The organism is Paenibacillus sp. FSL H7-0942 (assembly GCF_045040715.1).
GTDB classification, from domain to species: domain Bacteria; phylum Bacillota; class Bacilli; order Paenibacillales; family Paenibacillaceae; genus Paenibacillus; species Paenibacillus amylolyticus.
This window is the reverse complement of sequence record NZ_CP150279.1, coordinates 5,132,753-5,363,438: the sequence shown is the minus strand read 5'-3', so window position 1 is coordinate 5,363,438 and position 230,686 is coordinate 5,132,753. Positions and strand designations below refer to the sequence as shown.

The following is a 230,686-nucleotide window of genomic DNA, read 5'->3' as shown; positions in this document are numbered from 1 at the left end:
TCGGCGGGCATTGCTATCGCCAAGGCGTTTATCTTGGAGCATCCTGACTACTCTGTAGAAAAACGCCAAATTAACGACGTTGACGCAGAGATCGCGAAACTCGACTCAGCTCTGGGTAAATCCCAGGCTGAGCTTGAGGCGATCAAAGAGCGTACTTTACAAGAGCTTGGCGAGAAAAAAGCTGAAATTTTTGCTTCGCATTTGCTCATTCTGAATGACCCTGAACTGATTGATCCGGTTAAAGCTAGAATTGCGGATGACATGATCAATGCAGAATTTGCTTTGAACGAAACAGCATCGCAATTTATCTCCATGTTTGAGAACATGAAGAGTGCTTACCTGCAGGAACGTGCTGCAGATATGCGTGATGTTACCAAACGTGTGCTAAATCACTTGCTTGGTATCGACTTCATGAGTCCAGCTGAGATCAATGAAGAAGTGATCGTGCTTGCGGAGGATCTAACACCTTCCGACACGGCTCAATTGAACCGTCAATTTGTTAAAGGTTTTGCAACCAACATTGGTGGACGTACTTCTCACTCCGCGATTATGGCTCGCTCTCTTGAAATTCCGGCTGTTGTTGGAACCAAGGACATCTTGGCTCAAGCGAAACAAGGCGATATGATTATTGTTGACGGTCTGGATGGCCACGTCCTGGTTAACCCTACTGATGAAGTTATTGCTGAATACCGTGCCAAACAGGAACAGTATGATGCACAACGTGCAGAGTGGAGAAAACTTCGTGATGAACCAACGGTAACGGTGGACAACGTTCATGTTGAACTTGCAGCCAACATCGGTACACCGAATGATGTAACAGGTGTTCTGGAGAACGGCGGCGAGGCTGTAGGCCTGTACCGTACCGAGTTCTTGTACATGGGCAGAGACAAGCTTCCTTCCGAAGACATTCAGTATAATGCTTACAAAGCGGTACTGGAAAAAATGGAAGGCAAACCTGTCGTTGTTCGTACACTGGACATCGGTGGAGACAAAGAGCTTCCATACCTGGATCTGCCAAAAGAAATGAATCCATTCCTCGGCTTCCGCGCAGTTCGTCTGTGTCTGGACCGTCTGGATATCTTCCGTACACAATTGCGTGCATTGCTGCGTGCAAGCGTACATGGAAACCTGCGTGTCATGTTCCCAATGATCGCAACACTCGGTGAATTCCGTGAAGCAAAAGCTGTCTTGCTCGAAGAGAAAGAAAAGCTGGTTGCTGAAGGTATTGCTGTTTCTGACAGCATTCAACTCGGAATCATGGTCGAAATTCCTTCGACTGCAGTTCTGGCGGATCAGTTTGCAAAAGAAGTGGATTTCTTCAGTATCGGAACGAACGATCTGATTCAATACACGATGGCTGCTGACCGTATGAACGAACGAGTGGCGTATCTGTATCAACCTTACAACCCGGCCATTTTGCGTTTGGTTAAAATGGTTATCGATGCAGCGCATCGTGAAGGCAAATGGGTTGGCATGTGTGGTGAGATGGCAGGAGACGAAACAGCAATTCCATTGCTGCTTGGTCTTGGATTGGATGAGTTCAGCATGAGCGCAACCTCCATTCTGCCAGCTCGTAGTCAGATCACCAAGCTGTCCCGTGCGGATATGCAGGAACTGGCTGCTAAAGCTCTGGATATGCAAACGGCTGAACAAGTTGTTGAATTGGTTCAAAGCATTCAAGCGTAATTTTGCCGGGGTTTCCTCCGGATTTGAGGTTTTTCTTTTTCCGATAATGAGCTGCATTGATGCAGCGATTTTTGCCGATATCCGCGATTCATTGTGGATATCGGCTTTTTTTGTTATAAACGTTGAGAAATACTCTAACAGGATGATGGCGAGCTGTAAGATTGACATGACATCAGGAAAAGGGAAGGCAACACAAAAAGCTCTTGCTGATTGGAATATCAGCAAGAGCTTTTTGTGATAACAATGATTTAATTAACTGCAAGCGCAGTTCAGTACAGGTTTGCGAGCGGCGGTGGTTTCATCCAGACGAGTGACCGGTGTTCCGTAAGGTGCGTTGAGTACCAATTCTGGTGTCTCTTCCGCTTCTTTGGCAATCCGTATCATCGTATCAATGAAGCCATCCAGCGTTTCTTTACTTTCGGTTTCTGTCGGCTCGATCATGATGCATTCCTCCACGTTGAGCGGGAAGTACACCGTAGGTGGGTGATATCCAAAATCAAGCAATCGTTTGGCAACATCAAGTGTGCGCACACCGTATTGCTTCAAACCCCGACCAGACATGACAAATTCATGTTTACATACGCCTGGATACGGAATCTCGTAGTAAGGTGCGAGACGGGCCATCATATAATTAGCATTCAGTACCGCGCATTCAGAGACTCGGCGTAACCCTTCCGGTCCATAGGTACGAATGTAGGCATAGGCACGTACCAATATACCGAAGTTACCGTAGTAGGCTTTCACCCGGCCAATGGATTGATCGCCTTCACGATCGAATGCATACATACCATCATCATTCTTGATCACCATTGGTTTAGGCAGGAATGGAATCAGGCGATTCTTCACACCAACTGGTCCGGAACCTGGTCCACCACCGCCATGAGGCGTACTCATCGTTTTGTGCAAGTTCAGATGCACCACGTCAAAGCCCATATCACCCGGACGGGTAATGCCCATAATGGCATTGGAGTTGGCTCCATCGTAGTACAACAAGCCACCAGCCTGATGTACGATGGATGCAATCTCCTGAATGTCTTTCTCGAACAAACCAAGTGTATTCGGGTTGGTCAGCATCAATGCTGCCGTATCGGAACCAACGGCCGCACGGAGCGCGTCCAGATCGACCAGTCCGTCTGCACGGGATGGAATTGTCACAGTCTCAAATCCTGCAACGGTTGCACTTGCCGGGTTGGTACCATGAGAGGAATCAGGCACGATGACTTTGGTACGTTGTTCGCCACGACCTTCGTGGTAGGCACGAATCATCATAAGTCCAGTCCATTCTCCATGAGCACCAGCGGCTGGTTGCAGGGTCACAGCGTCCATACCTGTCAGACCTGCAAGGTCGTTTTGCAACGTATATAACAGTTCAAGTGCACCTTGAATGCTGGATTCATGCTGGTACGGATGGATTTTGGCAAAACCGTTGTAACGGGCAACATCCTCATTAATCTTTGGATTGTATTTCATCGTACAAGAGCCCAGTGGATAGAATCCGTTATCTACGCCGAAGTTGCGGCGGGACAGGGCGGTATAGTGTCGAATAACATCGACCTCAAACACTTCCGGCAGCGCTGCTGCTTCCGAACGGAGCATTTCCCGGGGAATCAACGTATCGGCAGCTTGACGAGGAACGTCACATTCTGGCAAGGAATAAGCGACACGCCCCGGGCTGCTGAGTTCAAAAATCAATGATTGTTCCGAAGCAGGAGATAAGGTCTGTGCACTAAATGTTGTATCCGTCTCAGGTTGAACCGAAGTGGAGACAGAGGTACCTGTTTCCGATTGTCCTTGTACCGATGTTGTCGTCGTCGTTTCCTGAGTCACAGCGATCCCTCCAATACTCGTGCGAATTCGTCAATCTCTTCCTTACTGCGTCGTTCGGTAACAGCAATCAGCATATGTCCGGCAAGCTCTGGATAATCACGTCCAAGTTCGTAACCACCAATGAAGCCCCCATCCAGCAGTTTCAATTGAAGAGCATCCACATCTGTTCCCTCAGGAAGCTGAATAACAAACTCATTAAATGTTGGTGCATTAAAAGTAAGGCTAACTCTAGGAATCGCAGTTAATGTATTGAGGGTGTAATGACTCTTTTGCAAATTCAGATCCGCGACATCGATCATTCCTTGTTTACCCATGATGGACATATATACAGATGCGCTGAGTGCAAGCAAAGCCTGGTTGGAACAGATGTTGGATGTCGCCTTTTCGCGTCGGATGTGCTGTTCACGTGCTTGCAATGTCAGTACAAAACCACGCTTGCCATTGCGATCGGTTGTTTGGCCTACAATTCGGCCAGGAATTCGGCGCATATGAGGCTGGGATACTGCGAAATATCCGCATGTCGGGCCGCCGAGTGAAGCGGCGATGCCAAGGGGTTGCGCATCACCTACAACGATGTCGGCACCCAGCTTGCCTGGGGCTTCCAGCAGACCCAGCGATAGCGGGTTTGCACTTACAACGAGCAGGCCCTTGTGCGCATGCACGAGGTCGGCAGCCTGCTTCACATTTTCCACAGCACCAAAGAAGTTCGGACTCTGGATCATGACAGCAGCGGTATCGTCCGATATGGCGGCTTGCAGGGCATCCCAATCAGTGACGCCATCCTTATAACCAATCTCGACAATCTCCAGACGGAGTCCGTGCGCATACGCCTGCAATACCTGACGGGCTTCCGGATGAACGGTACGGGATACGATGAGCTGTTTGCGACGAGTTGCCGCTGCGGCCAGATTACCTGCTTCCGCAAAAGCTGTTGCGCCGTCATACATACTGGCATTGGCTACAGCCATACCGGTTAATTCACAGATGTAGGATTGAAATTCGAAAATGGCCTGTAGTTCACCTTGGCTGATCTCGGGCTGATAAGGTGTGTAGGCAGTGTAGAACTCGGAACGGGAAATGACATGATTGATGACGGAAGGAACATGATGATCATATATGCCAGCGCCGAGGAAGCTGGCGTGTGTTTCGAAATTGGCGTTGGCGCCAGCTTGTTTGGACATGTGACGTGTCAGCGCATATTCATCAAGTTTGGAGGATACGGGCAGCTCGCCCTGATAACGAATCTCTTTTGGAATGTCCTGAAACAGATCCTCCAGCGTATCCACACCGATGGTTGCGAGCATGGCGCTCTGATCTTGTTCAGTCATGGGAATGTAACGGTGCTTGCTCATGCTTGATCAGCTCCTTGAGTAGGTGTCTTCGACGTACGTGTCCGTTTATGAAAAGGGGTCTTCACGACCTCGGCTCTTAATTTCTTGCCGCGGATCTCAATCTCAAGCGGGGTTCCCAGCGCAGCGTATTTGCTGTCGATGAGGGCAAGCCCCAGATTACGTTTCAATGTAGGTGATTGCGTACCTGTTGTCACTTCACCAATCCGTACGCCTTCGGCGTAAATCGGATAGTGGGGGCGGGGAATACCGCGCTCCAACACTTCGATGCCGACCAGTTTGCGGGCGGGCCCGTCAGTTTTTTGCTGTAACAAGGCTTCGTGTCCGATAAAAGGTCCGGCATTCAGCTTCACAAACATACCTACGCCAGCTTCGAGTGGAGAGATAGTTGCCGACAATTCCTGTCCATACAGAGGGAGCTTTGCTTCAAAGCGCAGTGTATCCCGGGCACCAAGTCCGGTTGGTACGAGTCCGTGACCTTCACCGGCTTGCATTAATCCATTCCAGACCACAGCAGCCTGGTCCGCAGGAACATATAGTTCAAAGCCATCTTCACCGGTATAACCGGTACGGGACAACAGTAATTTTACTCCACATACTTCAGCATCCTGCACAAAACGAAACGGTTCAATCGAGGATAGATCCGTATCTGTAACTTTCCCGATAATGTCTACAGCCAGTGGACCTTGCAAGGCGAGCAGCGCTGTCTGCTCCGAATCATTGGTCATGCTCACGCCAGGGATCAAGTGCTCTTGCAGCCACGCCCAATCCTTGTCGATGTTGGAGGCGTTAACCACAAGCATATAATGCTGATCTTCCAGCTTATACACGAGCAGATCATCCACCACACCGCCATTTGGATAACACATCAGGGTGTACTGGGCTTGACCGGGAACCAGCGTGGTCACATCATTGGTCATCATTTGTTGCAAAAAAACTTCAGCCTGCTCACCCTGTACCGTGAATTCGCCCATATGGGATACATCAAACAGCCCGGCACGCTCACGCACCGCTTCATGTTCTTTCTGGATTCCGCTAAATTGCACCGGAAGCTCCCAGCCTCCAAAATCAATGCACCGTACGCCTTCGTATTGCTGATATAGTGGGAAGAGTGGTGTTCTAAGCAAATCGGACATCAAATCACCTCGTCATGGGCCGTCAGCCGGCCGGATATACAATCGTGGATCAATGAACCAGGGTATTTTTAAATTTTCAGCTAGATATTTTCATCACATAAGTATGGTAAGGGCAGCTATGGCAGCGCCGTTCTACATCCTGTTTTTCGTTTTTTGGGAAAAAGGAAAAGGACAGGCCAAAGAATCGGCATGCCAAGTAGCACGCTGTATTCTAAGGCTCTGTCCCTTGTACCTGAGAGTTACCCCGCTACGTTGTGCAGCAGGTTTCCCCTTGGGTGATCATAACGCCCGCACAGGGCGAATAGATGCTCTCCAGAGTTGCGTCCCGTAAAAGTCCTTTTGCCTGAGAGATTCACCCCCGCTTATCGGTGGTTTACTCCTTCGGCGTTACCTCATGTACATCCCGAATCGGGTGTCACGGGTAATCTCTCCCTTTACATTCATCCGCGGGTATAACATAGTCCAATAAACACATTTACTCCTCTCATTAAAACGTGAATCCACTACCGATGTCAAGAACGATATCATAGATAATGATTTAAAACCGAATATTTAATTTAGTTTTTATGTTATTGTTCGTGTATTTATAAAGAGTGCGCTTACTATTCTAATATTCACCAGTATATGAAAAAAGAGTGTAATCCGGTTACAGGATTTAGAGGTGTTCAGCAAATAAATTGTGAGGTATCTTGACATTTGATTCAAAAATATCATACGCTATGTTCTGGGAAAAAGGTTAAGGTCAAAGAACGCATGTACTCATTAATGAAAAGCGAGGCGGATATCGATGAGCGAATTGAAAAGTGATTTCCTGTACAGTGAAGAGCACGAATGGGTGCAAACCGTAGGGGAGGATACTGTACGTATTGGCATTACCGAGTTCGCGCAGCATCAGCTGGGTGACATTGTGTTTGTGGAATTGCCTGACCTTGAAACCAATGTAAAAGCAGAAGACAGCATTGGAACGATCGAATCGGTCAAAACGGTTTCGGACTTGTTCTCTCCCGTCACAGGTTCAATTACTGCAGTCAATGATTCGTTGCAGGACTCACCTGAACTTGTGAACAGCTCTCCTTACGAGGAAGGCTGGATGATTGAAATCCGTGTTGAGGGAGATCTGACAGTAGCATTGTCTACATTGATGAATGCAGAAGCGTATCGGAAACATACGGAAGAATAGTATCAACGAACTTGTACTTATTAACATATATTCTATAACCAAATGCAATAAGTTTCATATTGTTTCGACCTGTGTGAGCCGGATGCTTGCACAGGTTTTTTGTGCTTTCCAAAAATGGTTTTGAAGGTGGATTTGAGCAGATTGTGGATGTGAGCAGATTGTGGATGTGAATCGTCTGATTGGACCAAGCTATAGGTTGGAAAATGATTCTGGAAATGATAAAAGTCATAGGCAAGAAAAGCCTTGTGTACCAATGGGTTCAGCCATTATGCATCAATTAAAACGATTACATAACCTAATGTTGTCATCATTGTTCATGACGAAAGTACGCTTTCATTTCATTGAACAGGAGAGCATTCTCGCTTAGGATTACAGCAGGGGAGAAATGATACCCCTTTCATAAATCATAATCACTTGATCCAAGGAGGATAATACAATGAGTAATTTGGACCGATCGTCCAATTCCAAAGGTGGGCTACGGGTTGGTGTTCAGCGTTTTGGCCGATTCCTGAGTGGTATGGTCATGCCAAATATGGGAGCGTTCATCGCCTGGGGATTAATTACGGCTCTGTTCATTCCAACAGGCTGGTTCCCAAACGAGACGCTTGCACAGCTAGTTGATCCGATGATCAAATATTTGCTGCCACTGTTAATTGGTTACACCGGAGGTACGATGGTGCATGGTCAGCGTGGTGGTGTCGTGGGTGCCATTATGACCATCGGGGTCATCGTGGGTAGTGATATCCCGATGTTCCTCGGTGCCATGATTGCCGGACCACTGGCAGCATGGATTATCAAAAAGTTCGATAAATCCATTGAAGGTAAAATTAGAGCCGGATTTGAAATGCTGGTTAACAACTTCTCAGCCGGTATTATTGGCGGAATCTTGGGGATTTTTGCGCTACTGGGCATCGGACCTGCTGTAGAAGCGATTAGCAAAGTATTATCTGCCGGGGTACAAGGGTTAATGAATCTTGGTTTGCTGCCGCTGGTCAACCTAATCATCGAACCAGGTAAAGTATTGTTCCTGAACAATGCAATCAACCACGGGATTCTGACACCGATTGCAACAGATCAAGCGAGAGAATTAGGGAAATCCGTATTATACATGCTTGAATCAAACCCGGGTCCGGGACTTGGTATCTTACTTGCTTACTGTTTCTTCGGACGCGGAATGGCCAAATCTTCTGCACCGGGTGCCGTTATCATTCATTTCTTCGGGGGAATTCATGAGATCTACTTCCCTTACATTCTGATGAGACCGATTCTGATTCTTGCCGCAATTGCGGGTGGCGTCGCAGGTACATTAACATTCATGCTCACCGGAGCAGGACTTGTTTCAGCACCATCACCGGGTAGTATTATCGCGTATTTCTTCTTAACACCAAAAGGTGGGTACCTGCCGATGCTCGCAGGGGTGCTTGTAGCAGCCGTCGTTTCTTTCCTGGTTGCAGCAGTGTTGCTGAAAACGGGTAAACAAAAGGACGAAGATCTGGAGTCCGCATCCAGTCGGATGAAAGACATGAAGAGTCAAGGAACCGTGCCAAACGCTGGTATTACGGCTAATCAACGTGAAGCAGACAGAGCCGCAGATATGGCTTCTTCTACAGTCAAAACAGACGTGAAGAAAATTGTCTTCTCCTGTGATGCAGGCATGGGGTCAAGTGCCATGGGTGCTTCCATTCTACGCAAGAAGATGAAGGCAGAGGGAATTGACGTTACGGTGACCAATACGGCTATCAGTGATATCCCGCCGGATGCAGACGTGGTGATCACACAACAAGTATTGACCGATCGTGCCCGCTCCGTTGCACCGAATGCAGAACATATATCCATCGACAACTTCCTAAAAAGCCCGGAATACGATGCGCTCGTTGAACGTCTAAAGTAATTGCACGCATTTGTTTTCCCTGAGCCGGAGGCTGAGATATGAGTATTACCAAAAGACAACGTGAAATCGTGGAGTTCCTGCTAGAGCATCCACATGAAGTAACTGCCGGCGAAATCGCCGTTGAAGTAAAGGTCAGTACCCGAACGGTTCACCGGGAGCTACAAATGATTGAACAATGGCTTGAACCTTTGGGCATGAGGCTGGAAAAAAAATCAGGAACCGGTATCCGAATCGATGCCAGTTCTCATGATCTGGCTGTATTGCGCCAGCAACTAGAGGGTAAAGAATATGTAGAGTTTACGCCAGAAGAGCGTAAGCTCTTCATGCTTTGCATCCTGCTGGATGAACCGGACCCTGTAAAGTTACTCGCCTTGGCTTCGGATCTGAAAGTGACCGTATCCACCGTAACCACTGATCTGGACGATCTGGAGTCACGGATTCGTCAGGCGGGACTAAAGCTGGTTCGCAGACGTGGATATGGCGTCAAGATTAACGGAAGTGAGACGATTCATCGCACAGCCATAGCTGCACTTGCTCTCGAATTTTTGGATGAGTCGGACCTATTCGGAAGACAGCCAGAACAGGGAGGCTCCATCGTAAACCAAAAATTGTTGGATATGATTGGACACGGTGATGTGCTTACGGTCGAAAATGCATTATGGCAACCAGACATCGAATGGCTGGAGAACATCCCGGAACGCCAATACATGAAGTTGCTGATTCAATTATCCGTAGCGGTTGTACGTATTCGTAAAGGCTTTGGCATTGGTCGTATACCTCCCCTGGAGAACAAGGGAGATGAAGTCGCAGAGCAGGATGAGATGAAGGTTCCACCTTATATGGCTTCCCGCTTGTGTGGTGTGTTATCGACCCAGCTGGGGCTTACATTCTCCCAAGATGAGCAAGCTTATTTTCACAGACTATTAGTTGAGACAGAGCAGCGGATTCATTCTTCGCGGCTGTTGCCAATAGACGATTTAATTTTACTGGACAGGGTACATTCACTGATTGATCAGATGCAGGCGAGAACACATTACGCCTTTCATGAGGATCGTTTGCTTCGTGAAGGTCTGCTTGGTCATATGCAACCTGTCATGGAGCGAATTGAAGGGCAACAGATGATTCGTAATCCGCTACTGCAGCAGATTCGCAAGGATTATGATTCCCTCTTCGAAGAGGTCAAACAATCCGTGCATCAAGCTTGGCCAGGCACAGAGGTTCCGGATGAGGAAATTGGTTTCCTGGTCATGCATTTTGGCGCTTCCATCGAGAGGTTACGTGCACTGAAACGTGAGATCAGGGCAATCATCGTGTGTACAAGCGGAATTGGATCATCACGCATGCTTTCCAGCCGACTATCAAAGGAGATCCCTGAGATTCGGATCATGGACAGCGTGTCCTGGTATGAAGCTGCCCGAATACCTACAGATCAATATGATCTGGTGTTATCCACTGTTGATCTGCCGATGGATGAGCATCAGTATTACAAAGTGAGTCCACTGCTTACGGCAGAAGAGAGCGAGCGTCTGCGTCATTTTATCCGAACAACAACATTACAACGACAGCATAATAAACCCCGTGAAGCCGAGGTTCAGACGACAAGTCGTTACTCGGACCCGGATGGAATGGAAGCTATTTTAGTTGAAATCGTCCGAATTATTGGCAAGTTTCAGGTGTATCCGTTGGATAACCAAGATATCGGTTTCTATAAAACCGTATATGCGATGTGCAACGTACTCCATGGATCTGGTGTGCTGAAGGAACCGGAGGAGGTCGCAAAACGGTTGGAGGCACGTGAGGCAGTGGGGAGTCAGAAGATTCCCGGCACAAGACTTGCGCTGTTTCATACACGCAGTGAGGGAATCTACAGGCCGTCTATTAGTTTGTTTCAACTCACTGAGCCGCTTCTTCGTACGGCGGATGATCCGGCAGGAGTTACCCATGTCCTCTTGATGCTTGGTCCCAGAGAATTATCCAAGGAAAGCCTGGAGGTTCTCAGTGAGATCAGCGCCCTGTTATTACAGGAAGAAATGATTACATTGCTGGAAAAGGGAATCAGGGATGAACTCATTCATTACCTGTCCCAGGAACTGGTAGGATTTTATCGCAGTAAAACCGAAATTGGAGGTCAACCATTATGAGTATGTTAACAACAGATAAAGTCATCATGAATGCGACGGCTCAGGACAAATACGAAGCGATTCGCATGGCAGGGCAGATTCTGAAGGATGCGGGACATATTACCGCTGATTACATTGAGAAGATGATTGAACGTGAAGAGATTGTCTCGACCTATGTAGGGAACGGCCTTGCTATTCCGCATGGTACAAAGGAATCCAAAGCTTTCATTTTATCAACAGGTATCTCTGTCATTCAGTATCCACAAGGTGTTGATTTTGGCGAAGAAAAAGCCTATATGGTCATTGGTATCGCGGCTCAAGGCGGGGAACATATGGAGATCTTGACTAGTATCGCGGTGATCTGTGCTGAGGATGAGAATATGGAGGCCCTGCGTCTGGCGAAAACAGCCGAAGAAGTAATCGCTATTCTGGAAAGTGAAATGGAGCTATGAAGGCCCTACACTTTGGCGCAGGTAACATTGGACGCGGGTTTATCGGCTTGATCCTCTCCCGTGCAGGGTATGAGGTTATTTTCTCCGACGTGAATCAGACCTTGGTAACAGCTCTCCAGCAACGGGGGCAGTATACGGTGGAACTGGCCAACGAAAGCAAGGATCAGGAGACCGTTACAGGTGTAAATGCAATCGATGGAACCCAGCTGGAGACGGTTGCCCAAAACGTGGTGGAAGCTGATCTGATTACAACCGCGGTGGGCTTAGGCGTGCTGAAACATATTGCACCAGGTATTGCAAAGGGACTGGAGAAAAGACTGAATTCCGGTCCTGTTCAAAACCCTCTTCACATTATCGCTTGCGAGAACGCCATTGGAGCCAGTACGCAATTGAAAGAGCATGTATATGCTCTGCTTAATGAAAAGGTACGTTCCCTTGCAGATCAGTTTGTCTATTTTCCAGACTCGGCCGTAGACCGGATTGTGCCTATTCAGCATCATGAAGACCCGTTGCATGTACAGGTGGAGCCTTTTTACGAGTGGGTGGTGGATCGTTCCCAGATGGCTCCTGCATTCAAACCGATTGAGGGCATTGTATATGTCGATGATCTGGAGCCGTATATCGAACGGAAGCTGTTCACTGTTAATACAGGACACTGCGTTGCTGCGTACATCGGTAATGTGCACGGGTATGACACGATTCAGAAGGCTATTGCTGATGAAAAGGTGAAATCCATTGTATACGGCGCTTTGCAGGAAACTGGAAAAGTTCTGGTGAAGCGATTTGCATTCAACCCGGAAGAACATGAGCAGTATATTGTCAAAATATTGGGACGATTCGTAAACCCGTATCTTACCGATGAGGTTACTCGTGTTGGTCGTTCCCCGCTGCGCAAGTTGTCTCCGAATGATCGTCTGGTTCGTCCGGCCCTTCAGGCATATGCGGATGGAACTGATACGACTTATCTGGCTATGGGTATGGCAGCAGCCTGCAAGTTCGATGTCTCCGATGATCCGGAAGCAGTTGAACTACAGGACATGATCCGCGAGAAGGGGATTACAGCTGCCCTCCACCATTATACGTCCATGGATGAGCATCATCCGGTGCTTGAACAGGCTGTTGCCCAGTATAACCAAATGTAAGAGCAGTGGTAGCCAGCTAGCAGTATAGATGAGGCATAATGAAGAAGAGCCATACAGTTGTTAACTGTGTGGCTCTTCTTTTGGTTGGCGTTTATCGGCATATTCGTCCAAACAACGTTGACATATGCACGATTTTCGGCGCTGCTCTGCCGGAATGCGGTCAAATACACCTTCGGGAAAAGTAGCCCGGTTACACCAGCATTCCGAATGAGGATGTCCTGCGGCATAGGAACAGCGATTAGCTTCCCCGCATAATGGGCAGACAAGAACATCGATATGGATGTGCTCTTGATCGTCTTGTTCTGCAGACATTCAGTTCTTCCCTCCCTGTGCAATAGCTACGAGCTGAAGTTAAACATACTGGTCCCAGTATAACAGAAATGTGCCGGTGATTATGGATTTCACTCTGTATATATGACTTCCAGTTCACCACATCTGTTTCTCCCATCGGCTACTCTTCAGACGGTAATTCGATCTGTAGGCCTTCCACATGTTTGCGTCCCATCAATTTACGTTTCTTACGATTTTCCTTTGTTTCTAGCACAATGTCCAAATCATAATCTTCACCTGGATAAAGCTCATTGGCAGATATATGCAGGGTCAGGCGTTTCTTATGGATTTTGACTTTGCGTCCTCGCAGCATGACCCCGATATCTCCACGGCTATCCTCGACATCACAGACGATGCCCGACTGATTGAGATAGGCCGCATACACTCGATCCCCTTTGCGAAAAGTTTTGGCAGGAGAATCCGACTCTCTGGTTGTTGTCTTTTTGTGGAGACCGATTGAATCCTTTGACTGCTTCGGCTGATTCAGCTTGGATAACTCTGCTGGGCCGTCTGCTTCTGCAACGGAACGATCAGGCGTCAGGATCGGTGTTTCCAAAGGAGGTGACGTGAACACGAATGTACGATCTCTTGAAATACTTTGATCTGACAGGGATTTGGATCGCTCGATAATTCGCTGTGGCATGCCCAGCTTTAATGCGATGGAATAAGCATAGCTCTCACCAGCTTCTCCGATACGCAATCGATACAGCGGCTGGAGAGATACGGTATCAAATTCCATACGGGCATTTTCGAATCCTGGTGTGGCAGCTGCAAAATGTTTGATTTCACCAAAATGTGTTGTCGCTACAACGGTTGCTCCGCGGCTGTGAAGTTCCTCCAGCATGGCGATAGAAAGTCCAACACCTTCACCGGGATCTGTGCCGGAAGCCATCTCATCAATGAGCACCAGAGTTGAGGTATCAGCCTGTTCCAGTATGCCAATCATATTGCGAATATGTGCAGAGAATGTACTGAGTGCTTGTTCCAAACTCTGCCCATCACCAATATCAACCGCTACCTCGTTATAAACGGCCATCTCGCCACCTTCTTCCACCGGAATAAGCAAACCGGATTGCATCATCAGGGTTAGCAAACCTAGCGTTTTGAGTGCGATCGTTTTACCCCCGGTATTCGGGCCAGTAATAATGAGCGACGAATACGTTCTGCCGATTGCAAAATCAAGTGGAACCATGGAAGAACCCATGAATGGATGACGTGCACGTTGAAGGCTGATGTGGCCTTGTTTATTGACTCGAACGGTACGCCCATCCATGGTGGCCGCATATTTGGCTTTGGCAAACAGGAAGTCCATTACACCTACCGTTTCGGTGTTCAGAGCGATTTCACGGTTATACGATTCGGCCAGAGAGGTTAAATCACCGAGAATTCTCATCTCCTCTCGGGACTCCTCCGCTTGTAGAGCGGCCAATTCCATCTGTAAACTTACTAATTCAACAGGTTCGATATATACGGTTTGCCTGCTCCCGGATTCATCCAGCACACTGCCTTTCACCTGTTTGCGAAACTCTTTCTTAATGGGCAGGACCGTTCTTCCTCCCCGTTGGCTGATGACATGTTCCTGCATAATGGAGCGATGTTTACTCACCAGAGAATCAAGCTTTCGTTTCATGCGCTCCTCATTCACCGTCATTTTTTTACGAATTCGAATCAATTCTTTGCTTGCCTGATCCTGAATGCGTCCACTATGGATGCAGCGCTCGATCTCACTCAGCAAAGGTTCGATTAGAATCATGGATGCTGCATAACGACTGACGGTGGGAGCGGCCCCGGATTTGCCCTCCATGTATTTCATAAGTTGTGCACAGCTCCGCAGGAACTGAGCGAGATGACTGAAGTCACGTTCACTGAATAGATAACCGGTGCCAAGCAGATCCATAATGGTTTCCATTCCGTCGAGTGAAGGGAGGGGGATACTGGCCCCGAAGCGAATCAATGCAGCAGCTTCTGCTGTTTCTTCCAGGCGAATCTCGATCAGGTGAGCATCTACCATCGGTTTTAGTTCTCTCGCATAACGTTTGCCCAGATAAGACAGGGCGCAGTCTGCAACATTTTTTTGAATTTGTGGATAGCCCAAACTGTTTAATGTGTTCTCATTCATGCGTAATCTCTCCTTGAATTTGAATTGGGATTTCAGTTGACGCGCTGAAACATATTCCTGGAAAACGCAAAAAGGGCGGAGAATGAACAAACGTCATTCTCCGCCCTAAACGTATGGGAAAGCAAAGTCCACTACAGGTCTATATTAAAAAATCCGCGCTGAACTCAGCGCGGAAATAGACCCGGACAATTACAATCCCGGAGGCGATTTATGATATCCGCTGTTCTTAACTAAGTACAGGGATCTGGCGCATCATGAAATACACGTATGCCATATGGGCACAAGCGCAATGAAAGGCCAAACTCCTGAATATGAAACTTGGTTAGTTAAGAACATTCACCGACATTAAAAATCTCTCCTTTGATTGAGGAATATGCAACCAATATAAACTGGAAATTGGTTTGAAGTCAACCTTTAGAATAAATGAGTGGACTTGAATAAGAATGGGTTTTAAAATAACAATAGTAAATTAATCCAATGAAAGCGATTTATTTTAATAAACATACGTATAAAGGAGGATGCTCTTCTTGCCGAAGTATTTACTGCGTTTGCTCTGTTTTACCCTGATCCTCGGAGCCCTTCCGGTCATTGTTATTGGTTCGGTCTCGTATACGATTGCATCACGTGACATTGAACAGAAAGTGCGTGAGAGCAATCTTCAGATATTACATCAGACCCAAATGAGGGTAGAACAAGTTCTGCGCAGCCTGCAATTATCCTCCATCCAGTATGTTAATTCGCCCTTGGTACTACAAGCGATGAAGAAACCACTAGACAGCAGCGAGTTTCAGGAGATTCGTGATCTGACCTCCGGTTTTAACAACTTGCAAGCGGTTACGAACATTGACCAAGCCTATCTGGTTAATCTGGATGAAGATTGGGTCGTTTCGATGCGTTCTTTTGGCAAATTGGATGATTTCAGCATTCGAGACCGAATTGGCTCCTACCTAAGTTATACCAACAGCCTGTTCTGGGTCACTCAGAATGCTAGTTCAGCCAAAGAAAGTGTACCTGTGTCAGCAGGTATGGGTGAACTAACAACCGAACAGGCACCTGCTCTTATATCATCGGATAATGTGGTAAGTATGGTATTCAAAATTCCGATGATACCAACCAATGTGAAACCAAAGGGATTTCTTGTGATTGATATCGCCGATACGGAACTGAGTACCTACTTGAGCCGGAATACGAATTCTGGAGATATGTACGTTCTGGATCGGGAGCAGAAGTATTTTCTGAACGATATGCAGCAAGGCGGAAAATATGACGCGCTGAATAAGGAAATTCAGGAAATGGTGCAAACGACGGGCCAGCCAGAGGGTTTCTTCAGTGCGGAGGTGGAAGGTAATCAAGTGGCAGTTAGTTATAGGCAATCTCCGCTCAATGGCTGGTTATACGTGTCCGTTGTATCTCTTGGACAGATCACGGCCCAGTCACAGAAAATTGCATTGGTTACCGGTATCGCTACACTGGTCATGTTATGTGTAACGGGATTGTTCGCCATATACGGCAGTCGGCGGATGTACTCACCGATCTCCAGACTGCTGCAATTTACGAAGGGGTTGGATTCCCCAGTTGCTCCGTCAGGACGTCGTCAGGATGAATTTATCTATATTGAGGAGCAATTGTCAACCTTGTTCAGTTCGGAGAAAACGATGCGTGAGCAGATGAAGGGGCAGCACGTGCACCTCCAGGAGTTTTTTATGACCAAACTGCTGACAGGTAAAATCTCGGAAGAAGATTTCAGATATCAGGGAGAATTGTACGATTTCCCGACAGGGTGGGCGAGTCTTGGTGTACTCATGCTCCAGATCGATACCTTGGAAGGGACCCGATATGAGGAACAGGATCGCGATCTGCTGCTGTTTGCTGTCAACAATATGGTAGGTGAGCTCCTTCCTTCGGCAGTTCGGTTCACCCCGGTCATGCTGGATGATGCTCAGGTCACCGTACTTGCCTCCGAACTGACGGATGAGGTGCAGCTGAAGGAATGGATGCATACCCAGGCAGACTGGATTCGTGAACGTGTCGTAACTTATCTTAATCTGCCCGTAAGTATCGGCATCAGTCGTTCTTACGCTTGTATCGGAGATACGCCAAGAGCGGTTCAGGAGAGCCGCGAGGCTCTGCAAGGTCGGGTCAGTCTGGGCAGCCGTATTATTTTGCATTACGAGGATATTCAGCCCCGTGGTCAGATGGAGGCTGCGTTGTATACCCAGTTACGTATGATAGAGGATCAGCTTGCGTCTGCGCTCAAGCAAGGAGATGAGGAGAAGACGGACGCCTACTTTAAGCAATATTTGGGGCTGCTTGCAGACAAAAAGCTTCATTTCAGTGAATACCCCGTCATTATGGTTCAGTTATTGTCTCGTGTATATCAGCTTGTGCAGGAGCAAGGTGGAGATGTAGCCGAAGTACTGGGTGAAAAAGCATCCATGTCACATTTGCTGAAGTTGTCCACATTGGACGAAATGACCAATTGGTTCCGCAAGCGGCTGTTCCTGCCCGTCATTCGTTTCTGGCGAGAGCAGGAAGAATCCCAATACATGAATATTGCGAGACGTATGATTCGTTTGATCGAGGAACGTTATGATCGTGAATTGTCGCTGGAAGCCTGTGCCGCTGAGCTTAATTTTCACCCTGTCTACCTAAGTCGGGTATTCAAGAAGGAAGCTGGAGTCAATTTTACGGAATATCTCGCAGAGTATCGTATGGAAAAAGCAAAGACATGGCTGCAAACAACAAATCTTAAAATATCGGAGATTGCCGAGAAATTAAACTATACCAACCCAACCGCATTTATCCGTACGTTTCGCAAAATCACAGGAACCACCCCCGGCAAGTACCGGGAGCAGCAGCGATAAAACAAACCTGCTCTGCCCGCCATGGCAGGCAGGCTTTTTTATGTTTGGATGAAGGAAGAAGACCACTTTTCTCTATGAAGTTAAGACAGGAATATAGAGGTTGAAAGCAGTTCATTGCGCCTTTGAACTCTGTGATGTAAATGAGCTAAACCGTTGCTACATAAGGAAAAACAAAAGGCTAAAACGAGACGATAGCCAGTCATTCGTTTATCCTCCACAATGAAGACATGAATTCAGGAAGTGATATTTTGTAATCGTTTCCAATGTGGGGAGGAAGACAATATGAAAGCCGAAACGGCGGCTCGAACACGGCCCGCTACCCGCAGTGACAAAAACCTGCTGTGGAGGGACATTATCAAAAACCGGTGGCTGTATATCATGTTAATACCGGGTGTGCTTTACTTTGTTATTTTCAAATACATACCCATGTATGGCATCACGATGGCTTTTCAGGATTACACGCCTTACAAGGGCATCTTGGGAAGTGACTGGGTAGGGTTCAAACATTTCCAGCGTTTCTTCGGAGAACCGCAGTTCTGGACATTATTTCGAAATACGTTTTTGCTTGCCATTTATAACATCGTGTTCTTTTTCCCACTGCCGATTGTACTAGCACTGATGATGAATGAAGTTCGCCGTGAACGATTCAAACGATTTGTACAAACTCTTGTTTACGTTCCACACTTTGTTTCCTGGGTTGTTGTTGTCGGTGTGTTCTACATGCTGTTCACAACCGAGGGTGGTGCGATTAATGAATTGCTCTATAACCTGACTGGGCAAAAAGTGGCGTTCCTGCTTGAACCCGGTTGGTTCCGAACGATGATTGTCGGACAATCCATCTGGAAAGAAGTTGGTTGGGGCACAATTATCTTCCTGGCGGCGCTCTCCGGTGTTGATACACAGCTCTATGAAGCTGCACGGATTGATGGTGCCAATCGGTGGCGCCAAACCTGGCACATTACGTTGCCGGCCATTCGCAGTACCATCGTCATTTTGCTCATTCTGCGTCTGGGCAATTTCCTGGATACAGGTTTTGAACAGATCTTCCTGATGCTAACTCCGACAAACCGGGATGTGGGCGAGGTATTTGATACCTACGTGTACACGAAGGGTCTTACCCAGGCACAGTACAGTTATAGTGCTGCTGTCGGGTTGTTCAAATCGGTTGTCGGGCTGGCGCTTGTTCTTGGTGCCAATACGCTGGCCAAAAAATTCGGGGAGGAAGGCGTCTACTAACCCTCGGGAGTAGACGTTCTTCACCAGACAGGAGTGAACATTAAAATGCAACAGGATAAAACGTGGGGCAACCGGATCTTTGATTTTCTCAATCACGGCTTGCTGCTGTTGATTGGAATCGTGACGGTCATCCCGTTCATTTATATTTTGGCTGTCTCATTTACCAGTCCGCATGAAGTGGCTAAGGGAGGATTCATTCTTTTTCCAAAAGAGTTCTCTCTGGCTGCGTACCGTTACATTTTCTCTACAGATACCTTGATTCGCAGTCTGGGTGTATCGGTCTATATTACGGTGATCGGTACCTTCATTAACCTGCTGTTTACATCACTTATGGCGTATCCGCTCTCTAGAAGATATTTGCGTGGACGCCAGCCCATTTTGCTGGGTGTATTGTTCACGATGCTCTTCAGTGGCGGAATGATTCCAACATACTTTGTCGTGAAATCTTTGCATCTGACGGATACGTTATGGTCGCTGATGCTGCCTACTGCTATAAGTGCATTTAACTTGATCGTACTGAAAAACTTTTTCCAGGCCATTCCCGACGAACTGGAGGATGCAGCCAAAATTGATGGATGTAACGATGTCAGCGTATTGTTCCGGATTGTACTGCCGTTGTCCATGCCAGCCATGGCGACATTTTCACTCTTTTACGCGGTGGCCCACTGGAACAGTTTCTTCAGCGCTGTTATCTATATCAACGATAGTGAGAAGTGGCCTGTCCAAGTCTGGCTACGTGAGATTGTCATTCTGGCACAGAGCCGAATCGGAGACACAAGTATCGAAGAGACCGAGATCCAGCCGCTTACCATTCGCATGGCCGTTATCGTGTTCTCCACGATCCCGATTATGCTGGTATACCCATTCCTGCAAAAGCACTTTGCAAAAGGAGTGATGCTGGGTTCGGTGAAAGGTTGAGTCGGCACATGGTTCGAAGTCAGTTCAGTATGACTGCATAAAAAAAGGGAGGTTTTCATGTTATGAAAGCAACAAAAAAGAAAGCCGTAGCTGTCTTGAGCACACTGGCACTGGTGACAGGTTTGCTGGCAGGATGCGGATCAGACGAGGGTCAGGCTGCCGAGGGCGGCGTACAAAATGTGTCCATAGCCATTGCACAGGTGGGTGATGTGCCAAGCAAAGGCAATGAAGTTCAGCAAAAGATTGAAGCGTATACCAATACCAAACTGGATATCCAGTGGATTCCGGCTTCGGCCTATAATGACAAAATTAACGTAATGATCGCTTCAAGCGATATGCCAAAAATTGTGAAAGTGCAATATAACCCAACGGTGACCAGCGCGATGCGTAATGACGTGTTCTGGGAAGTGGGGCCTTTGCTGAAAGACTACAAAAATCTGTCGGCACAGAACGAGCGTTTTTTTGACAACATCAAGGTAGAGGGCAAAATCTACGGGGTTCCTGTATTCTCTGATATTGCGCGGGCTACGGTAATCTATCGCAAGGATTGGTTCGAGAAGCTGAATCTCAAGGTGCCAGCCACACCGGATGAATGGTATGAAACGATTAAAACACTGGCAACCTCCGATCCGGATGGAGATGGTCAGGATAATACGTTTGGACTAATGCTTTTCAAAAAATATAATGAGGATCAATACTCCTTCACAACGCGCCTTGGCGTAAGTTTTGGTGCACCTAACAAGTGGAAGGTCGAAGATGATGGCAGCTTCACGCCGGAATTCATGACACCGGAATATATGAAGGTGCTGGATCTGCTGAAACGTTTGTACGATGAGAAACTGCTAAATCAAGATTTTGCCGTATTCGACTCTACGGAAGCGGAGAAAAAGTATGATTCCGGTGTTGTTGGTATCCGTGTTGGTGTTGCGCAGAACGGAAAAAGTCAGCAAGAGCGTCTGTCCAAAAACAATCCGGATGGTGTGGTAGACATCGCTGGTTTGCTTGGCGCGAACGGAGATCGTGTTGCAGGACAGACGGGTAACTCCGGGATTCTGGCATTCCCTAAATCAACGGTGAAATCGGAAGAAGAACTCAAAAACCTGCTCTCCTTCCTGGATAAACTGATGGACCCTGAGATGGCGACCCTGTTGATGCGTGGTATGGAAGACAAACATTACACCAAAGTGGGCGAAGATCAGGTGGAGATGAGTGACTTCGATGCATTCCAGCGTGAAGTGAAGCCTTACCGTGACAACCTTCCTTATGTCGAAGGGTATAACGTACCGAAATTGAAGGATACCGAACTGGGTGAAAAAGGTACTGCACTTGCCAAGGAACTGGCGGAGCACGCTGTGCCAAACCCTGCGCTGACGTTATATTCTCCAACGTATGGTGACCGTGGGGCAGACCTGGATCAGGTGATTGCCGATGCACAAACCAAATACATTATGGGCAAGATCGATCAAAGTGGCTGGGAGAAGGAAATCGAGAATTGGGGCAATGCGGGTGGAAACAAGATTCGTGAGGAATATGCCGAAGATTATAAAAAACAGGCTCAATAAGGAGCCGGAAGCGGAGGCTTGATTATGAAGGAAACAATGCAATTCACATCCGTGCGCATGGCACAGCAGTTCATGGAAAGTTATCGCAACCATGAGCTGTATTCCACTTGGCATTATGAGAACGGCTGCTTACTGAAAGCGCTGGAGGAGCTGTATACGCACACGGGGGAGCAAAAGTATTTTGACTATATCCGTGAGCTGATGGATCATTTTGTTCAGGAAGATGGCTCCATTCGCTCCTATACAATCGAGGAATATAATCTGGATCAGATCAATCAGGGGAAATCACTATTCCTGTTGCATGAGAAAACGGGAGAAGAGAAGTATCGCAAAGCTGCGGAGTTGCTTATGACTCAGCTTAAGGGACAGCCACATACGAGTGAAGGCGGGTTCTGGCACAAAAAGATTTACCCTTTCCAGATGTGGCTGGATGGATTGTACATGGCTACTCCGTATCTGACCCAGTATGGCGCAGTGACGGGTGAAGAGAAGTGGTTTGACAAGGCGGCTCTGCAGCTCTTGCTGGTGGAGCAACGTACACGTGATCCGCGTAGCGGTCTCTTGTACCATGCCTGGGATGAGAGCAAAGAGCAGCGCTGGAGTTCGGGTGAGACGGGATGTTCACCACATGTCTGGAGTCGGGCGATGGGCTGGTATGTGATGGCGGTTGTGGATACCTTGGATTATCTGCCAGTAGATCATCCGCAACGGGGGCAGATTGTGGGTATCTTCGAACGGGTAGCAAACGCACTATTGCATGTACAGGATCAACAGACCGGACTATGGCCACATTTGTTGGATCAACCGGGACGTGAGCGGAACTATCTGGAGGCTTCCGGGACCTCAATGTTTGTCTATGCATTGGCCAAAGGTGTGCGTAAAGGATATCTGAGTGGCAAGTTCAAAGCGGTTGCGGAAAAAGGGTATCAGGGTCTGCTACAGCATCTGCTGCAAACGGACCGTGAAGGCGTACTGTCCTTGACGCAGTGTAACGGCGGAGCCGGTCTTGGAGGAAGCCCGTATCGTGACGGGTCCTATGAGTATTATGTGACCGAGTCCATTCGGATCAATGATCCAAAGTCGGTCGCTCCGTTCATTTTGGCGGGAGTGGAGATTGAACTGGCGTAATGCTGGTTCTTCTTTTTAGAACACTTATGATAGCGCATACATGGTTGGTTTGAGTAAAGTGAGGCAAGATTGCTGAACAATTTGGCTATCAAAAAGGAGAGATGGTTCATGAGTCCAAAAGGTCCAATGTCCCGTTTAGGCGGAATCGTTGTAATTGGTGCAATGTCCGCTGGATTGCTTGCAGGTTGCGGGGGAGAAAAAGCACCTGCTGCAGGGGAAGGTAAACTTCCCATTTCCATCTCTTTAATGCAGGTAGGAGATATACCGGCCAAGGAGAACGGGATTGAAAAGAAGATTGAGGAATATACAAATACGGATGTCAATGTACAGTGGATTCCGCAGTCTGCTTTTGATGATAAGGTGAATGTTATGGTTGCTTCAGGCGAGATGCCGACCATTATGCGTGTGAATTATGTACCGACCACATTTAATGCCGCCAAAACGGGACTGTTCTGGGAACTGGGGCCTTACTTGAAGGATTATAAGAACCTGTCTGTCCAATCCGAAGCTTATTTTAACAATATCAAAATTGAAGGCAAGGTCTACGGTATTCCGAACTTCCGGGATATTGGACGGACTGCGATCGTATATCGCAAGGACTGGTTTGATACGTTGAAGCTGGATATACCAAAAACGCTGGATGACTGGTATGAAGTGATGCGCTCTATTCGTAAGGATGACCCTGACGGGAATGGTAAGGAAGATACGTACGGTGCACTGCTTTTCAAAAAGTATAATGAGGGTGTCTCGTCCCCACTGACGCGGATTGCTGTAAGTATTGGGGGCGTCAACAAATGGGGTGTGGATGATGCCGGGAAACTGACCCCGGAGTTCTTGACCACCGAATATGTGGATACAATGAAGCTCTTCAAGCGACTGTTCAGCGAGGGACTGATTAATAGTGATTTCCCTGCCTTGGACCCTTCTGATGCGGACAAAAAAATGGATTCCGGCTTAGTTGGCATGAAGCTTAACGGTGTGGCTCAGAACGGAAAGTCCTCTCAGCAGCGGCTTACACCTAACGCTCCGGATGGAGAAATTGATGTAGCTCCGTTCCAGGGAACCGACGGTATTCGAATCGCCGGTGAGCCAGGAAACTATGGAATGCTAGTCATCCCGAAGGCATCCGTAACGGATGAGGAGCAATTGAAGCAGGTTCTCACGTTCCTGGATCAGTTGATGGATGAGGAATTGAGCGCTTTGCAGCTCCGTGGATTGCTCGATGTGCACTACACCAAGACTGCTGATGGGAAAACCGAACTTAAGGATTTTGACGCTTATCAGCGTGAAGTGAAGCCATACCGGGATAATCTGTTAAGTATTGAAGGTTATAATGTGCCTGAACTGGTCGATGTTCCGATTGGTATGAAAGGTACAAAGATGGCGCGTGAGAATGAGCAGTATGCCATTGCCAATCCGGCACTCACCTTGTCTTCGGCGATCTATACCGAGCGTGGTCAGGAGTTGGATCAGATGATCTGGGATGCGCAGACCAAGTACATTATGGGTAAAATCGATGATGCAGGTTGGGAGCAGGAAATCGCAAGCTGGAGAAAAGCCGGTGGTGATCAATTGATCACGGAATTGGAAGCATCCTACAAAGAATTAAACGGAAAATAAAGCTGGGGGAAATAAAAAAGGTTGATCAAATGGAATGATATGGTTTATTCTATGAGTGAGTTCATTTTTCAATATCATAAGAAAGACCACACCCTTAAAGCATAAGGCTATGAATCTGCGGATTCATAGCCTTTTTTTGTGTTTTAGGCGAATGAAGTGGGTCTATGGAAGGAGGGGCGCACGCCTTGAAGTGATGGGGATGGACGAAAAATAATACCAATAGCCTAGTACAACATGGTAGAATATTGATTATTATGGCAAATTTAGGTTTTGGTTATGAAGAGAAGTAACTAGGTTGACCAAGCAAAGCATCCCCATACTAAGGTACATAGGAGCGTGAGTAGATTGAAGAAGCAGATCAAAGGACACGAGAAGAAGAAAAAACGGAACGGTTGGATCGTCGGGTTGTTAACGACAGCTGTATTGGCAGGAACACTATTGCCCGTTGGACCCGTACATCTGACGTCAACAGCGAATGCCGCATCGGGAACAAGTGACACTGCCCTTAGCAAGTTCAAGGATATCAAAGGCCACTGGGCTCAAGCAACGATTGCCAAAGCGTATGAAAAAAAACTGATCTCTGGTTACCAAGACGGAACGTTTCGTCCTAATGGCAAAATCACGCGTGGGGAATATGCGACCATACTTGCCCGTGCGACTGGACTGGAGAAGGTAGAGGGACAGAATCCCTTTGCTGATCTCAAGGGACATTGGTCTGAAGCGGCGGTTAGCCAACTTGTCGGACAAGGATTCATTAACACTGATGATTATGCCAAAGGGTTCAATCCGAATGCGGAACTGAAGCGTTACGAGATGATGAAATGGATTGCCAATGGACTGATTAAGTCCGGGAGCAGCTTTCAGGATGCTTTTAACGATACAAAAAATACGCTGCTCCCCACACCGGAAGTGAACCGCGGCACCATTCGTGCTGAGCAGATTCCGTATCTTGCCCTTGTCCGTGGGACAGGCATTGTCGGTGGATTCCAGGATGGCACATTGAAACCTGCAGATTCCACCACTCGTGCAGAAGTATCGGCCATTTTACTGCGTTATATGGATGTGGAGGGCACGGATGCGGGGAAGTACAGTGATCTGAATGAGATGAGAGAGGTCGGCACGACGGGTACGAATTTAACGACTATTAGTAATTATTTTTATACTAAGAACTCAGTCAAAGTAAGTGATATATCGAAAGGAGATATAAAACTTTCTAACAAATCAGGAGTGCTTACACTTCATAGGTTTATTGTGGTGAAGGTTCAGAATGGTAAACCTCAAGGAGTATATAGCAAACTTTTTGTAGAACCCAATATTTCGAGTGGCGATTATTATCTAACATTTGCTGATTTATCTTTTATATCAAATACAGATAAGTCAGATTTGATTACCTACAGTGGTGGTTTAAATAACGGATTACTAAGTTTTAGACGTCTAGATTTAGAATTTGCTGATAAGAACGGATTCAAAACTATTCCTAATAGCCCTAAAGAACTCATCATAAAAGGGAAAAAGGTTAGATTTTGGACAAGGTCAACTCTAGATTTCAAAAATGGATCGTATCATGTTAAAGCTGAAGATGTAGGAGAAATGAAAATACAAAATATGTACCAGTAGTGAGGTGATAGCAAGTCTATGAGAAAACGAATGCGGCTGTCCGTATTCATTTGGTCGAGAACATTGCTTGTATTATTCATTATAAGTTCTTACGTGATTGGGCTATCTATAAATGATTTTGTTTACGCTGCTGCTAACGATCCGTACGGTCCAAAATCTATGAAAAGTCCTATTCTAAAATCTATTCAAGCTGAAAAGACAGTTGGTACACCTGGAGTTTACTGGTATCAAACTGATGATGGGAGATTTAGAGCAGATCACAGTGGTGGTCCAACGTATTCAAACAATGCAGGAAGTTGTACAACCCCTTATCCTGCTTTGAAAGAGGTACCGGATAGTGTTGACTTTTCACGATGGCCTGCGGTTTCTTGGCCTCAATATAACGGAAATACGCTAACATCCTCTAGTTTTAAGGAAGTAAACATCAAAAGTGTGGAATATAAAACTCAATTTGAACAGGCAACATATACAGGTGTGGGAAGGACAGTGATCACACCTCCAAGTACAGTTGTTGCTATTAAGACCTTAACTGGTGGAAATCACGAATGGACTCAGAATGATCCATTTGAAAATGGGGGAAGAACAACGGCAGGATGTCCTAAGCATAATGTTTCTTATTTTACGCCCATGGACATCATTTGGGAAGGTGATTTGGAGGAAGAAAAAGAAATCGATGTAACTCCAAATAAAACCCTTACCCTAAGTCAAACCCAGCAGATGGAAGCCAAGGTTAAGACGAAAGGTTATGGTGCGACAGCTTTTGGTGAGGGCATTGACGTATCCCGCAGGGAAGCAGAGATCAAATGGTTTTCTTCTGACGAGACAATTGCGAGTATAGAGTTGAAAACAGGGATGTTAACGGCCGAAAGTCCGGGCACGGTCACTGTGCGTGCAATCTGGAACAATGGTACATATCTGATCTCGGATACAGCCACCATAACCGTTACGTCTGAGCCAGGACTCGTGGTAAATCTGCCGAACGCTTGTAAAGCCAATACAACACCACTACAGGCGGAAGCAGTTCTAACCAAACCGGATCGCTCTGTTCATAAACTGACAGCTCATCCTAAATTGACGTGGCAAAGCTCGAATCCGGCTGTGGCAACGATTGGCGCTGATGGAAAAATCACGACAAAAGGGATCGTGGGTAGCACTACCATCAAAGCTCATTTTCTTGATTCTGCTCAGCAACTGGATGAACAAGGGACTCAGGTGCTTGAGGTGAAGGACTGCACGGATAATGGAGAGGGTGGTAATGATGGCGATCCGGGGGGTGACCCTGCGAACACTTGCCCTGTGACCATCAGCCCACCGAGGAGAGGCACGGTTATTGAAGCATCGGTTATAGACCCGTCTGTTCGAGGTGTGTTGAAGGCAGACGAGCGTGGATCTGAGAAGTTCGATGTTACCCGTGGTATTCCAACTTCGGAAGATCTCTATGCCAATGTTTTAGCCAAGGAATATCTGTTTCAGCACCGTTGGGTTAACATGACAGGAACGGTGACTTACACCGTTAAGGTGAAAAGGGTTTATCATAAAACCTGGACGATCCCGGGCAGAGCGTCTAGTGGTGAGGGGGATCCAGGAACACCTCCTGAGCCCAAAGAACTTGATGTGCCTGGGGATAAAAATATGCAAGTAACACGGACATATAGCTATTGGCAGATCGATAACCTGGAGGTATACAAGTTAAATGAGGCAAAGGTATCTAACTATGCGCTAGGCGGTTATGGTGACACCGTGACCCTTATGCCCAATGCATATACACCACCGACTTTGCAATCGGCTATGGATACTGCGGTTACCAATCATGTGAAACCTGCGCCATGTCGAGAAATTGATCTTGGCATCAAAGGGGTTCCTGGTGGTTCGGATGAACCGCCTACGCCAGATGAGACATCATTGTTTCAATCCAAAGCTGAAGCGGAGGTTAGAGAGAACACCGTTAATAACGACAAGGTAACCTTTAATGGAGCGACAATTATGGATTCTGCCCCGGTGGAAAAAACAGCTCCAAGACCTGGGACGATCCCCCAGCCTGGCATGATCGGAGACGATGTTCTGTATCAGAACCGTCTGACGATCAAAAACACATTGATGAACAAAGCTAACCAGCCGACCACGGGTGAGATAACGTATGGACTGCTCCCTGGCAATGTTAACGGAGGGCAGGATCAGAAGTTCCCCATTCTGGGCATCAACTCGGTGACGGTACACACTCCAGTTGTGAACTATGCCTGGGTGTCAGATGATCAGCCGCATAACCAGAAGACCACGCCTGATCCGACCAGAGCTGCACTTATTTTAGAACGTCCATTCATTGTGCGGATACCAACCTCAGGTCAACATTTGGATGTAGCGAGTTACCCAGGTTATGGAAACCATGATTATGCGAAATATTTCCGGATCAAACAGGTTCGTTTCCCATTTGATGTCTATAACGGTGCCAGAAGTCAGTTTATTCCGGCCCTGACATGGGTGGATATTCCGGTAAATCAGTTGGACACCCCTTTTTATCTTCCTGTATGGGTAGATGAAGGAAATTACCAGATCGAGTTTCGTAATATCGCCGAAAATGCACCGGCAAACTTCACAGAACAACAGGATGCCAATACGAATCTGAGCCATCATGTCGCAGCAGATACCGTTGCTGTAGAGGTTATCGGAAGGTTGTATGATTTTCACATTACCGATATTTCAGACTACAACTGGGAGGATGTGTTCCGCAAGCGGATGGGCAGCCCGGAACCAACGGGTGTGAGCTATTGGACCGGAGGAAACGGTATTGACGGAGATCCCCGAGGTAACTTGGCTCCCTATGTACTGCCTATTCGTCCCGGCAGTCATCCGGTACAGGGTTTCCGAAATGCTGCAGTGAAGACAGGTTACCATTTCAAGTTTGATCTGAAAACCAAGGGCAATATGTTTGGGAAACAGGATGGTATACGAATCACGCCGACGTTCTCTTTTGTGAGTAAAGATGGCACCACCCGGCAAGAAGTGGATTTATACTACCATCGAGGACAGGATCGACTCATTCGTATCGGATCGGCACAAGATTTAGAAAAACGTTTTGTTGTCCTGAACTCACGGTTGCGGAATGTCCCCGGTACGGAGTTGGGTGATACAGCGCGTTATCAGTATACCTATGAACTGTCGGCGGAGGAACGTAATCAGGGTACAATGGCGGAACATATGGTTCGTTTCGTGGATCAGACCTCTCATCATAAAACGTGGGTAGGTCGTTATGACTGGATGATTCTTCCTTCACAGATCCGCACACTCATTGGCCCAAAAACAGATATTCCCTCCAGTGTTAATGTAGATCGGGCGAATGCAGCGATTCAGCGCTGGTATGGGGAATATAGCTTGCCAGCAGATGTATATGCAGTGCCCAAAGGAACCGATCTCGAGTCACTTGCCAGACAAAATCAATTGGATGAGAAGGCAACGGTATTTCTGAGGGACGGTTACATTGTGGTTAACTTCAATATCGAAACTTTGCGCAGCGGCAATACGAATGCACCACATCTGCAATATATTCATGCACCGTTGATGAATCAATGGCAAATGGAAGGTTTCGATAACAGCCCGGTAGATGGTCAGGGGAGAAGCTGGTCGATGCAAGATGGGGACGTGGTTTTGTACCATGCCGATCAATCCAGCCGTAATGATTTCCAATCCCAGGTACCACATTAGAGAGATATCGTTTTACTTATAAAGAAGGCAGGCGTAATGTGAATCTACATGACGTTTGTCTTCTTTTGTGTAATTCGGATTATGGCTGGGCAGCAGAACGGGTATAAAGGGTAAGGAGCATTCTTTCCATCCATATTCATTAATTTTCTCAACGAGAGGGGAACCACACATATGATTGAAGAGAATAAGCAGGAACTATTGATTTCAGAAGATACATACGAAGGAAGAGATCTGGGTGTCACATTAGAAGCACAAGCCTGTCGCTTCAAAGTCTGGTCACCGTTAGCAGTTCAGATGGAACTACTTCTGTATCCACCTTTGACAGGGGGGACCCCGGAGGAAGAGCCCAATCAACGGAAACAGCAGGCGTTACCTATGCAAAAGAAAGAACAAGGCGTCTGGGTTCTGGAACTGGAGGGCGATTTAAGTAGCTACCGTTACATGTACAAGCCTACTTTCGAAGATGGACATTCAACCCATGCTGTAGATCCTTACGCACGAGCAGTGACCATGAATGGAGAAATGGGTGTAATTGTAAGACTGGAGCAGACACATCCGAAGGGATGGAGTGAGGATATTCGTCCGGAATTGACCAGTCCTGTAGATGCAGTCCTGTACGAACTGCATGTACGTGATTTTTCCATTCACCCATCATCGGGTATAACGAATAAAGGCAAATACATGGCTTTCACCGAGACGGGTCTGCGTGATTCGGAGGGCAACACACTGGGGATCGATCATTTGGTCGAACTCGGGATTACCCATGTGCATCTGCTGCCTGTATTTGATTTTGCGACGGTGGATGAATCCAGGGTGGATGGTGATACGTCTGATGCCTCCAACTATAACTGGGGATATGATCCACTTCATTACAATGTCCCGGAAGGTTCCTATGCATCACGTGCAAATGATCCGGAGACACGAATTCGTGAGTTCAAATCAATGGTGCTTGCCCTTCATAATAAGGGAATAGGTGTCATTATGGATGTGGTATATAATCATACGTTTGATACGGCAGGCAGCTCTTTTGAAAAATTGGTACCCGGGTACTACTATCGACAAAACGCCGATGGGACTTATAGCAATGGTTCAGGTACGGGTAATGAAGTGGCTACTGAACGCACCATGGTTCGTAAGTTTATCATCGACTCTGTCCGTTACTGGGCAGAGGAGTACCATGTGGACGGTTTTCGATTTGATCTGATGGGCCTGATCGACACAACTACGATGAAACAGCTTGCAGCGGAATTGCACACCGAAGTGTCACCTTCCATATTGTTATATGGTGAACCATGGGGCGCACTGGATTCGCCGCTTGGTGATAATATGACTCTAAAAGGAACGCAGCGCGGAACGGGGTTTGCTGTGTTTAACGATAATTTCCGCGGAGTGATCAAGGGAGACAGCGATGGTGTGGGTTCGGGATTTGCGACGGGCGCGGACGGGAAAGAAGATGAATTGTGGACTGGGGTCCGGGGAGCCATTCAGGATTTTACGGATGGTCCATCCGAGACGATTAACTATGTAACAGTGCATGATAATCTCAACCTGTGGGACAAAGTTGCACGTACACAAGGAATCCACGATACCTTGAATTTCCTCACCTATGACGAGGATGGAAGTATTCGTGGATGCCAGAGTGTGGAAGAGGCCGTAGAGAAGGCTAAGCCTTACCTGCAGATCGATCCAGAACACATTCTGGAGAATGAGACCGTTAGGCGTTGTCTGCTTGCCAATGGTATCGTTTTAACCTCCCAGGGTATTCCCCTGATCGCGGCCGGAGATGAGTTGCTTCGCAGCAAATATGGGGACGCCAACAGCCACCAGAGTGGAGACGTAGTCAATGCCATACATTGGGAGCAAAAGCAGCTGTTCAAGCCGGTATTTGATTATTATCGTGGGCTGATCCGTCTTCGGCGAGAACATCCAGCCTTTCGGCTTCGTACACGGGAAGAGATCGAGAAGCATGTTCGTTTAATAGAAAAAGGTAATGGGCTGTTAGCGTATGAACTGAACGGTACAGCAGCCAGCGATTCATGGGAACGTATTGTTGTCATCTATAACGCGGCAAAAGAAAACCGTGACATCGCTGTTCCCACAGGGACATGGAATGTGATTGTAGAAAAAGGACAAGCAGGCGTTGATACGATACGTACCATACAGAACGGACAGGTACATGTGAATGCGATATCCCTAACGGTGATGTATTCGAATTCCTAATGAACGGAATGCTTGCCGAGAATAGAAGGGTACCAACAAACCATTAGTAAACATTAGTAAAATCGCTAACAAGGCCACGTTCTAGATATCCAATCAAATCTAATCAAATAAATTGAGATAAACAAATCCCCCTTTTCGATCAGAAAGGGGGATTTGTTGATGCGTCAGAAACCATTGCCTTGTCGGAGGGCTATACATTGTCATGTCTGGAGCTTTTTTATGCTGTGCACCTGTTGGTGCATTTTAATCTCAACCAAATGACATCCTGCATTATATTCTTGTATATTCCAAACTTTTTTTGTCGGGACAGGTACAAATGCTGTCAATCTATGGCGCTTGTTTTCATATCCTATATTTTGAAAGCGATTGCTAATTGAATACGTAAATTGGACCGATATGATGAGTACAGACAACCCCGGGTTGACAAACAACGTCCCACTCCGTAACATCGGGACAACACGAAATCAATGGATATAAAGGCGGTGGGAACGATGCCGGAATGGACTTCTTTTTGTTACGAAGGCAACGATCTTGGCTTAACATATACTCGTGCAGCAAGTACTTTTAAATTGTGGGCACCTACGGCACAGCAGGTTTATATATTGATTTTTGACGATGAAGGGCATTACAACGATATTGGTAAAGTACAATATCATGAAAATGGGCAGGAACATACTCTGACACGAGATGCGGACGGAATATGGAGTCTGAAGCTCAGCGGCGATTGGGCAGGACATTATTATATGTACCGAATTATCCATGATGATCAGCGGATTGAAGTAGTTGTTGATCCTTATGCCAGAGCGGTAACGGCTAATGGGCAACGAACGGCTATTATAGATCCGGAGACCACCAATCCGGTCGATTGGGACCTGGATGTCAAACCTGCTTTTCTGCGTCCTGTTGATGCCGTGTTATATGAGTTACATGTCCGTGATTTCTCCTCAGACCCACATGCAGACATTCCGTATAAGGGAAAATATCTGGCATTCACGGCATCCGGTCTGACGGATAGAGCAGGCAATAGTATTGGCGTAGACCATCTTGCCGAACTGGGAGTTACTCATGTACATCTTCTGCCTGTGGCGGATTATCAGACGGTGAATGAACTTGCTACGGCAGAAGTGGGTTCAAATGTCAGAGCACCATACAACTGGGGGTATGATCCCCAGCATTATAACGTTCCGGAAGGTTCGTATGCGACAGATCCTCGTGATCCTGCTGTTCGAATTCGGGAGCTCAAATCACTCGTTCAATCGCTGCACAGACAAGGCATTCGCGTTGTACTTGATGTTGTCTATAATCACACGTATAGCGTGGAAGAGGGACCTTTTGAACGGATTGTACCAGGCTATTATTACCGTTATCGGGAGGATGGCACCCTCAGTAATGGTTCTGGTGTAGGAAATGAATTGGCGACAGAACGTCCAATGGTGCGAAAATATATTCTGGATTCTCTCCGATATTGGGCAGAAGAATATCATGTGGACGGATTTCGATTTGACCTCATGGCCCTGATTGATACGGAAACGATGAATGAATTGACACGCGAATTGAAGGAACAGATCGATCCGGCGTTTCTGATCTATGGGGAACCCTGGATGGGTGGAGATTCACCTTTGGACCGTAAAACATTAAAAGGAACCCAGCGAGGTCAGGGGTTTGCTGTATTTAATGATCATTTTCGCAGTGCAATCAAGGGTGATAGTGATGGCAGTGGCAGAGGGTTTGTCACGGGTGCCGGAGGACAGGAATATGAGCTTATTAGGGGATTAGCGGGAGCATTGGATGATTTCACATCTTCACCTGTTGAAGTTGTCAATTATGTAACTGCTCATGACAATCTCAATCTGTGGGATAAAATTGCGACAACAATGAACCTTAGACATGAATTAGGATTTCCCGTATGGAAGGACGGACAGCCCGTGGGTGGAGGGAGTGCTGAGTCCGCGGTAAAAGCAGCAGATCCTTATCGGTATGTGGATGCAGATGATGTTTTGAATCATGAGATGGTTCGTCGCTCGTTACTGTCCTCTGGCATTCTGCTTACTTCTCAGGGAATTCCGTTTCTGCATTCAGGGGATGAGATGCTCAGATCCAAAGCCGGTGATCATAACAGTTATCGGAGCGGGGATGCGGTGAACGCCATCACATGGGCCAACAAATCACGGTTCAGACCAGTGTTTGATTACTATCGTGGTCTTATTCATTTGCGGAGAACACATCCCGCTTTTCGTATGATCGATGCTGAACAGGTACGAAATCACCTTCGTGTTATTCGTGCGGATGGCAATGTAGTTGCCTTTATACTTCAGAATGGTGCGAATCAGGACACCTGGAATCAGATTATGGTCATCTATAACGGAACGGAACATGAGCAGCATGTCGACCTGGGGGAAGGGGACTGGCATGTTGTGGTCAATGATCATCAGGCAGGCACAGACGTGATCGAGACTGTTCGTGGTACTGTTCAGGTAGAACGATGGTCTTTAATGGTACTGTATGACACAGAGCATGCTGGAGGCGCTGAACCATCAACAGTGGAGATTAGTTTTCCTCGCCAGGTATATAGTCCGAAGGAGACCACTCAACTACGAGCGATCGTACGGGACAGTATTGGCAATGTGGTGGAAAAAGCTCCAGTTACCTGGACTTCTTCTGATCCGGATATTATTCAGATCCAGCCTGATGGAACAATCCATGCACTGGAACGAGGGGAAGCTTCGATTACAGTCCACTGTGGGGACATAACGGCAAGCTGTATGTTACAAGTGGATTATCGTCATGCTGAACGAATTGAAATTGTGGGTGAACCTGTCATGTACATGACTCGAATCAGTCGCTTCCGTGCCTTGGTTCTGGATCAATTTGGTCAGCCGCTTCAGGATTCCAATATACGCTGGAGCTCTTCTCATCCAGAACTTGCAGCGGTGAGTGCAGCAGGGATCGTACGTGCGATGACACCTGGAGTAACCCATATTATTGCTGAGGCTGGAGGAATTCGGGCAACGCTTGGCGTAACGATTCATAAACAGATTTCGCGAACCGTCACGCTTCGATACGAACGGGAAGACCAGCATTATGAAGGTTGGGATGTCTGGGTATGGGGCACAGGTATGGAGGACGGAGCCGTACGGCTGGAACAAGTCGGTAATGCCGCCGAAGCCCGCTTCCGCGTTGCTCCGGGTCTGCATCACCTGGGATTGATCATTCGATTGAACGAATGGGAAGCTAAAGATACGTGCGGAGACCGTTACGTGGACATTGTACCTGAAGACGGGGATGTACACATTATTGTCCGTAGCGGATCAGACGAGATGCAGATCATTCGTGAAAGTGAAAAAACAGAGGATCGTAACAGCGCATAGTTTCTTTATTTATAACTTTGAATGTAGTTCGTCAAAACCTTGATAAATCAGCAGTTGGAAGAGATTCCGACTGCTTTTTTTGGTCTGATTATAAGCCGCATAACTTGCCAAAAAAAAATTATTTGTCCTGTTTCGTGTTTGAGATCCTCTATCATTGGGGTAAATATAGATATGGCCCACGATTCGGCCAAAGGAAAAAAGACCATCATGGTCTATGAGATAAGCCTCAGCGCTTTCCAACAAATATAATGTAGTGATCCCTTGAAGGAGGATGTTCAATCATGAAATCCAACGGAAAAATGGCTCAACTTACAGCAACGCCAAGAACGGAAAAGAAAGGTGCAGCACTGCGCCTGTTAAGACAAGGCGGACGAGTTCCCGCAGTCGTTTACGGCCCGGGACTTGAAGGTGCTTCAATACATGTAGATGAAAAAGATATGCTGAAAGTGGCACGCACAGGCCGCTCCGAAATGTTCAATCTGAATGTTGAGGGCGGTAAAACGCTTCCGGTGCTGATCAAGGATCAGCAAGAGCGTAACGGACGTTTGTTGCACGTAGACTTTTTGCAAATTTCCAAGAACAAGCCGATCAGCGTAAGTGTATCGATCGACTTCCAGGGTACAGCGGCCGGCTCGAAAGCTGGCGGTGTATTCCAGACACAGGAGACACAGCTGGAAGTAGAAGGATTGCCTGCGGATCTGCCAACGTCCATTGAAGTGGATGTGAGCGGATTGGACATTGGTGATCGCTTGACTGCTGCGGATATCAAACTCGATAAAGGTTTGACACTCGTAACATCACCTGAATCCATCATTGCTTCCGTCATGCCGCCACAAGCGGCTGAGGAAGAGCCAACGGCCTCTGCTGAGGAAGCTGAGCCGGCAGCTGAAGAAAAAGCTACAGAAGAATAAACCAAGCTACGGGATCTTGCCAGATCTCATGCTTAACCAGAGCCCAGTCCTAGTGACTGGGCTTTTTTTATTTTCCGAGCAAGAGAGTTCAATAGACACATCGTTCGCATGAAAAATGAGAATGTACTACAATACATGTTAAAGGGTAAGAAAGTAGGTTTAATTCAATGTTTGATCCAACGGTGTATGACAATCTGAAAGTCGGGTTTGAGAATTATCTCTATGATATGGATAACCTGGACGAACGTATTCAGATTACGGGGCGTAAAGATCGGCTGGAGATGGCAGTGATGTCCAGAGAGTTCACATTACAATTCTGTCTCAGGGATCGTCCGGAAGTAACAGGCGAGGTTGTGTTAAGTAGTTCCCTAAATGAGCTCGCAGCGGAGATCCTGGAGACGCCTGGCGCTCATCCAGGTTGTCGTTTGGAAATCCGGTTTGGCATGGTTATGAAAGAGCCTGAGAGGCAGTGCCCAGCCATTCGTTCGATATTACAGGAGAGCTGGCCTGAGCAGAGGATATGCCAGACTATCCAGTATATCTTTGATGAACAGCCAATCATTTATAACGTCATGGCTCACGTTTGTTTTGACCGCAGTGTGAATGAAGACCAGATGGGGGACATTGCTGAACTCTGTGAGCATATGGCAAATGTGATGAATCAATTATTACAGTTGAATAATTAGTATTTCCGAGAAAAGCCTTGTCTCTTTGTGGAGATCAGGGCTTTTTTGTATTATTTTCAGAAAATTGTATAGGCTTTCAGGCTTAGGTTTAAGGTCTTTTAGGTTAATGTTTTACGCAAGCGAGTAAGAGAATGTATATTAAAAGGGGGTAAGAGTGCAATTGGACTATACAAAAATGGTGAAATTGCGAAAATAATATTGGGACTAAAGATTTAGTTCTGTACTAAAGGAACTAGTTTTCCTTGCCGATAAAATATCGAAGGGGAGAAACTACATGACAGAGAAATTAATTCGTCTGCTGCGTATACTTCAGGCTATACAAGCAAATCCTGGAATTTCGGCCAAGGAATTGGCGCTGAAATGCGGTACGACTGTACGCACGATTTATCGTGATCTCCGGATTTTGGATAGGGTCGCCCCGATTATGAATGAAGGATACGGCAAAGGTTACCGATTTATTGGTGAGTTTGCGATGTATCCATTAGATTTTACTGAACAGGAAGCAATGGTTTTCTCCTTGCTCCCGTCCGTAGTTGATACCTCCAAGTTACCTGCTGAGTTTGATTCAGCGTTTGACAAGGTTATGTCGGCTCATACCAAATTAAAATCAAGAAACAGTGACATTGTAGAGAATATTGCGGGAATTATTCGGATGGGCACGCCAGCTTATCGTGAGGAAGGAAAAGACCCTAATTTGCTGATTCCCATTATCGAAGCTATTCTAAGCCAGCAAACCATTCGTACTCAATATCATACGCTGACAAGAAATGAGATCACAGTCCGGGATATCGATCCCTATTATCTCATTCCACGTGATCAACGTTTTTATTTGATTGGATACTGTCATTTGCTGCAAAAAGTTCGATTGTTTCGGATCAGCCGTTTTTTGGATGTGACACGAACAAATGCCGGTTTCGACAAGGGTGATTTCAACATAACACAGTACATGAAGAACACATGGTCTATTGACCGTGGCGACGAAAATATCCATTTCAAGGTAAGATTCTCTGAGAAAGTGGCCCCCTACATAAAAGAAGAAGAAATGTTTGTTCGCCCGCGAATGACGAATATGTCGGATGGGGGATTGTTATTTGAAGTGACACTGAATAGCAGCAGAGAATTTTTGAAATGGTTGTATCAATTTGGACCCGAGGCAGAGGTACTTGAACCTCGTGAGTTCCGTAGAGAGATACGCAGGCAACTTGTCGAGTGGTTGGAACATTATGAAACCGATGTATCTTTGTAAAAATTTTAATCATGGAGAAGTACAGGAAAAGGAGCAGGTAATATGAGCACCAAATTATTCGCAGCTATGTATGGGATGGACCACTACGATGGAGTACAGGCTCTACATGTGGGGGATACCGTGTATCTCGTCAAAGATCCAGATAATCGTTTGGATCATCAAGCAATTAAGGTTGTTATTCCCCCGATTGGAGCCGTGGGTTATATCGTTAATGATCCGCTGGTCGTACCTCATGGATGTTGGGCCGGGACGGCATTCTACGATGTGTTTCATCAACTAACGTGTGCCAAAGTACGATTCATGATGAGAGATATGGTGATTATAGAGTTAATTGAGATGAGTCACATTCCTGTTCCGCAGATGGATTCTTTGATTAAGGGATGGCAATTTCGTGAAAAAGCTTGATCATCGTAACAAAAGAAGGCTCATTTACGGATGAGCCTGGTATAGGTCGCTTCCAGATGCATGGCTGTTCTTGCCCAACTGAAATATGCCCTTGCGCTGTCTCGGCCAGCCTTTCCTAACTTCTCGGCAAAAGTGGGATTGCTTGCAAGTTTGTACAGGTAAGAGGTGAAACGTTGAGGGCGCTTATAAGCAGTGACAAGGTATCCATTGATACCTGATTCAATAATCTCGCGAATACCTCCGTTATCCGAAGCAATGACGGGTAATCCTGAAGCCATCGCCTCAACATTAACCAGGCCAAAAGCTTCATGTTCTTGAGACGGACAGACCAGACAATCCACTGCCCGATACAACTGATCGATATGCTCATGGTTTATCTGACCACGGAAGGAAACATGGACTTTTTGTTTTTGGGCAAGTTCGCGAAGTTTACGCATGTAATACGGAGGTCCTTTGCCTGCAACAACCAGTTGAACAGATACCTGTTGCTGAAGGAGGGCAGTCGCACGAATTAATACGTCTACACCTTTTCCAGGGATCAGCCTGCCGACATACAGAATAGAGAATGGTTTAGTTACTCCAAATTGTGTACGCAGATGAATCTGTTCTTCGCTGGATTCAACAGGTCTGAAGCGGCTTAGATCTGCACCCAATGGAACAACACTCATCCGGTGTTTTACCAACGGAAATCTGCGGCCTAACCTTTGTCGTAGGGAATGACTGTTGACGGCAATCCAATCAGCTTTTTTCATTAATGTGAGTTTGGAAGGCCCGGGCTGAGCAAACGTTAATGAGTGAAGATAGAGTACAACGGGAGTGCGTGGAAAGGCTCGTTTGATGGTAGCCATACTTCGTGGCCTGTTATCCACTTGAATTACATCATAGGGTTGTTGGGATAACAAACGTATGACTGCTTTGGTGTACATGACAGGACTCGACGCAGGGACACGTTGAATGGTGATCCCATCGATCTGTTCTGTGGCGGCGAGACCTTGCATTTGACGACTTATAATGGTCACCTGATGGCGATGGGCTAGTTCACGAGCGATGCCCAGGATACAGATTTCCACGGAACCATTACCGGGCAAAGGCAATTTCTCGGGTGCAACCATAGCTATTTTCATGATCCGGCTCCTCCTTGTCCGACATCTGTAACAATCTTCGTCATATATCTTATGAGAAGTTAAAGCATTTGGCTCCTGCGAAATGGTAGGTGAGCCAACCATATAAGCGTGCAGGAATAATCTGCTACATGGCATCAAGCGAGATATTCAGCTTTTGTGATATACTGTACGGGAACAATTGAATTCGTTACATGTATAAAAGCAGGAGGAAAATAATGTTACATTCTACGCTGGGGCGCTTCCGGCTGATGTTGTGGTTGCAGGGCATTTCGTACGTGTTGTTACTGTTTGTTGCTTTTCCGTTGAGAGATGCCGGGGTTATGCCGCAGGCTGTCACATGGTTTGGGAATCTGTACGGTTTTTTGTTTTTAATGTATTTGTTATTTATGGTGACTATGTACACCTCACAGAAATGGCGTCTGCGCCGTCCAATTGCTCTGTTCTTTGTTTCTTTCATTCCACTGGGGAATATGATCTACGATGTTGTCGTATTCCGTAAGCTGTATCGTCAACTAAATAAAGCTTGACTTTATTTAACGTTATGAAATATGATGAGTACAGGTTAAACAACCCGTTCCAACTAAAACTACATATTCCTGTTAAAGGGGAGTAGCTTTTACAGTAAAGTCGTCAATTCGGGATTATATCCCCGGCTTTATTGGCAGCAATTTTGTTGTTAGCGAGACCTTTACCAAGTTTTCATGCTCGGTAAAGGTCTCTTTTTGTGGATATAAAAGGACCTTACCAGTGATGGTAAAGGTCCTTTTTTTTGTACATCATAAGAATATTAAGGAGGAGTCAATTTTGGATGTTTCATTATTATTAGAATATGGGTGGGTGCTTGCTGTCTTAGTGGTCCTTGAAGGATTACTCGCAGCAGATAATGCATTGGTACTCGCAATCATGGTTAAACACTTGCCTGAAGATAAGCGCAAAAAAGCGTTGTTCTACGGTCTGATGGGTGCATTTGTTTTCCGTTTAGGTTCATTGTTCCTGATCTCTTTCCTCGTCGATGTATGGCAGGTGCAAGCGATCGGTGCCCTGTATCTCCTGTACATTTCGATTAACCATATCGTTAAAAAGATACTGGGTAGTCGCAATAAGACAGATGAAGCAGCTGATTCAACGCCTAAGAAACCGAAAAAACAATCCGGTTTCTGGATGACCGTTTTCAAGGTCGAAGTAGCGGATATCGCATTTGCAGTTGATTCCATTCTGGCTGCTGTTGCTTTGGCCGTGGCGTTGCCACCAAGTGGATTGCCTCCAATTGGCGGACTCGACGGTGGACAGTTTATCGTTATCTTCCTCGGTGGATTCATCGGGCTTGTGATCATGCGTTTTGCAGCCTCATACTTTGTGAAATTGCTTCATTCCCGTCCAGGACTTGAAGTTGCGGCATTTGTAATCGTAGGTTGGGTAGGGGTTAAGCTGGCAGTTATTACACTCGCACACCCTTCATTGGGTGTTCTGGATGAGCATTTCCCGGAGAATAAAATTTGGAAATTCGGATTCTATATTGTACTGATCACCATTGCGGTATGTGGTTGGTTCCTGTCTTCCAAAGTTCCTGAAAAAGAAGACGAAAATCCGGTTGAAGAGTTGGAAAAACAAGCAGGACTGTAATAATCATGTTACGCTAACAACATCATTATTATTTGGAAAACAGGAGATTGTCCTAGGACAATCTCCTGTTTTTGTTTACATATGCAATCTACACCATGGACAATTTCCAAGAAAAGGGTTGACACATGAATTCTAGTCCCCTTAATATAAGACTAACATTAACGAAGGGAGGCCGAGAGACATGATGCTTGGTTATGATTTGATTCAAACAGGGCGTAACGTAGACACAATAGCATATCCGGCTCATCGTTTCATTGGCCTCATACGGTCGACATAGGGGATAGGCATATCGTTTAGCAGGTTTTATAATCGATATGCGTTCTTCGCTTATATTATAGCGATGGATGACAGACACACAGCATGTTTATGCTGTTCTGTTCTCCGTTATTGTCATTCAGTAGAAGTCATGGGCGACTAGCCTATGGCTTTTTTTAATATTTATTTTACAGATGAATCAGCAAACCGAATTTGCTGAACGTACAGGAAGGAATAATACACTTTTATGAATACAGAATTTAATTTATTTACTAATCCAAATGAAATCGCAGGTGGCTACCGGCATGAAGTAAAATTGCCTGCAGGCGACCTAACCGTATATGCGGCGCAACAGCTCTTCTCCTCACTCGATTACAAGGTATTCGAGATGGCAAACAATAATCTGCAGATTCCGGGAATCTCTTATATGAGTTACACGCCAGACGTACACGTCGGTGTAGGTACATGCATTGGAACGACAGCCGTGTGGGATGCGCAGAGCGGATACGTTTCTCCCTCCATCGTCGGCAGTGACATCGGCTGTGGCATGCGAGTGCATATGACAAACTTGCACAAGGACGAATTGAAAGACATCAAGCTCCGCCGCAAACTCGTCAAGGCCATTGAGAAAGTATTGCCGATGGAGGCGAACCAGCGAGGTCATTACTCGGATATCAGACTGGAGCATATTGTTCGTAAAGGCCTGCATGGTTTACCCAAAAAGTATATTCCGGACAGCTATACACCGAAAAAATCAACCGCGATGACACATGTGGAAAGCAGCAAGTTCAGTTACGATGAGGATGTGTTAAACCACGTTCCTGATATGACATGGCATCGTTCGCATCGTCAGCTCGGAACACTGGGTGGGGGGAATCATTTTGCCGAGATCCAGGCGATTGAGATCGCAGAAGAGAATCGTGAAATCGCCGAAGCCTGGGGATTGTATGATGGACAGGTCGTGGTCATGATTCATTCCGGCTCTCGTGCATGGGGTGGGTATGTAAGCCAGACGAGTTCGTCAGCGATTGCCAAAGTCATGCAGCGGCTTAACCTGGGTACTTCCGATCCCAGACTGGTATTTGCTCCACTTGAGCATGCGGAAGGTCGTTATTATGTGAACATGATGTATTCTGCATTGAATTACGCTGTTGTCAATCGTCACCTGATTGCGTATGCTATCCGCGAAGCATTCCGGGATGTGTTTGGCTCCAAATGTGAATTTCGTACGTTATACGATCTGATGCACAACTATGCCTGGGAGGAATCTCACGCAGACCAAGGTTCCGTTTTTGTACATCGCAAAGGGGCGACACGTGCGTTGCCGGCAGGTCATCCGGACAATCCAAAGCCCTATCTGGCAACAGGGCATCCGGCGCTTATTCCCGGTTCCATGGGAACTGCTTCATATATCATGGTAGGTCAGCCGCAGGGTGCTGATAATTATTATTCAATATGTCACGGTGCGGGTCGGATCCGTTCACGGACGGCAACAAAACGATTGATTAGCGTGGAAGATTTTGCTACGGCACTGGGTGTGGGTACAGAAGATGAGATCGTGGTAAATCAACGCTCACTTGAATCCATTATTGATGAATCACCTCAGGCTTATAAAAATGTAGATGAAATTATAGACAGTGTTATCGGCGCAGGCCTGGCTCAAGTTGTAGCCAAATGTAAACCGCTTGTAGCGGTAAAGGGAGCGAAATAATGACAATAAACGAAAAACAAACAGATCCAACCCAGGCGATCTATACCTATGACGAACAACATGATACCCGAATTCGAGTGGAGGGGTACGCCATCTATTCAAGGCTGATTCGTGGAATCAGTGAGGCGCTCCTTCAGCGCTATGGAGTTGAGTACAAGCTGTATGCCAGTTCTGACCCGAACAATGAATACTGGGAGTTACTCCGGGAAGATCTGCAAAATGGCAGTGACGAAGTGGAGTTGGTAGCCCGCATATTCGAGGATTTGGAACTTCAGACGTTGCATTACGACGATGATGGAGATGTACCCACTTATGGTGTGCATTACTCCATTCGCAACAACGTATTTGCTTATCCGAAATGGGGCGTAGCACTTGTGCGGGTTCCATTTTTCCGAGAGAACGGGATCTACAGTGAAGACTTTGTCTTTGCCATCGGTGATGAGGAGATGAAGCAATTTCTGGGAAGTGTCCGGGAACGGGAACGTCAGCAAAATATGAAAAAAGTAACGGTCTACACCGATGCCCGCAATGGCAGCGATCGTCATGTGGAATCCATCACTCGCTCCGTGGGAAGAGAGGATGTTGTTCTCTCGGCGCACATCAAGCAGGATATTTTCCGCTCGCTGGATCAGTTCTTCGAAGCGGATCGTTCTTTTTACAGAGATTATGATATCCCGTACAAACGGGGAATTTTATTGTATGGGCATCCGGGGAATGGTAAGACCACGTTGGTGAAATCCATTGCGGGAAGTATCCCGGGCCCGGCTGCGTATTGGCAGATTACGGAGTATACCAACAGTGAATCGGTGCGTGAAGTGTTCGAGGCTGCCAAGCGGTTGGCACCGATGGTACTGATCATTGAGGACATCGATTCGATGCCGGATGAAGTCCGTTCCTTTTTCCTGAATACATTGGATGGAGCTACGTCAAAAGAAGGAATTTTCCTGATTGGGACAACGAATTATCCGGAGAAAATAGATCCTGGCCTCATGAACCGTGCTGGGCGGTTTGATCGAGCTTACGAAATTCCGCTGCCAGATGAAGCGCTGCGCCTGCAATACTTGCGCCAACGAGGCTTTACCGTATTTGCGGGTGAAGAAGGCACAGTAGAAGCAGCTCGTCTGACCGACACGTTTTCTCTTGCACAGCTAGGTGAGTTGTATGTGAGCGCTGCGCTGGAATGGCATCAGAATGGACAGACAGACATTGTGAAAGTCATTCAGTCGATGCGTGGCGAGCTGGACAAGAGCCATAAACATACTTGGCTGGCGCAGCCAGGTAAGGGCCGTGCAGGCTTTTATTGATCAGACCTGACCCATCCATCTTATAATATGACGCAATTTTATAAATAATCCTACCTCAATTGGTGATACTAACCTTGTCTGCTCTAACATACAATGACTTTCGGGAGGTACATAACTCAGCCCTGAGCTGGTGAGATGCCGGAAAGTAACGCGATCTGTTTCCATACCTGACTAAGGCTTGTTTTGCAGAGAAAGATGCATGGGGACAAAAGGTAATATGCAAAAATTTTTATGCCAATTGTTTAAATGCTTCTGTAGCGGTTAATAGTAGACAGACAACAACAAAAACTTTAATTAGAGGTGAATGATATGGGTTGGTTATGGTCATTAATTATCGGTGGTATCATTGGATGGTTGGCAGGTTTGATCGTTGGTCGTGACATTCCAGGTGGTGTTATTGGTAACATCATTGCTGGTTTTATCGGTGGATGGTTAGGTGGAGTAATCTTGGGCGATATGGGTCCTGAGATGGGCGGATTCTACATTGTACCTGCATTGATCGGTGCGATCGTTCTTGTAGCCATCGTAAGCTTGATCTTCCGTTCGATGGGACGTAGTCGCGGGTAACTTAATCAAGATAATTTCTTGAATTAGTTGTCAGCTAAATGTTTTACCAATGAAGAGGTTGATTGAGAGCCATAATCATGGCTTTCAATCAACCTCTTGTTGTTTTAAAATATAAGAAGGTATGCGTAACTTAGTATCAGTATTCTATAGATAATTTAGATAAGAGGGGATGAACGGAATGGAAAAAGCTACATTCGCCGGCGGATGTTTCTGGTGTATGGTTACACCGTTTGAAGAACAACCGGGCATTCATGGCATTATATCGGGTTATGCCGGCGGTCACGTCAAGAATCCAACATATGAGCAAGTCAAAACCGGGGAGACCGGTCATGTCGAAGTGGTTGAAATTACATTTGATCCAGATGTATTCCCTTATGAACGACTGCTGGAGCTGTACTGGCCACAGATTGATCCGACGGATGACGGAGGCCAGTTCCAGGATCGGGGGACACAGTATCGTACGGCGATCTTTGTGCATAATGAACGTCAACGTGAGCTTGCTGAACAGTCCAAACAGGAACTGGCAGCCAGCGGACGATTCAATCAACCCATTGTTACGGAAATTCGGGATGCAGCTGTATTCTATCCGGCTGAAGACTATCATCAGGATTACCACAAGAAAAACGAGAAACATTATAAGGAAGACCGTGCGTTATCCGGACGGGACGAATTTATAGACGAGAATTGGAAATAGGATGATATTCTAATTTGCCAATGTAATAAGCCGGGAGAGCTCCTTATGGAACTCTCCCGGCTTATTATTAAATCGAGTATTTATTTTGCAGAATTGGACTTCAGTACATATTTGGACAATGTCTCATCGTTCAAGGAATAGATGACATCATCGACATAGGTTGAAACACCTTCTAATGAAGGAACCGAGGCACTGGTCGTGTAGATATGTACGTCTTCCAGCGTCTGTGGATCAAGAATGTATCCTGTTTTGGAAAAATCAAGCTGATACTGACCATCCTGTGTCTGGTCGACATGCATCAATGCAGGCTGTGCGTCCTTGAATGTACGCTCAGTCACTTTGCCTTTCATCGTGTACAGTTCCAGCTTCTGCCCTGTAAAGACTGTATAACCGTTGCCAGCCGTCTGAATGTAGGCATCACCAGCAATGGCACGTCCCCAAGCAAGCTTGCCATCGATGCCAAAGCCCATCAGTCGGTTACCGGTGTTCTCAAAATTGGCGCGCATAATGATGGAACCATCGTCGAGAATGGCCAGCGATTCACCGCCTCCATCTCCTAATGTATTTGCATTGGCAGGGAATTGGTAGAAGGACAGACGATTCAACGTACGATCATAGATCTCTACTTTGGGATTCGCAGCTTGCTGCCAGAAGTTTCCTACCTTGGTTTGTTTACTGGCATCCACTACAATTCGACCATGGTCAGCCTTAAGTACGTTACCGTTGATGGTCTTTTCGGTAATCAGCTTGCCCTTTTTGTCATATAACGAGATGGCGGAGCGAACCGAACCATTTGATTGCACGCCCTGACTTGAAGCAACCATCAGCGTATCGTTATCCAATAGGGATATGCTTGCAGGTGAATTCACCGTTTTGATCCAGTTGGTTTTACCGGATGTATTGAATGAGTACAATTTTTTGGTTTTGTCCGAATACTCCATATACACATAAGCTGTACCGTTGCTGGCATACACCGAATCGGAGTAGGTGGTGTAAGGACCACTTTTCTCATGGAATATCGTATTCCACTTCAATTGTCCAGTTGTAACATCGAATGCTTGGAGAGAGTCCAGTTGCCAGTCGAGTGTTGTTTTGCTGCTTGTTTTGGTCACGGGCTGGGAGGCATGTACATATACAAGGTTTTTAGATGGCACGGCATAGATTCCCTTGATCAGGACATCTTTCTCAGTATTAGCCTCAGATAACATCAGGGACGATGACGTCCACGCCGGTTTGGGCATGGATTCGGTTGAAGCAGCGGCGTAACCTGTTGTATTCATGGTGAAGAGGAGCATGCCGCTGAGAATGAGGGCAGCCCATGTTTTGGACTTGTGTTTGGTCAATGTATGCAAGTGATAAACCACCTTTCTTCTTCGGTTCAAAATAGAACCGATTGTTGAATTTTACCATTAAAGTCAAGCTGAATTCAACCGAACGCACTGTAACCTTTTATCATTGATTTGTCGAAATGACCATGTTTGGGGAAGAATAACGGTTACAGGGAATTCATCTTCTTTCGATGAAGGTGGAAGTCTGATATATTTAGTGCGGTGACAAGCCATATCTGCGTAAGACGTTGGATAGAACATAGGAAATGAAACAAGGAGAATAGCTATGAACTGGAGTGAAAATGTGACCCTATGGGTCATTGGATGTATCATTATATTGTTGCTGCTGGCCTGGATTATTCGGAGGGTTATCGGGCGCGGGCAGCGGATCAGAAGTGAAGCGAATCCTCGTAAGATCACAATAAAGGACATCGACAAGATGGAGGATGGTTCGGAATTTGAATTATATCTCTATCATTTATTCGAAGAGCTCGGGTACGATGAGGTGCATAAGACAACAAGCAGCCGGGATTTTGGGGCAGATCTGGTGTTTGTTGATAGACTTGGCAGACGAAGTGTGATACAAGCGAAGCGATATGGTGCGAACCATCCCGTAGGGTTGAGTGCTGTGCAGGAGATATATACATCGATGCGTTATTATGAAGCCGACCGGTCCATTGTATTAACGTCCGCTCGTTACACCGAAGCCTGTCGGACGCTTGCAGCGGTTAATGGAGTGAAGCTGCTGGACCGGGAAGACCTAATGGAATTAATCCTGTTATTCAAAGCCAGAAGAGTGGAAGAAGCATTGGAACTGATCGAAGAAGATGACCACGAACCAATCGAGACGTGGCAGTCCCGACGAAAGCGGCAATCCCGCTAGGTTGCATTGTGTTACTGTGCTAGATTTTTTAAATATAATCGAAAGTAGTAATGTAGTCAGGATTAACGTTTTAAAAACAATTATAACCAATTGCTAGGTAAATACCCGCGACTGGTTATTTTTGATAGGTATTTCGAGCTCCGTTTGTTCATCTGTTGGTTTTAGCATTCCGAATATTTGATTCAACCCCCCGGGTATCGACAATGTTCACCTCAAGGCCGTGACATTTAAAATTGTGGTTAGGATTTTTCCTAACCTCATCTTTTTGAAGTTCATACATAGCTAATTTATAATTTATTTCTTCCATATGTTTCAAACTCTCTTCGATTTTCTTTTGTAATTCAATTTTATGTTTCTTTAACATTTCCTCTCTTTCTGAATAGGTGGAGTTCCCCATCTCATAAGATTCCTTGTAGTCTTTAATTTTAGAAAGCGGCATTCCTGTTTCTTTGAGACAAAGAATAAAAGAAATCCAATCGATTTGTTGTTCGGTATAAACTCTGTTCCCTTTTTCGTCGCGCGAAATATTCGGTAATATCCCTTGCTCTTCATAAAATCGAAGTGTCTTTGCAGTTATATTATAATTCTCCACCACATATTTCATTGAAAAAAACATCTGACCGCCTCCATAGTTACAGTTACTGTAACTGTTATTTTATCACAATAGAAAATTATTAAAAGTAAATCGTCTTAAATTACGTGTCAAATTCCTGCTTTACTTCCCCTTAGGTTAACCTGATATTCTTGAGTAGAACTTGTGGTTGGGATGAATGAGCGTAGGGTTACCTTCATCTGTTCCATAAATAAGCACTTAGAAATCAAAATACAAAGGAGAACGTACAATGAGTAAATTTAATAACTTGTTTGAACCTTTTACATTCAATAAAGGGATTACCTTAAAGAATAGAGTGGTTATGTCTCCGATGACGACATGGTCAAGTAATGATGATTACACGATTTCCGATGAGGAAGTTGCATATTATAAAAAAAGAGTGAATGGTGTAGGTTTAGTTATCACGGGCTGTACTCATGTCCTACCCAATGGGATTGGATTTACACATGAATTCGCCGCATATAATGATTCATTTATCCCTAGTCTAAAAAAATTGGCAGATGCTGCTAAGAGTGGGGGAGCTCCAGCAATTCTTCAATTGTTCCATGCTGGAGATAAAGCGATTGCTGAATTAGTTCCTAATGGTGACGTGGTAAGTCCGAGCGGTGTTGCTCTGACTGAAGCAGTATCCCCTAGAGCACTCACACATGAAGAAATTTTGGAAATTATACATGCGTTCGGTGAAACTACAAGACGTGCAATTGAAGCTGGTTTTGACGGTGTTGAACTCCATGGAGCCCACGGTTTTTTACTTCAAAGCTTTTTATCTCCATTCTTCAACAAACGTCAAGACCAATGGGGGGGATCACTGGAAAAACGTCTGAGTTTTCCAATAGCTGTTATTCGAGAGGTAAAAAAAGCTATTGAGAGATATTCGACAAAACCATTTATTTTAGGTTACCGCATTTCCCCAGAGGAACATCAACAAGATGCCCTTAGAATGAAAGATACTTACGCACTGATTGATAAACTGATTGAAGAAAATGTTGATTATGTTCATGGTTCCTTGGTACAAGCCCTTACGTCAAAACCAAAATATAACCAAGATAACAAAAAAACGTATCTTGAGCTGATTGTTGAACATGCCAACAATCGGATTTTTGTAATTGCAGCGGGTTCCTTGGAAAGCCCAGAGGATGTCTCTGAAAGTATGGAGAGAGGACTCTCTTTAGCGGTAATTGGACGTGTATTAATCTCCGATCCAGCGTGGGTTGAAAAAGTTCAACAAGGAAGGGAGGCGGAAATCCAAGACGTGATTAAATCATCTAACGTTAGAGATCTTGTGTTGCCAGCGAAACTATGGGGTGTCATACAAAATGCAGGTCCATGGTTTAAAGTTGAACAATAAAGAAGATGAAAGATCAAAAAAGGACGCTAATAATAGCGGCCTTTTTTGATTTCAAGAACTTTTGTATTAATTTATATATTACAACAGGTTGTATTCACTCTTCTTGAGGAAAATGGGCAATTTACGTTGCATTTTCCCTTTGCCATAGCTTAAATAATTTTAATTTGGATGACATAGTTTATTTATCCGCTTCAACAAAAAAGCTTCACCTTCACTTGCGTAGCTGCACATGATATATTGAGTGTATATCAACCAAAGGAGTGTGTGATCCATTATGGCACGTACACAAACACAAAAAGCATTACGCAAAGCAGAGCGGGCAGGTCAATGGTGCTCGGAACAGAGCCGAAGAGTTAACGGAGATTATGGTGCGTTATCCCAGCATGTACGGCTCATGCCTACGAAGCAGGAAAAATTGCAAAAGGTCAAACACAAGAAGCAGATCATCCAGGATGGTGGTGCTTCTTTTTATTTTGTCCATAAGGAACGGATTGCTGGATAAGTAAGACATTGAATTCTTTCTTTGGTTGGAAAGTAATCATGTGGACTGTTAAAATCAAGGTATCTTGATAAATTGGACTATAAATCCTTGTATATTTAATGAAGGGAAGAACCTATACATATGACAACAGCGCTGCACATGAATAAAAAAATCGTTCGGCGTTTTTTGCTGCAAACGCAAGCTTTACTTGGACGTTGGCCAGCGGTTTCCTTACCTTCGGGACCCGACCAAGTTTTGAGTTTAATTCGCTCCCTTGGTTGCGTGCAGATCGATCCTGTGGCTGCTGTAACTGGAAACCAGCAATTGGTGCTGGGGGCTCGTGACCCTGGTTATACTGCTGACAGCTTAAATACACTGCTGAGTGATCACAAGGTGTTTGAATATTTTGCAAATGCTGCCTGTGTCATTCCAATGGAAGACTATGCTCTCTTTGAACCTGTGCGTGCCCGATTAAGGGAGCGTCTGGCTCCGTCCTTGCAAGGTCTGGAGAAAACAGTGCAGCATGTGTTACAGCGTTTGAAGGAAGAGGGTCCTTTGCCTTCAAGAGCTTTTCGTGCTGTTGAAAGGGTAAGTGGTTATTGGGACAGTGCGGATGTGCCAAAGACGAAGGATACCACACTTGCTCTGAATCTACTGTTGGACTCCGCTGTGATTCGTGTGGTGGCGAGGCAGGGGAATGAACGTTATTTTCATATTACCGAATCCGAATTGCAACAACAGGGACTTCCGATAAAAGGAGACATCGATGTGTTGGCCCAGAGACAGGCTCTGCTGGATAAATACATTCATGCGTATCGTGTCGTAGATGCCCGTGATCCCCGTCTGGGTTGGTTAAAATCTACAGCGGCTGAACAACGCGCCGATATTGCTGCCCGTGTGTCAGATGGGCGAATGATCCCACTTAAGGTGGAGGACGTGGCCACGCCTTATTATATTCGTGCTGAAGATGAGGATTTGCTGCTGCATATGGAAAGGGAAGAGCCACACTATGATCCGTCTGGCCCGGTCCGTTTCCTGCCGCCGCTGGACAACCTGTTATGGAGAAGAGAACGTATTGTTGATTTATTTGATTTTCATTATAAATGGGAGATTTATACGCCAGAGGTGAAAAGAACCTACGGTTATTATGCCATGCCTATTCTTTACGGTGATCGGTTGATTGGACGTATGGACCCACGACTTGATCGCAAAACGGGAGTACTTACCGTTCGTTTGTTATCAATGGAGGAGACTGCTCCACCTGTGGAGGAATGGATCACGGATTTTCGGGAGGGGCTTCAATTCTTTGCGTCCATGCATGGAGCACGTTCCATTACTATCGAGAAGACGGTACCAAAAGAGTTGAAAAAGCTGCTTAAATCGATTTGATTAGGGGATACATGAAAGAGTGTATGGACACGGGAAAATGGAATTGTTAAGGAGGGGTAGGATCTAAAAAGGACAAAGAAGGAGGAGCCAGAGGGCCCCTCCTTCTTCATTTGATTTTAATATCACATCTCTAGTATTACATCAGAAGTGCTAACGAAAACAAAAAACCTAAGCTCACGTCCACGCCAAAACTTCTTTAGTTCACCAGATGAGGCATTTCAACGTTGGGATCAACATCTGCTTCATAATCCACACCATCGGTTTCAAAACCAAACAGCTGGAAGAATTCGCGACGGTAACCTTCCAGATCGGACAGATCGTAGATGTTCTCTGTGGTCAACTCATTCCAGAGCTTCGCCACTTCTTCCTGAACGTCAGCTCGCATCTCCCAATCGTCAATGCGAATACGGCCTTCGGCATCGGTTGGAACTTCTCCTCCCGCATACAAGCGATCAGCGAACAGACGTTGCAATTGCTCGATACATCCTTCATGCAAGCCTTTTTCTTTCATGACTTTGTACAATGCTGAGATGTACAGCGGCACGACTGGAATCGCAGAACTGGATTGAGTCACCAGCGCCTTGGCTACAGTTAAGTACGCACGTCCACCTTTGGCACTCAAACGATCATTCAGCTTGTGTGCAGTTGCTTCCAGATGATTCTTGGCCTGACCTATGGAACCATCACGATAAATGGCATGGGTAAGTTCAGGACCGATGTAGGAGAAAGCGATCGTTGTTGCATCGTCGGCAAGCACGCCGCCTTGTTGCAGGGCATCCATCCATAGTTCCCAATCATCTCCGCCCATAACAGTTACCGTCTGACGAATTTCCTCTTCGTTTGCCGGTTCAAGGGTAACGGAGCTAATTTCGCCTGTGTGGAAGTTCACCGTTTTGTTCGTGTAGGATTGTCCGATAGGCTTCAGCACAGAGTTAAATACTTCACCCGTGTTCGGATCGGTACGGCGTGCCGAGGCTACGCTGTATACAACCAGATCGACTTGACCGAGTTCACTGCGAATCAGTTCAACGGCTTTGTCTCGTGTTTCGTTTGCAAATGCATCACCTGTAACGCTGTACGATTTCAGGCCTACTTCCTCCGCGGCTTTTTCGAATGCAGCGGAATTGTACCAGCCTGCAGAAGCCGTACGTTTCTCTGTGGAACTGCTTGGACGATAAATGCCGACTGTATTCGCTCCAGCTCCAAAGGCAGAAACAACACGTGACGCCAGACCGTATCCGGTGGAAGCACCGATCACGAGCACATTACGCGGTCCTTTCAGCTCAGGCTGGGATTTCACATAATCAATCTGTTCCTGCACTTGCGCAGCGCAACCTACAGGATGGGAAGTGGTACAAATAAAACCACGTGTTCTTGGTTTAATAATCATTTATTTGCATCCTTTCATATTCAGCTCATGTTTCAGCATTTCGATAAAATGCTCTTACACATACTTTCTTATTGTAAAACAATTACCTTGGAAACGGAAACCGTTTCGTTGATTTCGCCGGAAGGGTGGCGTTATATCTCTAATTTTGCGATGATGTGAATAGAATGTACTCGCTTGTTAGGATAGAAAGGACAGGGATACCATGCTGAAGGAACGCATTGAACTGCTAAGCAAAAGAAAACAGATCTCCCGAAAAGACCTTGTGGAAGGTCTGGTCACGCAGGCCCACTTTGCCAATATCCTGGCGGATCGTTATCCTCTACCTGAGGACTTGGCAGAAGCCATCGCCGGGCGTCTTGGGGTATCTCCTTCCTATATTCTAAAGGCTGCGGCTCAGGACGAGGAAACACTCGAACGGGCAGAGGTTATTTTCGAACAAATGTCTGTTCCAGCGTCGGCGATATCCGAAGATATGGTGCATGCACTGGCAGATCGGGATGACACGCTGACCGTTGAGCTGACAACGGCCTTGATGAAGGCGGTCTATTATCAGCAATTAAACGATGCAACGGCTCATGAGTATATACATACGTTCTACCTCAATTTTTACCTGGAGAAATACGGTCGTCCAGACGATGTTGATCTGCCACACCCGTTAGTCAAGGCACTTTTATTCTATAAAATACAATATTATCGCTCCAAAATGGCTTTTGTGGATGTATTAACTCATGCAACCAGGCTTAGTGAGCTCGCGCTTCCTGGCAGTGAATTCTGGTTGTCTGTGCAAAATATCAAGATGGAAGCCTACATCCAGGTCAAACAGTATGAAGAGGCAAAACAGGTATTTGAGCTTACAATGCGTCATGTATATGATCAGCGGATGTTCCATCGGTTGTCTGGATTATATGTGGCATATAGTGGGTATTGTTTCGCGATGGGGCTGGTACAGGAGGCATTTTCGGCATTAACCATGGCGGAGGCAAACCTCGTGTATGCCGAAAACCAGGGAGATCTGGTGACGGCGATTGCCAACAATCGCATTGTCATGTTAACAATGACAGGTGAACTGGATCAGGCACAGACAGAGATTGAACGATTTGAATCGTTATTGCAGCAGGAAACGGAAGAAACACAGCAGGCCATGCAGCCGCTCGTCAGTGTGTATCGATGCGAAGTGGCTCTGGCACGGAAGAACTGGGGCGTGCTCGCGCAGAGTGTAGATCAACTCTTGAAATGTGCAACAACACAGGACCAGCAGATGAGCGCAACCTTCTACCAGAGCCATCTGGCTCTTGCGCATGGAGATCGCGAAGTTTTCATGGAGCGGGCGCTTGCGTGTCTGCCCTATTTTGAATCCGCGCAGCATGTCATGCGGCTTGAACCGTTATATGAGGGGATGGCCGTAGTATCGGAGGATCAGCGGAAATACAAAGAAGCCGCGATGTATTATCGGAAGCTGGTATATTTGTTACGCAAAAAATAGAGCGGAAATCAGCTTGGATTTACCCATAAGAGTATATTCATGCTGGCAATGGACCACGCTTAAGGTTAAATATTATCTTATGCGGGAGGTCATCGCTTCTTGAAATTTGAACTAGGACGTTGCTTACTGAGTGAACGATTGATGGAATCCGGAAAGTCAGCAGAATGGTTGGCAAAAGACTTACTTTTTAAACCGGAACGAGTTTACGACTTTATTGAAAACAAAAGAGTGATGCCACTCAAAATTGCCATATCGATCGCCGATTCCATCGGTTGTGATGTTCGTACCTTGTATGAATTAATACCGAACGACAATGAAATAAAAGGAGATTAATGGAGTAAGTGGCAGGTTGCATTAAGGCTATCACAGTCCATCTGGAGGTTCGGGAAAGCTTAAAGTTATGTTTTTGGCATGATTTTGTGTATTGCCGATGGATTTGGCACAAAATATGGCTACCAATCGTGAAATGAAGATCGGATCAGTAGATCTTTTTTTGTGAAATTAGCATCATTCCTTACTAAAGAGGCGATCATCCCGTCATTCAATGACCGGATTTTTCGTTTCTTTTGTATGCCGCCAGAAGGGTATTCAAGGACAAGCCGCGGTGTTTATAATTTAATTATAAATACGTGTTCAAAAAGTCTGGTTTTTAGTACCGAGAAGATGGAATGAAGCTAGAAATGGAGTAGCGGAGCGTAGGAGACCTACGTGAGCAACGGACATTTCGGCTGAATTTCATATTCGATGCTGATGATGCCACTAGGCATGATTCGTAATCAAAAGTGGACTTTTTGAACAACTTCTAAAAACAAATAAAACAAATGAGGTGCTTGATATGGGATGGTTCGGTAAAAAGAATAAACAGGAAGATGCAATTGCTAAAGCGGATAAAATGATGAATAAAGGACTCACTGGCATGATGATGAAAGGTTTTGTATCAAAGGAACATCGGGAGGCCATCAACCAAAGTCTGGATTCCGCAAAGCAGGCACAGTTGGCGGCAAGTGGTTCTCTGCCTTTAACAGCAACAGCTACGGTGGTGACAATCACCGATACAGGCAAACTGATCAACTTTGATCCGATTGTTGTGCTTGTATTGGATGTGACAGAAACGAATGGCAACCAGTATCAGCGAACATTAGAGACACTGGTATCCAAAATGCAGATTCCACGAGTAGGCGATCGAGTGGGACTGGGCCAGAATCCAGCGAATCCCTCCGAACTGATCTACATGGGGCTAATGTCCATCTAGAAGGTATTTGGTTATAAGAGAGTCATAATCTATTTATATAATGCTTATAACAACGCTAAATAGATATATTGATAGAGATATTAAGAGAAGGATTAAGAAAGGGTGGATCATATGGTAGGTTTCCTAAGATTCATTGGCGTATTAACGGTATTCGGGGTGGGGTTCTCCCCATTTCTGGCACAGCAGCTGTGGAATGATCCGTTTATGATTATGCAGGCATGGTGGTACACTCCGGCGATCTTTGCCGGGTTTGCACTGATCTTTGTTCCTGCGATTTTGAGCAATATTTTTGGCGTAGGTCGAGTGAAGACAGGTTTACCAGCAGTTGGGGTCATTAAGACTATACAACAGACGGGGACGTATATTAATGAACAGCCTGAGGTTCGATTGGGTCTGACGGTGTCGCGTAAGGGGCGCGAGAAATACGATACCGAGATGAAAGCCGTCATTCCGCTGACCTCCATGGCACAGTTTCAGCCGGGCAGTTTCATTCCGTTAGTAGTCTCCGTAAAGGATGAGCGCAAGGTAGGGCTTGATATGAAGGGGCAATTATCACAGGAAGATATGCAGCAATTGCTGGATGAAAAGATGGTACAGCAAGGGGTATCACCTGAAATGATGGATATTGCAAGAACAGGGGAAAAAGCAATGGCCAAGATCCTTGATGTCACTCCACTTGGAAGTGGTGGCAATAACAAGATCAAGCTTCAGCTCAAACTCAGCATAACGAAAACGAACGGTGAAACCTTCAATGTGACAACGCAAAAAGAAATTTTGTCATCTGCCCTGCCGCAGGTGCAGCAAGGTCATATCATTAATATCATTTATTCAAGACAAGAACCAACAAAATTGGTGTTGGCATTGAATGTACAGGAGCGACAATTAAGTGACTTATTCTCTTCCTGAGGATGTAGACAAAAGGAGGTCCTACAGATCATGTTTATGACGTGTAGGACCTCCTTTTTCATTTTGGTATGTATGAGAGATACAAGCAACGGACGGTTTTCAAACAATACCAAGGCGCATGCGATAAGAAAAAAGTACTTTTCTGGATTCTCCATCAAATACACGATTAGCCAGCGCTCTGAACTCGTCAGCAGCTGTTAATAGATCATCCGCTCCCAGCTTCAACGCCGTTTGCAGGCCGCCTTGGCTCAGGGCGAGATTGACATATCGATCGGCAGTGAATGTCTCGTGGTGATGAAATACGATTTCCCGGACATATCGGAACAGCCCGGACTGCTGAATCTGCTGCAAATGCCCATCCTTGCTCCATTTGTGTGCCTGACTATCTTGGGGAGCCAGACTGGCTGCTCGTTGATCTGCTTCCTTATTCAGCTGCAGATAGGCTTGTTCTAACTGCCAGTCTAACATTGGCGGCCAGTCGCAATCGTAGGCTGCAAATATGCCCCCTGTACGAAGTACACGTGCAAACTCGCGTAGTGTGGGTTGCGGCTCCATCCAGTGAAACGATTGGGAGCAGGTCAGCACATCCACACTGCCATCTGGTAGTCCGAGGTCGTGAGACAAGCCGGACACAAACCGCAGGTTATCCGGCTTCCCGGCAGATTCCCACTTGGATTCAGCTACAGACCTCATGTCATCGCTGGGTTCAAAGCCGATGATACGTTCAGCTTCATTAAGCCAGATCCACGAGGATAAGCCGGTGCCACAGCCAATATCTGCGACCATACGCGGTGTGCTGCCAAGATATGTCGTTAGAATATCCACCACTTCAGTGGGAGCAGCTGGTCGGTTCTGATCGTATAACGTACCAAAACCTTTGAAACGTTCCACATTGTTGCGTCTAATGTCTTGCATGGATAAACCTCCTTCGGGCAGATGGATGACGGAGAGTCAGCTGTGATCAAAAGTTGTATAGGCCTATATTATATCATTCATTGTTGGGAAGTTTGTTCATGACGTTCTGCAAATGTTCAACGGCTTTGATATGACGTCTGAGCAATTCCTGTCCAACATGAACAGGCTCGATTACGGTCAGCTCGGAACCAAACGACAGCAGGAAGGAGTAGAGCCATTCCCCTACATTCAGTTCGAGAGACACACGGAGCCTGCCATCAGGCTCTTTTTTAATGAGGGAGGGTTCGAAAAAATCATACACTCGGTATGCAATATTGCTGGAGAACGAGAGTGTAAGAGGAATCAGGACAGGAGTTGCCTCTGATTCAGGATCGTTTGATCCGGCAGTAACAGAGTGATCGTGTTTTCTCGCCAGAAAAGTCAACTGGGTGATCCGTTTCATCTTAAATGTCTCGAATTCTTTCCGATCAGGGTCATCATGGATATATCCTTTGAAGTACCACGTACTGTTTTTGAAAATAAGCTTCTGTGGCTCCACAGTCGGCATGCTTTTCTCGCCATCCGAATTAACATAATGAAACGTAATCAGTTGATTCGTTAATATAGCCTGCTTCACCTGATTGAACAGTTCTCTCTCCTGCAGAGGGATGCTACCCCATGGTGAGAAATTGAATTCGATCCAATCCAGTTTGTGATCAAAAAGGGCGGTTAACCGTTGCAGCATATGGGCACTGTTAAGATGGGGGATCGCACTGATGCTATATAGTCCCATCAAAATTTCATTCTGGTCTTCTTCCGACAACAGGGACTTGTCCATGACATAGTTGTCCATCAGATGGATACCGCCATGCTTGCCGGTCGTTGTATAGACGGGGATGCCCGCAGCGCTCAGCCGGTCGATATCGCGGTACACCGTACGTACAGAAATCTCGAACATACGGGCGAGTTCTGGTGCAGTGGCTTTCTTTTTCTCCAATAACAAAAGCAACATTCGAAATAGTCGGTTATTTTCCATGCTCTGATTATACCATGACAACAGGTGTCAGGGTATGGGTGGTACACTGGTGTAAAAGTCTTACCAAGACATTTTGACTCAGATTTATAATTTGTTCTTCATTTATTGGGGAGTAGTGAAGGAGACGATATCGATTCTGAAGAAACGAAGTGTTCGCTAAAAGCTTTCTGTAAGAAAGCTACCTCGGAAGAAAACGCTATCATGGGATTTTTCCATTTAGAAATGGGAATAAAAGAAATCCGAGGATAACAGCGATCAGAAGAACGATTCGTGACCGGAACGGCTACTCGCATAATATCAAGCACTTTATACCGAAATGAGTTAATTATTAAGGAGGAACTGGTCATGACAATGAAAGAAGGATTTTACTGGGGTGGCGCTACGGCTGCCAATCAATTCGAGGGTGGATGGAACCAGGGTGGCAAGGGGCCAAGCACGTCTGACATGATGACAGGGGGAACCCACACGATTCCACGCCGGATTACGCCTGTATTGGAAGAGGGCACGTATTATCCGAGCCATGAAGCGGTTGATTTTTACGGACATTACAAAGAAGATATTGCCATGATGGCAGAGATGGGCTTCAAAATGTTCCGCATGTCCATCAACTGGTCCCGGATCTATCCGAACGGTTATGATCTGGAGCCAAACGAAGAGGGATTGCAGTTCTACGATAATGTTTTTGCCGAGTTGAAAAAGTACAATATTGAGCCGCTCGTAACGATCTCCCATTATGAAACGCCATTCGGTCTGACACAGAAGTATAACGGCTGGGCTTCCCGTGAAGTCATCGACTGTTATATCCGTTATTGTACAACCCTCTTCAACCGTTACAAGGATCAGGTCAAATACTGGCTGACGTTCAACGAAATCAACTGTCTGACGATGCCGATGGGTGCATATATGGCTGCAGGTATTCTGTTTGAAGGCAAAGAGACACTGGTCGACGGAGTGGATGATCCACAGACTCGTTTCCAGGCATTACATCATCAATTCATTGCGAGTGCCAAAGCGGTGAAGCTGGGACATGAGATCAACCCTGATTTCCAGATCGGCTGTATGGTCGCTTTCATGACCACTTATCCCAACACATGTAACCCGGACGATATGTTGCTTGCACAGAAGAAAGATCAAATCTCCAATATGATCTGCGGTGATGTACAGGTTCGTGGAGCGTATCCTGGATTCGCCAAACGTTTCTTCGCCGAAGAAGGTATCCAGATCGAGATGCAACCAGGAGACGAGCAGACTTTGCGTGAAGGCTGCGTAGACTTCTATTCCTTCAGTTATTATATGTCTTTGGTTGAAAGTGCGGATGAGTCCCTTGAGAGAGCAGAAGGTAATCTGCTGGGCGGTATCAAAAATCCATATCTCGAAGCTTCCGACTGGGGTTGGCAGATCGATCCAAAAGGACTGCGTTACACGCTGAATCATCTGTATGATCGTTATCAGATTCCACTGATGGTGGTTGAAAACGGTCTGGGTGCTGTCGATGTGGTAGAGGAAGACGGCTCCATTCAAGATGACTATCGCATTGATTATTTGAAAGGTCACATTGAACAGATGAAAGAAGCGGTAGCTGACGGCGTAGATCTGATTGCCTACACCATGTGGGGATGTATCGACCTGGTTAGTGCATCCACTGGAGAGATGAAGAAGCGTTATGGCTTCATTCATGTCAATAAAGACAACGACGGTAACGGAGACTTGAGCAGAACACCGAAGAAGAGTTTCCACTGGTACAAAAAAGTCATTGAATCCAATGGTGAAGAGTTATAAATTGGCTAAAAAAAACCAGACCCGTCTGTTCCCTTAAATGGGACAAGCGGTCCATGTGGTCCTGAACGAGTTCAGGACTACAATATATGAATATAAAAATACCCGGCGATCCTTATCCTTCAGTTAAGGAAAGCCGGGTATTTCTTTGTGTAGTTCAATAGCGGGCCGCCTATGCCAGCCTTCTGCTTTGCAGTTGGGACATGCGCTCCAAGTGCCGCCGATAAAACCATATACATGTGGAGAGCCAGCAACCACTCAAGAAGTATCCGCCTACGATATCACTTGGATAATGCACCCCCAAGTAGATACGACTTATCCCAATGGTAAGTATAAATACGGCGCTGGCAACAATCATCAGCACACGTCCTGTGACGGTGGGTACATGTTTCCAGATTAGAAAGGCCAGTCCACCGTACAGGCTAAATGCTGCCATAGAATGCCCACTGGGGAAGCTATAGCCGCTCACTTCGATAATCCGGTTAATGGTAGGTCTGGCACGCTGGAATACCAGCTTGAGCAATGCATTTAACAGGGTTGAACCTGCAAGCACACAAGCCAGGAAGAGCAGTTCGCGTTTGTGTCGCAGGCAAACGTACAACACAATCATGGCGATGATGGTAATGAAGACCACTGGCATTTCGCTGCCGATCCAGGTGAAAAGGTGCATGAATTGTGTCATACCAGGGGATTCCAACCCCTGAATCCAGCCGATCAGCGTGTCATCAAATCGATGAATTTGGTTGTCGCTGATGGACAAGGCGATGCTTATAAAGGCGATCATGCATAACGCTGCAACGAGCAGCGGGAAGGAGATATTCTTTTTCCAGTTGTGCATCAAATGTTGAGTTCCTCCGTGATGGTTGATTTCGTATGTTGTGTCCTTGTGTATGTCGGACATAACGATATTTGTATTGTGCTATAATTTTACAATAAATATAGCAGCAATAAAAATATGTAACCTTAACAACGCTTATTCAAGCAGAGAATGTAGGAGGGGAGCGGTCGGAATGAAACGACGTTTGGTGATGTGCATGTTGATCTTACTGTTGGTTACGTCTGGGTTAGCTCTATTTCCAGGAGAGAGAGTGTATGCTTGCAGTTGTGTCGAGAGTGATGTTCAGGAGAGATTGAAGACAAACACAACTGTATTTACAGGAGAAGTGGTGGAGAAGGGACGTTCTCAACAGTCGAAGCATGATGGCTTATTAAGAGAGTATACCTTTGATGTAGATACTGCATGGAAGGGGGTTAATGCCAAAAAGATGAAAATCCTCGCGAGTGACGGTGGATCTGAATCCTGTGGCATTCAATTTGAAAAGAATCAATCCTACCTGATCTATGCTTATCAATATGAAGTGGATCATAAGCTTCATACGAATCTGTGCAGTGGCAATGTTCCAATTGAACAGGCTGGAGACGATCTGAAATTGCTGGGTGCGGGAAAGCTTGTAAGTAAAGAAGATTTTGGAGAAACCACCGATGGGAGAAGTGAATATATCCAACTCATATTATATGGTGGAGTCATTTTATTGGCAGCGTTGGCAATCGTGTGGATATGGAAACGAAAGAAAAGAATCTGATTGCAGGTCTGATGAAAATTGAAAGTTGGATTGTATAACAAAAGGTTTGTATGATTGAAAAACAAGTCAATCCCCGTAAGAACGTCGAGGTACATCCGCGTTCCATACGGGGATTTTCAGGAGTGGCGTCAAAATTTCACCCATTTGGAGTCGAGATTATCGATCCGATGCAGCTAGTTCAGCTGCAACATGTATTCATAAGCTGTGACACCAAATACCCGTTTGAAATGACGGTTCAGATGGGTCAGATCAACGAATCCACAATCGGCAACAGCAGTATATACGTCCTTCTGCTTTTCGATGGATTGACGGGCACGCTCCACTTTGCAGTTTAAGAAAAACTGGTAGGGGGATATGCCTGCTTGTGCTTTGAATTCACGGATAAATTGAAACTTGGACATGCCAAATTCGGAGCTCAGGTTGTCCAGCTTGAGCACATCTTCGGTGCTGCAAAACATGATTTCCTTGGCTTTGCGGACCAGGTTGTCCTGAGGCAACCAGAGCTTGGTGTCCATTTCCTTCTGAGCCAGCAGGTGAACGAGATCGAAGACCCGTTCGCTGCACTCGGCTTCGTCCTGTCTGAGTTGAACGGCATCGTTCAGCATCAGGATCTTACGTGCAAGCTCGGGATCATAGACGATGGGACTTCCAAAACGCAATTCCTTTTTGCCTATAATCTCCTCTACCAATTCAGGCTTCAAATACAGCATCACATAGTCAATGCCAGCCTTATCATAGGAGCTTCCATCATGAGACTGTTCACGGTTAAACAACATGACACCATTTTGGTGAGATGCCTGATATTGTCCGTCCAGGTTGTATTGTTGAATGCCACGCAGGGTTACGCCGACCGCATACTCTTCATGGCAATGTTTTTTGTATGCAAAATCAGTAAAGCTGGCGGATAGTGCCAGCACGTCTTGCGACTTTTTATAGTTAAACCGTTCCATGCAGCACACCTCCCAAGCTTTAGATTAATCCGGATACTATAATGGCTGAGTATAACAAAAAAAGTGCCATGAGAATACTCAGTAATTTTTGGTGGCGATTCAGCAACGTTCTGAAAACCGTGCCAAAAACAACCCAACTGGAATAGGCCAGAAAACCAATGAAGGTAATGAGCAGCACGAACAGGAACGAAGAAAATAAACTTTGATAAAAGGGCAATACATAACTTGGAATGACAGTGAAAGTAAACAAGACGACCTTTGGATTCACAAATTGCATGATGAAACCGTTCCAGAATCCGGTAACTTGTTTCAGTGCATCCTCGGTGGTACCCATCTTGTAGATCTGGTACGCCAGATACACCATGTACAGGCCGCCGACAATCTGCATCACCTTCAGAATTCCGGTTAACACTCCCGCAAGAAGCTGATTAAGAAAAGCTGAAGCGGTAAGCAGCAGACCAAATGCCAACGTAGCTCCCCAGACATAACGCATTGTTTTTCGCGCGCCAACTATCTGTGTAGAAGAAAGAATTACGATATTGCTGGGGCCGGGGGTAAATGTTACGACGATGCAGTAGATTAAAAAAGATGCAAGATTCATAAGGATGATGCTCTCCTCTGGTTGTAGTTTAGTCCCATGATCATACGTCCAGAGGGAGAAACCATATAGTACATTATTGCAGCAGGTACACGGTTGGCAACAGGAGCGTGCTTATAAAAACTAAGGGGGAGTTTTCTTTTTGAATGATTGCGTTTACAATTTAGACGATGTACAAGGTGATCAGACGACTTGAGGAAGTGAACGGAATGAAAAAAATGCTACTTGTTTACATTTTGCTAATCTCAGCATTTGCGTTGTATGTATTGAGATTCGAATACACCAGTCAAGTAAACAGTTCTTGGGAGGACCGGGGGCTGCGCGGTGATATCGGAGAGACGTATATCATGATTACATTCCAGTCCGGGCTGGAGTATTGGAAGAGCCCGCTCAAAGGTTTCGAGGATGCCGCGGATGCACTCGGCGTGACCGTAGAATATCGCGGGGCTACCCGGTATGATGCGAAGGAGCAGACCATGGTGATCGAGCAGGCTATCGCTCGTAAACCCGCAGGCATTGCTATATCTGCAATCGATCCTCAATCGTTAGTTCCAGCGATTAACAAGGCAATCGACGCAGATATCCCTGTTGTATTATTTGACGCGGATGCACCCGATAGCCAGGCCTATTCTTTTCTTGGGACAGATAATTACAAGTCGGGTGTAATGGCTGCCGATAAAATGGCTGAACTGCTGGGTCGTGAGGGAGAGGTCGCGGTATTAACCTTGCCTGGGCAACAAAATCATGAAGAGCGAACGAAGGGTTTCCGCGATACGATCAAGGAGAGATACCCTTCCATGCAGATTGTTGAAGTTGCAGACGGACACGGTGATGCGATGGTATCCAGAGACGAAACAATCAGAATGATGAAGGAACATCCCGAGCTGGCGGGAATTTTTGTGACTGAAGCTACCGGAGGGGCAGGAGCGGGGGAAGCCGTTCAAACTGCCGGGGACAGACATCCATTGCAGATTATTTCGTTTGATACAAATAAGACTACATTGGATATGATCAAGAACGGTACGATCTCAGCTACAATTGCACAGGGAACCTGGAATATGGGATATTGGTCACTCCAATATCTGTTCCATCTGCATCACCAGTTAACGGTTCCTGCCCCATCCTCATCCGGTGAAAATGCACCGCTTCCCGTGATGGTGGACACAGGGATCTCTGTGGTGACACGCTCGGATGTGGATGATTACTATGCCAAATAACAAGGAATATTTCAAGAGTCCAATGCCTTGGAGTAGGAGAGCAATTCTCTCCACTTTCAGGAACGGGATTCGGCGTTTACGCTTGCGTAATATGCCCCTTCGGTACCAGCTGATGCTGCTTTTTCTGTTATTCGCCATTGTGCCTTCCGTAGGGCTTGGGTTGCTTGTGAACTGGACGGTGGAGCGGGTTGTTGAACGACAGGTTGAAGGGCATACCATGCAACTGATTGGCAAAGTGAATGAAGCTCTGAACAGCAAAATGGAGAATTTGCAAAACATGACCTATCTGATTGCATTTGACCCGGATATTGATGCTTTTATGAACGACAAAATGCCACTGAATGATGATGCAGGTATCGAACCGATGAACATGGACACCAATGCCGAAACGGAGCAAAATCGGTTATATGGCATCAAACAGACCTTGCAGGGGTTCACAACATTGTATCCTGAAATTGCCGGGATTGTTCTTGTCAATGCAAGTGGTGACTATATTAGCAACGAGATGTATCCCCGAGTGGAACAGAGCCTGATCCAGGAACATTGGTACCAAAAAGCTTCGGCCAATCCGGGCATCTTCATGGTATTGGGTCAGCCGAAAGAGCGTAATCTCACGACACATGTACGCTACAAGGATGATGAGATTGTATCGGTTGCACGTTCCATAACGGATGAAGCGTCAGGACGTGTGCGAGGCGTGATTATGATTGATCTTAAACTAAGGTCCGTCTCTCAGGCTGCCCGTAATGTAACCTTGGGGAAATCCGGTTATGTGATGGTGACGGATGCAGAAGGTCAAAGTGTATACAAGCCGGAGCACCCGCTAATAGAACACATTCCCACAGACTGGTTCCCCTCTGGTGAGAGTGGAACATTTACCGCCGAAACAGAAGGTGGAACGTTATTATTCATGTATCAGTCGTCTACCTTTACGGGTTGGAGAACGGTAGGGGTATTTCCCACAAGAGACTCGATATCCGAAGTACGCCAAATCCAGTTTTACGTGGTTAGCTTTGTATTTGTGGTGTGTTTGTTTGGCCTGAGCGCCTCTTTATGGTTCTCCCGTTCCATTGCTCAGCCCATTTTCCGGCTCATGTCCTATATGCGCAGGGCGGAGACTGGCAATCTCAGACCAGGCCGCTGGAGCGATCGCGCTGATGAGATTGGCATGCTTGGCAACAGTTATAACCGAATGCTGGCACAGATTCGACAACTGATATCACTAAATGAATTGCGGGAGCGGCAGAAGCGCGACGCTGAAATGCGAAGTTTGCAGGAGCATATCAAACCACACTTTTTGTACAATACCTTGGATACGATTCATTGGATGGCACGCAAAGAGGGTGCGGAAGATGTATCCGGCATGGTTGGCGCGTTATCTCGATTATTTCGCATAGGGCTTAGTAAAGGACAGGATTACATTCCACTGCACTCCGAGATTGAGCATATGACCAGCTATATGCAAATTCAGCAGACACGATACCGCGATCGTCTTCAGTATACATTGAATATTCCAGAGGAACTGCGGGACCTTTTTGTGTTAAAGCTGCTGCTTCAGCCCCTGATAGAGAATGCAATCTATCATGGAATCAAGGGCAGGCGTGGGCCGGGACACATTCGGGTGGAAGCCAGATTGGAACATAACAGACTGCTGCTGACCATTCATGATAATGGAGCAGGAATGTCCAACGAACGGCTTGCCGAGATGCAGCAGTTGCTCGAAGCTCCGTTAGCAAGTTTGGAAGCGTCTTCGCCTGGGATGACAGGCAAAAGTTATGGAATGTTGAATGTGCAGGCCCGTCTCCGGCTGTCCTTTGGCGATGAATACGGTATTGTGCTGGAGAGCCAGGAAGGTGAAGGAACGAGTGTGACCATCATTCATCCGTTGATGCGAGAGCTCCCACCAACCAAGCAAATCAATAACGAAGAGAGGCAGGAGAGTGAATGGGAAAATTCATGAAATCGGCCGTGACAACTTCCACTGAAACAGATGAGACATCCGCATTGACTACAGTAATGGAGATTATGCCGGATAGCCATGTGGCGAAGAAATACCGCGTGCTCATCGCTGATGATGAACCGATCATTCGTGAGGGAATTCGGGATGCCATTGACTGGACAACTCTCGGGATGGAGGTTGTTGGTGAAGCGGAAGATGGCGAGGAAGCGCTGGAACGGGCGGCTGATTTGGGTGTGGATATTGTTCTCGTTGATATGAATATGCCATTTCTGAACGGAATCGAACTAATCCGTGCCCTTCAGCAGAAGTGTCCAGGCTGTCGTTACCTGATCATCTCGGGACATGATGAATTTGCATATGCGCAGGAGGCGGTTCGTCTTGGCGTAGAGGATTACATTCTAAAACCTGTGCAAGCAGAACAATTATATGCTGCACTTGAGCGATTGCATCAGCGACTTACTGAAGAGCACCAGAGGACGGCATATGTACAACAGGCAGCTCATCAGATTGAACGTAATATCCCGTTGCTTCGCCAGCGATTTATGCTGGAGTGGCTGGAGGGGCAGGCTGAAGGGAGGAATCTGACGGAGCAGCTTGTGTTTTTGCGGCTGCCCCCCGTCCCACCTGTGCAGATCGGGGTCGTACGCTGGCCTGCCGCTGAAGCTCGTCAGACGATACTGAGAGAGAATGATCGTCAGTTGTTTCTGTTTGCAGTGGAAAATATAATTAGTGAACTGCTGGGGGACGTGCCACATGTCCTGTTTCGGGACGTAAGCGGGTTGATCGGCATGTGTCTGTGGCAGGAAGCCCCTGAAGAAATAGAGTCCCTTCTGGAACAACAGATCAGTTCTTGCCTGAATATTGCCATTCATGCTCATGTGGAGACACATGCAGGGACACTGGAAGAAACGCCGGATACGTACCGTCATTGCCGTGAACGGGTATTCGGGGAAGTACAGTTGTCGCCTCTGGTTCGCCGGGCAAGACAACTTATTCACGAAGAATATGCCGAGCGGGAACTGACCCTGGAATCGCTTGCTTCCCGTCTACAAGTATCTGCCGTATATCTTAGTCGTGTGCTGAAGAAAGAGCTGAATGATTCCTTTGTCACGCTTGTCACGCATGCTCGCATTCGCAAGGCTATACAGTTATTAGATTCAACAACACTGCCGATCCACACCATAGCTGATCGTGTAGGTTATGATACCCAACATTATTTCAGCACTGCATTTAAGAAAACAATGGGCATTTCACCAGTGCAATATCGAAAGAACGGGGGGACAGCCTATCATCCTTCTGCGAATTAAATATCGTATTACAGTTATTCACTTAGACATGTGATAAATGAGATGGATGTGTTCTACTTCGTGTGAAGCGAAGTGGAGCATGTCCTTTTTTTTGACTCTGGAATGGTATCTCGTGGATCAAACTTATACTTTAAGCGTTTCCATCAAAAGTTAAATTTTTATAAAAAAGGTTCAAAACGTGCAAAGACCTTATGGCTTCTCCAATGCTACGATTGGTCTCAGATAGGAACAGCAAGCAACAGGATGCACTACATGTATTGTAAGCGTTATCTTATAACTCATTCAGAACCGTATGACGTGAGGAAAGGGGAACTTCATATGAAAAAAGGAGCAATGCTCATCTGGCTTCTGGTGATGACCTTGATGCTCTCGGCCTGCAATCTGGCAGAGAGTGGCCCAGGCAGCAAAGAAAAGGGATATGTCGGTATATCGATGCCAACCAAATCATCAGAACGATGGGTGGGAGACGGGGAGAACATGGTCCGTCTGTTTCAGGAGCAGGGTTACAAAACCGATCTTCAGTACGCTGAAGATGTGGTCGAGAATCAGATTTCACAGATTGAAAACATGATCACCAAAGGTGTGGATGTGATGGTGATTGCGTCCGTGGATGGCAACACATTAACGGATGTAATCAAGAAAGCGCATGACGAAGGGATACAAGTGATCTCGTATGATCGGCTCATTCGTAATACGCCATATTTAACCTATTATGCCACGTTCGACAATTTTAAGGTGGGTGTGCTTCAAGCCTCCTACATCGAACAAAAGCTTGGGCTCAAGGATGGAAAAGGACCGTATAACATTGAGCTGTTTGGTGGCTCTCCTGATGATAATAACGCCTATTTCTTCTTCGACGGTGCGATGTCTGTCCTGAAGCCGTACATCGATTCCGGCAAACTGGTGGTACGCAGCAAGCAGATGACGATGGCCCAGATTGCGACCTTGCGCTGGGACGGGGCACTGGCCCAGTCACGGATGGATAACCTGCTGAGTGCGTATTACTCGGGTGATAATCTGGATGCAGTATTATCTCCTTATGATGGAATCAGTATTGGTATCATCTCATCCTTGAAAGGGATTGGTTACGGTACTTCGAACAAACCGCTGCCCGTTATTACAGGACAGGATGCCGAACTTGCCTCGATCAAGTCCATTGTGGCCGGGGAACAGACGCAGACGGTGTTCAAGGATACACGGAAGCTAGCGGAGAAGACGGTAGAGATGGCCAATAGTATTTTGCAAGGAAAACAGGCGGAAGTTAATGATAAAACATCATATAACAATGGAATTGAGGTTGTTCCGGCGTATCTCTTGGATCCCATCTCGGTGGACCGTACAAATGTGGAGCAGGATATCGTTGGTACACAGTATTACACGAAGGAAGAAATCGGACTGAAATAATAAATGAAAGGAGCACATCCCATGGCCGGAATCATTCTGGAAATGAAAAACATCACCAAAACCTTTCCTGGCGTCAAAGCGCTGGAAAATGTCAATCTGAAAGTCCGTGAAGGCGAAATTCATTCCATATGTGGTGAAAATGGCGCAGGTAAATCTACGTTGATGAAGGTACTGAGTGGTGTATATCCACATGGCACGTATGAAGGCGACATTTTATTTCAGGGCAAAAATTGTGAGTTCAAGGATATTAAGCAGAGCGAGGATCTGGGAATCGTCATTATCCATCAGGAGTTGGCCCTTATTCCCTACCTTTCAATCGCGGAAAATATATATCTGGGCAACGAGCGTGCGAGCAGAGGAATTGTCAACTGGAAGGAAACTTTTGTAGGTACACGAGAACTGCTCTCGAAGGTGGGACTGAGCGAAAATCCAAACACGCTGGTATCCAGCATCGGGGTAGGCAAGCAGCAACTGGTCGAAATTGCGAAAGCGCTCTCCAAAAAGGTGCGGCTGCTTATTCTGGATGAGCCAACCGCTGCGCTGAACGAGGACGACAGTGAAAATCTGCTGCAGTTGATGCTGGAATTCAAGAAACAGGGCATCGCCTGTATCCTGATCTCACACAAGCTGAATGAGGTATCCAAGGTATCCGATTCCGTGACTATTTTACGGGATGGCAAGACAATTGAGACGTTGGATATGAAGAAGGAAAAAGTGACGGAGGACCGGATTATTAGCGGAATGGTAGGACGTGATCTCACCAGCCGTTATCCGGAGCGTCATGCCACCATTGGTGAAGTTATCCTAGAGGTAAAAGACTGGACGGTATATCACGAACATCATGCCGAGCGGAAAGTACTGGATCAGATCGATATGAATATCAGACGTGGTGAGATTGTAGGCATTGCCGGGCTGATGGGCGCTGGGCGTACCGAGCTTGCCATGAGTATCTTTGGCAAATCCTATGGCCGGAATATTTCGGGGCAACTCATTAAGAATGGTAAACCGATCCACAACAATACCGTCACGGAGGCCATTCAGAACGGCTTTGCTTATGTGACAGAAGACCGCAAGGAATACGGACTCATTCTGATGGATGACATCAAGCGCAATATTTCCTTGACGGGTCTGAGCAAGCTGACGCGAAACGCGGTAGTGAACGAGCGTGAAGAAGTACTGGTAGCGGAAAAGATGAAGAAAAGCATGAACATCAAAGCACCAAGCATTTTGCAGAAGACCGGTAATCTGAGTGGAGGCAACCAGCAAAAAGTGGTGCTCAGCAAATGGATTTTTGCCGGACCAGATATTCTTATCCTGGATGAACCTACCCGCGGTATTGATGTGGGAGCAAAATTCGAAATCTATACGATCATTCATCGGCTTGCTGCTGAAGGCAAGGGTGTACTGGTAATCTCATCCGAGCTTCCGGAGGTTCTTGGCCTGTGTGACCGGATCTATGTGATGAATGCCGGACGAATCACCGGTGAAGTCAGCCGGGAGCAAGCATCGCAGGAAACGTTGATGAGATATATGACCAAGTCTGGAGGCGGCAAGCATGGAAATGATAACAAAACTGTTCAAAAATAATATCCGTCAATACGGCATGATTATTGCCTTGGTAGTGATTATGCTTTTGTTCGAGGTACTGACAGGCGGGCTGTTGCTCAAGCCGATTAATATTACCAATTTGATTTTGCAGAACAGTTACATTTTGGTGCTGGCAATCGGAATGGTGCTGGTCATCATTACCGGGCATATTGACCTGTCTGTTGGTTCCATTGCAGCCTTTGTTGGTGCCGTTGCCGCGATTATGATGGTTGATTGGCAGCTTCCGGCTTGGCTTGCGGTCATCGCTTCCTTGCTGGTTGGCGCTTTGATCGGTGCATGGCAGGGCTTCTGGATCGCCTATGTGCGGATTCCGGCATTTATCGTGACGCTGGCAGGGATGCTGCTATTCCGCGGCTTAACGATGATCGTGCTGGAGGGGCAATCGATCTCTCCTTTCCCAGGTGGATTCCAGAAAATAAGCTCTGGCTTCCTGGCGGACATTCAATTCTCAGGTTTTGGTCTGGTATCTATCATTGTGGGTCTTGTGCTCACCGTCTGGTACATTGTCAATGAACTGCGGGAACGCCGTTCCCAGCGAAAATATGGATTCGAGGTCGTGTCACAGGGACTGTTTTTGCTCAAGTTGATTGTGGTGGCTGTTGTGACAAATCTGTTTACGTTTGTACTCGCAAGTTATGCAGGTATTCCGAATATCCTGGTCCTGCTGTTTGTCCTGATCGTTGTGTACTCCTTCGTTATGAATCGTACTGTCATGGGACGGCATGTGTATGCGCTTGGAGGTAATGAGAAGGCCGCAGGTCTGTCTGGGGTCAAAACAAAAAAGGTAACCTTCTGGGTTTTCGTGAACATGGGTACACTTGCCGCGGTATCCGGGTTGATCTTCGCCGCACGTCTGAATGCAGCTACGCCAAGAGCGGGTACCAACTTCGAGCTGGATGCCATTGCGGCCTGCTTCATCGGTGGTGCTTCCGCTTCAGGGGGCATAGGTACGGTATTTGGTGCCATCATCGGTGGTTTAGTTATGGGTGTGCTGAATAACGGGATGTCCCTGATTGGTCTCGGTATTGACTGGCAACAGGGAATTAAGGGATTGGTACTGCTGCTCGCGGTAGCGTTTGATATCTATAATAAAAATAAAAGATCAGCGTAACACTTGGTAAAATGAAAAAAACAGACCTTGATCTCAAGATCAGGTCTGTTTTGCTGTATGCACAACTTATTTACATTAAGGCAACGAGGAAACGTGTGGCGATGCCAAAATAGATAAACAGGGACAAGATATCATTCAATGTGGTGATTAACGGGCCAGAGGCAACAGCCGGGTCGACTTTGAAACGACTAAGCAGAAGCGGGATGCATGTACCGGTCAGTGTACCAATGACAAGAGTGAGGAACAGAGATACCCCAATAATGGCACCCAGCAGCCAGTCCCCTTGCCAGAAATAAGCGATGACAGTAATCAGCAATCCACATACCAAGCCAATCATTATTCCTACCTTGATCTCCCGACCAATCAGTGCGAGTACGGTGGCTTTGTCGAGTTTGCGTCCGATCAGTCCGCGTACCACAACAGCCAGAGACTGCGTTCCTGTGTTACCGGTCATACCTGCGATCATCGGCATGAAAAATGCCAATGCCACAACCTGATTGAGTGTATCCTCAAAGAAATCCACAATACTTCCCGAGATTAGACCAATCAATAGAAGCAAGATGAGCCAGGGAAGCCTGCGTCTGACGGCCACGAGTGGTTTGGTATCAAAGTCGATATCCTTGCTACCGCCCCCCATCTTGGCCAAATCTTCACTGGCTTCATCCATAATAATATCGATGACATCATCCATCTGAATGATACCGCATAATCTGTGATTTTCATCCACCACCGGAAGTGCAATAAACTCATAACGCTGTAGAAGCTGTGCTGCTTCTTCCTGGTCCATATCTACCGTTGCATGGATCACCCGCCGGGTCATCAGTTCTTCAACCTGGGTCTTATCGTCAGCCAAGGCAAGGGATCGATAACTCACGACACCGACCAGTTTGCCTTCATTATCGGTTACATAGAGATAACTGGAGGCTGAGATATGCATGGTACCTTGTGATTGTCGTAAGGCTTCCTTGGCTGTCTCATGAGCGAGCAGGGTCCGATATTGATCTGTCATGATGCGTCCTGCCGTTTCCGGCGGGTAATTAAGCACGGATCGGATAATGGCAGAGTGATCCAGATTCATATTGGACAGCAATTCTTCTCTGCGTTTGGCGGGCAAATCGTGCATGAACCGAATCAGATCACTTTTGTCCATCTGCTGCATGACTTCAAGTGTTCGTTCCGGCCCAAGTCGTTCAAACAGTTGAATCTGTTCGTGTAGCTTCAAGGTCTCGGCGAGATCCGCCAGAGCATCAGGTTTGAACAGGAGCAGAAACCGATTGGTTTCTGCTTCAGGGAACTTTTTATATACAAGTGAGAGGTCGTAGGGATGCAGTTCTTTCACCAATTTATAGAAATCGGGAAGGTTCCGGGATTGTACATGTTGCACGAGTTGTTCGGTGATCTCCTCCACGGAGAAATCTTTCTTGGTATGAGGTCTGTTCATATCGACACTCCTTTCTGAATGGTCAACTTCATATTTTTAAACGGAATGGGTTGAAAGTCAAACAACGAAGGGAAAAAGGGAGCGCCAAAAATAATATTGTAATCTTGCTCACCTATTCGATATGGGCTTACAAACAGCCGCTTCAAGGATATACTTGTTGTACAGCAACAGACGAGGAGGACATGCGCTAGTGGAAGTAGATATCAGAACACAATTGCTCAGCATGGTTGAGCCGGAGTATCAAAAATTCTCGGCCGCACTTATTCCCAACATCACGAATGTACTTGGTGTAAGGTTGCCAGCCTTACGAAAAATTGCCAAGCAACTTGCCTCCGGGGACTGGCGCACGTATCTGGAAACGGCAGAGGATGAATATTTTGAAGAAGTGATGTTGCAAGCGATGGTCATTGGACATGTACAGGCTGATCTGGACGAGCTGTTAAAGGCTATTGAAACATTTGTACCGAAGATTGACAACTGGTCGGTGTGTGACAGCTTCTGTGCGGGACTGAAATATACGAAGGTCCATTCGGAGCCCATGTGGGCGTTCTTGCAACCGTATCTGAGATCTGATCAGGAATATGAAATCCGGTTTGGTGTGGTAATGCTGTTGAATTTTTATCTGAATGAGCGATATATCGATCAGGTTCTATCCGCATTGGATCAGATTAGGCACGAGGCGTATTATGTGAAAATGGCAGTGGCTTGGGCCATCTCAATGGCTTATGTGAAACAACCTGAGGTGACTATGCGTTATCTGAACCATAATACCCTGGACGATTTTACGTATAATAAGGCACTTCAGAAAATCACGGAATCTTATCGCGTTGATCCAGAGAGCAAGCAAATGATCCGCAGTATGAAACGTAAGGTGAAGAAGCAGATTACCTCCTAGTTCTAGCATTAAGCATTCCACCGGGGAGAGGACGATAAACGAATGAGAAAAAAGTTGATGTACACCACGATGCAGTTGGACGGTCGTCCATGGGTGCTGCTCGCTACGGAACAGGGATTGTGCCGAGTGGTCATGCCAAACGAAACATTGGAAGATTGGAACGGCTGGATACAGAAAGTTGCACCTGGCGTGGAACTGGAAGAGAACGAGGATGCTCTGAAACAAACAGGTATGATGGATTGGTTGCAGTCCTATTTTGCAGGAGAACCCATGGCTTATACAGATGCTATCCCACTGGACTTGATCGGAACGAACTTCCAACAGGAGGTATGGAGAGAGCTAGGGCGTGTGCCTTATGGTGAAATCCGGACCTATGGTGATATAGCTGCTGCGATTGGAAGACCTTCAGCTGTGCGAGCAGTTGGGGCTGCAAATGGGGCCAATCCAATTCCGGTTCTGCTACCATGCCACCGCATTATAGGGGCTAATCGCAAGCTGACCGGGTTTCGTGGAGGTCTGGAGATGAAGCGCAGACTGCTGGATATCGAACAGATTGAAGGCGTGACCGATGGAGGACATGCGCGGTTTCATTTTTAATAGACTCGCGTAATCAAGAAGATTAAGGTGAGTGGACGGGGCAGGCACGTATTGTGCCTGTTTTTTTACATGTATTAAGTAGAGTAATACAAACGTTCCGCATATGGAACACCAACGTTTTACGTATTTTTGCCCTGTGAAACCGTATGGTACCATGGATCATAGATCAATCTGTATCCGGGGGACGTAATGCCGGGTAAGAAAAGAGGGATGACATGATGAAGCAGGCTTATTGGTTAACAAACGTGACTGTGGAGCGGGGTTATGTTCGGGAGGGAGAACAGGTGACGGGGACACGGACAAGCCCCGCTCATCTGCGGATTAAAGATGGAGTGATCGCGGAGATTGTGGAAGGAAACAACCGGCTGTCTAGCGATCTACCACAAGTAGATGGCAAGGGACTTCTGCTGTTGCCTTCGTTCGAGGAGGCACATATTCATCTGGATAAAACCTACTACGATGGGCCGTGGACAGCCGTTAAACGTATCTCCAGTATTTTCGATCGTATTGAAGAAGAAAAGGTTCTGTTGCCCAAGTTGTTACCAGATGCCCAGCGTCAAGCGGAGAGTATTCTGACCTTGATCCAGGGGTACGGTTCCACTCATGTACGTAGTCATTGCAATATTGAACCTGTCAGTGGCTTGAAAAGACTGGAAGCGACGCGGCAGGCTCTGGAATCATTTTCGGGCAAAATCTCTTCGGAGATCGTGGCTTTCCCGCAGCATGGACTGCTTCGCTCCCATTCAGTGGAGCTTATGGGCCAAGCGATGAAGGAAGGTGCAACGCATGTGGGCGGACTTGATCCTCATACGGTGGACGAACAGATCGAGAAATCACTGAACGCTATGGTTGAACTGGCTGTTCAGCACCAGGCGGGCATCGATATTCATCTGCATGATGGCGGGCAGGCTGGCAAACAAACGCTGTTGGAACTCGCAAATCTGACCGAAGCAGCAGGGCTTCAGGGTAAAGTTACGGTAAGTCATGCGTTCTGGTTCGCCCGCGCAGAGCAGCAGGAAGCAGAAGACATGGCGCAGCGAATGGCCTCGCTTGGGATGAGCATTGCTTCCACGGTGCCTATTGGCAGAACGATGATGCCTCTTCCCATGCTCCACCGTATGGGTGTGAACGTGAAGCTGGCCACAGACAGCCTGACGGATCATTGGTCTCCCTTTGGCAATGGGGATATGCTTGAGAAAGCGGGACGATTCGCAGAACTGTACGGGTATAGCGACGAACTGTCCTTGTCTCAATCTTTGGCATGGGTAACAGGCGGGATTACACCGCTGGATTCACAAGGGGAACAAGTCTGGCCGAAGGTAGGCGACACCGCGAGTTTTGTATTGGTGCATGCGAGTTGTTCGGCGGAAGCTGTTGCGCGGCGATCTGCGCGGCAGGCCGTATGGTACAAGGGGCAATTGGTCAGTGGATCAACAGCGGATTGAGGAAAATAGAGCGGGTGCAGCCACGGGAAACCGTGGTTTTTTGGCATGGGAGAAAAAGAGGAAAGAACTGTTCGCATATACCACATTTTGGGTTATGATGGACGTAGTTAATGAAGGGAGTATTACAAATGAAGATTGAGTATGCAACGGAAGCTGACTACGACTACATCATTGAAAGAGATCGGCATATCCATCAGCCACTTGTGAAAACGAAGATTAGTGAGAAAGAAATATTCATCCTGTGGGACGAGGACGAGGGATCAAGAGTTGGATGGATGAGGTACGGGTACTTTTGGGACAACCTTCCCTTCATGAATATGATCTGGATTGATGAACCCTATCGAAACGGCGGATATGGCAAAAAAGTGGTGCATCACTGGGAAAATTTAATGAAGCAACAAGGCTTTGATACGGTGATGACTTCAACACAATCAGACGAACATGCCCAACATTTCTATCGAAAGCTGGGGTATGTTGATGCAGGGGATCTGTTGTTGGATACACAACCTTTGGAGATTATATTGATCAAGAAAATCTAGTAAATAAGCTGCAAGGAGAGAGGATTGTGGATGTGAAGAAAGTAAGCCTAGAACCTATAACCAAAGAAAATGAACTCGAGTGCATCCACCTTAAACCACGGCAAGATCAGCTGGATTTGGTTGCAAGCAATGCGGATTCATTGATTCATGCAACGAAGGAGATTACGTCCAAACCATACGGTATTTTGGCAGAGGATCAGATGGTCGGTTTTATTTTATTTGATAATGAGATCTACAATGACGGGTATTACTGGATTCTGCGCTTCATGATTGATGAGAAGTACCAGGGGAAGGGTTATGGCAAACTTGCCATTCAAGAAGTGGTTCGTATGTTGCAAGAGAGAAAAGACTGCCAGCAAATCAGGGTATCCCATGTTCCACATAACATTGCGGCAAATGCGCTGTATAAAAGTTGCGAATTTCAGGACACGGGTGAATTCGAGGACAACGGTGATATCATTTTAAGTTATCAAGTGAGGTAACAGGGAGGGGAAGCTTGATGATAAGAGAGGCAGAAGCTAGAGATGCAGCGGTTATTGAAAGGCTGTATAAAGAATTATTGCCGAACAACTTAAACACGAAGGTACTGGCAGAACGGATTGAAGAGGTTCGGAATAACCCAAACAGTTTCTTGTTTGTGTATGAAATGGGTAATCAGGTAATTGGCACGGCTCATTTACATATTTGTCTGGATGCTTTGGTGGAAAATAGACCATTCGGCGTAGTTGAGCGGGTTATCATTACGGAACATGTGCAGAGCGAGGGATATGGTACTGAATTGATGAAATATGTAGAGCAAGTGTGTGTGCAGAAAAATTGTGTGAAGGTGTTTCTTACGAGCGGATCATCCAGAAACGAAGCACATCACTTTTATACGAAATTGGGGTACAACGGAGAATCCAGCAAGGCATTTAAAAAGTATTTATAACTTATAACATTCATCAAGGAAAAGGAAGTAGAAGCAAAGAAATGAAAGATAACAAACATCCAGTTCAAGATCTCCGACTCATCGTTACCTTGCTCGTGGCTACTTTATGTTGTCTAGGTGTTGTGATGTATTTACGTGCCCAATCAGATACAAATATGTATCGATTTTTAAGTTGGGATATGTTCCTGGCATGGGTACCATTTATCATCTCATCCTGCATTAGATACATATTCAATAAGAAATTAACCACAACGAGCATGATATGTATGGGGCTGATGTGTGGAGTATGGCTCTTTTTTCTGCCCAATGCGGCCTACCTTTTTACGGAGATTCTGCATTCATTCAGATATTTTGATGCTCAAGGGGAGGTTAGATTTTGGGTTAATATTGATTTTTGGTATGGACTCACCCTGACGTTTGCCGTAGCGATCATCGGATTGCTGCTCTCAACTTGTTCAATCATTCAAATCCATGGCATGTTAAACAAATTAATAAATAAGTACATTAGCATGATGGTTGTCGGTGTTATTTTGCTATTGAGCAGTATAGGGGTTTACATTGGTAGATTTAATCGGTGGAATTCGTGGGATATATTATCCCGACCTGGGAAGATCTTCGTGGATCTTGTGAATGATTTTAATGCAGCGAACAGCATAATGGTTGAGTTTGTTGTCATTGTATTTGCGGTTCAACTTTTTGGATACGTTATTATATCCTTGCTAACCGCAAGGTCGGGCAACTAATTATTCCATTTGAAAGGGTGAAGGAGGCAATATCACACGATGGGTAATCTTAATTTTATTGATAAACTTCCTCACATTAGTGAATGCAAACAGATTCTAAAGGCAGCAGCTATGCTGGATGCCATTTTGATGCCGGAATGGGAGTACAGGTATTACTCGTATAATTCCCAGTGGGACACGAATGAGCAAATGGCATCCATGAGAAATGGGCAAGGAGATCATTATTTTGCAATATTCAGTCCGAATGGGCTGATTATTAAAGGCTTTGATAAAGAGTATACACTTCAGCATAAGGTTGATAGGAGTGAGGTGGTAAAAAGCGTTCCAGAAGCATTTAATACTTTTGTGGTAGAGCCGGCATTTGTAATGGATCAGACGACGTTCTGTATCTGGAGTGTGGCGGATCAGGAAGGGTGGTCTGCAGGCACGGAGCTTGGGGATCATGAATACGAACTGTTAGAGATTTTGGTAGGCGGCGCGAAATATTATCATGCTTGGGCACAGGATTACTACGAGATAGCGTTGGATATCAATCTGGTTGAACAGGTATTTGATATGAAGCCGATCGATGAGGTCTTACTACAGCAATTAAATGATGAACTGACATTAAGTGATATCGAAGGTGAAATTGAAGAAATTGGATACCCGGATAAGGATATGAAGGTATGAAGGCGATAGCCTAGGAAATCACGGAAGAATTATTGGCTGTGATGGATATGTACCAAAGAATCGCGCGGCAATTGATCGACCAACCGATATTGGAAACCGATCAGCCTGATCGGGCGGAAATTCTCGAAGGTGCGTACCATTTGCTGACCAATGCGGATGTAATCCACGGAGAAGAAGAATTAACGGGAAATTGGTATTTTGATGTTCACGGCGAGCACTGTATGTTCAAGAATACAGAAACAGGGCAGACATTAGAGGTTTTCCTTGATAGTCTTCGTATTTCGAGAATCCGTTTAAGGACATGTTGGATTTCTTCGAACGTATGGAGGCACAGCATGTGTTAATTCATGTTCACGGGGTGGCGTATAGAAAAATGATTTGATTGCTTGCCATTTAATTAAAACTGAGGAGGAATTACATATGGGTTTAACTGAGTGGTCTACAGATATTCTTCAATATGATCTGTCGGATGAATATTCGATTCGCAAAGCTGATTTTGCTGAATGGGGATTATATTGCACGGTTTATTATGATATGCGTTATGTCGGATTTTTCAGGGAAGAAGAGTTCAGTTCTTCCAAGATCAGTGCGTACTGGATTTACAAAGGGGAAAGCAAAATAGGTGGCGTGAGAATGGAGCCTAACCAGATGTATCATTTGTTTTTTATCCCGCCATTCCAGCAGTGCTTTGAGGTATTGAAGCTCCTGAAGCATAAATTATTACAGTGGTCGGATCGCACCAAACGTATTCTGACCTTTGAGATTCTTCCAGACCAAGTCGATCTATATGCAAGAGCTGGATTCTGGCCAGTGGAGTTCAGATGTCGCTGGATGCAGCGGCCTACAGATCATTTTGAAATCGAATGGGACAGCAGGGTAACTGTGAAGAGTCCAGAGATTATTGAAAGTGAAACCGGCAATAGAAAATATGTGAATGAAGATGAGATTGCTCAATGTGACCTGGAGAGTTTTGCAGGAAGTCTTGAAGCTACACGAAGAAAACATACCACGCTTGCAGATTTTATACCAAGCGATGACCCTAATTATACCAATGAGATTCTAACTCAAGCTTCCACGCTAGTATACGACAAGGAAACGGGACAGCTTATTGCAAATTGTCGCTTGTGCTTGCAAGATAATCAGGCTGCTGTGTATAGCATAGGTGTTCGGCCGGCATATAGAGGAAGAGGGCTTGCTACACTGATGTTACAGAGAGCATTAAATGAACTTAAGGGTAAGTATCCCGTTCTACGATTGTATGTGATGCAAGGAAATGATGCGGAGTCCGTGTATCTGAATCTGGGCTTTATTCCGGGTGTGCAGGAGATTCAGACGATGTATGTTCCTGAGGAGGAATCACAATGAAGGTTGCCATTTATTTTGAAGGCATTCCATGGGAATCAGTTGGAGAGAGAGGATAGTGAACGTTCGTAGCAATGTGCTGCTACTTTGGAAAGGAGAGATATACATGGGAATGATCATTATGTTGGTGGTGTATCTGTTCCTCGGTATTTATGTTGTGAAAGTTGGAATAGATAACTCCAAGAATAGCCAGCACACCAAAGAAATATTATCAGAGTTAAGGGAAATTAAGGAACTGTTAAAAGAACGAGGGTAAAGATTGATTAGGCTTGTGCTTCAAAAGTAACTGAGGAGCAGCATTTTCGATGCCTCCCTCTCCTGTAGGTCAGGAAAGGGAGGATTCTTGTGCAGCACAGCTAGCCACTTTAACCCAATACACGAATAACAATATCCTGATCATGGTTACCAAAACCGGCACCATAGATTGTTAATCCACCTACGTTGGAGCTTTCCTCGTCAACCGTAAAACGAAGCGTCCAGAACGGCTCGCTAAGCTTAACATCCGCAAGAGTAATATCCGACATCCACTCACCATCCATATAGGTACCGGAACCATCAATACGAATGGTCTTTAATAATCCATACTGATTCACATTGCGATGCCACCATTCTGGTGTGTATTTCCCGCGTGCTGCTCTGCCAAAGTCGGCAGGGCTTGTCCACGTTCCGAGAGAAACGCCATTGAAGGTGAAACGAATATCCGAAGGCCAATGATCTCGCAATCCCGGAGCTTCAGAGGCTAGTTCCATCGAAATTTCAATAGCATCGGTGGTCTGATCCGGTAGTACAAAGTTAGGTGTTTTATATTCAACATAGCCCTTCCCAAACCACAAGATAGCGGCGTGAACACGCTCGGGATCAAGGAAGTAACGCGGATCATCCCATACGCCGATCTCTTTCTCAAGTGTTCCTAGCCCACAGGTAGGGTGGATATCAAAAGCAGTGTAGTGTCCCACGGCTATCGTCTGTTCTCTGGTTCGTGAAGTTTGGCTTGCGGACGGCAGCTCGATCTCAATCTGATTTTGCTTGAGGTAACATAATTTGTGCGTCCCTCCGTTGATCCGAACTCTTCTGCTACCAATTAGACCCGCATCCTCTAGTTTGCGAATATGCATCGTGACAATGGAGGGGCTAAGCTCTAATACTGCCGCAATATCCTTCACATTCATTTCGCGATCTGCAATCATATCCATGATTCTCCATCTGACTTCACTTGCCAGCGCCTCATATAAAGGAAGGAACTGGGGCTCCCCATTTGCTTTGATCATCTGTACAACTCCCTATCCTCAATCTTCTAAAATCACATATATATTAATTTAATAAAATTAACTCCAAGATGCAATTCAGATTCATTGCAAGTTTACACCCAATGGTGTTTAATTTTTGTAGTTGTTAAAAAGTTGAATTCTTATATTTGTGAATTTTATGATAAGAGATGGAGTGGAGTAATGAAATACAATAACCCTGTTGTAAAAGGTTTTTATCCAGACCCTAGTGTGATTAAGGTGCACGATACATACTATATGGTGTGCAGTTCTTTTCAATATTTTCCGGGCGTACCGCTCTTTGAAAGCAAGGATCTGCTGAATTGGAAGCAGATTGGTCACTGCCTGACTCGTAAAAGCCAGATTCAGCTCGAGACGGTGAACAGCTCCGGGGGTGTATTTGCCCCAACCATCAGGCATAATGACGGGCGTTTTTATATGGTCACAACGAATGATACGACGCATCAGAACTTCTATGTCTGGACGGACGATATTTACGGAGAATGGTCTGAGCCTATTTATGTGGATCAAGGTGGGATTGATCCCGATTTGTATTTTGAAGATGGAAAAACCTTATTTATGAGTAATGGGGTGGATGATGAAGGCGTTGGCGGAATTGTCCAGTGTGAGCTTGAGATTGAAACTGGTCGCAAACTTAGCCCAAGTCGTTCGATATGGAACGGAACAGGTGGACGATATCTGGAAAGTCCGCATCTCTATAAAATGAACGGTTATTATTACCTGCTTGCAGCTGAAGGCGGCACCGAATATGGTCATATGGTTACCTATGCTCGGGGGACTTCTTCTTCGGGACCGTTCGAAGCCTACGTGCACAATCCGGTTCTAACGAATCGCAATCTGGGCGGGTATGAGCTCCAGGGTGTGGGGCATGGTGATCTGGTTCAGGATGCTCGGGGGAACTGGTGGCTCTTTCACTTGGGATTCCGACAGATCGGCAGATGGGCTACGTACCATCATCTGGGTCGTGAGGTGTTCTTGACTCCGATTACGTTTGATGAAGACGGATGGTTTACAGCCGGGCATGAAGGCACAACACTGACAAGTTTTGAGACCAATCGTATCCCAGATACGGTGATCCAGCAGGATAAGAAGAATTATACGTTTGAAAATACAGACTGGAACCTCGACTGGTGTTATCTTCGTCATCCAAATACAGAGCATTATCAGCTTGAATCAGATAAGCTTACGCTAACAGGAACCGACGTAACGCTTGACGTTCCGGCATCCCCAACGTTCATCGGGCTACGTCAAAAAGACTTTAATGCAACAATTTCAGTCGATGTTAGTCTGACGAGTGGAGAAGCCGGGATCACGATCTACATGGATGAGAATCATCATTATGAAGTGGCTATTCGTGGGCAGCAGGACGGTTATAAGGTGGTCGAGCGTCTAAATATCGGTGATATCAAATCGAGAGAACATGAAGTGGATCTGGGAAATAAACAGCATGCAACGCTGGTGATCCGCTCAAACCAAGATCGCTACAGTTTCCTGTTTCAAACAGATGGTGAAGAGATTCTGCTAGGCACGGCACAGACGAGATACCTATCCTCGGAGGTGGCAGGAGGTTTTACAGGCGTACTTATTGGGTTATACGCGAGCGGGCAAGATACTTCAGCGGAGTTTACAAATTTCAAGTGTGATTATCATTAAGAAGTTAAGGGAAGGGCCTAAGGGTCCTTCTCTTTTTTTTAATTTGTGTCAAAATATAGATATATTAATAAATGCCAATAGAAGAGAGTGATTTAAACTTGCAAGTACATTATAAAATGCCAGAATCCTTAGTAGACATCGTTCGAATAGATAAGAAATTACGTGAACAACATGTTGGAACCATCGACGATTATATGGGTTTTTATATTAGTTTTAACAATGATGATGATAGATACTATTGTACGCCAGATGATGCCATCATATTTGGAAGAACAGGGGCAGATGGTGACCATTTTGCTTTTTTCACGTTCAACAGATCCATTAGTGATTTGGAAGAAGCGCCTATTATCTTTATTCAACCTACGGCATTTGGGAATCAAGTAACGTTAGTGGCCAGAAACCTTAAGGATTTTATAGCATTATTTATTAATCTTAAAGAAATTTATGTGTTGGAAAGATTTCGGTTTTATAAGAATAAATTAGATTTTACGAATGACTATAACGATAATTATATGGAAGATATAAAGATGCGAGAGAGTGATAATCATTTAATTATTGAACTGCTAAAGGAGAATATAAAAGGAATAACAGAAATTGATGATGTATACGAATACATTATTGAATCCAGAAAACAAATAGAACTCGGAATAAATAATGATGACTTCGGATGATCTCTCTATTGAATCTTTAAAATAGTCTGAATGTAACAAAAGGTCAAAAGAACGTGTTATTTAATTATATAGCTTGATTGGATAACCAAGGAGGAGTTGTATGGAGGATCAATGGAGAATTGCGAAGTATGACCCGGCATGGCGTGATTTGTTTCTCGAAACGAATTCGAAATTAAGAGAAGCTTTAGGAGAAAAGGCTCTGCGGATTGACCATGTTGGGTCCACTTCAATTGTTGGAATAGACGCCAAACCTATCATAGATATACAAATATCTGTTTCTAATTATGAGAATCTGTTGGACTACAAACGTGAGATCGAAACAGTCGGATTTGTATTCAGAGCAGAAAATTCAGATAAGACTAAACGTTACTTTCGTGAAGAACCCGGAAACAGAAGGATACATATACACGTTAGACAGGCAGGCAGTTTCTCCGAACAGATGACCTTGCTGTTCAGAGACTATTTAAGGGAGCACCCAGAAGATTGTTTGAAATATGCGGAAGAAAAGCACAGACTCATGTCATTGTATAAAGATCAGCGTCCCAAATATGTTGAAGGAAAAGGACCAATGGTGTGGAGCATATTACAGAGAGCACATCGTTGGTCTCAAGAAATCGGATGGCAGCCGGCAAAATCTGACGCATGAGCACATCCAATGAATAGAGATAACTGTATTGGAGTGATGAGATGAACATGGGAAGAAAGCTGATGACAACCGTTCTAACCATCATTTGTTTTACTTTGGCGGCAAGTCTCATATCGATGAATGAAACCTACAGTTTTGATTTTTACATTCTTATTTATCCGATATACGCGACTCCCTTGATCCTGTTGATCGGGCTACCTTTATCGATATTGTTAGACTATCTGCTCAGCCGAATACAATTCCCTAATCATGTGTTGTATCTAAGTACGAGGATATTAGGCTATGCCTGTGCTGGAGTTCTAGGTATGTATATTTATTATCTGGTCATGGGCGCAGGAGAAGCAATCTTGGATTTCAAAGAGACGTTAGTTCTGACCTTATTTGGCGTTCTTGCTGCTATTCTATTTGTATTGATTGATATGGGATTGGAAGTTTTGTTAAAAAAGCAAAGAAGAAAGAGTTGAATTAAATTGATTTGTTAGGAGGAAAGCAAAATGACAACGCATTGTGCACTTCTAATCATTGACGTACAGGTAGCGATGTTTGATGAAGCAGATCCCGTATATCAAGGGGAACGATTGCTTCAAAAGATCCAGATGTTAATGGCCAAGGCCCGTGAAGCAGGGCATTCCATCATATATATCCAGCACTGCGAAGGGGCAGGGAGTCCACTGGAACGAGGAACTCCGGGGTGGGCCATTCATCCGTCCATTGCACCTATAGCTGGTGATCTCGTTATTGAAAAGGAGACACCGGATTCGTTTCACAAAACCGATCTGCATCTGAAATTGCAAGATAATGGCGTGAAGGAGTTAGTCCTTACGGGAATGCAGACCGAGGTATGTGTAGACACGACATGCCGCAGAGCGTACAGTCTGGGATACACGGTCAATCTGGTTCAAGATGCGCACAGCACATGGAATTCAAAGACACTTCAAGCGGAGCAGATTATTGAACATCACAATACGGTACTGAGACTGTTTGCCAACGTGGTGGATACGGAGAATGCGCTGTAATGTTAGGAAAACGTAGGCGTTTCTGGTTTTTCATAGGTGCGGCAATCATGTTTCTGTATTTTCTAATCACGAGTAACCCTGATCCAAATAAGCCGATTTCAAGAAATCAAGTGATAAGCACAGAGATGAGCTTAGTCGTGTACACCAGGACAGGCGACGGTGGAGCACACACTAGGATTGACAATGTTACGTTAAGTAAAGAAGACATTAGCCGTATAGTCGGCTGGCTGAATGCAGCCCCGGAAAAAGCCAAAATACCAGTAGATGATGTCACAGGAAGTATTAGTGCGGGAATTGCTTTGAGATTAAAGCATAAAGCTGAAATTAAAATTCAATACAATCGGAAACAGATTATAGTAACCAGAAAAAACAGATTTAATAGAAGTTCGAGATATATAGTTGATCAAAAGGACTTAAGAGACTTTATGGATCAAAAGTTGGAAGGGACATATTTTGGTGAAGATACCGTTAGTGTTGAATAAGGGGGAGATGTATTGACGATTAACAAAAGAATAATGAATCTATCAGCCTGGCTTGCTGTATTAGCCATCCTATGTATTCCTGGAACTTTACATACTGAAGATGGACCGCTCCGAACAGAGTATGGTTTCCCGCTCCGATTTTTTACGGATTATCATTATGCTAATTCTGAGGGAACTATCTGGTTTATATCTGGCATCTATTTAAATGTACTTCTATATTTGTTCAATGTCCTGTTTATTTATGCAGGAATTCATGTAATCTTGTATATAAAAAAGAAAATAACTAAATAAATTGAACTGAATATTTACACGAAACGGAGAGGACAGAAAAAACCTGAAGAAGCGAAGTGTTCGCCTTTATCTCCGGAGTTTCCCATTATAAAATGAATCAAAAAAATTTGGGGATAACAGCGATCGGAAGGTTGTTCTGTCATCGGAGTGGTAAGTGTAAATATTCAATAGTTTAATTTATATAGATATAAAGATGGAGTGATTACGATGAAGCAACTTCCAGTAGAATGGAAGTCAGACCGACTTATTGTCTCGAATGTGGAAGAATCCGATATTCCTGAACTCGAGTCCATATATGAGACCAGTAGGTACTTGCATCAATGGGATGGACAAGAGCATGATCGGAACTATGTGAAAGAATGTTTTGAAGAAGGCCACCTTCCGCCGGGAGGCAGACTGGAGAATTATCGAATTCAATCCATTCGCACAAATGAGGATGACCGCTATATTGGTTTGTTAAGTGTGTACCATGGGTATCCCTCCGAGGATTCAATCTATCTCGAATTTTTATATATCCAGAGCGAGATCCAGAAGCAGGGATATGGACAAGAATTAATTCAGGCACTGACTCTTCACATCTCCGAGCTTGGTTACAAGGAAATTCGAATCAACGTAGCGCTCAAAAATTGGACTGCATTACGCTTCTGGATCAAATCCGGATTCAATCAGATTAGTAGAATTTATGGTGATCTTGAACATTCGGAGGATACCTTTGCCAATACAGAATTGATCAAATCTCTATGAAAAACATCGATAAAGGGGAATATACCAATGGAAACATTCTTTCGTTATAACTGGATGGTGCGTGAGCAATGGTATGTGTGGTGTGAAGATGTACCGCTTGAAGAATTGCTTCGGCCTCGCACGGGCGGAGTAGGCAACATATTACAAACATTATTTCATATCATTGATGTAGAGTGGAGCTGGCTTCAGCTGCTTCAGGGCAAACCGGATGATGCAGAAGATTTTGCAAACTACCAGAAACTTGAGGCAGTAAGGCGACTCGATCGCAAGTTACGTCCTGATGTGGAGGCATTTGTTACAGCATGGGATTCGAGTATGGAAAAAAGAGCTTTTATTGATCATCGCTCAGCTGGCAAGGCCAGTACATATTCATGGGGAGAAGTAATGCGACATGTGATCGCCCATGAGATTCACCATATGGGACAGCTGTCGGTATGGGCCAGAGAATTGGGCAAACAGCCAGTATCCGCCAATGTCATTGGCAAAGGCCTGATTATACCTGACTAACAGGGAGAGAGCGGCATGACATGAATGAACGGAGGAGAAGTGATGATTCATTGCAGGAGAGCTACGATTCAGGATGGCGAAGTGATGAGCCAATTATCTCATCAACTGGGTTATGTCAGCACAACTGAAGAAATCAAGGAGAGACTAACTCGTCTCTCTTCCTTACCAGACCATTATGTATGTGTAGCTGAGATTGATTCGAGGGTCGTAGGCTGGGGCCATGTACAGGGAAGACATTCCATTGAGAGTCCATCTTTTGCCGAGATTGGTGGACTAGTTGTGGATGGGAATCATCAAGGGATGGGGATTGGTAAGACAATCATGAGCGAATGCGAGGAATGGGCTCAGGTTAATGGCTTTGATAAGATTCGGGTACGTTGTAACGGAAAAAGGGAATCTGCACATCGGTTTTATATAGCTATCGGTTATGAAGAGAAGAAATGGCAGAAGGTATTTGATAAACGATTATAATCTAATCTTGTGTATCATGGAAGGAGGAGAACGATGACGATTCAACTTAGCCAGATGAATTGGATAGAACTGGATGAACGTATCCAGCAGGTGATGGAACAGGAGTATCAGATCATTCCCTTGTCACCTGGACTAGAAGCGAGTGTGATGAGAATTGAAATGGGAGATCAGCGGTACGTCTTGAAAGTCTGGGACAAGGATTCTAAACCGGATATCGCCAAACAATATCGACTATTGTCCAAGCTTTATCAAAGTGGAATTCGTGTTTCCAAACCCTACGGTTGGGGATTAGACGAGCAAGAGAATCAAGTGCTGTTAACGAGCTATGATGGAGAGCGGATTACCCAAATAACACAAACCAAACTGACACATTTGGCTGAGCGATTAATGGAGGTCCATCGTTATCCGGTGAATGAAGTGGGTACTGGAGCAGATGAAGAATACATATTCAGGTACGATTTTGTTCAATACTTTTTTCCTCAAATTGAGTTACATGACGATATAAATGATCTTCTGGCAAAATTGATCCAGCAGGTCCAGATCAGACAGGATCGCTTGATTCATGGCGATTATAATCTGGGAAACATTCTTGAGATGGACGACCATTACACCATCATCGATTGGACTAATGGGCAGTATGGTGATCCAAGATACGATATGGCATGGTCTGTGTTTCTGATCACCGTCTATAATGGGGAAAGTTATGGCGAGATGTATCGCGCTCAATTTGCACGTTCTGCAAGTTATACGTACACGCTGGAAGAGGAGCAGGTTTTTGAAGCTGTAGCTTGTCTTCGCTGGATTCTGTTAAAGCGCGTTGGGGATGTCCCCATGGGGCCAGATGTAATGGAAAGGGTTCACAACATGGCTGTCCATAATCCGTATTTGAATGAACATCTGCTGTAATCGTAATACGGGGATACACAATGACGACAGTATACGATTAAGTAATAGAAAGACCACTTTTTTTAAATAAAATAAACAGTCAGTCCTAAACTAGCGATCCTCGCATACCTATGATAGTAGAGGAGCGTGATTGATATGGAGCAGAAAGTGCAAACTTACTTTGAACTGAAACAGCAGCAAAAAGATATTGAGCAGCAGTTGTCTGTACTACGAGATGAGATTGTCGCGTATTGTGCAGAACAAGGGGTCTATGAGACGCAGGTTGGTGGTTACACCGTGAAAACAGTGCTTCAGAACCGGAAGGAATACGATGATCAGAAGCTGTATGCTTCTCTTCCAGACCCGGACATCTGGCGATTGTTGTCCAAGGTAGACAGCCATAAGCTGAAAAGCCTGATCAAGCTGAACATTCTGTCCGAGGAGCAAATTAACCCGGCATGCACAGTGAAACAGGTGACCTTGTTACAGGTGGACAAGCTGTAAGGCTTCATATCCTCTTTGTATATGAGTTGAATTTAATTGAACAGCCCGATCACAAAACACCTTCCGAGAAATGATCTGTTGCGATGAGCAGTGGAACATACGTGGAGGTGTTTTTGTTGTGTAAACAGGGCCCGGGATCATAAATAGTTAAATATGAGGGGGAAGAAGTATAATTTGTTCATTGTAAGCGTATTCAACAAACGATATGATGGATAAAAAATGGCAGGGAGGAATTGTAAATGCCAACTGAAATTCCATCACTACATGCTGCGTACGCTAATACGTTTAAAATAGGTGCTGCTGTACATACCAGAATGTTGCAGTCCGAAGGGGATTTCATTGCCAAACACTTCAATAGTATCACGGCTGAAAATCAGATGAAATTCGAAGAAATTCACCCGGAAGAGGATCGTTATTCATTTGAGGCGGCGGATAAAATTGTTGATTTTGCTGTTGCCCAAGGGATTGGGGTTCGCGGACATACTTTGGTCTGGCATAATCAAACATCGAAATGGGTCTTTGAGGATACCTCAGGTGCTCCCGCTTCCAGAGAGCTGTTATTATCTCGCTTGAAGCAACATATTGATACGGTAGTAGGTCGGTATAAGGGGCAAATATATGCGTGGGATGTCGTCAATGAAGCTGTTGAAGATAAGACTGACCTGTTCATGCGGGACACGAAGTGGTTAGAGCTGGTGGGGGAAGATTATTTGCTGCAAGCGTTCAATATGGCTCATGAAGCTGATCCAAATGCTCTTCTTTTCTATAATGACTACAATGAGACGGATCCGGTCAAACGGGAGAAGATCTACAATCTGGTTCGGTCTTTGCTGGACAAGGGAGCGCCTGTACACGGGATTGGGTTGCAGGGGCATTGGAATATTCATGGTCCTTCAATTGAGGAGATCCGAATGGCTATTGAGCGTTATGCTTCACTGGATGTGCAGTTGCATGTTACGGAGCTGGATATGTCCGTGTTTCGTCATGAGGATCGTCGAACGGACCTCACCGCGCCAACTTCAGAGATGGCTGAGCTACAGGAGCGTCGATATGAAGAAATCTTTAATTTGTTCCGTGAGTATAAATCATCCATTACCTCTGTGACGTTCTGGGGAGTAGCGGACAATTATACCTGGTTAGACCATTTCCCGGTACGCGGACGCAAAAATTGGCCCTTTGTTTTTGATCAGCAGTTGCAGCCTAAGGAATCATTTTGGCGTATCATTAATTCTATGTCCTAAACATCAGGGAAGTGGAGAGAATCGGTCACGATGTGGCCGATTTTTTGCTGTAGTCAATATAGATTATACAGTGCGGTTATCTCGTGCATGATTAGAGGCGTTGATTTGTATGGATGATAAAAAATATGGTATTAAATGGGATTATGTGATAGGGTTGAAGAAATGGTGAACCAAATTCTTTCCTGAAATGAGATGAGAAGATGGATTACATCCGAAATTATTTAATTACTTTTGCCGGAAATTTTATATTTAGTTATTGTATCTTTGAAGAAGGTACTTTTGCCAAACCGCTGATGTTTGCTACATTGATGCTGTTACTGATCATGACAATCGATTACATGAAAAGTAGAAACAAATATACATTGGAATAGGGTATGTCCATGTTTTTAAACGATTCTGGAGCATAGGGTCGTTTTTTTATTGTATATAGAACAGCTTCCATTTACATCATGACCATTGTTCATTACACTTGATGAGTAACACCTCATTAACTCAGTTTTTGTTAACTCAATTCAGATCATCAGGAGGATATCATTATGCATCAATCCGCACATATTCAGGAAGCAAGAGATTACATATTAAACCGAATCCATACCAAACCTGCCGTAGGCATGATTCTGGGTTCTGGACTGGGAGCGCTCGCGGACGAGATTGAAAATGCGACCGTTATTCCGTATACAGATATTCCGTATTTCGCCCAATCGGAGGCTATCGGTCATGCCAATGAATTGGTTATTGGTGAACTGATGGGCAAAACGGTTGTAGCGATGAAAGGCCGCCTTCATTATTATGAAGGTTTTACATTGGATGAAGTGACTTTTCCCGTTCGGATCATGAAGGCGCTGGGTGTCGAGCAATTGCTTATCACCAATGCCTGCGGAGCCATCAACACAAGCTTTGAGCCGGGTCAACTGATGCTCATTACAGATCATATTAACCTGGTAGGCAATAACCCTTTGATGGGGCCTAATAATGCTGAACTGGGTGTGCGCTTCCCAGACGTATCACAGGTATACAATTTCGAACTGCGCAGCATTGCCCTTAAGGTTGCAGAAGAGCAGAATGTTGGCCTGCAGCAAGGTGTCTATGCATGGTGGAGTGGCCCGGCATATGAGACACCAGCGGAGATTCGCATGATTCGTACGATGGGTGCGGATGCAGTGGGTATGTCCACGGTACCTGAAGCCATTGTTGCCATTCATGGCGGTATGAAGGTACTAGGCATTTCCTGTCTGACCAACATGGCCTGTGGTATTCTGGATCAGCCGTTAAGTCATGATGAAGTTATTGAAGTGGCTGCGCAAGTGAAAACAACCTTTATCGGACTTGTAAAAGGCATTTTGAAAGAGATCTAATCGCGAGATAATTTTTTATCTAGGCCACGATGGATAGGATAGAGTTTTCATCCAACCCAATCGAAACCACAAAAAAACGTATGTTTCACGAGTTATTACTCGTGAGACATACGTTTTTTTATTTTGCAGAACTATGAACCATCTGAGAATGATCGGCCATGATTGCTGGTGTGGACTCCCTGATTATGGGTTTGGTCACAATGTGAGAGACCTGATACGGCTGTGTCGGGCTATTTATCCGGGATAACAGCATCTCCGCAGTCTTAATGCCCATCTCATTGCTATAAATATGAACCGTTGTTAATGCTGGCTCAATAATTCGAGATTGGGGTGCATTATCGAATCCGCATATCGCAATATCCTGTGGCACAGCGACATTTCTGTCTTTTAACGCCCTGATCAGATCAACTGCTATAAAGTCATTAGCGCATACGTAAGCGGAAGGTAGGGATGCCAGCTCTGCCACTCGCTGGTTCAACCATCCTGGCTTGGAGAAACACAGGCGATCATTATCTACGATGCAATGGGACAGGTCGACCTGCAACCCCGCCTCCAGCATAGCACGCTGATATCCAACCCATCGTTCATTAAAGCTCTTGCAGTGATTGTAATCTCCGACGAATCCAATACTTGTGTAGCCGCTCTCAATTAATTTTGTGGTTAACTGATAGATGCTATGTTCATTCTCCATGAGTAGCAGATCTGCTTTGAATTCGGGATAACATATGTTGGAAGCGCAATCGATAAAGATGGTGGGAATGCCCAGATCGGTAATCAGCTGTGTATATTCCAGATCAAATAATTCAATGCAAATGATGCCGTCCACTTTGGCTATATCAAAATTGTTGGGAAGTGTAAGTGTATCTTGATCGTCTTCACGCACGATATGAATCGAGAGATTGTATCCCTCTGCACTGATTCTTTTCTCCAGACCGCTGATTAACAACGAACCAAAGTGAGATGTATTAGGCAGGTTTTCAGTTAACAGGGCGATATTGCCCGGAGCCTTGGTTAGAACATGCTCATTGTCCATATAGGCAAACTGTTTATATTTAAGTTCAATTGCTTTTTTAATTACACGATTTCGGGTTTCATCCGGGATGTTTCCGCTATCATTTAATGCTTTGGAAGCCGTATTCCTGGAGATCCCCAAAGCATCAGCGATGTCTTGTATCGTGACTTTTTCCTTTGCCATCTAATGCTTCACCTCTAATCCTCAATAGTCATCCATATTCTTCTCTAAGTCAAATGTATAATAGAACGGGACAAATAGCAATCTCTGTTTTACAAATGCACAATTACATTTACATTTAGATAGTCGAATCCTATTTTCATAATTGTTCCAGAAGTTTTGTTAATTAGTGTAACAATGATAATCTATTACAGTCATGATATAGAAATATCAATGCGGGTATTAACGATTCAGTGCTGTATATATGCAAATTTAATCCTCTTTAGTTACATTAATGCAAAGATAAAATGATCAAATGCACAAATATTTTTTTACAAAACGTATTGACTAAATCCGTTGAAACCTGATAAATTGTAAATTATTAAATAGGCAATTGTAAATCTTGAAAGCCCTTACTGAAAACAATTGTCAACTTCTAGAATGAACGGGGGTATCGTGTTGGATAACATAGCCGACAGCAAAAAGGGCGAAGGAAGGGTACTGAAAGTGAGGACGACAAGCGGTCATAGGTTACAGCAGCTCAAAAAAAATTACTTTTTATATATGTTGCTTGCACCAGCCTTAATTTTGACTCTTATCTTCAAGTACATTCCGATGTACGGAGCCATCATTGCGTTTAAGGATTTCAGTCCGATCAAAGGCATCATGGGTAGTGATTGGGTAGGACTGAAGCATTTCGAGAAATTTATAGCTTCACCCAATTTCGATATCATTTTAATGAATACGCTTAAACTCAGCTTTTTGGGATTGATATTCAGTTTCCCGGTGCCCATTTTACTGGCACTCATGCTGAATCAGGTACGCAAAGCTGGCATCAAGAAAAATATTCAATTGTTTCTGTACGCACCCAATTTCATCTCGGTTGTTGTGGTTGTGGGTATGCTGTTCATCTTCCTCTCACCGACAGGGCCAATTAATCAATTAGCCACATGGATTACAGGTCAGCCGATCATGTTCATGTCTGAACCGGAATATTTCCGCTGGATCTACATTTTGTCCGATATCTGGACCGGAGCGGGCTGGGCTTCCATCATATACGTCGCGGCTTTGGCCAATGTTGATCCGGAGCTTCACAATGCGGCTAATCTGGATGGAGCGAATCTCCTTCAGCGTATTCGCCACATTGACCTTCCAACGATTCGTCCGATTATGGCCATCGTCTTTATCCTTGCAGCTGGCGGGATTATGTCCATTGGATTTGAGAAGGCCTATCTGATGCAGACGTCCATGAACCTGCCTTCCTCCGAGATTATTGCCACGTATGTCTACAAGGTGGGACTACAGTCTGGAGATTACGCTTATTCTGCGGCAGTTGGATTGTTCAACTCGGTTATCAATGTGATTTTGCTGGTGACGGTGAACCTGATTGTGAAGAAATTGAATGAAGGCGAAGGCCTCTATTAGGAAAGGAGTATTATCCATGGTTGTTAAACACACGGGAATGGATCGGTTGATCCTCACACTCAATGCCATCTTTCTCACCTGTGCTGTACTGGTTGTGGTTGTTCCCCTGATTTATATTGTTATCGCCTCATTCATGGACCCCACGGTGTTACTGAATCGTGGACTGTCCTTTAATGTATCGGACTGGAGTCTGGACGGATATCAGATGATTTTGTCCAATCCAGCCATGATCCGGGGGTTTGCAAATGCGGTATTGTACTCGGTTTCCTTTGCACTGATCACCGTGACCGTATCCATATTTGCAGGTTATGCATTGTCGGATGATAGGCTCGCGGGACGTGGATTTTTCATGATTATCTTTATCATTACGATGTTCTTCGGCGGGGGATTAATCCCTACGTATCTACTCATACGTAATCTCGGCATGCTGGATACGGTGTGGGCGATCATCATCCCTGGAGCCGTTAACGTCTGGAACATCATTCTCTCCAGAACTTTTTTCAAAGGAGTCCCTCGAGAACTGAAAGAAGCTGCAAACGTGGATGGCGCCTCTGAGATGAAGATTTTCTTCCAGATCGTCATTCCGTTGTCGAAACCGATCATTTTTGTACTCGCACTTTATGCGTTCGTTGGGCAATGGAATTCCTATTTTGATGCAATGATCTATCTCGATAATCCGAACCTGCATCCGTTACAGCTCGTTCTGCGTTCCATTCTGATTCAGAATCAGGCTGCACCGGGCATGATCAGTGATCAGCTCGCGATGGCAGAACTGAAACGGCTCTCCGAGATGATTAAATACTCAGCAATTGTCATTTCGAGTCTGCCACTCATCATCATGTACCCGTTTTTCCAGAAGTATTTCGAAAAAGGTGTCATGGTCGGTTCCCTCAAATAGTGAACAGCCTGCGATACAGTAAGTTGATCCAATCCAACTCATGGAGGTCATTATTATGAAAAAAGTAAACAAGTCCAGAAAAGCCGTTACAACGGCGTCCATTTCCATGTTATCTGCAATGCTCTTTTTAACCGCCTGTGGCGGAGGTGGAGGCGGCGCGGCAAGTGAGGCGCAATCCCCTGATGGCAAGGTGACATTGAATTTTATAACACAGAGCTCTCCGCTGGCTCCCGCTGATCCAAACGACAAGCTGATTAACAAGCGACTCGAAGAGAAAACCAATGTGCATATCAACTGGAAGAACTATACGAGTGATGTGTTTGCAGAAAAAAGAAACCTGGCGGTTGCCAGCGGTGATTTGCCGGATGCCATTTTTGATGCAGGTTACGGGGATTATGATCTCCTGAAACTGGCGAAGGACGGGGCGATCATTCCACTCGAGGACATGATTGAACAACACATGCCCAATCTGAAAAAGGTGCTGGAGGAAGCTCCCGAATACAAGAGCATGATCACGGCTCCAGATGGACATATCTATTCATTCCCATGGATTGAAGAACTCGGAAGTGGCAAACAACGGATTCAGGCAGTGGATAACTTGCCTTGGATTAATGTGGAATGGTTGAACAAGCTTGGACTGAAGATGCCAACGACAACCGAAGAACTGAAAGAAGTATTGATCGCGTTCAAAACTCAAGATCCAAATGGCAATGGTAAGGCCGACGAAATTCCGTTATCTTTCATTAACAAACCGGGCGGAGAAGATCTGACATTTCTCTTTGCGGCATTTGGACTCGGAGAGAACTGGGATCATACCGTGGTAACCAATGATGGGAAAGTGGTCTTCACGGCAGCTGATGAAGGCTACAAGGAAGCGGTTAAATACATTCATGAGCTGGTTAAGGAAGGGCTGATCGATGTCGAATCGTACCAGCAGGATTGGAACACGTATCTTGCGAAAGGCAAGGATAATAAGTACGGCATGTACTTCACATGGGATAAGGCTAACATTACAGGCATGAATGATACGTATGATGTTCTGCCTCCGGTTGCCGGGCCTAATGGAGAGGTCAATGTCACAAGAACAAACGGAATAGGACTTGATCGTGGTCGCATGGTCATTACCAGCAGCAATAAAAACCTGGAATCTACAGCGAAGTGGGTAGACCAACTGTACGATCCGCTCCAATCTGTGCAGAACAACTGGGGTACCTATGGAGACGAGAGTCAGCAAAATATTTTTGAATTCGATGAAGCCAAAGGGATGCTGAAGCATCTTCCACTGGAAGGATCTGCACCTGTGGAACTTAGACAAAAAACCAGTATCGCAGGACCATTAGCCATTCTCGACAGTTATTATGACAAATACACAACCAAACCGGAAGATGCGGCTTGGCGGATGGAACTTCTCGACAAAGTTATGGTTCCGCATATGAAAGCAGAGAACGTATATCCAAGTGTGTTCTTCTCCATTGATGAACTGGATCGATTGTCCACGATTGAGACCGATCTCTTCGCCTACGTGTTACGTCTGCGTACAGAATGGTATCAGAACGGGAAAATAGATCAGGAATGGGATGCTTACTTGAAAGAGCTGGATCGTCTTGGATTGCAAGAATGGCTACAGATTAAACAAGCGGGATATGACCGTAATAACAAATAAAGAAAAGTACGGAGGAGAAACCATAATGTCGACAATTCTTAAACAAGATTACAGAAATGAATACCATTTTTCACCAAAAGAGAAGTGGATGAACGACCCAAACGGCATGGTGTTTTTCAATGGGGAGTATCACTTGTTCTATCAGCATCACCCACATGGAACTACATGGGGCCCCATGCATTGGGGCCATGCAGTGAGCCGGGACCTGATCTCCTGGGAGGAACTTCCGATAGCCTTACTCCCCGATGAGAATGGCACTATATTCTCGGGAAGCGCCGTAGTGGATTGGAATAATACGACCGGATTCTTTGAGGGTGAGCCAGGATTGGTTGCTATTTTCACCCATCATCTTGAAGTTAAAAACCAAGATGCCATACAAACCCAGAGTCTGGCGTATAGCAAAGACAGCGGCAGAACCTGGACTAAGTACGAGGGTAATCCGGTATTAAAGCATGAGTACTTTATTGATTTCCGTGATCCCAAAGTGTTCTGGCATGAGCAATCCAAGGAGTGGGTTATGATTATCGCTTGTGGTCAAACGGTATGTCTGTATCGTTCTCCCAATCTGAAGGATTGGACGTTAGGAAGTGAATTTGGCGCCGGGATTGGTTCACATGATGGCGTATGGGAATGCCCCGACCTGTTCCAGCTTGCAGTAGATGGAGATTCAGGGCAAGAGAAATGGGTTATGCTCGTTAGCATCGGTGCAGATCCTGCTTTTATTGAAGGCTCCAGAACACAATATTTTACCGGAGATTTTGATGGAACTACATTTGTCCCAGACGAGGCATCCCAGACGATTCGCTGGATTGATTATGGTCGGGATAACTACGCAGGAGTTAGTTGGTCTGACGTTCCTGAGGAAGATGGAAGACGCCTCATTATCGGCTGGATGAGCAACTGGATGTATGCCAACCAGACGCCAACCAATAATTACCGTGGAGCAATGACCATTGCCCGGGAGTTGACACTGGAGACAAGAGCGGGAGAAGTTATATTGATTCAACGTCCTGCACGTGAACTTGAGCAAGCCCGTACGCCAGTAATTTCCCTACAGGATGCTTCGATTCAGCAAGTGAGTGAACAGTTGAATGCTTTGCAACTCGTGAACTATGAGATCCATGCAGAGTGGGCTCAGGATCAGTCGTTCCATTTTGCGCTAAGAAGCGGTGCAGATCACGAGACGGTCGTTGGTGTAGACTCGATCCGAAGTGAAGTGTACGTTGATCGTAGTCGATCGGGCATCGGCAATTTTCATGAACTTTTCCTGAGCCGTCATACAGCTGAGTTAAAAAAAGTGAACGGAAATCAAAGTTTGCGTATCTTTGTAGATCATTCATCTGTGGAGGTATTTGCAAATGATGGTCAGGCGGTTATTACGGATCTGATCTATCCGGAGGCGGATTGCCAAGGCATCTCTGCTCATGCAGAAAATACAGATCTGGTCTTCTCTTCACTTCATATCTATGAGATATCATCAACCAAGGCTAAAGGTTAATTGTAATGAAGGAAAGGAGCCCAAACGATGCGTATTGGAGCCATAGAAGCGGGCGGAACAAAGTTTGTATGTGGTGTAGGTAATGAACATGGACAGATTGAAGGTCGGATCAGCTTTCCAACAGAACATCCGGAGACCACCCTTGCCAAGGTGATCGAGTATTTCAGGGATAAAGATGTGGAAGCCATAGGGGTCGGCTCCTTTGGTCCGATTGATCTGCAACCGGATAGTCCCACCTATGGTTATATTACGACCACACCTAAGCCTGGGTGGGAAAACTGTAATGTGGTTGGAACCTTGAAGCATGAATTTCCGGTTCCTTTTGGATGGGATACGGATGTGAATGCTGCCGCGCTCGGTGAAGTGACGTGGGGAGCGGCTCAAGGACTGGACAACTGTGTATATTACACGATTGGCACAGGAGTTGGTGTCGGACTTGTGGCAGGGGGCAAACGAGTACACGGATTGTTACATCCCGAGGGTGGACATATTCGCACAAGACGCCATCCAGACGACCACTTTGCCGGATTATGCCCGTATCATGGCGATTGTCTGGAGGGTATGGCAGCAGGTCCAGCCATTGAAGCCCGTTGGCAGATCCCTGGCAGTGAACTGCCGGCAGATCATCCGGCGTGGGAGATTGAGTCCTTTTACATTGCGGAGTCGATTACAACGGCCATCTTGCTTCATTCGCCGCAGAAGATCATCCTGGGCGGTGGTGTGATGCAGCAAGATCATCTGTTTCCTATGATCCGGGAGCAGGTAGTGCGGAATCTCAATGGTTATGTAAATGCTGCCCCAATTACGCAACATATCGACCAATATATTGTGCAGCCCGGATTGGGCCAGCATGCAGGCCTATGTGGTGCGTTAGCATTGGGTCTGGAAGCATTACAACATGCGGCACAAGTTTCACATGCTTCATAGTTTTCTATAATAATCTACATCCCAGAAGGGATGGTTGCGGGTTCGCTTATTTGTATAAGCAAGACTGCACCGTCCTTTTTGGGCTTTTTTTATTTTTTGCGGAGTTCAATAGGATTGAAAAAAATAGTGCGTTCTAAAATCCGGTGTTGCTCAAGTGAGTTGCCAAAGGTATGATTTTTAGTGTTCTATAGTGCGATATGACATTCAAAAATTAACGTTTCTCCACTGGAAAGGAATTCAACAAATGAACCCAATAACAATGCGTCAAGCTGTACAGGCAGACCAAGAGCAACTTGCTGATTTGCGAGCCTTGGTATTATACGATGATCTAACCAGACTGGGAAGGTACGATGATGTGAAGGTGCGTGAACGTTTCCGGAATACATTCAATCCTGCCCAGACACAGATTATTGAAGTGGAGGGTTCAATGGTAGGTTGTGTAGCGTTAAAGCCCAAGGCTGAGGCATATCTATTGGAACATTTCTACATACATCCCGATTATCAAGGCCAGAGAATAGGAACTCAGGTACTGAACATGCTGCTGGAACAGGATGAAGTTCAGGGGAAACGTGTTATTTTAAATGTTTTGCAGGGAAGCCCTGCTCGGCGATTGTATGAACGATTTGGATTTATATTGGACAGTGAAGATGAGGTCGATGTATTTATGTCGGTTCAATTGAAGGAATAGTACGATTACCATACGTAGTAGACCCATTCATTTAATTCTTGAATGGGTCTATTGAACTTTTCTATTATACTTTCCAGTAGTCGTACACTAATATGGATAATAACCTACTTTTTATATAGGAATTATATAGTATGGAGAATGCCAAGATGCCACAATGGAAGCGAAATCTGTATATTCTGTGGTTCGGCCTGTTTTTCAATCATATGGCGTACTCGTTGTCCGTTCCCTTCTTTCCTATATTTCTGCAAAATGATCTTGGTATCCAGAGCGGTCTGGAAGCTTGGTCCGGTATTTCGATCTCCATCAGCTTTCTGATCAGTGGATTATGCGCACCCTTCTGGGGATCACTGGCTGATAAATATGGCAGCAAACTGATGCTCGTCCGTTCAGGAGTGGGGTTAGGTATTGCGCATCTCGCTAACTTCTTTGTGTACGATCCATATACGTTTATCGCGGTGAGAGTCTTTCAGGGACTCATGGCTGGTTTTCATCCCGCCTCGATTACACTGATCGGTACCAATACTCCGGAGAAACAGGTGGGTTATGCACTTGGCGTAATCTCCACGGCCAGCGCTGCGGGTGGGATTCTTGGTCCTCTTGCCGGTGGTGTATTGAGTCACTGGATCGGACTGCGGGGATGTTTCATTGCATCCGCTGTCATTACATTACTCGCGGCACTGATGGTCCTCGGTGTTAAGGAGTCACGACAAGCTCGTACGATAGTTCCAACGAAGATCATAGGGGATTTGAAAAGAGCGGCTTCCACGCCGGGTTTGATGCGAATCTACGTTTTGATTCTGCTAGTCTCGACCTCCGTGCTCATCATCGAACCGGTGCTGACGCTCTATGTCGTCCAGATTGGCGGAGATGTTGGCAGTGCAACACTTAGTGCAGGGATTGTCTTCTCGGCGATTGGTGTGGCAACGGTCATTATGGGGCCGCGCTGGGGGAAGATTGGTGGAAGGATCGGATACGAGAAAACCCTGTTTATTGGTCTGATTGGCGGCGGAATTGGCAGTCTGCTGCAAATGACAGCAAATAATCTGATTTATTTTGGCAGCCTGCGATTTGTTTATGGTCTGTTCTTTGCCGCGGTTTATCCGGCGCTTAATGCGCTGATCATCAAGTATGCTGATCACGATTTTCGTGGGAGGGCTGTCAGTCTGAGTCAAACGGCGAGTCAGTTCGGTATTGTGCTTGGACCGTTAATCGGTGGTTTGCTCGGTGGATGGATCGGCATTCCGTTTATTTTTCTCTTCACAGGAATTGTATTGCTTGGAGCAGCTTGGGCAGTGTCATCATCACAACATAGGGAGGAATATATATGTCGCAACGACAATTGAAGTTGGGAGCTAATCTGAACGGAGTGGGTAACAGCATTTCCTTTTGGCGTCACCCGGATATTCCCATTAACGCGAGCGTTAGTCTGGAGTTCTACAAGAAGCAGGTGCGTATCGCGGAAAAAGGGAAGTTTGATCTGCTCTTTATTGCAGATGGCCTCTTCATCAACGAGAAGTCCAATCCTCATTTTCTCAATCGCTTCGAACCATTGACGCTTCTGTCCGCACTCGCCGGGGCAACTTCCCACATCGGGCTGGTTGCTACATTATCTACTTCCTATAGTGAACCCTTCACGGTTGCGCGGCAATTTGCCTCACTGGATCAATTAAGCGATGGGAGAGCCGGATGGAATGTGGTCACTTCACCTCTGGAAGGATCGGCACTTAACTTTGGCAAAGGCGAACATCCGAACCATGCGCTACGCTACGAAATTGCGGAAGAACATCTGAATGTGGTCAAAGGCCTTTGGGATTCCTGGGAGGACGATGCCTTTGTTGGAGACAAGGAGCAGGGCGTATTCTTCGATCCTGCCAAGCTGCATACGCTGAATCACAAGGGAGCGCACTTCTCGGTACAGGGTCCGCTTAATGTGGGGCGTTCGAAGCAAGGGCATCCGGTGATTTTCCAGGCGGGCTCATCCGAATCTGGTAAAGATCTGGCTGCCCGATCGGCAGATGCCGTGTACACAGGACATGAGACGTTGGAGGAAGCAAGGGAGTTCTACCGTGATGTGAAGGCAAGAGCGGTTGCATATGGACGTCAGGCAGCGGATATCCTGATCTTCCCGGGCATCGGCCCGATTGTGGGTAGAACAGTGGAAGAGGCGGAGCAGAAATATCAAGAAATTGCCGAACTGGTTAGTATTGATCAGGCGTTGAACTATCTGGGGCGGTACTTCGATCATTATGACTTCTCCCAGCACGCGCTGGACGAATCTTTCCCCGAGATTGGGGAGATTGGCAGCAACAGCTTCCGCAGTACAACAGACAAGATCAAGCAGCAGGCACGAGAACAAGGGCTAACCCTGCGCCAAGTGGCATTGCTGGCATCCACTCCACGTACATCGTTCATTGGTACACCGGATCAGATCGCAGATCGGATTCAGGAATGGTTTGAAGGCGAAGCGGCAGACGGATTCAATGTTCGTACCGTGGTACCCAATGGCTTGGAAGATTTCGTGGAGCTAGTTGTCCCGGTTCTGCAAGAACGAGGGCTGTTCCGTACGGAGTATGAACATGAGACGCTACGGGAGAATCTGGGTCTTAAGATCCCGCGTAACCGGTATACGTTAGAGAGTGTAAGATAGAAAAGATAGAGCGGTAATGACGTTAATATAACGTTGTTGCGGCTCTTTTTTGATGGTTTCTTTTTCGGAGAGTACTGCTATTATAAAATGATAAAGAAAATGATACACAATCTGTAATTCCAGACGAGTCACAGGAGGAGATTGGGATGATTAGAGGGTTAACGAATGCGGGACTGGGCAACATCGAGTCTGATGAACAATATATCATAGATGCGGTCAAACACGGATTCGGATCTGTAGATTTGAATCCGCTCTCATTGATTGAAACGTATGGCAAGGAACAGGCGCAACATCTGCTGGAAAGCAATCAGGTGATCATCGGTTCATCGGGTCTGACGGTAGAGTGGCGGACGACAGATGAGCAATTCCGTGAGGGATTGCAATCGTTGGTCGCTATGGCAGAAGCTTCTGCTTCGCTGGACTGTTACAGCTGTTGCACGTATATTTTACCCTCAACGGATCAACCGGCAGCGCAATTTATGGCCGCGTCTACGAAACGTTTGAGACTCTGCGCAGATATTTTGGACGCTTACGGGATTAAGTTGGGTCTGGAGTTTGTGGGATGCCACCATTTGCGGACGCAATGGAAAAATCCATTTATCTGGCGTGTGGAAGATACGCTGGACTGGATCGAGACGATTCATGCGCCTAACGTAGGTTTACTGGTGGATTCCTATCACTGGCATACAAATGGTTTACCGATGGAAGATCTGTTGAAGTTGAAGAAAGAGCAGATTGTTCATGTACATATCAATGATGCCTATGATCTGCCTGTGGAAGAATTACTGGATTATGAGCGTTTGTATCCCGGCGAAGGGGTCATTGATCTGGGTGGATTTCTGAGAAATCTGCAGGCGATTGGCTACAATGGCGTGGTGGCTCAGGAAGTACTGGCCCCGGCATCGAATCTTGGTAGGAATGAACTATTGGCTAAGTCGAAAGCAGGTTTTGACAAGGTGTTTGCGGCAATCTAAGTTACTGAAAAAAAGAGGGGGTGTTCCTAGCTATGTTTGTGGCTTATGGAACACCCCTGTTCTTGTACAATTAATCCAGTACGCCGTGATCTTTCATCAGTTGTGTCGTAACGATCCACAGTCTGTTTTGCATGGCCTCATCTCCGCCAGGATGGATAGGAACAATAGATGCTCCAGTTCCGACATTAAAATATCCTCCTGATACCTCGCCATACTTCGAATCCACAGCCAACTGAGTAATGATATCCGTACCCCGGCGCGGGTCGCCAATGTGCAAAAAGGTTAACATGCGTTCAAGCACACTTGCAAACCGTAGCTCTCGTCCTAGACCCGTAACATTAAAGCCAGGATTCAAGGCATTTACGCGAATTCCGGTTCCACGCCATTGTCTGGCTAGTTCACCAGTAAACATAATATTGAGCAGTTTGGTTTTGCCATAGATTGGAGAGGAACCGCGTGCAGTAAAAGGAGTGATATCCGTTAAGTCATCTGGCAATACCAGTGTGCCGTGATTTCGCGAAGCTTCAGATGCAACATTGACGACACGGGCATGGCCCGACTGAATCAGGGAAGATTGCAATGTGTGCGTTAACAGCCAAGGTGCCAAATAGTTGACGGCAATCATCTCGGCATATCCTTCGGACGTGACTCTCTGTTCAAAAGCATGAAGTCCGGCATTATTCAAAAGTACGTCTATACGCGGATAAGCGGCTGCAATCTCAAGCCCAATACGTTTTACTTCACTCAGTAAGGACAAGTCTCCATAGAAAAATTCGATTTTGGCAGAAGGCATGATTTCCTTAATTTTGTACCTGGTAGCCTCGGCACGTTCCTTGCTTCGGGCTGTGAGTATAAGATGTGCCCCGTGTTTGGCGAGTTTCATTGCTGCAAGCTGCCCTAAACCGCTTGTTGCTCCGGTAATTACAATAATGGGATGTTTAGTTTTCATGAGAAGATCTCCTTTTGACACAAATAGATTCGTAATTATATAATGGACATAAATCAACTATAAATATTAATTGATATTTGTCAACCATATTTCCAGAAGTCTACTTTCATATATCGAGGAGAGGGAGTTAACAATAATGAGTGAAAATCCAGTCCAAACCAAAGATAGAGCAACCCTCGAGCTAGCGCTGGGTGAGCAGATTCATGCACTGATCAGTGCTTCGCATGCGCTTAACGTTCGATCTGCCGAGCGTTTTGATGCGAACCTGCAACCTGCCGCTTTTCAACTGGTACGGTGGCTCTACTCCTATGGCCCAACAAGTGCCGCGGCTTTGGCAGAAGCGAATGCAATGGACCGCAGCTCGGTCAGCCGATTAATCAAACAACTCGAAAAGTCGGGATATGTTAGCAAAGAGCAAGACCCCAAGGATCGGCGCGGGGTGTTACTATCTCTTACGGAACTTGGTCAACAATCGACGGTTGGTGCGCTCAAGGAGAAGGAGTCAGCTTTTTATAACCGTATATCCAGATGGGATGATAAGGAACTGGAGCGTTTCACCGCCATGCTCAGGCAGTTTAATGGATTGGAAGAAAAGTGAGAGGAACAATAGTGTGGATTGTATTTGATACCTGAACCATAGGACATGTCACCCTTCAGCGAGTGAGACTATAAAATTCATAGCAAAAGCGGACATCTGGTGATGTCCGCTCGTGAAGTTCCCGGATCATTTTATAGTTTCCAGGGAAGCTGCGGGATTTTATATCGGAAACCCTGATGGTTTTCTTTTCTCACATATATCCAAGGTGGGGGGACGGGGGTGCCTAGTGCTTTATACAAGACCGTTCCTTCATCGCTTACGGAATATTCTTCGATACTACTTTGGATATCCTCCCAATGAACCTTACCTTGGTAAGACAGTGTTTGCCCTTGAACGATAACATGAGGTGCACCTGAAATAACTCTCTGCGTTATGTTGAGAACTCCAACCTTTCCTGAGGACAATATCATCAATTCGCTCATAAAAAGTATGATAATCAAAATGACTATGCTCACAATCCATCGCTTTTTTCTCATTTTGTGACCCCCCTACCTAGGAATCATTCCCTCATAGTTAATGTCTTTTAATGACATAATCTCGTCAGAGATGGTATTGATTTTGACTGAATAGGGCTTAATAGCTTGCAGGAATTCATTAATGGTATTCTTCCGATCTTTATGAAAGGCTGTAGATGTTATGTGATGCTCCTTTAATACGTTATCGTTCATTATGACTTGTTTAGAATAACTAACTGAATCACTATAATCGATTAGATGCGTAACCCCCGTGAATTTGCCACTAGTTAATGTACCTTTGGAGAATTCGGATGGTTTAATCCCAATATATTTTTCAGAAGAACCGTGTTTCTTTTTATAATTGATAATCGTGTCAAAAAAGTCCTTATCTCCGGTTAACTTTTCGTTGAAATAATCATTTTTGAGAGTAATCGTAGTTGTATGATCAGTATATCCTAGTGAGACAGTATCTGAAGAGTGGATTGCGTAATATCCCTGAGACATCTTGCCCTGATTGAATGTTCCATCGTTAATGGTGTTGTTGTAACGGTCATTTACAGGGTAAACCTTGCCATCAGAAGTAAGATACTGTACTTCTAACCATTGCGTAATTTCTTTTCCTTTACCATGATATGTATCATTAATCCATGATCCGGTGTAGGTTTTTGTAGTGAATTCACCTGTTCCATGGCCCATATTAGATTCATTGTAATCCTCAAAGGGGACACCTCCACCTTCAACTAATGTATATGTATACTTGCCTTTTCCTTGCCGCTTACCACTCACCCAATCTCCAGAGTAAACTTCGGTTTCTCCCCATCTTGCGGTTCCTTTACCATGAGGTTTCCCGTTTAAAATTTCACCATAGTACGTCGCTCCATCTGATAATTTTAAGGTTACTTTCTTCGATGCTGCTTCTGTTGGAGTAGAGCTTGATAATAGTACAATGATAATGGTGATTGTTAATCCAAAACCTAGATAGAATCTTTTCAAAAGTGTGCAACTCCTTCAATGTATATGATCTTTGCGTTGTTAGCCATCTTCAACATTATCGGTTTATATATCGTATTTTTCCAGTTTAATTATAAAGTGGAGATAGGTCGGATTTCACAAATAACTCATTCCCAGTTCACAAAAGTAAAGATGTAAAGGCTGAATCAAAATCCTGCTCAATCCAAAGTACCTACGGCTTCAGGGCATATTATGCCTGTAGTTCGTGGGTGCTTTTTTTCTATGCTCAGCGTATACGCAATCCTGATTTTTTTTACAAAACCCACTATCTTCTCCACTTCATCATTCCTCCTACGCTAGTTCTCCTCCTAATGATCCACAGCAGTGGTGGAACTTTCCTGAATCGTGAACAATCTCTGAATTTTGTATCGTCTCCTATTTGCAGCGTTATCCCTAGATTCACTCCCCCAATATGGAGCAGTATAGAGTATAACTTCGTTAGGATAAGTTAGAAAAACCTTTAACGGAATATGAAAGAATGCAGCTATATGTAAAATTTTAAATATATACTTCCAGGCCGTTGACCCTGCCCCCAAAAGTCTCTTATATTTACTCCCGACACAACAACTCAGAACGGGTGGTGGGATGATTTTGTTTATTAATAAAGGCAAGAAAGTGCTCGCTATGCTTACACTTATACCCTTGGCTACAGGGATGGTCATGGGGGCTTTCCCTGCTGCGATAATGTATGCAGATGCGGGAGATATCTCGCCAGTCAACAGCTCGGCAACAGGTTCTTGGCAAACGGGAGATTTGCATGTACATACGTTTGAGTCCGATGATGCACAGGTTTCACTGGAGAACGTGCTCGACGCGGGTTTAACCAAATATGGGCTGGACTGGATCGCGCTTACGGATCATTTGCGGTTATCCAAGCGAGATCACAACGGGAACGACATTTCGGGTGGACCAATACCGATGTCCCAAGGAATGAATGAATATCAGGTACCACAGATCAAGGCACTTCAGGATGCAGGCAAATACGCAGGTAAAACGATCTTCTCCGGTTTCGAATGGGATATGCCTACACATGAACATGTTGGGGTGGGGATTCTTACGGATGAGCCGAACTCAACCGAAGCGCTGAACGCTGCCAAGGAATTCGAATACCGTTTCACGAATCGCGCAGCGAACTTGTTTAATGCGGCTGACGTAGCCAAATGGGATCAGAACGGAGCGCGTGCGTACACGACTCATCAGGATGCCTTAACCGCCATCAATTGGCTCGCAACGAACTATCCAACGACAAGTTATGCGATGATCAACCATCCTTCACGGGGCAAAAACAAATATACCATCGCGGACTTCCGTGAGTTCAACGATCTGGCTCCACAAGTGGTATTTGGTATCGAAGGCATGCTGGGTAACCAGATGGAACCGGATCGTGGAGGGTACAACACAAGCTACAATGTAGCTAATCCGACCGCAGATGATGGATACAAATACCGTACATACGGCGGTGTAGACTATATGGTCGCCAAGGTTGGCGGACTATGGGATGCATTGCTGGGAGAAGGACGTCACTTCTGGAACTATGGCAATTCGGACTACCACTTCAAGACGATTGGTACGAATTCCAGTGGTTATTTTCCTGGCGAATATGCTAAGACCTATTCGTGGGTTGAGGGTACAGGTATGCAGGCTGTTCTGGATGGACTGCGTTCGGGAAAATCATTTTCCGTATTCGGCGACCTGATCAACGCACTGGACTTTACAGCTTCCGGAGCGGGTGCTCAGGTTGAGATGGGCGGAGACCTTAATGTGACTCAAGGCGATGAAGTAGAGCTGCAGATTCGCTTCAAGAGTCCAACGACGAGCAACAACTATGAAAATCCAATCAACAGTGGTACGTCCGCTGGACAAGTACCCGTGGTGGATCACGTTGATCTCATCGCTGGGGATGTGACAGCCAAGGCCCAGAAGGGTACAGCCGAATATAATAAAGACACCAACGACACTACCAAAGTGTTGGCTACCTTCACGTCTAACGATTGGACGACAGACGCCGAAGGCTATAATGTCATCACAACCAAGATCAAAGCCACAGACCAGGACAAGTATTTCCGCCTGCGCGGTACGAATCTGGGCATGAACGTGACAGGTGAGACTGTAAATGGTGAACCACAACTTGATCCGAAGATTACGACAGCTGATGCAACGACTCGTTTTAATCAAATTAACGATAGCAACTATCGCGATCTGTGGTTCTACTCCAACCCAATCTTCATGAGTGCCACACCTTACAGTGATGCACAGGCGGTAACCGATACGCTTCAAGCAATCGATCTGGGCGATCTGAACGCGGTCCATTCCGATCTTACCCTTCCTGTTGAAGGGAAGCATGGTGCAACGATTAGCTGGTCCAGCTCCAACCCGGAACTAATGAATAACGAGGGCAAGCTGCTAACGCAACCGGACAATAATGAGCGATTGGAACTGACGGCAACCGTGCAACGTGGCACGGAGTCACAACCCAAAACGTTCACTGTCATTGTGGAAGGCAAGAATAATCAGGCACTGGTATTAAAAAGCAACATGACTACCGCTGACGGCCAGCCGTATCACACGGATACATGGACGAACCATTCCGTAACGGTTAGTGTAACCAGCGCAGTATACGCACCTTCTACTTCCGCGATCATCGAGTTGTCCCGTGATGGAGGGCAGACTTATGAACTTTATACAGAGAATACACCTTTGGAGGTAACGGAGCCTGGAGAACACAACCTTTTATTCCGAGCAACAGACGATCTGGAACAAACGTATACTTTACCTCTGGTCATTAAAATAGACCGTGAGATTCCCGTCATCACCCTGCAAGGTAGCAGCCAGATGACGCTGAACGTGGGAGACACATACAACGAGCCTGGAGCACAGGCTTCTGATAATGTCGGCATCCGTGGTTCCGTGCAGATGGATGGCACGGTGAACACACAAGCAGCAGGGATCTACACCCTTCGGTATAACGTGAAGGATATCGCTGGCAATGCGGCACAGGAAGTTATCCGTACCGTGACTGTACAAGCCCGCTCAGGCAATGGTGGCGGGGGTTCAGGTGGAGGTAATGGAGGCAACTCAGGTGGGAATTCTGGAGGAAACACACCAAGTGTGCCAACAACGCCTACCGTTCCAACCACACCAACCAATCCGGAAACGGGGTCAGATTCATCCACTGAAGTGAAGGTAGAGGTGGAAGCGAATCAGCCGGTCCAAACGGGTCTGAAAGACATCGTGCAATTCAATGTTCCATCGGGAGCCATTGGTTCCAAGGATACGCTGCAAGTGTCTGTAGTTGCCAAGGACAAGTTGCAGAATGCAGCTTCCCTGAATGTACTTGGACAAGCTGTACAGATCAGCCGCAGTGGCGGAAGAACGTTGAATGATCAGGCGGCATTGAGCCTGAATGTGGATTCGGCAGATCTGCCTAACGGTACCCAACCTGCAATCTACTATTATAATGCAGCTCGACAGAGCTGGGTATTTATCGGTTGCAAGATGAATGCAGCAGGAAGCATAACGGCCAATGTTAATCATCTGGGTACATTCGTTGTGTCCAGTTACACACCGGTGAATCTGTCTGACCTGAATGGACACTGGGCTTCCGACTACGCAGATCGTTTGTTGGGCATGAACGTGATTCAAGGTTACACAGATGGTACGTTCCAACCATCGAAGAAGATCACACGGGCAGAGTTTGTTACGTTGCTCAGTAAGGCACTGGCATTGAAGTCCGTGGATTCGGATCTGACATTTGCAGATCAAGGTAGTCTGCCAGACTGGGCAAAAGGTGATATTGCCGCAGCCGTGCAAGCCGGAATCGTGAAAGGCTATGGTGATAACACATTTAAGCCTGATCGGACCATTACCCGTGCCGAGATGGCAGTCATGATGGCGAATGCGCTGAAAGTAAGTTCAGATGCACAAGCCGGAATGTCTGGTAATACATCCGTTAAACCAAGTTTCACTGATGCATCGCAGACGCCATCTTGGGCACAAGAAGCACTGGATGCAGCGGTGCAGGCCAAGATTGTGAGTGGATATACGGACCATACGGTTCGTGCAGGAAGTGAAACGACTCGAGCAGAAGCTGCGACGATGATCTACAACTTGTTGCTGGCCATGTACGTGTAAGAGGTAACGAAGAGAATTAACCGTATATAAAGCAGATATAAAGTAGATATAAAGCAGATAAAAAAACTGATATCCTTTTGGGGTATCAGTTTTTTTGGGATTAAGACTATCTCATCTTGGATGGTATTTAAGACGTTCCATAGCTTTAATTCACGAAACGAAAGGGCAAGTTACTGTGATAGAATGAGTTAGGTTTGGATGATGAAACGGTGGGGGCTAGAAAATGAACAAAACGGAGCGGCAGCTTGCGATTACGCTTGAATTGCAGCGAAGAAAGATGTTAAGAGCAGAAGATTTAGCTGCTCAATTTGAGACAAGTGTACGTACGATATATCGAGATATTCAGGCATTAAGTGAGGCTGGTGTTCCGATTATGGGTGCTCCGGGTCATGGGTATTCCCTCATGGAAGGATATTTTCTGCCCCCGGTAAGCTTCACCGCAGAGGAAGCCGTATCCCTGCTCATGGGAGCTGATTTTATCGAACAGAGAATGGATACAGAATACGCGATGGAGGCTAAGTCGGCTCAACGAAAAATTGAAGCAATCTTACCAGAATCCGTTCGTAATGAATCCACACGTGTACGGGAAACGATGCGACTGCTTCATACGGTTGAACCTTTAACCCGAGCACGGGTGAAAACATACCTTAACCAGATACGTAATGCCATTCTGGATCAACGTAAAATCAGCTTTATGTATCTGAAAAAAATGCCAGGAACGGATGGCAATCGGTATAATATGCGTGAGGTTTCACCCTACGGACTCTCACTGGTTCAGGAGAATTGGATGTTAATTGCACGTTGTGATATGCGACAAGACATCCGTCATTTTCGTTTGTCACGCATGACTGAACTTTCCGTGATGGAGGATCAATTCCTTTTGCCACCGGATTTTGATCTTAACAGTTATCGACCTCCTGACGACCGTAACGAACAAGTATTAATCAGGGCTAAACTTGAAATCACTGACAAAGTTATGGAGGCTCTGCATTTTTATATGGATGCATTTGAGGAGCAAGAGGAGGGTGTTGTTTTTCATTTTCGTGTTCGCTATCCGGAGGAAATATTGCATTATTTACTTGGTTGGGGTGGAGATATCGAGGTCTTGGAGCCAGAGTCTTTACGCTTCCGAATGAAGGAAGTAGCCAAAAACATCTTAAAACACTACTGACATACACCTGTCAGTAGTGTTTTTTTATACTTTGATATATCACAGATCAAGAGGAGTGGGTTGAAGGATGAGAAGTACAACGGAAGTATTGACATCATTTGAAACGGCAGTAGAACGATATTTGGCAGAACTGAACAAATTGGATATGGGGAGCTTACTTAAAAAACAAAGTGAAGAGGAATGGTCCATTGGACAGATGTATGTACATTTGATTCAATCAGCGCTTTTCTTGCATCTGCATAATATTGAGCAGTGTTTGAGCAGTGAGGATTCGACGTTAAAGTCGGGGGAGGAAAAAACAGAACTGGGTAGGCAAGTATTTGAATTAGGACAATTCCCTCCCGTGCCTGTTAAAGTCCCTGCTTCCCCGCAGTACACCCCGCAACCACCCGAGAGCATGGAGTCCTTGAGCGATGGGCTTCACATGGTCGTGGAACGGATGAGGAGTACAGAACCCCTTTTACACCAAGCGTCCGAAAACAACAAAATACGTCATCCAAGGCTTGGCGCTCTAAATGCTCAGGAGTGGTTTTTGTTGATAGAGATGCACTACAGACATCATTTTTTGCAATTAGATCGATTGAAATCAAATCTGGAAATGTAAACGAGAGAAGGGAATGTAATATATCCATGAAACCAAATCAGGACAGCAGATATTGGATTGGCGTTGTATCTGCTTCTCATGTAAATGTAGCCGTAGAGGGAGGGTTTGCTCAGTTGTGCCATGGCAAGTCAGCGCTGTTGCGACAAATGTCCCCTGGTGATTGGTTGATATACTACTCTCCACGTACTGACATATCAACAGGCAAGCCACTCCAGGCTTTTACCGCTATTGGTCAAATTACGGACGACAGGATATACCAATATCAGATGTCGGAATCCTTTATACCCTTTCGCCGAGATCTGCGTTATCTTCCGTGTCGAGAAGTAAAGATCGCAACGTTGTTAGACCAACTCAGTTTTACACGCGGGAATCGCAATTGGGGGTTTCCATTTCGTAAAGGTCACTTTGAAATTGGGGCTGAAGACTTCATGATGATAGCTTCCTCCATGTTGGAAGATGAGACACAGTCACTACTAAATATTAGCTTAAGCCAGAAATGTTAACCAAACCAAAAGGTCCATAGATTGTCTATGGACCTTTTTGCTTTATGGATAATCATATCCTCCACCGTTGATATTACATTTGCGAAGACGCTGGATGCCCAAGGAAAGACCTTTAATTGCCCCGTATTTCGTAGTTATGCCGGCAATATAACTGAAGATGTATACACCTTTGCTAGAGAACAGGAATTTAATAATTTTTTATTTTAAAAATTGTATTATCTGATCCTCAGGGCTACAGCTATTAGAATGAGGAAGAAGTTAAGAGTGTTACTTTGGGTCATGATTTTGAAGTACATTTATTCAACAGGTTTAAAAATGTATCTGGTAGTCTGATTGATGTGTCAAAGCCGACAATACAGTATGATTTTATTGTGGAATTGGGCGGTGTTGGAAAGTCATTTCTTAGTATAGTAAAATTTGAATGCTGAGGGCTGTCGTCCCTTAAAAGATCAAAGCACAGACTAGGATCAGTATTTCCACCTGAATGGTACGAATCTGGACATGAACGTCACAGGTTAGATTGTAGATGGTAAACTACTGCTTTATTGGAACAGGTGATGCAAACACCCAGGCGGAAGCTGAAAGATGATTTATAACCTGTTGCCGGCAATGTTCGTGTAAGAAGTAAAGAAAGAGAATTAACTATTATAAAGCAGATGAAAATAACTGATATCTTTTTGGGTATCAGTTATTTTTTGAGTTTAGGTTTTATTTACTTCGTGCTCTCTGTTTTTGTATGAATTTAAGAGGAGGAATAATAGTTTTGAATAGTTTAATTGAAAGAATGAAGATAGGTTTTTAATTTATTCCAACCCTCACTCTCATCATTGGAAGCAATACGGAATTGCATAAATTCAGCATAACTGCAAAGCGAATCTTTTTTTCGGTCATTGTCTATTGTTTTGGCATCACGTCTGTGATAAAAACCATCATATTCTATGGAGCATAAAGGTTGGAGAGAATCCTTCTCGTAGATTACGAAGTCCATATGACTGGTGAAATAATAAGATTTTAATTCAGCATCTAATCCAATTTGAATAGAGAGTACATCTTTGATAGGCACTTTGGGAAATACAATGAAGGGCATGCCTTCGAGAAATATCAATAACTTGTTATAAATCATACGTTCTCCCTGATGCATTAAAGTTTTGCGGTTTTCTTCACGTATGAGTTGATTGAATTCAATGGATAACATGATAGCAGGACGATAGAAACTATTGGCCTCTATTGTATATATATATTGACTTAATTTGGTTAGATAACCCTTACCGTTATCAATCTCGGCTAGGTTACCAACAAGGATGAAATAATCAAGTGCTCTGGTTAGTGCAACATTTATTAAACGATAACTATTTTGAACAAAATCAATCTGGAAAGCGGTTGAACCACTGGAGATAACAGTGCTGAAAATGATAGCTCGGCATTCCCCACCTTGAAACGTATGGACAGTTCCAATCTTGATGTTTGGCTTATGTCTGAACATCTGCAGCAATCTCTTTTTTTGTGCACCAAATGGTGTGACAATACCAATTTCTTTGATGCCGTTCTGTTCTAACCTTTCAACGATGGATATGATTTCCTTCAGTTCGTGATCATTGGAAGTACCAGTAGCTCTCCCGTATACATTCGTTGAAAAAATCCCTGTATGGTAAGGTTTCCGCTCAGGCTCTTGACGCATCGTGAGTAGACGCCCGCGATAGAAATGTTGATTACTAAAAGATACAATAGAAGGAATACATCGATAATGGTAATTGAGTAAGTGTTGACCATGTTCATTCTGTTCACAAGCATGTGCCGCTCTTTGAAAAGCTGAGACGCTCTGAAAGCAATACGGTGAATACTCAATGCCGCTCGCATGCACATCAAACAATGATTTACTATGTTCATCTTGCAATGTGACAATATGATTTAATTGATGAACGTCACCAAAAAAGCAAGCTCTTCTTGAAACTTGTAATAGAGAAAAAACGCTTGCGATAGAGCACTGAGATGATTCATCTATGATAGCTAGGTCTATGGATGCCCCAGATGGGATACAACGTCGAGCCGATAAACTGCTTACGAGTAGAACAGGGAATAACTTCAAAAAGGCAGGAAAGGCAAAAGAAGTTCTTTTAATTTCCCCTTTTTCACTGAGTTCTTTTATAAGTTGGGCAATATTGTTCATTTCCGTTTGATTACGAAGGATGGGTTCTGCTTTTCTAAGCCACTGAGAGCGAACAATTGTAAGATCTATATCGTTTTTTTTCGTATACAACGTTGCTAAGCTTGTTGACTGATCTTTTTGTTGATTCTGCAACTGTAAAAGCTGATTTTGATATTGCTGCAAGCGTTGTTCGAGATTGATGACTTTAATAATTTCTTCGCATAGAGCAAGTGAATGTGTTGGCATGGTTGTATCGACAAACTCCCACAATTGCGAAGCATCAATCGACTGCAAATATTTTTGAATACGTCTCTTCATGTAAAATTTGAGTTTACTTGCGATGTAGGCTCGGAAGTTACGAAAAACATCATTTCCAAATAACTGTAACGGTTCATCTACAAGCTGACGTAATCTGTGTTCTATCTGTGCATGGGGAAGAGTAAGGGTTTCGAAATTATTTTTCATAGTCATCAGATGGTTTACACGCAATCGGTTGTTTAAAACACCTATTAAATCTTGAAGTTGCTTTATGGTGTTCTCCAAGTCAATAATCTGTTGTTCTTGTAGTTCGACCTGATTAATCTGATCCAATAATAAATGACTTTTATGTAAATATGAATCGTAAGTATTGTCTGATAACAAGTTATTCATTTCTTGTTTCATACGCTCAATCGCTGTCTGAATTGCTAACGCCTGATTTTGATTGTGCGTTTTATTTCCTAGGCGTACAAAGCCAAAAAATGAATTTGAGATTCCTTTTCCTTCTAATTTTTCAGAGATATTATCAACTGCCTGATTGTTAGTACTAGCTACAATACATGTCTCTAGGCGATCAACTTGGTTAGCTAATAAGTTGATAATAGTTTGCGTCTTTCCAGTTCCTGGAGGTCCCTTAATGATGCTAATAGTGTGCTGAAGATCAGCAAGTGCAAGATTTTGAGGATAATTACTGGGTACAATATGTAGCTGCGTTCTCTCAGGTTTTGAATCAGATAAGGCATAACTGTGAGTAAGAAAGCTGCTAAGTACAGCGCTTGGCTGGTTTTTATCCGTTAAAACATCTTCAATCTCTTTTGAGATCAAATAATTAATGCCAGTTGTATTCTTAGCTAATAGGATCACATGACTTGGAATAATATCCTGCAAGTTGTATTCAGATGAATCTATAAGCTTCTCAAGATTCTGCTGATTATGTAGGAAAGCATCGGGTGAAGCAACAAATTGTTCATGTAATTTCTGTAGCATATCCATTGATTTATAATCTGTAAAAGACTTGAAGATCTCTTGATGGAACCCTGCATAGTCCGCTTTGAAGAGGTTTCGATTCGCTAAGAAGCTTGAATTACTCCATAAACATAATGGTATATATGAAGTTTTATTTCCTTGAACTGTTCTAATAAGTGGATAACCAAACAGAATCGTTTCCTCTGATGTTAACCTAGCACTTAGCTTTTCATAGCGTGTAATAATGTCCTCTATATCATTAGGATAAATCTGCGAATGTACAAGTTCTTCTTCTTTAATATGTATAGAGTAATAGCTTTCAAATTTAAGACAGTCTAGATAATAGTGAAGCAATTCTTTTATTAGCAAAGGGTCCTCCTATAAATCTCGTATTTATGAAGCGAAGATAAAAGTTAAATGCCGGAATGAAGAAAGGCCCATATTCTAGACAGTCTATGGGCTTTTTCGATTTTACGGATAATCATATCCTCCACCGTTGATATTACATTTGCGAAGACGATGAATGCCCAAGGAAAGACCTTTAATCGCCCCGTATTTCTCAATAGCTTGAATCATATACACAGAACAGCTTGGTTCAAAACGACATTTGTTCCTCACTTCAATAGGGGCAAAACGTTGATAAATTCTAATACTCCATATCAGGATTGCTCTAACACGTCGTAGAACTATGAAGAACATACTTGCTATGAAAATAATCCGGGCACTTAGCAAAGCATATACTGGAATGAATGGATTCAAGAGATAAAAACAGATCATAGAGATGATTAGCCCTGCGAATAATGCAAGTGTAACGTTAAGCAAAGACTTCAACCAATCGATTTCTGGAATAACATGAGTTCTTATATAGAAACTGCTTCGAGGGTCGTTTTTTTCATGATGTGTATGTAAGAGTCTAATAAGTTCTTCTTCGGATGGCATGTTATTATATATCAGTTCCTCAGATTCTGAGTTTCTCATGATTGTTGTACTATTATTAAATCTCTCTGTAGAAAATCAGCATATAATGATGCGTTGTAACAGGTTGCTGGAGACAACCGGGTTTCTCAGTGACGGATAGCGACTCCATGGATTGATAGGTCCATCCAGATTGTGCTTTGTGATTGATGATATCCGCAAATAAATTAACAGCAGCCTGAGTATCACCTCGGTTTACTTGAACATTTTTCGGACCTGGAACAACTGTGTACTCTCTCATTTAAATCATCCTTTCGTATGTTGGAATTATGGCAATAGACATTCCATTATTTTACTATGGGGATGGTAAACTGTCGATTGAAACTTATTAGATGGGATTGGATTAAATGATAGGCCATCTAACAGGATGGTCTTTGTTGTTATTAAGGTTTAAATTCAAGTGGAAAAGTCAATAAAAGCTCTGTAAGCAACGCTGTACAATCCACTGAAAACCAGTACAATTGAACCTATAAAACCATGAGATAAAGAGAGGTATTTCTCCATGACGGATACAAGTGGGAATCGCAAAGTTGACGGCTATTTAAAAAAACTCAAAACGTGGAAGGAAGAGTCCACAAAGCTGAGAGAAATTATTCGGGATTTTGAACTGACAGAGGATATGAAATGGATGCATCCTTGTTACATGCTGGATGGGAAAAACATCGTTTTAATCCATGGATTCAAAGAATACGTGGCCATTCTATTTTTCAAAGGTGCTCTGCTGAAGGATACACACGGCATTTTGGTCCAGCAAACGGAGAATGTACAGGCAGAACGCCAGCTTCGCTTCACCAGTCTGGAGCAGATTGAGGAGCAGGAGGCTATGATCAAATCCTATATCCAGCAAGCGATTGAAGTGGAACAGGCAGGATTGCAGGTGGAAATGAAAAAGACTACCGAATATAGCGTTCCTGAGGAACTTCAGCAGCAATTCGATGAGAATCCTGCTTTCCGAGATGCATTTGAAGCACTGACACCCGGACGTCAGCGGGCATATCTCTATTATTTTTCACAACCGAAGCAATCCAAAACAAAAGTGTCACGAATCGAGAAGTATATGCAGCCGATCCTGGAGGGCAAAGGGTTGAATGATTAATCTTATAACAATATATTTGAGGGAAATTAAGAGTTAAAACGAGTGAAAGCCTTTCAGATATAATCCGAATGGCTTTTTGCTGTTTTTGCTAAAAGTATAGATAACAGGAGAGTGTCCCATATGATTCGAACTTACCAATACTACGCAATTTTTAATTTTGCTGAGGATGGAATTAATGTTACATTTCCTGATCTGCCTGGATGTATCACCTGTGGCGAATCAATTGATGAAGCATTATTGATGGCGAAAGAAGCACTTGAATTATTTTTGGATGGAGAACCTGTTGAAGATATTCCGCCTTCTCAAAGCATAATGCCTGAATTATTGAATCCTAAAGATAAAGCATATTTAATTGAAGCAAATATCTGAAGCTTCAGCAGAAAGATCGGAATAAATAACTGTGAGTTGTTACAATTAGTGAAAATATTTTCATAATAGATGGGAAAACTTTGAGAATAATGACTAGTAACGGCAATGGACTGAATTAAAGCATCATTTCTACAAGAATCGATATCTCGATCAACAATTCGCTGGAGTTGTTATTGCTAGGTCAAATTTCCAATGAGATGGATAGCCAACCTGGTAATGTTATTAGGTAAAAAGATTCAAACCGAATGTATTACTGAATCCATCTCTGAAAGAGAAGTATCGAACTTTGATGTAGATCTTGGAGATAAGGCGGAACCTTTTAGAGTAAATCCTTTTAATCGCATAGATTTTGATTTGCAAGATGAGTTAGCTAAGGAGTCTCGAAAGAAAGGTCCAAAAAATCAAATATGAGTGAGAAGCAAAATTATCGTAAAAGTGCTAATAAATAAGTACATCACTGATCATAGCCCCATCACGTAGAGACAAATAAAAAGATTTTCACTAAGCGGCGACTTTTTCCCTAGAATTCAATCGGGGAGAGGTCGCCAATTTTTTTTGAAGAAACTTCAAACCAAAATAACTGACTTCGCAACTTGCTCATATTATCTGAATACACCTTTTTGGTTTCAGGTCAGACGCGACAGACTAAGTTTAAACATCGCTGAATCTCTGGGAACATAGGTAATTGTAAAAAAATAAATATCGTAAGAAAGTAGCACATCGTTGCGGTTTTTTTGTGAATCAAAAAAAAAGGGGGTTGACTTTCTCTTTGGTTCAGGGGGGGCCTTGACAGGCGTATGTTATGATCAAAAAGTTGAAAGTTCTCCTGCAGATTTTGAACGAGAATCAGATAACTTTCCAAAAGGAGGTTTATATATGAGCAAAACACAATGCCTTTCCTGCTATTGCAGTTCTGGTTAACATATGCAGACAGAGGTATTTTGTTCTACTTAATTTCTAACATGAATCAAAAATTTGAAAGACACTGAGGAGTGAAGGTTTTGCAATCAGGTACTATTTCTGAAAATCAAAAAGTTCCAAATGTTAAGGTTTTCCCTATTATGTTTGCATTGATGCTTGCTGGTATCATAGGTACTTTTAATGAAACGGCAATTAATATTGCTATAAGTGATATTATTAATCAGTTCGCGATTACGGAAGCTAAAGTTCAATGGTTAACAAGTGGTTACTTACTTACTCTGGGAATTTTAGTTCCTCTTTCTGGACTATTAATACAATGGTTTTCAACACGTCAACTTTTCCTGACATCAGTCAGTATGTCTATCGTAGGATCTGCAATTGGTGCTATGGCGGGAAGTTTTGATATCTTGCTATTAGGGAGGATACTTCAAGCAGCTGGAGCAGGGCTATTATTCCCATTGATGCTTAATACGGCTCTTATTATATTCCCAGCCGAGAAACGCGGAAAAGCGATGGGACTAGTCAGTCTTGTGTTCACAGCGGGACCTGCTTTAGGCCCAGCCATCTCAGGTCTTTTAATTGATTATCTAAGCTGGAATTGGATATTCTGGGTATCGTTGATGGCTCTGGTGCTTGCTTTGTTGGCAGGCGTAGCGTTTATGAAAAATGTAGCACCTATAACCAAACCACGTATTGATATATACTCTCTAGTCTTGTCGACAATTGGTTTTGGTGGACTTGTTTATGGTATTAGTAGTGCAGGAGAGGGAGATCATGGTTGGAGTAACCCTGTTGTTATTGTACCCCTGATTGCCGGGGTTATCGCATTAATCCTATTTGTCATTCGTCAACTGAACATGAAAAAACCTCTAATGAACTTAAGAACTCTACAGAACCCTATGTTTGCTATAGGTACTTTGCTGGTATTCATATGTATGATGGTTTTTCTATCGTCCATGTTCATTCTTCCCATGTTTATGATTCGAGTTCTTGAATTAAGCGCACTGACGACTGGACTTATTCTTCTACCAGGCAGTGTAATTTCAGCTGTACTTTCTCCTGTCGTAGGGGCACTATTTGACAAATTCGGACCTAAGTTTTTGGTAGTCCCTGGTCTTATCATAGTTGCAGTCACTCTATGGTTCTGTTCTAATATTACGGTTGCTTCGTCCATTGCTTTGATTATGGTCATGCATACCTGTCTAATTGTCGGAATTCTGATGGTATGGATGCCTGCTCAGACAAATGGTCTGAATCAGCTACCTTCTGATATGTACCCCGATGGTGCGGCTATATTGAACACACTTCAACAAATCGCAGGAGCTATCGGTATTGCAATGGCAGTAAGTATCATGACAACCGGAACCGCAGACTTTATTAAGAGTGTGGCTGATCCTACGGAGCCGGGAAATGCAACATTGGCGTTAACCGCTGGTATGCAGAACGCATTATTCTTCACGATGTTTGTAGCTCTTGCCGGACTTGTTCTAGGTGTATTTGTAAGACGAGTGAAAGTCCAGAAGTGGTCTGGAAACTCGGAATAGTCATAATATAGCTCTGCCAGATCAGTGGACTACTATTATGAGACAACTTTACCGAATACTGATTTGATGATGATCTAATAAGTTGAGATACAGATTATCTTTTAAAAGACTAAATTGTACCCTATAAGATAGACACTTTGAAAAAGTCCATCTTGTAGGGTGTTTTTCAAAAGGTTGTAAAACTACCGTTGACCCAATAATCATAGAGGATAACAATATACCAAAGCATGATTTCACCCCTGAATTTACCAAACTGAGTTTAGAACATCGTCGACTTCTTTGATTCTTGTGACAGATGGTGTTTGAATTAGATTTCCTTTGACCATGACCATAGAGATGTCTGACAAGGCCTCGATATGTTCCAGTGGATTTTGCTCCATGATAATCAGATCGGCATGTTTTCCGATATCCACCGTCCCTGTAACATCGTCAACACCGAGGATCTTTGCATTGGTTCGAGTCACTATGTCGATGACCTGTTTGTTGTTCAGGTTGGCCTGTCTCATGTAGTGGTCCATCTCTCTCCACATATCATAGTGAGTCACGTAAGGCATAGCGGCATCGGTGCCAATCCCGATGGTGATGTCGTTTTCGATCGCTTGTATTACGCCCTTGAGCATTGAATCGTAGACGAGTCTGGAATTCTCTTTTACCGTTGCACTTACCTTCGTTACGCTCGTATCCAGTGAAGCGGAGGGATAAGCGGCTTGCAGGGTGGGGATGAGTGCGGTGTAGCCATTCAAGGCATTGGGATTATTTTTGTACAAACGAATGATTTCGTCATCCATCTCCGAACCGTGCTCAATGGTATCGACGCCACCTTGTAACGCAACCCGTACGCCTTCCGTGCTCTCCACATGCGCTACCACCCGCAAACCAATCTTATGCGCTTCATCGCAGATCGCCGCAACTTCGTCCACCGTCATCTGTAAACGGCCAGCCTCGCCGACTATTTTCGCATCCGTCACACCACCCGTCACACAGATTTTGATCAGATCCACGCCGTGTTTCACATTAATGCGTACATTTTTTCGTGCTTCCCACGGAGAGTCACCAACCAGAGCCAGAAATGGAGCACCGTGCCCACCCGTGACACTTAGGAAAAACCCGGAGACGAGCAGATTGGGGCCGACAAAGTCACCGTTGTTAATCTCATCCCGCAGCTGGACATCCGTGTAAAAGAATTCCCCCACACTGCGCATCGTTGTTACACCCGCATGGAGTGCGGTCAGTGCATTGCGTTTCATTCGTTTTTTCAAAACGTTTCTGCCAAACTTCGTGTTCAATATTCGATCATAGCCAAACTGCAACAAGCCTTCACTGACCGAGAGACTGAACGGTTTTCCATCTGCAAAGAGGTGTACGTGTGCATTGATCAGTCCTGGCATTATGTATTTTCCTGAGAGGTCGATGGTTGTGTAGTGACTTGGGATATGCAAATCGTTATCTCGGCCGATATCCTGAATAAGTCCTTGTTCATTGACGAGAATGGTCATATTTTCTTGCAAATTGCGGCTTGAGTCGCCGTGGATCAGATTGACGTTTTTCAATGCGTAAGCGGTGTTCATGTTGTGTTCCTCCTTAGAATGTGGATGGGATTATATAAGTTGAAAGAGGGTATGTACACTTGCCACTCCGATGACAGAACAACCTTCGGATCGCTGTTATCCCCAGATTTTTTTGATTCCCTCTTAATAGGGAAAATCCGGTGATAGCTTATGCTTCCGATGTAGCTTTCTTTCAGAAAGCTTTCAGGCGAACGCTTCGTTTCCTATGGTTATTTCTGTCCTCTCCGTTATCGTGTAAATGTAGGTTCAACTTAAATAGTTTGGTAAATGGTAAATATCCAACTTAAAAATGAATTATAAATTCATTTTTGGGTCAAAAAAATAGAGTGACTTAATATTAGTGTTTTTTTGCGTGCAAACCAAGTGAAGTTGATCTGATCTGCACGCTTTGTCTACCTGGCATAAGTGATGAGATGAAGCGTTATTCGTTGAGACTCTTCATACCGTACAGTCTGTATACATACAACGCCTCAAAGATTTGCTTCCGGCTGTCCTCACTCATCTCTCGCTTCAATAGATCCAGGTTCATATCAATCACGTTGTGCGCGAGAATGTTCAGCAAGATCAGGTTCTCCTCGGTGCCGATCTCATATCGTTTATATTGATTCTTCAGATAGGCCTTCTTGGTTTCGATCATCAGCTCAACAAGCTCATTCTTGGCGTTGGTGTAGATGGTGCCTTTATTCTTTTCAAAGATAATGACAATCTGATTCCGGTATTTTCGTAATACATCCACCTGTTCCTGCAACAGTGCCGACTTTCGCTCGCTATCCGTTTCCTCGAACAAGGTCTGATTATCAAAGTGGATCGTCTCCACCAGCACATTTTTTAGATAATCCACGAGATCCGGCGGCACAACGGCGTAGAATAATTCTTTCTTATTCTTAAAATAAGTATAGATATTGCCCACGGAAATATTGATCTCATCCGCGATATCGCTCATCTTGGCATCCACATAGCCTTTTTCAAAAAAGACCTTGAGCGCTGCGTATTCAATCTCTTTCCTGACTTCGTCTTTCTTGGCTTGCACCATCGGGAACGACTCCTTAATAGTGAATGGTTGGTTCGTTATTAGGATAGACCTTTTTGAGGGTGGGTGTCAAATGGGGGAGGGAATGCCAATAATAATGTAACAAATATGCTATCTAAGTTGTAGCCAAGTGGATATTATTTATTTTGTCGGACTCGAATACAAGAAAAATTAAGCATCCATAGTTCAGTCGAATATTGAACCAAGGCTGCTTAGGGATTTTTGGCAACTGTCCTAGAAGACATAATTGATGTGTTCATTCCTAGAGTCCAAGCATATAAATTTCCGTTAACGTCAGAATAATAATTACCAAAGTAAGCAATGGTACTCGTGTTCGGATCAGCGTATTTAATAACTCTTCCGTTAGTAGACTCAGTATTAGTTTTTGTAATATTAACTACACCAGTAGTATCCCACCTTGAGGCTCCGTTACTGACATATCCAGCGTATGTTGAGTCAACATTTTGGAGATTATAAGTGAAATTTGAAGAACCTTGATGATTGTTACAATCAACAGAGTATCCAGAAGATTCTCCATTCTGGTGACAAGTATTAGGAGACTTATGTGCATATGCATTTATAGGAACAAGAGTTGATAAAAGAAGAGATGATACTGACAATTTTACTAGGAATTTTCTCATAATCTATACCCCATTTCTTTCTCATTGTTAATAACTACTTAGTTACTGATTCTATTTTCTTAATGAATTCTTCTTCGTTGAGCACTTGGGTGTTAGTCGTTTCATTGAGATTTAAAGTATGGTTATTCTCAATATCATAAAGTTCTTTGTCAATATAACCTAATTTTTCAACATTGTTATTTCTAATATTTTTATACATATTAGTCTCTTCACCCAGTATCCAATAAAGGTTTGGATATTCTTTTGCCACAGAACCAACAGCTTTTTTCAAGAATAGAATATATTCTTCATTTTCTTGGAATAACGGATTATCATTAAACAAGACTTCATTATTACCTTGTTGCATGATACTAATAGTTTCTGATACTAGTGTAGGGTCACTTTTTTGAGTACTTAGAATTTGAGCATTAAATATACTTTTAGGGACAGGTTCGGTAAGTTCACCAAGGTTTTCACGTAATACTACTTTGACAATTAAATCGGCTTGTTTAACCCCATCCTCGAAGGGAAATACCTCTAGTTGACCTCTGAAGGTTTTCTTTTCATTCGTTTCTTGAATATTAATAGGTCCTGAAGTCTGAGCATCCCCATTAACGACTGTCCCTGAATTCCTTTGATCAAGTGTACCTGAGTAAATCATTCCACCTGTCATTAAAGAGAGTATGACTGTTGAAAAAACTAATTTTTTATTCATAAAGCTAACCTCCAATCAAAATTTATGTTCTTTCCAATAATTAGACAGTGGAATTTATTGAAATGTTTCAAATATGTATATAAAAAATTGAATTAATGATTGTTTTATGTTGGAAATCTAAAATAATAATACTTTATAAAGCCGCATTTGCTTCTGGCAACGTCAAAGTTTTCATTTACACAAAAATCTTGATGCTACCTGCTACACATGCAAAGCTTAAAAATTACTATAAATTCAGTCAAATAGATGATTACTTTTAATAAACAATGATGTGAGTAGGAATACAATGGTACGTTCTCACGTACCACATCTTTTCTAGTGAGATGTTACCCTCTCCTTAACAAAGGAGTGGTGACATGACAAGTACCAACAGCGAAGACCTGAGTTCACAGTACGCACAACACATTGAACAGGAAGACGACTACGTTAACCAACTGGTCACATGTAACAAACTCATATTAGACGCCATGGACATCATCGCAAAGCAGGCAGGTGTGCTAGAGATGGATACCGTGAAACAAGCAGCGTATCACCTTCATGCCATGGAACAGGATCTGAACCGAAAGTTATTTGAAGTTCGACTGGAGAAGAGCATCTTGGCAAATCAAATGAGCCAGTCTACATAAAATCACCTTAACAAAAGGACAGCGCAGGATCATACAAGATGATCTTGCACTTTCTTTTTACCTTCCCGTCCAAACGATTTTTGCTCCCAATTAAGCATTGACTTTCCCCACAAATCCCCCTAAACTTCAATTATTAAAATACTTTTAAAAACTTTCATTGAATGGTTCGAAATGAACGAAAGGAGGCATATAACTAACCATGTTACCTACATCACACAACACCCAACAGGTGAAGCGCATTAATGTCGAACTGGTGAAGAACACGCTCCGATCCATGGGAGTAGGCACGAAGGCTTCGATTGCGAACCTGACCAAACTCAGCGTGGCGACATGCGGCACGATCCTGAATGAGTTGCTTCAGACGGGTGAGATTATCGATCTGGGTCCAGACGAATCGAGCGGGGGAAGACCAGCGAGTCGGTACCAGTTTAATGCTGACTACGCGAGTGTGCTCTGTCTGATTATTCGAACGGAGGGTGGCATTCACTCGATTACACATACATATGCCAATCTGAACGGAGAGATGGCGGACGAACAGACACTCTTTTTGGATGAGATTAATGTCCCGGTGGTAGAGGATCTAATTGCAAACCTGATCGAACAACACCACAATGTGCAGGCGATTGGTATCGGCATACCTGGGGTGGCGCTCAACGGCGTTATTGGCATTTGCGATGTACCGGAGCTGATGTATCAGCCACTCGGGCCAAGGCTCAAGGAGCAATATGAAGACGTGGAAGTGGTCATTGGCAACGACATGAACCTGACCGTTTACGGTCTGTACAACCAGCAGCAATTTGAGGAAGAGAAGAACTTTGCGGTGGTGACTTTTCCGGAGAACCATTTTCCGGGTGCAGGTTTTATCATTGATGGTCGTCCGCTGACAGGGAATACGCAATTTGGGGGCGAGGTGTCCTTTTTACCTTTTGGCGTGTCACGAGAAGAGCAACTGCGCATGTTGAAAACGACAGAGGGTTTGCAGGAGCTCATCGTACAGACGCTTGTATCCATCATCGCGATCATTAACCCCGCTACGATTGTAGTCACTGGGGATACGACGGACCCTGCTATGAGGGATGACCTGATGCAAGGTTGTCTGGATCGAATGATTCCACTGGAGCATATGCCGGAGTTGATCATCCAAAGAGACACTCGTCGCGAATATGTCACGGGGCTGGTCGCGGTGACCCTGGAGAGCCTGACCTACCGTATTCAGGTAATTGAGAAGCAATGGTAAAGGAAAAAGGAGCTTTTACGAGTATTCTATTTTTAGGAATAAAGCTTAACCATGTTTCCTATTTCAAATGTACAAATCATTGACACGATAACGTAGAGGGCAGAACCAATCTGAAGAACGCCTTTATCACTGTATTTTCACCTTTAGGAACAAATCAAAAAAATACAGGGATAACAGCGGTCGGAAGATGGTACTGCAATCGTAGTTATAACGTGCAATCATTTTCCTGAACACACTGGAGGAACTTATTTTGAATCAGCAAGCTGGTACACAAGGGAACAAACGAAAGTTCAACAAGCTCTACGCTATGCAACTGGCAACGATCTTTCTGGGATTTATCGTATTCGGGATATCGGAAAATATTAAGGGGCCGGCCATTCCGCGCATTCAATTCGACTTCAATCTGGATGAGAAACAGCTCGGGACGTTATTGTCCCTGAATGCATTGGGGTACCTGATCGCGTGCTCTTTCACGGCTATTCTGGTTCGCAAATGGGGCATCAAGGCGGTTAGCATCATATCGTTTGCATCGATGATCCTCTCGGGTGTGTTCATTTATGTGTCTCATACCTATCCACTCTTTGCTTCATCGTACTTCTTCATGTACATCGGTAACGGCATGCTGGAGATTGCTTTGGCGATTCTGGGTGCACGGATTTTTGTGAAAAACACAGGTACGATGATGAACTTGTCCCATTTCTTCTATGGGCTGAGTTCAACGGTGGCGCCTTTGCTGGCGACGGGTGTCATGTCCTTGAAAGTGTTTGGTCACGAACTGGACTGGCGCGGCATGTATCTGGTGATGTTATCACTCTGTCTGCTGCCGATCATTGCGGCGCTGCGCAGCAAATTTCCGGGGGATGATCTTCCTCATGAAGATCGGACTTCACTGAGGACGTTAACACGTGATCCTGCCCTTTGGCTGATGGTGCTCATTCTTTCTTTTGGCGTGGTATCGGAGCTGGCGGTTGGAGGTTGGCTGGTTAATTTCCTGGAAAAAGCCTACACGTGGGACACGGTCAAAGCTTCCGGGTTATTATCTGCGTTCTTCCTCACGTTCTCGCTGGGACGACTGCTGCTTGGACCATTGACGGACCGGATCGGATTTGTATTGTCACTGATTATGTTCTCAGCTTTCTCGGGAGTATGTACGTTCGTGGCGCTTGCAGGGGGAGAGCGACTTGCGATTTTCTTTGCGATATCTGGCGCGGGAATAGCGATGATCTATCCAACAGTTATGGCGTTTATCGCACGCAGATATCCGAATGGCAGTGACACCGCGATTACATTCACGGTTACCTTGATGGGGGTTGGTAGTGTTATCGGTAACTATGTGATTGGCTGGGTGATTGAAGGTGTGAAGAATCTGTACGGTTCAACGACTCAGTTGGGACTGCTGCGCGGACTTCAAGCGGGATATGGATTCATCGGTTTATGTGCGGTGATCTGTGCGGCATCTGGCGTAGTGTTGTATGTGTATTTGAAAAGACGACAGGAACTGATTTAAATACTTATAAACCAAAGCAATAAATAATTTTTAATGGCTCTTTTCTCACTTAAACATTAGAGTGGGAAAAGAGTTTTTTTATGAACAAGGAAGGAAATGCAAAATGAAAAGGATAGTATTATTGTTTTTAATTTGTTTATGTCCCCTTATCATTGTAGCTTGTAATCAAAAAAACAATGACGATGTTGTGGCAGAGATAGAATATCATAAGGAAGGAAATGTAATCAAAATCACTCAAAGAGACACTGTTAATCAAATTCTAAATATTTTAGAATCTGCTCAAAAGAACAAGAAGGTTATTGATGTAGGGAAAACAGACGAAAAAATAGTTGTTAATTACAGTAGCAATGATATCAAAATTTTTGATCTATACATCGATTTTGATAAGAGTGTCGGTATGGTCGTAATGGAATCTGACAGTAATTATGCTTATGAGCTATCAAGTCAGTCTATAAAAGACTTAAAAACAATTCTAAAAGGGACTTAAAATAGAAATTAATTTTTCTATCAGTATCTTATTAGTTAGATAGTCATTAAACCGATAAAACCCCACTGATCCTTAGGATCGAGTGGGGTCTTACATATAATCAGATGAATTTTAGCATACGACTTATTTCAAAAAAAACATCAATCTGCGCATCTCTTTTCCTTACTTAACAAACCTATGACTTGTTCAAAGCCGTTCTTCTTTTCCAACGTTTCAAAAGCACGTACAATCCAAAGGCGCCTAAGAAAACCAAAGCTGCCGGAACGATATAAGGCTTAACAATTTCATCCACATGCTCCCATTGAGAGCCTAATTTGAAGCCTAAGTAAATGTACAATGATGTGATCGGAAGCATGGCCAAGAATGTAAAGATACTGAATTTAAACACATTCATCTTCGCCATACCACAAGGGATGGAGATCACGGTCCGAATGCCGGGTACAAAACGTCCATAGAAAGCTACCCCGCTGCCATATTTCTCGAAGAACTTATCGGAAGCGTCCAGATGGTGGGGGCGAATCAAGAAATACTTGCCGAATTTTTCGACCATCGGTCTGCCACCGTATCGTCCCAGGGCATATAACGTCAGAGGTCCAAACGTACCACCTACGGTACCAGCCAGAATAGCCAGCCACAGCTTCATATCCCCAAGATACACCCAATATCCCGCCATGGGCAGTACAAGTTCAGCGGGTACGAATTCAAACGATAAGGCAATGACCAGACCTGAGTATGACAAATCTTTAAAAAAGAGTATAAATTGCGTGATCCATTCTGTCATGCTTTCCCTCCATGAATCTATCTTTTTTATATATAAAAGAAACACTCCTATACAAAGAGTAACAATAGCGAATAGAGCTTGTCAAAGTTCACATGAAAGTCCATTTCAGGACACACTGCGGCAATATGTTTACCCGTACATAAGGCATGGATTCATTGACACTTCATACAGAAGTGGATACCAGGCAATGATATAATCATCTGAAAATGCTTCCAATTATAGTATGATAAGACTATCACTAGCTTCTTCACCATCCTGTACATAAAGAGAAGGAGATCAGAACATGACCGAAACTTCGATTATCGACCAGATCCATATTATTGAATACGCCCCCTCTTACGCTGCTGTGCGCAAGACCGTGGAGGCCGGATGGCCGACGGGAGTTGTGGTTTTGATTTCTTTGACTATACGTGGAAAAAGGGAGATGTCTCCCTGCGGGCTGAATTTGAAAAGTCGGGTCGCGGGCTGACTGCCCTCGAAACACCGGATTACGAAATCTCTACAGAGGTCGATGATCAAGATCTGGTTTTCGGTTCCAGCTATAAGGTTCGCTATCGCATTAAGAACACTTCTGCGTCCGAACTGGCAGTCGAGATCAAGGCACATTATACAAGGGTAAGCTACCGAGGGACTATAGCTCCATAAAACAGGGGCAGTCTGGACTTCATTTTTTCGTCTAAGGCTTACAGCTGTTTTTCATTGTTGGGGATGATCTGACTGTGAAACCTCGTTTCGACCAAATGAGGTTTTTTTATATGCTTATTTTGCTTTATACCAATGGTATATCTATTCATAATCATAGGCTGTACAATCATTATTTTATGGTTGTATACAATGTATCCTTTTATTGTTTTATGTATATCATATAGATATACAACTGTAAGGAGGTGAGGTATAATTGGAGCATCAATCAAACGAAAGGCGTGGGATTGCCATGACTACAGCCACACTTAGCAAATGGGGAAATAGCAGTGCAATTCGCATTCCTAACCAATTGCTTAAGCGTCTTAATCTGGAAGAAGGCTCGGAAATCGAGATTTTGGTGACAGAAGATAATGAATTGTTGTTGCGTCCAAAAACCAAGCCTGTAGAGTCCAATGAGGAACTACGTAGCCATCTAAAGACTTTGCTCTCTAAAGTGAAACAGGATACAAGACATGAAGAAATAGACTTTGGTACTGAAGGGAACGAGTTACTTTGATTATTCCCAAACGAGGCGATCTGATATGGCTTGACTTTGATCCTCAAGAGGGTCACGAGCAAACCGGGAGACGACCGGCTATTGTTCTATCGGAACTTGAATTCAATGAAATAACGGGTTTTGCCGTTGTATGTCCCATAACGAGCCAAGCCAAGGATTATCCTTTTGAAGTTACACTACCAGAAGAGCTGCCATTTTCAGGTGTTGTTTTGACGGATCAGTTGAAGAGTCTTGATGTGCGGCAACGACGTATCCAAATTGCGGGGCATGCCGAACCAACCTCTGAATTTATGAAATCAGTTCTACGCAATGTCCGTTCTATATTGGCATAATTGAAAATTAGTAGCTGATCATATTCCTAAATCCACGTCTAACTAAAAGACGTGGATTTTTTCTTTCATGCCTAAATAGATTCGTCCATCCTTGACGCTTCTAACAAGAGCTTCCGAAAGGCACATATAAGTTGGAAAGAAAGATTTTTAATTCTCTGAAAATGCTTCCATTTATAGTATGATAAGACTATCGCTAGCTTCTTCAAACATGGCCTGTATTATCTCTGCGGCTATCGGGCAAAGGCCATATCGAAAGTTCACAAAGACCATCCTATAGATAAAGATAAGGAGATCAGAACATGACTATAACTTCGATTATTGATCAAATCCATATTATTGAATACGATCCCTCTTACGCTGCCGCACTCGCGGATATGTGGAACCGTAGTAATGAAAGCTGGGGTGGCGGCACCAACCTTAGAACAGAGGAAACAGTTCGCCGGGAGATGGAGAGTTCGTCCAATCTTTATGCATTTCTAGCTGTTCATGAGAAAGAGGTTGTTGGCTTCTGTAGTTTTGCTCATTACCGCTATGACGAGAGAGCGCTATATGTACCGCTGCTTAACGTGCGCCCCGACTATCACGGTTATAAGGTTGGACGCAACCTGATCCTGAATGCTGTGCGCAAGACCGTGGAGGCTGGATGGCCCCGCCTGGATCTGTTCACATGGGCAGGAAATACAAAGGCTGTACCGATGTACAAAAAATGTGGATTCTTCTGGGAGAAAAAAGACGATAATGTGCATCTGATGAATTTCATCCCTACCATTTTGCAGACCGAAGCACTTGCTCCTTATTTCGAGGAGTTGGATTGGTATGCAGACAGCACCCGTGAACTTGTCACCGAGCCAGATGGCCGACGGGAACGTGGTTTTGATTTCTTTGACTACACGTGGAAAAAGGGAGATGTCTCCCTGCGGGCTGAATTTGAAAAGTCGGGTCGCGGGCTGACTGCCCTCGAAACACCAGATTACGAAATCTCAACAGAAGTCGATGATCATGATCTGGTATTCGGTTCCAGCTATAAGGTTCGCTATCGCATTAAGAACAATTCTGCGTCCGAACTGGCGGTTGAGATCAAGGGTGAGGATAACAAAAACATTCGATTTGCGCTGGACATTGCACAAGCAGTCGCTCCGGGAGAAACCATCATCGTGGAAGGTCAGTTTCACCTTGATCCAATTACAGAGGAACAGAATAACAATAAGACTCATCCCGTGGTTGTCAGCACATGGTTGATTGGCGGTAAGAAAGCGGAGTTCAGGTTAGGTATTGCCCCGAAATTCCCGGCCAAGATCAAGACCATCTTGCCTGTGAAGGAACTCTATCCAGGCATCCCGGCGGAGTTGGTTCTGAACGTGGAAAATAATGTGGATGCCGAAACGGAGTTCAGCTTGGACCTGCCAGAGGATGAATTCCTGGAATGGGCGGAGCGTTCGGTGCGCTTTACGGTGCCTGCCAAAGGTAAGATGTCTGTGCCAGTGCCTTTCACCTTGCGTTCATATGGTCTCTATTCCCAAGAAGTAGAAGTGACGGCTGTCCCAGTGGGGAACCATGCGATCTCTTTTACAAGCAAACTTTCTGTACTGATGAAGGGAATCGAAGGGAAATATGGCGGGCAGATTGAGGATCAATGGGTGGCTGTTAACGGCGCATTCTCGCTCCATATGAACAAGCAAGATAATAACATGTGGATTGAATACCCGGGCTCCCGTCATTCGTTCTGGTGGACTTATCCGAAGCTGGGTAAGCCGTTTGCCGAAGAGTTATCCAAGAAACAAGCAAAAGAAGTGAATATTTATCCCGAAGGGGAACGTCAGGTTCTTGAAGCACTGTATGACTCGGAGGATTTCCCTGGCTTGCAGATCAAGTCTGTGGTCAAGCTGTCTGCGAATGGAGTTGCCGAATTTCACCACGAAGTCGAAAATACAAGAGATACTGCCTGGGAAGAGGACCTGTATCTAATGAATAACTTTGGGTTCTATGGTAGCAGGTTAATCCTTCCTTACCAAGGTCGTTTTGTGGATATGGGGGATTCTTACGCTGGCGATCCGAGCCATTGGAATAGCTCACAGATTACGGAGAACTGGCTGTTCTGCAAAGAAGAGTATGGTGCCAGCGGTATCTATTGGGACCCTTCTCTGAAGCTGCTTCGCCCGGAATACACGCTGGGGTTTCAGCATGACCTTGGCCGTATTCCCGCAGGAGCCGTTGTGCGGACCAAGGCAACTGTATATGCCCTGAACACGTTTGCCAAATGGTCGGATTTCCGTGCGTTTGCACGGAAGCAGCGTAACCCTGTCATTCCGTTGCTGGACAGCCATCTGGATCTGACACTGAGTGAGGGGAATCCATTTGCCCCGGACGTGCTGCAAGCAACGTTGACTGAACACAAACTGGTTCCGCTTGCGGGCAAGCTGGAGCTGTATGTGCAGGAGGGTGGCAAACCGGAGGTTATGGCCAATGCTAAGGAATTCAATCCGGAGCAGAACCTAAACTCCGCCAAGCTGACATTTTCACCAGACGAAGCGGACCGAGACCAGCACGTGAGTGGTTGGAAAGTTCGTGGGCTATACCGGGGCGAAGATCGGATTCAGGAGCGAACTGCCCTTTGGTTCCCGCAGAGCGGAACAGAGGTGAAGCAGAAGATTGAAGAAGGTTCTGCTGGACCTTTGTACACTGTAGACAATGGAGTGTTGTCGATCGCTGTTGCTCCTGTATTCGGGAGTGTAGTACATTCCCTGCAATATGCAGGAGAAGAATGGCTGGATAGCTCGTACCCTGAACCGGCTCCACGCTCGTGGTGGAATCCGTGGTATGGCGGGCTGGGTGTCGGGGTTCCAGGCATGAATGGTTTCAGCCGCCAGTTGGAACAAAGAGCCGCTTCCTGGACAGAGCAGAAGGATCAATACGGCAACGTCTGGAAGGGTATAAAGCTGACTACCCGGATTGAGAAGCATGAAGCGAATCGTGGGATCACGATCCACCAGCATTATCTGATGCTGCCGGGTGTCCCTGTACTCTGCACGCTACTTGCCGTGACAAACGAAAGCGGCCTGACGCTGACGGATTACTCGCTTGCGGAGGAACGTTTCCTCCGGCCTTCATCTGTCTTTGCGGAAGGTTGGATAGAACAACCGGGTAAAGATCGATTCCCGCTAGGCAAGGTGGATTTGGGCCTTCCACTTGAAGACCTTTTGCGAGTAGGATCGGTTTCGCGTGAAAACATGCTGCATGCGGTACATCGTTACCCGAATCAGAGTGCATGGGGGTTTGCCAATAATCAGGTGACGGGTCTGAATGTTCATCATCATCTGACACTCCAGCAGGGGGAGACGGTCTGGACGGAGCCGACGTATCTGGTTCTGGGACCAATCCCGCTAAGTTCACCGGATGTGCAGGACCTTCTCAAACTTAATTTTGCAACTTCTACCGATGAAAAGGAGGCTTCACATGCCGATCATTGATATTCATATTCACCTGTCGGACATCGACAGCTTTCACCGAACAGCGATTGATCTGTCTAAAGTGGATTACTCTGCCGCTGGTCTTAAAGCGGAGTTTGATAAAAACGACGTCATTATGGGTATCGGAATGGGGGTTACGGAGCAGACGAAGGGAGCGTTCCCGGATTCCAGTTCCCCTAACCCGATGGGACTTGATCTGGAAGAGAAGGTTCCCTCATTCCTAATGGAATGCGTGGGGATCAATCCCAATGCGCTAGACGGTAAAAACGCTCAGGACGAACTGGACCGGATTGAAGCGAGACTGCAATCCCCTGAGGTAGCCGGAATCAAACTCTATGCTGGATACTATCATCACTATGTGTACGACAAAATCTATACCCCGGTCTATGAACTCGCAGCCAAGTATAACTTGCCTGTGGTGATTCATACGGGTGACACGTACTCCATGAATGGGTTGCTCAAATATTCGCATCCGTTGACGGTGGATGAATTAGCCTTGCAACAGCGCGGTGTGAACTTCATGATCTGTCATCTGGGTGATCCTTGGGTGATGGATGCAGCTGAAGTGGTGGCGAAGAATCCTAATGTGTATGCGGATTTGTCTGGTCTTGTGGTGGGGGATCGGCCCCATTTTGAACGGTTCATGAACGAGCCTTTGTTCATGGATCATTTCCGCCGGGCCTTGGTCTATTCGGATCATTACGAGAAAATGCTGTTTGGCACCGACTGGCCGCTTGCGCCCATCGATCTGTATGCCGAATTTGTCCGTCGACTTGTACCGGAACAGCATCATGATAAAGTCTTCTATGAGAATGCCTTCGGGCTGTTTCCGCGTATTGGACAGCGGATTGCCGATCTGGGGTAGAACCTAAGTACCGAATTATTAATATCTGAGGGGATGTAGACCATGCATGTTATGGAAGCATGCGATGGTTATATTGAATCCCTGTGATGTAAGCTCCTGCCACTTTGCTGGCAGGAGCTTTTTTTGTTCAGGAAAACAGTGTTTAGCCATGACAGACTCCATACTCATCTATTATCTCCTTCTTGCCTGTATTTGTTTTTACGAATAAAGAGAACTATAATGGTGGATGCACAAAATTTCAGATTTCTTTGGAGGAACATACGTTATGAGATCTTTTCAGTTTTATAATCCGACCCGGCTGATTTTTGGCAAAGGGCAACTTCAAGCACTACAAACCGAAGTTCCAAAATACGGAAAGCGTATTTTGCTTGTATATGGTGGTGGAAGCATCAAACGTAGCGGGCTGTACGATCAGGTAATCAGCCAGTTGAATGAGATCGGAGCAGAGGTTACGGAACTGGCTGGTGTAGAACCGAACCCGCGTCTGTCTACGGTTCATAAGGGTGTAGAACTATGCAGAACACATAACATTGATCTGGTTCTTGCGGTTGGCGGCGGCAGTGTACTTGACTGCGGGAAAGCCATCGCAGTAGGAGCCAAATACGATGGAGACATGTGGGATGTTGTTGTGCGCGAAGCAACCCCAGAAGGCGGCCTTCCACTGGGTACAATTCTAACGATGGCAGCGACAGGCTCCGAGATGAACAACGGTTCAGTAATAACCAATCAGGACACGCAGGAAAAATGGGCATGGTTCAGCGAGTATTCTTTCCCGGCGTTCTCCATTCTTGATCCGGAGTACACATACACCGTACCACTGGATCAGACTGTATACGGCATGGTGGACATGATGTCTCATGTGTTTGAACATTATTTCCATCTGGATACGAATACACCAGTTCAGCTTGGATTCTGTGAGACGATTCTTCGTACCGTCATTGATACGGCCCCTCGTCTGATTAAAGATCCAGAAAACTATGAACTGCGCGAAACCATTCTCTACTGCGGAACAATGGCGCTTAACGATGTCCTGAATATGGGTCTTGCCGGAGATTGGGCTTCTCACAATATAGAACATGCCGTTTCGGCTGTGTACGACATTCCGCATGGGGGTGGCCTTGCAATCCTCTTCCCACACTGGATGAAGCATAATCTGGATGTGGATGTAGATCGATTCAAACGTATGGCCATTAATGTATTTGATATTAATCCTACTGGAAAGTCGGACAAACAAGTTGCTGAAGAAGGCATTGAAGCGCTGCGTACATTCTGGACTTCGATTGGTGCCCCTAGCCGTCTGGCGGACTATGACATCGACGACAGTCAGATTGATGTAATGGCTGATAAAGCTATGCGATTTGGTCCGTTCGGATTCTTCAAAAATTTGCAGCGTGAAGATGTAGTACAAATTTATCAAGCTGCACTGTAATTGTAAATCTCACAATCACTTTGTATAATGAGTCACATTAAACAAGGACCTTCCTTTAATACTAAGGAACGTCCTTGTTTTTTTATTATGACATCATATCTTATGCGCTCCACCGTTTATCTGGACTTCAATATCATGTGATCCCCTTTTCGAATTAATTCTTCGGTTCAACTACGGCTTCATTGACGGGGGTATCCTTTCGTTTCAGATACAACTTGCTTGGACGATGCAAGAGCACGATAAGCAGGGCAAAGAGATGAATCAGGGTGAACAGGTTACTCTCATTTGGAATGGAAACGAATAGCGCCAGACTCAGAAACGTCACGGTGAGCTTGAACTTTCTTTTGGTGATGAATATAACAGCGAGCAGGCTGGGACCGATGATAAACAACATTCTGGCTAAGATTACGCCAGAGGCGTAAGCCAGATCATCTCCTTTACGTAAGAAACCCAGATAGGCCTCCATGTTCTGGTTGAAGTCAATGAGGAACACGATAAAGGACACAATCACGTAGATCAGTTTCACACTCAATAAAATACGCACGACATTTAATAGCGTAGGTAATGCTGTTTTTGCCATATCACTTCTCCTATTCGACATTTAATAAAGTAGGCATTTTCGGATTCAATGCGTTGTCCCTCTTCCTGCACGATATGTATTTCATATATTATACGATGTTGATGTCATATTTTGTATTAACCCAAAGTCTTCATTTTCCAATCGTTTGCAGTGGCCTTTGACCTAGTATAACTGGCGAAACAGCTTACAGATTATTTGATATCGACCGATATAAAGTAGATACATAGAATTTGGACTTCATAATGATGAAAATGAAAATGGATGGTGAATGTAATCATGGTATTTAGCAAGGCAAGAGAACGCATGCGCAACATGTCGTTCAGAGTCAAACTGCCACTTATGATCAGTCTGCTGGTGTGTATCGTACTGGCGGTAACTGCAGTAGTATCCTACACTGTAGCGGCTGTAATCACACTCGACAAAAGCAAAGATGAGATTAAAGCAACCTCGGACCGGGTGGGGGCAGGTTTGTATGCTTCACTAAGTTTGGAAGAACAATCCACCTTTTTGATCACAACACATCGGACCTTCCAGGATCTGCTGGAGATTCGGAATACGGATGGACAGGAAGGGGAGAATTTTTTCTCGGAAAACAATGAACTGCTGGATAAGGCAAGTGGTATTCTCGCAGACAGTCTGGCAGGTATGGAAGGTAACAACAGTCTGATTTTGTTGGATCGGAATGGCATTATTATTGCAGCGAATGATCCGGCAGTTATCAAGGCAGAACGCGGAGATCGGGCATATTTTCAAGAAGCAATTCAGGGTAAAAACGTGATTAGTGAAGGGATTGTAGCCAAGTCCTCAGGACAACTAGGTACGGCTTTTGCCATGCCAATCTACAATGAGAATCAAGAAGTACAGGGAGTGCTCGTATCTGCAGCATCCACCTCGTTCTTCGTTAATCAGCTACAAAATATCAATATTAATGATGAGGGAAAAGTGATCATTCTGGACCGTGTAGGTACGGTCATCTACGATTCAGCGGATGAGAAGTTGGCAGGCCAGAAGATGGAGTCCGGCGAATACCAATCATTGGTAGATCTTGCTCCTGGCGCTGAACTACAGCAAGGGGATATTAGCACAGATGAGAAAGTGGCATATTACTCCAAAATTCCAAGATCGGACTGGACCGTCGTTGTTGAAGATAAACTGAGTGATGTGCAGAAACCTTTGCGTGCGATGGCAAAACAGATGTATATTGTTCTGTTTAGTGCTATTGCGATTTCCGTCGTAGCGGGTATTCTGATCTCTTTGCTGGTAACCAGACCAATTACAAGACTAACTGTGTTGTTCAGACAGCTTGCAGGCGGCGATCTGACGGTGCAGGCTCAAGGTAAATATAGCGGAGAATTCAAACAATTGGTGGACAGCTTCAATACCATGGCAGCAGGCAATAAACAGCTGATCTCCAGCATGAACCATTCCATCGGCATCCTGAAAACAAGTACATCCGAGCTGGAACAGTCCACTCAGCAAACTTCGACCACGATTGCCGAAACAACGACAACAGCATTTGAGATCTCACGAGCGATGGAGTCCCAGGCGAACGATACGGAAGCCATTGTGGACAAATTCATGAATGTTGGTAACAAGATTGCCAACGTGAATGGAATGTCACAGGCAGTGAAGTTCAAGGCAGATGAAATTACGGATGCATTCAAAAATAATCATGAAGTTATTGATGCACTCATTGCGGTGAACGGGCAGAACGAGATTGAAGTTGGCAACATCTCCAAAATTACAGTGCAACTCGCCGAAAGCTCCTCGGGCATTCACCAGATTACAGGTACGATTGCCGAAATCGCAAATCAGACGAAATTACTTGCGTTGAATGCTTCGATCGAGGCGGCGAGAGCTGGTGATCAGGGACGTGGCTTCGCAGTCGTTGCTTCTGAGATCCGCAAGCTGGCAGAGCAGACGACAGCTCAATCGGAGGATATCAACCGAATTGTAATGCAGACCATTGATCACGTGGAGCAGAATAACCGAAGTGTTCAGGCTATTGAAGCGATTGCGGAACAGCATAAGAGCAGCGTTAGCCAGACCAAGGAGACATTCAATTTTGTCACCGAGAATATGAATGAGATGATGAGCCAGGTTCAAGCTATTGCCACAGAGATCGAATCCATTGAACGTGATAAGGATGACGTCATTGGGGCGGCACAGAACTTGTCTGCTTCCGGTGAAGAGGTGTCGGCTTCTGTTGAGGAAGTCACAGCAACAATGCAGGAACAGTCCGGCATGACGGAACATTTGACGGATATGGTGCAGAGAATTGATGAACTGACCAAACAACTGGCCGAGGAATCATCTCGCTTCAAAACAAAATAGGAATACGAAAGGAAACCCGTTTCTCAAAAGAGAACCGGGTTTCTAGAACAAAAAGAGCACCTGTACCCATCTATGGCTACAGGTGCTCTTTGGTGATGTGTTACTCTCCTCGAATGGAAGGCGCATACGCCAGCACTTCCATTTCAATTAAATAAGGGCCTAAACCGCTGAATACGGTAATACGGGCGGGATAGGGTTGTTTAATCATTCGCGCATACACTTCGTTGTATTCGGGTTGATCCTCGACTCGGGCCAGATGAGTGGTTACCTTCACAATATGATCGAGTGTAAGTCCGGCTTCTTGCAGGATCACCTCAATATTACGAATGCACTGCTCCGTCTGCTCCTTAATGCCGCCAATGGGCTCAAGCGTCTGTGGATCGACACCTACCTGACCTGCGACGTAGAGGAAATCTCCTGCGCGGACAGCATGGGAGAAAGGAAGCGGGAACTTGGGTGCTGCACTTGCATGTATGATGGTAGACATCGTAGCGGTCATTCCTTTCCTAATGAATGTGTATGATTGGTGTTAACTGATGCCAGTTCGTAGCCTGCTGATAATGATGAGCGATGGACAACAGGCGGTCTTCTCGCATGAGTGGACCAGCAAGCTGCATGCCGATAGGTAATTGCTTCCCTGAGGTGGTATCAAACCCGATGGGTACGGTGATGGACGGTAGACCCGTATTGGTGAACGGTCCGTTAAAAATCGGGCTCCCCGTCTTGTAGCCGTATGGGGCCACATAGGGTGTTGATGGAGTCAATAACACATCCACTTCATCGAAAAGCATCATCATCTCGCTCCGGAATATCGTTCGGATGCGTTGTGCCTGCAAATAATCAACGGCACTCGTCTGGTAACCGAGTTCAAGCTGCTCCCGCATCGTGTGGCCGTAACGATCAGAGGCTTCCGCGAAGCGTTCCTGATGGAAGGCGGCAGCTTCTGCCCGCATAACCGTACGATGAGCAGCAATGGTCTCTTCCATATAAGAGGGCAGGTCAACTTTCTTCCATTGCATGCCCAGCCTCTCAAGTACAGCGATTGCTGACTCCACTGCTAACAAGATCGCCGGTTCATCGGTTTGGAAGAAGCTGCTCGGTAGCCCGACCATCATTTCTGAAATAGGATGCTCAAGAGCATTTGTTAAATCTGGCTTGCCATGAGGGAGCGTGAAGGGGTCCAGCTCATCTTGTCCGACCATTGTTTCCAGAACGATTGCGTTATCTTGTGCCGATCGAGTGAATGCGCCAATATGATCCAGGCTCCAACTGGCTGTGATGACACCATTACGGCTAACTCTGCCGTAAGTGGGTTTCATACAGGTTAATCCGTTGTAAGCTGCGGGTCTAAGCAGAGATCCAAAGGTCTGTGTCCCGAGTGTGAAGGAAGCCATGCCAGCCGCTACTGCAGCGGCAGAGCCGGAGCTGGAACCGCCTGGGGTATGTTCTAAATTCCATGGGTTGCGGGTTGGCGGTTCTCCTCCCTGAAAGGCGTATTCCGTCGTTGTTGTCTTGCCGAGCAGGATAGCACCTGCAGCTTGCAACTTATTAATTACAGTTGCATTCGTTCCAGGTACGAAGTCTGGAAAGGTACTTGATCCAGCCGAGGTGCGTATGCCAGCGGTATGGATGATGTCTTTGGCTCCATAGGGAATGCCATGCAGAGGACCGAGATATTCGCCATTCATCAGTTTTTGTTCAGACTCTCTTGCGGCCTGCAAAGCCTGTTCGGCGGTGACCGTAACAAAGGCTTGCACAGCAGGCTCTACTTTCTCAATGCGATTCAAATAGGATTTTGTAAGCTCGACAGGAGATATCAACTTATTTTTAATCAGTGTTGCGGCTTCAGCAATCGTCAGCTCGTTAAGTGGTTTCGTAATCATCGCAGAGGCACGCTCCTATGCGGGGGATTGGGCCCTACTTCTTCTGGCAACTTGAAGTTTCGAATCAGCTCCAAGTCTGTTGTAAATAGGGCAAGCTCCTCGCTTGTAATAACTCCGTCCGCATATTTGGTGCTTTCTGTACGGCGGTGTGTGAGATATTCGTCCTGGTTCAGAGTAATCACCCTTTCTCTCTCTATTTGGTGGTGAAGCTTGAATCGATAATCTCCTCGTAAGCGAGGTCTTCCTTCAGATTGCCGATGAAGCGTTGCATATCGATTGCGGTCTCGAAAGCTGATTCATTGATGAGTCCTTCCGCAGGATATACCTTGCTGTCGATCATGCGTTGTACCGCTTGCTCCACGACGTTTTTGTCCAGATTCGGAAATTCCTTCACGGCAACTGCTTTTGCGCCTTCAGGATTCGATTGAATGTAGTCCAGGGCTTGCTCAATAGAGGTGACAAAGCGCTGGGTGAGATCAGGATTCTTTTCAATGAAGCTTGCAGTTGTATTCATGGTTGCAAAGGCAAAGTCAGGATAATCCTTCGTAAAATCATGGACAATATGCAGTCCCTCAGCAATGCCTTGATCCAGCTGCGGCTCGTAAACGATGGCAATGTCGGCTTTGCCGGCTAATACAGCACCAAGCTCGGAGCCATTCTGAACCTCAGTGATCGTCACATCCTTGTCGATATCGATGTTATTGTCAGCGAATAGTTTCCGCAGTAAGCTGTTCGAGCTTGTAGGTGCCAAGCCCACAACGATGGTTTTACCTTTGAAATCCGCTGTCGAGTTCACGGTTACTCCTTCTCGCGCAACTGCCCATACTGGAGCACTGCCGGATAGAAGGACCAGTGAGCGAGTATCTCCGCCCTTTGCATTAGCAAATGCGACATGCTCAGGACCGTGGAAGGAGAATGCAGACTCGCCTGAGATCACCGAAGACAATGCTGTTGGGCCACTTCCGGCAGCACGGATGGAAGATAGCTCAATGCGATTCTCCTCTAGAAAACCTTGGTTGTTCGCTACATACAAGGGAAGGTAGAGCAGGTTGTGATACACCTCGGAGACCATAATTTTGTCTACCTGCGTATTTGCTTGCCCCCCGCTATCAGATGCACCTGCGCCACTCGCAGGAGTTGTGGCATTGCTGCCGCATGCACTGAGCAGTGAAGTCAATATAACCGTCATGGTTGCTAGAAAAGCTATCTTTTTGAATGTACGCATTAGTCATCAGTCCCCTTTAATCGTTGTAGGTCAGCTATACAGATGTGGATTTGCTGCTGGTCTTGTTGTCATTCCATGGAAGGAGACGGGATTCAATATAACCGACACAGGTGTAGAGGAGCATGGCGACCAGCATAAGCATGAACACGCCGACCCATACGGCCGGAAGGTTGAACAGGTTACCTTCGACGAATACCATGTGTCCAAGTCCTTTATCTGAAGAGATGAATTCTCCACCTACGACAGACACCAATGCCAAACCGATATTGATCCGGAAGGCTGAGATGATCCATGGCAGAGAGGAAGGAACGATAATTTTGCGGAAAATTTGTGATTTCTTTGCACCGAAGGATTTCATCAGATTAATCTGGGATTCGTCGATTTGATGCGTCGCTTGGTAGGCGGATAATAGCGCTACGATAAATGTTGCTACGGAGGCCAGAGCAATCTTGGAGAAGATGCCTGAACCAAACCAGATGATAATCATAGGAGCTAGGGCAATCTTCGGGATGCCGTTCATGGCTACAATGAATGGATCGAGCACACGGGCAACGGACTTGGAATACCACATGAGCAGTCCTGCCAATGAGCCGATTAAGCTTCCGACTACGAATCCGATAACGGTGGCATTCACCGTCGCGAACGCGTCTGTAAGCAGTTGCCCTGAGCTAGCCATGGTGATGGCGGCATCAAGAATGGCGCTTGGCGATCCCATGAGGAATCCGTTAACCAGCTCCAAACGAACAGCGGATTCCCAGATCACCAGGATGACCGCTACAATAATGAACCGCCACAGCATCGTCATCAGCCATTCTTTGGAGAAGGTGGACTGTCTGCGTTTGCTCTTGCTCTTCGTAACTCCAGCAGGCTTTCCGGCAAGGGTAACTTCAGGTGATGTGCTCTTCATTAGCTGATCCTCCCCATTTGGATATCAAGCTCTGACCAGATCGATTCAAAATACTGCTTGAACTTCTGGTCAGAGCGGGCTTTCAGTGCTGAGCCATATTGCGAGGCGAGACCAATGTCATACACCTGTTTCACGGTTGTTGGTCGTTTACTCATAACGGCAATACGGTCGGAGATGGCGATGGCCTCCTCAATGTCATGCGTGATCAGAACGCCTGTCTTGCCCTCGGATTTGAGAATGGATAAGATTTCATCTTCCAGAATGAGTCTGGTTTGATAATCAAGTGCGGAGAAGGGTTCATCCAGTAATATAATATCGGGCTGGGTAACGAGGGTACGAATGAGGGCTACACGTTGGCGCATACCACCTGATAGTGTGGAGGGATAGGCTTCTGCGAATGAGGCCAGGCCATAACGATCCAGATAATCCATGGCAATATCGCCGCGATCCTTTTTGGACATGCCCTTCACTTCCAAGCCTAACGTGACATTATCCAGGATGCTTCTCCAAGGAAGCAGCAGATCCTTCTGCATCATATAGCCGACATGCCCGGTGGTCTGATCGATCTCTTCGCCACAGACAATAACCTTGCCATTTGTTGGCTTAAGCAGACCTGCGATAATATTGAAAATCGTACTTTTGCCACACCCGCTCGGTCCCACGATACTGAAGAACTCCTGTTTCTTGATTTGCATTGAAACCTCAGCCAGGACCTGAATATCTTCTCCAGTTGCACTGACAAATGATTTGGATACGCCTTGTATCTGTATAGCCATGATAGGTAGCCCCTTTCCTACAGCCTGATGGTAGTTCGTTTCTTGATGTAATTGATGTTAATTAACATGACATTAATGAATATATTCCTAATCATATAGACTGTTTGCATCATTGTCATTAGTTACTCTGAACATAAAAATAGAATTAAATCAGTTAAAATGCACAAATGAAGATTGAACGTGAATTGAATATGAAAAGAAAACAAAAGAACGTGTCATTATACATGACATGTTCTCGATTTAAGACGTATGATTAGCTTCACTAGGAGCTGGATTAACATTCAAAAGGGACTCAAGTGCGAAGGCAAGTCGGAAGCGAAGGCTCTCCATTGGGTCCTTAATGTTCCTGCCGGTTAGTTTCTCGCATTTCTCCAACCTATAGATCACTGTATTGCGATGAACAAAGAGCTCTTTCGCTGTATCGACGATCTGGCAATGATTCTCATAGAAGGAGGACAAGGTTTTCATCAGTTCGCTGCGCTCGTTTGGATCTCGGTCGTTGAAGGGCTTAAAGGTTTCTTGATGGAACTGCAGCATCTCATCGTGGGGAATCATGCGCAGCAGACGGCTTATATCCATGGTTTGATAGGAATGAGCGAAGCGGGTCTTTCGCATCTGATAACCGGATTGGAGCGCCTTGACTGCTTCTTTATAGGAGAGTCCAATATCCAATACATTGGTGTAGGAATTACCTATGCCGAAGGATAGGCTGAGCTGCGACTCTGTATACAGCTTGCTCGCCATCCGCTCAAGCTGCTGAACAACGGTGTGTTCGTCCCAAGACGATTCAGCCAAAAAAACGAGTATGCCGAACTGGTCGTTCTTAGTGAACATGACAAAGGAGAGATCCAATCTGGCGAATTCCTGTTTAATCAGCTCATAATTAGCGTCTCGTTCCGAGATGAACCGCTCTTCCCCGGAGGAAGTAGAGTTCTGTTTAGGTATGCCCGCTAAGGATTCATCTTTTTTGGCGATGATCAGAACTGAACTTCCTTTGGCTTGCAGCCCATATTTTTTGCCGCGATGCAGCGCTTCTTGTTCCGAACGAATGAAGCCTTGAATGAGATCGGAGAAATATTCATTTTTGTAACGGCGGGAACGTTCCTTGACGGCTTGTTTCTTGGTTAACTCCAGACCGATCACATTGACGGCTTGCTCCAGTGCCAGAGTGGAGAGTTTAGAGGTTGCGGAACTGTCATATAGTGCGATCAAATAGCCCTCGTGCCGATCCGTGAAGATGGGATGAAGCTCGGCGTGTCGATATTTATCAGCAGTAAGCAGGCAGATCGAGATTGCGGTATGGAAGGAAGAATGCTCATCTATAAATGTCAGTATGGGCGCGGCAAGGGACTGGTGATCCATCTGTTGTGCATAATGGGAGCTTGCCGTAATCTGCTTCTTCGAACCAAGCAGAAGTACAGGTGAGGATAGCAACTGAGACAACGTATCTACGATGGATGGTATGCCTTTTCCCTGCATCACCATCGTGGAAAATTGCTTGTGAATAGACAAGGCGTAGTGGAGCTCATGGGTTTTGTTCTGAAGGATGGCACTGATCGAATGTTGAAATATCTCACCGAGTGTATTGTCTATCTCAGACAGCTCGATGATCGGGAAGCCCAACCTGTCGGCTGTTTCAAGCAGTTGCGGAGATAATTCAAGAGAGAAACGCTGTGTCTTGACAGCAAGCGCCGCACAACCAATTGCATGCATGTCTGTAATGAATGCAAGATGAGCATCGGGACGATCTTTTAGGATATAACCGTTTGTCAGCAGCATATCTCCCGACTTCAGGAATTGTACAATATCTGGTGCGTCCATAATATTAATCGATTGCACCAAGCGATCAAGGCCACGATGTCCGGCAATAACCTTTGCTTTGGAGAGAATGGGGATAGTCAATAACTGTTGCAGATCCATCTTCAACCCACTCGCTTTCATAATGATATGTTATAAAATCTAACATTAAGTGAGGTGGGCGTAAAGAAGAGTTTGGATAAAGAGGCTAAAAGATAGATGTAAACATATTTCTCATAAATATAAAAACTTTCCAATAATTCAATGCGTTATACTAAATAGATCTAAAGAAAATTTGATCACTATTACCAACTCTATCACTAAAAAGGAGTTCTCAATCCATGAAACGAAAAGGATTAGTATCGCTTTTACTTGCCAGTGTTGTTGCTGGTTCTATTTTAGTAGCATCGACTACTACTGCGGAAAGAGTCGTAGCCCAAACTCCCATGGAAGCAGCAACGGAGTACTTTCAGGCTTACATTGCTAGGGATGTTGAAGGAATGATGTTCTATTCTAAAGATACCAATTATTTGGATGAGAAAAGTCGTGAAGAAGGATATGTGAAGGATTTTAAAACCAATCCAACTACAGGATATGAAATTGTGGAAAGCAAACAAATCAACACGGATGAAGTTCAATTTTATGTAGTTCAAAAGTATGCAGGACAAGACTACGAACAGTCACCACCACTCCCGTATAAAATTTTCGAAAGCGAAAATGGATGGAAGGTTTTAGTAGAGCCACTAGAAATCAATACATTGACAGGTGAAGTCACTAAAGGTACACCGATTCACGCTTTGCAGTATACAGATCATTAGTTGTTGTATCTGGTATCTACTAAAACAAAGGCCCAGTTGAACTTGAAGGCAAAGAATTTATGAATGCACACACATTATAGAAACGATTGAGGGGTGATCTCCAATGAAAAAATTCTTTATCAGTACGGCATTTATAATGACTGTTTCGGCAGTGACTGCTTTGAGTATTTATGCGAGTAATTATTATGATGATGCTAAAGCGGATAATCCAAACTATCCGGATTTTGGTCCTGCAGTAAAATTATCAGAAGAGGAAATTAATAGAGCTCTAGAAAATGTCAGTAGTATAACGACATCTTTTGGAACATTTAATAGGGTAACCGAGAAAGATGCCTTCATTTCCGAGAAGGAAACGGTGGATAACTTAGATCATTTAACTGCTGATACCAAACAGATTTTTTCTCACGGTAATTACTTTGTAAAAAGCGATTCCGAGGAATAAATTTATCAGAAATTAAGCTCGGAAAGGCGGTGTGGCAATGCCAGCGACCTGGACATTTAGTGCAAACAAGAATAGACGTGCTCCCTTTTGAGAAATAATCTTAGACAAGGGGGATATTTGTATAATGAAAATTTCAGACCGACTATTAAGACAATATTTAGATCACGTTTATTGGATATGTGGAGGCCCTTGTGGCGGCAAAAGCACGATGACAAAGTTACTTTCTTCAAAATGGGATATGAATTATTATTCCTCAGATGACCACACTTTCGATTATCAAAAAAAGGCTAATCCGCAGGATCATCCAGCAATTTTACGACACTTCATTGATTGGGAATGGTTCTTTTTAGGGCGTGGGAACGATAGAAGTCACTGGTTAAATTCAGTGTTTGATGAAAGCGTTGAGTTTATTATTTTGGATTTGTTACAGATGGGGAAAGAGAAGCCAATCGTAGTAGATACTTTTATGGAACCTGCTTATCTAAGGGAGATTGTTAACCCCAACCGCGTTGTTTATATGTTTGCAGAAGATGACCTAATTCGAGCGGAGTATCTGGATCGAGATCATCTGAGAGGCATGGAGGATGTGTTCCCTAATTTATCAGATCCACAACGTGCACGGGACGAAACATTAAACACGGTGGTTCGAGCATCGAATCATTACCTGCAACAAGCAGAGCAGTATCAATTAAAATGGTTTATGAGAACATCTCAGTCCAATAAAGATCAGATGTTATTGGAAGTTGAAAAGCATTTCGGTTTTCGATGATACTGAAGTGTTAATTATATCAGTCGTCATTTTGTTAGACTAGAGGAATACGATGGCTCAATAAACCTCAGACAGCAGTCGATAAAGCGTGAAACTCACCCTTCTTCTATTATATTGTAATATTGGCATTTCTCTGAATTGCGTGGATTGAAAATAACTAAATTGTTATCAATACAGAAGCTTGGATTACGTCTAGGGGAAGCTTTTGGAAATAAAGCTTTTGCCTTGATGATCGGCCTGACTGGTAAAGCTCATTTGTCTCTTCGACGAGACAGACAGACTAATTTCTATCCTATCATCGGATAATAGAATGTAACCTGTAGTTATGTTTTCTGAGAACTCTATAACTTTTGAATTATAATTTCCTCATGGGAAAAAAAGCGTCCATGCGGGCAGCCTCTTTCCTATATTTATTGTATTTTCTTAACCACGCGAAGGGAATCCGCCTTGCAAACATATGATAAAATTCTGAGTTATAAATAAATGGTTGCATATTGTTATGCGGTTGATAACCGCCGGCTCCTGAGAGACTTTCTGAATTCATAGTTTCTTGTCCAGGGGTGGATCCGAATGAATTCGGGACAGCTGCCCAAACGTTATTTAGTGGAGTTGCCACCGATGGATTGGTTTCAGAAGCTGTTACTTGATGGTTATGTATCGGCATCTCATTAATGGTTAACGTGTGCGCTGCTTCACCCTGTTTAGTGCCCAGAGGAATTGTACTTGACACATGTATCGGTACTCGTCCACGATAGTCTGGAAGTGCGAAAGTAATGATACCATCTCCTCCGTAGACGTTGCCAAGCAAAGAGTAGAGAGCTTGGTTGCTGTTGATCTGCAAGATTTGTCCTTCGCAATAAGCCCAGTTACGAGGGGCATAGTTGTTGGCGAACAATCGGATCTCGCCCAAAAATGGTTCTGACATGAGGTGACCTCCTCTATATTTTTATTCTTTTTAAGGTTGAGACGGGAATATGCCCTCTAGACAGATAATGAACGAAATGACAGTTGAAGGCATCATGCTGTCATGAGCCTGGTTTCCACCGACAGAAGATACAGCTGCAGTGTTCATATTTACAGTAGTGGCTTTATCTGAAGTGTAATAGATTTTTGATGGTGAGTTAGACCAGGTTGCATTACTTGGTGTTGATGTAATTGTAGAGGAATCCGATGCTGTGTACACCGAATGCGTATGTATAGGGAGTTGATTAGATACCAATGTAACCGTCTCATTACCTGTTTTTTGTCCGCGAATAAACGTAGGGTTTGGATGTACAGCCACTCTACCTTGCAAATCAGGCAAAGCAATCTGTGGGCTATCCGATCGTGGGTGAAACTTTCATCATGCCAAGCGGGGATGTTACCATTAGTGCAGAGTTCGAAGATATCTCAGAAACAATACCTTTTTAGTATCGTCGCTCCATTATTTCACCAGTAACCTTGTACTTACTGTCAATTCTTCCAATAGTTCAGGCGGCGGCGGCGGAAGTTCAGGCAATAGTGGCAGTGGAGGTGGCTCAGAAGGTGGCGGAACACCATCGGTAAACCCGCCTCAGCTAGAGCCAAGTGGTGTCCCTGTTATAATAAACGGTAAGTCAGAGAAGATAGACAAGTTGGAAACAAAAATCGTTGACAATAGAACCATAACAACCCTTACGCCGGATCCTAGCAAATTTCTAGAATGGTTGGCGAGAGAAGGTCAGAATGCTGTAGTGACTATCCCTGTGAATGAGTCATTTGATTCCATTGTGGGAATATTAACAGGGGATGTCGTTAAAAAGATGATAGAGCAACCTACCGTCTTGGAACTGGTCACCCCACTTGCTACGTATAGACTACCTGCGAGCCAGATCTCAATTGAGGCGGTAGCGGGTCAACTTGGTGCGGATGATACACTATCAGACATGACGATTGAGTTAACAATCTCAAAAGCTCTTCCTTCGGAATCAAGCATTGCAAAGGACTCGGCGATTTCAAAAGGTGCTTTATTTTTAGTGGATCCTGTCCATTTTACGTTAATGGCTGAATTTAATGGTTTAAGAAAGGAAATAAATCGCTTCAATACGTACGTTGAACGGTATATTTCACTTCCGGAGACCGTCGATCCAAATCAGATCACGACAGGAATTGTTGTAGGTTTGGATGGTTCCACTCATCATGTACCAACTTATGTCGAGAAAAAAGATAATCGCTACCATGCAGTGGTTAATAGCTTGTCCAATAGCTTGTACACACTGGTTTGGCACCCAGTCGAATTTACTGATGTGACGAACAATTGGGCAAAAGACGCAATCAATGACATGGGATCACGAATGATTGTTACGGGAGTTAGGGAGGATATTTTCGAACCGAATAGGAGCATTACACGTGCAGAGTTCTCTGCTATGGTTGTAAGAGGGCTGGGTATAGTACCGATAACTGGCGAAAATTCATTTATCGATGTAAATAAGTCCGATTGGTTTGCTGATTATATCTATACAGATCACGAATATCAATTAATTGAGGGTTATAGTGATGCTGAATTCGCTCCTATGGATACCATCACTCGTGAACAAGCTATGACTATCATTGCGAAAGCGATGAAGATCACAGGCATCAATCCGGATTTATTGCCTGATCAAGTAGACACGTTGATCGGACAATATAAAGACGATTCATCGATTTCAAGCTATGCCAGAGATCATATAGCAGCTGGTTTAGCAATGGGTATTATGAATGGTAGAACAACGACTACGATTCAACCGAAGGACCAAATCACACGTGCTGAAGTGGCTACGTTACTACAGAAATTACTCAAGAAGTCGAATTTAATTCAATAAAAGTAAAAGTGTGAAAGCAAAGGATCAGACCAAGAGGATCTGATCCTTTGTTTATTGAGATACCAATAAGCCAATACTATCGGATTTCAGTCTTCAGTTTCTATAAGGTGCAAAAACACTAAAACCCAGTTTTAGTTATTCTCATGCAGATGAAACTCTTTGCACAAATATCTTATCAGTGTAGAGCTCAACTTATTTTCTTTTATAAATATACACCAAGAAGCCGTTCCTCAATTGGAACGGCTTCTTCCTTCATTGAAGCGAAAATTCGTCGTCTTTTCTATAAACGATTAATGCTCTGACACTGTGGTGTAATTCATTATTGGCTATGTAGAAAAGCCTGAGAGCTCAAAATTACGAATAAGCTTATTCAAGATAGTTTTCTCTTGAGTTATTAAGACATCAATAGAGGACACAAGCTTTAATAATAAGCTATCATCCTTAATCAAGGTATACTTTAATATAATATTTCTTTGATCTTGAGCTAGTTGTACTATCTCTTTATATTCTTTATCAAGATTAGAATTTGTCAAAAAATTGTTCTCTTCCAAATATGCTATTCTTTCAAGCATACATATTTTATGTTCTAATAAGAGGTGGAAGGGTCTAATGTCTGCTCTAGTACTGTCTTGTTTAATTGTTTCAACATATTTCTTGAGATAGTCATATGCCTTAATACCAAATATAGGATTAAGGGGAAGGTAGCTATTTCCATGAACAGTATTAACGGACGAAAGATAATCCTTTATAGAACGTATAACATTATAGATATTAAACTGAGGGATAACATAGTTATTGTAATTATACAAAATAGATAATTTATAATTTGCGTGTGCGTATCCCTCACTAAATTCCTCAAAAGTAACTTGGGTTGAAGCGAAATTTTGATTCTCATCAAACCCCAATACATTAAAATTACCATTTTCATAACCGTAAACAAAAATATTATGTGTATGATGAAATTGATTATGTACATTCCTATGGGGGATATAGAATTCGTCAACATGGGTATAAACATAGCAATCTTTATTAATACTATTGATTACAAAATCAACAATGTTTGTCTGAACATTTGAGAATTCCGGTTTAGATGCATAAGTTTCTAAACAAGGATAGCTAAATAACGGATCATTTGGGAAGTAAAAATCAACAAGATGATCATTTTTATTTTCAAAATATTCAGTATTACAAAGGATTTGAATAAAATTATTATGTAACCAAGGGATATAGTCTGTATAGTTTCCAATTATGGACAAAGGAAAAGCATGATGTAAAAAACCAAGAACCTTTGGCTTTGCAATAGGAAGTACTTTAGTATTCATTTTTACAATCTCCCACTAGTTTATTATAATATTGGACTTATTAAGGGGATAAAAGTAAACATATACTAATTTCACCTAATAAGAAAAAATATCGATAAGCAATAATACTTTTTTTTTGTGAAAAATTCAATCTGTTGTTTTATAAATATTCATGTTCGAATACAATATACTTCTTTCTTGTAAAATCTGCATGTGTCTCTGACAGAATTTATTCGAAGAATTAAAGAATATGAGAATTATAGTGTATTTTAGTTCTACTAACAATGAATTGTAAACACTTTTTTTTGAAAGTATATTCGGACTAATGAGATAATTATAGAATGAAATATAAATAATATGATTTGATGGAAAATTATGATTTTGAGATTGACTATTCACTTAAATTCCAATATCATCAAGTTAATAAGCAATATTTCCCTAATTTATTCTTTCAAACGAAAAAATCGAAACGATTCGAATTCGTAATAGAACGAATTCAAATTTGAGATCACTCTTTTAGTTATATATAAAAAGTGATCAATTTGCAACTTTTTACAAATATGATATAAGCAGTCGAGAAATCACCGAATAATTTCATAGTGATTTTTTGAATTAATTGAATTTCAAAAAAAAAAATATTCTCAAAATTAAGTAATTCGTCTAACAAGGTGTATTCGTGTATTTCTGTCATGAAACCAATATTCCTTTTAAAACTAAAGGAAGCAGAATAATGTAGTGCTACTTTAATGAATTGGAATAATTCATCTCGATCTGTTAAAAAGGAGCAATGATAATGTCACAGCAGGATGAAATAAAAAGCCACTTGAAACAGGTATTAACTGAAGTTCTCGAATGGAATAAGGAAATTGATTTAAACTTGAGCTTTTATCATGCAGGAGGAGACTCTTTGAGTGCACAAGTGCTTATTTCCCTTATTCAACAGCACTACTCCGTTTTAATATCGCATGGCCAACTTGATTCTTTTGAAGATATGGGGACTTTGGTAAACTATGTTGCTTCATCGGCGGGTGATCTCGCTTCCGAAAAACTCCCCAGAGCACCGGTATTGGAATCGTATGCAGCATCTTCAGGACAGAAAAGAATGTACTGGATATCTGAACGGACTGAATCTAATACAAGTTATAACTTGCCGCTTGGATTTAAGATTAATGGTCGACTAAATCCAGAAAAGTTGGAGCAAGCTTTTCTGCAACTTATCCGAAATCACCAAGCTTTCAGAACATCCTTTGAGCTTGTTGGAGGTGAAGTTAGACAAAGGATAAAGCACGACGTTTCTTTTGGAATGGAAAGAATTAATGCATATGAAGATAAGTCATACAATAACGAGTTCATTTCAAGTATTATTCAAAACTTTATTCGACCATTCGATTTAACAAAGGCACCTTTGATTCGGGCTTGTCTCGTTAAAATGAATCAAGAGAATAATATATTGTTGGTCGATATGCACCATATCATCTCAGATGGTGTGTCAATTACGAATATATTGAAAGAGCTTTCATCTTTTTATAATGAGGAGAGGGTACCCAAACAGTCTTTGGACTACTGTGACTTTTCCGAATGGCATAATCAACTTATGGAATGTGACACCTTATTGAAGCAAGAGAGGTATTGGTTGGAACATTTAGAAGGCCACTCTTCCATGATTGAATTACCTTTTGATCAGTCTAGGCCAGCACTCCAGAATTTTGAAGGTAGTCGTTTATGGTGTCAGCTAGACGAGAAGACTACTACCAAACTACGTGAACTTGCTAACCTCACAGGCTGCACGCTTTACGTTATTATGATGACTGCATATCAAATATGGCTTAGTAAGTATAGTGGGAAAGATGATTTGGTCGTTGGAACTACCATAGCTGGAAGAGGGATTCCAGAAACTTGGTCTATGATTGGAATGTTCGCCAATACCGTAGTGTTACGGGGAAATCCTAGTGCTGAAAAAAGCTTTCTTAATTTTTTGAACGATGTTAAAACGCTAACCTACAATGCATTCGAAAATCAAGACTACCCATTTGAGCGTTTGGTCGAAAAAACACATATTCAAAGAGATATGAGTAGCAATCCAATATTCAATGCACATCTAACCCTTCAAAATGTTGGAGAATGGAAATTGAATTTTGATGGTTGCGAAGCGAAAAAACTCGAGATTAATAATCCTGCTTCAAAGTTTGACATTTCGTTAGAAGTCGTGGATGAAGGTGCAACGATAGAGTTCTGTTTGGAATATGCCACTAGTTTGTTTGAAACTCCGACTGCTGAAAGGATGTTGAATCAGTGGCTGTATTTATTAGAACAAGTTGCTGCAGAACCAAACAAGCAAATCGCTAACATTACTTTGGTTGATGAGAAAGAACAGGAGTTGTTATTTGAGGAATTCAATAATACAGAAGTGATTTTTGATAACCTAAGCCTGATTCCGGATGGTTTTAAAGATAAAGTGAGGAAAACTCCAAATCATATAGCCATCATCTCTGGCGATAAAACATGGACATATCATGAATTAAACCAAATGGCAATTAGCATTGCAGAGCGACTTAAAAAAAGAGGTATACAACAAGGTGATATTGTTGGAATATCCTTAGAACGTTCTGTTGAAATGCTTGCAGGAATTTTGGGGATATGGATGGTCGGGGCTGCCTATTTACCAATAGACCCTCATTTTCCAGTCGATCGCATAGAGTATATGGTAGAAGATAGCGGGACCCGATTGATGTTGACTCAATCTAAATTCATCATTCGTTTTACAGAACTTGGTATTCCGTGTATGGAATTGAACTTTAATTCTTTTGTTGCAGCAGAAAGTGAAATCGAAATTAACTCTTGTACGTTGAAATCAGAAGATCTAGCCTATGTAATTTACACCTCTGGTTCAACAGGGAAACCTAAGGGTGTCATGATTGAACACGGTGCGTTAGCCAACCGCATTGAATGGATGCAAAGGGAGTTTCCGTTAACAGAGAGCGATGTCATCTTACAAAAGACAACTTTTACTTTTGATGTTTCGGTGTGGGAATTAGTGTGGTGGATGGTTGCTGGCGCAACAGTTTCGATGTTAAAGCCGGGTGGGGAAAAGGATCCGATCGATATTGCTCAGGCCGTGGTAGATCAAAAAATCACGGTAATGCATTTTGTGCCATCCATGTTCAATGCTTTCTTGAGTTACTGTGAACATTCGCGGAATGATCCTTTTACAGGGTTAAAGTACATTTTTACGAGTGGAGAAGCTTTGCCATATTCAACCGTAAAAAGGTTTGAACAATTAAATGGTTTTAGGGAAACCTCACTGATTAATTTATATGGACCGACAGAAGCGACGATTGATGTTACATACTTTGACTGTAGCGAATATCACCAGTATGAATCTATTCCAATTGGTAAACCGATTGCGAATACAGAGATTCTCATTTTGGATCAAAAAGGGCAACTCCAACCTATTGGTGTGGAAGGAGAACTTTGTATTGCTGGGACAGGATTGGCTAGAGGTTATTTAAATAAAGATACGCTTACAGCAGAGAAGTTTGTCGCACATCCGTTTAAACATGATAGAAAAATATATAGAACCGGTGATGCTGCAAAATGGCTGAATGATGGGAACCTTGAGTATATTGGAAGAATGGATAATCAGGTCAAAATAAGAGGATACCGCATTGAGCCTGGTGAAGTGGAATCTGCCCTTCTTAAACTTAAAATCCTAGAGGCTGTTGTTATTCCAAAACAGGATAACAAGATGCAATTGTTTCTTTGTGCATACATCGTCCCTAAATCGGGTGCAACGTATTCGATATCAGAACTAAGAAATGGATTATTGAAACTTTTACCTGAATATATGGTGCCGACACAATTTGTATTAATGAATAGTCTTCCACTGACGTCAAACGGCAAGATTGATCGTAGAGCATTACCTGAACCAGATGAGGTTATAGCCACAGGGCGAGAATATATTGCTCCTCACACCAAGCTGCAATCCCAGTTAGCTGAGATATGGGCAGATGTACTAGGTCGTGAGCGGATTGGTATACAAGATCACTTTTTTGAATTAGGTGGAGATTCTATTAAAGCCATTCAGATCTGCGCTCGACTGTATCAGGCTGAGTTGAAGCTTGAAATGAAACAGTTATTTAAGAATCCAATATTGGAAGATGTAACTGCCTACATTCAACCTTTAACTTTTGTTGCAACCGAAGAGGAAACTACAGGTTTAGTTGATCTTACTCCTATCCAACATTGGTTTTTTGAGTTGTATTTACAAGATTCAAATCATTGGAATCAGTCAATCATGCTTCACCGTAAGGAAGGCTTCCATACTGAAGGCGTGAAGTTCATTTTGGAACAGTTGGTAGATCATCACGATGCTTTAAGATTAAGCTTCAGGTCACACAATAATTTAATTACACAAGAGTATCAAGAAGACTTCACGTACGAAAACCTTTTGCTTGAGGTTAACCTGAAAGATTCAACACTTGTGAACGAGCGTATTGATACTGAAATAAGGCACATTCAAGAGGGGGTTCATCTGAGTAGTCCTCCCTTAATACGTGCGGGGTTGTTTCGAACGAATGAAGGAGACCATCTGTTGTTAACGGCACATCATCTTGTAGTGGATAGTGTTTCATGGCGTATCCTTTTAGAGGACTTTATCTATGGATATGATAAATGGCTGAAAGGTGAGAAAGTAATTTGGCCCCAAAAATCTAACTCATTTAAAGAATGGTCTACGATGTTACATCGTTATGCAAATAGCAATGAACTGCAGCAAGAACGGTCTTATTGGGAAACGATAGAAAAAGTTTCGATGATCCCTTTATCCAAAGACGGGGTTTCCATCAGTAATACTGCGCGGGACAAAAAAGAGGTAGTAGTTGAAACAAGTATTGATGTAACTCGTGAACTTCTCACTAATGCGCACAAAGCATACAACACGGAGATAAATGATCTTTTATTGGCCGCTCTTGGAAAAGCAATAAATCTTTGGTCGCCTGGCCAACAACATATGAAACTGATGCTTGAGGGGCATGGGAGAGAAGAGTTTAACGAGAGAACTAATGTGACTCGGACCGTAGGGTGGTTTACTTCGATGTTCCCTGTTAATGTTCCGCTCAATCATGAGAAGTGGAGTGAGTGGATCAAGACGACAAAAGAAACACTCCGTTGTATTCCGAATCGAGGCATCGGATATGGAATATTAAAATACTTGTCCAAATCAGGCTTGAATACCAACATTCCTGACGGAACTCCTCCAGAAATTTTGTTTAACTATTTAGGGCAATTCGATTGGAAGCAAAATAGTTTAGGTATAGAGATTAATACTGGTGGGACTAAACATCTTATTGGTCAACAAAATAAAAGAGCATTTAGTTTGGAAATTGTTGCATGGGTTGAAATGGAACGTTTGAAGATTCGTCTCGAATATAACAATGGAGAGTATACCGAAAAAAGTATTAGCAGTTTTGCAACCGAATATGTAAATCAGATTAATGAATTGGTCAATCACTGTCTTTCTAAAGAGGTGATAGAGTATACACCGAGCGATTTTGGAGCTCAAAATCATTTAGATGATGATGAACTAGCATATATTCAGATCCTCGCACAAGGATTACAAAACTAAAAATGTAGGAGACATATCATGAGCAAAAAACAAGGAATCAAGACAATCTATCCGTTAAGCCCTCTCCAGGAAGGGATTGTATTTCATACACTTTATGATCAGAATCCGAAGGTATATTTTGAACAAATCTCGTTCGCAGTTGTTGGGGATTTTGATCATCAATTGTTTATAGAGGCTTATAAGGCTCTCTGTGATCGACATGATATTTTACGAACTATTATTGCCCACGAGAAACTATCTAAACCGATGCAAGTGGTGCTCCATTCACTAGAATTCGATATATATGAGAAAGATATTAGTGATTTATGTGATGAAGAATGTGAAGAGTTTGTAGAATCTTATAAAGAAAATGATATTAATAAAGGTTTTCAAATGGTCGGTATAGCGTTACACAGATTGGCTCTTTTCACACAACAAGGGAAATTCCACGTGGTATGGAGTCATCATCATTCTTTGCTTGATGGTTGGAGTGTGGAACTCCTTCTTAAAGAATGGTTCCAAATTTATTGGGCGAAAGTAGAAGGAGGTAATGCTCTCCTCGGTAAGCCTGAACCATTCCGGTCCTATGTGGACTGGCTAGAGAAGCAAGATAAAAATGGAGCGGCAGACTATTGGGAAAAGTTCACCGCGGGATATGAAGAAAAAGCTTCGCTTCCTTTTCGAAAGATGAGTTCCGAAAGAGAAGGTAGTCATTTCAAACGAATTGACTTTGCGTTTAACGAAGAAGTGACAAGTCAGCTGAAAGATCTCTCAAGAACTACCGGGGTTACGCTTAACACCGTTATACAAACACTTTGGGGGATTCTGTTACAAAAATATAGTGGTCATGAAGATGTGATTTTTGGAACGGTTGTATCGGGCAGACCAGCTAGTGTAATTGACATCGAAAAAATGGTAGGTTTATTCATTAATACTATCCCTGTGCGTATATCCGCTGAAAGGGATGCCAGTTTACCCGAGGTAATGAGGCTTATCCAAGAGGGATCATTAGAGTCAGAAGCGTACAACTTCTTCCCACTTTATGAAATTCAAGCGCTTTCTTCGTTAAAGCAAGATTTAATGGATCATGTTTTAGTTTTTGAAAACTATCCTAACCGTTTTAACTGGGAAGGGATTAACGATGATGAGCATGGATTTCATATTGAAGGGGTCTCTAGATTTGAAGAAACAAACTTCTCATTTGGCCTTATTGTTCATCCATCAGATCGTTTAGAATTTTCTATACTCTACGATACATTGAAATATGAGAGTGACGGAATTGAGAATATTCCAAATCATATGCTTTGTTTGGTAGAGAGCATGCTTGATTCTCCAAATGGAAAAATCAGTGAGTATGAAATTGTTCCGCAGTCAGAGCTTAAGCAACTTGAAAACTATATGGGAGAAAATGAGTGGTTTGATCGTGATGTCACAATTCAAGAGTTATTTGAAAAACAAGTCGAGAAGGCACCAGATCAAATCGCTTTAATTACTGGAGATATCTCTTGGACTTACTTCGAACTTAATAGAAAAGCCAATTGCATTGCACATCATTTAAGACACGATATTGGAATTAAACCCGGAATGTTAGTAGGGATAATGACAGATCGTTCCTCAGAAATGATAGCAGGGATTTTAGGAATATGGAAAGCTGGGGGAGCGTACTTACCTTTAGACCCGGACTATCCAGAAGATCGACTGTCGTACATCATTTCAGATAGTGGAGTGGAGTGGGTTCTTTCCCAAACTAATATGAAAAATCTACTCCAAAGTCTTGGTGTAAATGGACTTTATCTGGATGAGGCGACTTTTCAAAAGCAGGAGATAACTTTTGAAAACTTATCTGTTGTAAATCAGCCAGATGATCTAGCATATATCATTTATACATCTGGATCTACGGGTAGACCCAAAGGGGTCATGGTCGAGCATCGTGGTGTATCAAACTTAAGTGAAGCATTCAAAAAAGAATTACAAATTGTACAAAATGATAGGATCCTTTTGTTTGCGAGTATTTCGTTCGATGCATCGGTGTTAGAGTTGGCAGAGAGTATTTTACAAGGGGCAACACTCTGTATTCCAAATAATGAAACGATCCACGATCCATGGGAGATGACACAATGGATGACTACACATCAAGTTACAATAGCCACCTTCCCACCCGGATTTGCAGTGTACCTTGATGTTGAACAAATGCCTTATTTGCGTGTGTTAATAACGGCCGGTTCATCATCTTCTATGAATTTGGTTGAAAAGTTTAAGTCTATCAGATACATAAATGCCTATGGACCTACTGAATACACGGTTTGTTCAGCTCTTTGGAATTTTAATTCTGATGAAATGCTAGATAAGAACGTACCTATCGGTAAGCCCATTGCCAATACAGAGATTTTCATCATGAATCGCTGGGGACAACAACAACCTATTGGGGTAGTTGGAGAATTATGCATTGCGGGAGTAGGGTTGGCACAAGGATATCTTAATCGGTCTGATCTCACCGCAGAAAAATTTGTGGAGCATCCATACAAACCGGAAGAGCGAATGTATAAGACAGGGGATTTAGCTAGGTGGTTACCGAATGGGAATCTGGAGTACTTTGGACGGGTTGATCATCAGGTGAAAATACGGGGATTCCGTATTGAAATTGGAGAAATCGAGAGCGCCATGCAACGGCTATCAGGCGTACAAGATGCAGTTGTATTGGCAAGAAACGATAAGGAAGGCCAGCTTTACTTAGTAGCTTATGTGGTCATGGGCACTGAAACAACATCAATGGATGTGAACATGATTCGGAGTGGTTTAAAAAAAGAACTTCCGGATTTTATGGTTCCCGAACGATTTATCGCACTGGAGAAGCTCCCGTTTACGCCTAATGGAAAAGTGGATCGTAAAGCCTTGCCAGAACCAAAGGATGGGATGACAAGTGGAAGGGCTTATGCTGCACCGCGTGATGAATGGGAAACCAAAATGGTTCAGGTTTGGCAGGATGTATTGGTGAGAGAACGGATCAGCATCTATGATCATTTCTTTGAGCTAGGCGGACATTCATTAAAAGCGATGGCTTTAGTGTCAGCCCTTCAAAAACAATTGCAGATCGAGATGCCTCTTCGACAGATATTCAATACCCCGATTCTCCATGATTTAGCTCAATATGCAGCGCGAGCAGCTCAGAGTCGGTTTGAGCCCATTCAACCGTTAGCGCCTAAAACGGCATATCTTGTATCATCTGCCCAGCGTCGATTGCTGATTCTCAATCAAATTGGTGAGAAACAGACAAGTTATAACATGCCTATGGCGGTTCGGCTTCAGGGTGACCTGGATGTGGAGAAACTCGAAACTGCCCTTCAAAGGATGGTCGAAAGACACGAAGCTTTGCGTACTTCATTTACATGGGGCGACGGCGAGCCGCTGCAGATCATCCATGAGAACGTCCCGTACCGGTTAGAGCGGCTCGGACAGTTGGAGGCCAGCGAGAAGTTAGGGAGTTCCCTGCGTCAGAAACTGAGTGAACTCATCCAGCCATTCGATTTACAACAAGCTCCACTCATGCGAACTTGGCTTGCGGAACAGGGGCAGTCGGATTATGTATTAGTGATGGACATGCACCATATTATTTCAGATGGAGTATCTACGGCATTATTTTGGGATGAACTGTCCCGGATATATAGGGGCGAAACTCTAGAACCGCTAGAGCTGAGCTACAAGGATTACGCGGCGTGGGAACAGGCACAAATGGATAGTGAGTCCATGAAAGATCAGGAATCTTACTGGCTGGATCAATTATCCGGAGAGCTTCCCATACTGGAACTTCCTCTTGATCGACCGCGTCCACTGGTGCAAAGCTTTGAAGGTGACCGAATCACATTCGAATTGGAAAAAGAAACAACAGATCGACTGCAAGAACTGGCAGCGAAGAGTGGCAGTACACTGTACATGGTACTCATGGCCGCGTTCCAAGTGTGGTTAACCCGCTACAGTGGTCAAGAAGACATCGTAGTGGGTACCACTATTGCTGGGCGTCGTCACGCTGATACGGAACAGATGTTAGGTATGTTCGTAAACACGATAGCTCTGCGGGGAGCACCAACAAGAGAGAAAACATTCACTGCGTTCTTGTCGGAAGTGAAGACAACATTGTTACAAGCCTATGAAAATCAGGAGTACGCCTTTGATCGGTTGGTAGAAAAGCTGGAAGTTAGACGGGATGCGAGCCGTAACCCTCTGTTTGATGCTTTATTTTCGATGCAAAACACAGCTATAGGTGATTGGGGGTTGTCTGAATTAAAACTGGATCCATTAGAGATTGAATGGAGTATTTCTAAGTTTGATTTAACTTTAGAAGCCTGGGAAACCGATGTGGGTATTGTCTTTGGCTTAGAATATGCAAGTCAGCTGTTTGATCGAACGACCGTACAGCGGATGGGGGATCACTGGTTAAAACTCCTTCAGGAGATTGCATCTGAAATGGAGCTAACTATCGGGGCCATCGAAATGATATCCGAGCCTGAACGGGAAGAGCTACATCGATTTAATCGCACGGAAGTTCCGTTAGATATCGAGAAAACGGCAGCAGACTGGTTTGAAGAACAGGTGGCAGAAAGACCGAAAGCAACCGCACTGATCTTCAATGAAACTTGCTGGACGTATGATGAATTGAATCGGTTGGCGAATCGAGTGGCTTGGCATTTGCAAGCAACGGGCATTGGCGCAGGACGTCTCGTCGGCATTATGGCAGATCGGTCGGTCGAGTTGATTGCAGGAATTCTAGGGGTTTGGAAAGCAGGAGGGGCTTACGTTCCACTGGATCCTGATTATCCAGAAGAACGCATTGCCTATATGCTGATGGATAGTGGCGTGGACGTGGTGTTGACGCAAAGCCATCTTGAGGAACGGGTCACTCAGCATGGTGTGAGCAGCGTTTGTATGGAAGCATTGGCCGAAGAAGCGGAAGAAGTAGTCAATCCGATGCGAACGAATGCAGCTGGAGATATCGCTTATGTCATCTATACATCGGGATCGACTGGAAAGCCAAAAGGTGTGATGGTAGAGCATCGAGGTGTTGTGAATTTAAGACAAGCATTACGTAATCAAATGAATATCACTCCTTCGGAACGTATTCTTCAATTTGCGAGCATTTCTTTCGATGTATCGGTAGCAGAAATTGTGCAAAGTTTGTTATCAGGCGGCGTGTTATGTATGCCAGACCGTGAAACGGTGCGGGATGCATGGAAACTAACTCAATGGATGGCGGAGAAACAGGTGACGATAGCGACCTTGCCACCGGGTTTTGCACTGTATGTTGATGTTCAGCACCTACCCAAACTACGGATGCTGATTACAGCGGGATCCGCTGCGACCGAAAGTTTGTTGGAGCACACCAAAGGAATCACTTATTTCAACGCCTATGGACCTACCGAAAGTACAGTATATGCAACCATGTGGCAAAGACCTGCTGGTCAAACGCAAGGATCTGTACCGATTGGTGGTCCCATCGATAATACGGAAATTTATATCATAGATGAGGCCGGACGGATGCAACCCATTGGCGTCGTCGGGGAACTGTGTATAGCCGGGATCGGCCTTGCTCGCGGGTATCTAAATCGAGCAGAGCTCACGGCGGAGAAGTTTGTAACTCACCCGGATAAACCTGGGGAACGGATGTATAAGACCGGAGACTTCGCGCGTTGGTTGCCGGATGGAACTCTGGAGTACCTTGGTCGGAAAGATGATCAGTTGAAAATTCGCGGATACCGCATTGAAATTGGTGAAATCGAAGCTGCGCTGGACCAGATGGATGGTGTGCGTGAGGCGGTGGTTGTGCCACGGAAAGATCAGGAGGAGCAAGTATACCTGTGTGCTTACTGCGTACCCGTAGAAGAGGGAACAACCGGATCACAACTGAGAAGTGGTTTACTGAGAATCCTGCCTGAATATATGGTGCCTAGCCGAATCGTCATTATGAGCCAGCTACCGCTGACGTCGAATGGAAAGGTAGATAAAAAGGCACTGCCGGAGCCGGAAGAGGCGAAGGCAGCAAGAACATCTTATGTGGCACCAAGAACTCAAATGGAAGAAGACATGGTGGAAATTTGGCAGGAAGTGCTGGGAGTCAGCCAAGTCAGCGTCGACGATCACTTCTTTGAGCTTGGTGGGGATTCCATAAAAGCTATTCAAATTAATGCTCGATTGTACAAGAAACGATTGAATTTAGAGACGAGACATTTATTCAAGCATCCGATTTTAGAAGACGTGGTGAAATACGTCAAAGCGTTAGAACGGAAAGCAGCTCAGAATGTTGCAGGTTCTATACTACCAACACCAATTCAAAGCTGGTTTTTTGAACAAGAATTTGATCAACCAGAGCATTGGAACCAAGCTATCATGACTTGCAAGAAAAGTGGATACAATCCGAAATATTTAAGCGATAGTTTGTCTTACTTAGTTGCTCAGCACGATGCTTTAAGAATAAGTTGTCAAACAGAAAGAAATTCATTTGAACTTAAATATGAAGAAGTCATTGACACAAGTACTGTATTCAACATATTCGATTTTAGAGACGAAGTAGAACTACACGAGCGCATTCGAGAAGAAGCCAACAAACTGCAAAGTAGTTTTCAATTAGATAACCCGCCCTTGTTTCGAGTAGGGTTATTCCAAACTAACGCTGGAGATTATTTACTTCTTATTGCACATCATCTCATTATAGACGGTGTATCATGGCGTATCATCTTAGATGATTTACATGAGATTTATGATCAAATAGAAGCGGGTAAATCACCTGTCTCACCGGATAAGACAGACTCGTTTCAGGCATGGTCACATTTACTGAAACAATATGTGAACGATCCTAAATTTGAAGAGGATTCTACGTATTGGAAAAAAATGGCGAACTATGAGCCACAGCGGTTACGTACGGAAGGACAAGCATGGAGTGGTTGTTGGAAGGATAGTAGAACGGTTTCCATCCGTCTGAACTATGAGGAGACTCAGGGGTTAATGACGGAAGCTCATAAAGCGTATAACACAGAGATGAACGATCTGCTACTTAGCGCTCTTGTTTGCACAATGAAAACTAAAATGGGATTAGATCGTTTTGGAGTTATGATGGAGGGCCATGGAAGAGAAAATTTGGATGCAGACATTAATGTTTCTCGGACAGTAGGTTGGTTTACCTCGTTATTTCCTGTATTTTTATCTCATTCTTCAGGAGAATTGGGAGAACTTATAAAAGAAACAAAAGAAACAATAAGGCAAATACCTAAACATGGAATTGGCTATGGGATGATGAAATACTTATCCAGTTCAGAGTCGAGCTTCCCGTTCAAGTCCGACTTGGAACCGGAAGTCTGCTTTAACTACTTAGGTGAGTTCTCTTCAGGAAAAGGGTTTGAGTTATCTTCTTATGATGTAGGAACAGTTATAGGTGGAATCAACAAGCGATCATTTGTATGGGACTTCGTTGCTATTGTAGAGGATGGAGAAATGAAGATAAATCTGACATTCAATGGTGGCGAGTTCCTTGAAGAAACGATGATGGGAATTCTAAAGGAATATAGTCAACAGTTACGTGAGGTTTCTCAATATTGCCGAGAAAAAAATGAGACAGAACATACACCAAGTGATTACACGATGAAAATTTCCCAGTCTGAGCTCGATGAATTAGCTCAAGAAATAGAATTTTCAATCGATTAAAGAAGTGGGAGTGGAGTTATGGCTACGAAAATTGTTAACTTGTATCCTCTGACAGCCATGCAAGAAGGCATGTTCTACCAATATGAATTAGAGAGAAAGTCTGAAGCATATTTTGAACAAACAAATATTACAATACAAGGAAAACTTGATCTTAACATTCTTCAAGAAGCAGCTAACTATATGATCCATCGCCACGAAATATTCCGTTCAGTGTTTAATTTCTCAAAATTAAACAAAATGGTTCGTGTAGTTTTGGCAGAGCGTTCAATTTTAATTCCATATCAAGACTTACGAATGTACGATGAAGCAGAACAAAAACATTTAATAGAAGAGTATTGTCGGAGTGACAGGAAAAAAGGATTTGATTTAACTAAGGATTTGTTGATAAGAATGTTTGTGTACCAAACTGGGGAGCAATCATTCAATATCATCTGGAGCTTCCATCATATTCTTATAGATGGTTGGTGTGTGGGCCTGTTTCTGCGAGAATGGTTCGCTACCTATGAATCACTTCTTCATGGGTTAGAGCCAAAGCTTCCTTCAGTCGCACCATTTAGCAATTATGTGGAGTGGTTGGAAGCACAAGATAAAGTTGCATCTTCTATTTACTGGGAAAAAAGATTGAAGGGGTTTGAACAGAAAACTTCTATCCCAGAGAATAAATTTGTAGAGCAAGTGATAGATCAAAATAATAACCAACAATATTTATTCTCATTCAATTTTCAGTTAACCAAGAACATTCAATCCCTAGGTTTATCTAGTGGAGTTACCTTAAATGTAGTTATTCAAACATTATGGGGTCTTCTGCTTCAACGATATAACAATAGTCAAGATGTTGTTTTTGGAGCGGTCTATTCAGGCCGTTCCTCCCAAGTAGCTGATATTGAGCAAATGATGGGTTTATTTATTAATACAATTCCTGTACGGGTGAAATGCGAACCACAAGATAAATTAATAGATGTAATGCATATGGTACAGACCTTGTCCATTGAATCTGAACCTCATAGTTACTATCCCCTTTACGAAATTCAGTCCAAGTCTGAACTGAAGCAAGACTTACTGGATCACGTACTGGTTTTCGAAAATTACCCTAGTCATGGATCCCTTGCAGACAGGGATAAAGTAGGTTTTGAAATAACCGACATCCATGCTTCAGATCGAACAAATTATGCACTCGATATCATTGTGGTTCCTGGAGCAGAATTGACTTTTCGAGTGAACTATAATTCTAGCGTTTATGATGGGGAATTAATCAAAGAAATATCGGAGAATCTGAAACAACTTGCTCAGCATGCATCTAATCATCCTGATTCACAAGTATGTCAGCTCGAGATGATCTCTCATTCTACTCAAAGGTTATTGTTAGAGGAGTACAGTGGGGTATCAGTAAAGTCTGAAATTAATCATTGTATTACGGAATGGTTTGAAAGTCAGGTGGACAATAATCCGAATCATCTTGCAGTTTCATATGGTGAAGTTAGCTTAACTTATGGGGAACTTAATAAAAAGGCAAATTGCCTTGCTTGGAAACTGCGTAATTATGGTGTCGTACAAAACACTGTTGTTGGATTAATGTCAGAAAGATCTATCGAGATGATTGTAGGTATACTAGGTGTACTTAAGGCAGGAGGAGCCTATGTACCGATTGATCCGGAATATCCTTCAGATAGAGTGAAGTACATGTTATCAGATTCGGGTGCAAAATTAGTCCTAACACAACAGCATCTAATTCCCAAATTAGCTCCTTTCAAAGTGACTTGTTGGGACTTAGTTGAGAGTATGACTGATAAAGACCAACGGGTATACCACAATCCACCGGTAATCAATGCAATTAATGATCTTGCATACATCATGTACACATCCGGTTCTACTGGAAAACCAAAGGGTGTATTAACATCCCACCGTAATATTATTCGAGTTATTAAGAACACAAATTATATTGAGTTCAACGAAAAAGATAGAATTCTACAACTTTCAAATTATTGTTTTGACGGATCCACCATGGATATCTATGGTGCTTTAACAAATGGTGCAACTTTAGTGCTAGTAGATAAAATGAGAATGCTAAATTTGAATAGCTTGTCAGAGCTGATTAGAACACAGGATGTCTCTGTGAGCTTTTTCACTACCGCGTTTTTTAATGCGATGATAGATGAAGATCCTACTTGCTTTAATGGGATGAGACACGTGTTGTTTGGGGGAGAACGGGCTTCAATAGCACATGTTAATAAGGTACTAGACCATAACCCTGAGACTCGTTTTATTCATTGCTATGGTCCAACAGAAACAACAGTGTTTGCAACTTATTATGAAATTCCAAGAGACAAGCCACTATCTAACTCTCTCCCTATTGGCAAGCCATTGACCAATACTGAAGTTTTAATACTCAACAATGATGGGAATTTACAACCTATTGGAGCAGTTGGAGAGCTGTGTATAGCAGGACCAGGACTAGCGAAAGGATACTTAAATAGAGAAAGTCTTACATTAGAGAAGTTTGTCCAGCACCCTTTCAAAACCGATGAAAAAATGTATCGGACTGGAGATCTTGCGAATTGGAATCGTGACGGGAATATTGAATACGTAGGACGTATGGACAACCAAGTGAAAATTCGGGGATATCGAATTGAGACTGGTGAAATTGAAGCTTCTCTTCGGCTGTTGGTTGGAGTGAGTGATGCCGTAGTTGTACCAAAGAGTGACCAAGGCAATCAAACAAGTCTTTGGGCGTACATCGTCCCAAAACAAGAATACTTATTGAGTGTAAGGGATGTCCGAGATAGCCTTTCTACTTTACTACCTGATTATATGCTACCTAATTACTATGTCATTATGGATGCAATACCATTGACGCCTAATGGGAAAATCGATAAGAAATCGCTTCCTGAGGAAGCGACGTTTGAGAAGTATATGTCGGTACAAGAAGCACCTCAAAATGAGCATGAAACAAAAATGGTAAACATCTGGAAGCGTGTATTGGGAATTTCGTTAATCAGTAGAAATGATCACTTTTTCACTCTTGGCGGCCATTCCTTAAAGGTCATGAATCTTGTATCTCATATTCATAAGGAATTAGATGTATTAGTGCCATTCAAACAAGTATTTAAAACTCCAGTCTTGCATGAGCTTGCTACTTATGTGGCAAATTCAGTTCCAGAACGTCTTGAACGAATTCAACAGGCTTGTGAACAAGATAGTTATCCGGTTTCTTCTGTCCAGAAGCGAATGCTGATCCTTAATCAATTTGAGGGTGCGAATGAAAGTTACAATATCCCTACTGCTGTTAGCTTAAAGGGTAAAGTTAATTTTGACAAATTAGAAGAGGTATTATCGAAACTAGTTGAAAGACATGGAGCACTTCGAACATCGTTTGAGTGGGTTAATGGTACTCCAATTCAAAAAGTGCATGCTGCAGTATCATTTTCGCTTGGAAAATATGATCTGCAAGATATTAAACTCTCAACTCAGGCTGGATTAACGCAAAGTGAAACCACCGACCATAATGTTTTATTGGAAAAAATACAAACTCTGATTCTGCCATTTAATCTTGGTGAAGCACCATTAATGAGAGCGAGTCTTTTGCAGTCAAAAAAAGATGAGTCTATTCTTTTCGTTGATATGCACCACATCATTTCAGATGGTCTTTCAATGAATGTATTTTGGAAAGAATTCTCCATCCTTTATTCAGAAGGGCAATTAGAACCTATTGAACTTGAATATAAAGATTATGCAGTATGGGAGCAATCTCAACACGACTCAGAGGATTTTAAAAAGCAAGAGTCTTTTTGGTTAGATTATCTCTCTGGAGAACTTCCTGTACTGGAACTTCCAACTGATCATATACGTCCAACCGTTCAAAGCTTTGAAGGGGATCGTGTCCGGATTCAACTAGACAAAGAAAAGACAGCTGGTCTCCGACAATTGGCAACTAAGAATGGAAGTACACTCTATATGGTATTAATGGCAGCATATCAGGTCTGGTTGAGTAAGTACACTAGTCAAAAAGATATTGTAGTTGGTACACCAATATCAGGCCGTAGGCATATTGACGTTCAGAAGATGATGGGCATGTTTGTCAATACGCTTGTTTTAAGAGGAGCTCCTAGCCCTGATAAGAGTTTTAATAATTTCTTAGAAGAGACTAAAGAGGCCGTCTTAAAAGTCTTTGATAATCAAGATTATCCCTTTGAATTTTTAGTGGAAAAGTTACAGACAAACCGCGATGTTGGACGAAATCCATTGTTTGATGCCATGTTCTCGTTAAATAACGCATCGGAGAAGCAATTTCTGAATGTCGATGGGACAGTTGGCGAGATAATTGATCTCGATTATAAATTTGCAAAATTCGATCTTTCCATGGAAGTCATGGAGTACGAATATGGAATTTCGTTCAGCTTAGAGTATGCTACTAAGCTATTTGAGCGGAGCACTATAGAACGTATGGTTCTTCATTGGATTCAATTATTAGAACAAATCATTATTAATCCAGATAATCCTATCGGTTTCATTGAAATGATGACAGATAGTGAAAAACATTTTGTATTAGACAAGTTTAATACGTTGCCTACTAAACGAGAGAGTCTGGGTACAGTGTCTCAACTGTTTGAAGAACATGTACGACGAACGCCAAATCATGTTGCAGTCGTGTTCAATGATCAACAATGGACCTATGATCAGTTAAACAGGATGGCTAATCGTGTTGCTTGGAAGCTTTTACAACATGGTGTTGGTAGAAATACAATCGTTGGCTTGATGACTGAACGTTCCATTCACATGATTACAGGTATTCTAGGGGTTCTCAAAGCGGGCGGTGCATATATGCCAATAGATCCTGAATATCCGCAAGAAAGATTGGAACTGATGATTGAAGATAGTGGTACCGAACTGATATTGGTACAGGAAGAGTTACGTGTACGCTTAAGCGATTTTGAAGGTATTTGTTGGGATTTGAATTCCCTAGTAAGAAATCATGTAGATAGAGATGAGTCTAAGAATCCTTCAATAGCACAATCAATGGATGATTTGGTTTATATCCTCTATACGTCCGGTTCTACTGGGAAGCCTAAGGGTGTAATGACAACTCATCAAAATATTATCCGAACAGTTCAAAATAATAATTGTATTGATATTCATGATACAGATCGTGTTCTTCAATTTTCAAATTATTGTTTTGATGGATCTACGATTGATATATATGGAACATTAACCAATGGAGCAACTTTAGTATTGGTGGACAAAGTGACGATGCTAGATATGAAAAGCTTACCAGCACTTATCCAGGCCCAAAATGTGTCGGTAAGTTTCTTCCCTACAGCATTTTTCAATGCAATTACTGACGAGGTTCCTTCTTGTTTTGTTGAGATGAGACTCATTTTGTTTGGCGGAGAACGCGCATCGGTGACTCATGTTAAAAGAGCTTTGGAACACAATCCGAAAACGCGTTTTATCAACGGATATGGTCCAACTGAAACGACAGTGTTCGCAACTTACTATGAGGTGCCTAGGGATGAACCTTTATCAGATCCAATTTCGATTGGTACACCGTTGACTAATACTGAAATTTTAATTCTAAACGAAAACAGACGGCTCCAACCAATTGGTGTTGTAGGTGAAATATACGTTTCTGGAGAAGGTCTGTCCAAAGGATATCTTAATCGTACAGAGCTAACCCAAGAAAGATTCATCCCTCATCCTTTTAAAGAAGGAGAAAGGATGTATCGAACGGGTGATCTGGCTAAGTGGTTGAATGAAGGGAATATAGAATATGTTGGTAGACAAGACTCACAAGTTAAAATTCGCGGATTTCGCATTGAACCAGAAGAAGTTGAAAATGTTCTTTCAGGTTTGGAGAAGGTTCGTGAAGCTGTTGTCCTGACGAAGCTTGATATGGATGAGAAGTTATATCTATGTGCGTATGTGGTACCCGAACAGGAATACACTCTGAATCATTCTCAATTGAGAGAAGAGCTCCTTAAGATGTTACCTGAGTATATGGTACCTGGACGATTTTGCATAATGGATCGATTCCCTCTCACGTTAAATGGCAAAGTAGACCGCAGAGCATTACCAGAACCGGAAGAAACAACAGACACAGGACGCGAATATGAGGCGCCACGGAATGAAGTAGAAACGATATTGTCTACAGTTTGGCAGGATGTGTTGGGTTACAAAAAGATCGGTATTCATGATCATTTCTTCCAACTCGGAGGGGATTCAATCAAGGCAATTCAGATATGCGCTAGATTATACAAGGCGAAAATGAAACTAGAAGTAAAACAACTTTTTCAAAATCCAATCCTTTGTGACGTAGTAGCTTGCATAAAGCCTTTGGAAATCAAAGCTGAGTCAGCACAAGTAAGTGGGGAGGTTCAACATACTCCGATACAACAATGGTTCTTTGAACAAGAGTTTGTTAAGCCTGAACATTGGAACCAAGCCATGATGCTCTATCGGAAAGATGGATATCAGCCTGATCTTCTTGAAAAGACATTAACGTACTTAGTCCAACACCATGATTCGCTTCGTTTGAGTTTTCACGAAGAGGCAGGACAGGTAGTACAAAGATATGAAGCGGATTTTAATGTTGAAAAAATCCTGACAGTTGTAGATGTAAAAGGTGAACCCGATCCAGAATTATTTATTCAAGAGGAAGCTGAAAGGTTGCAGGCTTCATTTTACTTGGATAAAGCACCGTTGTTCCATGCAGGACTATTTCAAACGGAAGAAGGCGATCATCTCTTATTGATCGCACATCATTTGGTTATAGATGGCGTTTCGTGGCGTATTCTTATGGAAGATTTATCGGTAGTTTATAAGCAGTTAGCAGAGGGATCGTTACCTGAGTCCTCAGGGAAAACCGATTCATTCCAGGAATGGTCGGTTGCTTTGCAAAAATATGCAAAAAGTCATGAACTAGTTGGTGAGATTGAATATTGGAAGAATATATTGAATCGTTGCCAAGCCTCAAATCAGGAGCAAACGGTTGGTACATGGATGGAATCTGATATGGTTATGGCTAGCCTAACTTCTGTAGAAACGAAGACATTATTAACTGAAGCACATAAAGCTTACCATACTGAAATGAATGATTTACTTCTCAGTGCCCTTGCTCGAGCCATGAAACAATGGAATGGTCAAACAACATTAGGGATCACCATGGAAGGGCATGGAAGAGAAGAAATAGATAATCAGGTTCAAGTAACTCGTACAGTTGGATGGTTTACATCTATGTTTCCAGTTTCTCTAACCTCAGAATATCTCGGCTGGGCGGAACAGATTAAGGAAACGAAGGAGATGCTAAGAAAAGTTCCTAAAAGAGGTATTGGTTTTGGGATTCTGAAATATCTGAGTGAAGATAGAGCCTGCGCAGAATTGCAAGAAACACCACTCCCTGGTATCAGTTTTAACTATTTGGGTCAGTTCGATACAGATTACGGAACAGAATATAGCTTATCTCCTTACGGATCTGGAAGTACTATAGCTGGATCTAATGCTAAGAGTTTTCAATTAGATATCGTGTGTTTGGTAGAACAAGGGGAATTTACAATCCAACTAAATTACCTGAAAACTGAACATGACAAAGAGAGTATTCAGCTTCTAGTAGAAGAGTATTTGAACCAACTGCGTTCTTTGATCAATCATTGTACAAATTTAGAAGAATCTGAGTTTACTCCTAGCGATTACGGTGATAGCGAATTGTCACTTGAAGAGCTCGACAGCCTGTTAAAACAACTTTAAAAGCGGAGGGGCTATCTTGAAAATTAAAAAAATATATCCGTTGACACCCATGCAAGAGGGCATGCTATTCCATTCCATCATGGAAAAGAAAGACGATGCGTATCATGAACAGGCATCCTTTACCATCAAGGGAACTTTAAATATTCCTTATTTTCAGAGAAGTCTGGACGAACTTGTGCAGCGGCACGATATTCTGCGAACTTCTTTCGTTCATACTGATCTTCAAAAACCAAGGCAAATTGTACGTGAGCAGAGAGAGATCCAGATTTCGTTTCATGATTTATCGAATATGAATACTGAAGATCAGGAAGAGGAAATTCGGTCTTATAAAGCAGAGGATCGATGTGCGCCTTTTGACATGGCCAAAGATCCATTAATTCGATTGAAGTTATTCCAGACGGAACCCGAGTCGTTTAACTTAGTATGGACTTTCCATCATATATTGCTAGATGGCTGGTGTATTAGTTTATTTTTCGGTGAATGGTTTGAGATTTACGAGGCGACACTTAAAGGGCAAAAACCTAAACTTGATCCTGTCGTTCCATACCACGTATATATACAGTGGTTGGAAAAACAAGACAAAGAAAGAGCACGTAAGTATTGGAGAGAGCTTATTGCGGGCTATGAAGACAAAGCGGAGCTCCCCCTACGAAAATCTAATGTTACTGGGGAACTGTATGACCACCAGTGTTTCAATTTTAGCTTTAATGAAAATTTGACAGGTAGATTACAGGAGCTTGCTAGAATCAATGGAGCCACCATGAATACCTTACTACAAGTATTATGGGGTGTGTTGTTACAACGTTATAATGGTACCGATGATGTAGTTTTTGGTGCTGTTGTTTCAGGCAGGCCTTCGAATTTAGAAGGCGTCGAGCGTATGATGGGACTGTTTATTAACACAGTCCCCGTACGGGTCCAGAGTTCAGAAGGCGACACGGCCATTCATTTGCTTAAACGACTTCAACATGCTGTTCTAGAGTCAGAAACTTATAGCTACTATCCTTTATATGAGATTCAAGCAGAATCTGCCTTGAAGCAAGAATTGTTCGATCATATTATGGTATTTGAAAATTATCCGATCGACGAAAAAATGAAGCAAGACGAGACACGTACTGCAGTTATTACAGGTGCCGAAGTAATGGAACGGACAAGCTACGGATTTGATTTAACGGTCCTACCTGGGAAATCACTCGGATTTAAGTTCAATTTTAACGCGAAGATGTATGACTCTATGATGATACAACGAATCGCCCAACATTTTACTCAACTAGCTGAACAAATAGTTGATCAACCTGATGAGCTTCTATACAAATTTGAATTGTTGCCAGAAAAGGAAAAGATAGTTCTGAATAATTGGGGTAAAGGGAACGTAACCCCCCTCGATTCAATGAAATCTATTCCTGAGTGGTTTGAGGAACAAGTTGTAAAGTCACCTGAGCATACAGCCATACTTTTTGAGGATAAAGTAATCACGTATAAGCAATTGAACGACGCAGCAAATCGAATTGCAAATTACTTGAGAAGTGTAAAGGTTGGACCAGAAACGTTGGTAGGTCTTTTATTAGAACGTTCTGAATTGATGATAGCCGGTATCTTGGGAATCTGGAAGGCTGGAGGAGCTTATGTTCCCATTGACCCTGATTATCCTCAAGATCGGATTCGCTACATGATTAAAGATAGTGGGGTTAAGGTTGTTCTTACCCAAGCTCGTCTAATACAAGAGGGATTGTTTGAAGATGAGACAAACCTTATTGCATTAGACCAGCTTGAAACGGAAACGGAACCTAGTGAAGAAGAGCCTGAAAACTCTCTGCCAACAATCCTGCCTGAGAGCTTGGCCTATGTTATCTATACATCTGGATCTACAGGTTTGCCTAAAGGGGTAATGGTCGAACATCGTAGTTTGTCCCATTATATCAACACGTTTTCGGAGTATTTTGATGTTAGCGCACGTGACTGTATGTTGCAGCAAGCTTCTTATGCTTTTGATACTTCATTGGAAGAGATATTCCCGGTGTTAGTTAATGGTGGTACGTTATTCATTTCGGATAAAGATACGGTATTGGAATCAAGAAAACTAGTAGAACTTATGGTGTTGAACCGAGTCACAATGGTTTCTTGTTCCCCTCACTTGTTGAATGAATTAAACCGAAGCTTGGAGAACGTACATCATCAGATTAGGGCATTCGTATCCGGAGGAGATGTCTTAAAAGCACATCATTTTGGAACGCTTATGGACAAATCCATGGTTGTGAATTCATATGGACCTACGGAAGCAACGGTTTGTGCTTTGTATTATGAATGTACATCTGTACAAAACGATGCTATTTCTATTGGCAAACCGATTGCCAATACGGAGATTTTCATCATGAACCGCTGGGGACAACAACAACCTATTGGAGTAGCTGGAGAACTATGTATTACTGGGGCAGGTTTAGCGAGAGGTTATCTCCATCGAGCAGATCTCACCGCAGAGAAATTCGTTCAGCATCCATACAAACCAGCAGAGCGGATGTACAAGACAGGCGATTTAGCCCGGTGGTTACCGAATGGGAATGTGGAATACATGGGACGGGTTGATCATCAGGTGAAGATTCGAGGCTACCGTATTGAAACTGGTGAGATTGAAAGTAATTTACAACACTTGCCAGGGGTACAGGATGCATTCGTGGCGGTACAAAGTGATAAGGAAGGCCAACCATACTTAGCAGCCTATGTAGTTATGAATTCTGAAACAATATCCCTTAATTTGAGTATCCTGCGCAGTGGCTTGCAGGAAACTCTACCGGATTACATGATTCCCGAAAGGTTTGTTGCAATTGAGCAACTTCCGCTTACACCTAATGGAAAAGTGGACCGCAAAGCTCTGCCAGAGCCCTTAGATGTGATGGCCAGTGGAAAGGCTTATGCTGCACCGCGTGATGAATGGGAAACCAAGATGGTTCAGGTTTGGCAGGATGTGTTGGAGAGAGGACGGATCAGCATCTATGATCATTTCTTTGAGTTAGGCGGACATTCATTAAAAGCGATGGCTTTAGTGTCAGCCCTTCAAAAACAATTGCAGATCGAGATGCCTCTTCGACAGATATTCAATACCCCGATTCTCCATGATTTAGCTCAATATGCAGCGCGAGCAGCTCAGAGTCGGTTTGAGCCCATTCAACCGTTAGCGCCTAAAACGGCATATCCTGTATCATCTGCCCAGCGCCGATTGCTGATTCTCAATCAAATTGGTGAGAAACAGACAAGTTATAACATGCCTATGGCGGTTCGTCTTCAGGGTGACCTGGATGTGGAGAAACTCGAAACTGTCCTTCAAAGGATGGTCGAAAGACACGAAGCTTTGCGTACTTCATTTACATGGGTCGACGGCGAGCCGCTGCAGATCATCCATGAGAACGTCCCGTACCGGTTAGAGCGGCTCGGGCAGTTGGAGGCCAGCGAGAAGTTAGGGAGTTCCCTGCGTCAGAAACTGAGTGAACTCATCCAGCCATTCGATTTACAACAAGCTCCACTCATGCGAACTTGGCTTGCGGAACAGGGTCAGTCGGATTATATATTAGTGATGGACATGCACCATATTATTTCAGATGGAGTATCTACGGCAATATTTTGGGATGAACTGTCCCGGATGTATAGGGGCGAAACTCTAGAACCGCTAGAGCTGAGCTACAAGGATTACGCGGCGTGGGAACAGGCACAAATGGATAGTGAGTCCATGAAAGATCAGGAATCTTACTGGCTGGATCAATTATCCGGAGAGCTTCCCATACTGGAACTTCCTCTTGATCGACCGCGTCCACTGGTGCAAAGCTTTGAAGGTGACCGGATCACATTTGAATTGGAAAAAGAAACAACAGATCGACTGCAAGAACTGGCAGCAGAGAGTGGCAGTACACTGTACATGCTACTCATGGCAGCGTTCCAAGTGTGGTTAACCCGCTACAGTGGTCAAGAGGATATCGTGGTGGGTACACCGATTGCTGGGCGTCGTCACGCTGATACGGAACAGATGTTAGGCATGTTCGTAAACACGCTAGCTCTGCGGGGAGCACCAACAAGAGAGAAAACGTTCACTGCGTTCTTGTCGGAAGTGAAGACAACATTGTTACAAGCCTATGAAAATCAGGAGTACGCCTTTGATCGGTTGGTAGAAAAGCTGGAAGTTAGACGGGATGCGAGCCGAAACCCTCTGTTTGATGCTTTATTTGCAATGCAGGACAATACAACTTCGGGCGGTTGGAACCTAGTAGAAGAAGAGGTCACTCCGCTAGAGATTGAATTCCCTGTAGCCAAGTTTGACCTATCGATAGAGGCAGTTGTAAATAAAGTGGGAATTGTCTTTAGTTTAGAATATGCAAGTCAGCTATTTGATCGAACGACCGCACAGCGGATGGGAGATCACTGGTTGAAACTCCTTCGGGAGATTGCATTCGGAATGGAGTTAACTATTGGAGCCATCGAAATGATATCCGAGCCTGAACGGGAAGAGCTACATCGATTTAATCGCACAGAAGTTCCGTTAGATATCGAGAAAACGGCAGCAGACTGGTTTGAAGAACAGGTGGCAGAAAGACCGGAAGCAACCGCACTGATCTTCAATGAAACTTGCTGGACGTATGATGAATTGAATCGGTTGGCGAATCGAGTGGCTTGGCATTTGCAAGCAACGGGCATTGGCGCAGGACGTCTCGTCGGCATTATGGCAGATCGGTCGGTTGAGTTGATTGCAGGAATTCTAGGGGTTTGGAAAGCAGGAGGGGCTTACGTTCCGCTGGATCCTGATTATCCAGAAGAACGCATTGCCTATATGCTGATGGATAGTGGCGTGGACGTGGTGTTGACGCAAAGCCATCTTGAAGAACGGGTCACTCAGCATGGTGTGAGCAGCGTTTGTATGGAAGCATTGGCCGAAGAAGCGGAAGAAGTAGTCAATCCGATGCGAACGAATGCAGCTGGAGATATCGCTTATGTCATCTATACATCAGGATCGACTGGAAAGCCAAAAGGTGTGATGGTAGAGCATCGAGGTGTTGCGAACTTAAGACAAATGTTCTGTAATCGAATGAATATCACTTCTTCAGATCATATCCTTCAATTCGCGAGCATTTCCTTTGATGCATCGGTGTGGGAGATCACCCAAAGCGTGCTATTAGGCGCTGTGTTATGTATGCCAGACCGTGAAACGGTACGGGATGCATGGGAACTGACACAGTGGATGGCGGAGAAACAGGTGACGATAGCGACATTACCACCAGGATTTGCACTGTATGTTGATGTTCAACTCCTACCTAAACTGCGGATGCTGATTACAGCGGGATCCGCTGCGACTGAAAGCTTATTGGAGCACACCAAAGGAATCACTTATATTAATGCCTATGGACCTACCGAAAGTACAGTATGTGCAACCATGTGGCAGAGACCGGCTGGTCAAACGCAAGGATCTGTACCGATTGGTGGTCCCATCGATAATACGGAAATTTATATCATGGATGAGGCCGGACGGATGCAACCCATTGGCGTTGCCGGGGAACTGTGTATAGCTGGGATGGGTCTTGCTCGCGGGTATCTAAATCGAGCAGAGCTCACGGCAGAGAAATTTGTAGCTCACCCAGATAGACCTGGGGAACGAATGTATAAGACCGGAGACTTGGCACGTTGGTTGCCGGATGGAACACTGGAGTACCTTGGTCGGAAAGATGAGCAGTTAAAAATTCGAGGGTACCGTATTGAGATTGGTGAAATCGAAGCTGCGCTGGACCAGATGGATGGTGTGCGTGAGGCCGTGGTTGTGCCACGGAAAGATCAGGACGAGCAAGTATACTTGTGTGCATATTGCGTACCCGTAGAAGAGAAAACAACTGGCTCACAACTGAGAAGTGGTTTACTGAGAATCCTGCCTGAATATATGGTGCCTAGCCAAATTATAATTATGAGCCAGTTACCGCTGACGCCGAATGGAAAGGTAGATAAAAAGGCACTGCCGGAGCCGGAAGAGGCGAAGGCAGCAAGAACATCTTATGTGGCACCAAGAACTCAAATGGAAGAAGACATGGTGGAAATTTGGCAGGAAGTGCTGGGAGTCAGCCAAGTCAGCATCGACGATCACTTCTTTGAGCTTGGTGGACATTCACTGAAGGCAATGAATTTAATTCAACTTGTTCGTGCTAAACTAAAGGTCGAATTAACACTTCAAGTGATTTTTAAAAATCCTGTATTAGAGACCTTGGCGGATATTGCTAGTCATTCGATAGAAGTTGCTTACGAACCAATCTCTCGTAGTGAGCATAAAGAAGTGTACCCGGTTTCTTCAACTCAAAAAAGGATGCTCGTTTTAAATAAGATGGAGGGCAAGCAAACAACCTACAACATGCCTGTGGCTGTGAGGCTCTATGGGGAGTTGAAGCCTGACCAATTGGAACAAGCTATACTCCGGGTTATTGAACGCCATGAAATTTTACGAACGTCATTTGAATGGTTGGACGATCAGCCTGTACAACGAATTCATGAAAAAGTACCATTCTACTTGGAAAAAAGAGATCTTCGTTTCCAAGGGGACAATCAGACACTGGAGAAACAAATCTATGAAAGTATGTTTGGCTTCATCCATCCATTTGAACTGAATGAGGCTCCATTAATTAGAGCGAGACTACTTCAATGCAAAGAAGCGGAATTTGTTCTTCTCATTGATATGCACCATATCATTTCAGACGGTACTTCTATGCAGATATTCTGGAAAGATCTTTCTAGATACTATGAGGGATCCACATTGGAAACACTGGAGATAGGTTACAAGGATTATGCAGTGTGGGAACAAAAGCAACTATCCGCTAAACGTATACAGCACCAAGAGACTTTCTGGCTGGATACCTTTAGTGGAGAATTACCTGTATTAAGTTTTCCTACTGATTATCCTAGAACTGCCAAACAGAGCTTCGAAGGTGATAGTTTATTATTTCATCTGAACAAGGAATTATCTGATGGACTTAACAAGCTTGCTACAGAGACTGGAAGTACACTATATATGGTATTACTTGCCGCTTTCCAAGTGTTGTTAGGGAAATATAGCGGTCAAGATGACATTATTGTAGGGACTCCAATTGCTGGGCGAAATCATGCTGATGTTCATGATATGTTTGGGGTTTTCATCAACACCCTAGCGTTACGAGGACGTCCGAATAAGGAGAAATCGTTCCTCGACTTCTTAAGTGAAGTTAAAAGTGACACCATAAAAGCATTTGAACACCAAGACTATCCGTTTGAAAGATTAGTTGAGCAATTAGATCTAAAAAGGGATTTAAGCCGAAATCCGTTGTTCGATGTTTTGTTCTCTATGCAGAACTTGGAAGTCTCAACTAACTTAATAGGAAATTTGGAATACGAAATGCTTCCTTTGCCAGAAAGTGTAGCGAAGTTAGATCTTTCAATGCAAGTGACAGAGATCAAGGATGGCATTGAAGTTGGTGTTGAATATGCAAGTAGATTATTTGAGCGGGCTACAATGGAACGATTCGCAGAACATTGGCGATTACTCTTAATTCAGATTGCATCAAATCCATCTATTAAATTGGCTGATGTGGACTTAGTTAGTTCAAATGAGCGCAGACAGTTATTGGAGACTTTCAATAATACTGAAGTTTATTTTGAAAAAGATGAAACTATCCTGGTACAGTTTGAAAAGTACGTTGAATTGACCCCGGATAAGACAGCCATCATATGTGGTAAAACTTCTTGGACTTATCGAGAAGTGGATCGACATGCGAATCGAATTGCAAGATTGCTTTTGGAACAGGGGCTAGAGAAACAATCCTTAGTTGGTTTAGTTTCCAAACGATCTATTGAACTGCTTTCTGGCATGTTGGGGATTCTGAAGGCAGGTGCAGCCTATGTTCCGATTGATCCGGAACATCCAGAGGATCGGATTCAATACATGTTGGAAGATTGTAATGCTCGTTTCATAGTGACTGATGGTAGTCTTTCAGGTTATATCAGTGAGTCAATTCACCAAATAGAAATTGCTGTACATTATGATGAAGATTTACGGGAAGACAACATTGAACTTTCCAATTATCCTGAAGCAGGCGATCTAGCTTATGTGATTTATACATCAGGGTCAACTGGTCGTCCCAAAGGAGTCATGCTTGAACATCGAGGTCTGAAGAACTTCTGTGAAGGAATGAGAGATCGCTTACCAATTTCTTCAGAAAGTACTGTATTGAGCTTAACCACTGTATCCTTTGATATTTTTGTTTTAGAAAGTCTTCTTCCACTGATGTTGGGGGCAACAGTAGTACTGGCGACGGAAGACGAAATCCAAAGTCCAAAGGTATTAAGTGAATTAGTTTCGTCGCAATACGCTGACATCATCCAACTAACTCCGTCGCGGCTAAGACTATTATTGGATGCAGGAGTTGGTCATTGCTTTAGCAATTTATCGGCCATATTGCTTGGTGGGGAAGCACTACCTCCAACGCTTATGAACCGCTTGTCTCAAGTAACTTCGGCTAGAATCTACAATATGTATGGACCGACTGAAACCACAGTTTGGTCCACTGTGCAAGAATTGACAGATGGAAGTCACATATCCATAGGCAAACCAATTATCAATTCTCAGATTTATATTCTGAATGAAGAAGAGAGGTTGCAGCCAATAGGGATTGTTGGGGAGTTGTACATAGCTGGGGCCGGTTTAGCAAGGGGGTATTGGAACCGTGAGGACCTTACCGCTAAGGCGTTTGTTCAAAATCCTTTTAACCCTGGCGCTCGGATGTACAAAACGGGTGATTTAGCACGTTGGCTGCCCGACGGAAATCTTGATTACATTGGACGTGCCGATAATCAAGTGAAAATTAGGGGGTATCGAATTGAACTGTCAGAGATTGAAGCGGTTCTGTTGCGTCATGAATCGGTTATAAATACTGCAGTAATTGTAAATACAGATCCTAGCGGAGAAGGTATGGAGATGTTGGTTGCTTATTTGGTTATTAAGCAAGACATTTCTACTAAAGTAATCCAGAAATATCTTCAAAACATTCTTCCTACTTACATGATTCCTGCCCAATATGTTGTGGTCGAAGCGATGCCATTAAATGCTAATGGAAAGATTGATCGAAGAAAACTTAAGGAAGTTCCGATTGAAGTTCAGTTGCATCCCGACCAGGAGTCGTCTGAACCTTTAGGTAAGTTGGAAACGTTGGTTTATGACATATGGACTGAAGTTTTAGGGAGATCTGATTTTGGAGTAGAAGATGATTTCTTTGAAATTGGTGGGAACTCCATTAACGCTATTCATGTCGAGATTAAATTGGAACAACAAAATATTACAATAGAGGATTCGATGGTTTTCAAGTATCCTTCTGTACGCAAGATTGCTGAAAATGTAAGTCTCAAAACTTTAGAAAAGTTATAAGATTAAAGTAAGTGGCATTCTTTCAGACAATTTAAAGCGGGAATAAGGTAGATAAAGCATGGGGCGTCTCCATCGTCATCAAGATTACGAGGAGCACCCCATGTTTCTATTTATGAACTTCTCGTGTGTGTAGAAGTAATAATTCTTGGATACAACAATATTGTTATTTTGCAGGAGTAGACAAAGGTGAGTTGTTTCTATTGAGAAAGGGGAATTAAGCTATGGTTTCAGGAGTTAAGACTCAAAAAATAAAAACAACTCAAAGTTAAGGGCAGTGCCAAGTAGAGAAACGACTTGAGCACTGCCACCTAAGCATTTATGAAATTAGTTTGCTGAAGCTAAGTTTTTGTTGTACAAGTTGAAGTAATGTGCCTGCCTTTTTAACAGTTCATCATGATTACCACTCTCAACGATTTGTCCGTCTTTCATTACAAGAATTCGGTCTGCACTTTGAATGGTTGATAAACGGTGTGCAATGACTAAAGTTGTCTTCCCAATCATCATTTTATTCAAAGCTTCCTGAACAAGGCGTTCTGACTCGTTGTCTAAGGATGCCGTAGCTTCATCTAAAAGTAAGATCGGTGCGTTACGGAGAATTGCTCGTGCTATAGCGATGCGTTGCTTCTGGCCACCAGAAAGGTTTGAGCCTCTTTCGCCAACTTCAGTTTGAAATCCATCTGTCAAGCCAGTAATGAATTCATAAGCATTCGCGTGAATTGCTGCCTGAATGACTTCTTCCTCTGTTGCATCCGGATTTCCGTACTTGATGTTTTCAAGAATAGTTCCGGAAAAGAGATAAGGCTCCTGGGGTACCATAGAGAAGTATCTTCTGACATCTTCTTCACTCAAGCTTTCATAAGACTGGCCATCGACTGAAATGCTTCCTTTTGAACTAGGATATAGACTCAGTAATAGTTTAAATAAGGTTGATTTTCCGCTACCACTTGGCCCGACAATAGCGACAAACTCACCCCTGCTAATATTAACGGATAAGTCATTTATTACAGATTCATTCTCGTACTCAAAGTGAACTTGTTTCAAGCTCAAATTGTTAAACGAAGTTTTAACTGGTTTTGCAGCGTGTGGTACGATTGATGGTTCTTTCGAAACGTCCAAAATTTCAGAGATCCGGTCTGCGGCACCCATAGAGTACTGAAAATGTCCCCATATGCCTGAAAATGCTGTGAACGGCATAATTAAGTAATTCATAAGTTGGATAAAGGCAAGTAGGCTTCCTATAGTCATATCGCCTTGAGAAACGAAATATGCGCCAAGAATGAATGCAATAATGAATGCAATGTTTGCAACAACTTGTGTAGTAGAATCTAATGCGCCGTTCATTCTACCGTTTTTAAGTTCCAATTTGAAAATTTTTTCTGCTTGTTTCACGAATTTTTTATGAAAAATGTTTTCTAGTGCAAAAGTTTTGAAGATAATACTTGATCCCAGAACATCTTGTAAATAACTAGAAGTCTGCCCGTTTTGATTTTGTAAATCATTCGAGAGTCTTCTCATAGCTTTACCAAACAAGGCTGCAACGGCTAAGGTAATTGGCCCAATTAACAAGCATATAATTGCCAGTTTCCAGTTTATCGAAACTAAATAAATGAAGGAAAAAATAGCGAGAAGAGGGTTTTTAATTAGCTCTATTAGCGTATTCCCGAGCGCATCACCTACCATTGAATTGTCATTAGTCAGTCGGGTAACCAATTGTCCAGAATGATTCTTATCGTAGAAGGATTGTTTTAATTGAAGGAGTGTGCTCATTGTTTTCTTCTTGAGATCATTACGAATCATACTGGCCACTTTAGCTTTTAAATATGTATCAGTGTAAGCATTGAAACCGAGTACACCTACGATAATACATCCTGCATAAATCATAAACATCCATTGTGAGGAGTCTTGTATTACAGCTACATCGGTTATTCTTGAGATAAACCAAGCAAGGGATAAATTTAGTGCAATACCAATAAGTGTCGTAATGGCTAAGGGTACATAGAGATACCAGTATTGCTTTAAGTACGATCCTATAAACTTCATGCGTTCCACCTCTTATGAAAATTCATTAAGTTTCTGAAAAGTTTAAAAAACTATTTCTTTTTTATCGCTTCCAATGCAGCTTTTACTTGCGGGCTAGCTTTGATAACACCAAAAATTTTTGCTACTTTTACTGTTTTGTATATCGCTTCTGGAGTAACATCTGGATCCAAGATGAGCATACCAATTAATCTGATCTCCAGACTTTGATTTTTGTTATACAGCTCCACTAGATCAGATTGGTTATAGTGAACTACGCCCGCAGCTAGCACCTTGCTGGATATCTCGTGTTGTATGTACTGTTGATGCGTTGAAATTTGATTTCGCACCGAAGTTTTAATGAAATCGGTTCGATTCGAATAAAATCCTTGTTCAACTAGAAGATCAATGTGACCAAGATCAACAACACCAATATTAATGGTTATTTTCTCTGTTTTATCAATATTGTCCATTTTAGATTCAACTCCTCAGCACTATTAGTATGGTTAAATATAATTGAAATCGATCTATGGAAGTGTAAAAAGGAAATTACCATCCACACACCATCCATATACCATCTATATAGATTATATGATAGAGAGGGTTAAAATTCAAGTTCAATAAAACTATGTTCTTTAGAAGTGTAGGAATATTAATTTTGTATAGTTGATTGTTCCTTTGTTTTTGAAGGAAAGGTAGATGGTATTTTTGGAACGTCTAAAAATATTACTGAGTAAAGGTAGTTTCTCAAGGTAATGAAAGCGAAGAGCGCTACCGACTGTTAGCAGATAACTCGCTCGATTTATCCGATACGTTAACAGCGCCGATACTTTCAAAAGGAACGGTGCTATTGTTGTGTTTAATTATTGCAACAAAGATAAACTCTCAACGTGGATGTCAGAATACCCTGATTAATGGAACTATTTCGTAAATAAAATCGTATTCTTCAGGTGCGCTACAATAGAAGTATAAAAGCAACCCATTAACTGTTAATTCTAACTTGGATAGACTCATAATATATATCTTTTTAAGTAGTAAGTTCTCCCAAAAATACTATATATCATTACAAGAACGTATCAAATTTGAGTACAAGGCTCGCTCAATTCAGAAAAAGAATAGTGCTGAGTAAAAGAACCTAAGTAATAAGTATAACTCGTGAACTAGTGTAAACCGATATAATAAGATAGCATTAAGAAAAAGGCGGATGGTTGAAGCTTATACCTTAATTCAAATTCGCTTTAAGGAAGAGTAACTGGAGGGGAGGCACAGACTAATCTATTCTATTGAGTAAATAAATAGCTTTATATTTGAACTGGAGGAAGTATATGTTTTATAGAAAAGTGATTCAAAAAGTAAGCACATTCATATTAGCAACCAGTTTGGTATCCGTCTTGAGTGGGGTAGCATATGGTCAGAAAACCAATTTAGATATTGAAGGACATTGGGCCGAGTATATCCTTAGCAAATGGCTCTCAGAAGGGTTGATTAAAGGATATTCCGACCAAACACTTAAACCCAACGATGTAATTACACGTGGAGAATTTATGGCATTGGTTAATCGTCAGTTTGATTTTAATGAGGTAGAAGAACTACATTTCACTGACTTGTCGTCTTCAAATTGGAGCTATCTAGAAGTGCAAAAAGCGGTAAAAGCAGGTTACATACAAGGTTATAAAGATCAAACTATACGTACTTCTAAACCGATAAGCCGTCAAGAAGCTGCAGTTATTGTAGCAGACTTACTGAAATTACCTAGTAATGAAAAAGCAGCTTTAGCATTTAAGGATTCTTCAGAGTTTACATATTGGAGTAAGGGTGCCATAGGTGCTACATTCTCAAAATATATCATTACTGGTTATACAAATGGTTCATTCAAACCGGCATCTCCAATTACGCGAGCTGAGGCAGTTGTGATGTTGGATAAAGCGATAAGCTTGATTCAAGAACAAGAACAAGAACAAGAAACAGAAAGTGAAGATAAAGATAATATACCTTCACCATCTATACCTACTGCGAGTTTAAATTCAGATTCAAACACTACATCTAATGGATCCGGTTCACCTTCGATTACTACTGGAGTGAAGACCTCCACATTAATCGCCACTGAAGGAGTCAAAGCCGTTCAAGGTATATCTCAAGTTGCCACTCTGACAATAACAAGTGGTGCAGATACGGCAGGTTCATTGAGTGCCACATTTACGGATGGAGTCAATCCAGTGACCGTTTACGTAGAGCTTGATGGAACTGAATTGGATACTGAGGTAGCTGCTAAAATCGTACAAGCGTTTGATAATGCATTAACAGGATGGAATGTGGATGCTGAGCGTGCAAACATTTATTTTACAGCATTAAATCCAGCTGTTAACAACGATCACGTTAAAGCCACCGTTGAAAGCATTATGACAGGGGTGGTTTCGAGTGGAAGTGTCATAACTGTCCCAGGTAGTATTTATAACAACGTAGGTACGGCTCAGGTAGCAACACTAGTGATAGAGAACGGTGCAACGGCTCCGGGTTCATATAATGTTTATTTTACAGATGGAGGAGTGCCAGTTCAAAAAAATATCTACATGTTGGGAACAGAAACAGCGGCTGAAGTAGCATCAAAAATAGCAGTCGCGTATGGAACATCCGTAGCGGGTTGGGTTGCAGATGCTGATGGGACTCGAGTACATTTCACATCGCAAACGGCAGGTACTAATAACGAAAATGTTCGAATATACGCTTTGGAAGCCTCAGGAGTAGGGGCACCTTCAAGTACACTTGAAGTTCCAGGAAATCCTGCGACAAACACATCCCAAGTAATTAAGCTGCGTCTGCCCAATTCAGAGAGTGACCATGGGCCGATAGGCGTCAAATTCACGGATGGAGTCTCCTCGTGGACAGCCTATGTGTCTATGATGGGAAGTCCTGAAACAGGAAGTGATCTTGCTGACAAGATAGTAGCAGCATTCGGGAACACGATTCCGAATTGGATCGTTTCTTCACGGGGCTCAGAAGTGATTTTTACAGCCGAGTTTCCAGTAGAGAATAACATAAAAGCTATGGCGAGACTTTCAGGATTAAACACAGGAATTGGTATGCCAGATAGTTCGATTACATCTGTAGGAACAGAGCCATTACAGGGTACAGCACAAGTAGCAACACTAGTGATAGAGAACGGTGCAACGGCTCCGGGTTCATATAATGTTTATTTTACAGATGGAGGAGTGCCAGTTCAAAAAAATATCTACATGCTGGGAACAGAAACAGCGGCTGAAGTAGCATCAAAAATAGCAGTCGCTTTTGGAACATCCGTAGCGGGTTGGGTTGTAGATGCTGATGGGACTCGAGTACATTTCACATCGCAAACGGCAGGTACTAATAACGAAAATGTTCGAATATACGCTTTGGAAGCCTCAGGAGTAGGGGCACCTTCAAGTACACTTGAAGTTCCAGGAAATCCTGCGACAAACACATCCCAAGTAATTAAGCTGCGTCTGCCCAATTCAGAGAGTGACCATGGGCCGATAGGCGTCAAATTCACGGATGGAGTCTCCTCGTGGACAGCCTATGTGTCTATGATGGGAAGTCCTGAAACAGGAAGTGATCTTGCTGACAAGATAGTAGCAGCATTCGGGAGCACGATTCCGAATTGGATCGTTTCTTCACTGGGCTCAGATGTAATTTTTACAGCCGAGTTTCCGGCAGAGAATAACATAAAAGCTATGGCGAGACTTTCGGGATTAAACACAGGAATTGGCATGCCAGATAGTACAATAACGACCGTAGGAGCTCCATACCCTACTGGCGAAGCACAAGTGGCTACCTTAGTGATAGATTCAGGGGCTACAGCTGCCGGAACGATTACTGCTACATTTACAGACGGTAGCACAACCATTCTTAAAGATATTGAATTAATAGGTACAGAAACTGCTGCCGAAGTAGCAACGAAGATAGCTTGGGCATTTAACACGTCTTTAGTTGATTGGAACGCTACGTCAAATGATAGAAATGTTATATTTACAGCCCGAGCACCTTCGGATAATAATCCTAAACTATCCGTGGCAATCGTGGAAGCGACAACTGGTATTGGATTTCTATCAAGCTCAATTACTACACCAGGATCGGAGACCTTTGCAGGCGTAAAGCAAGTTGTAAGTTTAAAAATTGATTCTGGCCCCAGCGCGCCAGGGATTATTAGAGTTGTATTTCGAGACGGTACGAATGAAGTTTCCAAACGTTTAAGATTGTCAGGAACAGAGACATTAAATGGACTGGCTGAGAAAATTGGTTCTGCATTTGAGAATTCAATGCCTGGGTGGAATGTCACCACGATGGATCATAATGTCATACTTACAGCAAGTACGCCAGAAGATAACAATTCTAATGTAAGTATAGTTGTCTATCAGGAGTAAATGAATAAACAAAAAAACATGTCATACATGGTCATACCCCTGTCAAGTAGACAGATGAAAAAAGCTATGCTGCCAGCGCGCATCGATATTCAATCGGTTCGCGCTGTTTGAGTTTGGCTTGAAATCGTCGGTAGTTGTAATTGTACATGTAATCTTCCACAGCTTGTCGAATCTCTGCTTCTGAATTACACTGGTTAAGGTACAGCTTCTCTGTCTTGAGATGCGAAAAGAAGGATTCGATGCATGCGTTATCTAGGCAGGTTGCTTTGCGAGAGTGGCTGCCCTTGACGCCAAATTCTTCTAATCGTGTGTTGTACGCCTGAGACGTATACTGGAAGCCCTGATCCGAATGGAGCACGGCTTCCGAAACGTCTCTTCTTTGTGTCCATTGTTCTACCGTATCCAATACGAGCTGAACATCGTTCCGTTTAGACAACTGCCAAGCTACAATTTCGTTGTTGAACAAGTCTTGAATCACGGACAGGTAGACAAACGTGTTTCCATCCGAAATATACGTAATATCCGTCACCATTTTTTGCTGAGGTGCTGTGGCATGGAATTTACGCTTCAGGCGATTTGGATAGATGGCAGATGGCGTATAGAAAGACTTCTTTCGCTTCCTGCGAATCACCTATTGGATCGATAGTTCCCGCATCATGCGATGTTCGGATTGCCGGATACTGGAACATAAACGGAAATAGGGAAAGAAAATTCAATCCTTATAGAACTCTAGTGATCTATAACAACCCCACAAGAGCGAATGCTAGAGATGACTGAATTAGGGAGGGCACTTTCGTTTTAAGATGCGAGAAGATGCTCGTTGGCCGGGCAGTTAGCCCGACGAGACAAGCTGGATCTAGACGCAACCCTTTTGATAGCATGTCTTGATAAACGTGATTGAATTTGTCGCTGTGAACGACAAATTTAATCACGTCTTTTTTTTGGCAAATGCTCTGGCAAAAGTCTGTGATATAAAAGCTCATTAACGTTTCGTTCCTCGATCCGGTAAACGACAATTACGTTGATATATAAGTCTTTACTAGTGAAAGGTACAACCAGCGCTTATCAATTCGGTATTGCTTAACGCCGGTCACAAAATTCTGGTCTGGCTTCTTCGCCTTTAAAATTGATAAAAAACCTCCCGTCCCGCATGAAATCTGGGCTTGGGAGGTTTTAATTATAGTGCTAATTCAACGTTTATCGTACAAACCATCCAGTGGGCTGAGGGGCTACGTCTGCGGTATCTCGTAAATCATGGACTTTGACATTACTGCCATAGATCATGGAATCGCTACTCAGTCGGAATGAAGGGAAACTGTGCTCGGATTGCAGACGCAGAGAGGGTTCAAAGTAAATCTGCTGCTGTTTGTTGATTACAAAGGGAAGCGACCCCGCTTCTACGGTAACATCATCGCTATCCGGTTCGTTCAAGATCAGAAGTACCGCAATTCCGTCACAACCGCATCCATCGGTATCATAAAACAATTTGAAATAGCCTGGTCGATCTCCCAGCTTTTCAGTAAGTCTTGCTTCTGCCAGCGGACTGACTTGAATGATCATGACGTTGTTCACACTCCTCTAATCTCCAATGAATTCGCTTACAATTTAATATATGGACCATAAACGCAGATTAGAAGGTGAAATAAAGAAAAGCAAACATGTCCTGTATATATTGACGCTAATGCGTAATGCAAAGAATAATTTACGTATGAATGTTATACCCGGAATTTCTATGGGTTCAGTGTGAAATCATTCGCCCGTCAATGAAACCCATTTCATCGCCATTCCTTATCTGGTATGATAAGCAGGGAAAATAGGGAAAATTAGAGAAAAAGGAAGGTTCCGCTATGACACCGATCACCATATACGACATCGCCAAAGAAGCAAATGTATCTGTAGCGACGGTCTCCCGGGTACTGAATGATACGGCACCTGTGCGTGCAAGCACCCGAGAGAAGATTATGTCCATCATTGAAAAACACCAGTTTCAGCCCAATGCGCAGGCGCGCAGTCTGATCAAAAAAGAGACGGGCACCATTGCCATCATCCTGCCGGACATTACAAACCCGTTTTTCCCGGAAGTGTTCTGGGGCGCGGAGAATGAGGCTCGCGGATTGGGGTATACCTTCTTTCTGTGCAATACCGCAGGCGACTACAACAGGGAATCTGAATATTTGTCCATCCTGCGAGAGAAGCGGGTAGACGGGATTATTTTTCTCGGCGGGCGTATTAACATGCAGGTCTGTCCGGATGACATGGCTCAGGAATTGATTGATATGGGCAAACGTATGCCAATCGTGCTGGTCAATGGCAATATTGCCAAAGGTGGGTTCCACCGGGTGTACACGGATGAAGGTGCAGGGGCAGCCCTTGCAGCTGAGCATTTGCTTGAACTGGGGCATCGCGATATCGCCTTTGTTGGCGGTCTGAAAGAGTTGTCCACCACCATGGTCAAGGTCAGAGCTGTGCAGAAGAAACTTCGGGAACATGGGCTCGAAATACCAAAAGAACGGCAACTGCTCGGTAGCTTCTCCATCGACGACGGCAAACGGGAGATGTCCAAACTGCTGGATCGTGACAATCCACCCACCGCAGTTATCTGCGTCAATGACAATACAGCGATTGGTGCCATTAAGTCAACGATTGAGCATGGACTCTCGATTCCAAAGGATATATCCATTGTGGGTTATGATGATACGCCGCTCGCCAGTGCCGTTATACCGGAACTGACAACCGTATCCCAGAACACGTATCAGCTTGGCAAACAGGCTGTGGATGTGCTGCATGAGTTGATTAACCAAGGCAAACCGAAGAAGCAGATCGTTCTGCAACCGGAGCTAATTGTGCGTCAAAGTACAGGACCTGCTGCAAGATAAAGGGGCCTGTAATTGGAAAAGAAAGCGTTGACATTTCCTCGAAGGGTGAAATATAATGAGTGCGTGAATGAAACCCCTTTCATAAAGTGGAACGGGTTTTATGTTTCAGCTTAATGAAACCCATTTCATGAAACGGGTTTCAGTGTAGTCATCCATTCATTATATCAAGGGGGCGTAACGTATGAGAAGAGGTCTAAAGGTCATTTCGTTATTGATGCTGGTCATGGTAATGGGTCTGACAGCCTGTAGCAGCGGGAGTAAAAACGGTTCTTCCGGTGAGTCCGGTGGCAAGGTTGATTTGAGCATGACGATCTGGGGCTCGGAGGATGAGAAGAAGATTTATCAGGAACGACTCGACATTGTGAAACAGACGTATCCCGATATTAACGTGAAGCTGAACGTGGTTGCAGGGGATTATGACCAGAAAGTACAGACCATGATCGCCGGAGGAACGGCACCGGACATCATGATGATTGCCGAGAACTATCAGGCTTACGCCTCCAAGAATCAAATTATACCGCTGGATGACATGATTAAGGCCAACAATGTGAACATGTCTGAGCGTTATTCCGATGATATTGCAAACCTGATGAAGTATGATGGCAAACAATTTGGTTTGCCGGATCGGGCAGGTGCGATGGTCCTCTTTTATAACAAAGATCTGTTCGACAAGGCTGGGGTGGAATATCCAACCAAAGATTGGACGCAGGATGATCTGATGGCGGCAGCTCAGAAGCTGACGGTGAAGGAGAACGGCAAGACGACTCAATGGGGTTACTATCCGGGTAGCTGGTGGCCGCAATGGATGCAGCTGATCTACCAGAACGGTGGCTCACTGTTCGATGAGAGTGGCAAGCCAATCTTCAATACAGAGCCTGTGCGGAAAGCATTACAATTCATGAATGATCTGACCTTCACACACGGTGCGGGACCAACGCCAACCGAGATTGCCGACATGGGGAATATCGGAGCTGATCCGCTGTTCGCTCAAGGCAAGATCGCCATGGAAACGACAGGGTTCTGGAACATCGGTTCACTTGCCAAGGTGGAAGGCATTAATTGGGATATCTCTCCGGTATGGGGCGAAACAAACGCATTCTTTAACGGGTTAACGATTACCAACGCTTCCAAACACAAGGAAGAAGCATTCAAAGTAATTGAAGCACTGACCACACCAGAAGCACAGATGCCAATGGTCAAAGCCGGTCAGGATGCTCCTGCAACCAAAGCAGGTCTGTCCAGTGATGAATTCCTGAATGCTGAATACGGTGGCAAAAAAATCAACATGGCTGCGTTCAGTGAATCAACGATCTATGCAGAACCATTCAACCCGCAATGGAACGAAATGATGAAGCTCATTAACGATAAGTTGGGTGTCTACTTCAACAACAAAGCCTCGCTTGATGATACCGTAACCGAAATTCAGAGTGGACTGGAAAGACTCTACAAATAGAGGATTTTTCTGAACATGCACAAATAGCAGCGACAGCAGGACAGGTGGAATCGGCGTGAATGCGGGTTCCATCTGCTCTCTGCGTCATGGGAGGGCTTAACGTGAGAAAAAAGGACGGGAAATGGTTCTACATCTTCATCTCGCCTTGGCTGATCGGATTTCTGGGGCTGACTCTGGGTCCGATCCTGTTTTCCATCTATATGAGCTTCACGAATTGGGATCTGTTCCAGTCCCCTGAATTCATTGGTATCGACAATTACAAAACATTACTGACCGATGATCCGATCTTCTGGAAATCCGTCGGCAATACATTCTTCTATGCGCTGATATCCATTCCGCTGGGCATGTCGATCTCGCTCTGGATTGCATATTACCTCAACAAAAAAATCAAAGGGATCACCTTCTTCCGTATTCTGTTCTATCTGCCGTCGGTTGTTCCGGTGGTTGCGAGTTCATTGCTCTTCATCCACTTGCTTGCACCGACGGAAGGGTTGATCAACCAGGCACTTGCGATCTTCGGTATTCAGGGTCCCGCCTGGCTTCTTGATCCGAACTGGGTTAAGCCTGCATTGATTCTCATGTCCTTATGGGGTGTAGGTGGTGGCGTGGTATTGCTGCTTGCAGGGATGAAAGGCATTCCGCAGGAGCTGTACGAGGCCGCTGCCATTGATGGAGCGAAGAGTACACAATCGTTCTTCCATATTACATTCCCAATGCTAACTCCCGTCATTTTCTTCAATCTCGTGACTGGCATGATTGGAGCGCTCCAGACCTTCGCGCAGGTATTCATCGTTACTGCCGGGGGACCTGACAATTCAAGTCAGATGGTTGTTCCCTACCTATTCCAGAATGCGTTCCAATTCTACAAAATGGGATATGCATCGGCGATTGCCTGGGTACTATTCATCATCATCATGGTGTTGACACTCGTTGTATTCCGTTCATCGGCGCTATGGGTGCACTACGAGGAGGGAAAAGCCAATGAGTAATCCATCCACTGTGGAGAAGACGATATCCTATATTTTTCTGATTCTGGTCGGGGTGCTGCTTGCTTCGCCTTTCCTGTACATGATCTCTATTGCACTGGCAAGTGACGCAACAACCGTCAAATCAGCCTTTACCTTCGTTCCAATGGAGTTCCAATGGTCGAACTTTTATACGATTTTTACGAATAATAATCTTGGAACATATCTCAAAAACTCGGTCATCATTACCATCTTTACGATTGTCGGATCGGTATTATCAGCTTCGATCGTATCCTACGGCTTTGCCCGAATCAAAGCAAAAGGCAGCCGTTTCCTGTTTATTGTGTTGCTCAGTACGATGATGATTCCGGGTGAGGTGACGATGGTACCGCAGTTCATCATCTTCCGTCATCTGGACTGGATTAATACATTTTACCCGCTGATCGTACCGAGTTTCTTCGCCGGAGCGTTCAACGTATTCCTGATTCGGCAGTTCGTCATGAGTATTCCAAAATCACTGGATGAAGCCGCCATGATCGATGGTATGGGGCACCCGGGAATCTACTGGAAGATCATCATGCCACTGACTTATCCGATACTTGCGGCTATTGCGATCTTCTCGTTCTCCTATAACTGGGGCAACTTCATGGGACCGCTCATCTATATCAATGATCCGGAAAAAATGCCGCTGGCACTCGGAGTGCAGCTGTTGACTACGGTAGGTGGCGGGCAGATGCCACCATGGAACCTTGTGATGATTGCTTCCTTGTTCCTCACCATTCCGATGGTGTTGGTATATCTGTTTGGACAACGTTATGTCTACGAAGCCAACATTAGCGGCGGAAGCAGCGGAATCAAGTAACCGAAGTGTCTGTAATGTGTGTATGTACTGAACCTGACGTTGAAGGTCAACGAAGTAATTACCGTACATGGAGAAGGGATTGTATAGCCCATGGCGCATAAAGAACAACGCAGCAGAGGCAAACGGAGTTATATCCTCATGGGTGTCGCTCTGATTGCCCTGCTGGCAGGAGGAGGAATTGTTATCAATCATTTTGCCAATGAATCATCCAAAACACTTGTATTTCAAGGGGAACCGGTACGTCTGAAGCTGGATCAGTCCTATGATCATTTTGAAGGTTGGGGTACGTCACTTGCCTGGTGGGCCAACGATCTTGGCGGATGGAAGGATCAGGCGAAGGTGAGTGAAATGATGGATCTGGTCTTTGATCCGGAGAAAGGATTAGGTCTGAACATCGTTCGTTACAATATTGGCGGTGAGGAAAATCCGGAGATGAAAGCTCTTCGTCCCGGCGGGGATGTACCTGGCTTCCAGCCTGAACCTGGAGAGTGGGACTGGGATGCTGATGCAGGTCAGCGTGCTGTATTACAAGGTTCGATGGAGCGTGGTGTGAACATTGCCGAAGCATTCTCCAATTCACCACCTTACTGGATGACGATCAGTGGATCCGTTACCGGAGCTGTGGATGGCAGCAATAATCTGCGTGACGACCAGTATGATGCGTTTGCCGATTATTTGACTGAAGTCGTGAAGCATTATCGGGACGAGTGGGGGATCACCTTCCGCACACTGAATCCACTTAATGAACCTTCCTCCGACTGGTGGAAGAAGGGCAATATGCAGGAAGGTAGTCATTTTACCAATGAGAAACAGGCCGAGATTATCAAGAAAGTTGCTGCATCGTTGAAGAGCAAAGGACTGGATGGAACCGTCATTAGTGCCGCGGACGATAACAGCATTGATGAGACGGTGTTTAATTTCAACCTCTATGATCAGGACACGCTGGACGTAATCCAGCAGATCAATACTCACTCCTATAATGGTAGCAAAATGGAAGAGCTGCGCACGCTGGCAGAACGCCAAGGCAAAAAGCTGTGGATGTCCGAGTACGGAACCGGCGGCAGCGAGCCGCACAGTCATGAGGATATGACCTCGGTGCAAGAATTGGCGGAGCGGATCATGTTTGATCTGAAAATCATGCAGCCATCCGCCTGGGTATACTGGCAGGCCGTTGAAGATGAGGGCGCCAATAATAATTGGGGCTTCATTCATGCCAATTTCAACGGAGAAGAGCAGTACGAGATGACCAAACAGTATTACGGCATGGCCCAGTTCACGAAGTTCATTCGTCCTGGCGCGACAATTATTCCAACCGATGGTGGACGCACGCTGGCTGCCTACGATCCGGAACACCAGAGATTGGTGCTAGTGATTCGCAATGAATTGTCAGCGGGTACAACGGCGTTTGAACTGGAAGGGTATGCATATGGAAAATCATCCACCGCTCAGGTGTATCAGACTTCACCGGAACGGAACATGGAACAGCTTGAAGACATCCCGGTGTATGCCAACGGACTTGAAGTGCCTACGGCCGACAACTCCATTACAACCGTTGTACTGGAAGGCGTGACGTTGCAGGCGAACTGATAGCAGCACTCGGAAGGATTTTGTCATCGTAGTGCCGGTGTAGATTGTCTTTTAGTTCAACGGATTTGTTTCGCCTTATATTTTAAATGAACAACAGGACATATGAACCTATATAAATTAAACTAAACATTTACACCAAACGGAGAGGACAGAAAAAACCTGAAAAAGCGAAGCGTTCGCCTACAAGCTTTCTGCAAGAAAGCTACATCGGAAGCATACGCTATCCCCGGATTTTCCCTTTGAGAAAAGGGAATCAAAAAATCTGGGGATAACAGCGATCGGAAGGTTGTTCTGTCATCGAAGTGTGCAGTGTAAATAATTTTAGTTCAATTTATATCAATAAAGAGAAGGAGGGGATAACTTTGACAGAGAAAGCATCCCTTTTGCTGCAGGAACAGGAGAAGAACATCGCAAGGGCTGAGAACGGTGTTCAATCTGAATTAACATACGATGCACGCAGCTTTTTCCTAAACGGAGAGCGTGTATTTCTGAACAGTGCCACGGTCCATTATTTCCGTATGCCAAAGGAGGAATGGCGTGAGGTTCTGCTGAAGGCGAAGCTGGCAGGTATGAACTGCATCGACACTTACTTTGCGTGGAATGTGCATGAACCGGAAGAAGGACAGTGGTCCTTTGAAGGGGACAACGATTGCGGAGCATTTCTGGATTTGTGCGCAGAACTGGGCATGTGGGTCATCGCGCGTCCGGGTCCGTTTATCTGTGCAGAATGGGATTTTGGCGGTTTTCCATACTGGCTTGGTACGAAGGACGGCGTAAAATTCCGGGAAAATAATGAGACGTATCTGCACTATGTGAATTTGTATTTTGACCGGATTGTGCCGATTATTCGGGAACGCCAGCTGTCCGCTGGGGGCACGGTCATTCTGGTTCAGGTGGAAAATGAATACGGGTATCTGATGGATGACGCTGCTGCAAGTGACCATATGAATACGCTGAGAGATGGATTGTTGCAACGTGGCATTGACGCTACGCTGATCACTTGCGTTGGCGGGGCGGAAGGCACAATTGAAGGGGCTAATTTCTGGTCAGGTGCTGACGGGCATTATGAGAAACTCCGAGCCAAACAGCCGGACACCCCGAAGATGGTCACGGAATTCTGGACCGGATGGTTTGAGAATTGGGGAGGACCTTCAGCCATTCAGAAGACAGCCCCTTTACTAGAGAGACGTATCATGGAGATTCTGCGTGCCGGGTATACCGGAATCAGTCACTACATGTTCTATGGTGGCACGAACTTTGGTGGATATGGCGGCAGAACGATGGGTAGCAGTGACATCTTCATGATTACGTCCTATGACTATGATGCACCGCTGAACGAATATGGACGGGTGACACCGAAATATGCAGTAACCAAGAATTTGTCCTATTTCGTCCATGCTTTCGGGGCCCTTCTGATGGAAACAGAGGAAATTCCAGAAGAACAGATCGTTGTACGTCGTCCTGAAGGCATAACTGTACGAGGCAGACAAGCTAACAAACAGAAGATTTGGTTCCTGGAGAGTCACAAGGATGAACGCGAAACGATGCACATTACACTGGAAGAAGGCCGTACTCTTCCCGTATCTCTGAATCCAGGACAGATTGTTCCGTTGCTGGATCGAGTACAGGTTGCTGAACACGTATACCTGACTGCGGGTACGATGATTACGGGCAATGAAATGATAAACGGAGAATTGACCCTGTTCATCGTGGCCGCTACGGGACAGCGTTCAGTTGTCGAACTGGAAGCCAGGGCACTATACGTCACGGGCAGTACGGTGCAAGTGCTGGTTGAACATGATTCAGCAAGGAACGTATACCGCTTCGATCTGTTCCATTTCCAAGAGCCGGGAATGATCCAATTGGAAGCAAACGGCACACCGATCCGTTTCGTCATTTTGGATCAAGAATCGATGAATCGAACATGGCGATTGGAAGCAACAGATCAGAAGGGACTACGTTATGTGATCGGGTTTGATGACGTGGACGTGTTACCATCTGGTCAGGTCAAGGGTATGATTACTGATCCCGATCGCACAATTACGCTGCTTGGTGACTGGACCGATGGAGAACAAACGTTAACAGGTCGGGAATTCTATGCCAGCGAGGAGTCTATTGCAGGTATACAGCAGCAGCTTCCATGGACATCACCGAGTGCGCCGACGTTGTCTGATTCTCCTGAGCTGTCACGTGTTACGTTAACTGCGAAGCAACGCTCGGCGAGTGGACAACCGGAAGACTTTTCCCGGTATGGACAAGATTTTGGTTATCTATTGTACGAATGTGATTTCGAGAGTCCAACCGAAGGGGTCACTAACCTCATTTTGCCGGATATCCAGGATACTGCCAGAATCATCGTTAATGGTGTTCAGCAGGCACTGGTTCGTCAGGTAGGGGCAGCAGGTGTGCAGTTGCAGGTGGCCAAAGGGAAGAATACACTTCAGATTCTGGTACAGCATATGGGCAGATTGAACTTCTCCCCGTATTTGGGTGAGAGCAAAGGTCTGGCTGGTGCTGTGTATCTGGATGGCAAGGTTCAGGATATTCGTCGGGATTGGCGTATGGAGCGTGGACTTGTGCATCTCGATGAGGTGAACTCTCTCCAAGGATCGCCACTTCTGAGCAGAAGTTTTACGCTGGATGGCATGGATCGGGCGATTCTTGTGGGTGCTTTGAGTAAAGGTCTTCGTATCAATGGCATGGAAGTTCCGATGGAAGGATATCAGGATTGGTTTGCCTTCCAGACGTTAGACATATCCTTGTATATCAAGACCGGAGAGACAAATACACTGGAAATGCCGTATAGCCGCTCTTCGCTGAATCGACTGGAACTAATCACATATCCGAGTCAGGGAGAACTGAAGGATTGGCGTATGGCAGGGACGGATGCATTGCTTCCGCAACAATGGGAGAGATACGAGGTAGGACCGGAATCGATCCATCCTGGAGCACAGGGGTCAATCCAGCCTGCAGGACAGCCTGGTATCGCCGCAGGTGGCAATTGTACTGCCAATCTGGTGCCCGACACCACGAATGAATCGGTCAATAGTGCTACATTGAGTGAGAAGTCTCACCCTGTATCCAATCATACTCTAGTCCGAGGATCGTATGGTCAGCCGGTCTGGTACCGCTGGCGTTTCGCGAAACCTTCTATTTCCGAGCACCATAAGGTGAACCTGATGCTTCGCCTGACCGGGATGAGCAAAGGAACCATTCACCTGAACGGACATCATCTGGGCCGTTACTGGCAGATTGGTCCGCAAGAGGATTACAAAATTCCAGTAGCTTGGCTACAGGAAGAGAATGAATTACTTTTGTTCGATGAAGAAGGCAGAACACCAGAACGTGTACGATTTCTGTTGGATGCGTTATCCCGTTATCCTTGGGTTGTAGTGGAATAGTTCATGTATGGATCGATAGCTGTCTTACCGATCCAACTATGGTTGAGAACAAGAACTGAATCGAGATAGTTCGAGTTAGACGCAGCATTTCACCTTTTACAACAGTCACACTACCTCATTTTCTTAGTCAAATAACCCGAGCTTGTGAATCTTTGGATTCAGTCTTGTGAGTGAATTAGCTAAGGGAATGGGGGAGCTGTGGTGATCAGGTTGGTACAACGAACTAAGGTAACACTTGTAGTTTAATTAATTGTAACCGTTTACATATATAAAGAGTGTTCATCCATGATCTGTGAAGGGAGTGATGCTTCATGTAATTGGAATTTGAACAGGTAGTTGTGAGGTATTGCTCATCAGTGGCAGTCCCAGGTACGCTTTGTCATTGGTAATACAGTAAGGTATTCCTCTGTTCATCACTCATGAATAAGGAGATGACCCAATGTTGACGAAGAAGGAAGAGGGAATAGGAGCAGGAAAGTCCAAAGGTTTCAAGGCCGGAATGATTCTGCTGCTTGGAACATTACTTCTATTAACGATGTTATTCCCCAATACAGCCAGAGCAGCGACAAGTGTATATACGATATCCGCCTTTACGAACACAAGTGAGTCCAATATGTATATCTACGAATCCTATAATGCGACCCAATATGGTTTGCTGAAAGGGCCAGCTTATACACCTCCGGCCGATCTGATTCGCGATCCCAGCATCATGAAGCACACCGATGGTCTATATTACGTTGTCTACACCACGAACTGGTCGGGTAACACCATCGGCATCGCCTCCAGCCCGGATAAGGTAAACTGGACATTTGTCCGTAACATTACATTATCCACACCTACCACAATCGCACACACCTGGGCACCAGAATGGTTCAAAGACAGCAACGGCAGTCTGAACATTATCGTGTCCCTCTCACCAGGCAACTATCAGAATTTCAAACCTTATGTACTCACAGCTTCAGGTAGCAATCTAACATCTACCTCATGGTCTGCACCTACTGAACTGGCAGGCATTGCTCCCAATTATATCGACACTTTTATCGTGAAGACAGGCTCAACCTATCATGCTTTTACCAAGAACGAGACCACCAGATACATTGAATATGCGACAGCCACCTCTCTAACGGGTCCTTATACCTTTAAAGGTACAGGGGATTGGGCAGGTTGGGGTTCTTGGGTGGAAGGTCCGGCGCTTGTTCAGCTGGATAATGGTTCATGGCGAATCTACTTTGACGGCTATGCAACACAAAAATATTATTACAGCGACTCTGCTGACAACTTCCAGACTTGGGGGGCCAAACAAGAGATTGCAGGTCTTACCGGACTCGTCCGGCATATGACCGTATTGAAAGAGTCCGGACAACCGGGGGATATCCGCAAGTTGGAGTCATTCAATGTGCCTGGCAACTTCATTCGTCACTACAACTATCAGGCACGGATTGATGCAAGTGTCAGTCCGGCGGAAGATGCACAATTCCGTATCGTTCCCGGGCTGTCGAATGCAACAGGCATTTCGTTTGAGTCCATGAATTATCCGGGTTATTTCCTGCGCAATAATAATGGTAGCATCACACTTGTGAAAAATGACGGCAGCACTACATTCCGAAATGACGCCACGTTCAAACGTGTAAGTGGACTTGCTAACGCTAGTTGGACATCGTATACCTCGTTTAGTAACCCGAACCTGTACCTGAGACATTATAATAATGTGCTGAAACTGGAAGCTGTCGTTACCGCACTCGATAAGTCAGACGCGACCTTCAGAGAGGTTGCACAATAATAGGTGTTTATTTTCTAAGTTTAACTATACATTTACACGATAACGGAGAGGTCAGAAATAACTTGAAGAAGCGAAGCGTGCGCCTAAAAGCTTTCTGAAAGAAAGCTGCATCGGAAGCATATACTATCCCGGATTTTCCCCTTTTTAAGAATAATTAAAAATCTGGGGATAACAGCGATCGGAAAGTTGTTCTGACATCGGAGTGCAAGTGTAAATTCATAAGGAGTGAAGCGGATGAAGTGGTTAAAACGAATGAGCTCGCTGCTGCTGGCAGGAAGTCTGTTAACAGGAAGTTTAGGTGTGGGGACAGAGGTATCTGCTGCAGGAGCCTACACGGCTGTTGCCGATCCATCGAAGCAATATCAGACGATGGAAGGATGGGGGACATCCCTCGCGTGGTGGGGAAAAGTGGTTGGAGAATATTCCAATCGGGATGAGTATGTGGAGAAAATGTTCAACGCGAATACCGGACTGGGTTTGAATATCCTGCGGTACAACATTGGAGGCGGGGATAATCCATCATCCAATATCCTCGAATATCGCAAAGCCGTTCCTGGTTACCAGCCTTCTCCCGGCGTGTATGACTGGAATGCAGATGCAAACCAACGATATATGCTGCAAGCTGCCAAAGCGCAAGGCGTGAATGTCATCGAAGCTTTTGCAAATTCCGCACCTTACTGGATGACCATCAGTGGTAATGTGTCCGGTTCGGCCAATGGTGGTAACAACCTCAAGCCCGATTACTACGATGATTTTGCCGATTACTTAACTGAGGTTGTGAAGCATTTTCGTGATAACTGGGGGATCACATTTGATAGCGTAACTCCGCTGAATGAACCGATCTCGACGTGGTGGAAGCAGGGCAATGACCAGGAGGGCATGCACTTTGACCGGGCGGATCAGAACACAATTCTGAGTCAGGTACAAGCTTCGTTGAATGCAAAGGGCCTGTCCACAAAGCTGAGCGCACCGGAAGAATACAGTATCGATGATTCCAATGTGTCGTTCAACAGCTACAGCAATGCGGTTAAATCAGCGATCACTCAGATCAACACTCATACGTATGGCGGAAGCAATCGTACTGCTTTGCGCAACACAGCGACGTCTGCGGGCAAACATCTGTGGACCTCGGAATATGGAGACGGGGATGCAAGTGGACTTACCATGTCACGTACCATCCTCAAGGATATTCGCAATATGGGCGCAAGTGGATGGGTGTATTGGCAAGCCGTCGATAGTGCAGAAGGATGGGGATTTTTCAAGAACGTGTTGAACAATACACAAACGACCAGTTACACCGTGAACCAAAAATATTATGTCATGGGTAATTACAGCAAATTTATTCGTCCTGGGTACAAGATTATCGGCATGAGTGATGCCAATACCCTTGCAGCCTATGATGCAGCTTCCGGCAAAGTAGTACTGGTTACAACCAATTCGGAATCGACGGATACAACGGTAACCTATGATCTCAGTCGTTTTACGAACACAGGCACGTCTGCTCAAGTATATCGGACCTCTTCAACGGAGAAGTTGCAGCAACTGACCAATATTTCGGTGCAAAACAAAACCTTTACCGCTACGGCAAAGGCCAATTCGGTCACAACCTACGTCATTTCCGGTGCAACTTACAATGGCGGTACAGGATATGAATCCGGGGCCATCTACAAATTAATCAACCGCAATAGTGGACTTGCACTCGATGTTAACGGTGCTTCTTCTACGGGTGGGGCAACAATCATTCAGTGGAATGATAATGGAGCAGCCAACCAGCAGTGGAAGCTGGAGTCCGCAGGTAACGGATATTACAACATCCGCAATGTGGGCAGTGGGCTTTTGCTGGATGTGAATTCGGGTTCCACACAAGGCGGAGCCGCTCTGATTCAGTGGCAGGATAACGGGGGCAACAATCAGCAATGGCTGCCAATTGATGTGGGAGGATATGTGGTACTTGCGAATCGAAACAGTGGCCTGACGGTTGACATCAATCAAGGGTCTCTAACCGCGGGTGCCTCAACCATTCAGTGGGCCGACAATGGCGGGGCCAATCAGCAATGGAGCCTAGTCAAAGTTAATTAGTGTGAGTACGCATGAATTAAACGTTATTACGTGTCCTTTTTTCTTGAGGGTGCAGTGCTCTAAGCAACACTGCACCCTCAAGGAAAGTAGCTATTTTAGACATACATACATATATTCATCCACCCAGCTGGTACTTAACGAAAACGGGATAGGGCGAACCTGCTAATATCCTGATCGGTGTGCCCCGTTTGCACCAAGTCGGATAGAATCTGCCCAATGGCACTTGCAAACTTGAAGCCATGACCGGAGAAACCGCCTGCGAGCCACACACGTTCATGGGCAGGGTGTCGGTCGATAATAAAATCTTCATCCGAAGTGAATTCATACTTGCATACACTACCACGCTTCAATGCTCCTGCTGCCTGAGGCATATGAAGTTCGAGCAGCCTGCGCAGATCCCCCTCGTCCGTTTCTTCCGTACCAAATGGAGCCATTGTACTTCCTGGTGTCCACACCTGGCCCGTATCATGACGACCCATCTTCAGACCTGATCCGCCAATGCTTGGAAATCCATAATATGTACCTTCTTTTCCCGCCAGTGTAAAACCGGGGAAGTGTGCCTCGCCATACAAGGCTTCTGGTGCATCAAACCATCCAACCGTTTTACGTACAGCCTGGATCGGGAGATCCACGAAAGGTTTCAATGTCTGAAACCAGGCGCCAGCGCTCAGGATGATTTGATTTGCATGGTATGTCTCACCACCTGAAGTCTGAACTGCCACGGAATGTGGTCCGTATTCGATATGCTCCACCCGTGTGTGTGTTAACAAGGTGGCACCATGAGCCTCGGCCGCCTTGCGAAAGGCACGAATACAGGGTTCACTATACAAATAACCCGCATCAGGCTCATACATGCCCTCGTAATGTTCAGGTACTGTAATACCTGGCCAGCGTTTCATCACCTCGGCTGCGTGCAACGTTTCATACCGAATACCTGCATCATCTGCATGGCTCAATCGGTTGTGGAAGGAATGAATCTCCGGATCAACCACATTTATTACACCGGAAGGAACAAACAGTTGGTCTCCGGTCGTTTCCTCCAGCTCGTGCCATAACTTCTGTGCAAGTAATGCCATGGCAATATAGTCAGGCCCACCACTGTACACATGACGCATCAGTCTGCTATCCCCGTGATGACTTCCTTCCGTATGCGGAGGATCAAAGGCATCGATTAATAAAGTTTTGCATCCACTGCGCGATAGATAATACCCAGCACTCATACCCATGGAGCCGGCTCCAACGATAATAACGTCATATGATTGTGTGATAATAGCACGTCCTCTCCTATGTATCCTTTTCTACAGTAATGCCTTAATAGAACATATTAATAGTAAAAGCTTGATGAAGGCAAGTGTAGTAAAATGGACTTCTACAATGAATGTTGCAAAGGAGACCTCGCATGAGTGAGCAATTTAGGTTTGATCTATTTCCATTAATTCAGACAGAACGATTCATCCTCCGGTCAGCCGAGGCTGGAGACAGCCATGATCTGCTCGCGTTATATTCCGATGAAGCTGTGGTTCAATATATGCCATTCACTCCCTTTGAATCCGTGGAGGATGCACAGGGTGAGATGAATTGGTATACGAAGATTTTCAAAGAACACACGGGTTTACGCTGGATGATTGAAGACCGTGAAACTCGTAAAGTGATCGGAACCTGTGGGTTCTTGAACTATGAAGATGTACATAACCGTGCAGAAATTGGATACGATTTGCGTTCATCTTTCTGGGGCCGCGGTGTTATGACGGAAGTGGCCCGTGCAGTGTTACATTTTGGATTCACAAGCATGCAGCTCAACAAAATTGAAGCAAAGGTTGAACCGGAGAACGAGGCGTCAATTCACCTGTTACATAAACTTGATTTCCAACAGGAAGGTGTACTGCGGCAGCATGAGTTTGAGAAAGGCAGATATATTGACCTTGCGGTGTTCTCTAAGTTACGAAGCGAAATATAGGCAAGCTAGCCCCATCAGGATTCCAATGACTCCATCTCATTCCAGAGCCGTAAGGCTTGTCCCTCTGAATGAGCCCGTGCTATATTGGAGAGATGTGAGGAGATGAGGATATGAAGCTGGTGTCCTGGAATGTGAATGGCTTAAGGGCATGTGTGACCAAAGGATTCATGGATTATTATCAGGAGAGTCAGGCGGACATTTTCTGCCTTCAGGAGACCAAATTACAAGCCGGACAGATTGAGATGGACCTGGGGGAAGATGTTTATCAATATTGGAATTATGCGATCAAAAAAGGTTATTCCGGTACGGCTGTATTTAGCCGAATCAAACCTTTATCCGTTCGTTACGGGATGGAGGAGGACAGCGAGCCGGAAGGCCGGATGATTACACTGGAGTATGATGAGTTTTATCTGGTGAACGTCTATACCCCTAATGCGAAGCGGGATCTGACCCGGCTGCCTTATCGTCTGGAATGGGAGGATCGATTCCGGGGGTACATTCTGCAATTGGAGCAGACTAAACCGGTTATCGTCTGTGGTGACCTGAATGTGGCTCATGAGGAGATTGACCTGAAGAATCCGAAGCCCAATCTGGGCAATTCCGGATTTACCCTTGAAGAGCGTGGCAAGATGACTGATTTGCTTGCTTCCGGGTATGTAGACAGCTTCCGTCATCTGTATCCGGATCGTACGGATGTATACAGCTGGTGGTCTTATATGCCGAAGGTTAGAGAACGGAACGTGGGCTGGCGCATTGATTATTTTCTCGTATCCAATCAATTGGCACCTAAGGTGGCAGATGCGCATATCGACTGCCACGTGATGGGCAGTGATCATTGCCCGGTGGGTCTTACTTTGCAACTATAGGTAAGGATCATCGTGAGATAGATTGAGGTAAGAGTTTTAGAATACAAGTATAGATCAACTGCAAGTTTCCTGAATGGGAGATTTGCAGTTTTTTTTGCGTCACAGGTAGGGGAGGGACACTGGACTTTGGTTGGGGAAAGAACTGGACTCGGGATTGTTTCAATCCCGCTATTTCTTGGGTACGATTGAAGCATACATATATAGATGAACCTTTGGGGTAAGGGGTAGAGAAGATGAAGAAGGGGTTACGGAGAGGGTTAAAAGTGCTGGGAGGCATCATGCTTGCCACAGGACTTTTGCTGCTGGCAGGTACAGCGTATGAAGCGTATCAATCCACGCAGGATATGAAGTCCTATCCCCCGCCAGGCAAGTATTATGAAGTGAGTGGTCGCAACATGCACCTCTACACCGCCGGCAAAGGAGAGGTAACCGTGGTGTTTGCCTCAGGCTGGGGTACACCCAATCCGTATGTGGATTTCAGTCCGCTATATGACAAGTTGAAATCACAGGTGAAAATTGCGGTATATGATCGGTTCGGGTATGGATACAGCGACTATACGGATGACCCTCGTGATGTTGATACCATCTCGGAAGAGATCCACCAATTGCTGCGAACATCCGGTCAACGTCCACCTTACATCATGGTCGGTCACTCCCTGGGTGCGCTGGAGACACTGCGGTTTGCGCAAAGGTATCCTGATGAAGTGGCTGGCATGGTCATGATCGATGGCGGAAGCCCAGAGTATTACAGTCGTACGGATCTGAATACACCGGAATGGATGATGGATGGGTCCCGTTTTCTGGTGAAAACAGGCATCGCACGAACATTGCTGCAATCGGATCGCATGATGGCATCTCTGGTCATTGACCCAAGTCTGGTAACGGAACCGATGAAAAAAGCCGTCACGATATCCACGCTGAGACATGCGTACAATGACAATGTCATGGAAGAGGTTCGGAATTCCAGAACAAATGCAGCGTGTGTGCTTGAGAACAAAACGAAGTTTGGCTTTCCCCTGACGATCCTCACAGCCGGTTCGGAGGAGTTGGATGAGGACAGTCATGCATGGCAGGCCGACCAAGCGAATTTTGCTTCATGGTCAAGACACGGAACACAGCTGACAGTTCCACAAGCGACACACAGTATCCACAACAGTCAACCGGATATTGTCGCCGCCGAGATCATGAAATTAGTGACACCGTCCAGTGACCTATGAGTAACATGATTCCACAAACACATGATGAACAGGATGAGGAGGAGGGATGGATGAAAAAGTTTAAAGTAATCACCCGCTTCCTGTCCATTCTTGTAGCCAGTTGTCTATTGTCTTTAAGTGTATTATCTGTATCTGTGATATGGGTTAAGAATAACGTTCATGCGGTGCCTGTGATCCAGCCGTTTGAACGTGATTAGCACATAAAATGAAGATGAAGGAGTGGTAACGGATGGTAAAGAGAAGGAAATATGTATTGGCTTGTGCGGCACTGGCGATGGTAGTGGCCTTGAGTGCTTGCAGTAGCGCGGCAGACGAACCGAGTGATACGGAGAAGGTGGACACTGAAGTTTCCTCCGGAACTGGTGAACAAGCGACTGATGAAGGTGCAAGCGAAGCAACAACAAGTGCAGTGACCGAAACGGAGGGTACGACTGCACCAACCGACTCGGACTCGGATAGTGGTGAAGAAACGTCTGCTGGAACCAATGAGTTGCCGGAGAACTTGCCAAGTGATTTCCCATTGCCGGAAGATGCAACAATTCGTTTAGCCAATTCTGGTGAGAATGAAGGCAAGCAATCGGCGATGGTGATTTTCTCCACTGAACAAGATATGAAAACCGTATCTCAGCTGTATAAAGATTACTTCAACGCCAAAAAGTTGACGGATGCAGGTCAGACGATCGATGACAAAAATATTATCATTCAGGGAACCGATCCAGAAACGCAGGATGTCTGGTCCTTGATTGGAGGAACATTGGCGGGACAGGAAGGCGTCATTGAACTGACGTTGACCTGGACAGAATCATAAGCAGAAGATAAGGGCTATTTTTCTTTCCTGCTTTTTTTCTTCCTAAAATAACGAATGAACGCCATAATACCTTGCATACGGAGCCGCATTATTGCTGCACCGCTGCAAGGTATTTTTATTTCGAACTGGAAACCTGACAGGTTACATGTTATGTTATATCATTATAAACAGAGTAATAGACAACTATAGAAGAAGACAGGAGAGGATTGAACATGATTAGAGTGGGTATTGTTGGTTACGGTAACTTGGGTAAAGGTGTAGAGAAAGCCATTTCCCAGAACGAGGATATGGAACTGATTGCTGTGTTTACACGTCGTAATCCGGAGCAGATGGTCGCTGAAAGCACAGAAGTACGTTTTGAGCATATCTCTGCAGCGGAGCAATACATAGGCAAGGTTGATGTTATGATCCTCTGTGGTGGTTCTGCAACCGACCTTCCAGAGCAGACACCAGCCATCGCCAAGTTGTTCAATACGGTAGATAGCTTCGATACACATGCGAAAATTCCTGAATTCTACAAAGAAGTTAATGCTGCGGCAGAGCAAGGCGGTCACGTAAGTGTCATTTCCACAGGTTGGGATCCAGGCTTGTTCTCCATGAACCGTCTGCTTGCACAGTCCATCCTGCCAGAAGGAAAAGAGTACACGTTCTGGGGCAAAGGTGTGAGCCAAGGCCACTCGGATGCTATTCGTCGTGTTCCAGGCGTTAAGGCGGGTGTACAGTATACTGTACCTGTTGAAGAGGTGATCAACCGCATTCGTGCAGGGGAGACACCAGAGCTGTCTACACGCGAGAAACATCTGCGTCAATGTTATGTGGTAGCAGAAGATGGTGCTAATCAGGATGAGATCCGTGAGACGATTGTGTCGATGCCTAACTATTTTGCAGATTACGATACAACGGTAACATTTATTAGCGAAGAAGAATTGAAATCCGAGCATGAAGGTATGCCGCATGGTGGATTTGTTATTCGCAGTGGGGTTACAGGTGCCGGTCAAAAGCAAATTATTGAATTTGGTCTGAAACTCGACAGCAATCCTGAATTTACAGCAAGCGTACTTGTAGCGTATGCAAGAGCCGCACAACGCTTGAGCGTGGAAGGACACAAAGGAGCGAAAACGGTATTTGATATTCCGCTCGGTCACTTGTCTCCGAAATCGGCTGAAGATCTTCGCCGCGACTTGTTATAATTCTGATTCGTTCCAGTGATTACTATAACAAACAGCTCGTCCTTGGATGTATAGGACGAGCTGTTTTTTTTGGCTGTTGCTGTATACGATTCATACATTCATATGAATTGGCAGGTACTATATTGCCTGTATCCCTGCTTATGCTCTTGCGGAAATGGCACCCTACACCCAGTGTGAGGGAATGTTAAGATGATCCGGCAACTTGGTATTCACATTACCTTTGGCTGCATTAATCTGGGATTGCGTCAGGAAGATGCCACCTCTCAGGTCTGCATCGCCCAGATCCGTATCCCGCAAGTCCGCACCAATCCAATCCGCATTTCGTGTATCTGCATTTCGAAGATCGGCTGCGATCATTAAAGCCCCTCGGAAGCTTGCGCCCCGCAGGTCAGCTCCTTTTAAATTGGCACCAAAAAAGTCACTTCCGGTACGTTTTTTACTCTTCTTCGACTTCCCTTGTCCATGAGCGGTGGGTGGCACATTCGCGCGTACCATCTCACTTGCCTGGACCAAGAGTTGATTCACACTGGACCGATAATTGGCGATGTCCAGACGGAGGAGTGCCGCAGGCTCCAGATTGCTCAAGTGCTCAATCTCCTCATATAACTCACCAAATGCCGAGTGAAGGGATGACGTCTCCGGTCTCATCATCATTTCCTTCATATAACTGAGCAACTCGTGAAGTTGTCGCAAGGCAGGTAGACAATCGAACATCTCGTTTGCAGACTCTGGATGATCACGCCAATCTTTGCCCGCGTAGGTCACTTGGGACAGCTTCTGTCCAGCTCCGAAACAGTCGTATACCGTGCAACCTTTGAACCCTTTCTGCCGAAGCTGGGTATGGATACCGCAGCGATTGTCCGTGCGCAGATTGGGACAGGGTGTGCCGCTGGCTTTATCAAAAGCAAAGTCAGATGACTTGCCATAGGGCAAGGCAACACAGCACAGGCCAAAACATTGCTCACAGTCTGCGCTAAGATGAGGACTCGCAGTGCTGGCAAATGGTTGGTTAGACAATGTAAACACTTCCTTATAATAGTACAAATAGATGGAATTACGTCAGTACCACTTTACCATTGCATTGCGATTAGAGCAATTGAAGACAAGGAAAAAAGGGCAGTTACCCAAATGGATGGGAACGCCCTTTGATCGTGGAGAATCACGTATTTAAATTAAACTACACCTTGAGCAATCATGGAATCCGCTACCTTGAGGAAACCGGCGATATTCGCTCCGGCTACGAGGTTGCCTTCACAGCCATACTCTTCAGCAGCTTCTACACAGCTGGTGTAGATGTTCTTCATGATGTCATGCAGCTTGGCGTCTACTTCTTCAAATGACCAGGACAACCGCATGCTGTTCTGTGACATTTCAAGAGCAGACACGGCTACACCTCCGGCATTAGCCGCTTTGGCTGGACCGAACAGCACGCCTGCACCGTGGAAGACGTCAATGGCAGCCAGGGTGGAAGGCATATTCGCCCCTTCGCCAATGGCCTTCACGCCACCTTTGATTAGAAGGGCCGCAGCTTCTTCATCGATCTCATTTTGCGTTGCACATGGAAGAGCAATATCACAAGGGATAGACCAAATGCCTTCACAGCCTTCGGTATATGTAGCATGCGGATGTTCGTTGATGTATTCGCTGATGCGAAGACGATCAACCTCTTTCAGACGTTTCACGGTATCCAGGTTGATGCCTTGTGGATCGTGTATATAGCCACCTGAGTCACTACACGCCACAACTGTAGCTCCAAGCTCCTGTGCCTTCTGAATGGCATAGATGGACACATTACCAGAGCCAGAGACAACGACTGTGCTGTCTTGGAAGCTGAGCCCCTTGGATTGCAACATCTCCTTCACGAAGTACACACAGCCGAAGCCAGTAGCTTCCTTACGTGCCAAGCTTCCTCCGTACAGCAGACCTTTTCCTGTCAATACGCCTGCCTCATGCCCGCCATGGATACGTTTGTATTGGCCGAACATGTAACCGATTTCCCGTGCGCCTACACCAATGTCACCTGCCGGTACATCCGTATCGGAACCGATATATTTGTACAGCTCTGTCATGAAGCTTTGCGTGAAACGCATGACTTCCAGATCCGATTTTCCTTTGGGATCGAAGTCAGAACCACCTTTACCACCGCCAATGGGCAGACCGGTCAAAGCATTTTTGAAGATCTGTTCGAATCCAAGGAACTTGATGATGCCCGAGTATACAGAAGGATGGAAGCGAAGTCCGCCTTTGTAAGGGCCAATGGCACTGTTGAATTGCACCCGGAATCCACGGTTAACCTGAACTTTGCCCTGATCATCTACCCATGGGACACGGAATGTGATTACACGTTCGGGTTCAACAAGCTGTTCCAACAGACTATGGTTCTTATACTTGGGGTGTGCTTCAATAACAGGAATAAGGGAATCCAGAATTTCTTTGACAGCCTGATGGAACTCGTCTTCGTGCGGATTTCTGGCGACAACCGACTCATAAACGGAATGAACATATTCTGCGGCAGTAACTTGAACGGACTCTGTAGTTTCTTTTGTTATCGTGGACACTTTTTCGATGCACTCCTTTATTGTGTTAAAGTCTGTAGAGGCTTATTTGCATAAATTGAATAAAAGTTTGTAGTTAAATATACAGGAAAGCAAATAAAAATACGAGATGAAAATTCATAAAATGTTTTTTATGCAGTAATTAAAATGTTCTATGGATCTACCATATGATGTGAAGAATTAAGTTATTAAATGGAAGATATGACCACAAATGATAATAAAAAAGCAAGTTAGACGAATATACTGGATTAAAATATTAGTTTTGGTAAGATGGTAAGAAGGTCTCGTATTCCGGGATCTTTTTAAAATATAAAGGAGGAAAACAAGATGATGAAGAGAAACATGCCAATCAACATGGAGAACAAGGCTTGTATAGGGGGTGAAATTTATTATGAACCATAGGACCTCCCGCCATAATTGCAGAGAGAAGCTGGTGAGCCAGCTATTTACATTCGGTGAAGAGAAAAGAACATTTCTCGACGCCTATTTCGACGCGCGTGATCCAGAGCGGATACAATTGGAAAAACAATTGTCCGCATATACAGAGTATGTGGAAAAACTGCTCCTGGGTCCTGATGAAGATCTGGACTCAGCTGTATTGATCGGCAGTCATATTGATTTTGAATATCTCGATTTTCATACGTCAGATTCTTTCATGATTGTCATGCCAGAGGATACTAATCCTGATGAGGGTCGTATTTCCTTCCTCTCTCCAGTAGGGAGTCAATTACTGCTTGGCAGTAAAGGGGAAGTTAAGTCTGTTCATACACCATCAGGTTCCATGAGAATCCGCATTACGGGGATCGAGCTGAAAAGCGAAACCTTGAACGAGCCGGCGCTAGGGGGTGCAGATCATGCACTTTAAAGAGACGGACTTACCCGGGATTGGACGTAAATACTGGCTGCATACCCGTAGTGGTGAGCATTTGGTCATAGTGATTCATAACGACGAGCGACGTGACCTGTTCCATATGGAGTCAGGAGATACACCTGAAGAGGTGGGTGATATGGTATCTCTTGTCACCCTGGACGATGATGAAGCCCGGGCGGTAGCCGCTATTGTTGGTGGTATGACCTATAAACCGAAGTTTCAGGATGAGCGTGAAGTGATGCTTGAAGGGCTGTTAATCGAATGGCTACGGATTGAGCCTCACGCCGCAAGCGTAGGCATGACGATTGGTGAACTGGATATCCGTCAGGCCACGGGCGCCGTAATTCTCGCTGTTGTGACCAAGGATAAGGAGAAGCATTTTAATCCAGGCCCGGATTATGCTTTTACCGCTGGAGCTACAATTGTAGTTGCCGGTGAACGGAATCAGATCAAACATCTCAAACAATTGTTAACTGATGGACGGACTTAGCCTATGGATATGCTCATATTCGAAGTGGGAATTGCCGTTGCGCTGATTACACTTACTGGGCTGATATCTTCACGATTACGATTTTCGGTCATTCCTTTCTATATCCTGATTGGTATGGCTGTTGGACCACATGCACCACAAATTGGCATAGTGGATTTACGTTTTATCGAAAGTTCGACCTTTATTGAATTTATGGGCAGGCTTGGCATTCTGTTTTTGTTATTTTATCTGGGTTTGGAGTTCTCGGTCTCCCGGTTATTAAAGTCTGGCAAAGCCATTCTGACCGGGGGCATGTTCTATGTGGGCCTGAATTTTGTCTCTGGATTGCTGTTGGGGTGGTTCATGGATCTGCCCCTTCAGGAGACACTTGTTGTCTGCGGGATCATGACCAGCTCTTCTACAGCCATTGTAGCTAAAGTGCTCGTTGATCTGAAACGCACGGCAAACCCTGAAACAGAGATTATTATGGGCATGATCATGTTTGATGACTTGTTCATCGCGATTCATATCTCCATCCTGACCGGGCTTGTGCTCAGCGGGGCAACTTCATTCTTAAGTGTTCTGTTAGTATCGCTGTCTGCCCTGCTGTTTATTGTGCTGTTCCTGATTATTGGCAGGAAAAGCATCAAATATATTGATAAGGCACTGAATATCAAGTCATCAGAGTTGTTTCTGCTTACCGTCATGACACTGCTCTTCCTGGTAGCCGGTTTCTCGGAGACGCTGCACGTAGCGGAAGCTATTGGAGCGTTGATGATGGGGCTTGTGTTGGGCGAATCAAGACATGTGAGTCGGATTGAACATCAGATCATGCCTTTCAAAGATTTTTTTGGTGCAATTTTCTTCTTCAGTTTTGGCCTGACCATCGAGCCGGCTTCACTTGGCGGAGCTGTTGGGATGACGATTATTGCCGTTATTCTGACGATTGCCAGTAACTATGGTGCAGGTATGATCGCTGGCAGACTGGCTGGAATGAGCCCTAAAGCATCATTGAATGTGGGCTTTACCCTGGTCTCGCGGGGTGAATTCTCCATTATCATGGCGAACATCGGCAAGGCCGGAGGGCTGATGGCATCCATCCAATCGTTTGCCGTGTTGTATGTGTTAATTCTGGCTGTGCTGGGGCCTATCCTGACCAAAGAATCTCCGCGGATTTACGCATCGTATGCGCGGCTAAGGAAGCGGATGAAACGAAGGGAAACGGGTTGAGTCAAACGCTGTCTGTCCTAGGACAGATAGGGTATTCTGACCGTAGTGTTTAATAGGCGCCACACCATTTGGAGAGCGAAATTACTCCGGGGTGTGGCGTTTTTTTATTACGGGGAACCCATCGAATACAGCCTTGTTATTATACCTATTCCACTAAATTATGGTATGTATCCATATCTTGTGCGTGGTCGTGAATGTTTAAGTCTAGAGGCAGGACTATAGTTGTGATTTGGTAAAGAGGGATTGAAAATAAGAAGTTATTATGTAAAATAATGTTATATTCAAATCTAGTAGTTGAACCAACCATTTACACGAGAACGGACGAGGAGGAATAGCTCATGAACAAGAAAAGTAGATTTCAACGGTTAAAATGGGCCGGTACAGGAATATTGCTCAGTCTCGTATTATTTGCTCTACCTGCATCTGCCGCATGGAACGATACATATCAGGGTTACGCGACGTATACAGGCTCAGGTTACTCGGGAGGTGCAGTGTTGCTTGATCCCATCCCGGCAGACATGAAGATTACTGCACTTAATCCGTTCCAACTCAATTATAACGGTGTCAAAGCCGCTTTAGCGGGAGCCTATCTCGAGGTGCAGGGTCCTAAAGGTAAAACAACCGTCTATGTAACAGACCTTTATCCAGAAGGCGCCAGCGGAGCGCTGGATCTCTCACCGAATGCCTTTAACTTGATCGGTGACCCAAAGGCAGGCAAAATCGATATCAGCTGGAAAGTGGTCAAAGCTCCAATTCAAGGCAACGTCTCCTATCGGATCAAGGAAGGCAGCAGTCAGTGGTGGGCAGCCATTCAGGTTCGTAATCACAAATATCCGGTGCTGAAGTTCGAAGTGAAACAGAAGGATGGTACGTGGCTCAATCTTGAAAAGCAAGACTATAATCATTTCCTCGGAACTGGACTGGGCAAAGAAAAACTAAACGTTCGTATTACCGATATTCGCGGTCAGGTATTAAATGACACGATCCCGGCTCTGCCTAATGATGGGTCAGGTGGTGCATATATCGTACCGGGCAATGTACAGTTTCCCGATTGACAGATATACGGAGTTGTTATAAAAAGAAGTATGGTCATAGACGTATTTTTAACGAAAAGTCGTACACTGTACGGCTTTTTTTGTATACGAATAGAGGAGAATATAACGTATGAAAAAAAGTTTGCCTTCATATCAGACAACACATCCCTATTGGAAACAGTATCAGGGCTTTTTCCCGGAAGAAGTGAGGTTAGGGGAGCATACAGCTCCTAAGGAAGAATGGTGGGAGTCAAATGGGGTTCATCTGCATATCGATCGCTTGCCTGCGCCGGAGTCTTCAATCAAAATTCTGTTCATTCATGGTGCGGGAGGCAATGGCAGGTTGCTCGCTCCGTATGCCCGCATGTTGCAGCGACATGGATACGAGGTGGTATCGCCAGATCTTCCGCCATATGGGTTAAGTTACGCAATGTCTGGTACACGTATTAACTACGAACTTTGGATAGAGCTGCTTGTGTCACTCATCGAACGGGAATACAAAAAAGACGGCAAGCCAATCGTTGTATTGGGAAGTAGCATCGGCGGTATGCTTGCCTATCACACCAGTGCACGCAGCAAGCGTGTTAAGGGTTTGATCGCAACTACATTTGTAGACACGAGTAATCAGGAAATGCGAGATCAGCTTGCACCGAATCGTCTGGTGAGTCGGGCGGGAAAACGGATGATGGATCTGTTCCCAGGTCTACTGGATCATGTACGTATTTCGGTCAAACAGGTATCCCGAATGCAACTGATTACTAATAACCAGGACTTAACCCGGCTTATTATGAATGATCCACAAGCGGCAGCTACACGTATTCCGTTGAAATTATTAAGAACATTCCTTAATAAAAAACCGGAAATAAGCCCGGAACAGTTCAACCAGTGTCCGGTCCTGTTGGTTCACCCTGAACTGGATCCCATGACACCGATCAGGTTCAGCCAATCTTTTTTTGATCGTCTGGTGGTGGACAAGGAATGTGTGATCTTGGAAGGGGCAGGTCATTTTCCTATAGAGCAGCCAGGACTGAACCAGTTGGAGGTAGCGGTACTACGATTTTTACAACAAATTCAATGATGACCACAGGCTACTACACTGCTTCGCATAAGATAGTTTACATATCCTACGTACATAAAACACCTCCCATTAAGGGAGGTGTATTTGAATGTTTTCGATATGAATTGCATTACCGCCAACCTGAATCTGTGTAATTTCATTAGAGCTGCCCAGCGTTAATCTGGCTCGGATCTCGGAGGGGCGGTTCATGGTATACCCTTGTCTGATCGTGTACGTGTGAAGATGAGGATCTGTAAGCTGGTTGTACTGGAATAAATAACAGAGCATTGCACCATTGGATGTGCCAGTTGCGCTCTCTTCCGGTATATCATAAAGCGGTGCAAAATTACGGCATTCTGCCAGAACGTCCATATCATCTGATTCGAGTGTAAACACGTGATAACCTATGGCATGATGAGCCTTGCTTATTTCAGTGATACGCTGGAAGTCAGGGTCGATTTTGGTCAGAACATCAACATCCCTAACAGCTATCAGGATATCGGGTAGCCCGGTAGACACAATCTGTACAGGTAGCTCGGAATGCAAATCCTCCATAGAAATACGTAACGAATCGGCAATCTGCTGTCGATCCACGATCTCCCCATACTCCGGCAACGTCTGAGACAGATAGACTTCTCCATTGACTTCGATATCAACTTTAAGAATTCCGGCCAGTGTCTCCAGTGTGTATGTACCAACATTAACGAGCAGCTGTGTCTTCATTAGATAAAATAAAGCAATTGTGGCATGTCCACATATATCGACTTCATCACTTGGGGTGAAATAACGTACTTTGAAATCAGCCTGATCCGACGGCATAACAAACGCAGTCTCTGAAAAACCGACTTGTCTGGCAATCTCCTGCATCTGGGTTTCAGACAAATGCGCTGCTTGTAAAACAACACCTGCGGGGTTTCCGCCATGAGCCTTGTCCGAAAATGCATGTAATGTACTTACTTCTACTTCCATCGTGTTACCTCGCTTGTTCAGTTATTGGGTTAAGATTTAACGTAATCGATAATCGACATTATATCACGATTGTTGAACGGGCTTGTGAATCCCAGATTGCTGTGAATTTTGAATGAATAGGTCAAGTGATCGCCGGGAAAGGGTAATGAAGGGAGAGAGAGTATAACGATAATCAATGGAAAGGCTGGGATTTCTAATGAAAGCAATTGTGATTGAGGAATTTGGTGGAGCGGAACAATTGAAGGAACAAGAAGTAGCCAAGCCAACATGTGGAGTGAATCAGGTATTAATTCGAACACATGCCACGTCGGTGAATCCGGTCGACTTCAAAATCAGACAAGGTTATATGAAAGAAGTAGCGGAGAATTTTCCGTTGATTCTGGGCGGCGATGTTGCCGGTATTGTGGCTGAAGCAGGCTCAAATGTCACGAGGTTCAGAGAAGGTGATCGGGTATTTGCGCGTCCGCGTCAATTCGGAACCTATGCAGAATATGTTGCTGTTGATGCGGATATTATTGCCCGTATACCGGAGCAACTGAGTTTCGAGGAAGCAGCAGCGATCCCGCTAGCGGCGATGACGGCATGGCAGGCACTTGTGGATCACGGACGTTTAGGCAAAGGACAGAAGGTACTTATTCATGCTGGTGCAGGTGGTGTGGGAACGTATGCCATTCAGATTGCCAAGTCCCTCGGCGCTGAAGTGGCTTCCACGGCGAGTGAATCAAACGAAGCGTTGCTTCGTTCGTTGGGTGTGGATCATTTTATCAACTATAAAAAAGAAGATTTCTCGGAGATTCTCTCTGGTTATGATGTTGTGCTGGACACCATGGGCGGTGATATTCAGCGCGATAGCTTCAAGGTGTTAAAGTCTGGCGGGCATCTGGTATCCTTGGTGGAACAACCGGATGAGAAGCTTGCCAAGGAAGCCGGAGTAACGGCCAACGTCTTCATGATGGAGCCCAAAGGGGATCAACTGGATCAGCTGGCTGAACTGGCTGCGGAAGGCAAGCTCAAATCGATTATTGATGGAACATACCCGCTAACTCAACAGGGAGTAAGGGAAGCACATGAGAAGAGTGAAACCCATCATACCCGCGGGAAACTGGTTATTCAGGTGCAATAGAATTCATTAACTCGTAGAAGTATTTGGACTCATGAGTCTGATATAGATTGTACCAGGCCTGTAAGGTTTCTGGTGTATAGACATTCAACAGCTTCAACACATGCATTGTAAATTCTAACGGAGCTATTCCAGATGCAGTAACTAAATTTCCATCGGTTACTGCAGGCTCCGTTACATAATAGGTTTCTCCAGTATAATCTGGGCATATCATCTTCAGGTATTCTAAATCATTGCTTGTATGCTGTCTGGAATCCAGGATTCCTATTTTTGCAAGTGCAACTGTCGCACCGCAAATCGCCGCAATAACCGTACCCTCTTCTATAGAGGCAGCAACTTTTTTCAATAGGGGATCATGGATGGTGTCCATCCAGGTGTTTCCTCCCGGAAGAATGATGAGGTCGTCACCTTTCAATGTACATTCATCAATAGAAATATGAGGAAGGATGTTCAATCCGCCCATGGTAGTTACCGGATGTTTATCCACGCCTACGGTTACGACCTGTAAAGGCTGGATCTCTTTCCTGAAATACCTTCCCGAGTTCAATTCAGCAGTTAGATATCCTACCTCCCAGTCTGCCATCGTATCAAATACATATAGATATACGTTCTTTGTTTGCATCATACATGCTCCTTTTGTTTTCATGATTGAATGGATTACTTTTGTATTATAAATTAACTTCACTGACATCTACGGTCAGTGAAGTTTTTAAATTTGAAAATTAACAGCCCTAAGAACTAATAAGGGACTGCTCCCCAATTGTAGTGGAATAAGATATAATAGGGGAAATTTATTCCATTTTGTGCATGAGGTGATTAGGATGTCCAACGAACTCATTCAAGCCATTCAATTGTTAAAAGAAAAGAAATGGGTGGATCTGACCCATACGTTTGGTCCAGGCTCTCCACATTTTTCAGCTTTTGAGGCAGCACAATTCGATACACTGTTTGATCACGATCAAGGTTTCTTTGCCCAGAGCTTCAAGTTCCCGGGTCAATACGGGACACATCTTGATGCGCCGATCCACTTCGTTCGGGATACCCGGTATCTGGATGAACTAGGTTTGAAGGAGCTTGTATTGCCACTTGTGGTCATTGACCAGTCCGCCGAAGTAGAGAACAATCCGGACTTTACACTGGATGTGGAGCATATTCTTGAATTTGAAAGAGAGCATGGCGTGATTGAAGCTGGAAGCTTTGTAGCCTTACGTACCGATTGGAGCAAACGCTGGCCTAACCATGAAACATTTGATAACAAGGATGATAAGGGCAACAGTCATGCACCCGGATGGTCGGTTAGTGCGCTCATGTTTTTATTTGAGGAGAGAAAAATACAAGCGATCGGTCATGAAACCTTTGATACGGATTCAGCGGTGGATTATCAGAAGAATGGAGCACTTCTCGCAGAATATTATGTACTTGCCCAGGATACATACCAGGTCGAGCTGTTAACAAACCTGGATCAGGTGCCGGCCAAGGGCGCTGTTATTTTCAATATTGTACCCAAAGCGGAGAAAGCTTCTGGTTTTCCAGTTCGATCCTTTGCCATTCTGCCGTAATACGGGGTAGATCAAAAGCTGAATTAGATAAATCAGGCACAGAACTCATAATGATACTCAAGTAGACAGCCGGCTGAATAGTCGGCTTTTTTTCAGTTAACGGGCAGGATAGTTTGAAAAAGGTATTTTAATTTAAACCTCGAATATTTAATGTAATCGGATAGCTAAAAATTTGATGATAAACAGGACTTAGATACGATGATAAACGAGACTATGAAGCAACTTGAATAGATTAGTGTACTTCTTGCAAAGAAAAAAGAGACTAGTGAATTTGGAAAGTTTATTTTGATTGAAGTTCCTGAAGGTCGACTGGTCGAGCTTTGGGAGAAATAACGGCATTAATTTTAAGATTAGAACAGGTATTCCATAATTTATATTATATATAAGGGGTAAGTGTATGCAGATTAGAGCTTTTCAAGAGTCCGATAAAGATTTCATTGTAAGTCTGGCTTTACGATTTATGGACTTTGAGCTGATGAGCTGGCGTGATCCAGACAAAATGGAAGAATCACAGCTCAGCCTAGCCCAAGAATCAGTAGACAATCTTTCTCCTGGTACTGAGATTTTTGTGGCGGAAGATGAAACAGGAGAGCTACTGGGTTTCCTTGAAGTACAGCCGCATAAAGATAAATTGAACGATATAGAACAAGGCTATATTGTGGCGATTGCGGTTTCTCCACAAGGAGAAGGAAAAGGGGTCGGCAAGGGACTCATGACCAAAGCAGAAGAGTGGTCAAGGCAAAAAGGCTATCGACAGCTTATACTGAATGTCTTTAACAATAACCTTCGTGCCGTAAATTTCTATAAGCATTTAAATTATGAAATTGAAGTTGTGAAGATGGTAAAAGAGCTATAGAGACCCTTACTTATAAGCTAACGGGAAACGTTAGTTCATAAAGCACGGGGCAGACTGCAGGTTGGTAGGCTGCTCTTTTTTCATTTAGCTAACTGGTAACAGGTAAGTAAGCTTATCAGGAACCAAGTCCAGCTAGGATTTGACCTATTGAAACAAAAAATTGTATTTTGGCAAACTTATGGGTTAAGTCACAACTAACAAAGTCTAAATGATTCAAATATGTAAATAGCAAGGGAGGCGTATTCCGCCTCCTTTTTATGTTGTTACTTTTGATCCGAGTGAGGATCTGGATTAAATCTTTGAGAGATTTTTTTCTCTGTTTTCTTACGCCGTATCCAGCGCTTGAGTATGCCTTCTTCTTTGCGTTCTTGCAGTGTTTCCTTCAAGCCTTGAATCATAAATTCCGATCTTCGTCTGTCATCCCGACTAATCTCGCGTAATTCCTTAATAAATTTGTCGTCCATATCTGCCTCTCGCTTATTCAGGATAATCCCATTATACCGAACGTACGTTCTTTTATCAAGTTTTTCCATTACGAATGATTTTCGAGATCTATATAGTGAAAAGAAGCACAGGAACAATACGTGGCATGTGTGAGAATGGTACTAGAGGGTTTGAGTATAATCCTCTTGCCAGTTTTTTGTTCCCGGGGATCATCCTATTGCTGGTTCTTGGCGTGATGCCTACAACGATTGCTATTTCGCTCATCCGCTACGTTCATTGGGGGATGGGTGAGAGAATGAATCTCTATCCTGACCGCTATTGGGCTTGGACTTTTTCGTTGTATACGGGGTTTGCTCTCATCATCTGGATTATGGCGCAGGTGTACTGGATTCAGGATGTTTCTATCATTCACTTGGTCTATTTTGCATGGGGAGTGGGTATTCAAGTTGTGACCTTATTGCCCGGGGTACAGCGAATATATTCAAGATAAACTGCTTGTATATTGAACAAACGGCTGCCGAAAGAATCGTTGAATGATTCTTTCGGCAGTTATTTTTTATGGGCATCGAGATAATACGCGTTGTTGTAGTCATGTTGTTCACATCTTCCTTGGACTGAAAAGGGCTCGGTTAAATCTAAATCATATTGACAAAGAACTATTATCCTCGCATACTTACGTAATATACTTTATAAAGTTTGTTTATTAACTAAAGGAATAGTCACATGTGGTAAGTATCGCAAAATCATAATCCACATGAAACGGGGAGGTAAGTATGGATGGTCTACGTTATTATGGCAGTTATAATATGGGCAGGTACCTATGCATGTATGGTCTTGTCAAAGCAACCGATTGAAGTGAAGCCTGTGAAATCGATGGATGATTTGTTTGAGTGAACAAAGTAGCTCGGCCGATTTCGATCCTTTTCCAGCACGATGGAACTCATGTGTTCGAGTAAGGCATTATGTTATGATATGGTGTGAATGACATCCATACCATTGCTTTGGCTCAATTGAACCAGAGTAGAAACGAGAGGGTTATGAAAAAAGCCAACGCTACAATGATGAAATACATCAATTTGAATAATGTGCGTGAAGTCATGCAGCAGATTGAGACGGCGACCAAACCGCAATTAGCTTTATTAACCAATCTTAGTGTTGTTACCATTAATGCGCTGATTCAGGAATTATGTGATGGCGGAGAGTTGTTCCAGGATAAAGTGGTTCCCTCTAACGGCGGTCGTCCTGCTCAGGCATATCGATATAATTATAACTTCAAGCTTGCTTTGGTTCTTTACATCAAAGAGATGAAAGGCCAGGAGTTGATTTCGGCGACGGTCATGAATCTGGAGAATAAGGTTGTGTTGAAGGAAGAGCGCATCTTGCCTGCTTTTGATAAACAGCATATGCTGCAACTTATCGCGCGTTTCATTAAGGAGTATCCCTCCATTGATATGATCGGCATCGGTATTCCGGGGCAAGCCGTGGATGGGGACATCACGGTGAGCAGTCATGAAGAGCTTATCCATTCACATCTGATACGGGAGATCGAGAGCGAGTTTCAATTGAACGTTCTCGTGGAGAATGATGTTAATGCAGCGATTAGCGGATACTGCACACAGCATGCGGATATGAAGGAACGGAGTGTAGCGGGAATTTATTTCCCGAACCGATACCCGCCGGGTATGGGCATGATGTTGAATGGACAGATGATCCGTGGGAAAAACGGGATGTTTGGTGAGATCAAGTATCTTCCTTATTCACCTGATTGGAAACGTGACATGAGCAAAGATGATTTTGTAGTGCAGGTATGTCATATCTTGCAAACGATTAATGCCGTCGTTGCCCCGCACCAGATTGTCATTTATCAGGAACGGGTGGAGAGAGAAGAGCTGGATATGGCGTGGAAACAATACGGGAAGGATCACCCCATGCCGTCGTTGCCTGAGATCGTACATCAGGATTCGTTCCAACATGATTTTGATGCTGGGTTACGAGGAATGGTGCTTCAGGCGTTGAAGTCAGGCATTCTATCAGAAGCCTTATAACCCACAGTTCATGTCTGTGGCTTTTATTTGATAAGCTAACCCTTGTAGAGGAGGATTCATGATGCGTGAAGAAGAGAGAATCATGAAGGGCGTATTGTTCAGTCCAAGTGATCCCGAATTAAAGATCATCAAAAGGCGGGCCCATAATCTCAGTCAGCGTTACAGTCAGACCTTTGAAGAACAGACTGAGGAAAGGAATCAGATACTACAACAGTTACTGGGGCAGATCGGTGAAGGTGGATTCATGCAAGGCCCCATCTTCTTTCATTATGGTGTGCATACCCGGATAGGAGAGCATTTCTTCGGTAATTATAATCTGACGATACAAGACGACGCGCAAGTGACGATCGGGGACTATACCAGTTTTGGACCCAACGTGACGATTGTTACCCCCATTCACCCCATGATTGCCAGCGAGCGGAGACAGATGGTGGACCAGAACGGTGATGTGAAGTCACTATGTTATGCCAAACCGGTCACAATTAGTAACGATGTATGGATCTCGGCAAACGTCACAGTGTGCGGGGGCGTAACGATTGGAGACGGTTGTGTGATTGGAGCAGGTAGCGTGGTGACTCGTGATATTCCACCGCATTCTTTTGCAGCAGGCGTACCGTGCAGAGTTATTCGCAAAATTACTGATGCGGACAGCATGCGAAACTATCCCGATGTTCTGGCAGATTGCCGTGTGCTGGAAGAATAAAAAAGGCTGCCATCAGGATCAAATAGATGATCCTGGTGACAACCTTTTTTTGTTATGCGTTTACTTGGAGGCGTTGTAGTTACTCAAGAATTCTTTTACTTTTGCAGGATCAGCTTTCAATTCATTCCCGGTCTGAACGAGCGGGCTTACTGTAGAGTATGCTTTGAGTTTGTTGTTCTTGTAGAAACTCAAAATCTCATCCTGATTAATGGAGTACAGCACGGCTTTTCTCAGGTCACTGCTCTTGGCAACTTCACGATTGGCCGTGTTGAACAACAGATAGGAGACAGCGTTACTTGGCAGACTTTGCAGTTTCAGTTTGCTGTCATTTTCGATGATGTCATACTTGGTTTCAGGTACACCGTAGTATAAGTGAATTTCACTGCTGCGAAGAGCAGAGAGGGCGCTGTCTGCATCCGCGATGAATCGGACGTTAACCTGAGCAATTTTCGGCTCATCTTCCGTGCCTTTACGGTAAGCCGGATTTTTTAAGAATACACCTTCATAGTCATTTTTATAAGACAAAATATAAGGTCCGCTAGTATAAAGGGTGTTATTGTATGCTGCACCTTCAGTCACCGTGTTCTGATCACCGTAAGGAATATCTTTGTTGACGTCAAAGGAAGCTACATCATATGTGTTGATGCTCTCCACCTGTTTTTTGGACACGATACCCGCAGATTGGTGAGCCAGATAGTTCAGAACTTGTGGGAAAGGTTCAGTTGTGGTCAGTTTAACGACCTGATATTTACCTGCGCTATTATCTGCTTTGGTTTTGTCCGTCACGAGTTCTGTAATTTTGCTGCCTAATCCTTGTTCCAATGCTTCGAGGATTGTGCCATTACCGCTGGATTGTTTGATGGATTGCAATGCACTCAGATCCGTTACAACTTCAGCTTCTTTGATGTGTTCATGCAGACTGTACGTCCGGTGATCTGGAACGGAATCTTTATTTTTAGCACGATCCAGGGAGAAGATCACATCATCTGCACCGACACGTTCTCCTGTATCTACAGCTTTTTTGTTATCAATCTTCGCAAAGTTGATATCGTCTCTGAGAATGAAGTAGTAGTCCGAATTACCTTCAGCAATACTAAAGTTATGGGACAGTGATCCATCTGCTGTCAGCTGATCGTCATCCGTCAAGTTAACGAGACGTACATACATATTGGTGTTCAACTGGTTGATGGAGCCGTCGTTTCCTTTGATTGGATCAAGGGAAGTCAGTACGGATGCACTTTGCGTCAGAATCAACGGATCTTTGGCATTTTTGGAGCTGTCCTTGAACTCAATCGGTTCCCAAGCCATGGCGCGGGATTTGGAGAGACGAACGGTGTCGACATTCAGAATGTCTTGGTTCACAGCCTGACTTTTCAGGGAAATGTACAAAGGAGCGATATACGCCTGATCCGTTACCAAGCGATCTTCCAATTGTTTGTACGTGTCTTTGTACTCATCCGGAGTTTGAGTAGCTGCCTGATCGATGAGTTTATCAAGTTCCCCATCCGCAAGGATACTGTAATCTCCACCTGTTTTGAAAAGGGAACGCACCGCATAATCGGGATTTCCCGTTACCGTTGTCCAGCTGGACAAGGCAATGTCATAATTCCCTGCATCCTGCTGGGATTTGAAACTACCGTAATCCGGCTGCAGGTTCAGCTTCACATTGAAGCCGTTTTTAGTCAGTTGGTCGCGGACAATGTTTACATCATTTTCGGAAGAACTCATGGCGAGCAGTTCAATGTCTGCCGGTTTTTGTGCAGTTTCTGTTGCGTCCGCTGGTGCGGTCTCCGCCTGGGATTCAGTTTTCGTTTTTACGCTGCAGCCGGAAATCACAATGACGAGAATTAATAGTAATGAGATCAGTGTACGTTTTTTCATGGGATTACCCTCCATATCTTGAATGTGTGATGTGTGATTTCTTTTTTCTATATCATTCATTTCAACGACGAATCAGTTATGCCTTTTCCAGCTTGGGATCAAGCGCATCACGCAGACCGTCACCGAGAAAGTTAAACGAAAGAACCAGCAGAATAATAGCCAAGCCTGGATAAATCGCCAGATAAGAGTGGGTCTCCAGGTATGTACTGCCGAGCTTCAGAATGTTACCCCATTCCGGAATATGCGGCTCCACGCCGAGTCCCAGATAACTCAAACTGCTGGTAGCGATAACCGCTCCACCAATCGTGAGTGTGGACTTGATAATCATGGGCGCAAGGGAGTTGGGAATAATGTGTTTGAAAATAATCGTACGATTGTTGTACCCCAGTGCACGTGCAGCTTCCACAAATTCAAAAGTAGATACATAGAGCACACTGGCTCTCATGGTACGGGCGTAAGTTGGGATCGAACCCAGACTCAGCGCCAGAATAAGATTGACCGTATTGGCTCCAAACGCCGCAATAATGGCAATGGCGAGCAGAATTCCCGGAATCGCATAGAGAATATCCAGCAGCCGCATGATGATGTTATCCGTATGCCTTCCGTAGAAGCCGGAGAATGCTCCGAGGACTCCACCGATCAACACAGGAATGATGGTCGACATGCAACCTACGATTAAGGAGATCCGGGCACCAAATACAATCCGGGAAAATAAACATCGTCCGAAGTCGTCCGTTCCCAAGGGATACGCAAGGGAAGGGGGTTGAAGCAGAGCGGAGTAGTTGTTTTCCACAGCCATGCTGTAATCAAAAGTAAAGAAGCTGCAAATCGATATCGAGAACAGAAAAATGATAAAAAACAAACCGGACATGGCAGTCATATTTGGAGCAAGTCGCTCCCACAGATCATTCCAGAAGTTTGATTTTTGTTTCCCCTGTCTGCGAATGCGCCCAATAATGGAAATGCCGAGCAATAGGGCAAATACATTACCTGTGATTGAGGTCAGAATCAGCACTACACTGACACCGATCATCCAGCGAGGGAGGATAGAGGTCGCGTTATATCGGGATACGATAATCAGTACGACCAGGTCGATGACCAGAATAAATATGAGCACCGCCATAGCTGGCAGAAAGTTGTCAGCCACATAAGGTTTGAAAACATTTAACGCAGATACACCGATGACGAACAGCTGGGTTAACAGCATATATACCGCAAAGGTGTACTCCACATTCCTGGCTTTTCGAATCAGATGAAAGGCTGCCGTTACGATAAATATATTGCCAGAAATGATGGCAAGTAGCTGAACCCAGGCTAACCTGCGGGTCAAAGTAGAGATCGTACCCGTACGGATCAAGTCTTTTCGAATCCGAAGGGTGATGACACTTTGGACCAGTGTGAAGAATACATAGATCCCAAGTATCGTTAGCAGAAATGGTTTGAACGTCTGCCCGCTCCAGTCATAACTGTTGAACAGCAACAAGGCAGTCAAGAGAAGGGACGTGATCCAGGCGAAGCTTGCCTGACTATATTCTCGAGAAGACTTAAGCCGGAAACGCATTTCTTGTGTTAAGGACGAGTTTGTCATAATACACCTGCTTTAAGAGGTAGTTCAACACACACTTTAATATTGTTTCATCTTGGAGCGCACTCTTGGATCAATAAAAGCGTACAGCAGATCAACCGCTACATTGATAATGGAGATCGTAATTGCTGTGTAGATTACTCCGCCCATGATACTCGGAATATCGGGGATGAATTGTTTATCCACAATATAGCTGCCGAGACCGCTGATATTAAACACTTTCTCCGTCACTGCTGCCCCGCCAAGCATGGCTCCGAATTGAAGTCCAACCACAGTTACGATTGGAATCAATGCATTACGTACAGCGTGTTTCAGCATGACCTGACGTTCGCTTAACCCCTTGGCGCGGGCGGTCATCACATAATCCTCATGAATGACTTCCAGTGTAGAAGACCGGGTCATCCGTGCCACCGCAGCCGTAAGTCCTGTGCC

182 protein-coding genes, 1 pseudogene and 1 riboswitch (2 of these 184 cut by a window edge) are annotated in these 230,686 nt (G+C 44.5%); of the genes and pseudogenes, 131 read left to right on the top strand and 52 right to left on the bottom strand.

The window, feature by feature from the left end; all coding sequences use genetic code 11:
• Positions 1-1,686, top strand: the 3' portion of a protein-coding gene (gene ptsP / locus MHI48_RS23605; protein ID WP_047844045.1) for a phosphoenolpyruvate--protein phosphotransferase. Its footprint begins 27 nt before the window's first position; the window shows 1,686 of its 1,713 coding nt (coding positions 28-1,713); its start codon lies off the left edge, out of view; its stop codon occupies positions 1,684-1,686.
• Positions 1,658-1,924 (top strand): hypothetical protein, encoded by a 267-nt coding sequence (locus MHI48_RS23600; protein WP_143781477.1) that lies wholly within the window; start codon positions 1,658-1,660, stop codon positions 1,922-1,924. Before ptsP ends, MHI48_RS23600 begins: the two co-directional genes overlap by 29 nt.
• Positions 1,925-1,938: 14 nt before the next feature.
• Here the strand turns inward: MHI48_RS23600 and gcvPB are convergent, their stop codons facing one another.
• The 3 genes from gcvPB to gcvT form a co-directional block, all read right to left on the bottom strand.
• Positions 1,939-3,378: an aminomethyl-transferring glycine dehydrogenase subunit GcvPB gene (gene gcvPB, locus MHI48_RS23595; RefSeq protein ID WP_076329200.1), complete on the bottom strand. Its 1,440-nt coding sequence runs from the start codon at positions 3,376-3,378 to the stop codon at positions 1,939-1,941.
• Between the two features lie 131 nt (positions 3,379-3,509).
• Positions 3,510-4,865: an aminomethyl-transferring glycine dehydrogenase subunit GcvPA gene (gene gcvPA / locus MHI48_RS23590; protein ID WP_076329158.1), complete on the bottom strand. Its 1,356-nt coding sequence runs from the start codon at positions 4,863-4,865 to the stop codon at positions 3,510-3,512.
• Entirely contained in the window at positions 4,862-5,998 is a 1,137-nt protein-coding gene (gcvT, locus tag MHI48_RS23585) for a glycine cleavage system aminomethyltransferase GcvT (RefSeq protein WP_076329157.1), read from the bottom strand. Before gcvT ends, gcvPA begins: the two co-directional genes overlap by 4 nt.
• Positions 5,999-6,319: 321 nt before the next feature.
• A riboswitch (glycine riboswitch) is annotated at positions 6,320-6,442 on the bottom strand.
• A 343-nt stretch (positions 6,443-6,785) separates the two neighbouring features.
• Between gcvT and gcvH the strand changes: the two genes are divergently transcribed.
• The 5 genes from gcvH (at position 6,786) to MHI48_RS23560 (ending at position 12,783) form a co-directional block, all read left to right on the top strand.
• Entirely contained in the window at positions 6,786-7,178 is a 393-nt protein-coding gene (gene gcvH / locus MHI48_RS23580; protein ID WP_076329156.1) for a glycine cleavage system protein GcvH, read from the top strand.
• Between the two features lie 436 nt (positions 7,179-7,614).
• Entirely contained in the window at positions 7,615-9,069 is a 1,455-nt protein-coding gene (locus MHI48_RS23575) for a PTS mannitol transporter subunit IICB (RefSeq protein ID WP_076329155.1), read from the top strand.
• 38 nt (positions 9,070-9,107) lie between these two features.
• Complete coding sequence (locus tag MHI48_RS23570) at positions 9,108-11,210, top strand: BglG family transcription antiterminator (protein WP_076329154.1); 2,103 nt, start codon at positions 9,108-9,110, stop codon at positions 11,208-11,210.
• Positions 11,207-11,641, top strand: a complete 435-nt coding sequence (locus MHI48_RS23565) for a PTS sugar transporter subunit IIA (RefSeq protein ID WP_017686856.1) — start codon at positions 11,207-11,209, stop codon at positions 11,639-11,641. Before MHI48_RS23570 ends, MHI48_RS23565 begins: the two co-directional genes overlap by 4 nt.
• The gene (locus MHI48_RS23560; RefSeq protein WP_076329153.1) at positions 11,638-12,783 is read left to right on the top strand and encodes a mannitol-1-phosphate 5-dehydrogenase; all 1,146 of its coding nucleotides are present in this window, start codon (positions 11,638-11,640) and stop codon (positions 12,781-12,783) included. The genes MHI48_RS23565 and MHI48_RS23560 overlap by 4 nt, the downstream gene beginning before the upstream one ends.
• A gap of 60 nt (positions 12,784-12,843) precedes the next feature.
• On the opposite strand, the gene MHI48_RS23555 is transcribed toward MHI48_RS23560, so the two are convergent.
• Together MHI48_RS23555 and MHI48_RS23550 are read right to left on the bottom strand one after the other, a co-directional pair.
• Positions 12,844-13,095: a cysteine-rich CWC family protein gene (locus MHI48_RS23555; RefSeq protein ID WP_405141983.1), complete on the bottom strand. Its 252-nt coding sequence runs from the start codon at positions 13,093-13,095 to the stop codon at positions 12,844-12,846.
• A 139-nt stretch (positions 13,096-13,234) separates the two neighbouring features.
• The gene (locus tag MHI48_RS23550; RefSeq protein ID WP_405141981.1) at positions 13,235-15,232 is read right to left on the bottom strand and encodes an endonuclease MutS2; all 1,998 of its coding nucleotides are present in this window, start codon (positions 15,230-15,232) and stop codon (positions 13,235-13,237) included.
• 527 nt (positions 15,233-15,759) lie between these two features.
• Between MHI48_RS23550 and MHI48_RS23545 the strand changes: the two genes are divergently transcribed.
• The 7 genes from MHI48_RS23545 (at position 15,760) to MHI48_RS23515 (ending at position 26,177) form a co-directional block, all read left to right on the top strand.
• Entirely contained in the window at positions 15,760-18,096 is a 2,337-nt protein-coding gene (locus MHI48_RS23545; protein WP_165790022.1) for an AraC family transcriptional regulator, read from the top strand.
• Positions 18,097-18,378: 282 nt separating this feature from the next.
• Positions 18,379-19,332 (top strand): sugar ABC transporter permease, encoded by a 954-nt coding sequence (locus tag MHI48_RS23540; protein WP_017686861.1) that lies wholly within the window; start codon positions 18,379-18,381, stop codon positions 19,330-19,332.
• Between the two features lie 45 nt (positions 19,333-19,377).
• Positions 19,378-20,250: a carbohydrate ABC transporter permease gene (locus MHI48_RS23535; protein WP_036617041.1), complete on the top strand. Its 873-nt coding sequence runs from the start codon at positions 19,378-19,380 to the stop codon at positions 20,248-20,250.
• A 62-nt stretch (positions 20,251-20,312) separates the two neighbouring features.
• Entirely contained in the window at positions 20,313-21,812 is a 1,500-nt protein-coding gene (locus MHI48_RS23530; RefSeq protein WP_405141978.1) for an extracellular solute-binding protein, read from the top strand.
• 24 nt (positions 21,813-21,836) lie between these two features.
• Entirely contained in the window at positions 21,837-22,940 is a 1,104-nt protein-coding gene (locus MHI48_RS23525; protein WP_405141976.1) for a glycoside hydrolase family 105 protein, read from the top strand.
• Between the two features lie 108 nt (positions 22,941-23,048).
• Positions 23,049-24,560, top strand: a complete 1,512-nt coding sequence (locus MHI48_RS23520) for an extracellular solute-binding protein (RefSeq protein ID WP_405141974.1) — start codon at positions 23,049-23,051, stop codon at positions 24,558-24,560.
• Between the two features lie 345 nt (positions 24,561-24,905).
• The gene (locus tag MHI48_RS23515; protein ID WP_036617047.1) at positions 24,906-26,177 is read left to right on the top strand and encodes an S-layer homology domain-containing protein; all 1,272 of its coding nucleotides are present in this window, start codon (positions 24,906-24,908) and stop codon (positions 26,175-26,177) included.
• Between the two features lie 247 nt (positions 26,178-26,424).
• Here MHI48_RS23515 and MHI48_RS23510 read toward each other — a convergent pair whose 3' ends face one another.
• On the bottom strand, positions 26,425-26,577 hold the full coding sequence (locus MHI48_RS23510) for a hypothetical protein (RefSeq protein ID WP_405141972.1): 153 nt from the start codon (positions 26,575-26,577) through the stop codon (positions 26,425-26,427).
• Positions 26,578-26,609: 32 nt separating this feature from the next.
• On the opposite strand from MHI48_RS23510, the gene MHI48_RS23505 reads away from it, so the two are divergent.
• From MHI48_RS23505 to MHI48_RS23475, 7 genes are all read left to right on the top strand, one after another.
• Entirely contained in the window at positions 26,610-29,876 is a 3,267-nt protein-coding gene (locus MHI48_RS23505) for a DUF5704 domain-containing protein (protein ID WP_405141970.1), read from the top strand.
• A gap of 171 nt (positions 29,877-30,047) precedes the next feature.
• On the top strand, positions 30,048-32,096 hold the full coding sequence (gene pulA / locus MHI48_RS23500; RefSeq protein WP_405141968.1) for a type I pullulanase: 2,049 nt from the start codon (positions 30,048-30,050) through the stop codon (positions 32,094-32,096).
• Between the two features lie 491 nt (positions 32,097-32,587).
• Positions 32,588-35,464, top strand: a complete 2,877-nt coding sequence (gene pulA, locus MHI48_RS23495; RefSeq protein ID WP_405141966.1) for a type I pullulanase — start codon at positions 32,588-32,590, stop codon at positions 35,462-35,464.
• 281 nt (positions 35,465-35,745) lie between these two features.
• Positions 35,746-36,375, top strand: coding sequence for a 50S ribosomal protein L25 (locus MHI48_RS23490; protein WP_405141964.1), 630 nt, complete (start codon positions 35,746-35,748; stop codon positions 36,373-36,375).
• A 167-nt stretch (positions 36,376-36,542) separates the two neighbouring features.
• The gene (locus MHI48_RS23485) at positions 36,543-37,061 is read left to right on the top strand and encodes a hypothetical protein (RefSeq protein ID WP_036674493.1); all 519 of its coding nucleotides are present in this window, start codon (positions 36,543-36,545) and stop codon (positions 37,059-37,061) included.
• A 274-nt stretch (positions 37,062-37,335) separates the two neighbouring features.
• Positions 37,336-38,307, top strand: coding sequence for a YafY family protein (locus tag MHI48_RS23480; RefSeq protein WP_036617058.1), 972 nt, complete (start codon positions 37,336-37,338; stop codon positions 38,305-38,307).
• A 42-nt stretch (positions 38,308-38,349) separates the two neighbouring features.
• The gene (locus MHI48_RS23475; RefSeq protein ID WP_051450011.1) at positions 38,350-38,712 is read left to right on the top strand and encodes an HIRAN domain-containing protein; all 363 of its coding nucleotides are present in this window, start codon (positions 38,350-38,352) and stop codon (positions 38,710-38,712) included.
• 20 nt (positions 38,713-38,732) lie between these two features.
• Here the strand turns inward: MHI48_RS23475 and MHI48_RS23470 are convergent, their stop codons facing one another.
• The gene (locus MHI48_RS23470) at positions 38,733-39,836 is read right to left on the bottom strand and encodes a glycosyltransferase family 4 protein (RefSeq protein WP_036674492.1); all 1,104 of its coding nucleotides are present in this window, start codon (positions 39,834-39,836) and stop codon (positions 38,733-38,735) included.
• 215 nt (positions 39,837-40,051) lie between these two features.
• On the opposite strand from MHI48_RS23470, the gene MHI48_RS23465 reads away from it, so the two are divergent.
• The 6 genes from MHI48_RS23465 (at position 40,052) to msrA (ending at position 45,990) form a co-directional block, all read left to right on the top strand.
• Complete coding sequence (locus MHI48_RS23465; RefSeq protein WP_036617062.1) at positions 40,052-40,363, top strand: DUF3817 domain-containing protein; 312 nt, start codon at positions 40,052-40,054, stop codon at positions 40,361-40,363.
• Between the two features lie 277 nt (positions 40,364-40,640).
• Positions 40,641-41,459, top strand: a complete 819-nt coding sequence (locus MHI48_RS23460) for a TerC family protein (RefSeq protein WP_036617064.1) — start codon at positions 40,641-40,643, stop codon at positions 41,457-41,459.
• A 502-nt stretch (positions 41,460-41,961) separates the two neighbouring features.
• Entirely contained in the window at positions 41,962-43,425 is a 1,464-nt protein-coding gene (locus MHI48_RS23455) for an RtcB family protein (protein ID WP_405141960.1), read from the top strand.
• Positions 43,425-44,729: an ATP-binding protein gene (locus MHI48_RS23450; RefSeq protein ID WP_405141958.1), complete on the top strand. Its 1,305-nt coding sequence runs from the start codon at positions 43,425-43,427 to the stop codon at positions 44,727-44,729. Before MHI48_RS23455 ends, MHI48_RS23450 begins: the two co-directional genes overlap by 1 nt.
• Before the next feature lie 309 nt (positions 44,730-45,038).
• The gene (locus MHI48_RS23445) at positions 45,039-45,296 is read left to right on the top strand and encodes a GlsB/YeaQ/YmgE family stress response membrane protein (RefSeq protein WP_017686880.1); all 258 of its coding nucleotides are present in this window, start codon (positions 45,039-45,041) and stop codon (positions 45,294-45,296) included.
• 178 nt (positions 45,297-45,474) lie between these two features.
• Positions 45,475-45,990, top strand: a complete 516-nt coding sequence (gene msrA / locus MHI48_RS23440; RefSeq protein ID WP_076329139.1) for a peptide-methionine (S)-S-oxide reductase MsrA — start codon at positions 45,475-45,477, stop codon at positions 45,988-45,990.
• Between the two features lie 80 nt (positions 45,991-46,070).
• On the opposite strand, the gene MHI48_RS23435 is transcribed toward msrA, so the two are convergent.
• Complete coding sequence (locus tag MHI48_RS23435; protein WP_405141955.1) at positions 46,071-47,342, bottom strand: hypothetical protein; 1,272 nt, start codon at positions 47,340-47,342, stop codon at positions 46,071-46,073.
• Positions 47,343-47,604: 262 nt separating this feature from the next.
• On the opposite strand from MHI48_RS23435, the gene MHI48_RS23430 reads away from it, so the two are divergent.
• Positions 47,605-48,201 carry a restriction endonuclease gene (locus tag MHI48_RS23430; RefSeq protein ID WP_036617077.1) on the top strand — a complete coding sequence of 199 codons (597 nt, stop codon included), beginning with the start codon at positions 47,605-47,607 and terminating at the stop codon, positions 48,199-48,201.
• A 148-nt stretch (positions 48,202-48,349) separates the two neighbouring features.
• On the opposite strand, the gene MHI48_RS23425 is transcribed toward MHI48_RS23430, so the two are convergent.
• Entirely contained in the window at positions 48,350-48,817 is a 468-nt protein-coding gene (locus MHI48_RS23425) for a MerR family transcriptional regulator (RefSeq protein WP_076329137.1), read from the bottom strand.
• A gap of 226 nt (positions 48,818-49,043) precedes the next feature.
• Between MHI48_RS23425 and MHI48_RS23420 the strand changes: the two genes are divergently transcribed.
• From MHI48_RS23420 to MHI48_RS23410, 3 genes are all read left to right on the top strand, one after another.
• Positions 49,044-50,162, top strand: a complete 1,119-nt coding sequence (locus MHI48_RS23420; RefSeq protein WP_076329136.1) for an NADH-dependent flavin oxidoreductase — start codon at positions 49,044-49,046, stop codon at positions 50,160-50,162.
• Positions 50,163-50,436: 274 nt separating this feature from the next.
• Positions 50,437-50,664, top strand: coding sequence for a hypothetical protein (locus MHI48_RS23415; RefSeq protein WP_076329135.1), 228 nt, complete (start codon positions 50,437-50,439; stop codon positions 50,662-50,664).
• Positions 50,665-50,802: 138 nt separating this feature from the next.
• The gene (locus MHI48_RS23410) at positions 50,803-52,032 is read left to right on the top strand and encodes a DNA glycosylase AlkZ-like family protein (RefSeq protein WP_405141952.1); all 1,230 of its coding nucleotides are present in this window, start codon (positions 50,803-50,805) and stop codon (positions 52,030-52,032) included.
• A gap of 196 nt (positions 52,033-52,228) precedes the next feature.
• On the opposite strand, the gene fabV is transcribed toward MHI48_RS23410, so the two are convergent.
• Positions 52,229-53,422, bottom strand: coding sequence for an enoyl-ACP reductase FabV (fabV, locus tag MHI48_RS23405; RefSeq protein ID WP_076329134.1), 1,194 nt, complete (start codon positions 53,420-53,422; stop codon positions 52,229-52,231).
• 202 nt (positions 53,423-53,624) lie between these two features.
• On the opposite strand from fabV, the gene MHI48_RS23400 reads away from it, so the two are divergent.
• The 4 genes from MHI48_RS23400 (at position 53,625) to MHI48_RS23385 (ending at position 57,063) form a co-directional block, all read left to right on the top strand.
• Positions 53,625-54,905 (top strand): XRE family transcriptional regulator, encoded by a 1,281-nt coding sequence (locus MHI48_RS23400; RefSeq protein WP_405141949.1) that lies wholly within the window; start codon positions 53,625-53,627, stop codon positions 54,903-54,905.
• A gap of 99 nt (positions 54,906-55,004) precedes the next feature.
• Entirely contained in the window at positions 55,005-55,238 is a 234-nt protein-coding gene (locus tag MHI48_RS23395; protein ID WP_076329132.1) for a transcriptional regulator, read from the top strand.
• 502 nt (positions 55,239-55,740) lie between these two features.
• On the top strand, positions 55,741-56,157 hold the full coding sequence (locus MHI48_RS23390) for a hypothetical protein (protein WP_047844012.1): 417 nt from the start codon (positions 55,741-55,743) through the stop codon (positions 56,155-56,157).
• A 111-nt stretch (positions 56,158-56,268) separates the two neighbouring features.
• Positions 56,269-57,063, top strand: coding sequence for a hypothetical protein (locus tag MHI48_RS23385; RefSeq protein WP_076329197.1), 795 nt, complete (start codon positions 56,269-56,271; stop codon positions 57,061-57,063).
• A gap of 99 nt (positions 57,064-57,162) precedes the next feature.
• Here MHI48_RS23385 and MHI48_RS23380 read toward each other — a convergent pair whose 3' ends face one another.
• Positions 57,163-57,978, bottom strand: coding sequence for a class I SAM-dependent methyltransferase (locus tag MHI48_RS23380; RefSeq protein WP_036674482.1), 816 nt, complete (start codon positions 57,976-57,978; stop codon positions 57,163-57,165).
• 73 nt (positions 57,979-58,051) lie between these two features.
• Complete coding sequence (locus tag MHI48_RS23375; RefSeq protein ID WP_083677507.1) at positions 58,052-58,969, bottom strand: YafY family protein; 918 nt, start codon at positions 58,967-58,969, stop codon at positions 58,052-58,054.
• Positions 58,970-59,338: 369 nt separating this feature from the next.
• Between MHI48_RS23375 and MHI48_RS23370 the strand changes: the two genes are divergently transcribed.
• Positions 59,339-60,772 (top strand): glycoside hydrolase family 1 protein, encoded by a 1,434-nt coding sequence (locus tag MHI48_RS23370; RefSeq protein WP_076252895.1) that lies wholly within the window; start codon positions 59,339-59,341, stop codon positions 60,770-60,772.
• A 169-nt stretch (positions 60,773-60,941) separates the two neighbouring features.
• Here the strand turns inward: MHI48_RS23370 and MHI48_RS23365 are convergent, their stop codons facing one another.
• Complete coding sequence (locus tag MHI48_RS23365; RefSeq protein WP_036674475.1) at positions 60,942-61,607, bottom strand: phosphatase PAP2 family protein; 666 nt, start codon at positions 61,605-61,607, stop codon at positions 60,942-60,944.
• 172 nt (positions 61,608-61,779) lie between these two features.
• Between MHI48_RS23365 and MHI48_RS23360 the strand changes: the two genes are divergently transcribed.
• On the top strand, positions 61,780-62,352 hold the full coding sequence (locus MHI48_RS23360) for a hypothetical protein (RefSeq protein WP_036674473.1): 573 nt from the start codon (positions 61,780-61,782) through the stop codon (positions 62,350-62,352).
• Positions 62,353-62,525: 173 nt separating this feature from the next.
• Here the strand turns inward: MHI48_RS23360 and MHI48_RS23355 are convergent, their stop codons facing one another.
• Positions 62,526-63,302 carry an AraC family transcriptional regulator gene (locus MHI48_RS23355; RefSeq protein WP_036674467.1) on the bottom strand — a complete coding sequence of 259 codons (777 nt, stop codon included), beginning with the start codon at positions 63,300-63,302 and terminating at the stop codon, positions 62,526-62,528.
• Positions 63,303-63,321: 19 nt separating this feature from the next.
• A complete protein-coding gene (locus tag MHI48_RS23350; protein ID WP_405141945.1) occupies positions 63,322-63,903 on the bottom strand; it encodes a LysE family translocator in 582 nt (193 codons plus the stop codon).
• Between the two features lie 206 nt (positions 63,904-64,109).
• On the opposite strand from MHI48_RS23350, the gene MHI48_RS23345 reads away from it, so the two are divergent.
• From MHI48_RS23345 to mmsB, 6 genes are all read left to right on the top strand, one after another.
• Positions 64,110-65,117, top strand: a complete 1,008-nt coding sequence (locus MHI48_RS23345) for a substrate-binding domain-containing protein (RefSeq protein ID WP_076252891.1) — start codon at positions 64,110-64,112, stop codon at positions 65,115-65,117.
• Positions 65,118-65,208: 91 nt separating this feature from the next.
• The gene (locus MHI48_RS23340; RefSeq protein WP_340033057.1) at positions 65,209-67,077 is read left to right on the top strand and encodes a sensor histidine kinase; all 1,869 of its coding nucleotides are present in this window, start codon (positions 65,209-65,211) and stop codon (positions 67,075-67,077) included.
• 8 nt (positions 67,078-67,085) lie between these two features.
• Complete coding sequence (locus MHI48_RS23335; RefSeq protein ID WP_405144710.1) at positions 67,086-68,384, top strand: response regulator; 1,299 nt, start codon at positions 67,086-67,088, stop codon at positions 68,382-68,384.
• Between the two features lie 318 nt (positions 68,385-68,702).
• The gene (chvE, locus tag MHI48_RS23330; protein ID WP_036674459.1) at positions 68,703-69,788 is read left to right on the top strand and encodes a multiple monosaccharide ABC transporter substrate-binding protein; all 1,086 of its coding nucleotides are present in this window, start codon (positions 68,703-68,705) and stop codon (positions 69,786-69,788) included.
• 21 nt (positions 69,789-69,809) lie between these two features.
• Positions 69,810-71,375 (top strand): multiple monosaccharide ABC transporter ATP-binding protein, encoded by a 1,566-nt coding sequence (gene mmsA, locus MHI48_RS23325; protein ID WP_036674456.1) that lies wholly within the window; start codon positions 69,810-69,812, stop codon positions 71,373-71,375.
• Positions 71,344-72,507, top strand: a complete 1,164-nt coding sequence (gene mmsB / locus MHI48_RS23320; RefSeq protein ID WP_036674453.1) for a multiple monosaccharide ABC transporter permease — start codon at positions 71,344-71,346, stop codon at positions 72,505-72,507. Before mmsA ends, mmsB begins: the two co-directional genes overlap by 32 nt.
• A gap of 70 nt (positions 72,508-72,577) precedes the next feature.
• Here the strand turns inward: mmsB and mgtE are convergent, their stop codons facing one another.
• On the bottom strand, positions 72,578-73,948 hold the full coding sequence (mgtE, locus tag MHI48_RS23315; RefSeq protein ID WP_405141942.1) for a magnesium transporter: 1,371 nt from the start codon (positions 73,946-73,948) through the stop codon (positions 72,578-72,580).
• A 190-nt stretch (positions 73,949-74,138) separates the two neighbouring features.
• On the opposite strand from mgtE, the gene MHI48_RS23310 reads away from it, so the two are divergent.
• The 10 genes from MHI48_RS23310 to MHI48_RS23265 all read left to right on the top strand — a co-directional run bounded on the left by MHI48_RS23310 (position 74,139) and on the right by MHI48_RS23265 (position 81,382).
• A complete protein-coding gene (locus MHI48_RS23310; protein ID WP_338706849.1) occupies positions 74,139-74,843 on the top strand; it encodes a DNA alkylation repair protein in 705 nt (234 codons plus the stop codon).
• Positions 74,844-74,885: 42 nt separating this feature from the next.
• Positions 74,886-75,440: a methylated-DNA--[protein]-cysteine S-methyltransferase gene (locus tag MHI48_RS23305; RefSeq protein ID WP_036617114.1), complete on the top strand. Its 555-nt coding sequence runs from the start codon at positions 74,886-74,888 to the stop codon at positions 75,438-75,440.
• 218 nt (positions 75,441-75,658) lie between these two features.
• On the top strand, positions 75,659-76,885 hold the full coding sequence (locus MHI48_RS23300) for an amidohydrolase (RefSeq protein WP_405144708.1): 1,227 nt from the start codon (positions 75,659-75,661) through the stop codon (positions 76,883-76,885).
• 128 nt (positions 76,886-77,013) lie between these two features.
• A complete protein-coding gene (locus tag MHI48_RS23295; RefSeq protein WP_405144706.1) occupies positions 77,014-77,424 on the top strand; it encodes a GNAT family N-acetyltransferase in 411 nt (136 codons plus the stop codon).
• Positions 77,425-77,450: 26 nt separating this feature from the next.
• Positions 77,451-77,906 carry a GNAT family N-acetyltransferase gene (locus tag MHI48_RS23290; RefSeq protein WP_405141939.1) on the top strand — a complete coding sequence of 152 codons (456 nt, stop codon included), beginning with the start codon at positions 77,451-77,453 and terminating at the stop codon, positions 77,904-77,906.
• A gap of 17 nt (positions 77,907-77,923) precedes the next feature.
• On the top strand, positions 77,924-78,352 hold the full coding sequence (locus tag MHI48_RS23285; RefSeq protein WP_047844486.1) for a GNAT family N-acetyltransferase: 429 nt from the start codon (positions 77,924-77,926) through the stop codon (positions 78,350-78,352).
• Between the two features lie 41 nt (positions 78,353-78,393).
• The gene (locus MHI48_RS23280; protein WP_076319906.1) at positions 78,394-79,095 is read left to right on the top strand and encodes a DUF1361 domain-containing protein; all 702 of its coding nucleotides are present in this window, start codon (positions 78,394-78,396) and stop codon (positions 79,093-79,095) included.
• A gap of 39 nt (positions 79,096-79,134) precedes the next feature.
• Complete coding sequence (locus tag MHI48_RS23275; RefSeq protein ID WP_340028614.1) at positions 79,135-79,764, top strand: hypothetical protein; 630 nt, start codon at positions 79,135-79,137, stop codon at positions 79,762-79,764.
• A 420-nt stretch (positions 79,765-80,184) separates the two neighbouring features.
• Entirely contained in the window at positions 80,185-81,129 is a 945-nt protein-coding gene (locus MHI48_RS23270; protein WP_405141936.1) for a GNAT family N-acetyltransferase, read from the top strand.
• A gap of 103 nt (positions 81,130-81,232) precedes the next feature.
• Entirely contained in the window at positions 81,233-81,382 is a 150-nt protein-coding gene (locus tag MHI48_RS23265; RefSeq protein WP_164783341.1) for a hypothetical protein, read from the top strand.
• A 109-nt stretch (positions 81,383-81,491) separates the two neighbouring features.
• Here MHI48_RS23265 and MHI48_RS23260 read toward each other — a convergent pair whose 3' ends face one another.
• The gene (locus tag MHI48_RS23260) at positions 81,492-82,394 is read right to left on the bottom strand and encodes an ArsR/SmtB family transcription factor (RefSeq protein ID WP_405141934.1); all 903 of its coding nucleotides are present in this window, start codon (positions 82,392-82,394) and stop codon (positions 81,492-81,494) included.
• A gap of 180 nt (positions 82,395-82,574) precedes the next feature.
• On the opposite strand from MHI48_RS23260, the gene MHI48_RS23255 reads away from it, so the two are divergent.
• From MHI48_RS23255 to MHI48_RS23190, 14 genes are all read left to right on the top strand, one after another.
• Positions 82,575-84,065 carry a glycoside hydrolase family 43 protein gene (locus MHI48_RS23255; RefSeq protein WP_405141932.1) on the top strand — a complete coding sequence of 497 codons (1,491 nt, stop codon included), beginning with the start codon at positions 82,575-82,577 and terminating at the stop codon, positions 84,063-84,065.
• A gap of 71 nt (positions 84,066-84,136) precedes the next feature.
• A complete protein-coding gene (locus MHI48_RS23250) occupies positions 84,137-84,736 on the top strand; it encodes a hypothetical protein (protein ID WP_405141930.1) in 600 nt (199 codons plus the stop codon).
• 100 nt (positions 84,737-84,836) lie between these two features.
• Positions 84,837-85,382 carry a GrpB family protein gene (locus MHI48_RS23245; RefSeq protein ID WP_405141928.1) on the top strand — a complete coding sequence of 182 codons (546 nt, stop codon included), beginning with the start codon at positions 84,837-84,839 and terminating at the stop codon, positions 85,380-85,382.
• A 41-nt stretch (positions 85,383-85,423) separates the two neighbouring features.
• Positions 85,424-85,846: a hypothetical protein gene (locus MHI48_RS23240; RefSeq protein WP_405141926.1), complete on the top strand. Its 423-nt coding sequence runs from the start codon at positions 85,424-85,426 to the stop codon at positions 85,844-85,846.
• Between the two features lie 30 nt (positions 85,847-85,876).
• Entirely contained in the window at positions 85,877-86,398 is a 522-nt protein-coding gene (locus MHI48_RS23235) for a cysteine hydrolase family protein (protein ID WP_340984440.1), read from the top strand.
• Positions 86,398-86,880, top strand: a complete 483-nt coding sequence (locus MHI48_RS23230) for a hypothetical protein (RefSeq protein WP_405141924.1) — start codon at positions 86,398-86,400, stop codon at positions 86,878-86,880. The genes MHI48_RS23235 and MHI48_RS23230 overlap by 1 nt, the downstream gene beginning before the upstream one ends.
• Before the next feature lie 498 nt (positions 86,881-87,378).
• Positions 87,379-87,915: a GNAT family N-acetyltransferase gene (locus tag MHI48_RS23225; RefSeq protein ID WP_405141922.1), complete on the top strand. Its 537-nt coding sequence runs from the start codon at positions 87,379-87,381 to the stop codon at positions 87,913-87,915.
• A gap of 27 nt (positions 87,916-87,942) precedes the next feature.
• Positions 87,943-88,422, top strand: a complete 480-nt coding sequence (locus MHI48_RS23220) for a DinB family protein (protein WP_405141920.1) — start codon at positions 87,943-87,945, stop codon at positions 88,420-88,422.
• A gap of 24 nt (positions 88,423-88,446) precedes the next feature.
• On the top strand, positions 88,447-88,893 hold the full coding sequence (locus MHI48_RS23215; protein ID WP_405141918.1) for a GNAT family N-acetyltransferase: 447 nt from the start codon (positions 88,447-88,449) through the stop codon (positions 88,891-88,893).
• Between the two features lie 33 nt (positions 88,894-88,926).
• Entirely contained in the window at positions 88,927-89,799 is an 873-nt protein-coding gene (locus MHI48_RS23210; protein WP_405141916.1) for an aminoglycoside phosphotransferase family protein, read from the top strand.
• Positions 89,800-89,934: 135 nt separating this feature from the next.
• Complete coding sequence (locus MHI48_RS23205) at positions 89,935-90,282, top strand: hypothetical protein (protein WP_081746078.1); 348 nt, start codon at positions 89,935-89,937, stop codon at positions 90,280-90,282.
• Between the two features lie 239 nt (positions 90,283-90,521).
• A complete protein-coding gene (locus tag MHI48_RS23200) occupies positions 90,522-91,523 on the top strand; it encodes an endo-1,4-beta-xylanase (protein WP_405141914.1) in 1,002 nt (333 codons plus the stop codon).
• Positions 91,524-91,723: 200 nt separating this feature from the next.
• Positions 91,724-91,894 carry a hypothetical protein gene (locus tag MHI48_RS23195; RefSeq protein WP_405141912.1) on the top strand — a complete coding sequence of 57 codons (171 nt, stop codon included), beginning with the start codon at positions 91,724-91,726 and terminating at the stop codon, positions 91,892-91,894.
• Between the two features lie 165 nt (positions 91,895-92,059).
• Positions 92,060-92,878, top strand: a complete 819-nt coding sequence (locus MHI48_RS23190; protein ID WP_405141910.1) for a purine-nucleoside phosphorylase — start codon at positions 92,060-92,062, stop codon at positions 92,876-92,878.
• A 118-nt stretch (positions 92,879-92,996) separates the two neighbouring features.
• Here the strand turns inward: MHI48_RS23190 and MHI48_RS23185 are convergent, their stop codons facing one another.
• Positions 92,997-94,073 (bottom strand): LacI family DNA-binding transcriptional regulator, encoded by a 1,077-nt coding sequence (locus tag MHI48_RS23185; protein WP_101314524.1) that lies wholly within the window; start codon positions 94,071-94,073, stop codon positions 92,997-92,999.
• A 540-nt stretch (positions 94,074-94,613) separates the two neighbouring features.
• Between MHI48_RS23185 and MHI48_RS23180 the strand changes: the two genes are divergently transcribed.
• The 9 genes from MHI48_RS23180 to MHI48_RS23140 all read left to right on the top strand — a co-directional run bounded on the left by MHI48_RS23180 (position 94,614) and on the right by MHI48_RS23140 (position 104,769).
• Positions 94,614-95,474, top strand: a complete 861-nt coding sequence (locus MHI48_RS23180; RefSeq protein WP_223200008.1) for a sugar ABC transporter permease — start codon at positions 94,614-94,616, stop codon at positions 95,472-95,474.
• Positions 95,475-95,490: 16 nt separating this feature from the next.
• On the top strand, positions 95,491-96,372 hold the full coding sequence (locus tag MHI48_RS23175) for a carbohydrate ABC transporter permease (protein ID WP_036617174.1): 882 nt from the start codon (positions 95,491-95,493) through the stop codon (positions 96,370-96,372).
• Positions 96,373-96,427: 55 nt separating this feature from the next.
• Entirely contained in the window at positions 96,428-98,035 is a 1,608-nt protein-coding gene (locus tag MHI48_RS23170; protein WP_101314522.1) for an ABC transporter substrate-binding protein, read from the top strand.
• Between the two features lie 25 nt (positions 98,036-98,060).
• On the top strand, positions 98,061-99,533 hold the full coding sequence (locus MHI48_RS23165; protein WP_339186102.1) for a glycoside hydrolase family 32 protein: 1,473 nt from the start codon (positions 98,061-98,063) through the stop codon (positions 99,531-99,533).
• A 27-nt stretch (positions 99,534-99,560) separates the two neighbouring features.
• Positions 99,561-100,460 carry an ROK family protein gene (locus MHI48_RS23160; RefSeq protein WP_405141907.1) on the top strand — a complete coding sequence of 300 codons (900 nt, stop codon included), beginning with the start codon at positions 99,561-99,563 and terminating at the stop codon, positions 100,458-100,460.
• A 244-nt stretch (positions 100,461-100,704) separates the two neighbouring features.
• Entirely contained in the window at positions 100,705-101,148 is a 444-nt protein-coding gene (locus tag MHI48_RS23155; protein ID WP_405141905.1) for a GNAT family N-acetyltransferase, read from the top strand.
• Between the two features lie 146 nt (positions 101,149-101,294).
• On the top strand, positions 101,295-102,491 hold the full coding sequence (locus tag MHI48_RS23150; protein WP_405141903.1) for an MFS transporter: 1,197 nt from the start codon (positions 101,295-101,297) through the stop codon (positions 102,489-102,491).
• A complete protein-coding gene (locus tag MHI48_RS23145) occupies positions 102,473-103,795 on the top strand; it encodes an LLM class flavin-dependent oxidoreductase (RefSeq protein ID WP_405141901.1) in 1,323 nt (440 codons plus the stop codon). Before MHI48_RS23150 ends, MHI48_RS23145 begins: the two co-directional genes overlap by 19 nt.
• A 146-nt stretch (positions 103,796-103,941) precedes the next feature.
• Entirely contained in the window at positions 103,942-104,769 is an 828-nt protein-coding gene (locus MHI48_RS23140; RefSeq protein ID WP_405141899.1) for a sugar phosphate isomerase/epimerase family protein, read from the top strand.
• Between the two features lie 70 nt (positions 104,770-104,839).
• On the opposite strand, the gene MHI48_RS23135 is transcribed toward MHI48_RS23140, so the two are convergent.
• On the bottom strand, positions 104,840-105,718 hold the full coding sequence (locus tag MHI48_RS23135) for an SDR family NAD(P)-dependent oxidoreductase (RefSeq protein WP_405141897.1): 879 nt from the start codon (positions 105,716-105,718) through the stop codon (positions 104,840-104,842).
• Between the two features lie 136 nt (positions 105,719-105,854).
• On the opposite strand from MHI48_RS23135, the gene MHI48_RS23130 reads away from it, so the two are divergent.
• Positions 105,855-106,316: a MarR family winged helix-turn-helix transcriptional regulator gene (locus tag MHI48_RS23130; protein WP_405141895.1), complete on the top strand. Its 462-nt coding sequence runs from the start codon at positions 105,855-105,857 to the stop codon at positions 106,314-106,316.
• 131 nt (positions 106,317-106,447) lie between these two features.
• Here the strand turns inward: MHI48_RS23130 and MHI48_RS23125 are convergent, their stop codons facing one another.
• Positions 106,448-106,792 (bottom strand): hypothetical protein, encoded by a 345-nt coding sequence (locus MHI48_RS23125; protein ID WP_076319925.1) that lies wholly within the window; start codon positions 106,790-106,792, stop codon positions 106,448-106,450.
• Positions 106,793-106,804: 12 nt separating this feature from the next.
• A complete protein-coding gene (locus tag MHI48_RS23120; RefSeq protein ID WP_405141893.1) occupies positions 106,805-107,764 on the bottom strand; it encodes a hypothetical protein in 960 nt (319 codons plus the stop codon).
• Positions 107,765-108,373: 609 nt separating this feature from the next.
• On the opposite strand from MHI48_RS23120, the gene MHI48_RS23115 reads away from it, so the two are divergent.
• The 4 genes from MHI48_RS23115 (at position 108,374) to MHI48_RS23100 (ending at position 114,191) form a co-directional block, all read left to right on the top strand.
• A complete protein-coding gene (locus tag MHI48_RS23115) occupies positions 108,374-111,913 on the top strand; it encodes an S-layer homology domain-containing protein (protein WP_405141891.1) in 3,540 nt (1,179 codons plus the stop codon).
• A gap of 223 nt (positions 111,914-112,136) precedes the next feature.
• Entirely contained in the window at positions 112,137-113,084 is a 948-nt protein-coding gene (locus MHI48_RS23110; protein WP_340031028.1) for a YafY family protein, read from the top strand.
• 67 nt (positions 113,085-113,151) lie between these two features.
• Positions 113,152-113,688, top strand: a complete 537-nt coding sequence (locus MHI48_RS23105; RefSeq protein WP_405141888.1) for a DinB family protein — start codon at positions 113,152-113,154, stop codon at positions 113,686-113,688.
• A gap of 26 nt (positions 113,689-113,714) precedes the next feature.
• Positions 113,715-114,191 carry an EVE domain-containing protein gene (locus MHI48_RS23100; protein ID WP_405141886.1) on the top strand — a complete coding sequence of 159 codons (477 nt, stop codon included), beginning with the start codon at positions 113,715-113,717 and terminating at the stop codon, positions 114,189-114,191.
• A gap of 772 nt (positions 114,192-114,963) precedes the next feature.
• Here the strand turns inward: MHI48_RS23100 and MHI48_RS23095 are convergent.
• From MHI48_RS23095 to MHI48_RS23085, 3 genes are all read right to left on the bottom strand, one after another.
• A complete protein-coding gene (locus MHI48_RS23095) occupies positions 114,964-117,930 on the bottom strand; it encodes an AAA domain-containing protein (protein WP_076329096.1) in 2,967 nt (988 codons plus the stop codon).
• 102 nt (positions 117,931-118,032) lie between these two features.
• Positions 118,033-118,500 (bottom strand): membrane protein insertion efficiency factor YidD, encoded by a 468-nt coding sequence (gene yidD, locus MHI48_RS23090; protein ID WP_405141884.1) that lies wholly within the window; start codon positions 118,498-118,500, stop codon positions 118,033-118,035.
• Between the two features lie 55 nt (positions 118,501-118,555).
• Positions 118,556-118,777: a hypothetical protein gene (locus tag MHI48_RS23085; protein WP_036617217.1), complete on the bottom strand. Its 222-nt coding sequence runs from the start codon at positions 118,775-118,777 to the stop codon at positions 118,556-118,558.
• Positions 118,778-119,038: 261 nt separating this feature from the next.
• Here MHI48_RS23085 and MHI48_RS23080 point away from each other — a divergent pair, with 261 nt between their 5' ends.
• The 4 genes from MHI48_RS23080 (at position 119,039) to MHI48_RS23065 (ending at position 122,466) form a co-directional block, all read left to right on the top strand.
• Entirely contained in the window at positions 119,039-119,632 is a 594-nt protein-coding gene (locus tag MHI48_RS23080) for a YdeI family protein (protein ID WP_076329095.1), read from the top strand.
• 120 nt (positions 119,633-119,752) lie between these two features.
• Positions 119,753-120,001 (top strand): type II toxin-antitoxin system HicB family antitoxin, encoded by a 249-nt coding sequence (locus MHI48_RS23075; protein WP_083677503.1) that lies wholly within the window; start codon positions 119,753-119,755, stop codon positions 119,999-120,001.
• Positions 120,002-120,193: 192 nt separating this feature from the next.
• Positions 120,194-120,412 (top strand): hypothetical protein, encoded by a 219-nt coding sequence (locus MHI48_RS23070; RefSeq protein WP_076329093.1) that lies wholly within the window; start codon positions 120,194-120,196, stop codon positions 120,410-120,412.
• A 650-nt stretch (positions 120,413-121,062) separates the two neighbouring features.
• A complete protein-coding gene (locus MHI48_RS23065) occupies positions 121,063-122,466 on the top strand; it encodes a DHA2 family efflux MFS transporter permease subunit (protein ID WP_076329188.1) in 1,404 nt (467 codons plus the stop codon).
• 245 nt (positions 122,467-122,711) lie between these two features.
• On the opposite strand, the gene MHI48_RS23060 is transcribed toward MHI48_RS23065, so the two are convergent.
• The 4 genes from MHI48_RS23060 to MHI48_RS23045 form a co-directional block, all read right to left on the bottom strand.
• On the bottom strand, positions 122,712-124,034 hold the full coding sequence (locus tag MHI48_RS23060; protein ID WP_076329092.1) for an amidohydrolase family protein: 1,323 nt from the start codon (positions 124,032-124,034) through the stop codon (positions 122,712-122,714).
• Positions 124,035-124,455: 421 nt separating this feature from the next.
• A complete protein-coding gene (locus MHI48_RS23055; protein ID WP_076329091.1) occupies positions 124,456-125,067 on the bottom strand; it encodes a TetR/AcrR family transcriptional regulator in 612 nt (203 codons plus the stop codon).
• A 209-nt stretch (positions 125,068-125,276) separates the two neighbouring features.
• Complete coding sequence (locus tag MHI48_RS23050) at positions 125,277-125,705, bottom strand: hypothetical protein (RefSeq protein ID WP_143781275.1); 429 nt, start codon at positions 125,703-125,705, stop codon at positions 125,277-125,279.
• A 34-nt stretch (positions 125,706-125,739) separates the two neighbouring features.
• A complete protein-coding gene (locus tag MHI48_RS23045; protein WP_076252844.1) occupies positions 125,740-126,399 on the bottom strand; it encodes a hypothetical protein in 660 nt (219 codons plus the stop codon).
• A 356-nt stretch (positions 126,400-126,755) separates the two neighbouring features.
• On the opposite strand from MHI48_RS23045, the gene MHI48_RS23040 reads away from it, so the two are divergent.
• The 4 genes from MHI48_RS23040 (at position 126,756) to MHI48_RS23025 (ending at position 130,256) form a co-directional block, all read left to right on the top strand.
• A complete protein-coding gene (locus MHI48_RS23040; RefSeq protein ID WP_076252843.1) occupies positions 126,756-127,025 on the top strand; it encodes a hypothetical protein in 270 nt (89 codons plus the stop codon).
• A 199-nt stretch (positions 127,026-127,224) separates the two neighbouring features.
• A complete protein-coding gene (locus tag MHI48_RS23035; protein WP_083677502.1) occupies positions 127,225-128,262 on the top strand; it encodes an ROK family protein in 1,038 nt (345 codons plus the stop codon).
• Positions 128,263-128,569: 307 nt separating this feature from the next.
• Entirely contained in the window at positions 128,570-129,769 is a 1,200-nt protein-coding gene (locus MHI48_RS23030; RefSeq protein WP_076252987.1) for a sugar MFS transporter, read from the top strand.
• 103 nt (positions 129,770-129,872) lie between these two features.
• Positions 129,873-130,256, top strand: coding sequence for a hypothetical protein (locus MHI48_RS23025; RefSeq protein WP_076252841.1), 384 nt, complete (start codon positions 129,873-129,875; stop codon positions 130,254-130,256).
• 175 nt (positions 130,257-130,431) lie between these two features.
• On the opposite strand, the gene MHI48_RS23020 is transcribed toward MHI48_RS23025, so the two are convergent.
• Positions 130,432-131,037 (bottom strand): DedA family protein, encoded by a 606-nt coding sequence (locus MHI48_RS23020; RefSeq protein ID WP_076329090.1) that lies wholly within the window; start codon positions 131,035-131,037, stop codon positions 130,432-130,434.
• A gap of 369 nt (positions 131,038-131,406) precedes the next feature.
• On the opposite strand from MHI48_RS23020, the gene MHI48_RS23015 reads away from it, so the two are divergent.
• The 6 genes from MHI48_RS23015 to MHI48_RS22990 all read left to right on the top strand — a co-directional run bounded on the left by MHI48_RS23015 (position 131,407) and on the right by MHI48_RS22990 (position 138,331).
• Entirely contained in the window at positions 131,407-131,682 is a 276-nt protein-coding gene (locus MHI48_RS23015; protein WP_076329089.1) for a hypothetical protein, read from the top strand.
• Between the two features lie 253 nt (positions 131,683-131,935).
• Positions 131,936-132,238 (top strand): AbrB/MazE/SpoVT family DNA-binding domain-containing protein, encoded by a 303-nt coding sequence (locus tag MHI48_RS23010; protein ID WP_083677501.1) that lies wholly within the window; start codon positions 131,936-131,938, stop codon positions 132,236-132,238.
• Complete coding sequence (locus MHI48_RS23005) at positions 132,235-132,570, top strand: type II toxin-antitoxin system PemK/MazF family toxin (RefSeq protein WP_076329088.1); 336 nt, start codon at positions 132,235-132,237, stop codon at positions 132,568-132,570. Before MHI48_RS23010 ends, MHI48_RS23005 begins: the two co-directional genes overlap by 4 nt.
• A gap of 299 nt (positions 132,571-132,869) precedes the next feature.
• Positions 132,870-136,037, top strand: a complete 3,168-nt coding sequence (locus MHI48_RS23000; RefSeq protein ID WP_076329087.1) for a GNAT family N-acetyltransferase — start codon at positions 132,870-132,872, stop codon at positions 136,035-136,037.
• The gene (locus tag MHI48_RS22995; protein WP_076319943.1) at positions 136,024-136,902 is read left to right on the top strand and encodes an amidohydrolase family protein; all 879 of its coding nucleotides are present in this window, start codon (positions 136,024-136,026) and stop codon (positions 136,900-136,902) included. Before MHI48_RS23000 ends, MHI48_RS22995 begins: the two co-directional genes overlap by 14 nt.
• Positions 136,903-137,167: 265 nt before the next feature.
• Complete coding sequence (locus tag MHI48_RS22990; RefSeq protein ID WP_036674351.1) at positions 137,168-138,331, top strand: iron-containing alcohol dehydrogenase; 1,164 nt, start codon at positions 137,168-137,170, stop codon at positions 138,329-138,331.
• Positions 138,332-138,485: 154 nt separating this feature from the next.
• Here MHI48_RS22990 and MHI48_RS22985 read toward each other — a convergent pair whose 3' ends face one another.
• Positions 138,486-138,911 carry a hypothetical protein gene (locus MHI48_RS22985; protein WP_036674350.1) on the bottom strand — a complete coding sequence of 142 codons (426 nt, stop codon included), beginning with the start codon at positions 138,909-138,911 and terminating at the stop codon, positions 138,486-138,488.
• A 276-nt stretch (positions 138,912-139,187) separates the two neighbouring features.
• Here MHI48_RS22985 and MHI48_RS22980 point away from each other — a divergent pair, with 276 nt between their 5' ends.
• On the top strand, positions 139,188-141,245 hold the full coding sequence (locus tag MHI48_RS22980; RefSeq protein ID WP_179086553.1) for a methyl-accepting chemotaxis protein: 2,058 nt from the start codon (positions 139,188-139,190) through the stop codon (positions 141,243-141,245).
• A gap of 100 nt (positions 141,246-141,345) precedes the next feature.
• On the opposite strand, the gene MHI48_RS22975 is transcribed toward MHI48_RS22980, so the two are convergent.
• The 6 genes from MHI48_RS22975 to MHI48_RS22950 all read right to left on the bottom strand — a co-directional run bounded on the left by MHI48_RS22975 (position 141,346) and on the right by MHI48_RS22950 (position 147,956).
• The gene (locus MHI48_RS22975; RefSeq protein ID WP_047843941.1) at positions 141,346-141,732 is read right to left on the bottom strand and encodes a RidA family protein; all 387 of its coding nucleotides are present in this window, start codon (positions 141,730-141,732) and stop codon (positions 141,346-141,348) included.
• Between the two features lie 19 nt (positions 141,733-141,751).
• The gene (locus MHI48_RS22970; protein ID WP_076319944.1) at positions 141,752-143,128 is read right to left on the bottom strand and encodes an amidase; all 1,377 of its coding nucleotides are present in this window, start codon (positions 143,126-143,128) and stop codon (positions 141,752-141,754) included.
• A gap of 193 nt (positions 143,129-143,321) precedes the next feature.
• The gene (locus tag MHI48_RS22965) at positions 143,322-144,353 is read right to left on the bottom strand and encodes an ABC transporter substrate-binding protein (protein ID WP_076319946.1); all 1,032 of its coding nucleotides are present in this window, start codon (positions 144,351-144,353) and stop codon (positions 143,322-143,324) included.
• Between the two features lie 34 nt (positions 144,354-144,387).
• A complete protein-coding gene (locus tag MHI48_RS22960) occupies positions 144,388-145,260 on the bottom strand; it encodes an ABC transporter permease (RefSeq protein ID WP_076319947.1) in 873 nt (290 codons plus the stop codon).
• Positions 145,260-146,036, bottom strand: coding sequence for an ABC transporter ATP-binding protein (locus tag MHI48_RS22955; protein ID WP_036617567.1), 777 nt, complete (start codon positions 146,034-146,036; stop codon positions 145,260-145,262). Before MHI48_RS22955 ends, MHI48_RS22960 begins: the two co-directional genes overlap by 1 nt.
• Positions 146,037-146,276: 240 nt before the next feature.
• Positions 146,277-147,956 carry a PucR family transcriptional regulator gene (locus MHI48_RS22950; RefSeq protein ID WP_076329086.1) on the bottom strand — a complete coding sequence of 560 codons (1,680 nt, stop codon included), beginning with the start codon at positions 147,954-147,956 and terminating at the stop codon, positions 146,277-146,279.
• Positions 147,957-148,174: 218 nt separating this feature from the next.
• On the opposite strand from MHI48_RS22950, the gene MHI48_RS22945 reads away from it, so the two are divergent.
• The 3 genes from MHI48_RS22945 (at position 148,175) to MHI48_RS22935 (ending at position 149,862) form a co-directional block, all read left to right on the top strand.
• Positions 148,175-148,651: a hypothetical protein gene (locus MHI48_RS22945; RefSeq protein ID WP_076329085.1), complete on the top strand. Its 477-nt coding sequence runs from the start codon at positions 148,175-148,177 to the stop codon at positions 148,649-148,651.
• A 103-nt stretch (positions 148,652-148,754) separates the two neighbouring features.
• A complete protein-coding gene (locus MHI48_RS22940; protein ID WP_076329084.1) occupies positions 148,755-149,093 on the top strand; it encodes a hypothetical protein in 339 nt (112 codons plus the stop codon).
• 124 nt (positions 149,094-149,217) lie between these two features.
• Positions 149,218-149,862, top strand: a complete 645-nt coding sequence (locus MHI48_RS22935; protein ID WP_076329083.1) for a hypothetical protein — start codon at positions 149,218-149,220, stop codon at positions 149,860-149,862.
• 355 nt (positions 149,863-150,217) lie between these two features.
• Here MHI48_RS22935 and MHI48_RS22930 read toward each other — a convergent pair whose 3' ends face one another.
• Both MHI48_RS22930 and MHI48_RS22925 read right to left on the bottom strand, forming a co-directional pair.
• A complete protein-coding gene (locus tag MHI48_RS22930) occupies positions 150,218-150,787 on the bottom strand; it encodes a tail fiber protein (protein ID WP_342744286.1) in 570 nt (189 codons plus the stop codon).
• 30 nt (positions 150,788-150,817) lie between these two features.
• The gene (locus MHI48_RS22925) at positions 150,818-151,156 is read right to left on the bottom strand and encodes a phage tail protein (RefSeq protein ID WP_405141871.1); all 339 of its coding nucleotides are present in this window, start codon (positions 151,154-151,156) and stop codon (positions 150,818-150,820) included.
• A 319-nt stretch (positions 151,157-151,475) separates the two neighbouring features.
• Here MHI48_RS22925 and MHI48_RS22920 point away from each other — a divergent pair, with 319 nt between their 5' ends.
• Positions 151,476-152,681, top strand: coding sequence for an S-layer homology domain-containing protein (locus MHI48_RS22920; RefSeq protein WP_076329082.1), 1,206 nt, complete (start codon positions 151,476-151,478; stop codon positions 152,679-152,681).
• Between the two features lie 326 nt (positions 152,682-153,007).
• Here MHI48_RS22920 and MHI48_RS22915 read toward each other — a convergent pair whose 3' ends face one another.
• Positions 153,008-154,003 (bottom strand): hypothetical protein, encoded by a 996-nt coding sequence (locus tag MHI48_RS22915; protein ID WP_076329081.1) that lies wholly within the window; start codon positions 154,001-154,003, stop codon positions 153,008-153,010.
• Positions 154,004-154,775: 772 nt separating this feature from the next.
• Between MHI48_RS22915 and MHI48_RS22910 the strand changes: the two genes are divergently transcribed.
• The 4 genes from MHI48_RS22910 to MHI48_RS22895 are packed head-to-tail and all read left to right on the top strand — an operon-like array spanning position 154,776 to position 184,422.
• Complete coding sequence (locus tag MHI48_RS22910) at positions 154,776-159,605, top strand: non-ribosomal peptide synthetase (protein WP_076329999.1); 4,830 nt, start codon at positions 154,776-154,778, stop codon at positions 159,603-159,605.
• Positions 159,606-159,623: 18 nt separating this feature from the next.
• Positions 159,624-167,273 carry an amino acid adenylation domain-containing protein gene (locus tag MHI48_RS22905; RefSeq protein WP_405141868.1) on the top strand — a complete coding sequence of 2,550 codons (7,650 nt, stop codon included), beginning with the start codon at positions 159,624-159,626 and terminating at the stop codon, positions 167,271-167,273.
• 18 nt (positions 167,274-167,291) lie between these two features.
• Positions 167,292-175,010 carry a non-ribosomal peptide synthetase gene (locus MHI48_RS22900; protein WP_076329994.1) on the top strand — a complete coding sequence of 2,573 codons (7,719 nt, stop codon included), beginning with the start codon at positions 167,292-167,294 and terminating at the stop codon, positions 175,008-175,010.
• A 16-nt stretch (positions 175,011-175,026) separates the two neighbouring features.
• Entirely contained in the window at positions 175,027-184,422 is a 9,396-nt protein-coding gene (locus MHI48_RS22895) for an amino acid adenylation domain-containing protein (RefSeq protein WP_405141865.1), read from the top strand.
• A gap of 324 nt (positions 184,423-184,746) precedes the next feature.
• Here MHI48_RS22895 and MHI48_RS22890 read toward each other — a convergent pair whose 3' ends face one another.
• Positions 184,747-186,462, bottom strand: a complete 1,716-nt coding sequence (locus tag MHI48_RS22890; RefSeq protein ID WP_076329997.1) for an ABC transporter ATP-binding protein — start codon at positions 186,460-186,462, stop codon at positions 184,747-184,749.
• Positions 186,463-186,512: 50 nt separating this feature from the next.
• On the bottom strand, positions 186,513-186,911 hold the full coding sequence (locus MHI48_RS22885; protein ID WP_076329996.1) for a CopG family transcriptional regulator: 399 nt from the start codon (positions 186,909-186,911) through the stop codon (positions 186,513-186,515).
• An 834-nt stretch (positions 186,912-187,745) separates the two neighbouring features.
• Here MHI48_RS22885 and MHI48_RS22880 point away from each other — a divergent pair.
• Positions 187,746-190,835 (top strand): S-layer homology domain-containing protein, encoded by a 3,090-nt coding sequence (locus MHI48_RS22880; protein WP_405141863.1) that lies wholly within the window; start codon positions 187,746-187,748, stop codon positions 190,833-190,835.
• A 64-nt stretch (positions 190,836-190,899) separates the two neighbouring features.
• On the opposite strand, the gene MHI48_RS22875 is transcribed toward MHI48_RS22880, so the two are convergent.
• Both MHI48_RS22875 and MHI48_RS22870 read right to left on the bottom strand, forming a co-directional pair.
• Entirely contained in the window at positions 190,900-191,466 is a 567-nt protein-coding gene (locus MHI48_RS22875) for an IS3 family transposase (RefSeq protein WP_076328229.1), read from the bottom strand.
• A 566-nt stretch (positions 191,467-192,032) separates the two neighbouring features.
• Positions 192,033-192,407, bottom strand: a complete 375-nt coding sequence (locus MHI48_RS22870; RefSeq protein ID WP_237177085.1) for an iron-sulfur cluster biosynthesis family protein — start codon at positions 192,405-192,407, stop codon at positions 192,033-192,035.
• 275 nt (positions 192,408-192,682) lie between these two features.
• On the opposite strand from MHI48_RS22870, the gene MHI48_RS22865 reads away from it, so the two are divergent.
• The 8 genes from MHI48_RS22865 (at position 192,683) to MHI48_RS22830 (ending at position 205,838) form a co-directional block, all read left to right on the top strand.
• Positions 192,683-193,711: a LacI family DNA-binding transcriptional regulator gene (locus tag MHI48_RS22865; RefSeq protein WP_076328228.1), complete on the top strand. Its 1,029-nt coding sequence runs from the start codon at positions 192,683-192,685 to the stop codon at positions 193,709-193,711.
• A 181-nt stretch (positions 193,712-193,892) separates the two neighbouring features.
• Complete coding sequence (locus MHI48_RS22860; protein ID WP_076328227.1) at positions 193,893-195,164, top strand: sugar ABC transporter substrate-binding protein; 1,272 nt, start codon at positions 193,893-193,895, stop codon at positions 195,162-195,164.
• A 101-nt stretch (positions 195,165-195,265) separates the two neighbouring features.
• The gene (locus MHI48_RS22855) at positions 195,266-196,153 is read left to right on the top strand and encodes a carbohydrate ABC transporter permease (RefSeq protein ID WP_017687021.1); all 888 of its coding nucleotides are present in this window, start codon (positions 195,266-195,268) and stop codon (positions 196,151-196,153) included.
• A complete protein-coding gene (locus MHI48_RS22850) occupies positions 196,146-196,991 on the top strand; it encodes a carbohydrate ABC transporter permease (protein WP_036617294.1) in 846 nt (281 codons plus the stop codon). Before MHI48_RS22855 ends, MHI48_RS22850 begins: the two co-directional genes overlap by 8 nt.
• Before the next feature lie 90 nt (positions 196,992-197,081).
• The gene (locus MHI48_RS22845) at positions 197,082-198,578 is read left to right on the top strand and encodes a glycoside hydrolase (protein ID WP_083677420.1); all 1,497 of its coding nucleotides are present in this window, start codon (positions 197,082-197,084) and stop codon (positions 198,576-198,578) included.
• A 362-nt stretch (positions 198,579-198,940) separates the two neighbouring features.
• Complete coding sequence (locus MHI48_RS22840; protein ID WP_076328226.1) at positions 198,941-201,979, top strand: beta-galactosidase; 3,039 nt, start codon at positions 198,941-198,943, stop codon at positions 201,977-201,979.
• A gap of 439 nt (positions 201,980-202,418) precedes the next feature.
• Positions 202,419-203,759 carry a glycoside hydrolase family 43 protein gene (locus tag MHI48_RS22835; protein WP_076328225.1) on the top strand — a complete coding sequence of 447 codons (1,341 nt, stop codon included), beginning with the start codon at positions 202,419-202,421 and terminating at the stop codon, positions 203,757-203,759.
• Positions 203,760-203,993: 234 nt separating this feature from the next.
• Positions 203,994-205,838, top strand: a complete 1,845-nt coding sequence (locus MHI48_RS22830) for an RICIN domain-containing protein (protein WP_076328224.1) — start codon at positions 203,994-203,996, stop codon at positions 205,836-205,838.
• Positions 205,839-205,972: 134 nt separating this feature from the next.
• Here the strand turns inward: MHI48_RS22830 and solA are convergent, their stop codons facing one another.
• Positions 205,973-207,106 (bottom strand): N-methyl-L-tryptophan oxidase, encoded by a 1,134-nt coding sequence (gene solA / locus MHI48_RS22825; RefSeq protein ID WP_143781427.1) that lies wholly within the window; start codon positions 207,104-207,106, stop codon positions 205,973-205,975.
• 131 nt (positions 207,107-207,237) lie between these two features.
• Here solA and MHI48_RS22820 point away from each other — a divergent pair, with 131 nt between their 5' ends.
• The 6 genes from MHI48_RS22820 (at position 207,238) to MHI48_RS22795 (ending at position 211,876) form a co-directional block, all read left to right on the top strand.
• The gene (locus tag MHI48_RS22820) at positions 207,238-207,795 is read left to right on the top strand and encodes a GNAT family N-acetyltransferase (RefSeq protein WP_076328222.1); all 558 of its coding nucleotides are present in this window, start codon (positions 207,238-207,240) and stop codon (positions 207,793-207,795) included.
• Between the two features lie 110 nt (positions 207,796-207,905).
• Positions 207,906-208,661 carry an exodeoxyribonuclease III gene (locus MHI48_RS22815; RefSeq protein ID WP_076328221.1) on the top strand — a complete coding sequence of 252 codons (756 nt, stop codon included), beginning with the start codon at positions 207,906-207,908 and terminating at the stop codon, positions 208,659-208,661.
• 233 nt (positions 208,662-208,894) lie between these two features.
• On the top strand, positions 208,895-209,878 hold the full coding sequence (locus tag MHI48_RS22810; RefSeq protein WP_047843923.1) for an alpha/beta hydrolase: 984 nt from the start codon (positions 208,895-208,897) through the stop codon (positions 209,876-209,878).
• 50 nt (positions 209,879-209,928) lie between these two features.
• Positions 209,929-210,075 (top strand): hypothetical protein, encoded by a 147-nt coding sequence (locus MHI48_RS22805; RefSeq protein WP_017687030.1) that lies wholly within the window; start codon positions 209,929-209,931, stop codon positions 210,073-210,075.
• Positions 210,076-210,107: 32 nt separating this feature from the next.
• Positions 210,108-210,686 carry a hypothetical protein gene (locus tag MHI48_RS22800; RefSeq protein WP_047843922.1) on the top strand — a complete coding sequence of 193 codons (579 nt, stop codon included), beginning with the start codon at positions 210,108-210,110 and terminating at the stop codon, positions 210,684-210,686.
• Positions 210,687-210,898: 212 nt separating this feature from the next.
• Positions 210,899-211,876: a diaminopimelate dehydrogenase gene (locus tag MHI48_RS22795; protein ID WP_017687032.1), complete on the top strand. Its 978-nt coding sequence runs from the start codon at positions 210,899-210,901 to the stop codon at positions 211,874-211,876.
• A gap of 162 nt (positions 211,877-212,038) precedes the next feature.
• Here the strand turns inward: MHI48_RS22795 and MHI48_RS22790 are convergent, their stop codons facing one another.
• Both MHI48_RS22790 and gdhA read right to left on the bottom strand, forming a co-directional pair.
• Positions 212,039-212,893 (bottom strand): pentapeptide repeat-containing protein, encoded by an 855-nt coding sequence (locus tag MHI48_RS22790; protein ID WP_017687033.1) that lies wholly within the window; start codon positions 212,891-212,893, stop codon positions 212,039-212,041.
• Positions 212,894-213,048: 155 nt separating this feature from the next.
• Positions 213,049-214,434 carry an NADP-specific glutamate dehydrogenase gene (gene gdhA, locus MHI48_RS22785; protein ID WP_179086495.1) on the bottom strand — a complete coding sequence of 462 codons (1,386 nt, stop codon included), beginning with the start codon at positions 214,432-214,434 and terminating at the stop codon, positions 213,049-213,051.
• A 388-nt stretch (positions 214,435-214,822) separates the two neighbouring features.
• Between gdhA and MHI48_RS22780 the strand changes: the two genes are divergently transcribed.
• From MHI48_RS22780 to MHI48_RS22760, 5 genes are all read left to right on the top strand, one after another.
• Entirely contained in the window at positions 214,823-215,296 is a 474-nt protein-coding gene (locus MHI48_RS22780; protein WP_051447473.1) for a GreA/GreB family elongation factor, read from the top strand.
• Positions 215,286-215,792 carry a cation:proton antiporter regulatory subunit gene (locus MHI48_RS22775; RefSeq protein WP_036617317.1) on the top strand — a complete coding sequence of 169 codons (507 nt, stop codon included), beginning with the start codon at positions 215,286-215,288 and terminating at the stop codon, positions 215,790-215,792. Before MHI48_RS22780 ends, MHI48_RS22775 begins: the two co-directional genes overlap by 11 nt.
• 3 nt (positions 215,793-215,795) lie before the next feature.
• The gene (locus tag MHI48_RS22770) at positions 215,796-217,001 is read left to right on the top strand and encodes a cation:proton antiporter (protein ID WP_047843919.1); all 1,206 of its coding nucleotides are present in this window, start codon (positions 215,796-215,798) and stop codon (positions 216,999-217,001) included.
• A 338-nt stretch (positions 217,002-217,339) separates the two neighbouring features.
• Positions 217,340-218,056 carry an expansin EXLX1 family cellulose-binding protein gene (locus MHI48_RS22765; RefSeq protein ID WP_076328220.1) on the top strand — a complete coding sequence of 239 codons (717 nt, stop codon included), beginning with the start codon at positions 217,340-217,342 and terminating at the stop codon, positions 218,054-218,056.
• Positions 218,057-218,165: 109 nt separating this feature from the next.
• Complete coding sequence (locus MHI48_RS22760; RefSeq protein ID WP_076328219.1) at positions 218,166-219,113, top strand: alpha/beta hydrolase; 948 nt, start codon at positions 218,166-218,168, stop codon at positions 219,111-219,113.
• Positions 219,114-219,182: 69 nt separating this feature from the next.
• On the opposite strand, the gene MHI48_RS22755 is transcribed toward MHI48_RS22760, so the two are convergent.
• Entirely contained in the window at positions 219,183-220,061 is an 879-nt protein-coding gene (locus MHI48_RS22755; RefSeq protein WP_076328218.1) for a PhzF family phenazine biosynthesis protein, read from the bottom strand.
• Between the two features lie 196 nt (positions 220,062-220,257).
• Between MHI48_RS22755 and MHI48_RS22750 the strand changes: the two genes are divergently transcribed.
• Positions 220,258-221,184, top strand: coding sequence for an NADP-dependent oxidoreductase (locus MHI48_RS22750; RefSeq protein WP_076252980.1), 927 nt, complete (start codon positions 220,258-220,260; stop codon positions 221,182-221,184).
• On the opposite strand, the gene MHI48_RS22745 is transcribed toward MHI48_RS22750, so the two are convergent.
• The gene (locus tag MHI48_RS22745; RefSeq protein ID WP_036668712.1) at positions 221,168-221,803 is read right to left on the bottom strand and encodes a type 1 glutamine amidotransferase family protein; all 636 of its coding nucleotides are present in this window, start codon (positions 221,801-221,803) and stop codon (positions 221,168-221,170) included. The two genes, MHI48_RS22750 and MHI48_RS22745, sit on opposite strands and share 17 nt — an antisense overlap.
• Before the next feature lie 199 nt (positions 221,804-222,002).
• Between MHI48_RS22745 and MHI48_RS22740 the strand changes: the two genes are divergently transcribed.
• The 3 genes and pseudogenes from MHI48_RS22740 to MHI48_RS22730 all read left to right on the top strand — a co-directional run bounded on the left by MHI48_RS22740 (position 222,003) and on the right by MHI48_RS22730 (position 223,596).
• On the top strand, positions 222,003-222,740 hold the full coding sequence (locus MHI48_RS22740) for a cyclase family protein (protein WP_076328217.1): 738 nt from the start codon (positions 222,003-222,005) through the stop codon (positions 222,738-222,740).
• Positions 222,741-222,971: 231 nt separating this feature from the next.
• Positions 222,972-223,073, top strand: a pseudogene (locus MHI48_RS22735) (glyoxalase); the annotation flags it as partial.
• A gap of 64 nt (positions 223,074-223,137) precedes the next feature.
• Positions 223,138-223,596, top strand: coding sequence for a GNAT family N-acetyltransferase (locus MHI48_RS22730; RefSeq protein WP_047843914.1), 459 nt, complete (start codon positions 223,138-223,140; stop codon positions 223,594-223,596).
• A 263-nt stretch (positions 223,597-223,859) separates the two neighbouring features.
• Here MHI48_RS22730 and MHI48_RS22725 read toward each other — a convergent pair whose 3' ends face one another.
• Positions 223,860-224,060 carry a hypothetical protein gene (locus MHI48_RS22725; RefSeq protein WP_076328258.1) on the bottom strand — a complete coding sequence of 67 codons (201 nt, stop codon included), beginning with the start codon at positions 224,058-224,060 and terminating at the stop codon, positions 223,860-223,862.
• A 95-nt stretch (positions 224,061-224,155) separates the two neighbouring features.
• On the opposite strand from MHI48_RS22725, the gene MHI48_RS22720 reads away from it, so the two are divergent.
• From MHI48_RS22720 to MHI48_RS22710, 3 genes are all read left to right on the top strand, one after another.
• Positions 224,156-224,530, top strand: coding sequence for a hypothetical protein (locus MHI48_RS22720; RefSeq protein WP_143781426.1), 375 nt, complete (start codon positions 224,156-224,158; stop codon positions 224,528-224,530).
• 547 nt (positions 224,531-225,077) lie between these two features.
• Positions 225,078-226,085 carry an ROK family protein gene (locus MHI48_RS22715; RefSeq protein WP_036617340.1) on the top strand — a complete coding sequence of 336 codons (1,008 nt, stop codon included), beginning with the start codon at positions 225,078-225,080 and terminating at the stop codon, positions 226,083-226,085.
• Between the two features lie 58 nt (positions 226,086-226,143).
• The gene (locus tag MHI48_RS22710; RefSeq protein WP_405141850.1) at positions 226,144-226,788 is read left to right on the top strand and encodes a sugar O-acetyltransferase; all 645 of its coding nucleotides are present in this window, start codon (positions 226,144-226,146) and stop codon (positions 226,786-226,788) included.
• Between the two features lie 60 nt (positions 226,789-226,848).
• Here MHI48_RS22710 and MHI48_RS22705 read toward each other — a convergent pair whose 3' ends face one another.
• From MHI48_RS22705 to MHI48_RS22695, 3 genes are all read right to left on the bottom strand, one after another.
• Positions 226,849-228,669, bottom strand: a complete 1,821-nt coding sequence (locus tag MHI48_RS22705) for an ABC transporter substrate-binding protein (RefSeq protein ID WP_036617345.1) — start codon at positions 228,667-228,669, stop codon at positions 226,849-226,851.
• Between the two features lie 76 nt (positions 228,670-228,745).
• Complete coding sequence (locus MHI48_RS22700) at positions 228,746-230,257, bottom strand: ABC transporter permease (RefSeq protein WP_076328215.1); 1,512 nt, start codon at positions 230,255-230,257, stop codon at positions 228,746-228,748.
• Between the two features lie 36 nt (positions 230,258-230,293).
• Positions 230,294-230,686: the end of an ABC transporter permease subunit gene (locus tag MHI48_RS22695; protein ID WP_245838168.1), read on the bottom strand. 1,050 nt of this gene lie beyond the right edge of the window; only the last 393 of its 1,443 coding nucleotides appear in the window; the start codon falls outside the window, past its right edge — the gene reads right to left on this strand; its stop codon occupies positions 230,294-230,296.

Excerpts from the sequence above, each read along its gene's own strand:
- MHI48_RS23140 (WP_405141899.1), top strand. The coding sequence starts at position 103,942 with ATGATTAGAGGGTTAACGAATGCGGGACTGGGCAACATCGAGTCTGAT.
- MHI48_RS22725 (WP_076328258.1), bottom strand. The coding sequence starts at position 224,060 with ATGGACGACAAATTTATTAAGGAATTACGCGAGATTAGTCGGGATGAC.
- MHI48_RS23215 (WP_405141918.1), top strand. The coding sequence starts at position 88,447 with ATGAACGGAGGAGAAGTGATGATTCATTGCAGGAGAGCTACGATTCAG.
- pulA (WP_405141966.1), top strand. The coding sequence starts at position 32,588 with ATGCCGGAATGGACTTCTTTTTGTTACGAAGGCAACGATCTTGGCTTA.
- MHI48_RS23100 (WP_405141886.1), top strand. The coding sequence starts at position 113,715 with ATGAAACCAAATCAGGACAGCAGATATTGGATTGGCGTTGTATCTGCT.
- MHI48_RS23425 (WP_076329137.1), bottom strand. The coding sequence starts at position 48,817 with ATGTTTTTTTCAATGAAATATGTGGTGGAGAATTATAATATAACTGCA.
- mgtE (WP_405141942.1), bottom strand. The coding sequence starts at position 73,948 with ATGAACAGACCTCATACCAAGAAAGATTTCTCCGTGGAGGAGATCACC.
- MHI48_RS23250 (WP_405141930.1), top strand. The coding sequence starts at position 84,137 with ATGCCAATAGAAGAGAGTGATTTAAACTTGCAAGTACATTATAAAATG.
- MHI48_RS22955 (WP_036617567.1), bottom strand. The coding sequence starts at position 146,036 with ATGGCTATACAGATACAAGGCGTATCCAAATCATTTGTCAGTGCAACT.
- mmsA (WP_036674456.1), top strand. The coding sequence starts at position 69,810 with ATGGCCGGAATCATTCTGGAAATGAAAAACATCACCAAAACCTTTCCT.
- MHI48_RS22930 (WP_342744286.1), bottom strand. The coding sequence starts at position 150,787 with ATGTCAGAACCATTTTTGGGCGAGATCCGATTGTTCGCCAACAACTAT.
- MHI48_RS23220 (WP_405141920.1), top strand. The coding sequence starts at position 87,943 with ATGGAAACATTCTTTCGTTATAACTGGATGGTGCGTGAGCAATGGTAT.
- MHI48_RS23400 (WP_405141949.1), top strand. The coding sequence starts at position 53,625 with ATGCTGAAGGAACGCATTGAACTGCTAAGCAAAAGAAAACAGATCTCC.
- MHI48_RS23355 (WP_036674467.1), bottom strand. The coding sequence starts at position 63,302 with ATGGAACGGTTTAACTATAAAAAGTCGCAAGACGTGCTGGCACTATCC.
- MHI48_RS23035 (WP_083677502.1), top strand. The coding sequence starts at position 127,225 with ATGTTACCTACATCACACAACACCCAACAGGTGAAGCGCATTAATGTC.
- MHI48_RS23475 (WP_051450011.1), top strand. The coding sequence starts at position 38,350 with ATGAGCACCAAATTATTCGCAGCTATGTATGGGATGGACCACTACGAT.
- MHI48_RS23205 (WP_081746078.1), top strand. The coding sequence starts at position 89,935 with ATGGAGCAGAAAGTGCAAACTTACTTTGAACTGAAACAGCAGCAAAAA.
- MHI48_RS23560 (WP_076329153.1), top strand. The coding sequence starts at position 11,638 with ATGAAGGCCCTACACTTTGGCGCAGGTAACATTGGACGCGGGTTTATC.
- MHI48_RS22995 (WP_076319943.1), top strand. The coding sequence starts at position 136,024 with ATGCCGATCATTGATATTCATATTCACCTGTCGGACATCGACAGCTTT.
- MHI48_RS23300 (WP_405144708.1), top strand. The coding sequence starts at position 75,659 with ATGAAGCAGGCTTATTGGTTAACAAACGTGACTGTGGAGCGGGGTTAT.
- MHI48_RS23350 (WP_405141945.1), bottom strand. The coding sequence starts at position 63,903 with ATGAATCTTGCATCTTTTTTAATCTACTGCATCGTCGTAACATTTACC.
- MHI48_RS23180 (WP_223200008.1), top strand. The coding sequence starts at position 94,614 with ATGTTGCTTGCACCAGCCTTAATTTTGACTCTTATCTTCAAGTACATT.
- MHI48_RS23085 (WP_036617217.1), bottom strand. The coding sequence starts at position 118,777 with ATGAGAGAGTACACAGTTGTTCCAGGTCCGAAAAATGTTCAAGTAAAC.
- MHI48_RS23455 (WP_405141960.1), top strand. The coding sequence starts at position 41,962 with ATGAATACAGAATTTAATTTATTTACTAATCCAAATGAAATCGCAGGT.
- MHI48_RS23245 (WP_405141928.1), top strand. The coding sequence starts at position 84,837 with ATGGAGGATCAATGGAGAATTGCGAAGTATGACCCGGCATGGCGTGAT.
- MHI48_RS23020 (WP_076329090.1), bottom strand. The coding sequence starts at position 131,037 with ATGACAGAATGGATCACGCAATTTATACTCTTTTTTAAAGATTTGTCA.
- MHI48_RS22835 (WP_076328225.1), top strand. The coding sequence starts at position 202,419 with ATGTTGACGAAGAAGGAAGAGGGAATAGGAGCAGGAAAGTCCAAAGGT.
- MHI48_RS23370 (WP_076252895.1), top strand. The coding sequence starts at position 59,339 with ATGACAATGAAAGAAGGATTTTACTGGGGTGGCGCTACGGCTGCCAAT.
- MHI48_RS23535 (WP_036617041.1), top strand. The coding sequence starts at position 19,378 with ATGCAACAGGATAAAACGTGGGGCAACCGGATCTTTGATTTTCTCAAT.
- MHI48_RS23170 (WP_101314522.1), top strand. The coding sequence starts at position 96,428 with ATGAAAAAAGTAAACAAGTCCAGAAAAGCCGTTACAACGGCGTCCATT.
- MHI48_RS23195 (WP_405141912.1), top strand. The coding sequence starts at position 91,724 with ATGGATTACATCCGAAATTATTTAATTACTTTTGCCGGAAATTTTATA.
- MHI48_RS23040 (WP_076252843.1), top strand. The coding sequence starts at position 126,756 with ATGACAAGTACCAACAGCGAAGACCTGAGTTCACAGTACGCACAACAC.
- MHI48_RS22940 (WP_076329084.1), top strand. The coding sequence starts at position 148,755 with ATGAAAAAATTCTTTATCAGTACGGCATTTATAATGACTGTTTCGGCA.
- MHI48_RS23265 (WP_164783341.1), top strand. The coding sequence starts at position 81,233 with ATGGGAATGATCATTATGTTGGTGGTGTATCTGTTCCTCGGTATTTAT.
- chvE (WP_036674459.1), top strand. The coding sequence starts at position 68,703 with ATGAAAAAAGGAGCAATGCTCATCTGGCTTCTGGTGATGACCTTGATG.
- MHI48_RS23340 (WP_340033057.1), top strand. The coding sequence starts at position 65,209 with ATGCCCCTTCGGTACCAGCTGATGCTGCTTTTTCTGTTATTCGCCATT.
- MHI48_RS23365 (WP_036674475.1), bottom strand. The coding sequence starts at position 61,607 with ATGCACAACTGGAAAAAGAATATCTCCTTCCCGCTGCTCGTTGCAGCG.
- MHI48_RS22905 (WP_405141868.1), top strand. The coding sequence starts at position 159,624 with ATGAGCAAAAAACAAGGAATCAAGACAATCTATCCGTTAAGCCCTCTC.
- MHI48_RS23380 (WP_036674482.1), bottom strand. The coding sequence starts at position 57,978 with ATGCAAGACATTAGACGCAACAATGTGGAACGTTTCAAAGGTTTTGGT.
- MHI48_RS23420 (WP_076329136.1), top strand. The coding sequence starts at position 49,044 with ATGAGTAAATTTAATAACTTGTTTGAACCTTTTACATTCAATAAAGGG.
- msrA (WP_076329139.1), top strand. The coding sequence starts at position 45,475 with ATGGAAAAAGCTACATTCGCCGGCGGATGTTTCTGGTGTATGGTTACA.
- MHI48_RS23430 (WP_036617077.1), top strand. The coding sequence starts at position 47,605 with ATGAACTGGAGTGAAAATGTGACCCTATGGGTCATTGGATGTATCATT.
- MHI48_RS22845 (WP_083677420.1), top strand. The coding sequence starts at position 197,082 with ATGGCGCATAAAGAACAACGCAGCAGAGGCAAACGGAGTTATATCCTC.
- yidD (WP_405141884.1), bottom strand. The coding sequence starts at position 118,500 with ATGCCATCCGAAGAAGAACTTATTAGACTCTTACATACACATCATGAA.
- MHI48_RS22890 (WP_076329997.1), bottom strand. The coding sequence starts at position 186,462 with ATGAAGTTTATAGGATCGTACTTAAAGCAATACTGGTATCTCTATGTA.
- MHI48_RS23530 (WP_405141978.1), top strand. The coding sequence starts at position 20,313 with ATGAAAGCAACAAAAAAGAAAGCCGTAGCTGTCTTGAGCACACTGGCA.
- mmsB (WP_036674453.1), top strand. The coding sequence starts at position 71,344 with ATGGAAATGATAACAAAACTGTTCAAAAATAATATCCGTCAATACGGC.
- MHI48_RS23480 (WP_036617058.1), top strand. The coding sequence starts at position 37,336 with ATGACAGAGAAATTAATTCGTCTGCTGCGTATACTTCAGGCTATACAA.
- MHI48_RS22975 (WP_047843941.1), bottom strand. The coding sequence starts at position 141,732 with ATGTCTACCATCATACATGCAAGTGCAGCACCCAAGTTCCCGCTTCCT.
- MHI48_RS22765 (WP_076328220.1), top strand. The coding sequence starts at position 217,340 with ATGAACAAGAAAAGTAGATTTCAACGGTTAAAATGGGCCGGTACAGGA.
- MHI48_RS23270 (WP_405141936.1), top strand. The coding sequence starts at position 80,185 with ATGGGTTTAACTGAGTGGTCTACAGATATTCTTCAATATGATCTGTCG.
- MHI48_RS23105 (WP_405141888.1), top strand. The coding sequence starts at position 113,152 with ATGAGAAGTACAACGGAAGTATTGACATCATTTGAAACGGCAGTAGAA.
- MHI48_RS23550 (WP_405141981.1), bottom strand. The coding sequence starts at position 15,232 with ATGAATGAGAACACATTAAACAGTTTGGGCTATCCACAAATTCAAAAA.
- MHI48_RS22830 (WP_076328224.1), top strand. The coding sequence starts at position 203,994 with ATGAAGTGGTTAAAACGAATGAGCTCGCTGCTGCTGGCAGGAAGTCTG.
- MHI48_RS23540 (WP_017686861.1), top strand. The coding sequence starts at position 18,379 with ATGAAAGCCGAAACGGCGGCTCGAACACGGCCCGCTACCCGCAGTGAC.
- MHI48_RS23280 (WP_076319906.1), top strand. The coding sequence starts at position 78,394 with ATGAAAGATAACAAACATCCAGTTCAAGATCTCCGACTCATCGTTACC.
- MHI48_RS23015 (WP_076329089.1), top strand. The coding sequence starts at position 131,407 with ATGGCCGACGGGAGTTGTGGTTTTGATTTCTTTGACTATACGTGGAAA.
- MHI48_RS22755 (WP_076328218.1), bottom strand. The coding sequence starts at position 220,061 with ATGGAAGTAGAAGTAAGTACATTACATGCATTTTCGGACAAGGCTCAT.
- MHI48_RS23570 (WP_076329154.1), top strand. The coding sequence starts at position 9,108 with ATGAGTATTACCAAAAGACAACGTGAAATCGTGGAGTTCCTGCTAGAG.
- MHI48_RS23305 (WP_036617114.1), top strand. The coding sequence starts at position 74,886 with ATGAGAAAAAAGTTGATGTACACCACGATGCAGTTGGACGGTCGTCCA.
- MHI48_RS22745 (WP_036668712.1), bottom strand. The coding sequence starts at position 221,803 with ATGCAAACAAAGAACGTATATCTATATGTATTTGATACGATGGCAGAC.
- MHI48_RS22780 (WP_051447473.1), top strand. The coding sequence starts at position 214,823 with ATGAACCATAGGACCTCCCGCCATAATTGCAGAGAGAAGCTGGTGAGC.
- MHI48_RS23165 (WP_339186102.1), top strand. The coding sequence starts at position 98,061 with ATGTCGACAATTCTTAAACAAGATTACAGAAATGAATACCATTTTTCA.
- MHI48_RS22910 (WP_076329999.1), top strand. The coding sequence starts at position 154,776 with ATGTCACAGCAGGATGAAATAAAAAGCCACTTGAAACAGGTATTAACT.
- MHI48_RS22960 (WP_076319947.1), bottom strand. The coding sequence starts at position 145,260 with ATGAAGAGCACATCACCTGAAGTTACCCTTGCCGGAAAGCCTGCTGGA.
- MHI48_RS23490 (WP_405141964.1), top strand. The coding sequence starts at position 35,746 with ATGAAATCCAACGGAAAAATGGCTCAACTTACAGCAACGCCAAGAACG.
- MHI48_RS23255 (WP_405141932.1), top strand. The coding sequence starts at position 82,575 with ATGAAATACAATAACCCTGTTGTAAAAGGTTTTTATCCAGACCCTAGT.
- MHI48_RS23295 (WP_405144706.1), top strand. The coding sequence starts at position 77,014 with ATGAAGATTGAGTATGCAACGGAAGCTGACTACGACTACATCATTGAA.
- MHI48_RS22795 (WP_017687032.1), top strand. The coding sequence starts at position 210,899 with ATGATTAGAGTGGGTATTGTTGGTTACGGTAACTTGGGTAAAGGTGTA.
- MHI48_RS23065 (WP_076329188.1), top strand. The coding sequence starts at position 121,063 with ATGTTTGCATTGATGCTTGCTGGTATCATAGGTACTTTTAATGAAACG.
- MHI48_RS23275 (WP_340028614.1), top strand. The coding sequence starts at position 79,135 with ATGGGTAATCTTAATTTTATTGATAAACTTCCTCACATTAGTGAATGC.
- MHI48_RS23345 (WP_076252891.1), top strand. The coding sequence starts at position 64,110 with ATGAAAAAAATGCTACTTGTTTACATTTTGCTAATCTCAGCATTTGCG.
- MHI48_RS23385 (WP_076329197.1), top strand. The coding sequence starts at position 56,269 with ATGGTAGGTTTCCTAAGATTCATTGGCGTATTAACGGTATTCGGGGTG.
- MHI48_RS22800 (WP_047843922.1), top strand. The coding sequence starts at position 210,108 with ATGGTAAAGAGAAGGAAATATGTATTGGCTTGTGCGGCACTGGCGATG.
- MHI48_RS23375 (WP_083677507.1), bottom strand. The coding sequence starts at position 58,969 with ATGTTGCTTTTGTTATTGGAGAAAAAGAAAGCCACTGCACCAGAACTC.
- MHI48_RS23260 (WP_405141934.1), bottom strand. The coding sequence starts at position 82,394 with ATGATCAAAGCAAATGGGGAGCCCCAGTTCCTTCCTTTATATGAGGCG.
- MHI48_RS23110 (WP_340031028.1), top strand. The coding sequence starts at position 112,137 with ATGAACAAAACGGAGCGGCAGCTTGCGATTACGCTTGAATTGCAGCGA.
- MHI48_RS23080 (WP_076329095.1), top strand. The coding sequence starts at position 119,039 with ATGACGGATACAAGTGGGAATCGCAAAGTTGACGGCTATTTAAAAAAA.
- MHI48_RS23470 (WP_036674492.1), bottom strand. The coding sequence starts at position 39,836 with ATGAAAATAGCTATGGTTGCACCCGAGAAATTGCCTTTGCCCGGTAAT.
- MHI48_RS23210 (WP_405141916.1), top strand. The coding sequence starts at position 88,927 with ATGACGATTCAACTTAGCCAGATGAATTGGATAGAACTGGATGAACGT.
- MHI48_RS23510 (WP_405141972.1), bottom strand. The coding sequence starts at position 26,577 with ATGTTAGCGTATTTCCGTTATATTGAGGCCAAGAAACCGCAGGCCATC.
- MHI48_RS23175 (WP_036617174.1), top strand. The coding sequence starts at position 95,491 with ATGGTTGTTAAACACACGGGAATGGATCGGTTGATCCTCACACTCAAT.
- MHI48_RS23230 (WP_405141924.1), top strand. The coding sequence starts at position 86,398 with ATGTTAGGAAAACGTAGGCGTTTCTGGTTTTTCATAGGTGCGGCAATC.
- MHI48_RS22970 (WP_076319944.1), bottom strand. The coding sequence starts at position 143,128 with ATGATTACGAAACCACTTAACGAGCTGACGATTGCTGAAGCCGCAACA.
- MHI48_RS23555 (WP_405141983.1), bottom strand. The coding sequence starts at position 13,095 with ATGTCTGCAGAACAAGACGATCAAGAGCACATCCATATCGATGTTCTT.
- MHI48_RS23285 (WP_047844486.1), top strand. The coding sequence starts at position 77,924 with ATGATAAGAGAGGCAGAAGCTAGAGATGCAGCGGTTATTGAAAGGCTG.
- MHI48_RS22985 (WP_036674350.1), bottom strand. The coding sequence starts at position 138,911 with ATGGCAAAAACAGCATTACCTACGCTATTAAATGTCGTGCGTATTTTA.
- MHI48_RS22775 (WP_036617317.1), top strand. The coding sequence starts at position 215,286 with ATGCACTTTAAAGAGACGGACTTACCCGGGATTGGACGTAAATACTGG.
- MHI48_RS23125 (WP_076319925.1), bottom strand. The coding sequence starts at position 106,792 with ATGAGAAAAAAGCGATGGATTGTGAGCATAGTCATTTTGATTATCATA.
- MHI48_RS22990 (WP_036674351.1), top strand. The coding sequence starts at position 137,168 with ATGAGATCTTTTCAGTTTTATAATCCGACCCGGCTGATTTTTGGCAAA.
- MHI48_RS23520 (WP_405141974.1), top strand. The coding sequence starts at position 23,049 with ATGAGTCCAAAAGGTCCAATGTCCCGTTTAGGCGGAATCGTTGTAATT.
- MHI48_RS22705 (WP_036617345.1), bottom strand. The coding sequence starts at position 228,669 with ATGAAAAAACGTACACTGATCTCATTACTATTAATTCTCGTCATTGTG.
- MHI48_RS23160 (WP_405141907.1), top strand. The coding sequence starts at position 99,561 with ATGCGTATTGGAGCCATAGAAGCGGGCGGAACAAAGTTTGTATGTGGT.
- MHI48_RS23390 (WP_047844012.1), top strand. The coding sequence starts at position 55,741 with ATGGGATGGTTCGGTAAAAAGAATAAACAGGAAGATGCAATTGCTAAA.
- MHI48_RS23050 (WP_143781275.1), bottom strand. The coding sequence starts at position 125,705 with ATGAGAAAATTCCTAGTAAAATTGTCAGTATCATCTCTTCTTTTATCA.
- gcvT (WP_076329157.1), bottom strand. The coding sequence starts at position 5,998 with ATGTCCGATTTGCTTAGAACACCACTCTTCCCACTATATCAGCAATAC.
- MHI48_RS22860 (WP_076328227.1), top strand. The coding sequence starts at position 193,893 with ATGAGAAGAGGTCTAAAGGTCATTTCGTTATTGATGCTGGTCATGGTA.
- MHI48_RS22915 (WP_076329081.1), bottom strand. The coding sequence starts at position 154,003 with ATGAATACTAAAGTACTTCCTATTGCAAAGCCAAAGGTTCTTGGTTTT.
- MHI48_RS23565 (WP_017686856.1), top strand. The coding sequence starts at position 11,207 with ATGAGTATGTTAACAACAGATAAAGTCATCATGAATGCGACGGCTCAG.
- MHI48_RS23130 (WP_405141895.1), top strand. The coding sequence starts at position 105,855 with ATGAGTGAAAATCCAGTCCAAACCAAAGATAGAGCAACCCTCGAGCTA.
- MHI48_RS23070 (WP_076329093.1), top strand. The coding sequence starts at position 120,194 with ATGAGATGGATAGCCAACCTGGTAATGTTATTAGGTAAAAAGATTCAA.
- MHI48_RS22865 (WP_076328228.1), top strand. The coding sequence starts at position 192,683 with ATGACACCGATCACCATATACGACATCGCCAAAGAAGCAAATGTATCT.
- MHI48_RS23030 (WP_076252987.1), top strand. The coding sequence starts at position 128,570 with ATGCAACTGGCAACGATCTTTCTGGGATTTATCGTATTCGGGATATCG.
- MHI48_RS23200 (WP_405141914.1), top strand. The coding sequence starts at position 90,522 with ATGCCAACTGAAATTCCATCACTACATGCTGCGTACGCTAATACGTTT.
- MHI48_RS23485 (WP_036674493.1), top strand. The coding sequence starts at position 36,543 with ATGTTTGATCCAACGGTGTATGACAATCTGAAAGTCGGGTTTGAGAAT.
- MHI48_RS23185 (WP_101314524.1), bottom strand. The coding sequence starts at position 94,073 with ATGGCAAAGGAAAAAGTCACGATACAAGACATCGCTGATGCTTTGGGG.
- MHI48_RS23045 (WP_076252844.1), bottom strand. The coding sequence starts at position 126,399 with ATGAATAAAAAATTAGTTTTTTCAACAGTCATACTCTCTTTAATGACA.
- MHI48_RS22885 (WP_076329996.1), bottom strand. The coding sequence starts at position 186,911 with ATGGACAATATTGATAAAACAGAGAAAATAACCATTAATATTGGTGTT.
- MHI48_RS22965 (WP_076319946.1), bottom strand. The coding sequence starts at position 144,353 with ATGCGTACATTCAAAAAGATAGCTTTTCTAGCAACCATGACGGTTATA.
- MHI48_RS22820 (WP_076328222.1), top strand. The coding sequence starts at position 207,238 with ATGAGTGAGCAATTTAGGTTTGATCTATTTCCATTAATTCAGACAGAA.
- MHI48_RS23575 (WP_076329155.1), top strand. The coding sequence starts at position 7,615 with ATGAGTAATTTGGACCGATCGTCCAATTCCAAAGGTGGGCTACGGGTT.
- MHI48_RS22950 (WP_076329086.1), bottom strand. The coding sequence starts at position 147,956 with ATGGATCTGCAACAGTTATTGACTATCCCCATTCTCTCCAAAGCAAAG.
- MHI48_RS22945 (WP_076329085.1), top strand. The coding sequence starts at position 148,175 with ATGAAACGAAAAGGATTAGTATCGCTTTTACTTGCCAGTGTTGTTGCT.
- MHI48_RS22805 (WP_017687030.1), top strand. The coding sequence starts at position 209,929 with ATGAAAAAGTTTAAAGTAATCACCCGCTTCCTGTCCATTCTTGTAGCC.
- MHI48_RS23150 (WP_405141903.1), top strand. The coding sequence starts at position 101,295 with ATGCCACAATGGAAGCGAAATCTGTATATTCTGTGGTTCGGCCTGTTT.
- MHI48_RS23075 (WP_083677503.1), top strand. The coding sequence starts at position 119,753 with ATGATTCGAACTTACCAATACTACGCAATTTTTAATTTTGCTGAGGAT.
- MHI48_RS23525 (WP_405141976.1), top strand. The coding sequence starts at position 21,837 with ATGAAGGAAACAATGCAATTCACATCCGTGCGCATGGCACAGCAGTTC.
- MHI48_RS23235 (WP_340984440.1), top strand. The coding sequence starts at position 85,877 with ATGACAACGCATTGTGCACTTCTAATCATTGACGTACAGGTAGCGATG.
- MHI48_RS23445 (WP_017686880.1), top strand. The coding sequence starts at position 45,039 with ATGGGTTGGTTATGGTCATTAATTATCGGTGGTATCATTGGATGGTTG.
- MHI48_RS23135 (WP_405141897.1), bottom strand. The coding sequence starts at position 105,718 with ATGAAAACTAAACATCCCATTATTGTAATTACCGGAGCAACAAGCGGT.
- MHI48_RS22980 (WP_179086553.1), top strand. The coding sequence starts at position 139,188 with ATGGTATTTAGCAAGGCAAGAGAACGCATGCGCAACATGTCGTTCAGA.
- gcvPA (WP_076329158.1), bottom strand. The coding sequence starts at position 4,865 with ATGAGCAAGCACCGTTACATTCCCATGACTGAACAAGATCAGAGCGCC.
- MHI48_RS23450 (WP_405141958.1), top strand. The coding sequence starts at position 43,425 with ATGACAATAAACGAAAAACAAACAGATCCAACCCAGGCGATCTATACC.
- MHI48_RS22770 (WP_047843919.1), top strand. The coding sequence starts at position 215,796 with ATGGATATGCTCATATTCGAAGTGGGAATTGCCGTTGCGCTGATTACA.
- MHI48_RS23360 (WP_036674473.1), top strand. The coding sequence starts at position 61,780 with ATGAAACGACGTTTGGTGATGTGCATGTTGATCTTACTGTTGGTTACG.
- MHI48_RS22740 (WP_076328217.1), top strand. The coding sequence starts at position 222,003 with ATGTCCAACGAACTCATTCAAGCCATTCAATTGTTAAAAGAAAAGAAA.
- MHI48_RS22730 (WP_047843914.1), top strand. The coding sequence starts at position 223,138 with ATGCAGATTAGAGCTTTTCAAGAGTCCGATAAAGATTTCATTGTAAGT.
- MHI48_RS23240 (WP_405141926.1), top strand. The coding sequence starts at position 85,424 with ATGAACATGGGAAGAAAGCTGATGACAACCGTTCTAACCATCATTTGT.
- MHI48_RS23060 (WP_076329092.1), bottom strand. The coding sequence starts at position 124,034 with ATGAACACCGCTTACGCATTGAAAAACGTCAATCTGATCCACGGCGAC.
- MHI48_RS22810 (WP_047843923.1), top strand. The coding sequence starts at position 208,895 with ATGAAGAAGGGGTTACGGAGAGGGTTAAAAGTGCTGGGAGGCATCATG.
- MHI48_RS23190 (WP_405141910.1), top strand. The coding sequence starts at position 92,060 with ATGCATCAATCCGCACATATTCAGGAAGCAAGAGATTACATATTAAAC.
- pulA (WP_405141968.1), top strand. The coding sequence starts at position 30,048 with ATGATTGAAGAGAATAAGCAGGAACTATTGATTTCAGAAGATACATAC.
- MHI48_RS22900 (WP_076329994.1), top strand. The coding sequence starts at position 167,292 with ATGGCTACGAAAATTGTTAACTTGTATCCTCTGACAGCCATGCAAGAA.
- MHI48_RS23025 (WP_076252841.1), top strand. The coding sequence starts at position 129,873 with ATGAAAAGGATAGTATTATTGTTTTTAATTTGTTTATGTCCCCTTATC.
- MHI48_RS23155 (WP_405141905.1), top strand. The coding sequence starts at position 100,705 with ATGAACCCAATAACAATGCGTCAAGCTGTACAGGCAGACCAAGAGCAA.
- MHI48_RS23145 (WP_405141901.1), top strand. The coding sequence starts at position 102,473 with ATGTCGCAACGACAATTGAAGTTGGGAGCTAATCTGAACGGAGTGGGT.
- MHI48_RS22710 (WP_405141850.1), top strand. The coding sequence starts at position 226,144 with ATGATGCGTGAAGAAGAGAGAATCATGAAGGGCGTATTGTTCAGTCCA.
- MHI48_RS22700 (WP_076328215.1), bottom strand. The coding sequence starts at position 230,257 with ATGACAAACTCGTCCTTAACACAAGAAATGCGTTTCCGGCTTAAGTCT.
- MHI48_RS23415 (WP_076329135.1), top strand. The coding sequence starts at position 50,437 with ATGGCACGTACACAAACACAAAAAGCATTACGCAAAGCAGAGCGGGCA.
- MHI48_RS22815 (WP_076328221.1), top strand. The coding sequence starts at position 207,906 with ATGAAGCTGGTGTCCTGGAATGTGAATGGCTTAAGGGCATGTGTGACC.
- MHI48_RS23055 (WP_076329091.1), bottom strand. The coding sequence starts at position 125,067 with ATGGTGCAAGCCAAGAAAGACGAAGTCAGGAAAGAGATTGAATACGCA.
- gcvH (WP_076329156.1), top strand. The coding sequence starts at position 6,786 with ATGAGCGAATTGAAAAGTGATTTCCTGTACAGTGAAGAGCACGAATGG.
- MHI48_RS23465 (WP_036617062.1), top strand. The coding sequence starts at position 40,052 with ATGTTACATTCTACGCTGGGGCGCTTCCGGCTGATGTTGTGGTTGCAG.
- MHI48_RS22760 (WP_076328219.1), top strand. The coding sequence starts at position 218,166 with ATGAAAAAAAGTTTGCCTTCATATCAGACAACACATCCCTATTGGAAA.
- MHI48_RS22935 (WP_076329083.1), top strand. The coding sequence starts at position 149,218 with ATGAAAATTTCAGACCGACTATTAAGACAATATTTAGATCACGTTTAT.
- MHI48_RS22715 (WP_036617340.1), top strand. The coding sequence starts at position 225,078 with ATGAAAAAAGCCAACGCTACAATGATGAAATACATCAATTTGAATAAT.
- fabV (WP_076329134.1), bottom strand. The coding sequence starts at position 53,422 with ATGATTATTAAACCAAGAACACGTGGTTTTATTTGTACCACTTCCCAT.
- MHI48_RS23225 (WP_405141922.1), top strand. The coding sequence starts at position 87,379 with ATGAAGCAACTTCCAGTAGAATGGAAGTCAGACCGACTTATTGTCTCG.
- MHI48_RS22750 (WP_076252980.1), top strand. The coding sequence starts at position 220,258 with ATGAAAGCAATTGTGATTGAGGAATTTGGTGGAGCGGAACAATTGAAG.
- MHI48_RS23410 (WP_405141952.1), top strand. The coding sequence starts at position 50,803 with ATGAATAAAAAAATCGTTCGGCGTTTTTTGCTGCAAACGCAAGCTTTA.
- MHI48_RS22850 (WP_036617294.1), top strand. The coding sequence starts at position 196,146 with ATGAGTAATCCATCCACTGTGGAGAAGACGATATCCTATATTTTTCTG.
- MHI48_RS23000 (WP_076329087.1), top strand. The coding sequence starts at position 132,870 with ATGACTATAACTTCGATTATTGATCAAATCCATATTATTGAATACGAT.